The sequence below is a fragment of the Porphyromonas cangingivalis genome (assembly GCF_900638305.1).
GTDB lineage: Bacteria > Bacteroidota > Bacteroidia > Bacteroidales > Porphyromonadaceae > Porphyromonas_A > Porphyromonas_A cangingivalis.
The window spans coordinates 1,038,086-1,268,771 of record NZ_LR134506.1 but is presented as its reverse complement, the minus strand read 5'-3'; the positions used below and the strand labels follow the sequence as shown (position 1 = coordinate 1,268,771).

The 230,686-nt window shown below is 48.2% G+C and carries 177 protein-coding genes, 3 tRNA genes, 1 other RNA gene and 5 pseudogenes (2 of these 186 cut by a window edge); 100 read left to right on the top strand and 86 right to left on the bottom strand.

All coding sequences use genetic code 11. The annotated features are described in order from the left end of the window. The 3 genes from EL262_RS05260 to EL262_RS05250 all read right to left on the bottom strand — a co-directional run. Positions 1-756, bottom strand: partial view of a leucine-rich repeat domain-containing protein gene (locus EL262_RS05260; RefSeq protein WP_126464368.1) — the beginning only. The gene continues 2,058 nt to the left of window position 1, outside the view; 756 of the gene's 2,814 nt are visible here — the first part of the coding sequence; the start codon lies at positions 754-756; the stop codon falls past the left edge of the window. Between the two features lie 43 nt (positions 757-799). Then, entirely contained in the window at positions 800-1,528 is a 729-nt protein-coding gene (locus EL262_RS05255; protein WP_051522826.1) for an Ig-like domain-containing protein, read from the bottom strand. Between the two features lie 309 nt (positions 1,529-1,837). Next, a complete protein-coding gene (locus EL262_RS05250; RefSeq protein ID WP_234394789.1) occupies positions 1,838-2,791 on the bottom strand; it encodes an endonuclease/exonuclease/phosphatase family protein in 954 nt (317 codons plus the stop codon). A gap of 265 nt (positions 2,792-3,056) precedes the next feature. Between EL262_RS05250 and thiL the strand changes: the two genes are divergently transcribed. From thiL to rpsA, 4 genes are all read left to right on the top strand, one after another. After that, positions 3,057-4,085, top strand: coding sequence for a thiamine-phosphate kinase (thiL, locus tag EL262_RS05245; protein WP_025839544.1), 1,029 nt, complete (start codon positions 3,057-3,059; stop codon positions 4,083-4,085). Between the two features lie 29 nt (positions 4,086-4,114). Next, positions 4,115-4,909 carry a thymidylate synthase gene (locus tag EL262_RS05240; RefSeq protein ID WP_025839546.1) on the top strand — a complete coding sequence of 265 codons (795 nt, stop codon included), beginning with the start codon at positions 4,115-4,117 and terminating at the stop codon, positions 4,907-4,909. Beyond that, the gene (locus EL262_RS05235; protein ID WP_078735980.1) at positions 4,906-5,424 is read left to right on the top strand and encodes a dihydrofolate reductase; all 519 of its coding nucleotides are present in this window, start codon (positions 4,906-4,908) and stop codon (positions 5,422-5,424) included. Before EL262_RS05240 ends, EL262_RS05235 begins: the two co-directional genes overlap by 4 nt. Positions 5,425-5,710: 286 nt before the next feature. After that, positions 5,711-7,516, top strand: a complete 1,806-nt coding sequence (rpsA, locus tag EL262_RS05230; protein ID WP_036848441.1) for a 30S ribosomal protein S1 — start codon at positions 5,711-5,713, stop codon at positions 7,514-7,516. 400 nt (positions 7,517-7,916) lie between these two features. On the opposite strand, the gene EL262_RS05225 is transcribed toward rpsA, so the two are convergent. Then, positions 7,917-9,068 (bottom strand): IS256 family transposase, encoded by a 1,152-nt coding sequence (locus tag EL262_RS05225; protein WP_126464325.1) that lies wholly within the window; start codon positions 9,066-9,068, stop codon positions 7,917-7,919. Positions 9,069-9,412: 344 nt separating this feature from the next. Here EL262_RS05225 and EL262_RS05220 point away from each other — a divergent pair, with 344 nt between their 5' ends. From EL262_RS05220 to EL262_RS05175, 10 genes are all read left to right on the top strand, one after another. Further along, a complete protein-coding gene (locus EL262_RS05220; RefSeq protein ID WP_025839390.1) occupies positions 9,413-10,912 on the top strand; it encodes a BACON domain-containing protein in 1,500 nt (499 codons plus the stop codon). A gap of 21 nt (positions 10,913-10,933) precedes the next feature. After that, the gene (locus EL262_RS05215) at positions 10,934-12,673 is read left to right on the top strand and encodes a BACON domain-containing protein (protein WP_025839393.1); all 1,740 of its coding nucleotides are present in this window, start codon (positions 10,934-10,936) and stop codon (positions 12,671-12,673) included. Positions 12,674-12,688: 15 nt separating this feature from the next. Continuing rightward, positions 12,689-14,302, top strand: a complete 1,614-nt coding sequence (locus tag EL262_RS05210) for a BACON domain-containing protein (RefSeq protein WP_078735968.1) — start codon at positions 12,689-12,691, stop codon at positions 14,300-14,302. A gap of 215 nt (positions 14,303-14,517) precedes the next feature. Then, entirely contained in the window at positions 14,518-17,283 is a 2,766-nt protein-coding gene (locus EL262_RS05205; protein WP_025839396.1) for a S8 family serine peptidase, read from the top strand. Between the two features lie 2 nt (positions 17,284-17,285). Beyond that, positions 17,286-18,242, top strand: coding sequence for a PorV/PorQ family protein (locus EL262_RS05200; RefSeq protein WP_025839397.1), 957 nt, complete (start codon positions 17,286-17,288; stop codon positions 18,240-18,242). A 23-nt stretch (positions 18,243-18,265) separates the two neighbouring features. After that, positions 18,266-19,057 (top strand): HmuY family protein, encoded by a 792-nt coding sequence (locus EL262_RS05195; protein ID WP_036854131.1) that lies wholly within the window; start codon positions 18,266-18,268, stop codon positions 19,055-19,057. A gap of 1,283 nt (positions 19,058-20,340) precedes the next feature. Further along, complete coding sequence (locus tag EL262_RS05190) at positions 20,341-22,812, top strand: collagen-like domain-containing protein (RefSeq protein WP_051522822.1); 2,472 nt, start codon at positions 20,341-20,343, stop codon at positions 22,810-22,812. Between the two features lie 20 nt (positions 22,813-22,832). Continuing rightward, a complete protein-coding gene (locus EL262_RS05185; RefSeq protein WP_051522823.1) occupies positions 22,833-24,023 on the top strand; it encodes an OmpA family protein in 1,191 nt (396 codons plus the stop codon). Positions 24,024-24,190: 167 nt separating this feature from the next. After that, complete coding sequence (locus EL262_RS05180) at positions 24,191-26,710, top strand: hypothetical protein (RefSeq protein WP_126464367.1); 2,520 nt, start codon at positions 24,191-24,193, stop codon at positions 26,708-26,710. Between the two features lie 286 nt (positions 26,711-26,996). Then, positions 26,997-27,068, top strand: a tRNA-Met gene (locus tag EL262_RS05175). Positions 27,069-27,414: 346 nt separating this feature from the next. Here EL262_RS05175 and EL262_RS05170 read toward each other — a convergent pair. The 4 genes and pseudogenes from EL262_RS05170 to EL262_RS05155 form a co-directional block, all read right to left on the bottom strand. Further along, positions 27,415-28,152 carry a DNA alkylation repair protein gene (locus tag EL262_RS05170; RefSeq protein ID WP_025839406.1) on the bottom strand — a complete coding sequence of 246 codons (738 nt, stop codon included), beginning with the start codon at positions 28,150-28,152 and terminating at the stop codon, positions 27,415-27,417. A 2-nt stretch (positions 28,153-28,154) separates the two neighbouring features. Next, the gene (tsaB, locus tag EL262_RS05165; protein WP_025839408.1) at positions 28,155-28,895 is read right to left on the bottom strand and encodes a tRNA (adenosine(37)-N6)-threonylcarbamoyltransferase complex dimerization subunit type 1 TsaB; all 741 of its coding nucleotides are present in this window, start codon (positions 28,893-28,895) and stop codon (positions 28,155-28,157) included. A gap of 12 nt (positions 28,896-28,907) precedes the next feature. Further along, a complete protein-coding gene (topA, locus tag EL262_RS05160) occupies positions 28,908-31,274 on the bottom strand; it encodes a type I DNA topoisomerase (RefSeq protein ID WP_078735970.1) in 2,367 nt (788 codons plus the stop codon). Positions 31,275-31,576: 302 nt separating this feature from the next. After that, positions 31,577-32,065 (bottom strand): annotated as a pseudogene (locus tag EL262_RS05155) (transposase); the annotation flags it as partial. Positions 32,066-32,237: 172 nt separating this feature from the next. Between EL262_RS05155 and EL262_RS05150 the strand changes: the two are divergent. Both EL262_RS05150 and EL262_RS10150 read left to right on the top strand, forming a co-directional pair. Continuing rightward, positions 32,238-33,320 (top strand): annotated as a pseudogene (locus tag EL262_RS05150) (IS256 family transposase); the annotation flags it as partial. A 97-nt stretch (positions 33,321-33,417) separates the two neighbouring features. Continuing rightward, a pseudogene (locus EL262_RS10150) lies at positions 33,418-33,615 on the top strand (IS4 family transposase); the annotation flags it as partial. Between the two features lie 294 nt (positions 33,616-33,909). Here the strand turns inward: EL262_RS10150 and EL262_RS05140 are convergent. The 4 genes from EL262_RS05140 to EL262_RS05125 are packed head-to-tail and all read right to left on the bottom strand — an operon-like array spanning position 33,910 to position 38,905. Further along, positions 33,910-34,572 carry a hypothetical protein gene (locus EL262_RS05140; protein ID WP_025839591.1) on the bottom strand — a complete coding sequence of 221 codons (663 nt, stop codon included), beginning with the start codon at positions 34,570-34,572 and terminating at the stop codon, positions 33,910-33,912. Then, entirely contained in the window at positions 34,565-35,266 is a 702-nt protein-coding gene (locus tag EL262_RS05135) for a response regulator (RefSeq protein WP_025839593.1), read from the bottom strand. Before EL262_RS05135 ends, EL262_RS05140 begins: the two co-directional genes overlap by 8 nt. Beyond that, positions 35,266-37,644: an ATP-binding protein gene (locus tag EL262_RS05130; protein ID WP_025839595.1), complete on the bottom strand. Its 2,379-nt coding sequence runs from the start codon at positions 37,642-37,644 to the stop codon at positions 35,266-35,268. Before EL262_RS05130 ends, EL262_RS05135 begins: the two co-directional genes overlap by 1 nt. Further along, positions 37,628-38,905 (bottom strand): DNA cytosine methyltransferase, encoded by a 1,278-nt coding sequence (locus EL262_RS05125; RefSeq protein ID WP_234394792.1) that lies wholly within the window; start codon positions 38,903-38,905, stop codon positions 37,628-37,630. Before EL262_RS05125 ends, EL262_RS05130 begins: the two co-directional genes overlap by 17 nt. 554 nt (positions 38,906-39,459) lie before the next feature. On the opposite strand from EL262_RS05125, the gene EL262_RS05120 reads away from it, so the two are divergent. Then, positions 39,460-40,404 carry an IS30 family transposase gene (locus EL262_RS05120; RefSeq protein WP_126464364.1) on the top strand — a complete coding sequence of 315 codons (945 nt, stop codon included), beginning with the start codon at positions 39,460-39,462 and terminating at the stop codon, positions 40,402-40,404. A 197-nt stretch (positions 40,405-40,601) separates the two neighbouring features. On the opposite strand, the pseudogene EL262_RS05115 reads toward EL262_RS05120, so the two are convergent. From EL262_RS05115 to EL262_RS05105, 3 genes and pseudogenes are all read right to left on the bottom strand, one after another. Further along, positions 40,602-41,504 (bottom strand): annotated as a pseudogene (locus tag EL262_RS05115) (IS982 family transposase). A 693-nt stretch (positions 41,505-42,197) separates the two neighbouring features. Next, positions 42,198-42,271 (bottom strand) — tRNA-Ile (locus EL262_RS05110). Between the two features lie 440 nt (positions 42,272-42,711). Then, positions 42,712-43,902, bottom strand: coding sequence for a tetratricopeptide repeat protein (locus EL262_RS05105; RefSeq protein WP_078735963.1), 1,191 nt, complete (start codon positions 43,900-43,902; stop codon positions 42,712-42,714). 315 nt (positions 43,903-44,217) lie between these two features. On the opposite strand from EL262_RS05105, the gene EL262_RS05100 reads away from it, so the two are divergent. Continuing rightward, positions 44,218-45,261, top strand: a complete 1,044-nt coding sequence (locus EL262_RS05100; protein WP_025839479.1) for an ATP/GTP-binding protein — start codon at positions 44,218-44,220, stop codon at positions 45,259-45,261. 24 nt (positions 45,262-45,285) lie between these two features. After that, the gene (locus tag EL262_RS05095) at positions 45,286-47,958 is read left to right on the top strand and encodes a transglutaminase domain-containing protein (RefSeq protein ID WP_078735964.1); all 2,673 of its coding nucleotides are present in this window, start codon (positions 45,286-45,288) and stop codon (positions 47,956-47,958) included. A gap of 444 nt (positions 47,959-48,402) precedes the next feature. Here the strand turns inward: EL262_RS05095 and EL262_RS05090 are convergent, their stop codons facing one another. The 5 genes from EL262_RS05090 to EL262_RS05070 all read right to left on the bottom strand — a co-directional run bounded on the left by EL262_RS05090 (position 48,403) and on the right by EL262_RS05070 (position 54,538). Continuing rightward, the gene (locus EL262_RS05090; protein ID WP_025839493.1) at positions 48,403-49,281 is read right to left on the bottom strand and encodes a restriction endonuclease; all 879 of its coding nucleotides are present in this window, start codon (positions 49,279-49,281) and stop codon (positions 48,403-48,405) included. A gap of 124 nt (positions 49,282-49,405) precedes the next feature. Then, positions 49,406-50,194: a nucleoside triphosphate pyrophosphohydrolase gene (mazG, locus tag EL262_RS05085; RefSeq protein WP_025839495.1), complete on the bottom strand. Its 789-nt coding sequence runs from the start codon at positions 50,192-50,194 to the stop codon at positions 49,406-49,408. Positions 50,195-50,212: 18 nt separating this feature from the next. Then, positions 50,213-52,255: a protein-disulfide reductase DsbD family protein gene (locus EL262_RS05080; protein WP_025839497.1), complete on the bottom strand. Its 2,043-nt coding sequence runs from the start codon at positions 52,253-52,255 to the stop codon at positions 50,213-50,215. A 42-nt stretch (positions 52,256-52,297) separates the two neighbouring features. Beyond that, positions 52,298-53,269, bottom strand: coding sequence for an RluA family pseudouridine synthase (locus tag EL262_RS05075; RefSeq protein ID WP_025839499.1), 972 nt, complete (start codon positions 53,267-53,269; stop codon positions 52,298-52,300). A 93-nt stretch (positions 53,270-53,362) separates the two neighbouring features. Further along, positions 53,363-54,538 carry a MalY/PatB family protein gene (locus EL262_RS05070; protein ID WP_078735965.1) on the bottom strand — a complete coding sequence of 392 codons (1,176 nt, stop codon included), beginning with the start codon at positions 54,536-54,538 and terminating at the stop codon, positions 53,363-53,365. 360 nt (positions 54,539-54,898) lie between these two features. Between EL262_RS05070 and EL262_RS05065 the strand changes: the two genes are divergently transcribed. Next, positions 54,899-56,902, top strand: a complete 2,004-nt coding sequence (locus tag EL262_RS05065) for an LTA synthase family protein (protein WP_078735966.1) — start codon at positions 54,899-54,901, stop codon at positions 56,900-56,902. Positions 56,903-57,238: 336 nt separating this feature from the next. Here the strand turns inward: EL262_RS05065 and queF are convergent, their stop codons facing one another. The 4 genes from queF to EL262_RS05045 all read right to left on the bottom strand — a co-directional run bounded on the left by queF (position 57,239) and on the right by EL262_RS05045 (position 60,307). Further along, entirely contained in the window at positions 57,239-57,694 is a 456-nt protein-coding gene (gene queF, locus EL262_RS05060; protein WP_025839502.1) for a preQ(1) synthase, read from the bottom strand. Between the two features lie 34 nt (positions 57,695-57,728). Further along, the gene (queC, locus tag EL262_RS05055) at positions 57,729-58,400 is read right to left on the bottom strand and encodes a 7-cyano-7-deazaguanine synthase QueC (protein WP_025839504.1); all 672 of its coding nucleotides are present in this window, start codon (positions 58,398-58,400) and stop codon (positions 57,729-57,731) included. A 4-nt stretch (positions 58,401-58,404) separates the two neighbouring features. Continuing rightward, positions 58,405-59,085: a queuosine precursor transporter gene (locus EL262_RS05050; protein WP_025839505.1), complete on the bottom strand. Its 681-nt coding sequence runs from the start codon at positions 59,083-59,085 to the stop codon at positions 58,405-58,407. A 133-nt stretch (positions 59,086-59,218) separates the two neighbouring features. Continuing rightward, positions 59,219-60,307, bottom strand: a complete 1,089-nt coding sequence (locus EL262_RS05045; protein ID WP_126464363.1) for an ISAs1 family transposase — start codon at positions 60,305-60,307, stop codon at positions 59,219-59,221. A gap of 161 nt (positions 60,308-60,468) precedes the next feature. Between EL262_RS05045 and EL262_RS05040 the strand changes: the two are divergent. Further along, positions 60,469-61,451, top strand: a pseudogene (locus EL262_RS05040) (alpha/beta hydrolase). A 183-nt stretch (positions 61,452-61,634) separates the two neighbouring features. On the opposite strand, the gene EL262_RS05035 reads toward EL262_RS05040, so the two are convergent. Beyond that, entirely contained in the window at positions 61,635-62,723 is a 1,089-nt protein-coding gene (locus EL262_RS05035) for an ISAs1 family transposase (RefSeq protein ID WP_126464362.1), read from the bottom strand. 261 nt (positions 62,724-62,984) lie between these two features. Then, positions 62,985-63,482 carry a nuclear transport factor 2 family protein gene (locus EL262_RS05030; protein ID WP_234394780.1) on the bottom strand — a complete coding sequence of 166 codons (498 nt, stop codon included), beginning with the start codon at positions 63,480-63,482 and terminating at the stop codon, positions 62,985-62,987. Between the two features lie 136 nt (positions 63,483-63,618). On the opposite strand from EL262_RS05030, the gene EL262_RS05025 reads away from it, so the two are divergent. From EL262_RS05025 to fmt, 4 genes are all read left to right on the top strand, one after another. Then, complete coding sequence (locus EL262_RS05025; protein ID WP_078735956.1) at positions 63,619-63,933, top strand: winged helix-turn-helix transcriptional regulator; 315 nt, start codon at positions 63,619-63,621, stop codon at positions 63,931-63,933. A gap of 400 nt (positions 63,934-64,333) precedes the next feature. Next, entirely contained in the window at positions 64,334-64,918 is a 585-nt protein-coding gene (locus tag EL262_RS05020) for an L-threonylcarbamoyladenylate synthase (RefSeq protein WP_025839279.1), read from the top strand. A 35-nt stretch (positions 64,919-64,953) separates the two neighbouring features. Then, the gene (locus tag EL262_RS05015; RefSeq protein ID WP_078735948.1) at positions 64,954-66,765 is read left to right on the top strand and encodes a chloride channel protein; all 1,812 of its coding nucleotides are present in this window, start codon (positions 64,954-64,956) and stop codon (positions 66,763-66,765) included. A 28-nt stretch (positions 66,766-66,793) separates the two neighbouring features. Next, the gene (fmt, locus tag EL262_RS05010) at positions 66,794-67,777 is read left to right on the top strand and encodes a methionyl-tRNA formyltransferase (RefSeq protein WP_078735949.1); all 984 of its coding nucleotides are present in this window, start codon (positions 66,794-66,796) and stop codon (positions 67,775-67,777) included. 303 nt (positions 67,778-68,080) lie between these two features. Here the strand turns inward: fmt and EL262_RS05005 are convergent, their stop codons facing one another. From EL262_RS05005 to EL262_RS04990, 4 genes are read right to left on the bottom strand one after another with little or no spacing between them, the layout of a single operon-like run. Then, entirely contained in the window at positions 68,081-70,585 is a 2,505-nt protein-coding gene (locus EL262_RS05005; protein ID WP_025839280.1) for a TonB-dependent receptor, read from the bottom strand. 32 nt (positions 70,586-70,617) lie between these two features. After that, positions 70,618-70,968 carry a GntR family transcriptional regulator gene (locus tag EL262_RS05000; RefSeq protein WP_025839282.1) on the bottom strand — a complete coding sequence of 117 codons (351 nt, stop codon included), beginning with the start codon at positions 70,966-70,968 and terminating at the stop codon, positions 70,618-70,620. Next, positions 70,965-71,693: a hypothetical protein gene (locus tag EL262_RS04995; protein ID WP_025839284.1), complete on the bottom strand. Its 729-nt coding sequence runs from the start codon at positions 71,691-71,693 to the stop codon at positions 70,965-70,967. Before EL262_RS04995 ends, EL262_RS05000 begins: the two co-directional genes overlap by 4 nt. Before the next feature lie 36 nt (positions 71,694-71,729). Continuing rightward, positions 71,730-72,563 carry an ATP-binding cassette domain-containing protein gene (locus EL262_RS04990; protein ID WP_025839286.1) on the bottom strand — a complete coding sequence of 278 codons (834 nt, stop codon included), beginning with the start codon at positions 72,561-72,563 and terminating at the stop codon, positions 71,730-71,732. A 581-nt stretch (positions 72,564-73,144) separates the two neighbouring features. Between EL262_RS04990 and EL262_RS04985 the strand changes: the two genes are divergently transcribed. The 3 genes from EL262_RS04985 (at position 73,145) to EL262_RS04975 (ending at position 74,774) form a co-directional block, all read left to right on the top strand. Next, the gene (locus tag EL262_RS04985; RefSeq protein WP_036854076.1) at positions 73,145-73,723 is read left to right on the top strand and encodes a hypothetical protein; all 579 of its coding nucleotides are present in this window, start codon (positions 73,145-73,147) and stop codon (positions 73,721-73,723) included. Between the two features lie 7 nt (positions 73,724-73,730). Next, positions 73,731-74,036: a winged helix-turn-helix domain-containing protein gene (locus EL262_RS04980; RefSeq protein WP_025839291.1), complete on the top strand. Its 306-nt coding sequence runs from the start codon at positions 73,731-73,733 to the stop codon at positions 74,034-74,036. 348 nt (positions 74,037-74,384) lie between these two features. After that, positions 74,385-74,774 (top strand): BACON domain-containing protein, encoded by a 390-nt coding sequence (locus tag EL262_RS04975; RefSeq protein WP_025839294.1) that lies wholly within the window; start codon positions 74,385-74,387, stop codon positions 74,772-74,774. Between the two features lie 93 nt (positions 74,775-74,867). On the opposite strand, the gene EL262_RS04970 is transcribed toward EL262_RS04975, so the two are convergent. Then, the gene (locus tag EL262_RS04970; protein ID WP_025839296.1) at positions 74,868-76,517 is read right to left on the bottom strand and encodes a C69 family dipeptidase; all 1,650 of its coding nucleotides are present in this window, start codon (positions 76,515-76,517) and stop codon (positions 74,868-74,870) included. Positions 76,518-76,941: 424 nt separating this feature from the next. Here EL262_RS04970 and EL262_RS04965 point away from each other — a divergent pair, with 424 nt between their 5' ends. The 8 genes from EL262_RS04965 to EL262_RS04930 all read left to right on the top strand — a co-directional run bounded on the left by EL262_RS04965 (position 76,942) and on the right by EL262_RS04930 (position 88,187). Beyond that, the gene (locus tag EL262_RS04965; protein WP_078735950.1) at positions 76,942-77,754 is read left to right on the top strand and encodes a DUF3108 domain-containing protein; all 813 of its coding nucleotides are present in this window, start codon (positions 76,942-76,944) and stop codon (positions 77,752-77,754) included. A gap of 39 nt (positions 77,755-77,793) precedes the next feature. Next, positions 77,794-78,342: an HD domain-containing protein gene (locus EL262_RS04960; RefSeq protein WP_025839300.1), complete on the top strand. Its 549-nt coding sequence runs from the start codon at positions 77,794-77,796 to the stop codon at positions 78,340-78,342. A gap of 380 nt (positions 78,343-78,722) precedes the next feature. Next, positions 78,723-79,664: a tRNA modification radical SAM protein MnmL/YtqA gene (gene mnmL, locus EL262_RS04955; protein ID WP_036854079.1), complete on the top strand. Its 942-nt coding sequence runs from the start codon at positions 78,723-78,725 to the stop codon at positions 79,662-79,664. Between the two features lie 92 nt (positions 79,665-79,756). Beyond that, a complete protein-coding gene (locus EL262_RS04950; RefSeq protein WP_078735951.1) occupies positions 79,757-81,505 on the top strand; it encodes a phospho-sugar mutase in 1,749 nt (582 codons plus the stop codon). 251 nt (positions 81,506-81,756) lie between these two features. Further along, positions 81,757-83,553 (top strand): translational GTPase TypA, encoded by a 1,797-nt coding sequence (typA, locus tag EL262_RS04945; RefSeq protein ID WP_036844223.1) that lies wholly within the window; start codon positions 81,757-81,759, stop codon positions 83,551-83,553. Positions 83,554-83,579: 26 nt separating this feature from the next. Then, positions 83,580-84,302 carry a tRNA1(Val) (adenine(37)-N6)-methyltransferase gene (locus EL262_RS04940; protein WP_025839304.1) on the top strand — a complete coding sequence of 241 codons (723 nt, stop codon included), beginning with the start codon at positions 83,580-83,582 and terminating at the stop codon, positions 84,300-84,302. A gap of 292 nt (positions 84,303-84,594) precedes the next feature. Then, positions 84,595-86,736 carry a peptidylprolyl isomerase gene (locus EL262_RS04935; protein ID WP_078735952.1) on the top strand — a complete coding sequence of 714 codons (2,142 nt, stop codon included), beginning with the start codon at positions 84,595-84,597 and terminating at the stop codon, positions 86,734-86,736. A 113-nt stretch (positions 86,737-86,849) separates the two neighbouring features. Continuing rightward, positions 86,850-88,187, top strand: a complete 1,338-nt coding sequence (locus EL262_RS04930; RefSeq protein WP_078735953.1) for a sigma-54-dependent transcriptional regulator — start codon at positions 86,850-86,852, stop codon at positions 88,185-88,187. Between the two features lie 321 nt (positions 88,188-88,508). Here the strand turns inward: EL262_RS04930 and EL262_RS04925 are convergent, their stop codons facing one another. Beyond that, on the bottom strand, positions 88,509-89,234 hold the full coding sequence (locus EL262_RS04925; protein ID WP_078735954.1) for a hypothetical protein: 726 nt from the start codon (positions 89,232-89,234) through the stop codon (positions 88,509-88,511). A gap of 202 nt (positions 89,235-89,436) precedes the next feature. On the opposite strand from EL262_RS04925, the gene EL262_RS04920 reads away from it, so the two are divergent. The 7 genes from EL262_RS04920 to EL262_RS04890 all read left to right on the top strand — a co-directional run bounded on the left by EL262_RS04920 (position 89,437) and on the right by EL262_RS04890 (position 98,302). After that, positions 89,437-91,341, top strand: a complete 1,905-nt coding sequence (locus EL262_RS04920) for a THUMP domain-containing protein (RefSeq protein ID WP_244919661.1) — start codon at positions 89,437-89,439, stop codon at positions 91,339-91,341. Between the two features lie 35 nt (positions 91,342-91,376). Next, positions 91,377-93,533, top strand: coding sequence for a S9 family peptidase (locus EL262_RS04915; protein ID WP_234983418.1), 2,157 nt, complete (start codon positions 91,377-91,379; stop codon positions 93,531-93,533). Positions 93,534-93,545: 12 nt separating this feature from the next. Next, positions 93,546-94,826, top strand: a complete 1,281-nt coding sequence (gene purD / locus EL262_RS04910; protein ID WP_078735596.1) for a phosphoribosylamine--glycine ligase — start codon at positions 93,546-93,548, stop codon at positions 94,824-94,826. Positions 94,827-94,836: 10 nt separating this feature from the next. Next, positions 94,837-95,748 carry a hypothetical protein gene (locus EL262_RS04905; RefSeq protein WP_025837002.1) on the top strand — a complete coding sequence of 304 codons (912 nt, stop codon included), beginning with the start codon at positions 94,837-94,839 and terminating at the stop codon, positions 95,746-95,748. 9 nt (positions 95,749-95,757) lie between these two features. Beyond that, the gene (locus EL262_RS04900) at positions 95,758-96,207 is read left to right on the top strand and encodes a YqaA family protein (protein ID WP_025837005.1); all 450 of its coding nucleotides are present in this window, start codon (positions 95,758-95,760) and stop codon (positions 96,205-96,207) included. Between the two features lie 362 nt (positions 96,208-96,569). Then, complete coding sequence (locus tag EL262_RS04895) at positions 96,570-97,982, top strand: S8 family peptidase (RefSeq protein ID WP_025837007.1); 1,413 nt, start codon at positions 96,570-96,572, stop codon at positions 97,980-97,982. An 83-nt stretch (positions 97,983-98,065) separates the two neighbouring features. Continuing rightward, positions 98,066-98,302 carry a protease inhibitor I9 family protein gene (locus tag EL262_RS04890; protein ID WP_025837009.1) on the top strand — a complete coding sequence of 79 codons (237 nt, stop codon included), beginning with the start codon at positions 98,066-98,068 and terminating at the stop codon, positions 98,300-98,302. 202 nt (positions 98,303-98,504) lie between these two features. On the opposite strand, the gene EL262_RS04885 is transcribed toward EL262_RS04890, so the two are convergent. Together EL262_RS04885 and yihA are read right to left on the bottom strand one after the other, a co-directional pair. Continuing rightward, on the bottom strand, positions 98,505-98,939 hold the full coding sequence (locus EL262_RS04885; RefSeq protein WP_159100488.1) for a DUF6078 family protein: 435 nt from the start codon (positions 98,937-98,939) through the stop codon (positions 98,505-98,507). Between the two features lie 491 nt (positions 98,940-99,430). Beyond that, positions 99,431-100,030 (bottom strand): ribosome biogenesis GTP-binding protein YihA/YsxC, encoded by a 600-nt coding sequence (gene yihA / locus EL262_RS04880; RefSeq protein ID WP_025837014.1) that lies wholly within the window; start codon positions 100,028-100,030, stop codon positions 99,431-99,433. 220 nt (positions 100,031-100,250) lie between these two features. On the opposite strand from yihA, the gene rpsU reads away from it, so the two are divergent. From rpsU to EL262_RS10045, 5 genes are all read left to right on the top strand, one after another. Continuing rightward, on the top strand, positions 100,251-100,442 hold the full coding sequence (rpsU, locus tag EL262_RS04875; RefSeq protein ID WP_036844242.1) for a 30S ribosomal protein S21: 192 nt from the start codon (positions 100,251-100,253) through the stop codon (positions 100,440-100,442). 249 nt (positions 100,443-100,691) lie between these two features. After that, positions 100,692-101,171, top strand: coding sequence for a cytidine deaminase (cdd, locus tag EL262_RS04870; RefSeq protein WP_078735595.1), 480 nt, complete (start codon positions 100,692-100,694; stop codon positions 101,169-101,171). A gap of 18 nt (positions 101,172-101,189) precedes the next feature. Next, positions 101,190-102,920: a DNA polymerase III subunit gamma/tau gene (dnaX, locus tag EL262_RS04865; protein WP_078735594.1), complete on the top strand. Its 1,731-nt coding sequence runs from the start codon at positions 101,190-101,192 to the stop codon at positions 102,918-102,920. 54 nt (positions 102,921-102,974) lie between these two features. Continuing rightward, positions 102,975-104,180, top strand: coding sequence for a C1 family peptidase (locus EL262_RS04860; RefSeq protein ID WP_025837016.1), 1,206 nt, complete (start codon positions 102,975-102,977; stop codon positions 104,178-104,180). Positions 104,181-104,429: 249 nt separating this feature from the next. Beyond that, a complete protein-coding gene (locus EL262_RS10045; RefSeq protein ID WP_164715435.1) occupies positions 104,430-104,627 on the top strand; it encodes a hypothetical protein in 198 nt (65 codons plus the stop codon). A gap of 77 nt (positions 104,628-104,704) precedes the next feature. Here the strand turns inward: EL262_RS10045 and EL262_RS04855 are convergent, their stop codons facing one another. From EL262_RS04855 to EL262_RS04845, 3 genes are all read right to left on the bottom strand, one after another. Continuing rightward, complete coding sequence (locus tag EL262_RS04855; protein ID WP_025837018.1) at positions 104,705-105,325, bottom strand: porin family protein; 621 nt, start codon at positions 105,323-105,325, stop codon at positions 104,705-104,707. Positions 105,326-105,645: 320 nt separating this feature from the next. Beyond that, positions 105,646-106,716: a chorismate synthase gene (gene aroC / locus EL262_RS04850; protein WP_078735593.1), complete on the bottom strand. Its 1,071-nt coding sequence runs from the start codon at positions 106,714-106,716 to the stop codon at positions 105,646-105,648. Positions 106,717-106,977: 261 nt separating this feature from the next. Continuing rightward, entirely contained in the window at positions 106,978-108,036 is a 1,059-nt protein-coding gene (locus EL262_RS04845; RefSeq protein ID WP_036853353.1) for a WD40 repeat domain-containing protein, read from the bottom strand. 320 nt (positions 108,037-108,356) lie between these two features. Here EL262_RS04845 and EL262_RS04840 point away from each other — a divergent pair, with 320 nt between their 5' ends. The 5 genes from EL262_RS04840 (at position 108,357) to EL262_RS04820 (ending at position 115,693) form a co-directional block, all read left to right on the top strand. After that, on the top strand, positions 108,357-109,709 hold the full coding sequence (locus EL262_RS04840; RefSeq protein ID WP_025837022.1) for a TolC family protein: 1,353 nt from the start codon (positions 108,357-108,359) through the stop codon (positions 109,707-109,709). A gap of 152 nt (positions 109,710-109,861) precedes the next feature. Then, positions 109,862-111,112 carry an efflux RND transporter periplasmic adaptor subunit gene (locus EL262_RS04835; RefSeq protein WP_025837023.1) on the top strand — a complete coding sequence of 417 codons (1,251 nt, stop codon included), beginning with the start codon at positions 109,862-109,864 and terminating at the stop codon, positions 111,110-111,112. Between the two features lie 10 nt (positions 111,113-111,122). Continuing rightward, positions 111,123-111,785: an ABC transporter ATP-binding protein gene (locus EL262_RS04830; protein WP_036852320.1), complete on the top strand. Its 663-nt coding sequence runs from the start codon at positions 111,123-111,125 to the stop codon at positions 111,783-111,785. 13 nt (positions 111,786-111,798) lie between these two features. Continuing rightward, entirely contained in the window at positions 111,799-114,174 is a 2,376-nt protein-coding gene (locus tag EL262_RS04825; RefSeq protein WP_159442728.1) for an ABC transporter permease, read from the top strand. A 235-nt stretch (positions 114,175-114,409) separates the two neighbouring features. Next, positions 114,410-115,693, top strand: coding sequence for a sensor histidine kinase (locus EL262_RS04820; RefSeq protein WP_078735591.1), 1,284 nt, complete (start codon positions 114,410-114,412; stop codon positions 115,691-115,693). A gap of 25 nt (positions 115,694-115,718) precedes the next feature. Here EL262_RS04820 and EL262_RS04815 read toward each other — a convergent pair whose 3' ends face one another. The 12 genes from EL262_RS04815 to EL262_RS04760 all read right to left on the bottom strand — a co-directional run bounded on the left by EL262_RS04815 (position 115,719) and on the right by EL262_RS04760 (position 128,917). Then, on the bottom strand, positions 115,719-116,744 hold the full coding sequence (locus EL262_RS04815) for a threonine aldolase family protein (protein ID WP_078735602.1): 1,026 nt from the start codon (positions 116,742-116,744) through the stop codon (positions 115,719-115,721). Between the two features lie 790 nt (positions 116,745-117,534). Then, complete coding sequence (locus tag EL262_RS04810; RefSeq protein WP_025837027.1) at positions 117,535-118,740, bottom strand: acetyl-CoA C-acetyltransferase; 1,206 nt, start codon at positions 118,738-118,740, stop codon at positions 117,535-117,537. Between the two features lie 94 nt (positions 118,741-118,834). Then, positions 118,835-119,494 carry a 3-oxoacid CoA-transferase subunit B gene (locus EL262_RS04805; protein WP_025837028.1) on the bottom strand — a complete coding sequence of 220 codons (660 nt, stop codon included), beginning with the start codon at positions 119,492-119,494 and terminating at the stop codon, positions 118,835-118,837. A gap of 14 nt (positions 119,495-119,508) precedes the next feature. Continuing rightward, on the bottom strand, positions 119,509-120,300 hold the full coding sequence (gene kamE / locus EL262_RS04800) for a lysine 5,6-aminomutase subunit beta (RefSeq protein ID WP_025837030.1): 792 nt from the start codon (positions 120,298-120,300) through the stop codon (positions 119,509-119,511). A gap of 12 nt (positions 120,301-120,312) precedes the next feature. Next, positions 120,313-121,890, bottom strand: coding sequence for a lysine 5,6-aminomutase subunit alpha (kamD, locus tag EL262_RS04795; protein WP_025837032.1), 1,578 nt, complete (start codon positions 121,888-121,890; stop codon positions 120,313-120,315). Positions 121,891-121,905: 15 nt separating this feature from the next. Further along, positions 121,906-123,315 carry a lysine 5,6-aminomutase reactivase ATPase KamC gene (kamC, locus tag EL262_RS04790; protein ID WP_223191294.1) on the bottom strand — a complete coding sequence of 470 codons (1,410 nt, stop codon included), beginning with the start codon at positions 123,313-123,315 and terminating at the stop codon, positions 121,906-121,908. Positions 123,316-123,474: 159 nt separating this feature from the next. Beyond that, positions 123,475-124,485, bottom strand: a complete 1,011-nt coding sequence (kamB, locus tag EL262_RS04785; RefSeq protein WP_234983416.1) for a lysine 5,6-aminomutase reactivase subunit KamB — start codon at positions 124,483-124,485, stop codon at positions 123,475-123,477. Positions 124,486-124,603: 118 nt separating this feature from the next. Continuing rightward, positions 124,604-125,845: a lysine 2,3-aminomutase gene (kamA, locus tag EL262_RS04780; protein WP_025837034.1), complete on the bottom strand. Its 1,242-nt coding sequence runs from the start codon at positions 125,843-125,845 to the stop codon at positions 124,604-124,606. A 6-nt stretch (positions 125,846-125,851) separates the two neighbouring features. Further along, a complete protein-coding gene (gene kdd / locus EL262_RS04775) occupies positions 125,852-126,892 on the bottom strand; it encodes an L-erythro-3,5-diaminohexanoate dehydrogenase (RefSeq protein ID WP_025837035.1) in 1,041 nt (346 codons plus the stop codon). 126 nt (positions 126,893-127,018) lie between these two features. Then, positions 127,019-127,846: a 3-keto-5-aminohexanoate cleavage enzyme gene (kce, locus tag EL262_RS04770; RefSeq protein WP_036845416.1), complete on the bottom strand. Its 828-nt coding sequence runs from the start codon at positions 127,844-127,846 to the stop codon at positions 127,019-127,021. Between the two features lie 18 nt (positions 127,847-127,864). Further along, positions 127,865-128,245, bottom strand: a complete 381-nt coding sequence (gene kal, locus EL262_RS04765) for a 3-aminobutyryl-CoA ammonia lyase (protein WP_112319186.1) — start codon at positions 128,243-128,245, stop codon at positions 127,865-127,867. A gap of 18 nt (positions 128,246-128,263) precedes the next feature. Further along, positions 128,264-128,917, bottom strand: a complete 654-nt coding sequence (locus EL262_RS04760) for a CoA transferase subunit A (RefSeq protein ID WP_025837038.1) — start codon at positions 128,915-128,917, stop codon at positions 128,264-128,266. Positions 128,918-129,549: 632 nt separating this feature from the next. Here EL262_RS04760 and pckA point away from each other — a divergent pair. Beyond that, positions 129,550-131,157, top strand: a complete 1,608-nt coding sequence (pckA, locus tag EL262_RS04755; RefSeq protein ID WP_025837040.1) for a phosphoenolpyruvate carboxykinase (ATP) — start codon at positions 129,550-129,552, stop codon at positions 131,155-131,157. 158 nt (positions 131,158-131,315) lie between these two features. Here the strand turns inward: pckA and hisS are convergent, their stop codons facing one another. From hisS to EL262_RS04735, 4 genes are all read right to left on the bottom strand, one after another. After that, positions 131,316-132,680, bottom strand: coding sequence for a histidine--tRNA ligase (gene hisS / locus EL262_RS04750; protein WP_078735589.1), 1,365 nt, complete (start codon positions 132,678-132,680; stop codon positions 131,316-131,318). A 13-nt stretch (positions 132,681-132,693) separates the two neighbouring features. After that, positions 132,694-133,239, bottom strand: a complete 546-nt coding sequence (locus EL262_RS04745) for a nitroreductase family protein (protein ID WP_025837042.1) — start codon at positions 133,237-133,239, stop codon at positions 132,694-132,696. Between the two features lie 22 nt (positions 133,240-133,261). Then, positions 133,262-133,879, bottom strand: a complete 618-nt coding sequence (locus EL262_RS04740; RefSeq protein ID WP_025837044.1) for a riboflavin synthase — start codon at positions 133,877-133,879, stop codon at positions 133,262-133,264. A 172-nt stretch (positions 133,880-134,051) separates the two neighbouring features. Continuing rightward, positions 134,052-134,122 (bottom strand) — tRNA-Cys (locus EL262_RS04735). 193 nt (positions 134,123-134,315) lie between these two features. On the opposite strand from EL262_RS04735, the gene EL262_RS10040 reads away from it, so the two are divergent. The 14 genes from EL262_RS10040 (at position 134,316) to EL262_RS04675 (ending at position 152,026) form a co-directional block, all read left to right on the top strand. Next, the gene (locus EL262_RS10040) at positions 134,316-135,305 is read left to right on the top strand and encodes a UvrD-helicase domain-containing protein (RefSeq protein WP_164715434.1); all 990 of its coding nucleotides are present in this window, start codon (positions 134,316-134,318) and stop codon (positions 135,303-135,305) included. Beyond that, the gene (locus tag EL262_RS04730; RefSeq protein WP_164715433.1) at positions 135,263-135,625 is read left to right on the top strand and encodes a 3'-5' exonuclease; all 363 of its coding nucleotides are present in this window, start codon (positions 135,263-135,265) and stop codon (positions 135,623-135,625) included. The genes EL262_RS10040 and EL262_RS04730 overlap by 43 nt, the downstream gene beginning before the upstream one ends. A gap of 626 nt (positions 135,626-136,251) precedes the next feature. Beyond that, positions 136,252-136,434 (top strand): hypothetical protein, encoded by a 183-nt coding sequence (locus EL262_RS10035; RefSeq protein ID WP_025837048.1) that lies wholly within the window; start codon positions 136,252-136,254, stop codon positions 136,432-136,434. 278 nt (positions 136,435-136,712) lie between these two features. Further along, a complete protein-coding gene (locus EL262_RS04725; RefSeq protein ID WP_036852592.1) occupies positions 136,713-137,981 on the top strand; it encodes an adenylosuccinate synthase in 1,269 nt (422 codons plus the stop codon). 51 nt (positions 137,982-138,032) lie between these two features. After that, positions 138,033-138,713 carry a zinc metallopeptidase gene (locus tag EL262_RS04720; RefSeq protein ID WP_078735587.1) on the top strand — a complete coding sequence of 227 codons (681 nt, stop codon included), beginning with the start codon at positions 138,033-138,035 and terminating at the stop codon, positions 138,711-138,713. 119 nt (positions 138,714-138,832) lie between these two features. Next, on the top strand, positions 138,833-139,528 hold the full coding sequence (locus EL262_RS04715) for an energy transducer TonB (RefSeq protein ID WP_025837050.1): 696 nt from the start codon (positions 138,833-138,835) through the stop codon (positions 139,526-139,528). A gap of 627 nt (positions 139,529-140,155) precedes the next feature. Beyond that, positions 140,156-140,728 carry a DUF3575 domain-containing protein gene (locus tag EL262_RS04710; protein WP_078735586.1) on the top strand — a complete coding sequence of 191 codons (573 nt, stop codon included), beginning with the start codon at positions 140,156-140,158 and terminating at the stop codon, positions 140,726-140,728. A gap of 16 nt (positions 140,729-140,744) precedes the next feature. Then, positions 140,745-142,214 carry a DUF3868 domain-containing protein gene (locus tag EL262_RS04705; protein WP_025837051.1) on the top strand — a complete coding sequence of 490 codons (1,470 nt, stop codon included), beginning with the start codon at positions 140,745-140,747 and terminating at the stop codon, positions 142,212-142,214. A 40-nt stretch (positions 142,215-142,254) separates the two neighbouring features. Next, positions 142,255-143,769 carry an Mfa1 family fimbria major subunit gene (locus tag EL262_RS04700; protein WP_025837052.1) on the top strand — a complete coding sequence of 505 codons (1,515 nt, stop codon included), beginning with the start codon at positions 142,255-142,257 and terminating at the stop codon, positions 143,767-143,769. A 19-nt stretch (positions 143,770-143,788) separates the two neighbouring features. Continuing rightward, entirely contained in the window at positions 143,789-145,243 is a 1,455-nt protein-coding gene (locus EL262_RS04695) for an Mfa1 family fimbria major subunit (RefSeq protein WP_078735585.1), read from the top strand. A 333-nt stretch (positions 145,244-145,576) separates the two neighbouring features. Next, positions 145,577-147,061, top strand: a complete 1,485-nt coding sequence (locus tag EL262_RS04690) for an Mfa1 family fimbria major subunit (protein WP_025837060.1) — start codon at positions 145,577-145,579, stop codon at positions 147,059-147,061. Positions 147,062-147,173: 112 nt separating this feature from the next. After that, positions 147,174-148,178 (top strand): FimB/Mfa2 family fimbrial subunit, encoded by a 1,005-nt coding sequence (locus EL262_RS04685; protein WP_025837062.1) that lies wholly within the window; start codon positions 147,174-147,176, stop codon positions 148,176-148,178. 174 nt (positions 148,179-148,352) lie between these two features. After that, positions 148,353-149,807 carry a FimB/Mfa2 family fimbrial subunit gene (locus tag EL262_RS04680; protein ID WP_025837063.1) on the top strand — a complete coding sequence of 485 codons (1,455 nt, stop codon included), beginning with the start codon at positions 148,353-148,355 and terminating at the stop codon, positions 149,805-149,807. A gap of 338 nt (positions 149,808-150,145) precedes the next feature. Continuing rightward, complete coding sequence (locus EL262_RS04675; protein ID WP_159100492.1) at positions 150,146-152,026, top strand: hypothetical protein; 1,881 nt, start codon at positions 150,146-150,148, stop codon at positions 152,024-152,026. A 364-nt stretch (positions 152,027-152,390) separates the two neighbouring features. On the opposite strand, the gene EL262_RS04670 is transcribed toward EL262_RS04675, so the two are convergent. The 10 genes from EL262_RS04670 to uvrA form a co-directional block, all read right to left on the bottom strand. Further along, on the bottom strand, positions 152,391-152,558 hold the full coding sequence (locus tag EL262_RS04670) for a DUF362 domain-containing protein (protein ID WP_078735584.1): 168 nt from the start codon (positions 152,556-152,558) through the stop codon (positions 152,391-152,393). A gap of 274 nt (positions 152,559-152,832) precedes the next feature. After that, positions 152,833-154,803 carry a fructose-bisphosphatase class III gene (locus EL262_RS04665; protein WP_025837067.1) on the bottom strand — a complete coding sequence of 657 codons (1,971 nt, stop codon included), beginning with the start codon at positions 154,801-154,803 and terminating at the stop codon, positions 152,833-152,835. A 39-nt stretch (positions 154,804-154,842) separates the two neighbouring features. Further along, positions 154,843-155,457: a Maf family nucleotide pyrophosphatase gene (locus tag EL262_RS04660; protein WP_126464359.1), complete on the bottom strand. Its 615-nt coding sequence runs from the start codon at positions 155,455-155,457 to the stop codon at positions 154,843-154,845. A 14-nt stretch (positions 155,458-155,471) separates the two neighbouring features. Then, the gene (locus EL262_RS04655; protein WP_025837071.1) at positions 155,472-155,993 is read right to left on the bottom strand and encodes a KdsC family phosphatase; all 522 of its coding nucleotides are present in this window, start codon (positions 155,991-155,993) and stop codon (positions 155,472-155,474) included. Further along, positions 155,990-156,802, bottom strand: coding sequence for a Rossmann-like and DUF2520 domain-containing protein (locus EL262_RS04650; protein ID WP_025837072.1), 813 nt, complete (start codon positions 156,800-156,802; stop codon positions 155,990-155,992). Before EL262_RS04650 ends, EL262_RS04655 begins: the two co-directional genes overlap by 4 nt. Further along, positions 156,795-157,337, bottom strand: a complete 543-nt coding sequence (locus EL262_RS04645; protein WP_025837074.1) for a nitroreductase family protein — start codon at positions 157,335-157,337, stop codon at positions 156,795-156,797. Before EL262_RS04645 ends, EL262_RS04650 begins: the two co-directional genes overlap by 8 nt. Positions 157,338-157,737: 400 nt before the next feature. Then, the gene (locus tag EL262_RS04640) at positions 157,738-158,673 is read right to left on the bottom strand and encodes a M48 family metallopeptidase (protein ID WP_078735583.1); all 936 of its coding nucleotides are present in this window, start codon (positions 158,671-158,673) and stop codon (positions 157,738-157,740) included. Positions 158,674-158,816: 143 nt separating this feature from the next. Next, positions 158,817-159,266 (bottom strand): dUTP diphosphatase, encoded by a 450-nt coding sequence (gene dut, locus EL262_RS04635; protein ID WP_025837078.1) that lies wholly within the window; start codon positions 159,264-159,266, stop codon positions 158,817-158,819. Positions 159,267-159,284: 18 nt separating this feature from the next. Further along, the gene (locus EL262_RS04630; RefSeq protein WP_051522643.1) at positions 159,285-161,573 is read right to left on the bottom strand and encodes a UvrD-helicase domain-containing protein; all 2,289 of its coding nucleotides are present in this window, start codon (positions 161,571-161,573) and stop codon (positions 159,285-159,287) included. After that, complete coding sequence (gene uvrA, locus EL262_RS04625) at positions 161,570-164,434, bottom strand: excinuclease ABC subunit UvrA (RefSeq protein ID WP_078735600.1); 2,865 nt, start codon at positions 164,432-164,434, stop codon at positions 161,570-161,572. The genes EL262_RS04630 and uvrA overlap by 4 nt, the downstream gene beginning before the upstream one ends. A gap of 528 nt (positions 164,435-164,962) precedes the next feature. Here uvrA and EL262_RS04620 point away from each other — a divergent pair. The 5 genes from EL262_RS04620 to EL262_RS04600 all read left to right on the top strand — a co-directional run bounded on the left by EL262_RS04620 (position 164,963) and on the right by EL262_RS04600 (position 173,365). Further along, entirely contained in the window at positions 164,963-168,019 is a 3,057-nt protein-coding gene (locus tag EL262_RS04620) for a SusC/RagA family TonB-linked outer membrane protein (RefSeq protein ID WP_078735582.1), read from the top strand. Positions 168,020-168,025: 6 nt separating this feature from the next. Further along, positions 168,026-169,534, top strand: coding sequence for a RagB/SusD family nutrient uptake outer membrane protein (locus EL262_RS04615; protein ID WP_025837081.1), 1,509 nt, complete (start codon positions 168,026-168,028; stop codon positions 169,532-169,534). A gap of 20 nt (positions 169,535-169,554) precedes the next feature. Next, on the top strand, positions 169,555-170,430 hold the full coding sequence (locus tag EL262_RS04610; RefSeq protein ID WP_025837083.1) for a DUF4843 domain-containing protein: 876 nt from the start codon (positions 169,555-169,557) through the stop codon (positions 170,428-170,430). 21 nt (positions 170,431-170,451) lie between these two features. Further along, a complete protein-coding gene (locus EL262_RS04605) occupies positions 170,452-172,068 on the top strand; it encodes a hypothetical protein (protein WP_078735581.1) in 1,617 nt (538 codons plus the stop codon). Positions 172,069-172,249: 181 nt separating this feature from the next. After that, on the top strand, positions 172,250-173,365 hold the full coding sequence (locus tag EL262_RS04600; protein WP_025837086.1) for a TlpA disulfide reductase family protein: 1,116 nt from the start codon (positions 172,250-172,252) through the stop codon (positions 173,363-173,365). A 153-nt stretch (positions 173,366-173,518) separates the two neighbouring features. On the opposite strand, the gene EL262_RS04595 is transcribed toward EL262_RS04600, so the two are convergent. The 9 genes from EL262_RS04595 to EL262_RS04555 all read right to left on the bottom strand — a co-directional run bounded on the left by EL262_RS04595 (position 173,519) and on the right by EL262_RS04555 (position 183,947). After that, positions 173,519-173,905 carry an HIT family protein gene (locus tag EL262_RS04595; RefSeq protein ID WP_025837088.1) on the bottom strand — a complete coding sequence of 129 codons (387 nt, stop codon included), beginning with the start codon at positions 173,903-173,905 and terminating at the stop codon, positions 173,519-173,521. A 36-nt stretch (positions 173,906-173,941) separates the two neighbouring features. Next, positions 173,942-174,412 carry a transcription elongation factor GreA gene (greA, locus tag EL262_RS04590; protein WP_025837091.1) on the bottom strand — a complete coding sequence of 157 codons (471 nt, stop codon included), beginning with the start codon at positions 174,410-174,412 and terminating at the stop codon, positions 173,942-173,944. Between the two features lie 322 nt (positions 174,413-174,734). After that, complete coding sequence (locus EL262_RS04585; protein ID WP_036853363.1) at positions 174,735-174,965, bottom strand: hypothetical protein; 231 nt, start codon at positions 174,963-174,965, stop codon at positions 174,735-174,737. A gap of 57 nt (positions 174,966-175,022) precedes the next feature. Further along, entirely contained in the window at positions 175,023-175,649 is a 627-nt protein-coding gene (gene recR, locus EL262_RS04580) for a recombination mediator RecR (RefSeq protein ID WP_036852618.1), read from the bottom strand. An 18-nt stretch (positions 175,650-175,667) separates the two neighbouring features. After that, positions 175,668-176,411, bottom strand: coding sequence for an LPS export ABC transporter ATP-binding protein (gene lptB, locus EL262_RS04575; protein ID WP_025837095.1), 744 nt, complete (start codon positions 176,409-176,411; stop codon positions 175,668-175,670). Between the two features lie 284 nt (positions 176,412-176,695). After that, on the bottom strand, positions 176,696-177,652 hold the full coding sequence (locus tag EL262_RS04570) for a PorV/PorQ family protein (protein WP_078735580.1): 957 nt from the start codon (positions 177,650-177,652) through the stop codon (positions 176,696-176,698). A gap of 71 nt (positions 177,653-177,723) precedes the next feature. Continuing rightward, positions 177,724-180,462: a S8 family serine peptidase gene (locus EL262_RS04565; RefSeq protein ID WP_036853365.1), complete on the bottom strand. Its 2,739-nt coding sequence runs from the start codon at positions 180,460-180,462 to the stop codon at positions 177,724-177,726. A gap of 46 nt (positions 180,463-180,508) precedes the next feature. Beyond that, positions 180,509-182,107, bottom strand: coding sequence for a BACON domain-containing protein (locus EL262_RS04560; protein WP_159100494.1), 1,599 nt, complete (start codon positions 182,105-182,107; stop codon positions 180,509-180,511). A gap of 13 nt (positions 182,108-182,120) precedes the next feature. Next, the gene (locus EL262_RS04555) at positions 182,121-183,947 is read right to left on the bottom strand and encodes an Ig-like domain-containing protein (protein ID WP_159442726.1); all 1,827 of its coding nucleotides are present in this window, start codon (positions 183,945-183,947) and stop codon (positions 182,121-182,123) included. Positions 183,948-184,484: 537 nt separating this feature from the next. On the opposite strand from EL262_RS04555, the gene ybeY reads away from it, so the two are divergent. The 13 genes from ybeY (at position 184,485) to EL262_RS04490 (ending at position 196,083) form a co-directional block, all read left to right on the top strand. Next, entirely contained in the window at positions 184,485-184,928 is a 444-nt protein-coding gene (gene ybeY / locus EL262_RS04550; protein WP_025837102.1) for an rRNA maturation RNase YbeY, read from the top strand. After that, positions 184,925-185,653, top strand: coding sequence for a DUF4271 domain-containing protein (locus tag EL262_RS04545; RefSeq protein WP_025837103.1), 729 nt, complete (start codon positions 184,925-184,927; stop codon positions 185,651-185,653). The genes ybeY and EL262_RS04545 overlap by 4 nt, the downstream gene beginning before the upstream one ends. Before the next feature lie 61 nt (positions 185,654-185,714). Continuing rightward, complete coding sequence (locus tag EL262_RS04540) at positions 185,715-186,467, top strand: uroporphyrinogen-III synthase (RefSeq protein ID WP_025837105.1); 753 nt, start codon at positions 185,715-185,717, stop codon at positions 186,465-186,467. A 65-nt stretch (positions 186,468-186,532) separates the two neighbouring features. Then, positions 186,533-186,925, top strand: coding sequence for a ribonuclease P protein component (locus EL262_RS04535; RefSeq protein ID WP_159442725.1), 393 nt, complete (start codon positions 186,533-186,535; stop codon positions 186,923-186,925). An 11-nt stretch (positions 186,926-186,936) separates the two neighbouring features. Then, the gene (gene yidD, locus EL262_RS04530; protein WP_174706348.1) at positions 186,937-187,161 is read left to right on the top strand and encodes a membrane protein insertion efficiency factor YidD; all 225 of its coding nucleotides are present in this window, start codon (positions 186,937-186,939) and stop codon (positions 187,159-187,161) included. Further along, the gene (locus EL262_RS04525) at positions 187,158-187,889 is read left to right on the top strand and encodes a TatD family hydrolase (RefSeq protein ID WP_078735578.1); all 732 of its coding nucleotides are present in this window, start codon (positions 187,158-187,160) and stop codon (positions 187,887-187,889) included. Before yidD ends, EL262_RS04525 begins: the two co-directional genes overlap by 4 nt. Before the next feature lie 101 nt (positions 187,890-187,990). Then, a complete protein-coding gene (locus EL262_RS04520) occupies positions 187,991-188,347 on the top strand; it encodes a YtxH domain-containing protein (protein ID WP_025837115.1) in 357 nt (118 codons plus the stop codon). Positions 188,348-188,546: 199 nt separating this feature from the next. Then, positions 188,547-189,002 (top strand): phage holin family protein, encoded by a 456-nt coding sequence (locus tag EL262_RS04515; RefSeq protein ID WP_025837117.1) that lies wholly within the window; start codon positions 188,547-188,549, stop codon positions 189,000-189,002. Continuing rightward, a complete protein-coding gene (locus EL262_RS04510) occupies positions 188,999-189,397 on the top strand; it encodes a hypothetical protein (protein ID WP_126464357.1) in 399 nt (132 codons plus the stop codon). The genes EL262_RS04515 and EL262_RS04510 overlap by 4 nt, the downstream gene beginning before the upstream one ends. A 149-nt stretch (positions 189,398-189,546) precedes the next feature. After that, positions 189,547-190,554 carry a type I glyceraldehyde-3-phosphate dehydrogenase gene (gene gap, locus EL262_RS04505; RefSeq protein ID WP_025837120.1) on the top strand — a complete coding sequence of 336 codons (1,008 nt, stop codon included), beginning with the start codon at positions 189,547-189,549 and terminating at the stop codon, positions 190,552-190,554. Positions 190,555-191,014: 460 nt separating this feature from the next. Further along, entirely contained in the window at positions 191,015-192,034 is a 1,020-nt protein-coding gene (locus tag EL262_RS04500) for an ATP-dependent 6-phosphofructokinase (protein ID WP_036845310.1), read from the top strand. Positions 192,035-192,059: 25 nt separating this feature from the next. Next, on the top strand, positions 192,060-194,549 hold the full coding sequence (locus tag EL262_RS04495; protein WP_078735577.1) for a 4-alpha-glucanotransferase: 2,490 nt from the start codon (positions 192,060-192,062) through the stop codon (positions 194,547-194,549). 268 nt (positions 194,550-194,817) lie between these two features. Further along, complete coding sequence (locus EL262_RS04490; protein ID WP_126464356.1) at positions 194,818-196,083, top strand: glycosyltransferase; 1,266 nt, start codon at positions 194,818-194,820, stop codon at positions 196,081-196,083. Here the strand turns inward: EL262_RS04490 and EL262_RS04485 are convergent. Next, entirely contained in the window at positions 196,075-197,202 is a 1,128-nt protein-coding gene (locus EL262_RS04485) for a porin (RefSeq protein WP_025837126.1), read from the bottom strand. The two genes, EL262_RS04490 and EL262_RS04485, sit on opposite strands and share 9 nt — an antisense overlap. 340 nt (positions 197,203-197,542) lie before the next feature. Between EL262_RS04485 and EL262_RS04480 the strand changes: the two genes are divergently transcribed. Next, the gene (locus EL262_RS04480) at positions 197,543-197,899 is read left to right on the top strand and encodes a carboxypeptidase-like regulatory domain-containing protein (protein WP_025837128.1); all 357 of its coding nucleotides are present in this window, start codon (positions 197,543-197,545) and stop codon (positions 197,897-197,899) included. Positions 197,900-198,484: 585 nt separating this feature from the next. Here EL262_RS04480 and EL262_RS04475 read toward each other — a convergent pair. The 13 genes from EL262_RS04475 to EL262_RS04415 all read right to left on the bottom strand — a co-directional run bounded on the left by EL262_RS04475 (position 198,485) and on the right by EL262_RS04415 (position 211,522). After that, positions 198,485-199,885 carry a YihY/virulence factor BrkB family protein gene (locus EL262_RS04475; RefSeq protein WP_025837130.1) on the bottom strand — a complete coding sequence of 467 codons (1,401 nt, stop codon included), beginning with the start codon at positions 199,883-199,885 and terminating at the stop codon, positions 198,485-198,487. A 27-nt stretch (positions 199,886-199,912) separates the two neighbouring features. After that, positions 199,913-200,287: RNase P RNA component class A (rnpB, locus tag EL262_RS04470), an RNA gene on the bottom strand. A 38-nt stretch (positions 200,288-200,325) separates the two neighbouring features. After that, positions 200,326-201,003, bottom strand: coding sequence for a peptidylprolyl isomerase (locus EL262_RS04465; protein ID WP_025837132.1), 678 nt, complete (start codon positions 201,001-201,003; stop codon positions 200,326-200,328). Between the two features lie 18 nt (positions 201,004-201,021). Next, positions 201,022-201,795, bottom strand: coding sequence for a TrmH family RNA methyltransferase (locus EL262_RS04460; protein ID WP_036845296.1), 774 nt, complete (start codon positions 201,793-201,795; stop codon positions 201,022-201,024). Between the two features lie 16 nt (positions 201,796-201,811). Then, entirely contained in the window at positions 201,812-202,513 is a 702-nt protein-coding gene (locus EL262_RS04455) for an inorganic diphosphatase (protein WP_159442724.1), read from the bottom strand. An 8-nt stretch (positions 202,514-202,521) separates the two neighbouring features. Beyond that, on the bottom strand, positions 202,522-203,082 hold the full coding sequence (locus EL262_RS04450) for a C40 family peptidase (protein WP_025837136.1): 561 nt from the start codon (positions 203,080-203,082) through the stop codon (positions 202,522-202,524). A 136-nt stretch (positions 203,083-203,218) separates the two neighbouring features. Beyond that, positions 203,219-203,470, bottom strand: a complete 252-nt coding sequence (gene rpmA / locus EL262_RS04445; protein WP_025837138.1) for a 50S ribosomal protein L27 — start codon at positions 203,468-203,470, stop codon at positions 203,219-203,221. A gap of 42 nt (positions 203,471-203,512) precedes the next feature. Beyond that, positions 203,513-203,827 carry a 50S ribosomal protein L21 gene (gene rplU, locus EL262_RS04440; RefSeq protein WP_025837141.1) on the bottom strand — a complete coding sequence of 105 codons (315 nt, stop codon included), beginning with the start codon at positions 203,825-203,827 and terminating at the stop codon, positions 203,513-203,515. 156 nt (positions 203,828-203,983) lie between these two features. Beyond that, positions 203,984-206,011 (bottom strand): ATP-dependent zinc metalloprotease FtsH, encoded by a 2,028-nt coding sequence (gene ftsH / locus EL262_RS04435; RefSeq protein WP_025837143.1) that lies wholly within the window; start codon positions 206,009-206,011, stop codon positions 203,984-203,986. Between the two features lie 13 nt (positions 206,012-206,024). Next, positions 206,025-206,390 (bottom strand): ribosome silencing factor, encoded by a 366-nt coding sequence (gene rsfS / locus EL262_RS04430; protein WP_025837145.1) that lies wholly within the window; start codon positions 206,388-206,390, stop codon positions 206,025-206,027. A gap of 245 nt (positions 206,391-206,635) precedes the next feature. Then, entirely contained in the window at positions 206,636-207,484 is an 849-nt protein-coding gene (locus EL262_RS04425; RefSeq protein WP_078735574.1) for a GLPGLI family protein, read from the bottom strand. 15 nt (positions 207,485-207,499) lie between these two features. Beyond that, a complete protein-coding gene (locus EL262_RS04420) occupies positions 207,500-210,049 on the bottom strand; it encodes a TonB-dependent receptor (RefSeq protein ID WP_126464355.1) in 2,550 nt (849 codons plus the stop codon). Positions 210,050-210,541: 492 nt separating this feature from the next. Beyond that, entirely contained in the window at positions 210,542-211,522 is a 981-nt protein-coding gene (locus EL262_RS04415; RefSeq protein ID WP_078735572.1) for an acyltransferase family protein, read from the bottom strand. Between the two features lie 256 nt (positions 211,523-211,778). On the opposite strand from EL262_RS04415, the gene EL262_RS04410 reads away from it, so the two are divergent. The 13 genes from EL262_RS04410 to EL262_RS04350 form a co-directional block, all read left to right on the top strand. Then, positions 211,779-213,026 carry an efflux RND transporter periplasmic adaptor subunit gene (locus EL262_RS04410; RefSeq protein WP_025837151.1) on the top strand — a complete coding sequence of 416 codons (1,248 nt, stop codon included), beginning with the start codon at positions 211,779-211,781 and terminating at the stop codon, positions 213,024-213,026. A gap of 12 nt (positions 213,027-213,038) precedes the next feature. Next, entirely contained in the window at positions 213,039-214,304 is a 1,266-nt protein-coding gene (locus tag EL262_RS04405) for an ABC transporter permease (protein ID WP_078735571.1), read from the top strand. Between the two features lie 4 nt (positions 214,305-214,308). After that, positions 214,309-215,559 (top strand): ABC transporter permease, encoded by a 1,251-nt coding sequence (locus tag EL262_RS04400; RefSeq protein ID WP_164715432.1) that lies wholly within the window; start codon positions 214,309-214,311, stop codon positions 215,557-215,559. A 13-nt stretch (positions 215,560-215,572) separates the two neighbouring features. Next, the gene (locus tag EL262_RS04395) at positions 215,573-216,895 is read left to right on the top strand and encodes an ABC transporter permease (protein ID WP_025837155.1); all 1,323 of its coding nucleotides are present in this window, start codon (positions 215,573-215,575) and stop codon (positions 216,893-216,895) included. Positions 216,896-216,898: 3 nt separating this feature from the next. Then, on the top strand, positions 216,899-218,095 hold the full coding sequence (locus EL262_RS04390; RefSeq protein WP_025837157.1) for an ABC transporter permease: 1,197 nt from the start codon (positions 216,899-216,901) through the stop codon (positions 218,093-218,095). A gap of 28 nt (positions 218,096-218,123) precedes the next feature. Beyond that, positions 218,124-218,798, top strand: coding sequence for an ABC transporter ATP-binding protein (locus tag EL262_RS04385; RefSeq protein ID WP_420874818.1), 675 nt, complete (start codon positions 218,124-218,126; stop codon positions 218,796-218,798). Positions 218,799-218,961: 163 nt separating this feature from the next. After that, positions 218,962-220,254, top strand: a complete 1,293-nt coding sequence (locus tag EL262_RS04380; protein ID WP_025837163.1) for an ABC transporter permease — start codon at positions 218,962-218,964, stop codon at positions 220,252-220,254. A gap of 8 nt (positions 220,255-220,262) precedes the next feature. Beyond that, complete coding sequence (locus tag EL262_RS04375) at positions 220,263-221,513, top strand: ABC transporter permease (protein ID WP_159442722.1); 1,251 nt, start codon at positions 220,263-220,265, stop codon at positions 221,511-221,513. A 55-nt stretch (positions 221,514-221,568) separates the two neighbouring features. Continuing rightward, positions 221,569-223,008, top strand: a complete 1,440-nt coding sequence (locus EL262_RS04370; RefSeq protein ID WP_234394670.1) for a TolC family protein — start codon at positions 221,569-221,571, stop codon at positions 223,006-223,008. Between the two features lie 133 nt (positions 223,009-223,141). Further along, entirely contained in the window at positions 223,142-224,497 is a 1,356-nt protein-coding gene (locus EL262_RS04365) for a sigma-54-dependent transcriptional regulator (RefSeq protein WP_025837170.1), read from the top strand. Between the two features lie 36 nt (positions 224,498-224,533). Beyond that, the gene (locus tag EL262_RS04360; RefSeq protein WP_025837171.1) at positions 224,534-225,832 is read left to right on the top strand and encodes a sensor histidine kinase; all 1,299 of its coding nucleotides are present in this window, start codon (positions 224,534-224,536) and stop codon (positions 225,830-225,832) included. A gap of 352 nt (positions 225,833-226,184) precedes the next feature. After that, on the top strand, positions 226,185-229,664 hold the full coding sequence (locus tag EL262_RS04355) for a SusC/RagA family TonB-linked outer membrane protein (protein ID WP_078735567.1): 3,480 nt from the start codon (positions 226,185-226,187) through the stop codon (positions 229,662-229,664). 13 nt (positions 229,665-229,677) lie between these two features. Further along, positions 229,678-230,686, top strand: partial view of a RagB/SusD family nutrient uptake outer membrane protein gene (locus tag EL262_RS04350; protein ID WP_036852668.1) — the 5' portion only. The gene runs 386 nt beyond the window's last position; 1,009 of the gene's 1,395 nt are visible here — the first part of the coding sequence; its start codon is at positions 229,678-229,680; the stop codon falls past the right edge of the window.

Below are 230,686 nucleotides of genomic sequence, written 5' to 3'. Positions count from 1 at the left end.
AGCGATGGAGACTTCCTTCATCGTGGGCATAGTCTTGGGATCATTGTCTGTGATCTCAGAGACCTCATCACTTATGGGTTTGTAGACATATTGCTTGTCATCGTGAGGTAGGTATTGCCACTCTTCGGACGATCCGTTTCTCGGAGACAGAGAGCACCCCGAGACCTTGAGGTCCGTGTCGGAACTGTTCTTCAGATCCACGTACTCTATGCTCCCGAGGTGGGTGAAGCTCATCGCCATCTCTCCTGATGTCGATGCAGGCTCTACCGTCACTTTCGACATCACGGGCACAGAGACCTCTTCGAGATCATTGGCCATGATGGGGACGATGTCCACGAGGATCTCATTGTCGACGACGACGACCCCTCTTCCCGGCACACCACAGAACGCATACAAGGTGTATGCCTCATCGATGTCGATACTCTCGGGGATCACGACATCCATCGTGGCCTGCTTACCGTCGGGACCGATGGCTCCGACAGGTTGCTCCACAGGGGGCGTCAGCCGTGAGTCTTGCTCAAAGATCAGGGTGAGACGGTCTCTCGACTGCCAGCGCGCTCGAAGCAGACCGTGCTCGGTATCCTCCTCAAGAGCGACACGGAGACCGGCATCCTCAGGCATTGCTGCGGAAAGACGTAGGGTACGACTGCCTTTCTCGAAGAGAGGTAAGTCCCCCCTTTCATTTTGGCACGAGGTGGCGAAGATCAATAGCATCAGTGTCCACAGACACAGAACTTTTGTATACGATGTTTTCATAGGGTTATTCTTTTAACTTGTTCGTTTTTTTCGTTTGAGAGGATCACAGTTGGATGATCTCGACATCCGACACACTGCCCTTGCCGTCCCTGAGCATCTTGTCGAGCTTGGTCTTGTAGGCTTGGATTTCGTCTGCAAGGGTTGCACCATCGTTGGTGAGGGCTGAGAGCTTCTCGGTCAGTCTTGTGACCTCTTCGGGATGAAGGTCGTCAGACTTGGACTTGACCTCATCAGCGAGAGCAGTGAGACCGTTGCGCTGTTCGGTGAGCCTTGTGATGAGGGCTTTCACCGCTTCGGCTTTGTTCTTGACACTTTGGGTCGATGTCTTCAGGGATGCTAACTCCTCTCTCAGCGCAGTCAGTGCGGACTCCGCCGTCGAAACCTTTTGCGAAAGCTCGGTAAATGCTTCGGTCACCTCGGGTCTGACCTTTACGGTACAACTTGCGGTCTTTGCGCCATCCTTGGATGTGGCAGTGATGGTCACCTTGCCCGATGTGAGACCTCGTACAGCTCCTGTCTGATCGACGGTGGCGATATTCGGCTCCGACGAAAGCCAGGAGACCTCCTTATTCGTCGCATCGGCGGGTGCTATCGTCGCCTTGATGACGACGGTCTCGCCTATCTTCATGGATAGAGCTGTCGGTGACACGGATATGTCGGACACGCTGACTGTGGGGTTCTCATTCTTTTTACATCCTGACATCGTCATGATTACGATCAAGAGCAGGGTGGAGACTGTCGTTTTGATCATCGTCTCATGCCTTTTCATCATAGTTGTTTGTGTATTTAATAGATTAAAAAATTGGTTGTCTGCTCTGCACTCCGACCCCAAAAAGAATGATGAAAATACCCTCTCAACGGACATGTGGCAATGAGTGCCACAAGAACAGGAGACCCACAACCCTCAAAAGGCTGTGAACTCCCCCTAAGTGATGATGTATAAAAAAGTATTTCCTCCCCCTTGATGGACTCATGGTACACAAGGGATTTAACAAACAATGGTTAAATCGTGACAAATGTAATAAGAAATGTGATAAGTACTCCCCCTTATGATGCCTTTTCGGTCAAAAAAAGTTCGGTCTCAGAGACTGAACTCTGCCCAAAGGGGATAGTGGTCGGAGAGCATGAAGGATAGGCGTTGGCGTGTGAGACCTCTATTGCTCATTGCCACGGTGGTGAAGTCGTAGCTGCCACCGGTCTTGAATTCGAGCGAGAGTCTGGGCTGTCCCTTGTTGCCGTTGAACCATGCGATCTGGTCGTAGAACTTTGTCTCGTTGAAGATCGATCGGGTCACCGTTTTGTTTTGCAAAGCTTCGGGTACATACAGTCCTTCGGAGATGAATGTCCGGTGAAGGAGGTCGCCACGCTCTTCGATGTTGAAGTCTCCAAGGACGATGAGGTTGTGATGATAGGCGTTGACATCTTTGGCCCATGTGGAGAGCCACTGTGCTATCCCTTTGAGTTCGGGTATGCGATCTTGTGCCTTTTTGCCGTAGATGACATGAAGGGTCACGAGGATGAATGTCTGCCCTTTGGAGCGGAAGCTCACGGCATAAGGGGTACGGACAAACTGTTCGGTCATCACATTGGCAGAGACACCTTTGCTCCACTCTTTGGGTACTACGAGTTCGCCGGCAAGACCTGAGAGTGTGACCCGACGAGTGTCGAAGAGGTATGCCATGCGCTCTCCGTTGCCTGCATCACCCTTGGTCACATCGGTCAATATCATCGACCACTCGGGACCGAGGAGCTTGATCGTGTCTCTGAGGGCTCGGATGTTCGACTTCACCTCCTGCACCGCAATGACATCGAAGCGACGGAGGATCTCTGTGATACACAGGACAGCGTGCATATCTCGTTTGGGGTTGTCTTTCTCTTCGCTTGCCCACTTGCGGGTCAAGTCTCCAAAGGCTCTGATGTTCCAAGTGGCAATGAGTAGATTGCGGTCCAGTTGCTTGGCAGGGATCTTTTCGTCCAGATCCTGCTTCAGGAGAGCGATATTCTCCCCGACTTCGGGTGGTAGATTTGTGTACATGGTCATTTTCTTTTTTTAGAGATCATACATATACAAATATAATCAAATTGCGGAGAAGGTGTGTTTTTTTGTCATCTGACAGAATACATTCTGCACCACGACAGAATACTTTCTGAGGCCTGACAGAATACATTCTGTTGTTCGTCCGAAGACCGCGGCGTATGGGCTTTCGTCTCGAAACCTACCAAAGCAGGATAGGGACAAAGTCACCAATAATATGTATCTTCGTCATAGTTTTTGCTCACAAACAACTTCGGATAACAGCATGGAAATCTCTCAACTGGGAGAGTTCGGTCTCATCGACCGACTCACCGAACCCTTCAATACCCGTGTCCCCTCTACCGTCCTCGGTGTCGGGGACGATACCGCCATCCTCTCGCAAGACAGTAAGCGTGAGACCCTCGTGACGACTGACCTTCTGCTCGAAGGTATCCACTTCGATCTCATGTACTGTCCGCTCAAGCACTTGGGCTTCAAGGCTGTGAGCGTCAATGTCTCCGATATCCTTGCGATGAATGGTCGCCCCGAACAGATTGTCGTCTCGATCGGTGTCTCCAAGCGTTTTGCGGTCGAAGATATCGAAGCCCTTTACCTCGGCATCCATGAGGCTTGTGAGGTGTATGGGGTCGATCTCGTGGGTGGAGATACGTGTTCGTCGCTCACGGGGCTTACCATCAGTATCACCGCAATCGGTAGTGCAGAGGCGGGGAAGGCTGTGAGACGCTCGGGGGCAAAGGTCAACGACCTCATCTGTCTCTCAGGCAATGTCGGTGCTGCGTACATGGGACTTCAGCTCTGTGAGCGAGAGAAACTTGCTTATGATGGCACTGCGGACTTCCGGCCTCGTTTTGAGGGAAGAGAGTACATCCTCCAGAGACAACTCCGCCCTTATGCCCGTCTCGATGTCATCGAAGCCCTTCGTAAGGCCGGCATCGTCCCCACGAGTATGATCGATGTCTCGGACGGTGTGGCTTCGGAACTGCTCCATATCTCGAAGGCTTCGGGGGTGGGTTGTCGCATCTTCGACAAGAAGATCCCCATCGACTATGAGACTTCGGCAATGGCCGAAGAGCTTAACATCAACGTCATCACGGCAGCCCTCAATGGCGGTGAGGACTACGAACTCCTATTTACCGTCCCTCTCGGCATGAAGGATCTCGTCGAGAAGATCGAGGATGTGCGCCTCATCGGCTATATCACGGAGGAGAGCGATGGTTGTCATCTCGTCGCAAACGATGGCAATCTGATCCCTCTTCTTGCCCAAGGGCATCACTTCAAGAAGGACGAAGCATAGTTTTTTATACCCCTAACCTTACTTTTCTCATGAAAGAATATCTGGATCTCCTCGGTTATGTGCGTCACAATGGTGTCCTCAAGGGCGACCGTACGGGCACAGGGACTGTGAGTTCGTTCGGTCATCAGTTGAGGTTCGACCTTTCGAAGGGCTTTCCGCTCTTGACGACCAAACGACTGCACTTGCGTTCGATCATCTATGAGCTGTTGTGGTTCATTCACGGTGATACGAATGTCAAGTACCTCCAAGACAATGGTGTGAGGATATGGAACGAGTGGGCGGACGAGAACGGAGATCTCGGCCCCATATACGGTGCGCAGTGGCGCAAGTGGCGTGATGCCCAGGGACAGGAGCATGATCAGCTCGCTGAGGCCTTGAGGCAGATACGTGAGACACCCGAGAGCCGTCGTATCATCGTCAGTGCATGGAATGTGGGCGAGCTTCCTGAGATGAAACTCCCTCCTTGTCATGCCTTCTATCAGTTTTATGTCGCCAACGGTCGTCTCAGTCTACAGCTTTATCAGCGTAGCGCAGACCTCTTCCTCGGTGTACCGTTCAATATCGCATCCTATGCCCTCCTCCTCATGATGGTGGCGCAGGTGACAGGGCTTGAAGCAGGGGACTTCGTCCATACGTTCGGGGACACGCATCTGTATACCAACCACTTCGAACAAGCTGATCTGCAACTTACTCGCGAGCCTCGTCCCCTCCCGCGGATGATCCTCAATCCTGATATCAAACGCCTTGAAGACTTCACTTACGAAGACTTCACCCTCGTGGACTATGAGCCTCATCCACATATCAAAGCCGACGTAGCTGTATGAAAGACTCCAAACCCACACTTCACATCATCGTGGCGATAGCCGAAGATGGTGCCATCGGCTTCGAGGGCGATATGCCCTGGGGGCGCAATCTCCCTCGCGACCTCAAGCACTTCAAAGAGACGACCATGGGCTATCCCATCGTCATGGGGCGCAAGACCTTTGAGAGCCTTCCGAAGGGGGCACTGCCCGGCAGGCTGAACATCGTGATCTCTCGTAATACCGCTTACGAAGCACAAGGTGCGACCGTCGTGCACAGCATCGATGAGGCTCTTTCCGTGGCCAAGGGTGTCGAGCACCTTTTCGTCATCGGAGGTGGCGAGCTCTACCGTCAGTCTCTCCCATACGCCGACATCCTGCACATCACGCAGGTGCATGCGCACTTTGAGGGGGCGGACACCTTCTTCCCTCCCATAGATATAGGAGAATGGCATTGTGTCGCAAGCGACGAGCATCCGGCTGATGATCGTAACCTTTACGCCGTCACGTTCACCGAATGGCACAGGACGAAGAGGTAGGCTCTCCGATAGACTCCCCCTCTGAGTCTTGAGCTATCTTTTGTGAGAGTGCGGAGGAGGCTCTGATTAGATGTCGAAATTTTTTTTGGTCAGGGTTAGGACTTCTCTTTTGTCCTGACCCGGTTGCCCTTGTGTGGAGGAGAGGATTTGGGGGATGAAAGTTTTTTGTCCGCCTTTTTATTTATTGTAACCTCTTGTCTGTCACGATAAAATAATGTAACTTTGCAAGGCATTTTGACAAATATAAAGTCTAACGTAACAAATTATTTTATTTATTAACTAACTAATGAAGAATTACTACGAAGAAGTGAAGCCTCTTGAAGGCTTCGATTGGGACAACTTCGAGAGTGCATCTCTCAGCACTCCGGAAGAAAAAGTAGCTACCGAGAAGGCTTATGAAGCTACTTTCGGTGCCGTTAAGGACAAGGAAATCGTAACAGGTAAGGTTGTTTCGATCTCTAAGAGAGAAGTTGTCATCAACGTAGGTTTTAAGTCTGAAGGTGTTGTCTCTGTCGCAGAGTTCCGCTACAACCCCGACCTCAAGGTGGGTGACGAAGTAGAGGTATTCGTGGAGAACCAAGAAGACCGCAACGGACAGCTCGTACTGTCTCACAAAAAAGCTTGTGCAGCACGCTCTTGGGAACGTGTCAACAAGGCTCTCGAAAACGACGAAATCGTCAAGGGTTACATCATGTCTCGCACTCGTGGCGGTATGATCGTAGAGATCTTTGGTATCGAGTCGTTCTTGCCAGGATCACAGATAGACGTGAAGCCTATCCGTGACTTCGACGTATTCGTCGGAAAGACTATGGAGTTCAAGATCGTGAAGGTGAACCAAGAGTTCCGCAACGTAGTTGTGTCTCACAAGGCTCTCATCGAGGAAGAACTCGAACAACAAAAGAAAGAAATCATCTCCAAGCTCGAAAAGGGACAAGTCCTCGAAGGTGTTGTCAAGAACATCACTTCTTATGGTGCGTTCATCGACCTTGGTGGAGTGGATGGTCTTATCCACATCACTGACCTCTCTTGGGGACGTGTCAACAACCCTGAAGAAGTCGTTAAACTTGACGAAAAGATCAATGTCGTCATCCTTGACTTCGACGACGAAAAGAAGCGTATCGCTCTTGGTCTCAAGCAACTTACTGCACATCCTTGGGATAGCATCGATCCAAACCTCAAGGTTGGTGACAAGGTCAAGGGTCGCGTAGTCGTAATGGCTGACTATGGTGCGTTCGTAGAAGTGACTCCGGGTGTCGAAGGTCTTATCCACGTATCTGAAATGTCTTGGACACAGCACCTCCGCAGCGCACAAGACTTCCTCAAGGTGGGTGACGAAGTAGAAGCTCAGATCCTTACTCTCGATCGCGAAGAGCGTAAGATGTCTCTTGGTCTCAAGCAACTCACTCCTGATCCATGGGCTGACATCGAAGTCAGATTCCCTGTGGGTTCACAGCACTCTGCAAAGGTGCGCAACTTCACCAACTTCGGTGTCTTCGTAGAGTTTGAAGACGGTGTAGATGGACTTATCCACATCTCCGACCTCTCTTGGACAAAGAAGATCAAGCACCCAAGCGAATTTACTCAGGTAGGTGCTCCTATCGAAGTTGTTGTCCTTGAAATAGACAAGGAAAACCGTCGCCTCAGCCTCGGTCACAAGCAGCTCGAAGAAAATCCATGGGATGTATTCGAAACTATCTTCACTGTGGGTTCTGTACACGAAGGTACCATCATCGAAATGATGGAAAAGGGTGCTGTCGTATCTCTCCCATACGGTGTCGAAGGCTTCGCTACTCCTAAGCACCTCGTGAAGGAAGATGGTACACAAGCTCAACTTGAAGAAAAGATCCAGTTCAAGGTGATCGAATTCAACAAGGATGCTAAGCGCATCATCCTTTCTCACAGCCGCATCTTCGAAGATGAGCAAAAGGCTAAGCGTCAAGAAGCGACCAACGAACAACGTCGCCAACGCCGTGCTGATGCTGCCAACACTGCTGCATTCACTTCTGCTTCAGCAGAAAAGTCTACCCTCGGTGATCTTGAAGAGCTCGCAGCTCTAAAGGAAAAACTCATGGGTGATCAGTCAGCTGAGTAATAGATAGGGATAGGAACACTTCTCTTTGTTCCTCCGTCCCGAACCCCATGAGAGGGGGTGTCGAAGATATACATTTCGACACCCCCTCTTTATTTTTACTTTGGACCGTCTATGATCTCCATGATGTAATCCTCATGATGTGATCCGGAAAGATACCATACAATATAAGAATAGAGAGCTTCTCATCCCATCGGAATCAATCTTTTCTGCCTTGTTTGGTCTTTCTCTCGGGCGAAGCCGAGATGCTTCGAGCCCCCCTGTTGGTCGTCAAAAACATTTCTTTAAGAAAGTAGATGGTAGTGTCCGAAAAAGTGTGTAAGGTTAGTTCTCCCTTTTTCCCCTGGGGCATGCCCCAGGGGAAAAAAACTTTGAGTTTTTCGTGTTATTACTCATTACTCATTTATTTGGTGCTCCACTCTTGGAAATAGGGTAACCTCCTTGCGTAAGTCCTTTCGGTCATTTCTCGGGCTACAGAGCCCAAGAGAAAGACGACGGCATCTGCCGAGGGTAGAGCCCCACGCATACGCAGCGTACGCTTATAGCTCCGATTGAGACGCTCCACCCAATTCGTTGAGTAAATCATACGACGAACACCCTCCGGGAACATCAGGTAAGTGAAGTAGCCTATATTGCGAGGTGCCGACAAGGAGAGCAGGCTCCGGTAGCTTTTCCCCCAGCGTTCTGCAAATGTACACAATTTCTCAAATGCCTTGATGGGTGTAAGACTTGTACCCGAAATAGGAAACAAGTCTTCCAACTCTTGTCTCATCCTATCCTTGTCCCTCTTCGATACGGCATTAAGTGCGTGACGCTTGAAATGAACGACACACAGCTGATGGGAGGAGTGAGGGAAAGCCGAGGCGATGGCTCGTTCAATCCCTTGTAAAGCATCTGAGATGATCAGGTCTATACGTTCGACTCCACGTGCTTTGAGGGCTTTCAACTCTGCCTCCCAATTCAACGCTCCCTCCGTGGGATGATTCACCACACAAAGCACCTCCCGACTACCGTCAGGAAGCAACCCCAACATCGTGTAATAGGCTTCCTGAGCCACACGTTCCTCCCGCCGTGTGTAGGCAAAGGTAGCATCGATGTACACGGCCAAATAGTGGGGCGACAGTTGGCGTTCCAACCACTTGTAGATCTCCTCTTTACTCGTGTTGGTGAGAAAACTGACTTGCTGCTTGCTATAGTGATAGCCGTAGATCCGTTCGCACACCGAACCAATGTCTTCGCACGAAAGTCCTCGGGTGTAAAGTTCATGGAAGAGGAGGGCGCGTTCGCTTTCCTGATGGGAGAGGATGCCCAAAATTAGGGGCTGAAAATTCCCTGAACGAGTACGTGGAATGCGAAGCTCAAAGCTACAGCCATAGCCTCGCCATCGACGAGGACGGAAACCATTGCATTGTTCACCCTCATGCTCTTCGACAAAAAGAGCACGTTCTTGCTTCGAGAAGGTGTCCAATAGTACACGGATAAGTTCGTTAATACCTGCCTCTGATGATAGCATTTCAGAAATAAATGCCGACTTTTGTGTTGTTGTAAGCTCCATTGTTCTTAGGTTTATTTTTTTTCTTACCTCAAAGTTAAGGACTAACGGGGCTTACACACTTTTTTAGGACAGTATCAAGTAGATTTTGAAAAATACTCACTTTTAGGTAGCAGTAATTTTTTATAGATAAAATTACTGAACTTTGTTCTCTGTTTGTTCTATTAAATTTTTAAGTCGCTGATTTATATTTTGTTTTGGAGCTTATTTGGACTGTTTAACACTAATTTGATGTGATTTGAACGCTGTTCTGTTTTAGCCGTGAAAAACCCTTTTTTTAGGTATTGATTGCAATGTGGACATGGCATTATCTTTGCACCCGAAATTCATATTACCAATTAGATCCTATGAAAAAACTTCTTCCGATTATCCTCTATGCACTCCTGTGCATGGTGGTTGTGTCCTTGACTTCTTGTGTCAAGGATGTCATGGATGAGCCTACCTTGTCTGTCTCTCATTCAGGAGATGTGCGCATCCCAAGCGAAGGAAAAGAGGTAGTCATCCCTCTTCTCACCAATCAAACGAATTGGCAGTCGATCTGTAATGCCGAGTGGATCACACTGAGAGCCGCCGGCAATACTCTTCTTATCGAGGCTGCACCTAATCCCACGATTGTCGAACGTATAGCTGAGGTCTTGGTCATCGCAGGTAACAAGAGCGTACAGCTATCCGTCGTCCAATCTCCTTCATCGGCAGGCCTCGTAGAGGTCGATCCGGGAGCATTGGAGGCAAAGCGAACAGCCGGAGAGTATCGTATCGCCGTGCGTGGCAATACAGATACTTGGACGGTAGAGAAGCCTTCCGATGTAGACTGGGTCAAGGTCTTTGCTCGCCCTCGATATGGAGAGGTCGTGCTGTACCTTGACGAAAACAAGAGCAATGCCACACGTACCTGTCGTTTGACAATCCACAATGGGGGTACTGTGAAGGCTTTCGAGATCCATCAGGAAGGCTATCCCCATTACTTCTTGCCATATATGGTATGGGGATCGGACTTTCGTGATGCCGAAGCCTTTGAGATAGCGCGTCACAGCCGTGTCACTTCTCGTCCGAGACCCGCCAATCCTTTGGCAAGTCAGAGAGAGATACCGGACTTTGGCTTTTCGACCGTCAGTTCTGCGTTTCAGCAGGTGAGGTATGAGTATCTCAATCTGGGTACGACATTCTTGTACAAAGCAACGCTCATTGCGGCGGACTCGACCGTGGTGAGAGGTGTGGATTTTAAGAAGTTCCTGGCTGACGAGCGGTACGTGCCCAATACAAGTCTTACCTCTACCGACTTGATCTCTTACTACGAGCATCCGGAGAAAGGCATAAATCTCCAGGTCACTCTTTTCAAGGACAGCAAGGAGGCACAACTCATCTTTACCCCTATCGTCGAGCAGGATAAGGCTTACACACTGCCCGAACGACTCCCTATGGGCTTCCCCATCACAGAGACTGCCACTAAGGATGAGGTCGAGGCATGGGAGACAAAAAATGGGGGCGAACTGTCTGCCAAGATCACCGAAGCACTCGGAGTACCTTTTTACTTCGCTCCGGAGCCCTACTACTCTCGTCAGTATATGTACGATGCCGTGACGAATAAGATTCTGGACACTTCTGTCGTGACATTGGCTCCCGAATACAAGGGGATGTACAGATATGGTGGGCTGACCTTCATCACAAAAGAGATGGGAGCGATAATCACAGCAGCCGGCTTCAAGTACCACTCGCACGATATGCGTCGAGGAGCTTACTTCTATCACAACGAAGCCGAAAATCTCCGTCTTGCAGTTTCGATCCTGAGGATGGGAGGCATGGAGCTCACGAGATGCCAGTTCAATGTCCTCAAAAAGTCAAAATAATGCCTTCAATCCGATAGAATTATGAATACGAACAACAGAAATAAAATAAAGGCTTGGGGGCTTTCTATCTTCCTCTTGGGAAGTGTCTTTATGCCCGCCTGTACCAAGCAACAACCGGAACAAACACTTTCGGGATTTACGCTCAGTGAGACCAAACCGATCGAGGTGCCTTACTCAGGATCAGAGGTGAGCGTCTCAGTCTCCGGCACCCTTAGGGGCTGGACAGCCTTCCCCATGAAGGAATGGGTCAGAGTCGCTAAAGAGGGTGACAGACTTACCCTCCGAGTCTCTGCCAACGAGAGTGCCCGTCCTCGTACCACTGAGGTGAAGGTCTCTTCGGGAGGGGTTGTCAAGGTCCTTGAGGTACGACAGGAGGGGAAACCGTTGGAGTTTACCTCACAGAAGGATATTCAGTTCGGCCAGTTTGGTGGCAATAAGAAGTTTTTCGTCAACGCCTCCTCTCCGGATTGGACCGTGACTGCATCGGATTCTTGGCTCAAAGTGACCCCCAACACCGAGCGTGGAGAGATACTGATCCATACCGAAGAGAACACTGCACGTACGGCACGAAGTGCCAAGATCGAGGTCAAAGACCTTTCGGGTAAGGTCGTGCACTCTGTGGAGGTCCATCAGAAGGAGATCCTGTACTATTTCCTGCCTTATCCACATGCCGGGGCAAGTGCGGAGGTGATCCGTCTTTTCGAGACCGAGCGTTACAGCAGGCTTCTGAATCAGCCCGATATGATGGTCAACTTCAGCCAATGGGCTTATGAGACGGTGAGTCCGATATTCAACTACATCATGTATTCCATCAGGAATGGGAAGTTCGTCAGTGCCACGCTCTATACGACCAATAGGGATGCGAGCCTGCTCAAAGGCGAAAAAGGGGCAGAGGTGATAGACTTCTTGAGACAGAATGGCTACGAGAAACAACTCGATGTCCTCTACTACAATTCCGAGACGAACTGCGAAGTCAATATCGTCACTACCTCCCGTAACCCCAATATCACTTTTTCCTATTATCCCGAGCAGAAGCCCATGCCTTCGTTCGATCGCCTTCCTATCGGTTTGACGAAGTTTTGTCGAGTCAAGAAGGTCACGCTCCCGGATGGAGAGGTGGAGATTCACACGATCCAAGAGGGCGAGACCGAGCATACAATCTTCGAGCATGAGGCCAAGTTGGGCTGGACTTTCATCCCTCCTTACGATCCATACGCACCGGAGAATGCAGAAGATGATCCTGAGACACGAGACCGCAAACGTGATCAGAGCAGTCGCAAGATACGTGTACCTCTCTTCTTTGGTGCAAAACAGTCCAATCCGGATCATTGGAGAGAGTTTTACAACTATATGGTCTTCGAGAAGGACGGGCAGTACAAGGCCTATGAGCTCGGACGAGTGTACGAAGACTATATCAATGACTATGTAGACCCCTCACATCCGTTTTATGGACAGAAGAGTAGACGCGTATCGGGGACTCAGATGGAGGTCGCACGACAGACATTCAAGAATCCGTTGATGTTCATGTATGAGCATGATGGGTATCTCTATGTGACGAAGGAGTTCCGCAAGCTCCTTGCGGAGGAAGGGTTCTTCTTCGACTCGACTTTCGACAGAGATCGTGGATTTATTTACTACAACCCCGAACGAAAGATAGAGCTCATGTTCAGATTCGGTAAGACCATCTATGATGGGGATGACAAACCCGGAGTCGTGATCATGCAGTTGGTACCGAGAGATATTGACTTGGGTAACAGATAAGAAAAATATCGACAAATGAAAAAACATATATTACTTTCGATGCTCGTCTTGGTCATGGCTTTGGGCTCATGCAAGACTTCTCTTGAGGTCAACGACCCGCAGACTCTTTCTCTCTCCGTGGAGGGCTCTTTACTTATGCTCGGCACGGGTCAGAAGGCAGAGGTCACTGTCAAGACCGATAGTCCCGAGTGGTCTTTCCTTGGGGGAGCAGACTGGCTCGACATCTCCAAGGAGGACAATCGTCTTGTGCTGACAGCATTGCCTAACCTTACTGTCTCAAAGCGATCAGTCCAACTCATCATAATGGCAGGAGAGATCTCTCAGAGCCTTTGGGTAGAGCAGGACAGTGGCGCAGCGCAAGGGGGAACAAAGCAGAGTGAGATCACCGTCGATCAGTGGGAAGACCTGCGTATTCTGACCGTCGACATTCCACACTCAGAGTGGGATATTCTTTGTTCTGCTTCGGGATGGATCACTCACGTGGTCAACCCCCGAAAAAGAGAGTTGCGCATCAATGTGTCTGAAAACAAGAGTACCAAGGATCGTACCGCAGTCTTCTATATCAGCACAAAGAGTGGAGAGGGCAACTATAAAATCAAGCTGACTCAGCGAGGTGCGATGTCTTATATCCTCCCTTATCCCGGTTTCAATGAGACGGAGGTTGAGGTCAGAGCGTTCGAAGATGCTCGTCGCAGTCTCCTTATCGGTAAGCCTTCGGGTACGGACAGTCCGATGTTTGGTGGCAATGCCAATGTCTGGACTTTCGAGACCCAGAGCAAGACCTTCGGTCAGATCCAGTACATCATCGAGCCCGACGAACGCCTATATCGTGCTGCCATCGTGTGGGCCAATGATCCTATGCTCTTCAGGCGAGACAGAGAACTCGACAATGCTGTCGAGTTTCTTCAACAGCACGGCTTTGTCCTTCGTCGCAATACCACCTATTATAGCGAAAAGCTCGAGTGTACTGCGCTGATCGGTATGAACGAACAAGGCTCTTTCATCATGTACACCTTTGAACCCAAACAGCCTGCTCCTGCAGACACCTTCGAGAGCTTCCCATGGGGTATCCTCGAACAAAAAGAGTGGCGTACCTATCGTGAGGATGCCATAGATGAGTGGGAGACTCAGCACGGTGGTAAGCAGGTGTTCAGGGAAGAAAAACGAGATGAAATCTCTTTGGCTTACGCTTCTGATGACCTCGGAGGGCACTTGCGCATCTACACGATCCTGACCAACGAAGATGATCCACGGCCTCTGACCGATGTCATCCATGTCTACACCGACACATCTCGTGTGTACTACAAGGTCAAGGGGGCTATCATGCTCACGCGCGAGTTTGCACAGTTGGCGAGATCTGTCGGCTTCGTCTTCCGCTCGTATGTCGAGTCGAGGATATTCATGTACGAGCACCCCAATCGTGGTCTGTACATGGGGGTATATCGAATACTCGAAAAGGACCCCAACAATGCTGATACGATGCTCGAGTATGCCAAGATGGAGTTTCTCCCCATCTACAACACTGACAGTAATCCTCAGACCTTCGTCGATCAGATGCAGGAGATGAAGCGTCAGGAGAGACGTGAGGCATTCATCGCGAAGGCTGTGGCTCAAATGTCTGAGAAGTAAAAGGTAGTGATCCAATGAGAGTACGGGAGAGTGTGGTAGTGTAGAAGATCGTCGGTAGAGGAGAATCTCATCGATAAAAAAGTCGTTAGACTCGATGACGAAGGTCGTTAAGATCGATGACGAAAGTCGTTAGATTTGATTTTGTCTCTCATACGTTGTTTATTTCCACCACGGATCGTGATCCCCGACTCATATTCAATACATATAAAGAAAACATGAAAAAGAATAAATATATATACAGTCTATTGATCTTGCTACTTCTGGCTTCCTCAGCTTGTCGTAGAGATATAGATCTCCTTGAAGATCAATCTGTGACTCATGATCAGCCTGAGGTGTTCAACCTCGGTCAGAGGAGTGGTTTCTTGACAGATGTTATTCGTGTCAAGCTTACCCCCGAGTTTGCCGAACGCATCGAGCAAGGGCTCAGTGAGACCTCTTCGGGACTTCGTTCAGCGGAGGAGGATGTCACCACATTTGTGCAGAGCATGAAGGCCCTCAAGGTCACTCGTGTATTTCCTCCTGCCGGAAAATATGAAGCTCGTCAACGTAAGGCCGGGCTTCACCTGTGGTACGACATCAGTATCAATGATAAGGCCGAAGACACTCCCGAGGTCGCTTTGCACCGTGCCATGGACATCGTCCGAAAGTTCTCCGGCGTTCAGGTGGCGGAGCAGGTACGTGTCCTCCAGACGCCTACGACCCGCCATACGCTGCTCGATGAGTCTGCCGGTGTCCGTAATACCGTGGCGAACTTGAGTGGTTTCGATGATCCCGAGCTGCCTCTCCAATGGCATTACCACAACGATGGCTCTCTACTTCGATCCAAACCTCGTGCCGACATCAATCTCTTCGACGCTTGGAAGATCGAGACCGGTAAACCCAATGTCATCGTCGGTATCACGGACGGAGGGATAGACTATTGGCACGAAGATTTGCGTGAAAGCATGCACATCAATCAAAAGGAGTATGACGGAGAAGAGGGTGTCGATGATGACGAAAATGGATTCGTCGATGACATCTATGGCTACAACTTCGTCCTCGAATCAGGAGAGATCACAGCCCACGATCATGGTACTCACGTCGCAGGGACTGTCGCTGCTCGCAACAACAACGGTGTCGGGGTCGCAGGGGTCGCAGGAGGCAATGGTGCTCCAGACTCCGGAGTCCGTCTGCTCTCCTGTCAGATGTTCCACGACAACGATCAGGGACGTACCCTCTCCAGTGGAGGTGCTCGCCCTATCGTCTATGCGGCGAATAACGGTGCTGTCATCAGCCAAAACTCATGGGGATATGTCGACAATGGGCTTCCTCAGACTTTGTCACAGTCAGACAAAGAGGCGATAGACTACTTCATCAAGTACGCAGGGTGTGACGAACACGGAAACCAGCGTCCCGACTCTCCTATGAAAGGCGGTGTCGTCATCTTTGCAGCCGGCAACGACGGCAAGGATATAATCTCTTTCCCCGGAGCATACGCAGCCGTGGTCTCCGTGGCATCTATGGCTCCGGACTTCTCCGCTGCTTATTACACCAATAGGGGCGACTGGGTCTCCATCACTGCACCCGGGGGAAGCTTGTTCTACTCCAAAGGTGAGGTGCTGAGCACTCTGCCCGACAATAAGTACGGCTATATGCAGGGGACTTCGATGGCTTGTCCTCATGTCTCCGGTATTGCAGCCCTCATCGTCTCCAAGTACGGAGGACAAGGGTTTACGAATGAGGATCTCAAGAAGCGTCTCACGACAGCGCTCTTGCCCTTGGACATCAACGAAAATAACCCTAAGTACAAGACAAGACTCGGAGCCGGATATATCGATGCTGCACGTGCTCTCGCTTCGCCTGAGGGCAACAAAGCCCCCGAGGGAGTACGCGCCCTTTCATCCAAAGCTACTTTTACCGGAATAGATCTCAGCTGGGATGTCGCTTCGGACGAAAATGATGGTGCAGCGTACAGCTACAACCTCTATTACAGTTCGGTAGAGATCAATGAGTCCAACTACAAGAGTGCACTTAAGATCCAAGTCACGGGTGCAAGGAGTGTCGGACAGAAGGTGCACTATCTCCATACGGGACTACGTCCGGGTACCAAGTATTACTACGCTGTGGAAGCATTGGATCGCTGGGGTGCGGTGAGCAAGTCCGTGGCTTTCGCGACCGTCACCACCCTCAACAATACTGCTCCTGTACTCACACTGAACGATATGACCACGATACGTATTGCCGGCGATGAGCAAGTCTCTCGTAAGGTACTCGTGTCTGAGCCCGATGGTCAGGACTGGACCTATACCATCATCGGAGATGACTATGATGTCAAGCACCGACGCTCGGATAAGGGGGAGATCGAACTCACATTCAGAGTCTCCCGACCTTCAGGTAAGTACGCCATCACCGTCCTTGTGACAGATGCTTTGGGGCTTACATCAGACATTGACATTCCATTTGAGTTCTATCAAAATCGTCCACCACGTCCGGCACAGTCGTTGGACAAGATCATAGCATCTATCGGTAGGCCAAAGACGCTTGACCTCAACAAATACTTCGTCGATGACAACAAGGATGATCTCACCTATACCGTGACAAGCCTCAATCCCGATATCGTCACTGCCACCATCTCCAAGGGTGTACTGTCGATCACACCGATGGGTGTCGGTGTAGGTGGACTCTCCCTGATTGTTTCTGACCCTTCTGGCTTGGCTCTCAAGGTCGGTGTGACTGTCCAAGTCGTCCAAGGGGGACTTGTGCAGATGGTCTATCCTACACTCGTCGACGATGTCCTCAATGTCCGTGTGGCAGATGATGTCAGACGTGTATATGTCACAGTCCTCACACCTTCGGGACGTCCGGTCACCTCCGAACAGACCTTCACTCTCGACAAAAGTCCTCTCATCAGAGTCGATGTCAAGTCCCTTGAGGCAGGCAACTATGTCCTCTTGGTAGAGAGTAAAGACGAACGTTTCACACAGTCATTCATTAAACGCTGATTATGATAAAGATATTCAACAGACTATTCGCCATACTTTTCCTCTTCGGATGGATGCCCTCCGTTGCGGTACAAGCTCAGGACTCTAATCCTGTCTTATCTTTCGGTGCCGATGTGCGCTCCGCAGGGATGGGTGACATCCTCCTGCCTCACTCCGGTGCACCACTGATACACTCCAATCCGACACAGATATTCAGACAAGAGGAACGTCTCCATGCTGGCTATATCTTCGGTCTCACTCGTAAGGAGACACCTCGGACAGGGACTCAGGGCTATCACGCCCTTTCCGTGGGGTATCGTTTGGGGCAGAAGCACGCCATCTTCGGAGGTGTGAGGTACTGGAGCGGATCCAAGGTCGACTATTACAACAGCATCGGTACGAAGATGGGTGAGCTCTATCCTGCAGATGTCACCGTAGACATGGGTTATGCTTACAAGACTTGTTCCCACTTCTCCGTGTTCTCCACGCTGACCTATCTCAATACATACAGCTCTCGTACGGGACATGCTTTGGCAATGAGTGTCGGAGCAAACTTTAATGCTCAGATCTCAGGACTGAAGTCCGGGGCCTACGGTGTCACCTTATCTCTCTCAAATGTAGGGACTCAGATTATGTACTCCAAGGCTAAGGATATCCGCAGACACTTGCCCTCTGTGCTCGGTGTGTCATCAGGGATGAGTATGGGTGCATTCGGAGATCATATCGTGACCATCGGTGGAATGTATAGATTTCAGTTTTTGCCCTCGACTAAGCATATACACACCATCAGCGGAGGTGTGGAGTATGCGATGCCGACTCTCTTCTCTCTACGTATCGGAGGGCAATATGAGGCAGACAACAGCCACATGACCTTTGGGGTAGGGCGTAGATTTGGTGCATTTGGCATCGATTTTGCATACAGCGCAGGGATGAGACCTGAGTTCAACCTCTTCCGTGCAGGCGTAACGTTATCTATCTAAACTTCTAAATAAAGAATCAGACTATGAGACCATACACATTTCTTCGAGCAGTGGGCATGATGCTCATGCTCCTCACCTTGACCATGTCTTGTAAAAAGACACGCCCTGACGACCCTAAGCCTGAGCCCGAAAAGGAGATCCCCACTCCTGATCCCAATGATGATAAGACCGACGACCCCAAAGTAGACCCTTCTACAGGGATCGAGGTGAAGAGTGTCACCTTCGATGTCAGTGCTTATGAGACATTCGTTTACTTCTCTTTCAAGGAGGGAATTGTCTACATCTCGGACGAGCAGAGTAGAGAGCTTACGAACTGGGATATGGCATTTCACAGAGCTGATATCCGTACCAATGGTGGCAAGAGTTCTGCTATCGGTGCCATGGGTGCAGCTTTTGAGACCTCTGCCACCCTTCTGTCTGAAAAGGTCGAAATCCCAAGTGCAGATAAGTTTGAGACGGATGTTGACTATGTAGTGGCGATCTCTCACAGCGATCAAAACGGTGTCGTGCAAGGCTATCGCCCTGTCAGCCCTGTACTCACAACGAAGACCACTCCTGTCTTGGACGAGAATGGAAATCCTATCAGGGGAGAAAATGGATTTATCAAATACGTGATCATCCGCCGAGGTGCAGTCGTGATGGATCTGAGTCAGATGCCACCGGTGATGGAACTCTCACGAAAAGTCTACCTGATACGTACCCCCGATGGTAGCTATGCAAAGGTGAAGATCACCAAGTATGCACGCAAGCCCGGTACACCTATGGGAGACCCCGGACGTATCCTCAGGATGGACTATGTCTATCCTGTAAAGTAGCCTCCGCAAAAGCAACGAAACAATTCTTTTTGGACCTTCTTTTTTTGAGTGAGAGGGTGTGTCGAAATAAAAGTTTTTGACACACCCTCTTTTGTTGTACCGGGGTTCTGTGGTATGCGAGACTCTAAGATCGAAGTGGAGGCCGTTTTAGAAGTATGCTTAATCTCAGCCAAGCATTGTGAGCAAAACCACGTTTGGTGTAGGATGATACCATTTGTTCGGTTGCTTTAAGATTGGACAATCCTTATTGTATATTTATGCTTATTTTGTTTGAAACTTTTTAGGTTTTCCGAGAGAATGACTCGAATTTCTCCATTTGCTATTTTTAACAGTATTCTCTCTACTTAATTCTTCAATTTGTCGTGACTGTTCACACCTCTTTTTGTTTTTGATTGAGACTTTAACTTTATGTACCTAATCGAAATATATTTCATAATCCATGCTGTTTTTCAAGTCTGCTTATTATTGTCTGAATTTGAATATCTATGTTTTTGCTTGAGTTAAATGTGATATTTTAATACTTGTTAATTTGCGTCATTTACTTTGTTATAAAATTACAAAAGTGTTAAAATTTCATTTTTGGTGAATTGTTGTGTATCTCTTTGAAAGCCTTTGGTAGAGATGAATTGTCGTGATTTTCAAGTGAGTGTTAGATATATTGCCCTCTTGTTTATCCAACCACATTTGCTACTTTTGTACCGGAGTAACCATTACTTTTGATATTTATACTACGTATAAAAAACATAAAACTTTTAGCTTATTTGTGTCAATTTGATTTTGGCTTAGCTGATTAAATTGATAAGGGTAGGAGTTTTGAGTAGTTAAAAAATAAAAACTATTGTTTTAGGGAGGGTCTGTATGCAATGTTTGGCATGTTTACGGATTTGACAGAATATAAATCAACACACCTTTGGGAAATCATTATTTCTCTTGATTGGTCTCTTTCTATGACTCGTCAAATTTTGAGATAATGCTACTCCTTTTGGTGTAAAGTAAAAAAACAGTTACTGCAGAGAAATCTATATTTGCCAACATTAGATCTCTGCGACTTTATAGAAAAAACGATAAAAACTTATATAGACTTACGTTCTCGTTGAACACCGTGTGAAAGATTTCCTTTGGGGAGGTACGTTTCTTATGAGATCTAAATAAGTCTTTTTCAAACGAAAAAATCGCACTTATACTACATGATTTTACTAAAGAGGGAGTTGTTACTACACAGATAACCCTCTGATAGGAAAAGATATTAAGTAATTATTTCACAACTAAAAACTTTTCAAAGTATGACCAAGAAGACATTTTTTAGTTTTTTGGTACTGTTGCTAACATGTACACTGTACTCATGTAGCAATCTGAATTTCAATCTCCCTCCGGGTTTGAAGGGGGATGATGGTGACTCATCTTATGAGGTTTGGAAGCAACAAGTTGAGGCAGGTAATGTGAACTGGCCAAAAGACAGGGTTACTATTGCAGACTTTCTCGTATGGATAAAGGGGGAAAAAGGAGACAAAGGGCAAAATGGAAAATCTGCCTATGAGCTCTGGAAAGAACTAATCTCTAAGGGAGATGTGCCTAACCCACATAACCCAAGTGAGAAGTGGTTGAAAGAACGTAATACCGAGGCTGACTTCTGGGACTTTATCACCGGTCGTGATGGTAAGACGCCTCACATCGGAGATAACGGTAATTGGTGGATCGGCAATGTCGATACCGGTGTGTCTGCAAGAGGTAAGGATGGCAAGGATGGTAAAGACGGTCTTTCCGCTTACGAAATCTGGAAGAAAGAGGTCCTTGAAGGACGTATCGCTTGGGACAAGGATAGAGTCGAAGTAGAGCACTTCTTCCAGTTCCTCAAGGGTAAAGATGGTAAAGACGGTAAGGATGGCATCACTCCTCATATCGGAGAGAACGGTAACTGGTGGATCGGTAATGTCGATACAGGTGTTCCTGCTCGTGGAGAAGATGGTAGAGATGGTTATTCCGGTAAGTCGGCATACGAACTTTGGAAGCAAGATCTCAAAGATGGTAAGATCAAAGATCCTAATACCGGATTGCCTTGGCCCCCTAATGAAGATACTCAAGAGGACTTCTGGAGATTCCTCAAGGGCAAAAAGGGCGACAAGGGTAACGATGGTGTCGATGGCCAATCAGCTTACGAATTGTGGGTGGAGATGGTCAAGAAACAAGAACTTGATGACCCTCGTAACCCTGGTCAAAAGTGGCCTGTTACAGAGATTACAGAGGTCGACTTCTATAAGTTCCTCATGGGTAAAGATGGCAAGAATGGTACGAATGGAACCAATGGTAAGGATGGCTTGACCGCTTACGAATTGTGGGTAAAGGATCTTGCTGACCGTGCTGATGGCCCTAATCCGATGAAAAACCACCGCACCGGTGAGGTTTGGCCAAAGGATAAAAATACGCTTCAAGATTTCTGGGAATTCTTACGCGGTAAGGATGGTAAGGATGGTGCTGATGGTAAGCCTGGCGAGCCTGGTAAGCCCGGTGCTAAGGTTGAAGTCATCTCAGGCGTACCTAACGTCATCGCTCAGTACTCTCAAGCTGAATATGGTGAGTATATCGAAACAACCACAGGTGGTGTGAAGTACATTGTCTACGATGAGTCCGGTAATCCTGCGCCAGAAGCGACTGTTAAGGGGCTTCCGGGGCTTCCCAACCAAGATAAAGTATATACGGCTAACGATCAGGGTGAAATCTTTGTCCCTAAAGAAGACCTTCCATGGATTCATGACCTTCAGTCTCGCTGGGGTGCAACAAAGGAAGTGGTCATCAAGGGTAAACCTGGAAAGGCTTCGGCAACTAACACCTATGTCCCCAATAGGATGAAGACTCGTCTTATCGTTGTCGGTCCTAATGATACCACAGTGGATGAAAATAAGCCTCTCTTGACGGGAAACCACATTCTCACGTTCCGCATCCAAAGACAAATCGGACCAAACGATCCCTGGACTGACTTTCCAAGTTATCTTCCTGCGGTGACTGAGATTGAGTTCGCTGCTTATCGTACTACAGATGCAAATCCTAACACAATACAGATGGCTCAAGAACTTGTTGTGGCTAAAAGAGCGACTGACTTCTTTAAGGTTGAACCTAAGCGTTATGTGATGGAGAATGCATATGACTTTAAAAATGATTATGCGACATTTTGGGATAAGCAGAAGAACTATTTCACAGTGAAGCAAAAGACCGAATACTACGGTGAATTGGTACAGTGGAATGGTGTGTGTGAAATGGCTCCATATCAAGCTCCACCTATGTTGAAGTGTATTACCTTGCATACTAAACAGAAGACCATAAACAATGATGCTGTGTTCTTTGTCAAGGCAACAGGGCAGTTCCACTATGACGATATTAAATATAATCAGATATATAAGAAATTTCTTGTATTGGAAGAACGTAGTGGTGTCGTGGTATTGAGTCCACAGCTTATACCTGAAGCAGAGGCTAAAAAGCTTGCCGTTACATACATCAGATTTGCTCTTCAGACTGCCGCAGGCACACAGCTTGCTGAAAGTAATAAGAACCCATCTGCACCAGATGGTAATACCGGCTATCAGGCAAACACTGTCTACTTGAATTCTCGTATTACAGTGAGATCTCTCCAAAGCTATGTATATCCTGATAATATGGTTTATGGTACTCTTTCGGCTACTAATGAGGCAAATAATCAGTATAAAGTGGATTTGATAAAGTCTACTTTAAGAAACCCTCAGGTGACTTATAATGCAAACTAAATACAGAAAGAAACAAGAATATGATGCATAATATTTCTAAATATCTTCTCGGAGCCTCTTTGTTGTTCTGTACGTCTCAGGCTTTTGCACAGACGTATCACACGGAAGAGCCTCAACAGAACGAGAGTCAGAAGTATAAGAGAGCTTGGGAGTTTGGTGTCGGTGGATCGGCCCTTCACATGACTCGAATGAGTGTCCTTGACTTCACCAATAAAACAGCGAATGGTGGTTATGGTATTGATGTAAACAAGAGAGATGTTCTCTTCGGTGGAAATATATACCTTGCGCGCCAATTGAGCCGTTACTTTTTCCTTGATCTTCAAGGTACAGTCGGTTATGCTCAAGATCCTATAAAGGGTGGTAAGGAGGATAGATTTCTCTATATGGGAGGTATCGGTCTTCAGTGGCGTCTCGGTGAATATTTCGAGTCAAAGTACATTGATCCATTCTTCCGTGTAGGTGGTAACTATATGTACAAGACATTTAATCAGTTCTACAACGGCACTGAGCAGTTCAATGGCACTCAGATGGCTTGGAACTTTGACCTTGATCATAATAAGAGTGGTGCTGACTTGAAGCAACTTTTCCCTGTCGCTTTTGGTACAGGTGTAAATATGTGGATGTCAGACAAGGTCGGTATAGGTCTTCAAGCAGACTATCTCTATATGCCACATGCCAATGTCGCAAACATTTGGCAAGGTACGGCAAGACTTATCTTCCGTTTCTGTGGTGAGTCCAAGAGACCTAAACCAGAGTATCGTACTGTTGAAAAGATAGTCGAAAGAGAGAGGATTGTCGAAAAGCACATTCCTGCTCCTATTGTAGAAGTTCCTGAAAGCAATTTGTGTGAACTCTTTAACTATGTTTACTTCGAGTTTGATAAATCCGATATTACAGCAGAGTCTCTACCTATTGTTGATCAGATAGCAGATATCTTGAAGCAAGATTTGACACGCAAATACCTCATCATCGGTTATACCGACTCAAGAGGATCGGAGAGATACAATATCGGTCTGTCTGAGCGTCGTGCTAAGGCTCTCGTCGATGCTCTTCTTGAAAGGGGTATACCTAAAGATATGCTCAAGTCAAGAGGGGTGGGTAAGAAGATCTCTTATGTCGCTCCAAGTGCTCCTGACAATACTCGTCGCGGTGACCGTAAGGTGACCATCGAAAGGGTCATCAATATGGACTACTGGGAATATCTCAAGTAATACACATCTCTCTGAAAGAGGGTGTCAGGATGTGTGAGGTCTTACGTGTGTGTTATACACTCAAGTCCGGTATATCCTGACATCCCTCCCAGGAGAGGGTGGTAGGAGCTTCCGCCCTACGCACCCTCTCACAAACAGAAAAGAATAAACATAAATAACTCATGCTTATGACAAAAAAAGCACTATCATACGTCTGGGTGTTGCTTCTCATCTTTGTAGCATCTTCCTGTGGCAATATGCGCTTTGATCTACCATATGGTCCTAAGGGTCCTAAGGGGAGGTCTGCGTACGAAGTGTGGAAGAAGGATGTCATCGATGGCAAGATCAATTGGTCTAAAGACAAGGTCGAGATATCGGACTACCTCATCTACATCAAGGGTCCGAAAGGAGACAAGGGTGATGATGGACTTTCAGCTTACGAAAATTGGAAACTGATCATCGCTGATGGAAAAGCTCCGAATCCTCACAACCCATCGGAGATGTGGCCACCTGAACGTAACACAGAAGCAGACTTTTGGGACTATATCACCGGACGTGATGGTAAGACCCCACGTATCGGAGAGAATGGTAACTGGTGGATAGGCACAGTGGATACCGGTGTCTATGCTCATGGAGTCAATGGTAAGGATGGTAAGAATGGAAGATCCGCTTACGAAGTCTGGAAAAAAAATGTCCTCGATGGACTCATTGAGTGGGACAAGAATAGGCTCGAGATCGAACATTACTTCCAGTACCTTAAAGGTAAAGACGGTAAGGATGGCAAAGATGGGCTAACTCCGTTTATTGGCAAGAATGGCAATTGGTGGATCGGTGAGATCGATACACGAATTCCTGCTCAAGGACCTGATGGAGACAATGGAAACACCGGTTGGTCAGCTTACGAACTCTGGTATATAGACCTCAAAGCCGGTAAAATCATAAATCATGTCGATGGTACCCCATGGCCAAAAGATAAAGATACTATTGAAGATTATTGGAAGTATCTAAGAGGGGCTAATGGAGATAAAGGAGACGATGGTAATAACGGTAAGTCAGCTTACGAGATATGGAAAAAGCTGGTTGAGGCCGGCCTTGAAGATCCTAAAAATCCCGGAACTGACTGGCCTAAAAATAAGATCAGCGAAGTCCACTTCTTCGAGTACTTGACTGGTAAAGACGGTAGGAACGGTACAGATGGCACAGATGGTACAGATGGTCTATCTGCATATCAACTCTGGAAAGAAGAGCTCAAGAGAAGAGCTGATACCTCGGATCCTCTTCGGGATCATAAGACAGGAGAGGCTTGGGATAAGAATAGAGATACACTTCAAGACTTCTGGGAATACCTCAGAGGTGCAGACGGTGGTGATGGTACCGATGGTAAGCCAGGCGAACCAGGTAAGCCGGGTGCGACTGTGATTATCATCAAGGGTATTCCTAATGTCGTTGCAGAATATTCTCAAAAGGAATTTGGGGAGTATGTCAATACTATAGATGGTAGTGTTACTTATACTGTCTATGATGATAACGGTAATAAGGTAGGTGCCGGTGTCAGAGTAAAGGGCTTACCAGGTCTTCCTGATACTGACGAGTATGCATTTGTTACAGATAACAAGGGACAATTCTCCATCCCTCGTGAGAAGCTACCTCTGATTGCTGAAGTCGAGAAACGTTGGGGCTATGTCAAGGAAGTTACTATCAACGGAGTAACTAAGCAGTCTGCTTCCAACACGTATGTGCCTAACCAGATTAAGACGCGTATCGTACTCAATACAGAGGTAACTGCTAAGAGTGAGATTTCTCACCGATTGACAGGGTATCATGGTCTTTTCTTCAGAATAGAGCGTCAGTTAGAGCCTGGTGGTCCTTGGAGAGATTTGCCGAATTATCTTCCTAATGTGGCTAATATCCCTGTGTCTGGATATCGTGTTGCAAATCATTTGGATCCTGTTGGTACCATCAATATGAGTCGCAAGCTTTATAACTATAATGAGAGCTCAGCCAACGAAAAGCAAGACCGTCGTTTTGACCGAATTTTCAGAGTCAGAATCGGTCGTTATATGATTCGTAATCTTGTAGGTGCAAAGAGTGGCTTTGAAGATTTCTGGGATGAAAAGGATAACTATGCTACGGTAGCTCAAGATGATACTTATTATGGTGTTAGAGCATACTGGAACGGGGTTTGTAAGATGGTTCCATTCCATATAGGTCCTTATGTCAAGAGTATTACGTTGTATAAGTTTAATCCTGTTACAGGGCTCTTCCTTGCTGCGGAAGGTGAGTTAGATTATAGTCACTTCAGGCTTGATTTGATGTGTGAACAGTGGATGATCACTTCATCTCTCACAGGGACAGATGGTAAGCCTTTGGAGTATGTCTATGCTGAGCCATTGACACATGAAAAGGCTTTAAAGCAGCCTTATGGATACATCAGTGCTCATAAGACAACCCCTGCAGGTGATCAACAGTCTACAAGTAATGGTAAAGCGTCTAATCCTAGCCAAACTCACTTCTTTATCAATACTGTGTATTTGGATGGATACTTCCGTTCTCGTACAAATCATTGGACAAATCAAGGTGAGTATTCTATTGCCTACATAAGGCTTCAACCTGGTACTACTCCAGAGCAAAAACAATTCCGCTTGGAGAAAGTGAGCAGTTCTCAGGGTATTCCTGATATTGTTCTCACATATAAGGAGAATAAGTAACTTTCTATAAAATGGAATAATATAAAGTAAGGGGCTGTGTCAAGAACTCATCTTTGACACAGCTCCTTTTCTTATGGTGTTTTTATGGGACAATATTTCTCTTAATGTTACTTATGTAATGTAAGTGACCGCATTTCTCAGTAATAATATTGCCCATATTAACGCTATTTTCTGGGAAATCAAACATGATAATAAGCAATACATTACTTAATTCTTTAATCAGAACGTGGTGTCCCATATTTGGAGGTTTGAAATATTCTACGTATCTTTGCATCACAATTGAGATCGCGGAGTGGAGCAGTGGCAGCTCGTTGGGCTCATAACCCAAAGGTCGTAAGTTCGAATCTTGCCTCCGCAACTATCAAAAGAGAAGTAGTCTTCAAAAAGACCACTTCTCTTTTTGCTTTTATCTCAGAAAGATTTGTATGATAATTGACAGAAATTCCTCAAGGCAAAACAATGTCTTGAGGAATTTCTGTTTTCTGAAAATGCAGTTTTCTCGTTGGAAAGTTATCTCATCGGTGTATGGATGGATTCAGATTCATCTATCTTTGACCGGTTTGCTGGGGATAACGAGGATTATCGGACAGCCATTTCCGTATAAAAGGAGGCTACAAATAGTGTCTATTAGAATACTATTTGTAGCCTCTTTTTTATTTGTTCTGGTTTTGCTTCAGGTTCAGAGACTTTTATTGGTCTTTTCTTCAACTGATTTTTCGTGTGGCTCTTTTGATGATCCACTGCGTGTGTTTGTTGGAGGATGTTTTCCAACGTTCGATGAGGGAACGGACGGCCGAGGGGTTGACCTTGAGCCAGTCTGTGAGATGGTTGGCCACGGAGCGTTTGACGAACATCACTTCGTCCTCTTTGAGGAGTTCGAGGATCTCGAGTACCGGATCGGGGTTGTCGATAAAAGTTTCCAGCTTTGGTGCCCAAGGTAGTTTTGGGCGTAGTCCTTCACTTGCCAGACGTCGCAGGTGGAATGAAGGAGCTGTTGCCCAGGACTTGCAGACCTTAAGTGTCTCTTCGGGGTACTTTTGGGCGAAGGGACGGATAGCATACTCCCCTGTGTTTCGCTTTGTCACTTCTTCTATTGCTTTGATGGAGATATTGAAGTGTGCCAAGCCATATTCGGAGATGAACTTCCCTATCGGCAGCACCCAATAGAAGTGGGTAAACATCCCTGTTTCGTTGGGGTTCTCTTCTCCAAGGATGGATACAAGGATGGATATGGCTTCAGGGTAGTCTTGTGGAAGATGCCGTCTCAATGCTTGGGAGATAATCAGTATTCTTTCGGTATAGGTGCGGTCGATGACCTCTTCGGTCACTTCTGAGATGAAAGTCTTGTCATCAAAAGCCGGAAATACCGTTTTGATCTTCTCCGATAATAGTTCGGCAAGATTGCTTCCGAAGTGTTCCGTGATGCTGTACGATGTCCCCATAGTTACTTTGTGCGGTGTTCGCCAAGAACCTTGTTTGTGCTGATTTTTGCTTCGTATTCTTTGAGGTATAGGGGAGTCCAGTAGGCAATGTCGCACGTCTCCCCCTGAGAGAGGCGACTGAGCATAGGCTTCAGCAGACCCTGTGCTTCAGGGATGATGCCTCCGATGTAGATAGAGCGTGGGAAGAGACGTGACATAACCTCCTGTCCTTTCTCTGCACCGTCACCGAAGTAAAGGACGGTCTTGTCTCCTATTTTCTCCACAAATGGAGACAATCCATTATCATCAAGAATAGTCGCTTGGATGTCAGATACGGGCTTCCCTTCGTTGTCGTAAAGGGCTGTGTAGACCTCCATGCGACGAGCATCGATCATCGGCATAAGTAGTGCCTCGTCGCTGCACAGCTCGGGATGAAGGGTAAGGATTCTATGAGCCATGACTTCGGGGGTGGGGATGGCTATGAGTGGTATGCGACGTATCATGCAGAATGCCTTGGTAAAGGCTGCAGCAATGCGAAGTCCGGTGTATGATCCGGGGCCTTCGGCCAGTGCGACAGCCTTGAGACTTTTGTCCTCAGGCAGGTCCCGAAGGATCTTGGACACAAAGTCACCGATGAGGGCCGAATGTTTGTTACCTCCTTGCTCTATCTCCTGACTTACGGTGCCTTGCTCCGTCGCCAATGCCACCGAGCACACATCTGTCGAGGTGTCGATGAGTAGGTAATAATCTTCTGCTGTTGTCATGAGTCTTGGTGTTTATGCTTTCTTTGCGGTTGACTTTGTTGTTTTCTTTGTCGTCTTCGTCTTGCGCCCTGACTCCTTTTTATCTTTAGTCTCTTTGCTGCTCTCCTCTATGAGTTTGCGACAAGTAGCCTCATCGAGGGTTTGGGGATCTGTGCCTTTGGGGATCTTGAAGTTTTTCTTTTTGTAAGAGATGTATGGTCCGAAGCGACCGTTGAGCACTTGTATCAGCTCTTTGTCTTCGCCGAACGAAGCGATGAATTTGTTGTTCTCCGCCTCGATCTTTGCATTCACCAACGTTATCGCCTGATCGAGTGTGATCTCGTAAGGGTTCATATCCTTCGGGATGCTGGCAAATAGTTTGCCGAAGCGCACGTAAGGACCGAAACGCCCTGTATTCGCCTCGAGGGTCTCACCCTTGTACTCACCCAGACTCCTCGGAAGGGTGAAGAGCACCAATGCCTCTTCGAGAGTGATAGTCTCCAAGGATAAGCTTGAGGGTATCGATGCGAAGCGTGGCTTGTCACCGTCTGTCGAAGACTCCCCGATCTGCACCATAGGTCCGAATCGACCTATCTTTGCAAACACAGGCTGACCTGTCGATGGGTCGGTGCCAATCTCTCGTTCTCCGACACGGCGATCCATACGCTCGGACTTGACACTCTCCACATTGTCGTGGAAGATGTCGTAGAAGTCCTTGATGACGTCGTTCCACTGCTTCTTCCCCTCAGCGATGCTGTCGAATTCCTTCTCAACCCTTGCGGTAAAGTTGTACTCCAACACCTTTGGGAAGTATTCGACGAGGAAGTCGTTCACGACAATACCCACATCGGTGGGCACCAACTTTTGGCGGTCGGCACCGTAGACCTCGCTCTTCTCAGAGATCTTTATCTTGTTGTCTGAGAGAAGTATCTCATTGTAAGTACGCTGTACACCTTCTATGGTCTTACGCTCCACGTAGCCACGCTTCTGTATTGTCTGTATCGTCGGCGCATAGGTTGACGGACGACCGATGCCCAGCTCCTCCATCTTCTTGACGAGAGCCGCTTCGGTATATCTCGGAGGACGTTGGGTAAATCTCTCTGTCGCCAAGACCTTGTCCGCCTCGACAGCTTCACCCTTCGTCACTTTCGGAAGGAGCATGACATCCGACTCTGTCGACTCATCGTCGTTGCCCTCAAGGTACACTTTCAAGAAGCCATCGAAAGTGATTACTTCGCCACGAGCGACAAACTTCAAGCCTGTCGAGCTCACGATGTCCAGCTGTGTGCGCTCAAGCTCTGCATCCGCCATTTGCGATGCCATTGTGCGCTTGCGGATCAGGTCATAGATCGCCTTCTCCTGCTTGGTTGTGCCGGCCACGATCTTTTCGACATGAGTGGGACGGATCGCCTCGTGCGCTTCCTGAGCTCCCTTGGTTGACGTCTTGAAGTTGCGTGCTTTGACATACTTCTTGCCGTACTCTTTTTCTACTTCTTCAATAGTTGCACCTATGGCAAACGAACTGAGGTTCACCGAGTCTGTACGCATATAAGTGATATGTCCCGCTTCGTAGAGGCTCTGAGCAATACGCATCGTCTGTGTCACAGATAGCCCCAGGCGACGTGAAGCCTCCTGCTGGAGAGTTGACGTTGTGAAGGGGGCTGCAGGGTGGCGTTTTGTGGGCTTTACCTCGATGTCCTGCACCTTGTATGTCGCACCCACGAGCGAAGAAAGTATCTCCTTTGCCTCATCCAATGTCTTGGGGCGACGATCCACATCTGCCTCAAACTGCTCCCCCGAACCCGTTACAAATGTCGCACGGATGCGATAGCTACTTTCTGCTTCAAAGGCATTGATCTCTCTCTCTCTCTCCACCAATATACGCACCGCCACGGACTGTACCCTGCCCGCAGAGAGAGAAGGGCGCACCTTCGTCCACAGTACGGGCGAAAGTTCAAACCCCACGATACGGTCAAGCACACGGCGAGCCTGCTGAGCATCGACCATCTTCATATCGATGGTACGAGGATTTTCAAGTGCGGCATTGATCGCCTTTGGGGTGATCTCGTGGAAGACGATGCGGTTTGTGTTGGACACATCGAGGTCAAGGACTTCCGCAAGGTGCCAAGCTATGGCTTCCCCTTCGCGGTCCTCATCGGACGCGAGCCATACGGTTTCTGCCTTTTGAGCTTCGGCTCTGAGCTCCTTGACGATGCTTTTCTTGTCCTCAGATACCTCATATTCGGGAGCGAAGTGGTTGTCTACATCGACACCCATGCCCTTGGTTTTCAGGTCACGTATATGTCCGAAGCTGGATAGGACATTGAAGTCACTTCCCAAAAACTTACTGATCGTCTTGGACTTTGCAGGAGACTCTACTATGAGGAGATTTTTTGCCATAATACTATATTATTCTTGAGCGTGCTTGTCAAATATGGGTGCAAAAATAGTCATAATTTCTGCTTCTCACACATTATTATATAGTATAATGATATCAGACTTGACGGCGGCACTCTCTTTTTATACTCTTGAGGGTGTGTGCTACAATGACAAAAGCATCAATACCATAGGATGTATTGATGCTTTTTGTTTCGTGTGGTCCCACTAGATTGTGAATTCAGGCTGTAACCTCCTCTGTGGTTTAGGGGGCTGACGCTTTATTCTATATTCGGCGGTTTTGCACTTCCAATGTGAACTTAAGGCTTACCATCAGCTTCCTGAGGTCTCTGATGAATACTTACACGGTCAGGGATGTTCGAGACTTTTCCTACCGGGCGAGATCGTTTCTTAAGTTTGTGTCTGCAGTGTTTGTAGAGGGCTCCTCCATTGGCCTTGTCTTCTCTTATCCAACGGTATATGCTTTCGTGAGAGACCTTTTCGCCTTGAAGTGAGAGATAACCGGAAATTTGCTTCGGAGACCATTGCATTTCTTCCAAGAGCCTCAGGGATTTCCTTTTGATACTCTCGCATATGCGCCTGTTCCTACGCACCCGTTCTTTGCGAATGTCCGCATATTCCTGCGTAGTCTCAGGGTTATAGCTCTTTCGTTTTTCTGTGCTGTTACGAGCTATCTCCCGAGAAATAGTGCTCGGAGAGACTTCGAGTTGTCGGGCAATTTCTGAACGATTCAAACCAGCTCGAAGAAATGCTGAGATTTCATATCTTTGTTGTCGGTTCAGTTGTTTGTACATCGCAAATTAAAGATAATTGAACTACTTGGAGAGGTACATCAGGACCTCTCCTTTTCTTTTATCTTGAACCTGCAAATACAGGGGGAGGTTTCCCCTTGTAACCCCCTCGGTGGTCTAGGGGGCTGACGCTTTATTCATATTGGAAGGTTTTGCACTTCCAATGTGAACTTAAGAACTTATCCGTGTACTATTGAACACCTTCTCAAAGCAAGAACGTGCTCTCTTTGTCGAAGAGCATGAGGGTGAACAATGCAATGGTTTCCGTCCCCATCGATGGCGGGGCTATGGCTGTAGCTTTGAGCTTCGCATTCCACGTACTCGTTCAGGGAATTTTCAGCCCCTGATTTTGGGTATTCTCTCCAGCCAAGAGAGCGAACGAGCCTTGTTGTTTCACGAGCTTTATACCCGAGGCCTTTCGTGCGAAGACATTGGTTCGGTGTGCGAACGGATCTACGGCTATCACTATAGCAAGCAGCAAGTCAGTTATCTCACCAACACGAGTAAAGAGGAGATCTACAAGTGGTTGGAACGCCAACTGTCGCCCCACTATTTGGCCGTGTACATCGATGCTACCTTTGCCTACACACGGCGGGATGATCGTGTGGCTCAGGAAGCCTATTACACGATGTTGGGGTTGCTTCCTGACGGTAGTCGGGAGGTTCTTTGTGTGGTGAATCATCCCACGGAAGGAGCGTTGAATTGGGAGGCAGAGTTGAAAGCCCTCAAAACACGTGGAGTCGAACGTATAGACCTGATCATCTCAGATGCTTTACAGGGGATTGAACGAGCCATCGCCTCGGCTTTCCCTCACTCCTCCCATCAGCTGTGTGTCGTTCATTTCAAACGTCACGCACTTAATGCCGTATCGAAGAGGGACAAGGATCGGATGAGGCAGGAGTTGGATGACTTGTTTCCGATCTCGGGTACAAGTCTTACACCCATCAAAGCATTTGAGAAATTGTGTACATTTGCAGAACGTTGGGGGAAAAGCTACCGGAGCCTGCTCTCCTTGTCGGCACCTCGCAATATAGGCTACTTCACTTACCTGATGTTCCCGGAGGGTGTTCGTCGTATGATTTACTCGACGAATTGGGTGGAGCGTCTCAATCGGAGCTATAAGCGCACGCTGCGTATGCGTGGGGCTCTACCCTCGGCTGATGCCGTCGTCTTTCTCTTGGGCTCTGTAGCCCGAGAAATGACCGAAAAGACTTACGCAAGGAGGTTACCCTATTTCCAAGAGTGGAGCACCAAATAAATGAGTAATGAGTAATAACACGAAAAACTCAAAGTTTTTTCCCCCCGGGGCATGCCCCAGGGGAAAAAGGGAGAACTAACCTTACACACTTTTTCGGACACTACCTGCTGTGGAGACGTCGATATGGACTGCCCTAACAACAATGTTGCTACTCTGTTGGTTAAAGCATACTGCTCGTTACAAATGGGGGCTGGCAAACCTTGTCGTGTCGTTAAGGCTGAACACTTTTACCAAAATTGATCTTGAAAAGTGGCTTAACGAACCCTTCACACCGCCTCCGGATGACAACAATTAGGGGCAAGGTGGGGATTAAAAATCCTATTTTTTCGTTGGGCTGTATAACTCAACGGCTTATGACTCGCTCATAATTTATTTAGGTTGATATTTGCGTATCTAATTGGTTATTAGAATCTTATATGTAAATAATTCGCCACTTTTTCAATTATAACCACAACAATATTAGGCAGTTAATATGGTTGGTGACATAGTTTCATTCTTTGTTTGCTTACGTCGAATTGACGTTAATTAACGTCAGTTCGATATAAGGACGAGATGTAATGTGTTGATTATTATAATATTTAGTTTTGTATTAACTCTCACGGAAATCAGTCTCTTGCTTCAATTCATAGAGCATCTCAAAGAGACCTTGCCTTTGTTTTAAGAGTAAGGACTCTTTATCAAGAAGATGTCGAACTATTTGTCCTGTAATACAGAGTTGAATATTCTGGTATAGTTGGCGCAATGTCTGACTAGACGGATCCCATAACTGCAGAGCCTTACATAGAGCTTTGATAAAGCTATCTTGATACGTTGGAATTGTATCCTTATCTATTCCTGAATAACAATTCGAATTTTCATTCCTAAGTCTTAGTATTTCCTCCCAAGTAGCGGGGATTTCCCCGAACCCAATTGAGTTTACTAACCTCTTGGATTTTATGAACTCACTCGATCTACACGAAATAAGTAAGCTCCCATGACACTTAGGAATAGCTAGTCGCTTATCTCCAAAGAGAGGTTGATCCTCATCACTTTGAGGAGTGCCATATAAACAATAGCTCGTACCATGCCCCATAAAGACAAAAATATCTTGCTCTGTTAGCTCCTTTATCTGATCTGCTATTTCCTTTCGATGTCCCTCCTCAGTGGTATCTCCTCTGATGATAATTGCTCCTTGTGCCTTTAGTACATCTGTGATTGGCCCAAGAAAATCCGTTGTGTCATCAGTTGGATAAACACAGACTATTTTACTCATAAATCTTGGTTAAATAGGCTATAAATTCATCTAGTATTTCATCTAGCCAATTTTGAGTTTGATCGTCAGAACCTAGAGCCTCTACAACATCTTTTAGTGATTTGCCTCCAATCCCACGCACTCCTTGGTCATGCACAACTAAGTTGGGGTACAGGGACAACTTATCCATAAGTAGTTCTTTAACATCTTTGCAACTATTTTGTTTAAGTACTTTTATTGCTTCACTTTCGAAGTTATTTCGTTGGATGAATGTCTCAATTTTCATCTCCATGAGATTGTTTATGTGTTTCACCATCTCGTCGTAGTCAATAGTGTCCTTTTCGCTGAGAATACCACTGCTTTCAATGATGTATTTTATCACGTCCTTCCTTGAACCACTATATAAGATAATTCTTGTTTTATGGAAAATCTTTCTAAGTTCTTGAATAATTGATAGACCATTTAGCTCACAGTCCTCTCCATAATTGTAATCGACCATAATCAGATCAAACCTACCCTGTTGCTTGACTTGATTTACTTCTTCTTTTATAGGAGATAAGTCTAACTTGCTATCGAGATTGTAGTATCTCCGATTATTTAGATGTATAACGCTCGATGTTAGGTTAATCTTATCTCTAGAGAGTTTCCTTTTTAAGGAGTTCAAACTGTCAGACATGTCAGCATCGTCTATGACTAATATTCTCATCTCCACCATTACTTCAAAATTAATCTAAATGTTGCACCTGTGGGAAAATGTAGACCATTACCCAGAAACTCAATATCGCCATTAAGGTTTCTCTTCATTTGCTCTTTAATAGTGCTTAGACCTATACCAGATCCTCCTCTGCGGTTGGTAACACCCTCCTCAAATATAGTCTTAGGAGTGAATAAAGCTAAATCAACGCCACATCCATCATCAGCAAAGTCTATAGATATGGCCCTATCATCTGTGCTGTGGAAAATCACAAGTAGCTTCTTGGCATCAGCTTTGACAGCATTGCTGACTAGATTATCAAGGACTACTGATAGCTCTAGTAGAGGAAGACGTTTGAGGAGTTCTCCGTTAGATTTATCTACGATTGAGATATTAAGTGACGCCCTAAAATTGTCTAGGTACTCTCTAATATACTCTTTGAGGTCTACTCTAGAGGCTTCACGGAGTAAAGCGCTATCGGCCTTGGTAACCATTGAAGCCAGTTTCACGATACGTTCAATTTGAAATCTGGCTCTATCTAGCTGTTGAGATAGCTCCGCCTGATGTACACCAAGCTCCTCTAACGACATCGATACTAGATTGATGATAGATGAAAGGTTGGTAGAGGAAATCAGTATCGTGTGTACAATGTCCTCAACCTCCTTAGATGTATTTCTGACAGAAGATAGATACTGATTCTTTACGATTTGAGCATCACGTTCTTTCTCAGCCTCTTGCTTTTTCTTGTCAGCTTCTTCCTTCTGTTTTTGACTTTCTTTTGCTAGTCGCTCAGCTGCATTACGCCGTACCTCAGCATCTTTAAGTTGTTGCTCTAGCTCTGCCTTATGTTGTGCCAATTGCTCCAGTGTCGCTTTGGCATTGCTTAGACTTTGTTTTAGAGATTGACTGCTAGTTTTATTTGCCAAGTCTTCAAAGTCTGCCAAAAGTTTATCTTGGAGCAATTCATACTCTTTAGCGTTGGATACAATATTGGCTAATGCCTCATTGTATCGAACGATTGTAATATTCTTGTCCTGAGCCAAGCTTCGGACTAGTTGCATAAAATCCACCCTACTTCCGGGACTATGATACAGGTGAGAAGTTGTCTCGCTTTCTCTTTCGTTATTTTGAAGCTCTTTCCTAGCTTTGTCTGCATCAGCCATACTCTTGAAGTATTCACGGCTAAGGAATTTATCCCCCCACAAAACCCCTGCAACATATCTCTCAAGTCGACGATGAGTGATTTCGAAATACTCAAACAACTCTCGGCTCGCCTTATTGTCTATAAGACCAGCATTTCGGCTAGAAACTTCTTTGAAGCGTTCTAAATCGTCAGTATGCAAATCTATACGTCCGAATAAATCTCGGGTACCTATATATCGATTGTAGCCCTGCATAGCTCGGCGGTCCAAGCCAAAACTATCATCTCCAACGTCACCATAGGGCAAGATTCGGAAGTTGTTTCGAAATAGGAATATGGAGCCATACTGAGTTGGGGTTACCCCCATCCTCCGACTAAAGTTTACTTTGGCAGCCCTATTCAGATAAAACAGACTTATAGTCGCCTCCTTCACGTGGTCGTAAGGATTTGGCTCAAAGATTTCATACATCAGCTCTCCACGGTCGCTGACTCTGGTGTGTATATGCTCCTTTGTAGTCCAACTTTTGATTTCGGTAGTTTTAATCTCCAAAATCTCCCTGATGTTATTCTTGATAGGTCCATTAATCTTGTTGTAGTCTTCAGTCTCTCGGGTATCTTGAAACTTGTCATTCTCAGAAATAACCACAATCTCAAAATCATCAATCTCAGAGAATGGGTTAATCATCTTCTCTAGAGATCGCCTAAGTCTCTTTTTGTCTTCTCTGTCCCAGACCTTTCGTAGCTCGAAGAGTTGTAACCTTGTGCCAGTAACAGCACTGTTGGGAAATATTGGTTCTCTTTCCGAGGTTTGATGAGGAAGGCCAATCTCTGCGAACTCTTTATTTTGATCCTGCTCAAATAAACTCCAATCTATGTATAGTCTTTCAAACTCTCCTTTTTCGTGACAAGTTTCTAGGATTAGCTTCTTTCCCAGACGATCACAAGACATACGTCCAATGCCCTTAGCACCTGCATAGTGGCGTCTTAGATGATCTCGATAAGAACTTTCGGAGGCTGCTTTCTTGGCCGAATAGGCAATAAATAGCCATTTGTCTCTTATATCATCCAGAGTCATTCCTTTGCCGTCATCTGCGATGATAATAGAGTCCGACTCAAATGTAATGATAACCTTCCTCGCTCCCGCATCGTAGGAGTTTTTGACAAGCTCTAGAATGGCAACATAGTCATCGGTAATAAGATCTTGCCCTAGAATACTTTTTAGTCCTGTGCTAACCTTGAAGTTAAGAGTCTCTCCCATGTCGTAGCATTTCTTTAAGTACCAATCCTGCTTGTTCGGCAAATAGAGGAGGTATTGCATTTCCTACCTGCGTATAGCGTGGGGTTTCCTGTTTCCTTAGCTTACCTCCTGTAGTGTATTTTCCTTGAAATTCATAGCTGTCTGGAAATGACTGAATTCTCGCATATTCCCTTACTGTAAGAATTCGTGGTTCCTCGTAATGAATGTAATCATCGGGTAGAGTTGTTATCGTTGGAGCCTTGTCACTAGAACTCAAAGGGATAATAGTATGCTTCTTGATGCTAAACTTATTCTTAATCTCATCATTAATGCAGAGGTTACGGTCGCTTTGAGTTAAACTGAGAATCTCTTCGAACTTGGATATTGTAGATGGGTAGTGGTTTGCGAATCGATGACTATCTGGTATATTATCATTTTTAGAAACGCCTGTTCTCATAAGTTTCTGGTAGGAACTATCTTCCGTTTTTCCATATAATCCAAATTCAAATTTATCTTTAGGAGATAGCTTCTTTTTCCCATGAAGAGCCCTAAGATCAGAAATAGCTTCTTCTAGTGTAGTCCCAACGCTAAGTCCTTTATGTTGGAGAAAGTTTTCCTTTTGAGCTTCTAGTTGCTCAAAGAATCTCTTGGCTAGAGATCGATTATCTCCGAAGTGTTCTTTAGAGAGTGCGACCAAAATAAATCTAGCTCTACGCTGAGGGACTCCATAGTCTCCAAAGTTAATAGTCTGTTTGTCAACGATATAGCCTAGCTTTTCTAGGCATGACTTAACCTCATCTGCATAGGTAATCTTACGGTTCTGTGCTTTTGATTTTTGGAAGGGAAGTGTAAACCCTTTAACGTTTTCAAAGAAAACGATTTTAGGCATCACTTTTTGTATAATATCAAGATAAGATAGTACAAGCTTATTTCTGCTGTCATCTTCTCTTCTTCTGCCTGCCATTGAGAAGCCTTGGCAGGGAGGCCCTCCTGCAACTAGATCGACACGCCCTTTTAGCCTACACAACTCTTCGGTATATGTCGCAATAAACTCATTAATTTCCCAATTCTTTACCGGAAGCCATTGGGGCCAGATAAAATGAGGTTCATTGGTTTTGTGAATAAGATTGTGTTTTAGGGTGGCAAATGCTTCTGGGCTTCTCTCAATAGCAAACAATGACTTCCACCCAGCCCTATTAAGACCAAGAGATAGTCCTCCACACCCTGCAAAAAGATCAATTGCTATGGGAGGTTTTATATCGGGTAAAATACTAGAGTCCAATATGAGTCTGTTATTTGTGTACTATATTGTGCATAAAGTTAGCTATTTTCGAATAACTACTACGTGTCGTGTCCTAAAAAAACGTAAGGGATAGACCATTCTTTCTAATCCTCGGCGATATTATCTGCCAGCAAACTTCCGACGAATACTTCTGAAAATTTGTTCTGTCACGTAGCTTGTTTTGCTGATCAATCTATTGAATTACTTCTGACCAGTACTAAGGACTGCATCTCGTCTGGCTTTAACGTGTGTTTGACGTAAGAAAACGATGAATAAAACTACCTCATCAGCCGGATTAACTGCCTAATATTTTTCATTGCAGTAAGAGAAAAGTATTTTGTTCATTTAAAATTAAAGGGCTGACTTCTTTATCAGGAAGTCCTTAAGTTCACATTGGAAGTGCAAAACCTTCCAATATGAATAAAGCGTCAGCCCCCTAGACCACCGAGGGGGTTACAAGGGGAAACCTCCCCCTGTATTTGCAGGTTCAAGATAAAAGAAAAGGAGAGATCCTGATGTACCTCTCCAAGTAGTTCAATTATCTTTAATTTGCGATGTACAAACAACTGAACCGACAACAAAGATATGACATCTCGGCATTTCTTCGAGCAGGCTTGAATCGTTCAGAAATTGCCCGACAACTCGAAGTCTCTCCGAGCACTATTTCTCGGGAGATAGCTCGTAACAGCACAGAAAAACGAAAGAGCTATAACCCTGAGACTGCGCAGGAATATGCGGACATTCGCAAAGAACGGGTGCGTAGGAACAGGCGCATATGCGAGAGTATCAAAAGGAAATCCCTGAGGCTTCTGGAAGAAAAACAATGGTCTCCGAAGCAAATTTCCGGTTATCTCTCACTTCAAGGCGAAAAGGTCTCTCATGAAAGCATATACCGTTGGATAAGAGAAGACAAGACCAATGGAGGATCTCTCTATAAGCACTGCAGACACAAACTCAAGCGACGATCTCGCCCGGTAGGAAAAGTCACGAACATTCCTGAACGTGTAAGTATTCATCAAAGACCTCAGGAGGCTGATGGTAAGAGGCTTGGAGACTTAGAGATGGATCTTATCGTAGGCTGTGGGGGCAGAGGTGCCATACTCACCGTCACGGATCGAATGACCAACATGATTTGGGCGGCCAAACTCAAAGATAAATCCGCCCAAGAGGTGAATCGAAAACTGTGGGCTCTACTCGTCCCCTATAAGGCTGTCATCAAGACCATTGTGACCGATAATGGAAGTGAATTTTCAGGGCATCGGAAGATCACGGATCGGCTCGGTGTCCCTGTATTCTTCGCTGATCCTTATTCTTCTTGGCAAAAAGGGGCCATCGAGAACACCAATAAATTGCTCAGGCAATACATCCCTAAAATGGCAAATTTTGATCTCATCTCTCAGAAACAAATCAATGAATACTGTGCCAAAATTAACGCAAGACCAAGAGAAAAACTAAACTTTAAGTCCCCGGTTCAAGTATTCTTCAGCTTATTACCCTAATTTTGCACTTGATACTTGAATCTGCAGTCAGCCCTAATTTCGTTACCTTGTTGTCGCAAAACAAAAAATGTAACGATGAATAAAGGTATTCATTTTCTTGGACAGCCGCTCTATAGTCAGATGCTTAAACTCTTGTATAACATCAGTTAGATCTAAGAAAATATGCTGTAAAATAATTAAAAAAACGCCAGTTCGATTTAAGCGCAAGTGGGTAGTTTTGGTTTTCTAACGATTTCAATATTCAGCTCAGGCTTTTTAGGGAGGAAGTTGTAAGCAATCAGCCCCGAGATAAGGTTGGTAAGAAAATTGTTGACACTACGATGTCGTGTATGCTCTATCTGACAGACGTTTTTGAGCATATCATTGACGGTCTCAATGAGAGCTCTTTTCCTTAGTAACACTTTGTCGTAAAGATGCATAAGAGAGTTCTTCATGTTCTTTTTGATTCTTGTGATCATATGAATGTCATCGACAAAGAGTTGATCAAAAAGACTTTGGGAAATATACCCTCTATCTCCGATGAGTTTGCCGAAAAGCTTCTTGGTGAAAGACGAGTCCTTAAGGGGCTCTCTGTCATCACAATTGCCCGGAGTGATCCGGTATTTGATGATTTCTCCTTTGTCGTTGATGACAATGTGTAACTTAAAACCATAAAACCAACCCATGGTACACTTCCCTTTTCGAGCCAATCCTTTCATTGTCTTATGTCCTTGAGCTCGTTTGACATGACAGGCTCTCAGCGGTGTGGAGTCAATAAAAGATATCCCTGTACATTCGCCTAAACAGCACATATTCAGGAATGCGATGAGCTTGTATCCCACTTTACTTTGCAATTCGACAAATCGATTGTAGGAGACAAGATGAGGAAATTCGGATCGACACTAGTGGGTGATATATTGTAGATAAAAAGCCTTGAGATCTCTGTACCTTGAGAGATGAAAGAGTATAAGGATGGTCATTACCTCACCGTCAGACATCCTAGACTTCCTGTTTCTACGCTTTTTACCATCCTTTTCTATACTCTTTTCCTTGATTGTTTGGTCAAAAAGCTTTGAGAAGTCATCTACCATACAAAAAATATCAACTATATTTATCTTCATAAAGTGGCGTTTTATTTGTGTGTATCACCTTGATTGTCAGATACTGATATACAAATAATTTGCCACTTTTTCAATTATAACCACAACAATATTAGGCAGTTAATGTGGTTTGTGAGTTTGTTTCATTCTTCGTTTTCTTACGTCGAACTGACGTTAAAAAAAACTGTAAGTTGGCTCATTTACACATTCTATTTCAATAGAATAATCGCAAAGAAGAACCAACATCTAAGTCTTTGGGGGAGTAGACACAAATAAAAAGACATCTGAGAGCAATATAAGCACCTAAAAAATTCCGCGTAAAAATATTATAATAATCAACACATTACATCTCTTTCTTATATCGAACTGACGTTAGGATAAAGTGAGAGGATTGGAATTTGATAACAGTATTAAAGATGAAGGTCTCAGCCTACTTTTTCTCTGACTTTAGTCCTTACTTAATCAATCTCTAGTAAATTATTAAGTCCAACATTAGGGAATACAAAATGCAAGGATATTTTTGAGGGTGACTTTCTGTAGCTAGATTATGGCCAATTCTGAGTATTTCAGGAGCTAGTACTACATCTAAATAATATCTACGATGAGCATATCATAGAGTGAAAGAGATGTGACACAACTTGTTGATTTTATGCTGTTTAACACCTTTACTTTTCTTGAGATACTTCTCTTGCCTCTCTCACGAGGGAATTTGAGTGGTCCCACTAGGGCTTGAACCTAGGACCTCCAGATTATGAGTCTGTTGCTCTAACCAACTGAGCTATAGGACCGGAAAAGGATGCCGTGCCTAAACACGCCCTTTCGGACTGCAATATTACGAAGTTTTTCTGAGATATACAAGGAATATCCCCTTTTTGCACTTCCAATGTGAACTTAAGTCCAATGTGAACTTATATCGAGCCTGAATCCATCAAATATTCTTGTCTTGCTGTCTGCATCTTTTGGGACTCTGTCAGGTGACGGAATGTATTCCAGCACCTGACAGAATTCATTCTGTCGATACACAGAAACATTTTTATCAGACATAAAGAATACCCACTCAATAGGTTTTCTAACAAGTCTTGTCTTGTGTATGGGTCATGATGCCTCAGGAGCTTGTTTTTATGGACAAGTCTGCCTTGTCTCATAATCTCCGTGCGCAGAAAGACCATTTTCTTTTATCGGTCGTTAGAGGTAAGTTGTATGTGGCGACAAGGCATGTGAGTGGCTGTTATTTTCGCTCCATGAACTCCTTTTCTTTCAAGGTCTGGAGCCGTTCCTTGACCGCTTCGATGAGTCCGTCGTATTCCTTGCTGATGCGAGGGTCGTTTGCGACAAGTTTGAGGAAACGTTCGTAGTACCGCTTCTCCTGCTTTGCGTTTTTCATCTTGCCGTAGATCATCCCCATGGCGTAGGTGGCTTGAGGATGCTTGGGGGCATTTTCAAGGACGAGTTCCCAGTGTTTGACACTTTCGGAGAGTTTGTTTTCCGTAAAGAGCGAAAATGCCAGCTCTTGCTGTACACGCATGAAGAGTGCAGAGTCCGGCTTGATGGCCGCTTCCGCCTTGCGGTAGTATTCTGTGGCAGGGGTAGGGTGGATGATCTTTTGTTTGGCCAGGTGTCCCAGTTCCAGGAGTATCCATGCGTTTTTGCCCTGAGTCACGGTGTCGCCGAGGAGGAAGACTTTTGCAGCCTCTCTGAACTGGCGTTTTTCCTTCAGACATAGGCCATAGTAGTACAGAGTGTTCGGGCTGAGGTCGCCCTGCTCGTACAAGACCTTGAAGTCCAGGTACGCCGAATCGATCTTGTTGATGTTGTAGTACTGGAGCCCTCTTATTCCACGCACGGTGATGTTTGTGGAGTCGTGGTTCAGGTAAGCCGAGGTGTAGAGGAGGACAGAATCGGGGAGTTCAAGGACTTGGAAATTGGTCGCCAGGCGGATGACATTGTTCGCACTGCCCGGTACGAGTCGGACAGCCTCTCGCTGGTAGATGATCGCAGAGTCAGGCTCAAAGATTTGGTTGAATATCCTTCCCGCCAAGTCACAGTCCACGAAGGTGGTGTCACCACGAGCGAAGATCGAGCGCAGATACCCCAAGGCATCATAGTATTTTCCGAGACGATACTGCTGGAGTGCCAGCTTTCGTTCGATGACTTCCTTAGGCTCGAAGTCGATCAGTACCTGCTCGTACTCTCTCGTTGCCCCTCGGGCATCACCCACTTCCGCAAGTATATCTCCCACCTTGTGCCTCAGTGCCATGTCATCGGGTCTCTCGGAGAGTATGTTCATCGCAAATCTCAGAGCTTCCGTATGTTTCGACCTCGACAGCAGAGAGTCGATATGCCTCATGTCGCTCTTTTGAGCCGATACTTGACCGATGACAAGCCCCAGCAGGGCAATCATCCACAATAACTTCTTCATAACATTAGATTATTAAAACTAAGTGTTCTTGCCGTAAATATAGCTCTTTTTACGAAAAATGCGTAGTTCACAGTCGAATTAATACCTCATTCTTCTCTAATGAACCTTTTTAGGCAGATCAATGAGTATGCTTTATGGCGGAGTGCATGATTGTCTTAATCGTATAGTTTTTGAGGAGTTTTTTCGTAGAGAGAGGTGGTGTGGAGGGAGGTGTGGATCGTGAATTCGGGGTGTCATCGTACAGAATAATGTTGTATCTTTGTCAAGGACTATCAATGTCCTGATCCTAAACACGTTCGTTTACCCACTAACTACATGAATCAGAATATATATCGTATTTGCCTTACGGGAGGACCTTGTGCCGGAAAGACTACGGTGCTTGTCAAGATCATCGAGAGATTTACCGACAGAGGATTCCTTGTGTACACGCTACCGGAGGTGCCGACCCTCTTCATGAATGCTTCGGCAAACTTTCTGACCGAAGACAAGACGTACTTCTACAACATTGAGAAGTCGATATTGAAGTTCCAGATACAGATGGAAAATACCTTCTACGAGTTGGCTCGCACGGTGGACAAACCCGTGATCATCATCGCCGACAGAGGGACGATGGACATCTCGGCCTACATGGATCGCAATATGTGGCAGGCGATGTTGGACGAACTTTCGCTCCCCGAGGTCACACTTCGTGATGCACGCTACGATGCAGTGATCCACATGGTGACAGCAGCTAATGGTGCGGAGGAGTTTTACACGACCGAAAACAATGCTGCGCGTCACGAGGGATTGGAGCTTGCACGAGAGATCGACAGCCGTATATTGAACGCTTGGACGGGACATCAGAACCTCCGTGTCGTGGACAACAATACCGACTTCGATGCCAAGATCGGGCAGTGTCTGGCTACCATCGCTTCGATCGTGGGCGATCAAGCCGTGGGTAAGTCTCGACATAAATACCACATCACCGTGGAGGGAGAGATCCCATATGGTACAGAGACCGATATCTATGAATATGAACTCAATACCGATGCTCCCGGTGGCATGAAGGTCCGCAAGCGTGGTACCGTGGGTAACTACGTCTACTTCCTCACTTACTTCTCAGAGAGTGTCGATGGCAAGCTCGTGGAGGTGGAGCGACTCATCTCCCCCGATGACTTCATCACTTATCTGAGACAAGCAACATCGCAGGAGCCCGTACATAAGAAGCGTAGGAGCTTCATTTGGTCGAAACAGTCGTTCAACATCGACCGTTATATTTCTCCCACTCGGGAGTACGATACGCTACATGTCCTCATGGGCAATGATGAGGGAGATCTGAAGTTGCCCCACTTCGTGAAGGTGATCAAGCAAGTATTTTAATCCTATAACAAATTGAGAGCAGCTATGAAACACAGCCTTATCCGCTACTCTATCCTTTGGGTCTTTGTCATGATGGTCGTGACCTCATGTCAGACAAAGGAGGAGAGCCTCTTCCCTGCGGACATCATGAGTCGGAGTAGGGAGGATCTCAGACAGAAATTTGAAGACTTGGCGATCGCCAATCCTCTCGACAGCCTCACTGATCGCAAGCTTACCGAAGATGAGCGAGATGCGATGGACTTTCTCTACGCTTATATGATCACGCCGGACATCTTGGACTACTCTGTCGACTTTCACTTGCAAAACGTGAGACAGACACTCAGAGCTCGTGAGGAGATGCCTTGGGGGAAGAGTGTCCCAAGCCTCCTTTTCAGACACTTTGTCCTTCCTCTCCGTGCCAATAACGAAGCCCTCGACGAGACTCGTATTGTCCTTTATGAAGAACTCAAAGAGGTTGTTGCCGGCAAGGATATGCGAGAAGCAGTCTTGGCGCTCAATCACTGGTGTCACAAGTATGTCACCTATGCTCCGAGTGATGGTCGTACATCTTCGCCCCTTGCGACAATGCGTAATGCCCTCGGGCGTTGTGGTGAGGAGAGTACGTTCACCGTCGCCATCCTCCGTACCATGGGGATACCTGCCCGTCAGGTCTATACCCCCAGGTGGGCACATACCGATGACAACCATGCCTGGGTCGAGGCCTGGGTCGATGGTAAGTGGCACTATCTCGGTGCTTGCGAGCCCGCTCCGAAGTTGGATATGGCTTGGTTCGATGCTCCGGTGTTGAGAGCGATGTTGCTACACACCAAGGCTTTCGGTAAGTACAAGGGGGCAGAAGAGGCTCTCAGCGAACATCCTACCTATACGGAAATCAACGTGACTTCCAACTACGTGCCCACCGCCCTTGCGAAAGTAAAGGTTGTCGATGCCGAAGGCCATCCTGTGGCCGGTGTGCCTGTGACATTCAGGCTGTACAACTATGCGGAGCTCTATCCTCTCGTCACCCGTACGACAGATAGCGATGGCATGGCTTCGACAGAACTTGGTCTCGGCGACATTGTCATTGTGGCAGGTACATCTCCCGACAACATGGGTATCCTCCACTATACCGTTACTGCACAGAGTGAGGTCAAGGAGCTTACCCTTCGTCCCTATACCGAATGGGATGAGAGCCTCCACTTCAGACTTGTACCTCCTGCCGAACAGAAGCCTCAAGCCTTCACGGACACCCTTGCCATCGAAGCCTGCACACGTCAGATGGTCAGCAACGACAGTATTCGTAATGCTTATACCAGGACTTTCCCGACGCTCGAAGATGCCGATGCACTTGCGACAGAACTATCCATAACGACCAAAGAGGGACAAGATCTGCTTCGTTTCGTCCTTGTCGAGAGCCGTGGCAATCAAGATGTCATCCGAACGTTCTTGAAAGAAGCCCCTGCAGAGAAGAGACTCCAAGCCCTCTATCTCCTTCGCTCCCTCAGCGATAAAGACCTTCACGATGTGACCCTCCCGGTCCTTAAAGAAGCGATCCAAGAGACTTACACCGATAGAGAGATGCGCGATCCCAATATCATCTCCCTTCGTGTCGATAGAGAGCACCTCCGCCCTATGGCAGGAGTACTACGTCAGGCCCTCTCGACTATCATCGCAGACAACGGTGGCGAAGAGCTGTGGGCTACTCTCTCTCGTACCGATAAGGTGCGTGCGATCGTGAGTAAGGTCGAAGGATTTAGGGTAGATACCAAGTACAATCCTATCCGTCAGCCCCTCAATCCTTCTACCGTATGGCAGCTTGGCATGGGCGACCGTACGAGCCTCAATGTCCTTCTCATCCGTCTCCTGCGTACGGCACGCATCCCGGCGCTTTGGGATCCTGCGCCCAACAAGGCCGTTTACTATGACGAAGCAGGTAAGAAGGTCATCATCCCATTCTTCGAAACTGCCGAAGAGGACAAGCCCGTCTCAGCTCACTGTGTTCTCGACCTGAGTTATGAGCAAAGTGGTTATCTCAAGCATCCGAAATATGGTAACAACTTCACCATCGGGTTCATCGATGGTGAAGGCCACATGGATACTTACGGCTTCGACTTCTCGGAGCCTTATCACACGCTGAAGGGTGAAGAACTTATCTATGCAAACAACTTCATCTCCAGCGGTACACGCCTTGCCGACGGCACTGTCCTCTACAATATGAGCAAAGTACACTGCGGAGAAGTCACACCTCTCGTCTTCGATCAAGATACGACACAAGTCAGTGTGATCGGAGGCATGGATCCTGAGAGGAAGTACTTCGATCTCAAAGCAGGCGAAGAGAAGACCATCCTAAGCACTACGGGCAGAGGTTACTTCGTCCTCATCGTCGGACAAGCTCACCACGAGCCTACGGATCATATCCTCAGAGACATGCAAGTGCTCTTCAGCGGCGAAGTCCCACAGATCCCAGTCATTGCCCTCACACGTAAGGGTACTCGTCCTACCGAAGCCATGCAGGCTCTTCTGTCCCAAGCATCGTGGGGAGAAGACACTCAAAACGTAGCCGAAATGCTCCGCACGGGTTGCCAAATCGACGGCTCGGTCACCCTCCCCGTCGTGGCTGTCTGCGACACCTTTGGACGCATCTTGTACATCAATCAAGGCTACACCATCGGTGTCGGCGTCCGCATCGCAGGTATCGTCTCCGGCATCAAGGAGTAACCCCTGATATACTCATAAAACGATGAGCCCTGAGGGATGATTTCCCCCAGGGCTCGTCTGTTTTATAAGCTACTACCTTTTCCTGCCACTTCTTTCCTAAAGTCTCTCAGTCAAACTTTTCCAAAGTCCCCCAACGCCCTCATCAGGTGGCTCTCTAAGGTGCTTACACTATCACTCTTGATCCTCGTGTGGTCAATCATTTCGTTACTCGACAGAATGCTTTCTGTCCCGCATCGGAATACATTCTGTCAAGGCACAGAATGTATTCTGTCGGGAAAGTTGTGGAAGTCGCTTAATTGTATTGATGGCTTCCTTATATTGAAAAGCCACAAAGGGAGTATCAACGCTATTCCCTTTGTGGCTGATGAAGTTTCTGAGACGTTAGTGGGGAGATGTTTTTTGAACCCTTATCTCATAATCATTCTATCTTGGAAGTGAAGAGGTTTATATCTTAGAGAACCACTCGGGGTTGATAGTAACTTCCTCGTTTGTGGTAACCTTAGTGGTTACCCCTAAGTTTAATTCTTTCAGTTTCTGACATACCCCTATTCCATCTACTAAAACAATACGAGGAACACCATCTCTCGATGCCTCTTTGTATGCCTCTTGGGTAAATCTTCCTGTCGTAATAAATAACCCCTTGTCGGTTCGCCCTTGCATCGCTCCCCGAAAATCCCTGATATGCTTTGACTTTACGGCGTCTCTATATCTTTTACATTGAAAAATAACGTCGAAGTTTATGAAACTGTTTAGAGAGAAGACTCCTTTCCCATCAATCCCTCCATCACAGGGGCGTCCTGTGACTTCAACTTCGGTAAATCCACTTTCTCTGAGTAGTCTTTGACACAGGCGTTCAAATGCGCTTGGATCCATGTTTTTCAGTATGTCTAAGAGGATACTTTCCCATGCTGTTGCTTCAGCATTCTCTTCGATAGAGCTCATTGCTTTATTGTCAGCTTCTGTGTCTGGTTTGTCTGAGCTTTGAGTAGATTTCACCTTGCGTACAATCTCTCTTGGATCGATCGAGTGTGGATCTAGAGTGTTGTCTACGATGCTCCAGACTCCTCGTGAAGAGTCTTCGATCAGACCATATTTGCGCATGTATCTGCGTGCTCGTGTGAGTCTGTGGTCGACTTCGCTTTGTAGTCCTTCTGTCTTGTGTGGGATGTTGAGGACTTCGTCGTCGAAGTTCATTGCCTCGTATACTTTTTCGTTGATCTCAGTGTTGGAGCCTGAGCCTCCGAGAGCTTTCAAGGCGAGTAAAGTGGGGATCATCATATCCTCGAAACGAGGGATGCGATCGTGTGCGTTTTTGTTTTCCATTATTGTCGGGTGTTTATGTTATTTCTGGCACAAATATGGATGTTTTTTATAAGTTAAGCAAATATAAAACGACACCTGATGAGTGGTCAGGTGCCGTTTTGTGGTTGGCTTCAAAAGACGGAGATCAGTGGTCGAGGTGTTTGGCTTCGTTCCAGTAGTGATCCATCTCTTCGAGCGTAAGGCTCTTGAGGGCTCGACCGGAGGCTTTCGCTTGCTCTTCGATGTAGGTGAAGCGACGGATGAACTTGGCGTTGGTGCGCTCAAGGGCGGTGTCGGCTTCGAGGCCGTAGAGGCGTCCCATGTTGATGAGGCTGAAGAGGAAATCACCGAGTTCGGCTTCCTTGCGCTCTGTCGGGCTGTCTGCCATAACTTCGGCTCGGAGCTCTGATAGCTCTTCTTCGACCTTTGCCCAGACATCTTCTTTGTGCTCCCAGTCGAAGCCTACGTTGGTGGCTTTCTCCTGGATGCGGTATGCCTTGATCATGGGGGGGAGGCCTCGTGGGACTCCGCCCATAACGGTCTTGTTGCCGTCTTTTTCCTTGAGTTTGATCTGCTCCCAGTTGCGTTCTACTTCTTCGGAGGTGGTCACTGAGGTGTCACCGAAGACATGGGGATGGCGGAAGATGAGTTTGTCGGTGATGGCATCACAGACGTCTTTGAGGTCAAAGTCTCCCTTCTCTTCACCGATCTTAGAGTAGAATGCGACGTGGAGCAACACATCGCCGAGCTCCTTCATGATACCCTTGCTGTCGCCATCGAGGATGGCTTGGCTGAGCTCATGGACTTCTTCGATGGAGTTGGGGCGTAGGCTCTCGTTGGTCTGCTTGGCATCCCAAGGGCACTTGACCCTCAACTCATCGAGGACATCCAATAGTCGCCCGAAGGCTTGTAGTTTCTCGTCTTTTGTGTGCATTATCTGTCGTGTGTCGGATTACTTGCGGTCTGCAAATTGCTTGAGACCTGCATCCATCCACTTGATGTATTCGTTGACGTCTTCGTTGAAGCCATACGATGGGCCGAGTGGCTTACCGCTGGCATCGAGCATCACGTAGAATGGCTGTGCGTTGGCTCCGAACTTGTGGCGTTGGAAGTAGCTCCACTTTTCACCAATGGTCTTGAGGGTGCGTTCCTTGCCGTTTTCGTTGACGGTGATTGGCTGTGCGAGCTTTGCCTTGTCGTCGACCATGAGGGTGACGAGGACGAAGTCTTTTTCGAGCTTACCTTTCACTGTCGGATTTGTCCACACGGAAGCTTCCATCTTACGGCAGTTGACACAGCCGAAGCCTGAGAAGTCGATCATCACAGGCTTGTTGTGGTCCTTGGCATACTTCATTGCGCTTTCGTAGTCGTCAAACTTAGCATGAACCTCAGAGTCATAGAGGTTGAAGTCCTGAGTGTACAAAGGTGGTGAGAATGCGCTGATTGCCTTGAGTGGTGCGCCCCAAAGACCGGGTACCATATACATCGCAAAGGCAAACGAAATCAATGCCATGAACACGCGTGGTACGGATACGTATGGAAGGTCTGAGTCGTGGCTGAACTTGAGTTTGCCCAAGAGGTACATACCGAGGAGTGTGAAGATGACGATCCAAAGTGCCACGAAGACTTCGCGGTCAAGGATGCGCCAGCCGTATGCGAGGTCGGCTACGGAGAGGAACTTCAACGCAAGTGCGAGCTCAAGGAAACCGAGGACGACTTTGACACTGTTGAGCCATCCACCGCTCTTTGGCATGCTCTGAAGGAAGTTGGGGAAGATCGCGAAGAATGCGAATGGAATCGCAAGGGCGAATGCAAAGCCAAACATACCGACAGCAGGGCCGACCATGTTGCCCATCGTTGCAGCTTCGACAAGTAGTGTGCCGATGATAGGACCTGTACATGAGAATGATACAAGTACGAGGGTAAATGACATGAAGAAGATGCTGAGGAGACCTGTGGTAGAGTCTGCCTTCTCGTCGAGCTTATTGGTCCAAGACTGTGGAAGTACGAGTTCGAACGCTCCGAAGAATGATACTGCGAAGACCACCAAAAGGAGGAAGAACAAGATGTTGAAGATCGCATTGGTAGAGAGGTCGTTCAACACGCTTGCTCCGAAAATACCTGTGATGATGAGTCCCATCGCAAGATAGATGACGATGATCGAGAGACCGTAGATGATGGCATCACGGATCGCCTTCGAACGGCTCTTGGTGCGCTTCAAGAAGAAACTCACGGTCATAGGAATCATCGGCCATACACAAGGGGTAAGGAGTGCTACAAGACCGCCGAGGAATCCGAAGACGAAGATCATAAGGAGTGAATTGTCTGTCGCTGAGAGGGTCTCATCGCCAAACGCCTTCAAGTCGTCGATCACTGGTGTCCACAACCAATCTCCTGAAGTCTCTGATGCAGGGGCAGCCTCCACGGCTACATCCTCTACTTCAGGAGCTATCTCTGCTTCTGTCGCAGCAGGAGCTTCTTCAGCGGGTGTGTTTGCCACGGGGGCGATGGACAGGGGGGTGGTGAGGTTTTTTGCAGTGAAAGAGAATGCAAACCTGTCGGGAGGCAGGCAGGTCTGATCGTTACAAATCATAAAGAGGATGTCTCCTGCGATCTTGAAGTTCTGAGGATCGGTGATCTTTACTTTCTGTATGAAATTGACTTCCTTGCCGAACCAACGAAGTGTCATGCCGAAGTTTTCGTCATAGACCTCATCGGGCTTGCGGTCTGCTGCCATCTTTCCGACAACATCGAAGCCTTTCCCTCCGTCAAACTCAATCTCGGTGGACGTAGGACCATCTGCCGGCATATCGACGTCATAGACGTGCCATCCCGGCTGAAGTTTTGCATTGAAGGTGAGTGTGACCTCTCCTTTGTCATTGTTGGTCATCTTGACATTCCACTTGATGGCATCGGTGATCATCTGAGCATTCGCTTGTGAAAGACCGAGGAGAGTCAAGAGTGGCAACAATAGCCAGACTAATTTCTTTTTCATCTTGCGTTAAATGATTATGTAGTGTTAAAATTGTAGTTGTCTCTAAATCTGTTTCTTTCTCAAAGACGTCAATAAGGATTTATCCTTCTTGAGGTAAGTGAAGAAGTGGGTAGGGTAGGTGCGTTCGAATGTCATCTGTCTGTGTCCGCCGGGGAGTGTGAGTTGTAGCAAAACTTGCTCCAGGGCGATCTTTCCTTTGAGGACAAAGTCCGAGCGGTAACGCCCATCTCCCAGTATCACAAGGCCGTTGTCACCAAGGAGCTTGCGAAGGGAGAAGATGCGTTCTCCTCCGAGGATGATTTCGACGACGTGCATCTCTTTGTTTTCGCTACTCTTCAAGACGTTGACTTCGCCCTGCATGACCTTTCGGATTCTATTGCGGAGAGCCATGCTGCCCTCTTTTTCCTTCGGGTCTTTGGATTGTGCGACGAGGGTCATCTTGTTGGCATCGACCTCTCCGGTGACGACGGCGACAAACTTTTGTTGTGACACAAGTCTGCTCCACTGCTTTACGAGTGTCTCCTTGGCCTCCACGCTTTTGGCAAAGAGGACAAAGCCTGCCGTCTCCTTATCGAGTCGATTGATCATGAATAGCTTGGCATCGGGATCAGACTGCTTGTAGTGCTGACTCAGTACCCATATCACCGTTGTTTCTCGATCCTTGTGTGCCGTATTGACGGTGGAGATACCTGCCTCTTTGCGGACAAGGACACAGTCGTCGTTCTCCCACACTTTGGCGATGAGCGGGTGGGTAAACTCCTTAGGTGGCGCTACGCTGTGCACTGTTATGAGGCTTCCCACAGAGAGTGTGGTGGTCGGCATATTGGAGATCTTGCCATTGACGGATACCCGTCGTGACGAGATCAACCTCTTTGCTGCCGTGCGAGTTCTACCCGACTTGGTCTGTATCTCATCGATCAAGACAACACCCTCACTTTTCGCTACATAAGTCTCTTTTATGGGCGAAGGGTTTTCGTGTCGGATGCCACTCTTTTTATTCTGTGAAAAAGCCATTGTATATCTTCTGATCTATTGGTGCCCAAAGGTACAAAAAGAATGCACATTTCGACCCATCGTGCGCTCGGAGAACGCTGTAAGACTGTAATTTTATAATTCGTTAACTGCCTTGCGTATTCTGTCCATCGCATCCTGCAGCACCGAGCGAGGTACACCGACATTGAGACGCATGAATCCTTCACCTCCCGTGCCGAACATCGTGCCGGGGTTGAGAAGTAGGTGCGCCTTGTTGATGAAGAAGTCAGTCAGAGTCTTATCGTCCATGCCGAGACCTCGGCAGTCCAAGAAAATCAAGAACGAAGCCTCCGGCTCGATCATTCCCAACTGTGGCAGATGATCCTTGAGGTATTGACGGACAAATGCAATGTTGTCCTCGATATAGTCCATCACGCCGTCAAGCCATTCTTCGCCATGATTGTAGGCAGCTGCTACAGCACCGTAGGTCGTTGAGTTGGCATGGTTCAGACAGTTGTACTCCAAGTACTCGTAGATGGTGTGTCTCAACTTTTCGTCTGCGATATAAATCTGCGATGCAATGATGCCCGGCATATTGAATGCCTTGGAAGGAGCCATCAGTGATATTGCCCATTTACGAGCTTCGGGCGAAACCGATGGGAATGGTATGTGTTTGAAGTTTTTGAACGTCAAGTCTGCATGGATCTCATCACTGATGATGTAGACACCGTACTTGTCGGCGAGCTTCGCAACAGCCTCCAGCTCTTCCCTGGTCCATACACGACCGCCGGGGTTGTGAGGGTGGCACCAGATCAAGATTTTTGCTTCTTTGAGTGCATTTTCGAGAGCCTCGAAGTCGATCTCGAAGCGGTTGTTCTTCAGTATGAGAGGGGCTTCAACCATGCGTCGACGGCTGCCTCTGATGACTTGTCCGAATGGGTGATATACCGGAGGGCAGAGTGCCACCCCGTCTCCCTCTTGTGTGAGGCACTGAAGGATCTTGAATATCCCCGATACGATGCCCGGAGTGAAGCAGAGTTCCTCTTTCTTTGGCTCGAAACCATACTTTTTTACAAACCACTGTTGCAAGGCAGCGTAGTACTCTGCCGTGGGGATGCTGTAGCCCAATACGGGGTGTTCGAGTCTCTTCTTTACCGCATCGATAACGAAGCTCGGTGTAGCGAAGTCCATGTCTGCGATCCACATAGGAAGTACATCTGTACGATCCCCGATGACATCAGCTATGCCGTCGAACTTTGTACAACCTGTGCCTTTGCGATCGATTACCTGATTCAAATCCTCTCTTTTCATAGTTCTATCGAACATTATATTTTTAAAATTATTCCGTTAAATGGCTTATTCTGACCAGTCGAATGTGTTATTCTGGTGGTCTTTGAAAAACTTTGACAAGATAGCCAAAAATACCGTTTTAGACAACATTACAGCCGTCATTCTCCTACTTTTCATAGGGTTAGATGCTTCAAAATAATGTTATATTATATCAAACAATGCCGGAAAAGTGTAACTTTGTGTGCACAATTCAAGATGTGCCTTTTAATACACAATGTCACAAACATAGAATTATCAATCTATTAAGTGTTCTTCTTGTCGGTAAGTTGAAAACTGAATGCTTAAAGAATGCTAAGTTAAAATTGACTTTTGGTAATATATATGAATAAATCACGCTATTCTACTCGGAGTCGGGAGCTTATCTTTTTTTACCATCTCGGACTCGCGCTGCTCATCATGGCTTTGTGCCGGGTCGTCTACTATCTCTACAACTATACGTACTTTGCGCATATCTCCGCAGGAGATTTTGTGGACATTGCCCTCGGCGGACTGCTCTTTGATGGCGCCTCGATTGCTTATACCAATGCCGTCTACTTCATTCTTCTGTTGCTCGGGGTATTTCTTCCTGCACGGTGGGAACAGCACAAAGTTTTCGTTGGGCTGAGAAGTGCGACCTATTTTATCCCCAATGTCTTAAACATCTTCCTCAACATCTCCGACACGGGCTACTATGCCTTTGCTCTCAAACGCACATCGATGAGTGTCTTTTCAGAGTTTCAGAACGAAAGTGCACTCAATCTTTATGGTAAGTACATCATCACTTTTTGGCCACTTACCCTCTTATTCATTGTCTTGGTGCTGGTGCTCTACTTCGGCTATCGGTTGGTGAGATTTGAGCGCAAAGATGGGCAGACCATGATCGCCCGTGTGAGAGCAAAGGGACTTGCTCTTGTCGAAGTCGGTATATTTGCCTTCATTGCTCTTTTGACCATCCGAGGAGAGATCGGGTTCGAAAATCGTCCCATGACCACCCTCCGTGCCAACATTTTCGTGCGTGAAGCCAAGGATCGTGATCTCGTCCTCAATACCACCTTTACGATGATCCGCACTTCTCGTAAGAGTACTCTTAAAGAACTTTCTCTCCTGCCTGAGGATAAGGTCGCCGAGTATTTCTCTCCCCGATACAAGGCAAGACCACTCCATGAGGGTGATAGTCTTTATGGTGCATTCAAGGGTAAAAATGTCGTCTTCCTTATCCTCGAGAGCTTTGCGAAAGAGTACACGAGCTACCTCAACCAAGAGGTGGCGGACTACCCGGGCTACACCCCATTTTTGGACGAACTGATGAGTGAGAGTTTTGTATTCAAGTACGGCTTTGCCAATGGGCGAGTGTCTATCGAGGCTATGCCTTCGGCACTGACTTCGCTCCCGGCTTTGGGGATCAACTTCGTCCTCTCGCACTATGCCGGAAACGACCTTATGAGTCTCCCTGAACAGCTTGACAAACAGGGGTATAGTTCGATCTTTTACCATGGGGCTTCCAAGGGATCGATGGGGTTCGATGCCTTCGTCAAACAGATCGGTATTCATGACTATTTCGGGCGTGAAGACCATGCAGACGAAAGTGACTATGACGGTACATGGGGCATCTTCGACGACAAGTTTTTGCAGACCGTTGCCAAGCACATCGGCAGTCGTCCGATGCCTTTCCTTGCCACGATATTCACGCTCAGTTCGCACGCTCCTTACACCGTCCCCGAGGAGTATGGGGATATGTTCCGAGAAGGGTCTCAGTACATCCACAGAGCCGTGCAGTATGCAGATATGTCTCTAAAGATGTTTTTCGATGCGATTCGCAACGAGCCTTGGTACGACGATACTCTCTTTGTCCTAATGGCCGACCACGCCAGTCAGAGCGACCGTCCCGAGTATCAAAACGTAGGTGGACGCTTTGCCATCCCCATCATCTTTCATGACCCCTCCGGCAGGCTCAAAGGTCTCCAAGATCGCTATGTCGTCCAGCAGGCGGACATCCTCCCCTCGCTTCTCTACTTGATGGGTGACGACACTGAGATCATCTCTTATGGGCAAAATATGTTTGATCCCGAAGCTCCTCACTTTGCGGTCAACTACGAAAATGGCAATCATATCCTGCTCCATAGGGACTTCACCATATTCATGGATGCTACAGGTAAGTGCAAGTTCTCTTCCCCTTCGCCACTTGTCCAACACCCTGTTGATTTCGCCCCCTCGGACAGTGTTGATACAAAGCACTACGAGATGATGCTCAAGGCTTACGCGCAGGACTACAACCATCGTGTGATCAATAATAAATTAGATCTTTACGAAAGTCGTCACAAAGCCAAGGCCTTGGCGATGAACTGATCGTTTCAAGGATAAATCATGCTGATGACATGAGTCCCCGATTCGAGACAGCCTTTGGGTAATGGCCTTAGGGGTGACTCACGTTTTTACTGCACATATTACTACTTTCTTTACTTCAAGGGGGCTCAAAACCGTTGTGCGATTTGATTGTCGAAAACCGTCTGATTTGATGCTGAGTCCTCGATCCGCTTTGCGGTGCTTGGTAAGCCGAAACTAAGAAGCCCACCTTGTTCGCACAGGGTGGGCTTCTTGGTGTGTGCCAAGGTCGGCTCACAGACATGGGGGGTGAGCTCCAAGTCTACGGGCCGGAGCCTTGGCTCGTCTTCTACTTGATTTTCATTCGTGAGACATAAGTCTTTGTTCTGCCATACGCTCATATTTGGTGCCCGGGCGACCATAGTTGGCGTAGGGGTAGATCGATATACCGCCACGAGGGGTAAATAGTCCTGTGACCTCGATGTACTTGGGATCCATGAGGGCGATGAGATCCTTCATGATGATGTTGACACAATCCTCGTGAAATGCACCGTGATTGCGGAAGCTGAACATGTACAGCTTCAAGCTCTTGCTCTCCACCATCTTGATGTCAGGGATATAGCTGATGCGGATCTCCGCAAAGTCAGGCTGACCTGTGATGGGGCAAAGGCTGGTGAACTCAGGGCAGTTGAACCTCACCCAATAGTCATTGTCAGGGTGTTTGTTGTCGAAGGCTTCGAGCACCTCCGGAGCATAGTCCTGCTTGTACTCTGTCGTCTGTCCGAGGAGAGACAGTTGATCTTTCAGTTCGCTCATATCTCTAATTTTTTTTTATTGTGTCTGCACTTCGTTATTTGGTCTTGGGTCGGGCTTTCTCTTTGAGGTACTTTTGCAACCCTTCACTTCTCAGAGCGCAAGCCGGACACTCTCCACAGCCATCGCCCTTGATACCGTTGTAGCACGTCAAGGTTTCTTGCCTTACCAACTCCAGCACCCCAAGCTCATCTGCAAGTGCCCAAGTCTCCGCCTTGTCGATCCACATAAGAGGTGTATGGATGACGAAAGTATCGTCCATGGCGAGGTTGAGGGTGACATTGAGAGACTTCACGAACGCATCTCGACAGTCGGGATAACCACTGAAATCCGTCTGTGATACCCCTATGACGAGGTGATGGATGCCCAGCTCACGAGCATAGACCGCCGCGATGCTGAGGAAGAAGAGGTTGCGTCCGGGCACAAACGTATTTGGCACGGAGCCTTCGGGTTTCTCCTTATCCATCGGGATGGAGTCGTCTGTGAGAGAGTTGTGCGCCAACGAACCTATAAAGCTCACATCCTTGACCTCGAAAGGCACACCCGCACCTTCGGCGATCTTCCTTGCGATCTCCACCTCCTCACGGTGCTTCTGACCGTAGAAGAAACAGAGGGCGTGGACACGTTCGAAGTGCTTCTTTGCCCAGAAGAGACAAGTCGTGGAGTCCTGTCCGCCACTGAAGACGACGAGGGCTGTTTGCTTGTTCATAGGATCAAATGTCCTTGATGTTTAAGATGTTGTAAGAGATGTCGGTGTCGTAGACATCAGTGCCTTCGATACGCTTGATCGCCTTTACCACACGGATGGTGATCGGGAGGATGATGACCTCGTAGAGAGACTTGAGGACGATCTGAAGCATCATGAGGTTGATGATCTCACCCCAACCGATGATGCCTGCAAAGGCAATGGGGAAGAAGATAAGAGAGTCGGCAGTCTCGCCTACGAGCGTCGAGACCACGGCGCGGGTGGAGAAGTTTTTACCACCGCTGGCGACCTTCATCTTGCTCATCACATAAGCGTTGAGGAACGACCCCACGAGGAAGGCCGACAGACTTGCGACAAGGATACGAGGTGCCATGCCGAAGACGAAGTTGAAGTGCTCTTCTCCCTGCCAAAACGAAGCAGCAGGCAGAGCCACCGCAATCAGACCGAGAGCGCACACGAAGGCATTCATCGCAAAGCCACTCCAGATGATGAGACGAGCTTTCTTGAAGCCCCAGACTTCGGCGATACAGTCGTTGATGATGTAAGATACGGGGAAAACTAAAAGTCCTGCGGTGACATTGAGTCCTGCGATGTGGATGATTTTAGTTTCGAGAAGATTTGCTGCAATGAGGCATACATTGAATAATATGCCGAGTAGCATGAAAGGGACGGATACTTTTTCTTTCATAATTCCTGTTTTTTACGTGGTGTTCTAGAATACACGGCCGTTATGCACGGCATCGAATGTTATTTTGGGTCACAAAGTTAGTGCTTTTCTTCGAATAAACAATAAACTCCTCTCGCTTGCCAGGGCAACCGCATCAAATCTTTAGTATCTTTTTGAGATAGTCTATATTCAGAGCGGCTTTGAATAACCTCTTCCGTAAGGATAGTTTGTCTTTATACTGAGAAACAATGGCTAAAGCGAACTTTCTCAACGTGTTTAGATTGGTGGCTGAATAGTCCTTACGAGCTCGGCAAGCGTCTTCCCTAAAGGTTACATCCAAGTGCCAATGAAGCCTATTCTCAATCCCCCAATGCCCTCGAATATATTGCCCTATTAACTGACAATCTTCAGGTGGTAAACTGCTGATATAATACTGCTTATCTATGCGAGTCTCTCCCCCTAAATTACTAATCTCTCTCTCCACTTGAATTAAACTTCTCAAGCCTCGCCATTGACTATATTCCTCCTCGTCAAAGACCTCTGATGCTGATAATGTGGTATAAGTTCGCTTCTCAATACGACCATGATTTTTCTCCAAGGTCTCATAACTATGGCACCTGTATTGTCCTGTGAAACAATCCTGAACATCCTCATACAAGTGTTTTTGATTGCCTTTGAGGCTTAGGATGTAGTCGGCTTCTGATTGGATAATTTGCTCTGCAATGTTGGTTTGAGTTCCCATCGCATCTATACTGATGATTGCCCCTGACAAATCAAGACTATCCAGGACTTCAGGGATAGCTTGTAACTCATTGCGTTTTTCGGCAACAGTCTCTTGAGCAAGGCTTAAACCCTCTTCATCAACCCAAGCTGAGAGAATATGCGTACTGCTGGTTTTCTTCTTCGAGCCTTTCAGGCGTTTGCCGTCAATGGCGATATGTTTACCTTCCAAGTCGCTAATCAGCTCTTTCCCATAGACTTGAAGACAGGCATAGAGAGACTGAGGCTCAATACGTTGGAGCACCCTCTCGAAGGTATCCACGCTCGGACAACCATTAGGCAATTCAACTAGAGGGCGAAGCGATTCTCCTCGCTCTAAGCAAAGTTCATGCATGGACTCATAATCCTCGCCTCCACACAGATAACTCGCCAATGCAATTACTAGAATATCGCTCAACTTATGCTTGCAACGACCCACGACACGGGGATCTTCTACCTTAGAAAAATAATCTTGTACATCCATAACCCAAAGATAAGCCTATTTTGATGCGGTTGACCTGGTTCAGTATGCCGCTTGTTTGAGAAAATGTACTACTTTTGCAAATGAAACGAATGTTATGTTACATATGTTTCAATTGGAGTTATGATAAAGTAATCAAACAATAAAGTTAGAATTTTGGTAATATGAATACGACTAAAAAGCAACCTGTCAATCCCTTTGGTTGGGACAAAATTTTTCCCGCGAGTGATAAGGTAGAATGCAAAAAAGTAACTTTCAAAAATCGCTATGGGATCACCCTTGTCGGTAATTTGTATACCCCAAAAGATCGCGAAGCCGATAAGCTCCCGCTTTGGCTGTTTGTGGTGGCTTTGGCGCTGTAAAAGAGCAAGCATCAGGTTTTTATGCACAGACGATGGCGGAGAAGGGTTTTGTGACGTTGGCTTTTGATCCATCATATACAGGAGAGAGTGGTGGCGAACCTCGTAATGTCGCATCTCCCGACATCAATACCGAAGACTTTTCGGCAGCTGTTGATTGTTTGGGGCTTCAGCACTTAGTGGACAGAGAAAGAATAGGAATTATCGGTATCTGTGGCTGGGGTGGATTTGCGTTGAATGCTGCGGCTATCGACACACGTATTAAGGCGGTAGCGACAATGGTAATGTACGATATGTCCCGTATTTTCTCCAAAGGTTATTTTGATAGCGACACTCCCGAGAAGCGTTTGGAAATGAAGCGTTCGATCAATGCTCTTCGCTGGGTGGATGCTGAGACAGGCACTCCGTCCAGAGGTCAGGCTCTGCCAGATACTGCACCTGAAGGGATACCGCAATTCTTGAAAGACTATATCGAGTTTTACAAAACTCCACGAGGGTGGCATGGGCGTTCGGTCTCCGAGCATGTCTGGACAGCTACGACATTGCTTTCATTCATGAATTTTCCATTGCTCTCGTATGCTGACGAGATCAACATCCCCGTCCTCATGATTACGGGAGAAAATGCACACTCTCGCTATATGAGTGAAGATGCTTTCAAGTCCATAGGCTCTGAAAGCAAGGAACTTGTGATCATTCCCAATGCCTGCCACATCGACTTCTATGACAATCAGGCAGGGGTGATCCCGTTTGATAAGTTGGAAGATTTCTTTAGAGCGAATCTGCGCTAATGTTCAGATAGAGGGCTCTCTTGGAGATAGTTCCATCATCAAAAGTCTCAGCTGCAACTTTGATACTTTTGGTTCTTCGACCTGATCGGCACAGTTGTGAAATATTTGTCGGATCAAGAGAAACTCTCCTTCGTTTATTGTTGGGGAGATCGCTCGGGCCTAAAAACAAGCAGGGCAACCGCATCAAATCTTTAGTATCTTTTTGAGATAGTCTATATTCAGAGCGGCTTTGAATAACCTCTTCCGTAAGGATAGTTTGTCTTTATACTGAGAAACAATGGCTAAAGCGAACTTTCTCAACGTGTTTAGATTGGTGGCTGAATAGTCCTTACGAGCTCGGCAAGCGTCTTCCCTAAAGGTTACATCCAAGTGCCAATGAAGCCTATTCTCAATCCCCCAATGCCCTCGAATATATTGCCCTATTAACTGACAATCTTCAGGTGGTAAACTGCTGATATAATACTGCTTATCTATGCGAGTCTCTCCCTCTAAATTACTAATCTCTCTCTCCACTTGAATTAAACTTCTCAAGCCTCGCCATTGACCATATTCCTCCTCGTCAAAGACCTCTGATGCTGATAATGTGGTATAAGTTCGCTTCTCAATACGACCATGATTTTTCTCCAAGGTCTCATAACTATGGCACCTGTATTGTCCTGTGAAACAATCCTGAACATCCTCATACAAGTGTTTTTGATTGCCTTTGAGGCTTAGGATGTAGTCGGCTTCTGATTGGATAATTTGCTCTGCAATGTTGGTTTGAGTTCCCATCGCATCTATACTGATGATTGCCCCTGACAAATCAAGACTATCCAGGACTTCAGGGATAGCTTGTAACTCATTGCGTTTTTCGGCAACAGTCTCTTGAGCAAGGCTTAAACCCACTTCATCAACCCAAGCTGAGAGAATATGCGTACTGCCGGTTTTCTTCTTCGAGCCTTTCAGGCGTTTGCCGTCAATGGCGATATGTTTACCTTCCAAGTCGCTAATCAGCTCTTTCCCATAGACTTGAAGACAGGCATAGAGAGACTGAGGCTCAATACGTTGGAGCACCCTCTCGAAGGTATCCACGCTCGGACAACCATTAGGCAATTCAACTAGAGGGCGAAGCGATTCTCCTCGCTCTAAGCAAAGTTCATGCATGGACTCATAATCCTCGCCTCCACACAGATAACTCGCCAATGCAATTACTAGAATATCGCTCAACTTATGCTTGCAACGACTCACGACACGGGGATCTTCTACCTTAGAAAAATAATCTTGTACATCCATAACCCAAAGATAAGCCTATTTTGATGCGGTTGACCTGCTCGCTTGCTCTGAGCCGTAAGCCATAATGACCCATATGGATAGGCACTTCGAGAGTCACTTTGCAAGGCTCTACCGATGTCTGACAGAATCCCAACATGGGAATGGCAAAATATGGAAACAGACGGTAAGAAAGAGTTTTCTTACTGTCTGTCGCTTAGTAGGCATTATTGGTGTCTTGTTGGTTTGGTACAAGTGGCTGTCCCCAAAATGATACGTCAAATACTAATAGCTTTGTGCCAGTGCTGTCCAAAAGGCGTCTTCTTCTTCAATTCTTTCAGAAAAAAGCCATACTTCTTTGATAAGGCCGTCCTCTAAACGAAGCAAGTCCACACCTCGCATCGCCATCGAAGTCCCATTTTTTTCTAAGGCAAAGTGGATGGATGCCACTACCATAACTCCATTGTCGGTGAGATAATCGACTTTGATCCCTAAGTCGCCACCGCTCCATTTTGCCAATTTGCCTAAGTGAGTAAAGACGGCTTGTTTCCCTATGAATGTTCCCGACTGAACCCCCTTGCCCGGTTGGTGCCAAACTAAATCTTCGGCGAAAAGAGACTCAACTTTTGCCATGTCTCCCTTTTCTAATGCAGAAAAATACTGCTGAACAATTTCTAAATTCGTCATGTCTGATTCTTCATTTTTAGGTGTGATTTTGTTTTTACTGACTTGACAAGATGCAAATCCAAATAAAATCGCTGTTAGTAAAATTGCCCTTTTCATCCTTCCTTATTTTTTGTTTCAAGTCAAAGATTTGATGGTAAAGTTATACCTTTACGTCATAGTAGACAAGTACTTACAAAGGTGTGAGATACTTACTATATTGTTAGATTTATTGATAATCAGTAAGAAAAAAATTATGGAGAGAAAAATTTTGGATGACGAATGCCCCGTACGAAAGTCAATGCAGATTTTTGCCGGTAAATGGACCTTGCTTATCATCTTTCAAATCAATCGAAAGATAATTCGTTACGGAGAACTCAAACGTGCTATCCCGGGTATTAGCGAAAAGATGCTTGTTGATGAGTTGAAGTTTCTCTGTGTAAAAGGATTGATCAGGAAGAAGCAATATCCCGAAGTCCCTCCCAGGGTAGAGTACTCTCTTACACCATTGGGTGAGAAAGTCCTGCCGATTATTGATGAGATTGCTAAGTTCGGAAAAGAGAATTTGTAACCTCTCCCCTTTGTAAGGGTAATAGTAGGAGTGTGTCGAAAAATATGTTGAAAAAGACAGAGAAGTGAGTAGAGTACAATTATTTAATCGGAAGATGCACTCTTAGTTTGATTTTGTCCATTCTCTCCAAGGTTGCCGTTTAATATCATGAATTGCACAAGTGGTGTGCCAATGTTTGAATCAGATCCAAGATTGTGACCTTTTGATAGGAGAATTTTGCCCTTAAGTATCAAAGGAGGGTTATGTATAAGGTAAATCATCGGTAATGCAATCGAAATGCAGGATATTCCGAAAATCAAGAATTCGTGGTGTACTGCGTGTTTTCGTGACGGCTGATGAGTTGTCTTCATTGAAAATGTTGTACCTTAGTTCGTCCGAAATCAACAATGAGATAAATGTCATGAAAGAAGAACAATTCGTCTACGCTAAAGAAGATCTGCAAGCTGCATTGGAGGCTCTCCAGCGAGGAGAGCTCATCCTCTATCCTACCGATACGATATGGGGTATAGGTTGCGATGCAACGAATCCCGATGCTGTGAAGAAGGTGTATGCCCTCAAACGACGTGAGGATGCCAAGGCACTTATCAGTATTGTGGATACGAATGCCAAGTTGCAGGGCTTGATGGACGAGGTCCCCGAGCTGGCTTACGACCTCACCGACTTGGCGACCGAACCTCTTACGATCATTTATCCCAATGTCCGTGGTCTTGCACCGAACCTCTTGGCTGAGGATGGCAGTGCGGGAATCCGGGTGTGTGACGAACCGTTCTGCCGTGCTTTGTGCCAGCGTTTCCGCAAACCTATCGTCTCTACTTCTGCGAACATCTCAGGAGAACCGGCACCAAGGTTTTTCTCCGAAATCTCACCCGAGATCACCGAGGCTGTGGACTACGTCGTAAAGTACCGTCAGGAGGACAATCGTCCCCGCAGTGCTTCGAAGATCATGAAGCTCAATGCGGACGGTACTTTCGTCCTAATTCGATAAGGATAAGTTTGTGGTACTAATACGACAAGAAGAGCATGAAGAAAACACTCGAAGATAAGTTTTTTAAGTTCTTGAGCTGGCGAGAGGAGAATATCAAGGAACCTGTGTTCATCAGTTTCCTCAGCTTCATCGTCGGTATCTCTTGTGCCTTGGTGGCAGCACTGCTCAAGGGGGCGATACATCTCATTCAGGACTTTGTGACGAACCGGCTCGTGTTTGACGGTCTTGATTTGGGCTTTTTGATCTTCCCCGTCATCGGGGTTTTGCTTGCAGGACTCTTTGTGCGCTACATCGTCAAGGATGACATCAGCCACGGTGTGACGAAGATCCTCTATGCCCTCTCTCAACGCAAGAGCCGTATCAAGCCGCACAATATGTGGACTTCTCTTGTGGCTTCGTCCGTCACCATCGGTATGGGGGGCTCTGTCGGAGCGGAAGCACCTATCGTACTCACGGGATCGGCCATAGGAAGTAATATTGGTCGTCTCTTCCGGCTCGATCAGCGTAACCTCATGCTCCTCGTGGGCTGTGGTGCAGCCGGTGCTGTCTCGGGGATCTTCAAAGCTCCTATTACGGGGCTTATCTTCGTCATCGAGGTCTTGATGCTTGACCTCACGCTGACATCGGTATTGCCACTGCTCATCTCATCGGTCACGGGGGCGACGATGGCATACTTCCTTTTCGGGACAGATGCGATGTTCTCGTTCAGTATGTCGGATACGTTCGAGCTCGATCGTATTCCTTTCGTGCTCCTGCTCGGGATCTGCTGTGGCTTGGCATCGTTGTATTTCACCAAGATATCATTCTCACTGGAGAAGAAGCTCAGAGGGATCAAGCTCTATCGACGACGCTATCTCATCTCGGCTCTCATCCTCAGTGTCCTTATCTTCATCCTGCCGTCGTTGTATGGTGAAGGGTACCAGACCATCAGCAGTCTCATCGATGGCGATCCTCAGGACATCATGGTAGGCTCTTTCTTTTCCCTCCTCGGGGATAAGATATGGGTCTTGCCCCTCTTCGTCTTGCTCAGTTTGCTGTTCAAGGTCTTTGCCACAGTGGCGACCAATTCCGGTGGTGGTAGTGGTGGGGTCTTCGCACCCTCTCTGTTTGTCGGTGCTTTGGTCGGCTTTTTCTTCTCGCACATCATCGACCTGCTCAGTGGCGTCGAAGCAGTGAGCTTCATCTTCCCTCATCTTTCGACCAAAAACTTTGCCCTTATGGGGATGGCCGGGGTCATGGCCGGGGTGATGCACGCACCGCTCACGGGTACATTCTTGATCGCCGAACTCACCGGGAGCTACTCCCTCTTCCTGCCGTTGTTGCTCGTGTCGATCAGTTCGTATGCCACGATAAAGGTCTTCTTGCCTCACAGTATCTATTCGCTTCGACTGGCGGAGAAAGGTAAACTCCTTACCCATCACAAGGACAAGGCCGTACTGACCCTGATGCAGGTGGACAATGTGATCGAACAAAACTTCAGTCGTCTCCATCCGAGTATGACACTCGGGGATGTGGTGAGGGTCTTCAGTGAGAGTCAGCGTAATGTATTCCCTGTCGTCGGAGATGACGGTAAGATCATGGGTATCGTGATGCTCGACAACATCCGAAACATCATGTTCAGGTCCGAGCTTTACGATCGCTTCAAGGTCTCCCAGTTCATGATCACTCCGCCTGCCAAGGTCGTGTCGGATATGAATATGGAAGAGGTGATGGATCTCTTCGACGATGTCAATGCGTGGAATCTCCCCGTCGTCGACACCGAAGGGAAGTACCTCGGATTTGTTTCCAAGTCTCGTATCTTCAATACCTATCGAGACGTCCTCATCAATAACTTCAACGGAGACTGACCTCCGCTTACTTCAAGACCATATATAAATGAATACAACCATAGCCAAGGATCTCAAGATCGTCTTCCTTGGGACACCCGATTTTGCCACTCACATCCTCCGTCGTATCGTCGATGAAGGGTACAATGTCGTCGCAGCGGTGACGATGCCCGACAAGCCTGCAGGGCGAGGTCACAAGCTCCATCCTTCGTCCGTCAAGGCTTATGCTGTCGAGCAGGGGCTCCCTGTGCTCCAGCCCGAACGCCTCAAGGATGAGGCTTTCCTCTCCGAACTAAGGGCTCTCGGTGCTGACCTCTTCATCGTGGTGGCCTTCCGTATGTTGCCCAAGGAGGTGTGGGGGATGCCGCACCGTGGGACGTTCAACCTCCATGCCTCGCTCCTGCCGAAGTACCGTGGCGCAGCACCCATTCAGCACGCCATCCTCAACGGTGAGACCGTGACAGGAGTGACGACCTTCTTTCTCGACGAACAGATCGACACAGGGCAAGTCCTCATGCGCAGAGAGGTCGGGCTTACCTCTCAGGAGACGGGTGGCTCTCTGCACGACAAACTCATGACGACGGGTGCCGACTTGGTCGTCGAGACCATCGAACTTATTCGGAACAACGAGGTCGTACCCTCCACTCCCCAGCCGGAGATGTATGAGGACGAGGCTTCGTTACCTCAAGCACCCAAGATCTTCAAAGAAGACAGACTGCTCCGCTTCTCTTCTTGTACAGCTGTCGAAGTCGACAGACGTATCCGGGCGATGTCGCCTTACCCCTCTGCGATCGCCACTTGGCACATGGTAGACGGCACGGACATCGAAGTGAAGGTTTTCGATGCCGAACTCCTGCCCCACGATACCTCTCTCTCCGCAGGTCAGATGAAGGCAACGAAAGAAGGGCTCCTTGTCGGCACAACAAAAGGTGCAATCCTCCTCAAAACCATACAGATGCCCTCGAAACGCCCCATCCGGGCACGCGACTTGGCAAATGGCTTCGACCTTTCCTCCGTGGCGAAAGTCTTCTGATCTTCCCTCCTGATCCGGCAGATAATATACAATTATAAGATAGTAGCCCCCATCTCACTTCACAATCTCGGAAGGGTGGGGGCTTTCCTTTTGTGGTACAATGCCTTCCCTCCCCCTGATACAAAGGAACGCCCCTCACATAGACAAGGTGACCCTCTCTGTCGCCTGACAGAACACTTTCTGTCGGGCAACAGAAAATATTCTGTCCCCTACCGGAGTACTCTCCGATAAGGGACAGAAAAGGTCCGTTTTCAGTTTTTTCTTGTATCGTTTGTTGGGGCGCAGAGTCCCGAGTGTGAGGGCTTATTTCTGCACTGGCAGACTGCCACCGCCTTGCTCTTGCTTGGGAGCGAGGTCATCGTTATGGATGGTGCGCCGGGTCTTGGCTACTTTCGATCTCATTTGGCCGAACTTGTAGGTGATGCCGAAGGAGATCGCACGGCCTGTGAATGAGTTCTTTTCCACGTGTTCGAAGCCTTCGCCCTTTGTCGTGCCGTTGAATGTCAGGTACCGCTGAAGGGGATTTTGTACGCTGAGACTGAGGGTAAGCTTGTCGCCCAGCATCTGCTTGGTCAAGCCGACGGAGGTGAAGTATGATGGATCGTAGGTGGTCTGTATCCCTTGTTGGGTCTTGAACATGCCACCGTTGAGGTTGAGCATGACTTCCCATGGCAGGGTGGCTGTGGCTCCGAGCATCGCCGTCCCGCTGACGATGTTGCGTGAGAGACCGAGCTGAGTGCTCTTCTGATGTGTGGCTGCGATGTTGAAGTTGGAGAAGATCCGAAGCCACATTGTAGGGTTGTACATGAAGTAGCCGTTGAGGATGATGCTCTTATTCTTCCCGATGTTGCCAAACGTATTGTGGATGTATTTGCCGTCCTTGAAGGTGTAGGTCTCGATGGCATTGTCGGTGAACTCATAGGCGACAGATATCATGTAAGACAGTTTGGGGGTAAAGGCTGAGTAGTCGATGTTGAGCTTGTGCAGACGTTCGGCCTTGAGGTTCGGATTGCCGGTGCTTACGACGAGTTCGTCCATCTGTGTGCGGAAGGGATTGAGGTGCCATATCGAGGGACGTTGGATGCGGAAGTTGTATCCCACCTTGAGGATAGAAGTCATGCTGAGGTTGTACGAGAGGTTGAGCTGTGGTACCCATTCGAAGAATTTGTTGGAGAAGTCCGCTTCGGGCGTCTTGTCAAATGTTGCACGTACTTCTCCTGCTTCGAGGCGAGCACCGACCTTGGCGGAGAACTTTGGGGTGCTGTATTGGTAAGCAAAGTAAGCTGCACCGATCCTGTACGTGTGTTCGAAGACACTGTTTTTGATCCCCTCACCGTGCACGCTGCCTTCTTGCCAAGCTCCATCGGGTGCAAGCTTGTGCTTGTATATAGGGTCGCTGGATGAGGTGCGGTCGATGTACTTCGCTCCGGCTTCGATCACTTGCCGAGAGCCCAGGGGCGTAGTGTAGTCAATCTGGCCGGTGTGCTCTCGGAGACCTCCATTGACCTTGCTCTGCTGGATGTAGAAGCCTTTGTCCGAAAAGCCCGGAAGGGGTGTCTTGCTACCGTGGTTGGTCACCGTGATGTCTCTGATGTCAGGGGTGTAGGAGTAGTTGTAGGAGAGTGTGAGGAGTTCGCCGGGCTTTCGTGTACTGTGTTGAAAGTCTGCCGAAAGTTCGCCTCCGCCACTGCCATAACGAGTGAGGTTTTCGCTTCTGTTGATGTCGAGGAGATGCGCAGGGTTTGCGTTCAAGAAGCCGTTTTCGCGAGAGAGGATGGAGATTTCTCCCGTATTTGCTCTGAAGTTGCCATTGATGTTGATGAGGTTGAGGGAGTCGATCTCGTAGGATAGTAGGATGTTGCCAAATCCGCCGAACATCTTGTTGATGCTCATTTCTCTGTCCTGAGTGATAGTGGACTCTGTGGTCTTGCGGATGCTCTCTCCCGGAAGTCCGCTGATCTGCCCGAAGTGGCTCGAAAGGTTCGTCGTCACCCCGAACTTCCCATACTTGGCAGAGAAGTAAGCATTCGCATTCCCCATGGGATGACTGCTTGCGTTGATGCCTACGCTCCCGGTATAGCCCTCAAACTTGGAGCCCTCGGTGACGATGTTCAGTATCGCCGAGACCCCTTCGGCATCGTACTTCACCCCGGGGTCGGTGATGACTTCGATCTTCTTGATGTTGCCCGCCGGGATGGATTGCAAGACATCCTTTGCATTCTTGCTGAAGAGGTTCGAAGGCTTGCCATTCATGTAGATACGGTAGTTATTCGACCCCTTGATCTGTATCTTGCCCTCTCCGTCGACCGTCACGAGGGGCACCTTGCGCAGTGCATCGAGGAGGGTCTCACTCTTGCTTGTCGGGTCTGCCGACATCTCGTACGATAGTCTGTCGATAGAGGTCTTCACCAGTGTGCGCTTGGCTGAGACGACAGCCTCTTTGAGTGCGATGGACTCTTCTTGGAGATAAATAGCCCCGGCGTTGAGGTCGGACTTGTTGCCGTCGGCTTTGAGGCGACCGTGGTAGGGCTTCATGCCTATGAATGTCGCTTCGATGAGGTACTCCTTTGCTCTCGGTAAGGCAATCATGAAAGCTCCATCCTTATCACTCACTTGTCGGTAAGTGAGGGTGTCACGACCGTTCACGACGGATATGATCACATTCGTGAAGGGAAGGATGGCCTTGTCCGAAGCGGAGTGAGTTGTCCCCGATACTCGGACATCGAACCTTCTGCCACCCCCTTCTTGAGCCACTGCTGTGAGGCTCAAGAGGGTAAGCAGGATGCATGAAAAGTATTTGCTCGTCATTATCGTGTGTGTTTAGTATGTGTATGAATGACTTACTTCGGCCTCTTGTTGTAGGCTTCGATGATTTCGGCAATATCTATGCCGAGGAGTTCCATTTCCCTGAACAGAGAGGGTAGGAGGTTGTCTCTGAGTCTTGCCCTGCGACTGACCTTGATGGCTTCGATCGCTTCGGGAGCAACGAAGTAGCCCATCCCACGTTTGTTGTATATGAGGTCGTCACGCTGGAGGAGTTCAAATGCTTTCATAACTGTGTTGGGGTTTACTTCCATGTCCACGGCGATGTCCCGGACCGATGGGATACGCTCGTCAGCTGTGTACTCACCGGAGAGTATTCGATCCTTTATTGTCTCCGAGATCTGTACGAATATGGATTGTTCTCTCATGAGCGTTGTTGTAATTTTTGTAGAGCGATGTACGATGCCACGATTGCAACGCCCGTGATGAGCAGACTGATGATGTAGCCGACACCTACTTCGAGGTTCATGAAGTATCCCAGTGTCAGTGTCAAGGCAAATGCTGTGAATATGCCGTAGAACAGGTGTTTAAATCTGATCATGCCCCAGAATATCACACTGATAAGGATCAGTGGAGAGCCGGTCTTGATAAAGACTATGGGGAAGAGTGGGTTGACGACCAAGAAGCCTCCGATATTGAAGTAGTTTTGCAGGAACTTGGGTTGCATTGTGCTTTGGAATACCGAGGGGTTCATGATCCCTTCGCCGATGTATGCTATCTGTACTGTCAAGCAGGATAGGAGGAAGTAGATCGCCATGACCCCCAGAAGAGAGACAAAACGATCGAGCGTGCTCGCAGGTATCGAGCAGTAGGCGATCGTATCCGACTTGTGTAATCTTTTGCCCATCTTCAGCAGGTAGTAAAAGGCAAAAATGAAGAAGGCTACCGGTTGAAACCCTAACATCACTTGGCTCTCTGATGACTTTGTGCCGGTCGCAAAGATTATCCCTTGAGTAGTCAGTGCCACCATAGCAAGGACGGCGACAATACCGACGGCACAGAATAGCAACATCTCTTTCCATGTGATGGTAAGCTCCATCTTGATGAGATTGAATACTCGCTTGAGGGAGAATATATTGTTTGTCTTTTCCATAAGATATAGTTGTAAAAGTGTGAAGAAGTAGTAGAGTTACTGTTGTGGGATGAGCTTGAGAATCTTCTCTCTGTCGCTGATGAGAGCATTGAAGAAGAGTTCGGTCGAGAAGGTACTGTCATCGTCCTGATCTTTCTTGAAGATCCCGAACATCCCTGCCGGTGTCATCTCCTGATAGAGAGCCGTCTCATCCTTGCCCACTGTCCTGAATGTGAAGCACTCGGACAAGTTCGCGAGGCTATCATTGAGAATGATTTTGTTGATGTGCATCACCATGATGTGGTCGATGATCTGCTCCAGGTCACGTACCTGATGAGTGCTGATGATGATTGTCTGATCGTCACTCGTATGCTTTGCGAGGAGACGTCTGAATGCGCTCTTCGATGGGATGTCAAGTCCGTTGGTAGGCTCGTCCATGAGGAGCACCTGTGCCCTTACTGCCAAGGCAAAGGTGATGAATGCCTTCTTCTGCTGCCCCTGTGATATCTTGTTCAACTTCATGTCGTAGTCGATCTCGAAGTCATGCATCGCTTCGGCTGCGATTTTCTCAGAGAAGTTAGGATAGAAGCCTTTGAGCGCATTGAAATAGCTTCTTATCGTCACGCCTTTTGGGATGTGAAACACCTCAGGAAGGTAAAATACATTCGAGAGAAAGTGTACGCTACGTTTTCCCGGGTCTTCGCCGAATACATTCATCTTTCCATCAAGTCTCAGGAGTTGACCGCCAAGGAGTTTGAGCAAGGTTGTCTTACCCTCGCCATTCTTTCCGAGCAATCCCACAATCTTACCGCTACCGATGTTAAATGAGACATCGTTGAACAACTTAAACTTCATCGGATAACGAAATCTCAGGTTATTAACTTCTATCATCTTAGTATTATTTTTAGTGAATAATTTTGTTTGTGATCCTGTGTTCTACTTCAGTAGTACACTGCAAATCTAATTGGTTTAGTTTTATTCTCCAAGAGTTTGATGAAAAATTTTTACTCAAAAGCTTGATTTTTCTTTTTGCACACACTTCTGACTGTCATCTATATGTGTCTATATATTACGGAAGTAAAGGGCTTCGGGCTCCAATGTTTGGGTAAGGAGGATTCTCTCCTTGTACTGAGCGTTATGTCTCGATACGATGGATGGCTGGTGTTGGTGTCTCCCTACACTGTGCATATGCTTCGGACAAAAAAGTCCATGAAAGGTCGACAAAAGGTCGTTAGACTCGATGACGAAAGTCGTTAAACTTGAGAGATCGAATCTAACGACTTTTTTTCTTGCTTCTTTGACTTCGTATGGTGCAGGAGCTCTTGTGACATCTATTGTATCAATACGAGAGGGAGCGATCAAGTGAAATTTATTTTGTGATTTAATTTGGTTTATAAAATAAACTAATCTATCTTTGTGGTGAGTTTCGGAACCAAAATCAATACAATCATCCATTCTAAAAAGTTAAAGTTATGAATACAAGAGATTTGACACCGAGTGAAAGTTTGGAAGTCATCACACGAATGATCCGGCAGAGTGAGCGTCGTATCGAGCGAAAGTTTTACCTCCCATACCTGATATGGGGCTGGCTCACCCTTATCGTGGGTGTGGCGGTCTATTTGCTCATCCCTGAATATGGGGTCAATGCTTTCTTTGGCTGGTTGGCTCTGCCCATCATAGGGATCCTGCTCACTGTCATGACCTCACGCAAGGTTGAAGGCGGACTCAATAAGATCGACAAGATCATCGATACTGCATGGACAGTCATCGGGACGAATGTCATCTTGGTCAGCTTCTTGGTCACTCCTCCGCTTTTCATCATCATGCTCCTTTTGAGCATTGCCCAAGCCATCGCCGGCTTTGCTCTCGGCGTGAAGGTTTTGAAAGCCACTTCGATGCTCGGACTGGTCGTCACTTATGCTTACGGAGCATATTTTTCTCACCATCTTAGTATCGCCGATCAGACACTTTACTTCAGTATCGTGATCTTCCTCATCAATATCATCCCCGGATATTATTTTATGTCCAAGAGACGTCAATCCTCAAAATAAACGAACTATGTCTCCTCAACTTCCACCACTGGATCCCCTCTTGCTTTCCGAACTGAGACTCTCCATCATGTCTATCTTGATGCAGGACGAAGAGGCCGACTTCCTTTATCTCAAGGAGAAGACTTCGGCGACGGGGGGCAACCTCAGTGTCCAGATCGACAAGCTCTCCACTGCCGGATACATAGAGGTGGAGAAGGGTTTTGTCGGTAAACGTACTCGCACGACCTGCAAGATCACCGAGCTTGGACGCCAAGCCTTCAAGGTGCACTTCGAAGCCCTCAAGCAGTATTTCCCTGCCGCAGGGCTCGGGTGACTCTACCCATCTGCGCTCACATACCTGATACATGTGGCAGAGGTGTGCCCTCCGGGACTACCGATGGTGTGGTCACGGAGGGCTTCATTTGTGCCTGCCGGGGAGGGGATGGGAGCGAGAGATGGTATTCTGTACTACTTCAAGACGGAAAGTAGGATAGGGGTATCATCTTTATGCAAGGAAAGGTGTTTTTGAGCATTTTTATATTGTAACTTTGCAGGAGCGGATGGATTTGGATAAATTGTTCTCAAAGAATCTAACGCCCTTTTGGCCTTAGCTCTCGGAAGAGCGATATATGGTATAAGAAAAGGAAATAAATAACTGTTTAACAACTAATTGTATACTGGAATGAAGATTAAGGGTCTATTTGCGACACTTGTGGCGACGGTATTGGCATTTGTGCTTGTCATCGGGTGCAAAGAGCAAGAAGAGGTCAAGTACATCATCTTGGACAAGGAAGAGATCGTGCTGACCAAGGCAACTCGTACTTCTACCTTTACGGTAAGTAGCAACACGCCTTGGGAAATCACAGGCGAAGGGATCACCCCGACGTTGGGTACACCGATTGCCGATGCAGGGTGGTTCACCATCACGCCTTACTCGGGCGAGAAGAATGCTACGGTCAAGTTGACTCTCAAGGTCGATGCCGACCTCACTGTCGATCAGTCCAAAGAGATCACAGTCACCGGCAAGGGTGGTACACTCAAACTCTTGGTGAAGTTCGAGGCAAAGAAGTAAGGAGAAACTCCGTCCACAGAGTATAAAAAAAGAAGGGTCACACATCAGCACTGAGGCTTGATGTGTGACCCTTTTTTTGTGGGCAAGGAGAGATTACTTCTTCACCTTGAGACGATCACCGGTCTGCTCAGCGATGCGTCTGTAGTATTGTTCGTCGTAGCCCGGTTGCTTAGGAGAGACAGGCATGCCCACCTCTGAGCGTTCGAACTTGCCGTCCTTTTCCTTCTTGATGTTACCATCGATGTACTTCACGAGCAGGTAAGTACCAAGCTCTTTCCAGCGAGCGGTAGACATTTCGGCTTCGGAGCAAGAGTAGTTGGTGAGGAAGTCGATCGCTGCCTTTTCGTCCTTCTTGCCAAGCTCCATTGCATACTGCTCGATCATCGGCTGCATGGTCATGAACTTAGACTCAAGTTCGCCCTGTACCTTGCGGATATCCTTGATCATGTAGCTGTACTTGTTGTACGCCATGTTTGCCACCCAGTTGTGCATCCAGAACGCAGATGTCCAAGAGAACGTAAGGAGGTCACCATTTTGTTCGCTGTAGCATTCGGGCACTCTTGTGATAGAGCCATACATAGGTGTGAAGACTGCCATGTCGGCATCATCGACTGCAAACCAAAGGACACCACCCACATAGTCCGGGAGGTAGTTGCGGAGCTGAGCCACGAGTACGAAGCCCGACTGCTGGGTCGCGATGGCACGCTCGTTGACATACTCTTGTCCATCGACCTTGAAGGTCATCGGTCTCCAACGATAAGGGCAAGCGTAAGGGCCTGCGCCGATGTCCTGAGTCATGTCGAGGGCGGTACCTTCGTAGTGGTCACGCATCATGTCACGTACATCTGCTACGGAGAGCTTACGGTTGGGCTTCACATAGAGAGGCATTGGATCATTTTGAGGATTGTGACCGGTGATGAGTGGGAGGTACTTGTCCATGCCGTCAGCAAAACGGTTGAAGAACGACCATACTCTCGCTTCACAACCGCGGAGGGCACCGAAGTCATAAGGTGCATATACTTGCTGGAAGCTGAAGTCCTTATCCTTGCCTTTGTAGAAGCCCTTCTTACGAGCAAACTCGACGACATCCTTGGAGTACATACAGTTCTCCTTATCGTTGAATGGGATCTGTTGGATACGTGCTTGGTTGGCGTGTGCAGAGATACAGTCATCGGGTATGCGGATGGCTACCCATACTGCACCCTTCTCGCCCTTACCTTTACCGATCATCTCCATCACCCACACTTCGTTCTTGTCAGCGATGGTGAAAGACTCACCTGTGCTCTTGTATCCGTACTTGTCCACGAGCCCGGTCATGACCTTGATCGCTTCGCGTGCTGTGGCAGAGCGTTGGAGTGCGATATAGATAAGGCTGCCGTAGTCCATGATACCCTCGGTGCCGTGGAGGTCTTCTCGGCCTCCGAATGTACTTTCGGTGATGGCTACCTGTTTTTCGTTCATGTTACCGACGACATTGTAGGTGCGTCCGACCTGTGCGATGTCACCACCATAGACACCGGTGTCCCACTCATAGACCTTGAGCATCGCTCCTTGTTGCCATACAGCTGCCGGCCAGTGGTACAGCGCACCATATAGAGTGTGGCTGTCTGCAGCATAACTCACGATGACCGATCCATCGGTCGAAGCCTTGCGCCCTACGATAAGGTCAGTACACGCCTTAGCATCTTGCGAGAAGCTAAGTCCCATGACAAGTAGGAAGGCTGATAGAAATAATCTTTTCATCCTGATAGTTAGATATATTAATGTAATAATGTGATATACATGTATCGACAAGCATCTTCGACCCTTCGGGCGAAAGATTTGCTAATATAATAAAACTTGTCCACATAGGGGCTATTATCTTTCGTCAGTGTCCGGAGGAGAGCAGAACGTTTTTTGTGCCCTGACAGAATGTGTTCTGTCCCGACACAGAATGCACTCTGTCGAGGGGGTGTGTGGATGGGGAGCATTGAGGGGATTTTTGCATGTGCAAAAGTGTTCAGACTACCCCTGTGATATAGAGTTGTGGGGAGGTTTTGAAACCATCCGTCGGTGGTTAATTCAAAATTTATAATATCTTTGTATTGCATCATCATAGGACTCTCCTTCGTTTCTGCCGTTAGTGGCGATGGTGGTGAGGGTCATTATTCATTAAACGTCAATCCTGATGAAATCAAGATATTTCTTCCTGTTATTTTTATTGTTCACTTGTCTTTCGGCTTTCGGTGTTTCATCGGGGCAGGGAGATAGGGCAGAGTATTTTCAGAGATCTGCGACCTTCAAAGGGCCGGAACAACTTCACTATGTCGTCTACTTCCGTTGGGGTATCATCAAGGGAACAGCAGGGCATGCCGTGATCAAGACGAGCACGGTGTCCAGCCAAAAACAGTGGTTCCAGCAGGTGAGGTTCAAGACCTCGGGTATCTTCGAGACCGTCTTCCCGATGAGGGACACTCTCGAGGTGCTGTATGATTACAAGAAGCTCCCTCTGAGGGCTGAGAAGCGTACCGACGATGGCGGCTACTATTCGGTCGATGAGATCACGTACAAGTACGATGCTGACAAGACCCGTATGAGGATGAGGCGTCTGTCGTCGACCGAACTCCTCATCGACACCACTCTTCATGTCAACTCGGAGAGGGTGGTGGCAGACATGCAGTCGGCATTCAATGTCGTGCGTGGAGTAGATCGCTCCAAGGTGCGTCTCAACTACAAGGCTGCCTTCGTGATCCCCGTGGGTAAGGATCTCGTCCCTTGTGAGATCGTCTATGCCGGACGGGATGTACATCGTATGCCCGATGGGCAGGACAAGGAGGTGATACGCTTCTTCCTGAATATAGAGGATGAGGCTTTTTCGAAAAAGAACCAGTCGGCCGAACTTTGGGTGACAGATGACGACTATCTCGTACCGGTCAAGATACGTACCAAGCTCAAGGTCGGCTATGCCGAGTGCATCCTTACGTCGATGACGAGACAATAAGGTATCGTTATGCAGAGTGATGATCTGATCGTACATGGTGTGGATCCCATAGAGGTGATCCGCAAGTATTATGACCCTGAGAGCGAAGCTTATCGGATATTGGTCGAGCATAGTGAGAAGGTGGCGCAGAAAGCACTCCATATCGTGGATGCTCATCCCGAGTGGAGGGTCAATCGTCGCTTTGTCTACGAGTCGGCCATGCTCCATGATATAGGTATCAATGCCTGTCATGCTCCGGCGATAGACTGCCATGGCAGTGCTCCTTATATCCTCCACGGGTACATAGGGGCGGAGCGTCTCAGGAGCATGGGGCTCCATAGACATGCGTTGGTCTGCGAGCGACATACGGGTACGGGTATCACCTTGGAGATGATCCTTGCCAATGGTTGGGAACTCCCTCACAGGGAGATGATGCCTGTGAGTCTTGAGGAACAAATCGTGTGCTTCGCGGATAAATTCTTCTCCAAATCCGGTCAGATGAAAGAGAAGTCTCTCGACAAGATCCGCAAGGGATTGGCAAGCTATGGTCAGGATGATGTACTTCGCTTCGATGCTTGGTGCACTTTGTTCCTGAATGAAAATGATTAAAATCTGCTAAATGAATACGAGAAATCTTTGTTTCTCGGTTAATGATTTATAAAAATCTTGTGAAATGAGCAGATTTGCAATGTGGGGGTATTGACAATCCGAAAAATATCACTACCTTTGCATCGTGTTTTTCATAGTATTAGATTTTAGGTTAATATTAGATTGAAGGTTGTCGTGAGACAGCCTTTTTCTTTTGTAGGTCTGTCACGTAGTGTCGGGCCTGCTTGCTTTTTAGAGGGAGCCTTCAGTCTCTTTTCGCTACGTATGTACATGAGGGGTGTATTGTCTGAAAGGGTGAGGAGATGCAGGCTTTTTTAGTTTTTTTTGTAGTAACTTGGACTTCCTCCATTACATATCCCATTTTCATGGAACAACAACCAATGAGTCAACATAGTATCACGACCAAACCATACAGAGACTTCTCAGAGTACTTCCGGAGTATATTCCCCTTCAAGGTACAGAAGATATCGATCAATGCGGGGTTCACGTGTCCCAACCGGGACGGAGCTTCGGGACGAGGAGGCTGTGCGTATTGCAATAACAAGTCTTTCACTCCCGACTATACAGCGAAGTTCGGATCGATCACACAGCAGATGCAGGATGGGATCAGATTTTTCTCCCACAAGTATCCTGAGATGAAATATCTCGCTTACTTCCAGTCTTATACCAACACGTATGGCGATGATATATCGTCCATGATCGACAGATACGAGGAGGCACTCGGTGTGCAAGACACAGTGGGGATCATCATCGGTACCCGTCCGGACTGTATGCCCTCGGCACTGTTGGACTACTTCGAGGAGCTCTCGAAGCAGACCTTCGTCTATATCGAGTATGGAGTGGAGTCTACATCAGACAGGACACTTGATGCCATCAATAGGGGGCATGACTATGCCACCAGTGTAAGGGCGATCGAAGAGACCGCCCGACGTGGATTGCCCGTGGGGGCGCATCTCATCATCGGCCTGCCGGGCGAAAGTCGAGAGGATTTTGTCGGGCACATCAAGGCATTGTCGCAGTTACCCATCACGTCCCTCAAGCTCCATCAGCTCCAGATACTCAAGGGGACGATCCTCGGCCGGACATTTCTTCAAGATCCGTCGAGCATCCCACTCCTCAGCCCCGAAGAGTATCTCGACATCGTCGGTGATCTCGTCGCACATCTGAGACCGGATATTTACATCGATCGCTTTGTGTCGTCTTCGCCCGCCGACCTGTTGATCGCTCCCAAGTGGAACCTCAAGAACCATGTCTTTACGCACAAGATCATCCGACATCTCGAAGCAAACAATATCAAACAAGGGATGGCGTTCAATGGTTAATATCATAAAAAATGGGTACATTTGCGAAGAAGGATTGATTTCTTATCCACATCTATTTATTTAGGTAATTATCATATAGAAACAATATCGTTATGTCACAAGAAGAACTATTGAAGACCGTCATGGCCAAGGCCGAACTATGGCTTGGCAGTGAGTATGATCAAGAGACACAGGCAGAGGTGCGCACCATGATGGAGAGCGACGACAAGACCCCTCTTATCGAGGCGTTCTACAAGGACTTGGAGTTCGGTACAGGAGGGCTCAGAGGTATCATGGGTGCGGGTACAAATCGCATGAACAAGTACACCGTCGGAGCTGCCACACAAGGGCTCTCAAACTACATCATCAAGGAGTGTGGCAGAGAGGCTGACCTCAAGGTCGTCATCGGACACGACTGTCGCAACAACAGTCGTAAGTTTGCCGAGATCGCAGCAGGGATCTTTGCTGCCAATGGGATCAAGGTCTTCTTGTTCGAAGATCTAAGACCGACCCCCGAAATCTCTTATGCCATCCGTGAACTCGGGTGTCAGAGCGGTATCATGATCACTGCTTCTCACAACCCCAAGATATACAACGGCTACAAGGCCTATTGGAGCGATGGGGCACAGATGATCGCTCCACACGACCGGAATGTCATATCCGAAGTCAATCAGATCAGATCTGTCTCAGACATTAAGTTTGACGGTCCTAAGGAGATGATTACTCTTCTTGGGGCAGAGATGGACAAGAAGTTTATCGACGCCGTCGTAGGATCCATGCTTTCTCCCGATTCTGTCAAGAGGCACCACGACATCAAGATCGTCTACACACCCATCCACGGTACAGGGGTTAAGATCGTCCCTCCTGCGCTCAAGGCTGCGGGCTTCACCAATATATATAATGTCCCCGAGCAAGATGTCATCAGTGGCAACTTCCCTACCGTGGAGTCTCCTAATCCTGAAGAGCCTGCGGCTCTCAAGATGGCGATAGAGCGTGCCAAGGAGGTCGATGCAGAGCTTGTCATGGCGAGTGACCCTGATGGCGACCGTATCGGTGCTGCAGTCAAGGACAATAACGGTGAGTGGATCCTCGTCAATGGTAATCAGACTTGTCTCCTCTATGCGTACTATGCTATAGAGAAGAGACGTGAGGAGGGTAAGCTCGATGGCAATCAGTATCTTGTAAAGACCATCGTCACCACGGATCTTATCCGCAACATCGCCGAACGCAACAATGTCGAACTCTATGACTGCTACACCGGCTTCAAGTGGATCGCTGATGTCATCCGTAAGAACGAGGGTAAGAAGGAATACCTCGGTGGAGGTGAAGAGAGTTATGGCTACTTGTGGGAAGACTTCATCCGCGACAAGAGTTCCGTCTCTGCGTGTGTCATCCTTGCGGAGATCGCTGCATGGGCAAAGGACAAGGGCTTGAGCATCTATCAGTTGCTCGACAAGATCTATTGTGACTACGGCTACTCTCTCGAAAAGGGTATCTCTGTCGTCCGTCCGGGCAAGAGTGGAGCTGAGGAGATCGAGGCGATGATGAAGAACTTCCGCCACAATCCACCAAAGGCCCTTGCAGGCTCGATCATCACTGAGATCCTCGACTATTCGAACCTCAAGGGGCAGTGGATCGACAAGGGTGAGGTCTTCACCCTCGATATGCCTACCACAAGCAATGTCCTCCAGTACAAGGCAAACGACGGCACAAAGCTCTCTATCCGTCCTTCGGGAACAGAGCCCAAGATCAAGTTCTACATCCAGGCACAAGCTCCTGTGGCATCGCCTGCTGACTTGGAGAGTGCTCGTAAGAAGTGTGAAGAGAAGATCGGTCAGATCTGTCAAGAGCTCGGACTTTGATTTTTTTCGACATCGGGAAAATAACTCCCATGATCCTAAAGAGGGCTGTGTCAAAATATTTTTGGCGCAGCCTTTTTGCTTTTTTCTTGCCGTATTGACTCCTGCTCAGCCCTCTCATGTGGGTAATTGTCGCCTTGAAGAGGGGCGGGGTAGGGTTGTCCTTTTACTCTTTGTTGGGTGATGATGCGGTAGGCGTTTCCGCAAGAATTGTGTAAATTTGTACCCCAATAAATCATTCAACAGAATAATAGATGCAGAAGATTAGAAATATCGCGATCATAGCGCACGTAGACCACGGGAAGACATCCTTGGTCGATCGTATGCTTCAGGCCGGCAAACTTTTTCGTGACGAAAAGGAGGTGCCGGAGCAAGTCCTTGACAGTAACGACCTCGAAAGGGAAAGAGGTATCACCATCCTTTCGAAGAATGTCTCTATCCAATACAAAGACTATAAAATCAACATTATAGATACTCCGGGGCACGCTGACTTCGGTGGCGAGGTGGAGCGTGTGCTCAATATGGCAGACGGCTGTCTCCTCCTTGTCGATGCTTTCGAAGGGCCTATGCCTCAGACGCGTTTTGTCCTCGGTAAGGCGATCGACATGGGCCTCAAGCCCATCGTCGTCGTGAACAAGGTCGATAAGCCGAACTGTCGTCCGGAGGAGGTGCAGGAGATGGTGTTTGATCTGATGTTCAACCTCGAAGCTACCGAAGAACAGTTGGATTTCCCTACGTTCTTCGGCTCTGCCAAGGAGGGTTGGATGTCCGACGACTGGCAGAAGCCCACGGCAGACATTACCCCCCTTCTCGATGCGATTATTGAGTACATCCCCGAGCCGGAGATGATCGAGGGTGAGCCACAGATGCTCATCACATCACTTGACTACTCGTCTTATGTGGGGCGTATCGCCATCGGCCGTGTCCATAGAGGAACCATTCGTGAGAATATGGACGTCGTCCTCATGAAGCGTGAGGGAGGACAGCAGAAGTGTCGCATCAAAGAGTTAAATATATTCGAAGGACTTGGCCGCAAAAAAGTGGAGAGTGTCTCCAGCGGAGATATCTGTGCCGTCATCGGTTTGGATGGCTTCGAGATCGGTGATACCATCAGTGATATCAACAATCCCGAGGCTCTCCCAAGCATCAGTATCGATGAACCTACGATGAGTATGCTCTTCACGATCAATAATTCGCCATTCTATGGCAAGGAAGGGAAGTTCGTCACCTCCCGACACATCTATGATCGATTGATGAAGGAGTTGGACAAAAACCTTGCGCTCCGTGTCGAGCCCACCGACTCTGCCGATGCCTGGCTCGTCTATGGGCGTGGAGTGCTTCATCTCTCTGTCTTGATCGAGACCATGCGTCGTGAGGGTTATGAGCTTCAGGTGGGGCAGCCACAGGTCATACGCAAGGAGATTGACGGCCGGATCTGCGAACCCGTAGAAGAGCTCACGGTCAATGTCCCTGAAGAATATTCCAGCAAGATCATCGACATCGTCACTCGTCGAAAGGGAGAGATGACGATGATGGAGAGCAAGAATGACCGTATTTTCCTTAAGTTTACGATCCCATCAAGGGGTATCATCGGACTCAACAATGCTGCTTTGACCTCTTCGGCAGGGGAGGCTATCGTGGCGCACCGATTCTTGGAGTATCAGCCTTGGAAGGGGGATATGGAAAGCCGTAACAATGGTTCGCTCATTGCCCTTGAGACCGGCACTGCATACGCTTATGCTCTCAATAACCTCCAGAGTCGTGGGAAGTTCTTCATCTCTCCACAGGAGGATGTCTACGAAGGTCAGGTCATCGGTGAACACAGCAAGGAGGGGGACCTTACCGTCAATGTCTGCAAGAGTAAGAAGTTGACCAATATGCGTGCTTCGGGTAGCGACGATAAGGTCGCTCTCGCACCACCGATCATCTTTTCTCTTGAAGATGCTCTTGAGTATATCAAAGGGGATGAGTATCTCGAAGTGACTCCCAAGAGTATGCGTATGCGTAAGATCCTTCTCAGCGAGATCGAACGCAAGAGGGCAGGTAGATAAGGCTCTTAAAAATAAAAAGACAGGCGATGCGTCGGTACGAACCGTTCATGTTCAAGCACTTCAAAGTCCATCAACAGGAAAGTGCGATGAAGGTCGGTACCGACGCTGTTCTTTTGGGGGCTTATGTGTCGGTACCTGCGGACAGGCCTATTCGGGTACTCGATGTCGGCAGTGGTACGGGTATCGTAGGGTTGATGGTGGCTCAGCGCTCTCCGATGGCTCGGGTGACTTGTGTCGAACTGTCGGAGGAGGCTGTCAGGGAGTCGCTCCGAAGTATCTCGGAATCTCCTTTCTTCGATCGTGTGGAGGCGGTTTGTTCCGACTTTTTGGACTATATACCGGAGGAGCATTACGATCTGATCATCAGCAATCCCCCATTTTTTACCGAGACTCATCAGGCTTCGGGTAAGCACCGCAATCAAGCCCGACATATCGGAGGACTTACACCCGAAGGCTTCTTTGGGCACGCAAGGAAGTTCCTCAGGCCTGATGGCCGTGTTGTGGTCATCACAGCTGTCAGTTCGTTCGACCGTTTCCGAGCAGCAGCGGATGAGCATTCTCTCTTTTTGCAAGCCGTGTTACTCGTGCGCCCCCTGAGAAATGCACCCGTGAAGAGGGTTGTCGCCACTTGGGGCTTCGATGCTGTCGATAGTGTGGAGCTCGATGATCTATTCATCGAAGTGGCTCGTCATCACTATTCGGAGCGTTTCGGGGAACTTACCAAGGACTTCTATCTGACCCGTAAATGATAAATCCCAATCTTGTCTGCCTTTTTCTCAAAAATACAATACTGCCGATAAGGGCATGAATGATATTCGTCATGAAGAGTCTCTTTCTTGTCGAGAAGATTTTCTTACCTTAGGGCTTGGAGAGTCATAGAGAGCGCATGAGGCTTCTCCGTGGCTTCTGATGAAAGTGTGTAAAAACATAAAAAAGTGGGGTAAGTTGGAAGCTCTACTTGTTGTATATAATCTTAATTCTTACTAACTTCGCACCCTTGAAGTACTATATTTTCGCCGGATAAATCAAAAACATTATATAATGGCAACTTTAGAAAAGATTAGAAACCGTGCAGGTCTCCTTGTTATCATCATCGGGTTGGCTCTTTTGGCCTTCCTTATGGGAGACTTCCTAAGACAAGGTACAACCTTGTTCAGAGATTCACAGATGAATGCCATCGTCGTCGATGGTGAGGTCGTCAAGATCAATGAGTACGAAGCTCGTGTCAATCAGGCACAGGAGTTGTACCGTATGCAGAGCGGTAACAATAACCTCTCCGATGTTGAGATGAATCAACTCCGCAATCAGGTCTACACTTCGATCGTCTCCGAACACGTCCTCGATGCAAAGACCAAGCAACTCGGTATCAGTGTCTCTCCGGCTGAGGTGTTTGACCTCGTACAAGGTGACTTTATCTCTCCTGTCGTGATGAATTCTCCTCTCTTTGTCGATGGACAGACAGGAGTCTTCGACAAGGTTGCTCTTCTCAACTTCTTGAAGGGTATCGATCCAAAGCAGATCAATAGTTATGGCCCTGCTGAAAGAGACCAAGCTCTTGAACTTCGTAACATTTGGATCGCGATGGAAAACAACATCCATGACTTCAGACTCAATGAAAAGTACACCAACCTCATCTCCAAGGCTATGGTGGCGAATAAGCTCGAAATAGAAGATTATGTCGCTGCAGGCCGAACTACTGCTGACTTGGCATTGGTATCAAGAGCTGCAATGACAGCACCCGACAGCATTGCCACTGTCACTGATGCTGCTCTCAAGGCTTTCTATGACGGTCATAAGGAAGCATTCAAGACCGATGAGGGCCGTACTGTCGATGTCGTATACGCGACCATTGCTCCTTCACAAGCTGACATTGATGCTACTTTTCAAGATGTGGAGACTGCTCGTAGAGAACTTATCGAGGGCGTAAACGCAAACGATGTGATCTCTGAGTTTTCAGACGAACAGGCGTTTGATGCTTATCTCCCACTCAGCTTCTTCCGCAATGCTTTCTTCAACTCTACACTCGCTGACGAGCTTGCTGCTGCTGAGCCCGGTCACGTGACAGATGTTAACTTCTCCGACAATACTTACAGTGTGGCTAAGCTCCTTGGTACAAAGGTCGCTCCTGACTCACTTCTTGTTCGTCATATCCTCCTTCAGCCCGGTGATGCTGCCATCGACAGCCTCTTCAACGCAGCCAAGGGTGGCATCGAAGCGTTCAGCAATGTCGCAGTGAACCACTCTTTGGACAATAGGAGCGGTGCTAATGGTGGCGAACTCGGATGGTTCACAGAGTTCTCCGCAGGTCGTTTTATCAGCCCTGAGTTCAGAGATGCCATCTTCTCGGCTACTGTCGGTACTCCTGTCAAGTTCACTTCTCAGTATGGTGCGCACATCCTTCTCGTCGAAAAGGCAACTGCTCCTGTCAAGAAGTACAATGTCGCTTATGTGACCAAGAAGGCTACTCCAAGTTCGAGAACCATCGGTGATCTCTACAACGAAATGAATACGTTCTTGACAAAGAACAACAACCCTGTTGCCCTCGATACAGCTGCTCTCGTTGCAGGGTATCAGACATTGAAGGATCTTCCTGTCTATGCTATGCAGCCTAACTTGGCAAACTCTATCACAAACAGTCGTGAGCTTGTGCGCTGGGCACTCAACAACAAGGTAGGTGCTATATCTGAAGTCAAGGAGTGTGGTGACAAGTATGTCATTGCGGTGGTGAAGAAAGTCTACCCAAGAGGTTATGTCTCTTTGGCTGATGCAAAGGAGCAGATCCAACCTGCTGTGCTCAATCTTGCTAAGATCGATGCGATGTACAACCAGCTTAAGGCAGGCAACTACGCTTCTTTGGAGGCTTACTCGCAGGCTGTCGATATGCCGGTGGACTCTATCAACTTTGTGAAGTTTGATACCAACCGTCTCGAAGGTGTCGGCTTTGAGCCAGCCCTTAACGCTGCGGCGACTTATGCACCTCTCAATACTCTTACTCCGGTCAAGGGTAACAACGGCGTGTATCTCGTCAATGTCATCTCTCGTAATAGTGATGCTGATACAGTCACTCCTGAGGCTGCTCGTGGTCTCATCGAGACTTCTCGTCAGGCAGCCGTACGTGCGAGAGCATTACAATGGATTATCCTCAGATCGGATGTCGAAGACACGAGAGTGCGCTTCTATTGATGATCTGACAACAATAAAAAGCCCCACTGTATCGGACGGTACAGTGGGGCTTTTTGGTTATATTTGCGTTTGACGAAGGGGCTTGCCCACGTGTATATTAGCAGATCTGATTTATGAAAAATGGCAAAATCGTTGTCCTTGATGATAACCGCAATGTCCTAAGTGCGCTTGGGCTCTTGTTTCGTTCGCACTTCGATGAATGTACCCTCATCTCGTCTCCGCACGAACTCCTGTCTGCGCTTCGTAGGGTACAGCCTGATGTCGTCTTGCTCGATATGAACTTCAAAGCCGGGGTCAATTCCGGTAACGAGGGCTTGTACTGGCTATCCGAAGTCAAGAAGCTTTATCCGCAACTGCCGGTGGTGCTCTTCACTGCCTATGCCGATATCGACCTTGCCGTAGAAGCACTCAAACGTGGGGCTTCGGACTTTGTCGTCAAGCCTTGGGACAATAGAAAGCTGGTCGAAAGTCTCCGAAATGCGATGAAAACCTCCTTTCCCGCCAAAGAGAAAGAAAAGGATGCCCCAAAGTCGGAGCCTAAGATCGCCTTGGGCCGATCACGCGTGATGCAGCACCTGATAGAGATGGTGCATAAGGTCGCTGACACAGATGCAAACATCCTCATCACTGGCGAAAACGGCACGGGTAAGGAAGTTATCGCTCACTACATCCATCATCTGTCTCAGCGCAAAGATCATCCTTTCATCAATGTCGATATGGGGGCCATTACCGAGTCTCTTTTTGAGAGTGAGCTCTTCGGTCATGTTAAGGGGGCTTTTACCGATGCGCACACCGATAGGGTAGGTAAGATCGAGTCAGCCCATCGTGGTACTCTCTTTCTCGATGAGATCGGCAATCTCCGCCCTTCGCTCCAAGCCAAGCTCCTTGTCGCTCTCCAACGCCGTGAGGTCGTCCGTGTCGGTGGCAATAGGCCCATCCCTTTCGATGTCCGTCTGATCTCTGCGACCAATACCCGTATCTTCGATAAGGTGGCGAGTGGTGAGTTCAGGGAAGACCTTCTCTATCGCATCAATACGATCCATATCGAGATCCCGCCCTTGCGCTCTCGCCCCGAGGATATAGAAGAACTTGCGAACCTCTTCCTTGACGAATACGCCATAAGATACGGCAAAGCCCTCACGGGGCTCTCCCCATCTGCACTTGAGAGACTCCAAGCTCACCCTTGGTACGGCAATGTCCGCGAACTTCGTCATGCCATCGAGAAGGCGGTGATCCTCTCCGAGGGAAGCGAAGTCACGGACAAGGACTTCCTCCTCGACAGCATCCGTCATCCTCTCCATGATGGTACACCCATCACCCTCGAAGCGATGGAGCGACAGGTCATCCTCCAGAGTCTCGAACGCACGGGCTACAACATCTCTCTCTCTGCCGACGAACTCGGCATCACTCGCCCCACTCTCTACAGTAAGATCAAAAAGTACGGGTTGTAATCATCATAACCGAAAGTACTCCCACATATCGGTCAGCACACTCGTGTTGATCCACTGCTTTGTGCCTCCGAGTCAGATCAAATGGAAAAAATAGATCCTACCCCTTGGATGGGGTAGGACTCGTGGAAAAAAGTCGTAAGACTTGAAGAGGAAAGTCGTAAGATTTGATTCAACAAGTCTTACGAATCGATTTTGACCCTCGTTCATCTTTTTTTTTGAGTGCTCGATCTTTTTATTTGTGGCGCCTTTGGCATGGGTGTTTGAGGTGGTCGTGGTATCGCTTCGGTTTTGATTGTTAGTATCCCGTGCCAAAGTGATGGGTCACTCTTGGTCGTCAAAACTGCTTTCGACTTCTGCAAAGGTTTTACCGTCAAAGCGATAAGCATAGAAGAGTCCTTGAGAGCCGAAAGGAGCAACGACATCACCGTTCGGGTCGATGTACATGCGGGTCTGCCCATAGATGGATGCGACATATTCCCATGGTGCTTTGGTGTCCTTATTTGTCCAGCGGTACACACGGGTGTTCATGAATAGAGAGCCCATATCCACGAGGCTCACGATGAGTTCGGGGATATTGTCCTTGTCAAAGTCATGATAGGTCATCTCAAGGTCGATAAATTCGCTTGAGGACTCACCCAGTTGATCAAGCGCTTCTTGCAGGTCTGCCCGAAAGTTTTGGGTGACCTCTCCCCTGAGATACAGCAGTCCTTTGGGGAGTGAGTCTACCCTTTCGTCGGGTACGAACATCAAAGTCTCGTCGGCCTTGCCATCCCCATTGAAGTCTCCCTTCATGGCCTCATCATGACCCTCGTATCTGTAAGAGATATACTTGTTCTTCGTTTTGAAGAGGGGGGCAAACTTGGATGTCGGATCTTCTTCGGCACTTTCTCCGTCGATCGGTTCGTGTCGTACCTTGAGGGTGATGTATTGCAGGCTGTCCGTTTCTTGAGCCTGGCCTTGGGTTGATTGTGATTTCTTGGCTCCGCCACAGCTGTATGCCCCCATAAGGCAAGCCAAGGCGAGTGCCCATCCTACGATACGTTTCATAGTAATTGATTCTTTTAGCTGTTGATTATTTTGACTCTTGTTCCCTCCTCCCCATGTCGCAGGAGAGTGTATGTAGACAAATGTACAAAAAGTAAACAAGATTGGGTAATCATCGGAAATTCGTACCTTTGTGAGGTTGTGGAGATGGCTTTCGAGTGCTCTGTCTCTGCATTATATTTCAGCACTTGGTTTGATATATTGAATGGAAGATAATCTCAAGTTTAAGATGATCGCCAAGACCATGTATGGTCTTGAGGAGATCCTGAAGAGTGAATTGGAGTCTATCGGAGCTACGGAAGTAGAGGTAGGACGTCGTATGGTCTCCTTTGAGGGAGACAAGAGCACTCTGTACAAAGCTAATATCCACCTCCGTACTGCCCTCAGGGTACTGGTGCCGATGGACACCTTCGAGGCTGCCAATGCCGATGAGATCTATCAATATCTATATGACAATGTGGACTGGAGTAAGTACCTCACGTCGAGATCCACTTTCGCATTCGACACTGTCGTCTTTTCCGAAAAGTTTACTCATAGCAAGTTTGTGGCCTATCGTGCCAAGGATGCGATCTCTGACTATTTTCAGGATAGGGAGATGCGTCGTCCCAATGTCTCTGTCGGTGACCCTGATATGAGGTTTCATATCCATATCGCAAATACGACGGTGACCCTCGCTCTCGACTCCAGTGGCGAGAGCTTGCACAAGAGGGGCTATCGCGTGGGACAGAATGATGCCCCCATCAGCGAAGTCCTTGCGGCAGGGATGCTCCTGCAAGCAGGATGGGATGGGTCGACAGACTTTGTCGACCCGATGTGCGGTAGCGGTACCTTCCTTACTGAGGCTGCCCTTATAGCACTGAACATCCCACCGGGTATCTTCAGAGAATCTTATGCGTTTGAGAAGTGGCAGGACTTCGATGCCGAACTGCTCAGCAATATCTTGGATGAGTGGGAGGAGAGACCTTTCGAACACACCATATACGGTAGTGATGCTTCGCCCAAAGCGATCTCTATCGCTCGCGCCAATGTCACTCGTGCAGGTGTGCAGAAGCATGTCCAGCTTTCGATCAAAAGTATCGAGGAGTACACTGCAGATACCAAGCCTTCACCTATGGGTCTCTTGATGACCAACCCGCCTTATGGGGAGCGTCTGCGACCTGCTGAGTTGGAGAAGCTGTACGGCTCCATCGGCTCCGTGCTGAAGCATGCCTTTGCGGGCTACAAGGCGTGGGTGATCACATCGAACATCGAGGGCTTCGATGCCATCGGTCTCAAGCACTTCTTCAGAGAAAAACTCTTCAATGGCAGCTTGGAGTGCGAGCTTCGTGGATACGAACTCTTCGAAGGCAAGCGCAACGAGTTTGTGAAGGAGCGTGTCGAGAATAATGAGGAGTATGCCCATGCCGGGGAATGGACAGAGAAGAAGTTCGACCGTCGTAAGACTGATCGTCCACGATCGGACAAACCCAGGGGTGAGAGAGGTGAGCGTAGGACTTTTGGCGACAAGCCGAGGGGCGAGCGTTCGTTCGGAGAGAAGAAATTCGGAGACCGCAAGTTTGGCGACAAGCCGAGAGATGAGCGTCCTTTTGGAGAGAAGAAATTCGGAGACCGTAAGTTTGGCGACAAGCCGAGAGATGAGCGTCCTTTTGGAGAGAAGAAATTCGGAGACCGCAAGTTTGGCGACAAGCCGAGAGATGAGCGTCCTTTTGGAGAGAAGAAATTCGGAGACCGTAAGTTTGGCGACAAGCCGAGAGATGAGCGTCCTTTTGGAGAGAAGAAATTCGGAGACCGCAAGTTTGGCGACAAGCCGAGAGATGAGCGTCCTTTTGGAGAGAAGAAATTCGGAGACCGTAAGTTTGGAGACAAGCCGAGAGATGAGCGTCCTTTTGGAGAGAGGAAGTTCGGAGACCGCAAGTTTGGCGACAAGCCGAGAAGCGAGCGTTCGTTCGGTGATCGCAAATTTGGAGATAAGCCCCGGGGAGATCGTCCTTTCGGGGAGAGACGATTCGGCGAGCGTCGTTTCGGCGACCGCAGGCCTTCGCGTGAACAGAATAAAGCAGTCCTTTTCATCCCTCGTTCGAACAGAGAACGTATGCCGGAAGAGGATTGACAACGAATAAAAATGATCAAACCTGATTTTGTATTATGAAAATTACCTCAAAACGTATGCTTGTTGCGGCAGCACTTGTGTTTGCTGTCGGTGTCTCTTCTGCTCTTGCTCAAGAGAAGAAGGACTTGACTCTCGATGACGTCATCGCCGGAGGGAAAGGCTATGCCGAAAAAGCCCCTCGAATGTTGCAGGTGACGAGTGTCACAGACCTTGGTGCAGTGGTGAGAAAGGGTAACACCTACTTCCTCATCGATAAGGCCGGTAAGGAGCACGACCTCCTCTCCCTCGATGCTTGGAGGGCTTTTGCCGGTGCCGACGAAAAGGGGCTACCATCCTTGAGCATGAATGCGGATAATGATGTCCTCGTGGCAGAGAGTGCAAAGGGGCTTTTTGTCTTCGATGGCCGCACAAAGACATTTGTACAGAAATATAAGTTTGACCATGGCAAGTTTGCCACAACGGATCTCACCGTAAAGGGTAAGCGTATCGCTCTCATGGATGGAAAAAACATTTCTATCCTTGATGCCGAAGGTAATATGGAGACCCTCACCACTGATGGTACGGATGATGTCGTCTATGGTACGCCGGCACACCGTAATGAGTTCAACACCGACAGGGGCACGCTTTGGTCTCCCTCAGGGCGTTATCTGGCGTACTATCGGATCGATCGTACAGACGTCGAGGCTTATCCCATCGTGGATATGAATGCCCCTATCGCAAAGCTTGTACATTACAAGTATCCTATGGCTGGACGCAACAGTGAGAGGGTGAGTGTGCATATCTATGATACCCAAACCAAGACAACACAGGTCGTCAAGAGCGACTGGCCAAGTGAGGCTTACTTCACCAACTGGGCTTGGTCTCCGGACGAAAAGCTCTTTTATATAGACGAAGTGGCAAGAAGTCAGAAAGAAGGTCGCCTTGTTTCTTATTCGCCTTCGACAGGAGAGAGGGTCGGAGTCGTCATGACCGAGTCGCACGATAAGTATGTGGAGCCTTCTGCTCCGCTTCAGTTTGTACCGGGGCGTCCCCACCTCTTCATACGTACGAGCCGTGTGGAGGGTTATAATCACATCTATCTCCACAACATACAAGGAAAGAAGGTGCGTCAGCTGACTTCGGGAGACTGGGAAGTAAAAGCACTCATCGGTATGGATGCCAAGGGCAAGTATGTCTATTATGTCTCAAACGAGGGTTATCACATGGGACAGGCTCTCTGGAGGGTATCTACTTCGGGGGGCAAGCGTGAGTGTCTGACTCCCGGTAAGGGTTTCCACCTTACGATGATTTCGCCTGATAAGTCGCTTGTGATTGACAACTTCTCAAACATCAATACACCCGGCGAACTTTCGCTCATCACAACGACCGGTAAGGTCAAGAGTCGTACGCTCGACACCGCGAAGAATCTCTTCGAAGGATACAAGGTACCCACTGTCGAACTTGGCACAATCAAGGCAGCTGACGGCAAGACGGATCTCTACTACAAGATGACTCGTCCTGCCAAGTTGGAAGCCGGTAAGAAATACCCTGTCGTTGTCTATGTGTATGCCGGTCCACACGCACAACTTGTCACAGACAGTTGGCGCAGCCTTCGTATGACTTGGGATAACTACATGGCTCAGCAGGGATATATCGTCTTCACTGTCGATAGCCGAGGCTCTGCCAATAGAGGGATGGGATTTGAGTCCGTCATCCATCGCCAACTCGGTACACCCGAGATGGCAGACCAGATGAAGGGTGTCGAGTTCCTCAAGTCTTTGCCTTATGTCGATGCCGATCGTATCGGTGTACATGGATGGAGCTTCGGAGGCTTCATGACAACTAATCTTATGCTGACACACTCTGATGTGTTCAAGGTCGGTGTCGCCGGAGGCCCTGTCATGGACTGGTCTTTCTACGAGATCATGTACGGCGAACGCTATATGGACACTCCTCAAGACAACCCCGAGGGCTATGCCGCTTCGAACCTCATCAGCCGTGCAGGTGATCTCAAGGGACGTCTTCTCCTCATTCACGGAGATATCGACCCCGTCGTAGTATGGCAGCACTCACTTCTCTTTGTCAAGGCAGCGGTTACTGCAGGCACAATGCCTGACTATATGGTCTACCCCGGTCATGAGCACAATGTCAGGGGTGGGGAGAGGGTACATCTGTACAAGACCATCACCAGATACTTCACTGATCACCTCTAAAAAGTCTCAGTTATGAATGTACTTATCCTCGGCAGTGGCGGACGAGAGCAAGCATTGGCTTGGAAGATCTCTCGTAGCCCCCTTGTCCAAAAGACTTATATCGCACCCGGTAATGCAGGGCAACTCCCGGGGTGTGAAAACATAGCTGTCTCCATCTCTGACTTCGGTGCTGTGGCGGATGTGATCCGCAAGCACGCTATTGATATGGTGGTTGTCGGACCCGAAGTTCCGTTGGTTGATGGTATCACCGATTACTTGTCTGCCCAAGAAGATCTCAAGGCGCTTCACATCATCGGCCCATCCAAGGCCGGGGCTCAGCTCGAGGGCAGCAAAGACTTTGCCAAGGACTTCATGGCTCGTCACAATATCCCCACGGCCAAGCACCGCACTTTCACCTCTGCGACACTCGAAGAGGCCAAGGCTTATCTCCTCACCGAAGAGCGTTCCCCCTATGTCCTCAAGGCCGATGGTCTTGCAGCCGGCAAGGGCGTCCTTATCATCGACAGTTATGAAGAAGCCTGTGCAGCCATGGAGGAGATGCTCGGAGGCAAGTTTGGAGATGCCGGCAATAGAGTCGTCGTCGAGACCTTCCTCTCCGGCATCGAGTGCTCTCTCTTCGTGCTGACCGACGGACACGACTATACCCTCCTTCCGATGGCCAAGGACTATAAGCGCATCGGCGAAGGCGATACCGGACTCAATACCGGAGGTATGGGGGCTGTCTCTCCTGTCCCCTTTGCGGACGAAGCATTTCTGAAGAAAGTAGAGGAGCGTATCGTCGTGCCTACGATCAAGGGATTGGAAGCCGAAGGTATCGACTACAAAGGCTTTGTCTTTATCGGACTCATCAATGTTCAGGGCGAGCCTTATGTCATCGAGTACAACTGTCGCATGGGAGATCCCGAGACAGAGGTCGTGATGTTGCGTATCAAGGGAGACCTTGTACCTGCACTCCTCAGTCTCAAAGAAGGCACTCTTCACTCCCATAAGTTGGCCGAAGAGGACTTCCACGCCTCCACTGTCGTGGCAGTCTCAGGAGGTTATCCCGAAGACTTCAAGAAAGGTTTTCCGATCTCCGGTATAGGGGCGGACACCGACACTTCTGTAGTCTTCCATGCCGGCACGAAGACAGGTGATGATCACGTGCTCACATCCGGGGGGCGTGTCCTCGCTGTTTCTGCTATCGGGGATACCCTTTCCGAAGCTCTTGCAAAGAGCTACGAAAGACTCTCCGGCATTCACTACGAAGGTATATACTATCGCAGAGACATCGGACAGGATGTCTTGAAGTGACCGGAGGACAATGGATACAGCCAGGATGAACGCACCTCTCTCTCTACTCGACAGACTCCTTCCGAGTCAAAGTGGGATGATGACATTTCTGTCCTCATCGCCTTTTGTCGCAGTGGGTTTGGTGCTCCTTCTCCTCGTGCTCATACGTCGTCACGGCTTGCTCTACTACGGCTCCAAGCTTACCAGCTATGCCGGCATACCACTATTCGGGATGCTCTCCGTCCCCTTGCTGCTCTCCGGCAGTCAGGGGATGGGGAGTATCTTTTTTTTGTTGATCATCGGGATCTTTGCGACCGAACTCTTCCTCAATAGTTATACTTACAACAAGAGGCACTTTGCCGTCTTCGACATCGGTTTTTTGCTCGTCCTGCTCTCCCTCGGTCATCCCGGCATCTTGGTGCTTATCCCATTCTATATCATCAATCTGAAAAAGATGGATCTTATGGATTGGCGACACTTCGGAGCTATTCTTCTTGGAGGGTTCACTGTGTGGTGGTTCGACTTTGTGCTCACGGTGGTGCCGACCATCGATGGGGTCAAGGCGTGGTGGTTCGGCAACATTGAACAGCTTCGGGCGATCACTCTGCCCACACCCGGAAGCGAACTCATCTTCTACGGAGCTTATCTCGTAGCTCTGTTTGCGGTATCGCTCTTTTATTACAACTTTCACACCCGGGCACTCGAACGCCACCGCTTCTTCGCCCGTATTCACCTCATTCTGTGTTGGCTTACTTTCGGCCTGCAGTTGCTCTACTCGTTCGGCAATGTTGTCGAACTCTATATGGTACTTTCCCTCTTTTTCCTCTGTGTGATGCTTCAAGTCTTCTACGCCTCGATCCGTGACAAGATCTGGCTCGGTCTGATGGCCATGATCGTCTTTGGAGTCTTGGGGACGATGCTCTACACACTCTTCGGACAATAAGAAACTTCTATGGAAATCCTCATCGAATACGGATACATCGGCGTCTTCATAGCCGCCTTTCTTGCCGCCACGATACTCCCCTTCAGTTCGGAAGTGGTCCTCTCCGGAGTCCTTCTCACCGGGGCAAGTTACACCCTCTGCATCACTGCTGCCACGCTTGGCAATTGGCTTGGTGGGATGACCTGCTACTGGCTTGGACTCTTGGGTAAGAAAGAATGGATCATCAAGTATCTCAAACTCAAAGAGGAAAAACTCGACCGCGTCACCCGATGGTTGCAGAAGAAAGGGTCTTGGATGGCTTTCTTCGTCTTCCTGCCCGGTATCGGAGACTTCTTCGCTGTTGCCCTTGGTCTCCTCCGTGCCAATGTATGGGCCGTCGCAGGCTTCATGCTCGCCGGCAAGCTCTTCCGCTATCTCATCTGGGTCAAGGCAGTGGACTGGATCATCTCCCTCTTCTGAAACCAGGTTTTATCCACTATCATATACCCATACTTTGGGTTGAGTATTTATAACCTGACGCGGGTTTGGCATCAAACTTAGGCGTCAGGTTTAATTTTGTTTCCTTCTCTTGGTACGATCGAATGTTAATAAATAGAGAAAATGTGACTTTTTATTTGCAAGTATTGAAATTTATCTATAAATTGCGCACATTGAGATTTAACCATCGAAAACACGTAGATATTACGTCAGTTGATTGATTGTATTTGGAAAACACATCCTAATATCATCAGTTTTGATTTTTGAAAAAAAGTATGAAAGCGAGACAGTTAGTTTTTTGACTTGTCTCCGTGTATGTAAAAACTCTTAATATCAGATGAAACATGGAAAAAAAGAAAACCTATCTAGTAACCTACACTGATGGAAACATTGTAGCGGAGAAAGCAATTGAAGTGCTAGGAGTCGCAAAGACACGTTACAAAGACGGGGTCGCACTCATGGAGACCGAAGCAGAGCCTGCGGCAAATGATGTCCTACACTTCGAAAATCTGGGCGTCACAAGACTTTCTCTATCAGCTGAGGAGGCCAAGAAGATTGCTGAGAAGACCGAAGTTTTGGCTGTTGAGGAAGATTGCGAAGTCTTTCCTCTATACGACAGCTATACAGAAGATGACTTGGAAGGGCTTGAAGAAATCGACGAAAACTCTCTTGAAGATGAAGATTTTGACGAGGACTTCCTTCTTGAGGAATTGTTGCCCGAAGCTAAGCGCTCTAATCGTAGAAAATACAAACCCGGCAAGCATCCTCTCCATCATAGACCATTCATCTCTCCACAAAAGAACCTTATAATGAGACGTGTGTTGCGGGATGTATACAGATCACTTCTCAGAAACATTCCGAATAAATTCAGGCGGGAGGAAACGGTGTACCAAGAGATCCCATGGAATATTTCGTTGGTGCAAGCACCATCTGCTTGGCGACGCAAGATCGATGGAAGAGGTGTCAAAGTTGCAGTTTTGGATACAGGTATTGCCAATCACGTTGATTTGACCGTCTGTGGCGGAGCTTCTTTTGTTCCTGACGTGTCCAGTTATGATGATGATCATGGACATGGTACACACTGTGCAGGTATCATCGCTGCCAGGAATAATGGCTATGGAGTGGTGGGAGTTGCTCCCAAGGCGATGCTTTACGCTGTAAAAGTATTACCTAAGGAGGGGTCTGGGCTTATTAGCTATGTCATCGCAGGATTAGAATGGTGTATTCGCCATAAGATGAATGTTGCAAGCATGAGTCTTGGGAATCCCCGCAAGCCTATAGTGGCGATGGCTACGATCATCAAGAGATGCCAAGACAGCGGAATAACGGTAGTTGCTTCTGCAGGAAACTCTTATGGACGTCACTTCCCTTGGGTCGGAACTCCGGCCAACTCTTTCATGCAAGGTGAATCCAATGCCAGCCCTATAGCTGTCGGTGCTGTGGATCGCAATGGTGTCATTGCGCCCTTCTCTTCAAGGGGTTCATGCGTAAATGAATCTAATCCTGTGACATGTGTTGCTCCGGGAGTCTCAGTAGAGTCTACCTGCTTGAATAATTCTTATACGAAGATGTCCGGTACAAGTATGGCTTGTCCGCACGTTTCAGGTTTGGCAGCCCTCATCATCCAGAGGTATCCGAGCATCACACCTGCTCAGGTCAAAAGGTTGATCACCCGAACTGCCATTGACTTGGGAGACACCAGCAACGATAGTACTTTTGGATTCGGCTTGATCAATTGTGATGAAGCTACACGTTGATAGACGTACAAAATAATTTTATATAGAAGCATTCCTCCGAGGAGGGGGAGTGCTTCTGTGTTCACACTTTAAGAGTTACAACTATGCAGAAAATACACCCCTCACTTGAGTCCGAAATTCGCGCCAACTCCAAAGCGCAGTGGCAGGTTTTGATTATCCTGAAGGAAGGAGTCTCCGCAGAAACAGTGGGTATCCGCCCATCGAAACAACTCTCGGAGAGCATTATTTCTGCCACATTGACTTCCGAAGATATATTGGCACTGGCCAAGAAGCCTGAAATTATTGCGATAGAACCGGACGAAGAAGTCCATGCTTTGTAAACGGTTGTTCCTCCCAAGTAGCTGACACTCGGAGTAAATCCCGATTGTGTCAGACACGAGATAGAGGGTGTGTCAAAATGGAAGTTTCGGCACACCCTCTTCTATTATGCCCAAGATGTGTAGAATGAAAGCCGAATATTGTAAGCAATACGGTAGTCTGCGTATTATGACATATCCTCGTTTCTGTTTCTATTTATCCTTATCACTCTGAAGGATAGACCTCTATATAAGCGTCAAAGAATTCGCCTTCGATGCCGTATCGGTGGAGGATGTCGGAGATGACGACTTGCTGTTCGGGCGAAAGGGCTCTCTTGCCCGAGCGATACTCATAGTAGGTGCTCACACCCCAGTCCATTTCGTATCGAATAGTCTGTCGAGCCTTTTTGGCATCCTTTTGGGGTACACGTTGGATACCTGTCCTAAACCCCTTGGCCATACGGATGATCCTGTTTGAGAGATAGGTCCGGCAAGTCTCTCCGTCCGACTGCAGGCGAGGGTCATAGCATACGTAAGAACTCTGAGGGGGCAGGTGTCGGTGTACAAGGTTGTGCAGGCAGCTCTCGGCAAGGGAGCAGGTGGCTTTCAGGCAGTGAGTCACGGACTTGGTCAGATACTTGGGGTCGAAGTTTGTTTTCATTGTCTTCATGTTGTTTTTTTATTTGGTTGGTGATTGATATTCGCCACGAAGATAAGACTGCCGGTTCACACCTCGGTTGATTACAGTCGGTTACCGTCGGTTATCGTCGAATAGAGTCGGTTATCGTCGATTATGGTTCGTTAGGGAGTGAAGTCGTACTCTTCCGGTGAGCCACGGAATACTTTCTGTGGGATGACAGAATGTTTTCTGCGGGGCGACAGAATGCATTCTGTCGTTTATCCGAAAAGTGATGAAACACTTCGATCGAAAGTCCGCCTGTTGTTTGGAAGTCTGGTCGTGGTTGTTCGTGACGAGGCCTTGTGTATTGATCGTGTGGGAGGATGAAAAAAGGTCTGTGACAAAGTTTTTTGCTTTGTCACAGACCTTTTAGATTGCTGTGTCGAATGATCTCCCTGGCTCTTTACGAGCTACTTTCGTCCCTTTGTCCTACAAAGAAAAGAAAAGTCTATGTCGTCAGGGTAGGGGTGGTCTTACTTGATCTCCTGCTCTATAGCGTCGATGTAGCCGAGGAGCTCGTCACGGCCGGTGCTGTTTTCGGATGAGGTGACAAACATCGGTGGGAGCTCATCCCACTCTTCGAGCAGGCGAGTCTTATAGCGTTCGATACTGGTTGCGGCTGCTCCTTTGCTGAGTTTGTCTGCCTTGGTGAAGACGATGGCGAAGGGGATGCCACGTACCCCCATGTTGTTGATGAACTCGATGTCGATCTTCAGGGGTTCGTGTCGTATGTCGATGAGGATGAATAGATTGGTCAGCTGTGGACGCTCATAGATGTACGTGTAAATGATGCTCTTGAATTCCTCACGCTTTTCTTTCGAGGTACGGGCATAGCCATAGCCGGGAAGGTCGACGATGTAGAAGTTATCGTTGATGAGGAAGTGATTGATGAGCTGAGTTTTACCCGGCTGTTGGGAGGTTTTTGCCAGCCCTTTCTTGCGGGTAAGCATGTTGATGAGTGAGGATTTGCCCACGTTGGATCGTCCGATGAAAGCGTATTCCGAGCGTCCGTCTTTCGGGCACTTGTCTATCTCTGAGTTGCTGATCACAAATTCGGCAGTCTTGATTTCCATTGCTTTGCTTTTTGTTTCTTTGGTCACAAAGGTACGAATTTTCGGGCCTACTTGGCAGTAAAACAATGATTTCCATATCTGAATAGGGACGAAAGTATTGTATGTTACGGAAATATATCATAACTTTGCACGACTGAACCGTAGATGTGGTTCGGGCTGAACTATCAGAGATCAAACACTATTAGTAACAAATAAATACAACATTCGAAAGTAAAGAACTATGATTATCGTTCCATTGAAGGAGGGCGAAAACATCGAAAGAGCCCTAAAGAGATTTAAGAGAAAATTCGAAAGAACCGGTACTCTTCGTGAACTTAGAAGCCGTCAAGCGTTCGTGAAGCCTTCTGTCGTCAACAGAAAGAAGATGGAAAAGGCTAGATACGTACAACAGCTTCGCGCTCAAGAAGATTAAGAACCCATCTCCCTTTCGAGATGATCACTCTTGCCATATCCTCTGTGAGGGGATAGTGGCAGTTAATTCTTATTCTTTTAGACTTCAAACTTAGGAGGTGTTGTATTAAAAATACCGAGAGGGGTGTCCGATGTACGGATGCCCCTCTTTTGTGTATCCAACCCTCGGGATGATGCCTGATAATTCTTAGAAAATCGTTATCTTTATGCTCCAAACGCCACATCGTGGCGGCAAAATATCATTCGGACTATGGATAAAGACATCATCATCCCCATTACGGTTAAGACTGATCAAGAGCTTACCTCTCAAGAGAAGCTCCTTATCGATAAGGCGTTGGAGATAGCCAAGGGGGCTTATGCGCCGTACTCGAACTTCTCCGTCGGTGCAGCTGTACTTCTTGACAATGGTGAAATCATCACCGGGTCAAATCAGGAGAATGCCGCATACCCATCCGGGACTTGTGCCGAGCGTACTGCTATATTTTATGCCAATGCCCAGTATCCGAATGTGCCCGTGGTGGCCATAGCCATCATTGCCATGACGGGCGGTAAGGTCGTCGAGTCAATCTCCCCTTGTGGCTCTTGCCGACAGGTGCTGGCCGAAGTGTCGACACGTTACCGTAGACCATACACCGTCATCATGGGTGGTCGAGAGAAGCACATCATCATGAAGGACAACAGGCTTCTCCTTCCGCTCACCTTTGATGCAGATGTCTTGAACGACAGATAATACCTACGCGACGACTGTATGAGTACACATCAAGTATCAGCACTGAAGTTCAGACCCGCGACGTTCGCAACGGTAGTCGGGCAAAGTGCACTCACCACCACTCTCAAACACGCAATACAGCAGGATAAGTTGGCTCACGCCTATCTCTTCTGTGGCCCCCGTGGAGTGGGTAAGACGACATGTGCTCGTATCTTCGCAAAGACCATCAACTGCACCAATCGTACTGCCGACGGCGAGCCATGCAACGAGTGTGAGAGTTGCGTAAGCTTCAACGAACAGAGATCGTACAACATCCTTGAGATGGATGCTGCATCGAATAATTCTGTCGATGATATGCGCGAGCTCATCGAGAAGGTACGTATAGCTCCACTTGGAGGGAAGTATCGTGTCTATATCATCGACGAGGTGCATATGCTCTCGACAGCGGCATTCAATGCCTTCCTCAAGACGCTCGAAGAGCCACCTGCTCATGCTCTTTTCATCCTTGCTACGACGGACAAGCACAAGGTGCTCCCCACGATCATATCGAGGTGTCAGGTGTTCGATTTCTCTCGTATATCGGTAGCGGACATCACGGGGCAGTTGCGTCATGTTGCTCAGAGCGAAAATATAGCTTTCGAAGAGGAAGCTCTCCAGATGATAGCCGTACATGCCGATGGTGGGATGCGTGATGCTTTGAGTATCTTCGATCAGATTGCAGGATTTGGTCGTGGCTCGATCTCTTATAAGGGAGTACTCGAAAATCTCAATCTTCTCGACGAGGCGGATTACTTCGAAATGCTTGCTTACATCCTCATGGGCAATCATACCAAGCTCCTGCTCCTCGTCAATCGTATCATCGGACGAGGTTTCGAGCCGGGGCGTATCACTTCGGGGTTTGCGGACTTCCTTCGTAATGTCCTTCTTGCTCAAGACCCAGCCACATTTCCTCTTATACAGACGGCCGAGAGCATTCTTGTGCGTTATCAGAAGGCCGGAGCTGCGTGTAAGCCCGCGTTGATCTGGAGGTGTCTCAAGTTGGCTTCGGCATTTGAATCCGACTACAAGTATTGTTCATCTCAGAGGTTGGCACTTGAAGTGACACTGCTTTCGATGTGCGAGTTGTCTACATCGTCCGAACTCAATGGCCCTACATCTGTCGCACCTCCGGCAGCAACGATGGCTCCTTCGGTTGCCACACCGACAACTACTGCCTCCTCTACTGAGAGTGTAGCACCTACTCAACCGACAACTGTCGGTACGTTGTCCGTGAAGGTCGGCAACCCTTCACAGAACACCCCAAAGAAGACCGACACGACCAGAGTAAAGGAGCGACTCAGCTTCTCACTCAAAGGAAGTGGAGAGTCTAAGGCCAACCAAGAGACCCAAGTCAAGAGAGAGAAGCCCTTTACCCAAGACGAACTTCAAGATGCGTGGAGGGTGTTTACTGCGAGCCTGACCACACAGATGCTCCTCAAGCAGACGATGCGCGACTGTCTGCCTCGTCTCCTTGACGACGGTACTATCGAAGTCCCCGTCATCAGCCCACAGCATGCCCAACACTTGCATAATATCGAGGACGAACTCATGACTTTCCTTGCTGATCGCTTGGAGAACGATATGCTACAGATGCAGATCAAGCTATCCAACGAACGCACCCAAGGCGAACGCATACCCATCCGTACAGATGAGAAGATGGAGTATTTCGCCAAGAAGTCGGAGTGGTTCGACAAGTTTGTCAACGACCTCGGGCTCCATCCACGTATGTAAGACATATATCAAACAATATTCAACTAAACATTAAAACATTTAACTGAAGAAACAATGAAGAAAATCCTTTCCATTGGACTTTTGGCAAGCGTACTCAGCCTAAATGGTTTTGCGCAAGAGCCAGCAAAGAACACAGAGTCTTATGAGTTTACACCTGTGAAAGAACTTAAGATCACGTCGATCAAGAATCAAGGCAGATCTGGTACATGCTGGTCATTCTCAGGACTTGGTTTTTGGGAGATCGAAGCATTCCGCAACATTGGTATGGAGGTAGACCTTTCACCAATGTTTGTGGTCAGCCACTCATACAAAGATAAAGCACGTAAGTTCATCCGCATGCACGGCTTCCTCAACTATGCTCAAGGCGGTTCATTCTACGATGTCCTCTATGTCCTCAAGCACTATGGTATCGTACCAATGAGTGAGATGTCAGGTCTCAACTATGGTACTGACAAGCACGTTCACAATGAGATCGAAGCTGTCTCCAAGGGCTTCGTCGAAGCTCTGAAGAAAGAGATGGAGGAAAGCAAATCTCTCAGCCCTGTATGGACAAAAGCTTTTGATGGCATCATTGATACTTACCTCGGTAAGGCTCCAGAGTCATTCACATTCAATGGTAAGAAGTACACTCCCATGACATTCGCAAAGAGCCTTGGTCTCAACCCTGACGACTATGTCTCTCTTACTTCTTACACACACCATCCATTCTACAAGTCATTCGTGCTTGAGATTCCTGACAACTGGCGTATGAGCTCTTCTTATAACCTTCCTATCGATGAGTTGATGCAAGTTTTCGACCACGCCATCAACAACAACTACGGTATCGCGTGGGGTGGTGATGTCAGTGAAACAGGCTTTACTCGCAATGGTATCGGTGTCCTCATCGATGTAAAGGCTGCTTCTACTCGTGGCTCTGACCAAGAAAGATGGGTAGGCAAGGCAGACAACAAGAACAACGCTATGTCTATTGCACAGATGGTGTCTCGTCCAAACATTCCGGAGATCAACCCTACACAGGAGTTCCGCCAAGAAGGGTTCGACAATCTCTCTCTCACTGACGACCATGGTATGGTTGTTTACGGTATCGCTAAGGACCAGTTTGGCAAGAAATTCTACATGATCAAGAACTCTTGGGGTGAAACAGGTGCTTACAAGGGGATCTGGTACATGTCTGAAAACTTCGCAAAGGGTAAGACCATGAACATCGTCGTTCACAAGAACGCTATCCCTAAGGAAATCCGCAAGAAGCTCGGCTTCTAATCTTTTGAGATCAGACCTGATGCACAATAAAGGGGCTGTGTCAAAACTCGTTTTTGGCTCAGCCCCTTCTTCATGTGTACCTCCACGATGCTCAACTCAGGAGAATCAAAATGTCTAAGAATACCTTTATTCTATGGACAAAGATAATATGTGATGCCACCCCCAAAGTCGATTATAGTCGATTACGGTGGGTTATCGTCAAGTACAGTCGATACAGATAGGGTGATGCCTTTTTATTCAAATTACGCTATGAGAGATAGACTCGTGATCCATGAGAAGTCGTTGAGCTCCACAGACAAAGAATGTAAGAAGGTCTATCACAATAGACAAACCACGGTATTGCCTACGACATTCGGTTTCTATGTCATCGGAAAAGAGTGTCAGGTTCGATCTCATAGCCATATTTCAGGCATTCTAAGTACAGCAAAAGGGGATGTGCCAAAATAAGATTTGGCACACCCCCTCTTTATTTTGAACTCCTCACGAGAGCGAGGATATGGGTGCTTTATGAAGTTCGAAGTGCTTTAGAAGACGATCCCTAAAGACACGCTAAACAATTTTTCCTTTGTCTTTTTGAAGTCGTTTGCAGCAGCCACGACACCTTTGTATTCATATTCGTTACCCAGAGCAGCAGAGTACTGTGCTGAGAGTTGGAAGTACTTCAGGAGTTCCACACCGAGACCGAGGTTGAGCCCGATACCGAACCTCTTTGCATCGAGTTCGGAGAGATTATCGAATGACTTTACGATGTCTCCGACATTGCTGTTGAGACGGTATGAGAAAGAAGGACCTGCTTGTACAAAAAATCTCGCAGCAGAGAAGTCGAAGAACCACAACTTCGCATAGATCGGTATGTCGATGTGGTTGCTCTTGAATATCTCTGAGCCCTTGCCATCCTCGAACAAGCTACCTCTCTGAGAGAGTAGCAGATCGGCTTCGATCGACAAAGGCAGGATGGGCACTTCGAGTTCGGCCATCACACCGGCGTGATACGAAGTCATTTGAGTGCTTTTGATTTCTGTCCCATTCAGAGGGATACTGCTGAAGTTCGCACCACCCTTGACACCGAATCTGATCTGAGAGTAAGCTGTGGTCGTGAGAGACATAGCCACGACCGTCATCATAAGTAGTAAAATTTTCTTCATGACGTTTTTAAGTTTTGTAGAGAGTTAAACTTAATTCATAAATATCTCCTTGGTCTCTTGCTCCTCATCTGAGAGCACCCACCCCTCCAAAAAACAGAGTCCAAGGATCATCACCCCGTCGCTACGGTGGTGAAGACGAATATCTGCGTTTCCACAAATATATAGAAATATCCCTACCTGCCACTCTAAAATGTCCTATATAAGCCTAAAAAGGCCTTTTGGCTCACTCTCTCTGCAAAAAAAATAGACACTTACCGACAGACTTCTTTGTCTGTGGCAAGTGTCTGTATCACGCTCAAACGACATTTGCTGTATGTCGTCTACGAATAAAGTCGTTGGCAGAGCAGTTCGTCAAGGATGACAAGCGAAGCCATCGCTTCGACTACCGGTAGCACACGGGGGAAGACACTTGCATCGTGACGCCCCGATATGCTTAGGTCGACATCTTTACCCTCCGTGTTTACTGTTTTCTGAGCCAGGGCTATCGAGGCAATGGGCTTGAATGCCACCCTCAGACGGATCTCTTCACCGTTGGAGATCCCACCTTGTATGCCTCCCGAATGATTCGTCGTGGCTCGTACCGAACTACCTTCCGCTCTCATCTGATCATTCGCATCACTTCCTTTCATCTCCGCCATCGCAAAGCCATCTCCTATCTCCACGCCCTTGGATGCCCCTATGCTCATCATGGCAGAGGCCAGGCGTGCTTCGAGCTTCTCATAGAGCGGAGAGCCCACACCTGCAGGCACTCCTGTTATGCTCACACCTACGATACCACCTACCGTGTTACCTGCCGCACGTACATCCGAGAGGTAAGTGTACATCTCTCCATCCATCTCAGCATCGGGACAACCCACCATGCGCCCTAAGAGGTCTGTACGCCTGACATCATCGTAATACATCGTTGGCAGAGACTTTTCACCAACCCTTGCGGTATAAGCCACGATCTCTATCCCCTCTTTTCGAAGGATCTGAGCTGCAATCTCGCCCGCCACGACACGCACCACGGTCTCACGAGCCGAAGCCCTGCCACCCCCTCTGTGGTCACGCACACCATACTTCATGGCATAAGTATAATCGGCATGAGAAGGGCGGAAGACCTCCTTGAGGTGATCATAGTCCTTCGACTCCTGGGTCTTGTTTTGGATGACAAATGCTATCGGAGTCCCCGTCGTCTTGCCCTCGAAGAGCCCCGAGACAAAGTGAGGGATGTCGCTCTCCGACCTTGCCGTGGTGATGCCCCCCTTGCCCTTGCGACGTTCGATGGCTTGGGCTATACTGTCCATATCTATCTCTATCCCGGGAGGGCATCCATCGATGACCCCACCGATGGCAGTCCCATGCGACTCTCCGAAAGTCGTGAGCCTAAATATACGTCCGAATGTATTCATGCTTGTGATGTATTACCGATGAAGAGACACCTCTGTCGAGTCTCATCACAAATATAAAACAATCTCACCACTTGACAGAATGCCACCTTTGGGACTCGTGCTCTCTACACCAAAATAAGGGCGTATTCGGGTGATGACAGCAAGAGAGATGCATTGTCGTGAGGTTTGAGGGGGGCTTGAAAGTGTAAGCCAAGCGATATTTTGCTTATCGCTTGGCTTACTTGTTTGTGTGATGGATAAGATAGTGTCTGCTGACGACACTTAGTAGCTGAAGAAGCAAAGGATTCCGTAGAGAGAGCCTACGACGATCAACCTTTTCTCGGGATGATAGGCAATGCTGTTGACATAGCTGAGTTTTCCTCTTTGGGCGAAGGAGCTTACTTTCTTGAAGGTCTTCATGTCCCATATCTCCACCGAGCGGCCATTGATCGTCCCCCAGAGCATATAGTCACCCTCCAAAAAAATGACCGTCTCAAAGTTGATGTTGTCCGTCGCAAATTCACCTTGAGGGTGTGCCTCCTCACCCTGATCCAGGTAGTCGCTATGCTTATAGAATCGGTAGTGGCAGAACGATCCTTCGTTCAAGAGCCACTTCTCATCAGGACTTATAGCCATCCCCACACGACAGTTTTCATCCTCGGAGAAGTACATCTTTCTGGTTGTGTAGTCTCTGAGGTCTATCTGAAGCGTATAGTTGCGACACATCATGATCTGCAAGTGATTTTCGGTGAAGCGGTAGTGGCGGAAGGGGAATACTCCGGCACCCTTGGTGACCGTGTGCAGATGTTCGGAAGTGCCTGTTGTACGGTTGTAGTAGTACGCATCGATCTCGTCCGAGTAGAAGATGATGTTGTTGTCCAATGGGTTATATGCTGCCTTATGGAACTCACCCTCCAAGACAAGTGTGACCTTTCCCGTCCTGATGTCCATCTCCTTGATGCCATAGGGATCTACGATCAGCAGTGTGTGTTCGTCCTCTCCGAAGCATATATCACGGCAAGTGATCTTGTATTCGGCTGTCGGGACTAACTTGGACGTGTCCCACAAGACAAGTTTCTTGACCCTACGCTCTGTCTTGTAGTCCTGTCCGAAGTAGGCTGCCACCACACTGCCCGATTTGTTCAGGGCGACAAGGTCGACATCCCCCTCGGACTTGTGATGCTTCAGCAGGCGTAGCTTCGGCGTTGTCGTCCTTTTGATCTCTTGGTGTGTGACAGACTTTTTCTTTTGGGCTTCTGCACCGATTGTTCCCAAAGCCATGCATAGGGCTGTGCTCATCAAGATCACTACGATCCGTGGTACTATACTGTTCTTTTTCATAGTCGTTTTGTGTTTATGGATAATCATGGCAAGAGACAAGAGCCTTGACAACACTGTGCCACCCTCAGGCTTCCTTTCTCCTCCCCCTATTATTGTTGCGATAAAGATAGTTAATTGATTTTAATTCTTTTTGCAGTCAGAGTCTTTTTTGATGTGCGTGATCCATCCTCGGAGTGTCAATAAATTAAACATCGGGTGTAAAAAATCTTTACACTTTACTCCATATCGAAAAACAGGATAATTCTATATATCAGTAGTTTAACAACTTTGGCACGAGGTTTGAATGTTTATTGATGTAAACGATAAAATAACGTACGTCAATGACACGCTCAAACAAAGTCAAAACCATCCTGCCATGCCTTGTGCTTATACTTGTGGCACTACCCCTGCGAGCAGAGCCGGATACCCTCTCCATGAAGGTCTGTATCGACTATGCCCTCCGCCATAGTCCTCGTATCAAGGGAAGCAAGGCCGATCGCTCTATTGCCTCTGCAGACTACCTCGAAGCCATCGGGCGACTTCTGCCCTCCGCATCCGCATCGACCTCCGCTTACCTCAATATCGGTCGAGGTGTAGACCCCAAGACAAATACCTATACGGACATCAATACCTTTCGCAACAATTACGGCATAGAGTCTTCGATGCTCCTCTTCGACGGACTGAGTACGGTCTTTGCTCTTCGTCGCAGTCGTCTGGAGCGTGCCATAAGTATCGAACAAGTCCGCATGACCCGAGATCAGGTACGGCTGGAGACCATCGAGGCTTATCATCAGGTACTCTTCACTCAAGAGCTGTACCGCCAAGCCCGAGAGGATATAGCCAACAGTGCAAGGGTAGCCCTCCGTACCCAACGTATGTACGAGCTCGGGATGAAGTCTCTTCCCGATGTTTCCGAAGTGCGAGCAACAGAGGCTTCTGACAGGGTCACCCTAGTTCGTCGCCACAACGACTACGAGATAGCACTCCTCAACCTCAAAGCAAAGATGAACTATCCCATCGATCGCCCTTTGGTCATTGAGGACTCTTTGACCTTCGTAGATGTCATGCCTTCGCTCCTCACTGCCGAAGAGGTCTACGCCGTGGCTGTCCTCCGTCTGCCCAAGGCCGTGATTGCCGAACAAAAGGTCAAGAGCAGTCGGGCGATGTACAATAGCAGCATCGGGGCTTTCTTCCCCAAGATCACGCTCTTTGCAGGCTATGCCACAAGTTTTTCGTTCGCCACGAATGAGACGAACTATGAGCCTTTTGCCGACCAGCTCAAGAAACGGCGTGGGGAGTACATAGGCGTTGCCCTGTCGTTTGATCTCTTCGATGGGTTTCGTAAGAGTGCCACCTTCCGTCGTGCCAAGGCTCGCCACCGTGCCGAGGAGGCTCGGAGGGAAGAGACCCTGAGCGAAGTCTATAAAGACATAAGTCAGTCAATCCTCGAAGTCAATGCGGCAGTGAAGGAGTACAGAGCCACGGAGGAGAAAGCACGGCATCTGGAGCAGGCCTACCAAGCCACCTTGCGCAACTACGAAGCGGGCAATGCGAGCAGTATAGACCTCAGCACGGCATCCTCTCGTGCAAAGGAGGCTAAGATCGAACGAGCCCATGCCTACACGACTTATCTCCTCAGGCGTGAGTGGCTGGACTACTACAATGGATCCGTAGGAGAGGACGAAGGACTTTAGACGACAGAATACGTTCCAAAGCCTGACAGAATGTTTTCTGTCACGGGATAGAAAACATTCTGTCGGGCATCAGAAAAAAACAAATCATACACTTTTGGACCCGGACAAGAACAAACCAAATACACACCAAACAGATAATCTCATACAACATCATGGATACCAAGATTGAGAAGAAAAAAGGCCTTAGTCGCAAACACATCATCTATCTTTCGGGGGGCGTACTCGTCCTCTCGGCGATCCTTTGGAGTCTCTTCGGCATCAGTGGCAAGTCGCAGAAGGTGGAGCGAGACAGTCTCCACATCGTATCGGTCAGGCGTGGGAGCTTCCACGACTATATCCGTGTCGATGGGAGGGTGCAGCCGTTCAGCACGATACAGGTGAGTGCCATAGAGGGTGGAGTGGTGGAGGAGACTCTCGTAGAGGAAGGGGCAATGGTCAAGAAAGGTCAGGTACTCGTCCGCCTTGCCAACCCTTCGCTGAGCCTGAGTATCCTCGACAGCGAAGCACAGTTGGCAGAGAAGCAAAACTTCCTCCGCAACACACAGGTGACGATGGAGCAGGACAAGCTCAACCTCCGTCGCGAGCGTTTGCAGGTGGAGCTGGACATCGAACGCAAGAAGCGCAAGGCAGATCAGTATGAGCAGTTGTACAAGGAAGAACTGTGTTCGAGAGAGGAGTACCTTCAGGCCAAGGAGGATTATGACTTCAGCCGTCGCAGCGGACGACTCATCTCGGATAGGCAGCTTCAGGACTCGATATACCGTGGCATACAGGTGGATCAGATGGAGGAGAGCCTCCACAACATGAGGCGCAATCTCCAACTTGTGCGTCAGCGTATCGACAATCTCGATATCAAAGCACCTGCCGACGGACAGCTCGGTCTCCTCGATGTGGAGATAGGGCAGATGATCCATGCCGGTACGAAGGTGGGACAAGTGCATGTCCTCAGCAACTACAAGGTGGAGGCGATGATCGATGAACATTATATCGACCGTGTCCGGGCGGATCTCCATGCGACCTGCGAGCGTCAGGGACAGCCTTATGAGCTGAGGGTACGCAAGGTCTTTCCGGATGTGAGGGATAAAAACTTCAAGACCGAATTTGTCTTCGTCGGCGAAAAACCCGAGAATATCCGTACAGGTCAGACTTATCATGTCAGTCTCGAACTCGGCCAACCCTCCGAAGCCCTCTTGATCCCCCGTGGTGCATTCTATGGTGATACGGGGGGGAGATGGATATTCGTGATCACCAAGGATGGCAAGCGTGCCGTGCGTAGAGAGGTGGCCATAGGCCGACAAAATCCCGAGTACTACGAGGTGCTGTCAGGGCTCGATCCAGACGAAGAGGTCATCGTGTCTTCTTACAGAGCGTTCGAGCAAGCAGTAGAGCTAATCATCAAATAACATAACCGTCATGATCAAATTAGAAAACATCACCAAGATCTTTCGCACCGATGAGGTCGAGACAAGAGCATTGAACAACGTATCCTTAGAGGTCCGACAAGGAGAGTTTATAGCCATCATGGGACCTTCGGGCTGTGGCAAGTCTACCCTCCTCAACATCCTCGGACTGCTGGACAACCCTACCTCCGGAAACTATACCCTCGATGGCAAAGAGGTAGGACACCTCAAGGAAAAGGACCGTACCGTCATACGAAAGGGAAAGATCGGCTTCATCTTCCAAAGCTTCAACCTTATCGACGAGATGACAGTGGCGGAGAATATCGAACTCCCTTTGGTTTACCTTCGTATCAAACCTTCACAGCGTAAGGAGAGGGTCGAAGCGGCATTGTCTAAGATGAGCATCAGCCACAGAGCAGCGCACTTCCCCAGCCAACTCTCTGGTGGACAGCAACAACGTGTGGCCATAGCTCGTGCAACTGTCGCAGGACCTCTGCTCATCCTTGCCGACGAACCCACGGGTAACCTCGACAGCCAAAATGGTGCCGAGGTCATGAACCTGCTCACAACCCTCAACCAAGAGGGAGCAACGATCATCATGGTGACCCACTCTGAGAGAGATGCAGCGTATGCCCACAGAGTCATCAATCTCCTCGATGGTAGTATCAAATCATAAATATGTGTTGGTTATGAACGAACTGAAATTTGCTTATCGGAGGCTACTCCGGAGTAAGGGACTCAACACGATCAAGGTACTGAGTCTTGGACTCGGCTTTGCGATTAGTTTTGTGATGCTGGCCAAGGTGGCATTTGAGCTGTCGTACGACACCGTCTTCACAGATGCAGATCGTATCTACCATGTCAAGACCTTATCAGAGACCAATGGGGTAGAAAACGACTATAAGTCCATATCGGGTGCTGTCGCTCCCGGAATGAAAGCGGAGATCCCTCAGGTCGAGTTGGCGACACGTTATACAGGTATTTCAGGTGGGTCGAAACTCTATACCGACGACAAGAGGGGATATAATTTTGATGAAGCTGTACTTGCGGATGAGTACTTCTTCGAGATGTTCGATCAGAAAATACTTGCCGGTAATCCTAAAGAGATACTGACGACTGCCCTAAGATGTATGGTAAGCGACGAACTGGCGGAGAGGTTGGGCGGTGATGTCGTAGGTAAAACCTTTGTCATGCAGGAATATCCGGACATCAAATTGACGATCGGTGGAGTATTCGAGGCGTTCCCTGCAAACTCCTCGTTCGATATGGACATCCTTATTTCTATGACCAGTATCGGCAAGTTTACTTGGGACGGTAGCCAAAATTGGCTCGGTAACGACCGCTATCGTGGATACATCAAACTTGCTCAAGGAGTCGAGCCTGCCGATATCAAGGAGTCAATCTACAAGATGCAACAGAAGTATCAGGACATTGACTCGGTCAACGAAAAGATTGGTGGCTATCTGACTTATGTCCCTTCGCCCCTCTTGGATCTTCATTTGTCTGACAAGCACCTGTCGACCTCTATCCTGCTCATCGGCATCATAGGGCTGGTTGTCCTCATCATGTCCATCCTCAACTACACCCTGCTACGTATCACGTCGATCCTCAACAGCAGCAAGACCACTGCGATCATGAAGAGCGTCGGGGCAGAGCGCAAAGACATCCAGAAAAGTATCATCACCGACACTTTCGTTCATCTCTTGCTTGCGGTCTTTGTAGGTATCGTGTTTGTCGTGGCTTTTCATAAGGTCTTCTATCAGATCCTTCAGATCCGTGTGTCCGAACTCATATCTCCGACATCGATCCTCTTGGGTATCGTCATCCTTATCGTGACAGGTTTTGTCATCAGTGTCGGTCCGGGACGCATCATTGCTTCACAGCCCGTTATCTCCGTGATGACAAACTATAAAAAGACCAACCGCAGGTGGAAGCTATCGCTCCTATTCATCGAAAGCATCGGCGTGACATTCCTCCTTTGCACCGTGTTCTTCGTCCATCATCAGTATAACTATTCGGTTCGTTTGGATAAAGGCTACAATACCGATAAGGTCTACTACATCCCGACCAGTGCTATCGACAGTCTCGGTATCAAGAGCATCACCGACATCCTTCGAGATAGCCCCGAAGTCGAAGTCGTCTCACTTGGTTCGACACTTCCGTTCCACAACCAAAGTGGCGATAACATCTTCGACCCTGAGAGCGGAAAAGATATACTTCATATAAAAGACTTCTTCTGGTGCGACAAGTACTACTTGGAAGCCCTCAAGATACCGATCATTGAGGGTGAGGGTTATGATACAAAGCCGTGTCATGCCAAGAACATGGTCATCAGCAGGTCTTGTGCCATCAATCTCACAAAGAACATGGGCTGGGAGGACGGAGTCGTTGGCAAGGAGATCTATGTCACCAGTCACCAAAACCCTGTTACTATTATAGGTATATTTGAAGATATATTGGCTAAGCTATTTACTTCTGCTTTTCCCGAAAAGGCAAACATTGTCATGGCGGGTGGAGCTTGGTACAGATACTGCGAATATATGATCATCCGCATGAAGACAGATACACCCCAAGACTTAGCAAAAGTGGAAGAAATCATCAATAGATACTCCTTGTTTGGCGACCTCGAACTAATCAATGCGACAACATCCATGATCTGGCAATATGATAGCATCCAAAACGTGGGGTATTACGCCATCTTCGGGTCTGTCATTGCGCTTATCATCGCGATCATCGGGATTATCGGATACACTGAAGAAGAGGTGACAAGGCGGCGTAAAGAGCTTGCCATACGTATGGTCAACGGTGCTTCTCGTGCGGATGTCTTGCGACTCTTCCTGACAGACTACCTCAAGATCGGTGTACCTGCGGTGATCGCCGGACTTCTGCTTGCCAACTATGCCATAAAGACCTGGATGCAGGAGTTCTCGGACCACATCGAGGTATCGGCCTTTACGCTCATGCTCCTCGGTCTTGGAGTCCTTGCGCTCACTTCGCTCATCATGGGGGTGTACTGCCGTATCACAACGAGCAAAAATCCTATCATCTACCTTGCCGAAGAGTGATCTCTCAAAGAAGTGCTTAATTCGGATCATCCTCCCCGGCATTGAGGGTGCAAAAAAGGTCGTAAGACTTGTCGCAACAAGTCTTACGACCTTCGTCATCGAATCTTACGACTTTTTGTCGAGCCTTCTATACCTTTTTATGCGAAGGGTTAGAGAGTAAGAGATAACACTCAACTTTTATCATCTCTTGGGGGAGAATAATTATCTTTGTCCCAAAGCACAATACCCTGACAGTATGATGATACACTTGATACTCTGTTTTGTATTGACGGTGGCAAGTATCCTTTTGGCTGCCATGGGACATCTGTGGCTTGCGGTGGCTTGTGGCGCACTTGCGCTTGTTATTACCTTACGACTGTACCGTGCTGTCCGACGATCACATGCCAATATACTCACTGTCCTCCAAGCGATAGAAAACAACGATCACACTTACTACCTTTCCGAAAATGGGGCTTTAGCCTCTGACAGGAGATTCAACGAAACACTCAACCGCATCAAGCTCATCATCCAGACTACTCGTGAAGAGGTACGACAAAACGAACTCTTCCTCACGAAGATCATCGAACAAGTCCCCACGGGTATCATCATTACGACACCCCGGGGGGCGGTGAGATTCATCAACCAAGCAGCTCTTCGCCATCTCTCGCTCCCTATTATCACCCACCTGCATCGTATAGGGCAAGTCTATCCCGAACTTTTCGACCTGCTCTCATCTATGACGGACAATGACAGTAGGAGTCTCACCATCCATACCGAGAAGGAAGCTCGTTCGCTCGTCTTCGAACGCACGACCATCACCATCCCTATAGGGACAGTGCACATCTATTCGATACAAGATATCGAGGACGAGCTGACCCGAAAGGAGACGGACTCATGGATGTCGCTCATCAGGGTGATGACACACGAGATCATGAACTCCATAGCTCCCATACGCTCTGTGTCTGAGATCTTGCTCTCCGAAATGAGGGTAGCGAAAAAGGACGATGAAGCGACGATACAAGCGATAGAGACGATCCACGACACATCGGAGGGATTGATTCGCTTTGTCGAAGACTATCGGAAGTTCTCTGCCGTCCCACAACCACAGCCCGGTAGAGTAGATGTGCAGAAACTCATCGCCGGGGCAGTCTTCTTGAAAGAGGTCGACTTCAGAGATAAGGGGATCGAGGTGAAGGTGTCCGTTGCGGACGAATTGTCTGCCCTCACGGCAGATACTGCTCTCATCATGCAGGTGCTGCACAACCTACTCAAAAATGCACTCGAAGCCACCCCTCTCGGTGGCGAAGTGCGCATCACCGCACAGCTGAACTCTTCTCGACGACCTACGATAGAGGTCTTCAATACGGGAGCTTCCATACCCGACGAGGTCAAGGACTATATCTTTGTTCCTTTCTTTACCACCAAAGACGGTGGTAGCGGCATAGGGTTGAGTCTCTCTCGATACATCATGCGTCTGCATGGTGGCAACCTTCGTTACCGCCCTCATACGGATGGTGTGGTGTTCGTGATGGAGTTTTGACCCCGTCAGTCCGAAGGTGTAGTATTTACAAGTGGCGGATGAGTTCGTCCACGGCTTCTTCTCGTGTCGCCCAGTTGGTCACAAAGCGTACCAGAGTCTCTTGGTCTCCGCGTGGCCCCCACCGCTCGAACGAAGCAACCTGCATCAGACGGTCGATGTCTTCGTTGGGCATTCGGAAGAACTGCTGATTGGTGGGAGAGTCGATGTATGGCACATGGCCTTTGGCTATGAATGCCTGCTTCAACTTCATTGCCATCTGTATGGCATGTCGGGATATGCGGAAGTAAAGATCATCTGTGAAAATGGTCTCAAACTGTATGCCCAACAGTCTGCCTTTGGCCAACAAGGCACCGTGCTGCTTGACAAGCGGGAAGAAGTGAGGTAGCAGATCCGTCCGTGTCACGACAACAGCTTCGCCAAAGAGCGTACCGACTTTCGTTCCACCGATATAGAAGACATCGCACAGACGAGCCACATCCTCCAAGGTCACATCCGTACCGTCGGCCATCAGCCCATAGCCAAGCCTTGCACCGTCCATATAGAGGGGGATGTCGGCTTCTCGACAAACGGTACTCAAAGCCTCAAGCTCAGCCAACGAATACAGTGTCCCCAGCTCAGTGGGATGAGAGATGTAAAGCATCCCCGGAGCGACCATGTGCTCGTATGAGTCGTCTCGGTAGAAGTCCGTGATATACCCCTTGACATCCTCGGCTCTGACCTTGCCGTCATACGAAGGTAGAGTAAGCACCTTGTGTCCCGAAGCCTCTATTGCTCCCGACTCATGCACACTGATATGGCCTGTATCGGCTGCCAGTACCCCTTCGTGATGAGCAAGTAAACCGTCGATGACCGTTGCATTTGTCTGTGTGCCACCTACGAGGAAGAAGACCTTGCCTTGCTTCAGTCCACAAGTCTCGAGGATGCGTTGTCTCGCCCTCTCGGTGTACTCATCCGTCCCATAGCCGGAAGTCTGCTCAAGATTGGTCTCCATCAGACGACGCATCAACTCGGGATGCGCCCCTTCCATATAATCGCTGTCGAAGTGTAGCATATCGTTAATCTTCCTTAGTCTTACCACAAAAATACCCATAAATCCTCTCAATGGGCGTCTTATGATCGACAAATCCTCCGGAGAGGGATGAACACTGTTTCAGAGGATCGTTTTTGTCATTATACGGTCTTTCTATAATCTGTGTTTTTACGAATTATGGGGTATAAAAATAAATTTATCAGAAAGTTTGATTTTCGAGTCTTTTTATTACTTTTTCTTTGATTTTGTCGCTTTTTGTCTGTATAATTGTAGTGAGGTTAGTCCTTTCGAGGTTCTAGTGATAGACCCTGCGTTGGGATCTTGCAATTATGAAAACAAAGGGAAACACACCTATGTCATGCTCCCTGCATTGGGGCTCTGGGTCTTGATTTATGGAGCAGATGACTTCTTCAAAGGTTGTGTGAAGTGTCCTCTCGTTGATATCTGAGCCTTTTCGGAGGTAAGGTGCTCATGTGAGGACGTCGTCCAAGGGAGTCTGCTCCTTGGGATGTTCACACGAAAAAGAGACGAACAGAGTCGGCTAACCTCCTCTGTTCGTCTCCTGTTTTTACTAGCTTCATTCTCCTTTCACCTTTGACTTCCATGCTGACCTCACGCATCCCGAGTATTTGTTCAAGGGGAACACCCTCTTGTTTGGATAGGAGGGATGGGGGGGCTTTAGGTTGTCTTGTCCTGTGTGCATCCTTTGGGCAAATAAAAAGGCAGTGTCGAAGTTGGATTTTTCGACACTGCCGGAGGGTTCAGAGTTTTTGCGGTAAAGGAGAAAAATATTTTCTCTCTCAAATATCCATCAGACTCTCTTGATGATAATCGCGGTACCCATACCACCTCCGATACAGAGGGATGCGAGACCGAGGGTCTTGTTGTAGCGTTTGAGCTCGTGTATGAGGGACACAAGGATACGGTTGCCCGATGCTCCGATAGGGTGACCGAGAGCGATGGCACCGCCGTGGAGATTGGTGCGTTCGTCGAACCACTCACGTGTCACACCACACTCTTCGATGAGTTCGTGGATTACGCCAAGTGACTGCGCTGCGAAAGCTTCGTTGAGCTCGATGATCTCCATGTCTGAGAGCTTGAGACCTGCTCTTGAGAGGGCTTGTTTGATCGCAGGGACAGGACCTAGACCCATGACTTGTGGATCGACCCCGCCTGTGCCGATGGCTACAATTTCACAAAGGGGTGTGAGACCGTACTTCTTGACAGCATCTTCGTCTGCAAGCATCACGAACGATGCTCCGTCGTTGAGCCCCGATGCGTTACCTGCCGTGACTGTTCCGTCCTTCTTGAAGGCTGGTTTGAGCGTGCCAAGTTTTTCGAGGCTGGTACCACGGTTGGGGTACTCGTCCTTGTCAACGACTTCAGTCCCCTTGCGTGTGACGATATTCATGGGGACGATCTCTTCGTCGAAATACCCTCCGTCGACAGCAGCAATGGCTTTGGTCTGTGATGCGATGGCGAACTTGTCTTGTTCTTCTCGTGTGATGTGGTACTTCTCAGCGATATTTTCGGCTGTGATCCCCATGTGATAGTTGTGGAAGGCATCGGTGAGACCGTCGTTGACCATGTGGTCCACGGCATTGAGTGCCCCCATCTTGTAGCCTTGGCGGACGTTCGAGGGGAGTACGAAGCCTGCGTTGGACATAGACTCTGTACCACCTGCGATGACGACAGAAGCGAGACCACAGAGGATATCGGCATAGGCGTTCATCACGGCCTTCATACCGCTACCGCAGACCATGTTGATCCCGTAAGCCGGTACTTCGTGTGGGATGCCTGCATTGATGGCACATTGGCGTGACACCCCTTGCTTCTGACCTGCTGAGAGGACATTACCGGCGATGACTGCATCGATGTGCTTGGGATCGATGCCGGTGTCTTTGATGATCTGCTTGATGACCTCAGCTCCGAGTTCACCGGGTTGAAACGATGCCAAACCGCCCATAAACTTGCCTATTGGGGTACGCTTGGCTGCTGTGATATACACTTTCTTCATAAGTATAATAGTTTTAGATAGTTTTATCCACAAAATAAACCCCATCCGCAGTCTCCTCTTGGGAGAGTGGATGAGGTTTATGTATTTGTCGTGATCAACTCAACATGGGTTTCAAATCAGGAGAGAAGATGAGGGTCGCTTCAGTGGCGTTGATGACATCTTCCTTGGTAAATTCGGGGTGGATCTCGGTGACGACAAGCCCCTCGGATGTGATGTTGATGACGCACATCTCGGTGACGATCATATCCACTTGACCTGCTGCGGTGAGTGGAAGGGTACACTCCTTCATAATCTTTGCCTTACCTTTGGCTGTGTGCTCCATGGCGAGGATGACTTTGCGTGTACCTGTCAAAAGGTCCATCGCACCACCCATGCCGGGTACCATCTTGCCAGGGATGTTCCAGTTTGCAAGGTTGCCCTTCTCGTCGACCTGGAGTGCTCCGAGGATGCTGATGTCGACGTGTCCGCCACGTATGATGGCAAAGGAGGTCGCACTGTCGAATGTGGCTGCCCCCTTGGCAGGAAGGATGGCACCGCCTCCGGCGTTGATGAAGTAGGGGTCTTCTTTGCCGGCTTCGGGTGTAGGACCGATACCGATCATACCGTTCTCGGAGTGTAGCACGACATCTACGCCTTCGGACAAGAAGTTCGGGATGAGGGTGGGGAGACCGATGCCGAGATTGACGACATCTCCGTCTTTGAGCTCAAGAGCCACTCGTCTTGCGATGACTTCTCTGATCTGATTCTTATCCATAGATCTATGATTTATTATTTGTTATTCATTCTTCTGTCCAACTCCTGAGCCACAAACGAAGCCACATCATCAGCATAGGTATTCATGCCGAAGCCGGCGTCATAACCGAGCTCTTTTGCCAACTCATGAGAGATACGTGGACCTCCGGCACAGAGGATGACCTTGTCGCGGAGACCTTCGGCCTCAAGCATTTCAACAAGCTCGATCATGTTGTGGATGTGTACATCCTTCTGTGTCACGGTCTGCGACACCAAGAGGGCATCGGCATTCATCTCAATGGCTTTTGCGATGAAGTCTTCATTGAGGACTTGGCTACCCATATTAAGGGTATCAAACATTTCGTAGCGTTCGAGTCCGTAGTGACCGGCAAAGCCTTTCATGTTCATGATCGCGTCGATACCTACGGTGTGGGCATCGGTACCGGTACTCGCACCGATGACACGGATGGGACGTCCGATGTTCTCTTTGATGAACTGGTCGGTCTCCTGCATATCCCACTTTGTTCCTTCGACCTTGGGAACGTGGATGGAGGTGTAGTCGATGGTGTTGGTATAGCTGCCATAGCAGTTGAAGAAAGTGAAGCCTTCTTTCAGTTCTCTGTGAAAGACGACTTGAGGGTTATTGAAGCCCATCTGCTTGAGCAACAGCTTGGCAGCCTCTATGGCTTCGTCTCCTGCAGGGACAGGGAGGGTGAAGCTAAGCTGAGTCTTGCCATCGTTCATCGTGTCGCCGTATGGCTTAATCTTGGTGAGGTCCAGCGTTTGGTCAAAGTCATTGGCCTCTGTAGAGTATAATCCTCCGCTCATATCTTTGGTTGCTTATTGTATGCTGTTGTTGTTAGTACCGGGGTTCATGATCTCAATGAATGGGTTGATGTAGTGTTCGCCTTTGAGGCAGACACCGGCAAGTCCTTTACCTCCGTCTTGCGGACGTTTGACGTCACCGAACTTACCCTTTTCGATAGCGATGAAGAGTCCTTCACCTTCGAGCTCTTGGAGCAGGGCAATGGTCTTGGCAAGCACGTGCTTGGCTCTCGTCTGTATGATACCACCTTCTTTGTAATACATCTCTTCGCCGATGGACTTCATGTTGTTGAAGATGTACTTGGCGTTTTCGATGGAGAGGTAACGGTCGCTCATGAACGGAGTGTGGATCGCTTCGGTAGGCATACCGAGGAGCTGGATACCTTGTGATGTCCAGATTCCGATCATATTGAACAATGCATCTTGGAGGTGACCACGGAAGATGTTACCCGTCATAAACTTTGTGGGAGGCATATATTTGAGTGGTGCCTTGGGGAAGATCTCACGTGTCATCTGAGCTTGTGCAAGCTCGAAGAGGAATCCGTTTTCGAGCTCGGGATCCATCTCGAATGCGTGACCAAGACCCATTTGTTCTTCGGGAAGACCTGCCATGAGTGCAAGCTGTTCGTTGATGAGGTCCGACGCCAACACGGTGTGTGCTTCTTCGACAGCATCGGCAGTGGTGAGGTAGTTGTCTTCCCCGGTATTGATGATAACGCCTGCAAAGCCATTGATGACACGAGACATGTACTGGTCCACAAGGGTACGCTTCATGTTGATGTCACGGAACAAGATACCGTAAAGGGCATCGTTGAGCATAACGTCAAGACCTTCGAGTGCTCCCATTGCGGCGATCTCAGGCATACAGAGTCCCGAGCAGTAGTTACAGAGACGGATATAACGTCCGACCTCTTCGCCCACCTTGTCGAGCGCACTACGCATGATGCGGAAGTTTTCCTGTGTCGCAAACGTACCACCGAAACCTTCTGTGGTGGCTCCGAAAGGTACGTAGTCCAAAAGGGACTGTCCTGTCGTACGGATCACAGCGATGATGTCCGCTCCTTGACGAGCTGCCGCCTCTGCCTGCACGACGTCTTCGTAGATGTTACCTGTCGCGACGATGACATAGAGATAAGGACGCGAACCTTCACCGAGGGTCTCGATGTAGTGCTCTCTCTTGTGTCTTCTCTCGCGGATACGAGCGACGCTGGCTTCGATGAAAGGCATGATTGCCTTGGTGACCTCCTCTTGGCTATGGAAAGGGAAAGAGGTGAGGTCGAGTTGTTCGAAAGCCACCTTTTCGGCCAATTGTTGTGGGGTAAGACCTGTGGCGATGATACCGTTGGCCAGATAAAACAAGATCCCATTCTCGAGAGAGTTCTTGTTCTTGAGGTCATCTACCACGACGTTGGGTAGAGGCACACCGTCTGCATCGACATTGTCAATACCGATGAGGCGACAGAGGGTACGCTCCACAGCCACAGTGGTGTAATCTTTTACGAACGTCTGTACATCAAGTGCGATCTTACGAGCCGAGGCACGCGCACGATCTACATCCTTAAAGTCAATTCCTAATTTGCTTTGCTGTTGCATAGTAATGCTGATGCTTTATAATGTTTGAGGGTTTTCTTTGTCAATGTATTGGTGGATGCGAGAGAGCAACTGAGGTGCTATGCCGATGATCTCGGCAATGCGGATCGCCTCATGCGGTACTTCGCCGTCCTGTGCTTCTTCCAAAGAATAGTCTATGAAGTTGTTGATATTCTCGATGCTGATCTGGTGGTTTGGGTCTTTTTGCTCGCAAAAACCCTTCACTCTCAACTTCCGACAAGGGGTGTCCACGGCATAGTGAGAGGTCACGAGAGCCGCGACCTTGTGCTCGGCAAGGAAGTCCAAGACACTACAGACGATGGCGCTTCCCTCTTGGGGATTGGTCGTACGTGCCAGCTCATCGACGAGTACCAACTGGCGTGTCCCATGAAGAGCGGCTTGGATGATGTCGTTGACACGAAGCATCTCTGCCGCATAGGATGAAAGTCCTCTCGAAGTATCTTCTGCATCTCCTATGGACAGAGATATCTTCTCGACCGGGACTATCTTCGCTCGGCTTGCAGGGACGAAGCAGCCGAACTGGAATAATGCTTGTGCAAGGGCGACCGAACGAAGCAGGACACTCTTCCCTGCCATATTTGCGCCCATGATGAGTGTTGGTGACTGTGAGAGCCGGATATCCACAGGTTGGAAAGTCTTGCCTTGCTGAGCAAGCGAATCCTTGAGTTGGGGAAGGAAAAGCCCCTTGTACTCTGTCTCCCCTGTCCCTATCTCCGGACGCACGAGTCCCATCCCAAGTCCTTGATCGGCTCTTGCGATAAGGATATCAAGGTATGCCAAGGTGTCAAGAGCCAGCATAAGGTCGTCTGCATGTTCGACAAGCTTGGCAGAGAGGTGCTTGCGCACCTTGTCTTCTTCTCGCTGCGCTTGATGACGGACATCTTCAATCTCGACCTCATCAGCATTGTTATTGATCATGAGGGAGATCCTACGTCTGAGCTCTGCCAGGACAATGGAGTATCTGTCGTAGATGTAGAAGTGGGGGATCCTCTTTTGCTCGGGGTCGAGGAGGTCTATCACAACCGTGAGGTCAGGTATCCTGAGATAAGTCAGTCCCAGAGGTGAGATCATCTGCATGATGTCCTGCGCAAGTAGCGAAAAGGACTTGATCTCGAAGAGTTCGATGTCGGTCAGGACGTTGCGATTGCTCAGATGCCTGATTGTGTTTGCGATGTCGTGCAACTGCATCATGCGGGTCGAAAGGAGGGAGAAGAGCTGTTCGTTTGCACCATCGGCATAGCATGCCGAAAGCCGCCCAAGGTGGTCAAGTGCCTCCTCGATATCTGCCTCTTCGGTCATCATCTTCTGTGCCAAGAGTGTACGCCTGCCGGCCGATGTGAGTATGTTCAGCTCATCGACCATGTAGCGTAGCCCTGTTATCTCCTTTATTGCATCCTTTAGTAACATCATCTGTTGTCCTTATATCATAAGTCCGACCAAGGTCGTTCTGTATTTCAAGCCTTCTTTCCGAAAGTTGGGGACATCGCTTTCTCTCCTTCTACAACTTCTTTTCTTTGCTCTGCTCGTTGGTGTTTTCTTTTTGCTGAGGGAAGCAACTCTTCTACCTTATGGAGACGTAATCTTCATAATGTCATAGACGGGTACATTGAGTTCGCGGCTCATCTGTTCTCTCAAAGTCTCGGAGTCTAAGTAGAATCCCGCAGGAGAGTATGGATTGACCGTGACGGCAATGAGGTTGCTATGCATCAGGCTCAGCATACGGTTGCCTTCACGGACGAAGGCATCGTAGACCTCTTGGGTGGCAAAGACTTTCGTAAAGTCCGACACTATGAGCTCGACCTGTTTGCGTTGTTGGCGCAAGAAGTTGAGTAGCTTGTCGCTGATCGCTCCTGTGACAAAGAGACGAGTGCCATATCTGAATATATCCTTCTCTCTCTTCTCTATCAGGAATATCGATGGAATCTCCAGATCGTGTATGCTCCCTTCGTCATCCACTGCCCATATCCCTGAGGAGAGTGAGCTCAGTGTGGGCAACCATTCCTTGCGTACCCGGGGGAGCTCTATGAGCTGTTTGACGTATTTAGTCTTGCGGACAAGCTGAGGGATGTTGGCACTGAAGGCCGCCCCTGTGGCGAGTACGATACCATCCGTCACGGCAGGTGATGCCAAGCTCATTCGGGACAAGGCTCCATCGACAAGGGTTGTCTGTATTCCTCGGGCAGAGAGTTGATCGATGAGGGCTTTGACACCCATCGTCTCTGCTGGGCCGGAGATGAGACATTTCCCCTGCTGGATCACATTGGCGGTGATCAGTCGTCCGAGAGAAGTGTACTTTCGTCCCACATCAACGATCTCGGAGACCAGTTGTCTCTGGAGGTAATGCACCTCCGATGTCACGAATGTCATGCCTTTATAGATCGTTACCTGTGGCTTGGGGGTCGAGGTGACCCTGTCGGTATGCTCTCCGTCGACACCTATGGAAGTGATGGCGACAGGGGTATCCATGGTGCTTAGTCGGCGAAGAATATAGTTGAGACATACGGTCTTGCCCGTATTCTTTGCCAACCCCACTATGGCAACACTGCGGTAACGCAATATGTCGTCTATGAAAGGCACTCTGTCAGACTTTTCGTTGTTTGTTGGTTTTATGGACTTTTGAGATAGAGGAGAGGGGACAGAGAACAAAAAACACCTACTCCACACTGTCTCCTCTCCTCATATCAAAAGTCTCGCTTTAGTGCTGGTTGCGCTCGAAGCGAGCAAGGTTCTTAGGCTCGATAGCGAGCTGTTGACCTGCCAAGAGGGCAGCCACACCTTCTTTCTTTTTGTTTTGACAATCTTCGCAGTGACAGTCTTCCTTGTAGTCCTCTGGCTCTGTGTAAGTGGTCAAGACGCCTTCGTAGTTACGTACGACGACACGACCCGGAGCTTGAGACACGAGGTAGTTCGGCATCACAGGGATCTTACCGCCACCACCGGGAGCATCGACGACGAATGTCGGTACTGCATAGCCGGAAGTATGTCCGCGGAGGTTCTCGATGATCTCGATACCCTTGGACACAGGAGTACGGAAGTGTCCGATACCCATCGAAAGGTCACACACATAGATGTAATATGGTCTCACACGGATCTTGACGAGCTCGTGGACGAGTTTCTTCATCACGTGAGTACAGTCGTTGATGCCTCTGAGGAGAACACTTTGGTTACCGAGAGGAACACCTGCGTTAGCCAAACGCTCACAAGCGAGCTTAGCTTCGGGTGTGATCTCATTGGGGTGGTTAAAGTGTGTGTTGAGCCATACCGGGTGATACTTCTTCAGCATCTCGCAGAACTCAGGTGTGATACGCTGTGGCATCACGACCGGGGTGCGTGAGCCGAAGCGGATGATCTCTACGTGAGGGATCTCTCTGAGCTTCTGTAGGATGTACTCGATACGTTTGTCGGGTACGAGGAGTGCATCTCCACCACTGAGGAGGACGTCACGCACCTGTGGCGTACGAGCGATGTAGTCGATACATCTGTCGATGCGTTCGAGTGGAGACGAAGCGTCTTTCTGTCCTGCAAAACGTCTGCGTGTACAGTGACGGCAGTACATCGCACACTGGTCGGTGATCAAGAAGAGGACACGATCCGGATAACGGTGTGTCAGGCCTGGTACGGGGCTGTCGGCATCCTCATGCAATGGGTCTTGGATATCAGCAGCACTGATATGTAGCTCATTGATGGTAGGGATGGACTGCTTGCGCACGGGGTCGTGTGGATCGTTGGGATCGATGAGACTGAGGTAGTATGGGGTGATCGCCATACGGATGGTCTTGAGAGACTCACGCACACCCTCCTCCTCCTCGGGAGTGAGTTGGATGTACTTCTTGAGGTCCTCAAGGGTCTCGATACGGTTACGTACCTGCCACTGCCAATTGTTCCAGTCTTCGTCCGAGACATTCGGGAAGAACAGTTTTCTATTTCCTTCAACCATGGCGGATTATGCGTAAAGTTCGGTGAAAATCTTACGAAGTTCTTCAGACTCTCTGAGTTCTTGAAGCGTGATTTCTGCGTGACCCTTGGTATAACCGTTACCGATGAGCATGGTCACATCGCTACCTACGCCTTCTGCACCGAGGGCAGCCTTGGTGAAGCTGGTTGCCATAGAGAAGAAGTAAACGACACCTGTATCCTTGGTGATGAGGATACTTGTCATTTCTGTATCAGGGATGTTTACGTTGTTGATGGTGATGTCTGCAAGCTGACCGTTGGTGAGTGCTTCGATCTTTTCGAGTACGGGTACAGGTTGAGTAGCATCAGCAGAGAATACCTCGTCACAGAATCCGAGCTTTTGGAGACGCTCGGTACTCTTTGCAGAGTGAGTGATACCGATGACCTTACCTGTCACACCTGCTCTCTTCTTCGCTTCGTAGCAGCAGAGCATACCACTCTTACCACCTGCACCGATGATGACCACGGTATCGCCGGGCTTCACGAGGCGAGCTGTCTGCGCAGGAGCACCTGCTACGTCAAGAGCAGAGAGTGCCAACTTTTCGGGGAGGTCAGAAGGAATCTTGGCGTAGATACCGCTTTCGAATAGGATCGCCTTACCATCGATGTCCACTTGGTCTACATCCGCGCGAATCTCTTTGATCTTGTCGATGCGAAGTGGAGTAAGAGAGAGCGAAACGAGGGTAGCAATCTTGTCACCCACCTTTAGGTCGATCTTGTCTTCGAGGGCCGAACCGATCTTTTCTACCTTTCCGAGGAGCATACCGCCCGAGCCGGTCCATGGGTTGCGGTGCTTACCTTGCTTTTCGACGATCTCCATCATGATCTCTGCGATCTTGGCGTGATCACCGCCTGCACGTGCACTGATGTCTGTGAACGAAGCCGAGTCGATGTTGAGTGTCTGTACATCGATGAGGATCTCGTTGTCGTAGATCTCATCCATGTTGTTGTCGATCTTGTTTGCTGGTTGTGGGAGTACGCCCACAGGGTCGATGACACGGTGTGTACCGTATTTATTTCCTTTCTTCATGAGTTTATAGAGGGTTGTGATTAAAAAGTTTCTATCTAATTGAAGACCCACCGATACCTTCCTCTCCACTCTCGGGTGAAGTGGGAGGAAGGGTCGATGATCTATATTTGAGCCAAGGTGTGACTTTTACTGCTTGGCTGGAAGGCCGAGGATGCGACGAGCTTCCGCAGGTGTCGCGATCTCTCTACCAAGTTCTTTGGCAATGCGTACGACCTTTTCTACGAGTTCGCCATTGGACTTTGCAAGTACACCCTTTGAGATGTATAGGTTGTCCTCGAATCCGACACGGACATGACCACCCATGACGATTGCTGCGGCACCGAGGGTAAATTCGCTACGACCTATACCTGTCGCTGTCCATGTAGAGCCTTCGGGGATGTTGCGCACGAGCCAAGCGAGGTTCTCTACCGTCGCAGGAGTACATCCGGGGACGCCGAGTACGAAGTTGAACTGCATCGGTGCACCGGGGACTTCGCCCTTCTTTGCCATGCGGACGATGGTGTCGAGGTGTCCCATCTCGAAGCACTCATATTCGGGCTTGATGTTGTTCTCTATCATCCTCTTTCCGAAGGCTCGCATCATAGGCATGGTGTTCTCAAACACCTCGTCGCCGAAGTTACAAGTACCACAGTCGAGTGTCGCCATTTCGGGGAACAGCTCGGTAGGCTGGAGTCGCTCCTCTGCAGTCATACCCACTGCACCACCTGTAGATGGGATGAGGATGACATCGGGTATCTCCTTGAGTATCGCATCGATACACTCTTTGAAGCGTTCTTTGCTCTGTGTGGGCGTCCCGTCGTCCTCGCGCACGTGGATGTGTACCACGGCTGCACCGGCATCGTATGCGCTTTTCGCTTCACGTACGATCTCTTCTACGGTGTAGGGGACAGCAGGGTTTTGTTCCTTGGTGACCTCTGCGCCGCAGATAGCGGCAGTGATGATTAGCTTTTCCATAGTCTGTCGGTGTTTATATTATTTGCGTTGGCATTCTTTTGGCACGACACAAGTACCGCTTGCACGGCACACGACGATAGGCTCTTCGAGGACATCGGCAGCCGAAGCGGAAATGTCTGTACGAGGGCGGATGACCTTCTTCGCTTCGAAGACCATCTTGCGAGAAGTGTTGCCGACCTTGGTGATCTCACCTGTCGCTTCGATGTAATCGCCGGCGAATACAGGGTTGAGAAACTCGACATTGTCATAAGCCACGAAGAGACCTTCGTCACCATCCTGGGCGATAAGGAGTTCGGTCGCAACATCACCAAAAAGCTGAAGCATCTTGGCACCATCGACCAAGTTACCACCGTAATGAGCATCAGCCGAGCTCATACGTAGTCTAATCATTGATTTCATATTCTTATAGGGTTGAAATTAATTATGTTGCACGATTTTGTCCACCATGATGTGTGGGGTGTGGATGGACTCCACGGAGATCTCACCGGCAGGGACGATGTGCTCGATCTCTGCGATGACAAGGTCGGCTGCCATGGCCATAAGGGGGTTGAAGTTCTGCATCGTACCCATATATACAAGGTTGCCATATTCATCACCCTTGGTAGCATAGACAAGTGCTGCATCAGCACGGAGCGGAAGCTCCAAGAGGTACTCGACACCATCGATGGTCATCGATTGCTTGCCTTCGGCTATGATGGTACCTACCCCCGTGCGAGTGAGGACACCGCCGAGACCCGAACCACCACAACGGATACGTTCTGCGAGTGTCCCCTGTGGGACGAACTCGATCTCTATATCTTTATTATTGTACTTTTCTCCTGTGACAGGATTGGTACCGATATGAGTCACGATGAGCTTCTTCACCTGGTGGTTTGCCACGAGCTTGCCCAGTCCCTTGTCGGTGTAGCTGGTGTCGTTTGCAATGATGGTGAGGTCCTTGAGTCCTACACGGACGATCTCGTCAATAATGTTTTCAGGCGAGCCATTTCCCAAAAAGCCGCCTATCATGAGAGTCATGCCGTCACGCAGCATGGAGACCGCCTCTTGTACGGTAGTTTTCTTATCTGTCATTGTAGCAATTACAATAGTCCCTTTCACGGAGGGTGGGTTAATACATCTGTGTCTTTTCATTATCCATATTCCCTTTCACCGAAATAGAGATAATAGTGTGGCAAAGATAAAGATTTGTCTTTGCTTTCCAAAATAGTTTGATAGGAAAAGAGAAATTTTTCTCTTTTCTCTCTTTTTGATTTTATTTATATTCCCTTAAGATGCCCATTGGATTTATGTTGTTTTGTTTTAAGTATTTGATTTATAGTATTCTGTGTTCTGTCGTGATGAGACGTTTGTCATATTTTTATCTTGTTGTACAAAACAAACTGTATAACTTGCTGTCTCGTGTCGTTAAACAGAAAGGTTTCTGTGGCGTGACAGAATTTGTTCTGATGTAAGGACAGAATTTATTCTGTGGCTCGACAGAAAATAGGTGACCCCAAAGAGGGGCTATCGGCTTTCGAGAGCTGTCGCCACGTGATAGAATATCAATGGGGAAATAATTCTGCAATATGTTTGGTTTGTAATGAAAAAAAACTAACTTTGCCCTGAAAGACATTGCAAAGAATCAGTGTTTTTGTAGACTTTTTCTTTTGAAGGGAAAGGTGTCGTGACTAAATAATCATCAAACACATTTATATCGCTTTAATATGGCAACTATCGATCTAAACAAGTATGGTATCACAGATGTGAAGGAGGTCGTCTACAATCCTTCGTATGATATACTTTACAATGAAGAAACCAAATCAGATCTCAAGGGATTTGAAGTCGGGCAGGTCACCGAGTTGGGGGCTGTCAACGTCATGACTGGTGACTATACAGGACGCTCACCGAAGGATAAATTCTTCGTCATGGATGACACCACGAGAGACACGATCTGGTGGACTTCTCCGGAGTACCCCAACGACAACAAGCCCGTGACCGAAGAGGCTTGGAAGGAGATCAAAAAGATCGCTACCAAGGAACTGTCAGACAAGAAGCTCTTTGTGGTGGATGCGTTCTGCGGAGCGAACCCCAACTCTCGCCTCAAGTTGAGATTTATCATGGAGGTGGCATGGCAGGCACACTTCGTGACCAATATGTTCATCCGTCCGACCGAGGAGGAGTTGAAGAACTTTGGTGAGCCTGACTTTGTAATTATGAATGCTTCGAAGGCAAAGGTCACCAACTACAAGGAACTCGGTCTCAACAGCGAGACTGCCGTCGTCTTCAACCTTACCGAAAAAGTACAGGTGATCATCAACACTTGGTACGGTGGTGAGATGAAGAAGGGGATGTTCTCTTACATGAATTACCTCCTTCCACTCAATGGCATGGCCTCCATGCACTGTTCGGCAAATACAAGCATGGATGGTAAGGAGACTGCGATCTTCTTCGGACTATCGGGTACAGGTAAGACTACCCTCTCCACAGATCCCAAGCGTCAGCTCATCGGAGACGACGAGCATGGGTGGGATGATGATGGTGTATTCAACTTCGAGGGTGGTTGTTACGCTAAGGTGATCAACCTAAGCAAGGAAAATGAGCCTGACATCTACAACGCCATCCGTCGCGATGCCCTTCTCGAAAATGTCACGGTGGACAAGGATGGTAAGATCGACTTCACAGACAAGTCTGTGACCGAAAATACCCGTGTCTCTTACCCTATCTATCACATCGAAAACATCGTCAAGCCGGTATCCAAGTCGGGGCATGCTCAGAAGGTGATCTTCCTCTCTGCCGATGCGTTCGGGGTGCTTCCTCCGGTATCTATCCTCACTCCTGAGCAGACAAAGTATTACTTCCTCTCCGGCTTTACGGCAAAGCTTGCCGGGACAGAACGTGGCATCACTGAGCCTACACCTACATTCTCGGCTTGTTTCGGTGCGGCATTCCTCTCCCTACATCCTACAAAGTATGCTGAGGAGCTCGTGAAGAAGATGGAGGCAAATGGCTCGACTGCTTATCTCGTCAATACCGGTTGGAACGGTACAGGCAAGCGTATCTCCATCAAGGATACCCGTGGTATCATCGATGCCATCCTTGATGGTTCGATCGACAAGGCAGAGACTAAGTCAATCCCATACTTTGACTTCAAAGTCCCAACGGCTCTTCCCGGTGTGGATCCTACGATCCTCGATCCTCGTGACACTTATGCAGATGCTGCTCAGTGGGAACAAAAGGCAAAGGATCTTGCTCAGAGATTTATCAAGAACTTTGATAAGTTCACGGGCAATGAAGCCGGAAAAGCTCTTGTGGCTGCAGGTCCGAAGCTCTGATTCAGAAGGACAACTCATGCAATAAACAAAGGTCGTCTACGGAAATGCTCCGTAGGCGACCTTTGTCGTTCTCTTTCGTTCGTGGATGACAGCAAAAAATAAGGTCACCCATAAAAGTATTATGGATGACCTTACTATATTGTTGTCTTTGGATCAGCTTATCCTCGTAACAGAGTGATCAGCTCTTCGAAAGTGCAGCTCTTTTGTTCGCCGGTCTTCATGTCTTTGATCGTGATGGTGTTGTTTGCCATCTCATCCGCTCCTATGAATGCAACGTAGGGGATGCTGAGCTGATCTGCATAGTTCATTTGCTTCTTCATCTTTACCGACTCGGGGTAGAGTTCGGCAGCGATGTTGGCTTCACGGATCTTGTAGAGTAGGGGTAGAATGTACTCTTCCTCTTTCTCTCCGAAGTTGACAAACATCAGTCTCGATCCGCCCTTCGTTTCCTCGGGATAGAGGTCAAGGGTGTTGAGGACATCGAAGATGCGATCCGCACCGAAGGATATACCTACGCCCGACATGCCTTTTTCTCCGAAGACTCCGGTGAGGTCGTCATAGCGTCCACCGCCCGTGATGCTCCCGATCTGTACATCCAATGCTTTGACCTCGAAGATCGCACCGGTGTAATAGTTGAGACCTCTGGCGAGCGAAAGGTCTAATTTGACCTCATTTTGAAGAGGTATGAGATCGAGCTTGCGCATGATGTATCGGAGCTCTTCGATCCCCTTCATCCCCACTTCGGAGGATTTGAGTGACTCTTCAAGGGTGGTCAGCTTCTCGGTATTTGTCCCCGATAGTTCGAGGATCGGCTTGAGGCTTGCGATAGCCCCCTCTGTAAAGCCTTTGGCGAGGAGCTCCTGATGTACGCCATCCCAACCTATCTTGTCCAGTTTGTCGATGGCTACGGTAAGATCCACGATCTTATCTTCGGCACCGATGACTTGTCCGATGGCTGTGAGGAGCTTCCTGTTGTTGATGAGGATGGATACGCGGATGCCGAGACGACCGAATACCTTGTCAATGATCTGGATCAGCTCTATCTCGTGGAGGAGTGAATCGGATCCGATGACATCTGCGTCACATTGGAAAAACTCGCGGTAGCGACCCTTTTGTGGGCGGTCAGCTCTCCACACAGGTTGGATTTGATACCTTTTGAATGGGAATGTCAGTTCGTTTTTGTGTTGGACGACAAAGCGTGCAAAGGGTACGGTCAAGTCGTAGCGTAAGCCTCTGTCGCAAGCTCTTGCAGCAAACTCGGTCGGAGTGATCGTCAAGAGTTCGTTGCGATCGAAGTCCTTGAGGCTGTCGCCCGAATTGAGGATGCGGAAGAGGAGCTTGTCGCCCTCCTCGCCATACTTTCCCGTGAGGGTGGAGAGGTTCTCCATAGCAGGCGTCTCGATCTCTCTGAAACCATACGACTTGTAGACCTCTCTGATCGTATTGAATATATAGTTTCTCTTCGCCATCTCTTCGGGCGAAAAGTCTCTTGTCCCTTTAGGTATGGATGGTTTTTGTGCCATTCTTCAGGATGTGTTAGTATTTGTTGTATGATACCACTTTATCTGTGGGTTTGCGGACTTTTTTCTTTTCATCTTCGAGGGAATAGCCCAGAGTGATGATGATAGGTATCCTTTTACCCTTCGGAATCTCCAGTGTCTTACGTATTTTCTTCTCGTCACACCAGCCGATGAGACAAGTCCCGAGTCCCTCTTCGGTTGCCGCAAGCACCATGTGTTCGGCTGCTATGCCGATGTCCAAGTGGGCGAAGTGCTGTCCCAGCAGCCATCCACCGATGCGCGAAGCCACATTGACTGGTTCTTCCACGATGACGATGAATGCCGGAGCAGTTGCCGCAAACTTGTTCATGGTGCCCGTTGCCACCGAAGTCAGAGCTGCTGCGACCTCTGCACACTTGTCCTCTTCGTCCACAACAACGAACTTCCACGGCTGTGCGTTGCAAGCCGAGGGAGACAAGCGTCCTGCTTCCAAGATTCGGTCGATGATTTCACGAGGGATCTTTCTTGTCGGATCATACTTTCGATCGCTTTGTCTCTTACGGATGAGGTCGTAGATGCTCATGTCTTTTTGCGGATGGGGGCGATTACTGTACAAACTCCATCATGCGAGCGAGGTATTTGCCCACGATGTCAAATTCGAGGTTCACCCTTTTGCCCACCTCAAGTGTGCAGAAGTTGGTATGCTCCAAGGTATAGGGGATTATCGCCACTCTGAACGAGTTTTTTGTCGAGTCGCATACTGTGAGACTCACGCCATTGACGCAGACAGATCCCTTCTCGACGGTTACATATCCCTTGCGAGCCATAGCATTATCTACTTCGTACTCAATCGTAAAGTAGGTGCTGCCATCGGCATCTTCGATCTTTGTGCAAAGACCTGTGGTGTCCACGTGTCCTTGGACGATGTGCCCATCGAGACGCCCGTTGACAGGCATGCTACGCTCGAGATTGACCTGATCGCCCACCTTGAGGTCGCCGAGGTTTGATCTTTCGAGGGTTTCTTTGATGGCTGTGACGGTGTATTCGGTCTTGTCGTCCGATATGTGTACCACGGTGAGGCATACGCCGTTGTGTGCCACGCTCTGATCGATCTTCAGTTCGTCCACGAATGGGCAATGTAACGTCAAGTGTACATTGTCGTTATCTTTCTCTGTATTGATCGCACGGACTACAGCCGCGCACTCTATGATTCCAGAAAACATGATTGATATGATTTTATGTTATTTATATACTCCTAACTTTCAAAGTTAGCGAATATTCCGCACATGGATGGGCGTAAATGGAGCCAAAAAGTATTGAGGCGTAAAAAAAGAATGAAGGCTTTGAGCCGATTTCATACGAAATTCATTTCTCAAAGCCTTCCGGGGGGAGGGGAGGTTCCTGGCGGACTCGAACCGCCGTAAACGGTTTTGCAGACCGGTGCCTAACCACTCGGCCAAGGAACCAAAACTTGATCACCGTGAGGGTCTCCTAACGGTTTTGCAAAGGTCGTACAAAAAAATGAATAATCCAAATAAATGAGTGACTAATTCGTTTGTGCAGACATCTTGTGCGTTATATCTCTCGAGGGACAATTGTGTATTCGTCCGAGGATGACTAATTTTGCCACTACATCACCATTAGATATTGCAAATCATAATGATACAATCAGATATGGAGATATGCTCGGCTCTTGATTTCGAAGGTGGTCGGGCCTTGATCTCCGGCATCGCAGGGACAGGTAAGACGGAGATCCTCAGACAGAGGTCATTGATAATGAGGGAGAAGTGTGGATTTGAACCCGTAAACTCCCTCAACCTCTCTATCGGGAGAGTCGATGAGGGTGCGAGTGGGGATTTCTTGTCGTTTGTCGACTTTTGCCATCGTTTTTTGTCTGATCATGCTCTCTTATCTCCTTCTGTCTCGCGGCTGAATGAGTGTGACAAGTTGGAGATTATCTCCCGACTCTCTCGACTTGAATATCGTCCTGAGGAGATCAGGGCGATCACTGACTGCGCCTGCATGATCCGAGAGAAAGAGCTTGGCCTGCCCGAAGGACTGCAAGTGCATCGCCATGCCAATCTTCGTTACAGAGGTCTGGCATCCTCATATATAGATCACAAGAAGGATAAAGGTCTTGTCGATGACGACGATCTTTTGATGGAGACTTGTGTCGCTCTCTTGCGTGCGGGAGACGGTGATCGGGCTTACCCGACTTACGATCGGATATATGTGGATGATGTGCAGGATGCTTCTGCTCTCCATCTTGCCATCATAGAGAAGTTGGCGACGGCGGAAGGAGTGACAGTGCTCTTCGCCGGAGACGAAGGGCAGAGACTTTCCTCCGATGCCGACAAGCGGCCTTTGGTCGAAGTGCTTGGGGTGGATAAGGTCTTCGAGTTGACCCACAATCGTCGCTCGTCCCCCTCACTGGCGCAGATGCTTTCTGCGTATAGGGGGGCTCTCAAGAAGGGAGCTCTGTCATGTCGGAAGGAGGAGCGGAACTGCCGATTTTGGCCGCTACTCCGAGTGAGGAGGTGCAGGAGAGTATTGTGGCAGTCTTCGTGCGGCAGTCTCTCGTCATATCCGATCATAGGGTGGCGGTTTTGGCACGAACAGACGGAGAAGTCCGACGACTTGCTCAAGTGATGGAGAGGCATCACCTCCTTTCGGACAGGCTGACCCTCTCTACCGTCCGTGAGGCCGGTCGTCAAGACTATGACCACGTGGTGGTGTACAATGTCGCTGATGGCGTCTATCCCTATGGTCCGACTTCGGCAGAGATGGATGCACGCGAACTCTATGTCGCAATGTCGAGAGCCAAGCAAGGGTTAGTGCTGACTTACACAGGTGAGCTTTCACCTTTCGTATCCATGCTCGATCCTCGACTTTTTTATTCCATGGGTCAGGCACAGATGAATAAACTCCTCCGTATGGAAGCGATGTTTGTCAAGTTCGGCTCCAAGTAAATTGGCTCTTTCGGTATAGGACAGGGTGTTTGTGTTTCGTTTTAACTTTTATACGTTCAGATATATCCGTTCGGCTTGAGGGGTACGCCACAAAGACGGTAAGTGGGCATAAATCAAAATATGTACTTCATATCGGAGTCGCTTCAAAAAAGTCGTAAGATTCGATGGCGAAAGTCGTAGAGCTTGATGACGAAAGTCGTAAGATTCGATGACGACGGTCGTGAGAGGTAATATCCACTCTTGGTAACTATCTGATATGCTTGTTGTTCTAAGGGGTGATGTGTTATGACTTTTCCTTACATCACACTCAGGTGGTATATGGTTGATCCATAGGATTTTTACTATAATTACATCAATGGTAATGTGAACTTAGGTGCTGTCCTTACGAAAGAGATTGTTCAAAGCCGGACTCAATATAGACTATCTCAAAAAAAACTACTCCAAATTTAATGCGGTTGCCTTGCTCCGGTACAATTGTTCTTCATCCTATCGCTCTGAATTTGTACTTGATACTTGAATCTGCACAAGGTGAAAAAATGATATTTTTTTTGTTTTATGTGTATTTCTTATTAAATTGGATTGTCGGTACGGGCGGGGTCTGTCACTAACGCTGCAAATCAACTACAATGAGAGATAAGAGGAAATATATAATCGCATTTTTCGCGTCAATAGCGCTTGCAATGGTGCTTACTTGGTTTTCCGAGACAACCATATTTGGTGAGGACAAAGATGCCGTATTTGCCGGTGTTGCTTTCTCGATGTTTTTTTCACTTTTAGTATTCTTGCTTCCCTCGGATAAGAGAGGGTAGTGTCGTTAATCCATATCAGCGTGAGAGGGTGTTGACAGTGTCGGGACACCCTCATTTGTTTTTTTTGATTTGTCTCTTGCCTACGATGAAGGTCGTGAGAGCTTTGTACATATATTGATTGTTTGATTGATCCCGAAAGTGTGGATTTTGCTCTCGGATAAAAGCCGAGATTGATACCTTTTGCCTATCTTTGTGGAGTAAGGTCATGGCAGAAACACAATAAGAACACAACCCATGTCATCGACCGAAGAACATAAGTAACAAGACCAAACTATAAGATGAAAAAAGTAGACGTCCTCCTCGGACTACAATGGGGAGATGAGGGTAAAGGTAAGGTTGTCGATGTGCTTACCCCACACTATGACTTGATCGCACGCTTTCAGGGCGGTCCCAATGCCGGACATACCTTGGAGTTTGACGGAAAGAAGTATGTCTTGAGGTCCATACCTTCGGGTATCTTCCAAGGCGGAAAGATCAACGCTATAGGTAATGGTGTTGTCTTGGATCCGCTACTCTTCATGGAAGAAGCAGAAGGGCTCGCAAAGTCCGGCATCAACCTCAAGGAGCGTCTCTATATCTCTAAGAAGGCTCACCTCATCATGCCGACACACCGCCTCCTTGATGCTGCCAACGAAGCACGCAAGGGAGATGCCAAGATCGGTACTACAGGTAAGGGCATCGGTCCTACTTATACCGACAAGGTGAGTCGCAACGGCTTGCGTGTCGGGGATATTTTGTCCGACTTCGAGGCTAAGTATGCCAAGGCAAAAGCGCGCCACATCGATATCCTGTCGTCTATGGGTGAAGTGGCGGACTTCTCCGAACTCGAAAAGGCTTGGCTTGACTCTATTTCTTACCTCAGGGAGTTTACGCTCATAGATAGTGAATATTATATCAATGATATCCTCAAGGCGGACAAAAGTGTCTTGGCCGAAGGGGCACAGGGGTCTCTCTTGGATATTGACTTCGGATCTTATCCGTTCGTGACGTCGTCAAACACCGTTTCGGCAGGTTGCTGTATAGGTCTCGGGATCTCGCCACGACATATAGGTAATGTGTACGGTATCTTCAAGGCTTATTGTACACGTGTCGGTGCGGGTCCTTTTCCTACCGAACTGTTTGACGAAATCGGTGAGACCATGTGCGACAAGGGTAGGGAGTTCGGCTCCGTGACCGGTCGAAAGCGTAGGTGCGGATGGCTCGACCTCGTGGCGCTCAAGTACACTACTATGCTCAATGGTGTGACAGACCTCATCATGATGAAGAGTGATGTCCTTGACGACTTTGAGGAGATCAAGGTTTGTGTCGCCTATGAGATCAACGGAGAGAAGACCGAGCACTTCCCATTCGACACGACAGCTGAGATCAAGCCCCTCTACAAGAGCTTCAAGGGGTGGCAGACCGACATGACACAGTGTTGTGACGAGGCAGACTTCTCCGAGCCGTTCAACGAATACATCCGCTTCATCGAGTCTTACCTCGGTGTGCCCATTTCTATTGTTTCGGTCGGCCCTGATCGCAAGCAGACGATCGTCCGAAAGAAGTGATGGGATTTGTACAACTTTATTACTCATCAACAAAACAGCACTCAAAAATCAATGATTAATATCTGGTGGCTCATGCTGATTGTCCCGATCATAGGGGCTATAGTCTCGATGAGACTGCAAGCAAAGTTTAAGAAGTATTCGGCTGTGCCTCTGGCAAGTGGCATGACCGGCAAAGAGATTGCCGAGAAGATGCTTGCCGACAGTGGCATCACCGATGTGCGTGTGATATCCACTAATGGTATGCTTACCGACCATTATAACCCTGCAAACAAGACCATCAATCTCAGTGAAGGGGTCTATGCGGTCAATAGCGTTGCTGCGGCTGCTGTCGCGGCTCATGAGACAGGTCATGCCATACAACACGCAAGGGCTTATGCCCCTCTACAGATGAGATCGGCACTCGTGCCTATTGTCTCTTTCGCTTCAAACATTGTGAATTGGGTTCTTTTGGCCGGCATTGTCTTGGTTAATAGCTTCCCGAGCTTGTTGCTCATCGGTATCATCCTCTTTGCGATGACCACGCTCTTCAGTTTCGTCACTCTCCCCGTCGAGATCGATGCAAGCAAGAGGGCTTTGGTCTGGCTCAAGCAGGCCGGTGTGACTTCACCACAGCAACAACCCATGACATTTGATGCCCTCAAGAGCGCAGCTTACACTTATGTCGTCGCTGCACTGGGGTCTCTCGTCACACTCCTATATTATGTGTCGGTCTTCCTCGGACGAAGAGATTAAGGCAAAGTATGCAATAATTAACATTATCTAACCTGCCAATACAAAAAGTCAGGAAAATAGTGTATATTTGTAGGCAGACTGGATTGCAAACAATATAATAACACCAAATACGAACTACTATGGAAGTAAAGAAATCCAAACAAGCTAACTTGGAGAACAACAAGCAGCTCTATTTCCTTATGGGTTTGGTCGTTGCGCTGGCTGTTGTCTTTACGGCATTTGAGCTGGGGCAAAAGGAGATTAAATTCCAAGACATCAGCAGTAATCAGGTTGTCGAAGAGATAGAGAACATCGAGATCACTCCTCCCGATGACAATCAGGCTCCACCTCCACCACCGCCTCCTGCGCCTGCAATCGCTGAGGAAATCAATGTCGTGGAAAATGATGTGAATATCGAGCAGGTCGAGATCATCTCTACCGATGACAATGAGAACAAGCAACAAGCAATCTTTGCTCCCCCTTCTGCCGGTACAGGTCGTGCCGAAACAGTGCAGGATGATCAGATTTTCGAATTCCTTGAAGAGATGCCTGAGTTCCCTGGTGGTGAGACTGAGATGATGAAGTTCCTCTCAAAGAATGTCGTCTATCCTACGATTGCATCTGAAAACGGTATCCAAGGTCGTGTCATGGTCGGGTTCGTCGTTGAGAGAGACGGTTCAGTGTCCGATGTGAAGGTGCTCCGTGGTGTGGACCCATCACTCGACAAGGAAGCTATCAGAGTCGTGAAGTCTATGCCTAAGTGGAAGCCCGGTATGCAGACAGGTAAGCCTGTGCGTTGCCGCTTCACAATCCCCGTAAACTTCCGTTTGAGATAATGAGATAGTGTATCTCCTGCACTTCGGTGCATTCATACATAATATAAGAGCGGTGCCACAACCATAAAGTTGTGACACCGCTCTCTTTTTTCTCTCCGTTCATATTGCGTTAAAAGGACTTGTGAAAGCTGGGCAGAGATGAGTATGATGATTTAGGCACTGATGTGTGCCCAATGAACGGCACACGTGTATTCGGCACATATATTCCATCCTCTTTTTGAGGTACTTTGATTTGTTTTACTTCTTTGAAGATAGTCGTTGTGGTGGTCACCCTCTTTCCACAGCATTAGCTCTATCTGCCTGTTGTAGCTTTTACTTTTTTGAGTGGGACGGTATTGTTGTTTGATTTCTCTTTTGTTGATCTTTTATCTTCTTTATTATCTTATTTATAATATTCATTCGTTTACTATATTAGCATTGGAAGTAAGGCGAAAATTAGAAGAAAATATAGTAATGCTCTAAATACGCTTCTTCTAATGAGAAAATATGGCGAAAAACAGTTTATTAATTATAATGATTGTTTTTATAAAATAAAATGTATACATTTGTGCCAACAATGCCATATTTGTATATAGAACTTTCTATAAATCACACTTTACTAAAATATATTTCATTAGATCTTATCGTATGATTAGACGTTTTTTTGTTGCTGTTTTATTGGTGACAGCATTGGTATTCTCGTCTCATGCTCAGAGGTTTGTTGTGAAAACAAATTTGCCCTACTGGGGTATCATGAGTCCTAATGCCGGATTGGAGTTTAGGATGGGAAAGAAGTTTACTTTTGATGTCAATGGGGGAGGAAATCTGTTTCGTCCCATTGATGGTAAGCAATTCAAGCATTGGTTTGTTCAGCCGGAGTTGCGCTATTGGTTTTGTGAGTCATTTAATGGACACTTCTTGGGCATTCATGGCTCTGGAGGGCAGTACAATGTTGGAGGTTGGGACATCCCGATAGGGGACTTGAAACATCTCAAGGATTATCGCTACCAAGGGTCTTTTTATGGTGGAGGACTGACTTATGGGCATCAGTGGTACTTGGGTAGTCGATGGAATCTCGAACTCAGTATCGGTGCGGGATATCTAAGGATGTACTACGATAAGTTCAGATGTGCCAACTGTGGCTCTAAACTCGATAGTGGTAAGAAGGATTACTTGGGCGTGACCAAAGCGGCCTTGTCTCTGATTTATGTAATTAAATAAGAATACGACAGTCATCATGATTAGAAGATTAGTAATACTATCGTGCTTGTTTTTGTTTGTCTCAGCGGCAGTTGCACAAGAGAAATATAAGGAGCAGATCCAATTCAAAGATCTGTCTATCGAGAGACTTGGTGATAAAGTAGGCGTGGCCGTCAATGTCGATGTGTCTCAGCTTATGCTGGGGCGTGATCACGCCGTAATCATCACACCGATCATTCGCTCCAATCAGACGGGGGATGCCTATGAGATGAAATCTCTACTCGTCAATGGTAGTCGTAAGCAGAAGTTTTATGACAGGGCTGTTGTCACCGGTGACTTGAAATCCTTCGGTGTGCCTAAGGACTTGATAGCCGTGAAGCGTGTCAATAACTCTGAACAGCAGATATCCTACTATGAGCGCGCGCCCTTGCAAGGATGGATGGAAGATGCATCTCTTGAAGTAAAGGAAACTGTCATCGGCTGTGCTTCGTGCGGAATATTGACCGATATACTTCTTTTGAAGGATCATCTATTCCCCATGTATATAGAGCCTAAGTACGAGCTCACATACATTGTGCCTGAGGCCGAGACAATAAAGAGACGCACGGAGCGTTTCAGTGCATCTTTTGGTTATGTGGTCAATCGGACAGAACTTAGAGCTGACTTCGGAGACAATGCCAAGGAGTTTGCTCGCGTGGACAAACTCGTGAAGGATCTCAAAGATGACAAAAACATCACTGTCACCGATATCGTCATCGATGGCTATGCTTCTCCTGAAGGTGGTTATAAGCATAATGTTTACTTGTCTAAGGGAAGAGCTGAGTCTTTTGCCTCTTATCTCACCGGTGCTCATGCTCTCGATAAGAAGATGTTTGTGGTGAATTGGCATAGTGAAGATTGGGATGGCTTGAAGAGGGCTGTCGAAGCATCATCTTTTGACAATAAAGAGGAAATCTTGGCCATCATCAATTCGAATGTGGAGCCTGATCCAAGAGAGGCCAAGCTTAAGAAACTCAAAGTTTACACAACACTCCTGAGAGATATCTACCCATCTCTTCGTCGTAATGACTGTGCCATCGGTTACACTGTGCGTGCTTTCAATCTCAAAGAGGCTCGATCCATCATCAAGGTTAAGCCACAGCAACTCAGTCTCAACGAGATGTATCTCGTTGCTCAGTCTTATGGTGTAGATACACCTGAATTTAGGGAGGTTTTTGATGTTGCAGTAAGGATGTTCCCACAAGAATCTGTGGCCATCATCAATGCTTCGGCGGCTGACATCGAGAGCGGAAATGTACAGGTCGCTCTCAACAGACTCGTCAAGATAAACGAAAATCCAAAAGCATGGAACAATCTTGGTGTTGCTTATGCCCGTGAGAGGGATTGGGCTTCGGCAAAGAAGTATCTCAATAGAGCCATTGCACAAGGTGATGCCTCTGCCCGACATAACTTAGAAGAAGTGAATAAACAAGAAGCACAGGAGGCTAAAGGCATAAGGAAGAATTAATCGGATTCGTATTTGACAAATATAATAACAACAGTAAATTATGAGGTTTCTTAAAGTTTTTGTGGCAACAGTGGTTGCCTTGGGTGTGATTGCGTGTAGCAAGGAAAACACTCCGAACAATACTACCATTGATGAAACAATCGGTGATGCTTACATGGCGGTCGGCTTCAGAGTTCCCGAAGGTCCGAGCGTAAGGGCAGCTGCTATTCCTACCGAGCCGGGAACTCCGGCAGAAATGACTGTAAATAATGTTCTTGTCGTTCTGTATAGTCAAGAGACAAGTTTGGTTGAATACGCTTGGGAATTGGATGCGAAAAGAACCGGCGCAGAGGATCAGGCTTTTACCGGGACAGATGTCTTTCCGGGATATGGGCAAGACTTGCCAAACGTGGGAACAGGTGTGCCGACCAATAGCTCTTTCATCTCTGTGGCAAGAAAGGTCAAGAAGGCGGACTATCATGTTGCCATCTTCTTGAATCCTAATGCAAAGATCAAAGAAATTACAGCTGTCGGAAAGAATAAGTCAGAGTTGGACGCTCCTGTAACTGCAGATATCATTAATGCACAGGTCGGACAACCCATTCTTATGAGCAACGAACAAGGTCTTATTCCTGTGCCAAGTACAGCTCTAAAGCCAACTGCTGATGAGGCACAGAAGAATCCTATCAAGGTCATTGTCGATAGAGCTGTTGCCAAGGTGACTCTTATCGGAGAAGCATCATACACCAATACTATTGGAGATAAGGTCAGTGATGTAGAGTGGATCCTTGATGTGACCAACAAGAAGACTTATTGGATGCGAAAACTTGCTCCACTTCTTTCGGGGACACAGGAGGTCCTAAACGATGGATCTTCTCGCCAATCTCGTTATGCAATCGACCCTAACTATAATGGCGAGTATAATACTTTGACAGCAAATGATTTGGGTGAAGAGTTCAATTATATTGATCTTAACAGTAATCCGACATTTAATTCAATCTCTGTCATTGGGGGAGAGTCAAAGTTTGCATACGCTCTTGAAAATACAATGGAGGCAAGCAAGCAGTTCCTTGTCGCAACTACACAGATCATCATCAAGGCAACTTACACTCCAAAGGATCTTACTAAGGGTCAGACTTGGGTAAACTACCGTGGTAAGAAGATGCATTTGACAGACTTTAATCAAAAAGTACAACAAGCACAAGCTCATGATGCAACTGACCATGGATTAGGGATGCCTGACGGCTTTGTTGCCGAAATGAAAGGAAAAGGTGATTTTGCAGATGAAAGTCTAAAAGAACCAAACCTCAGTATCTACAAAAATGGTCTTTGCTATTATCGTGTGCCCATTCGTCACTTCTCTGATGATTTGGTCGATACCGTCATGGGCTATGGTCGTTACGGTATCGTAAGAAACAACGTGTACAACTGCACACTTTCTGAGATCAAGATCCCCGGAGAACCCAAGATCACTCCTCCTACACCAACCACTCCCGATGACAAGAAGAATGACTATGTCTCTTTTGATGTTCGAGTGAATCCATGGGTCTCTCGTACTCAAGATGTAGAATTGTAATCTATAAAGATATAGACTTATGAACGCTATTTTTAGATCAATCATCGTAATGGTAATGGCTTTTTCGGTCGTTGCCTGCAATAAGGATAATACCCCCAAGGGTGATGACCAAAACTCCGGGGATGTCTTTGTATCTTTCGGCGTAAATATCCCGGCTGCGTCCTCTCTGAGAGCTGAAACAGAGGTCGGAACAGAGGCAGAGAATAAAATATCCAAAGTCCTCGTTGTCCTCTACAATGCGACAACCAACGATGTCGACTACAACTTCTCTTTTGATATCAAGTATAGTGGCAAGAGTGGTGAGAACTTTGTCGGGAATGATATCTCTAATGCGACTTCTGCGACTTCAAGCCGATTTGTGACCGTTGCTCAGATGGTCAAGAAGCAAGATTACAAGATTGCAGTCTTCTTAAATCCTACGGCTCGTATTCTCGAAGCGACTCAAAAGGGGCGTCGTGCCACTGAGCTTGATGCAGTCCTCGGTAAGGATGATCTACTTCACAATGATGGGCACATACAGATGACCAATGAACAAGGTCTAGTGAGTATCTCAAGCTCGGCCTTGAAACCCTCTGTCGCAGAGGCGGAGGCTGCACCTGTACGTGTGACTGTAGACAGAGTTGTCGCAAAGGTTGTCGTAAACGGTGAAGGTGTCGTTGCAAAGACCGTAGGTGATGCTGTAAGTGATTTGGAATGGACGCTTGATGTGACCAATAAAAAGAGTTTCCTTATGAGGAAGTTTGCCCCCCTTGGTGGTACACTCACGATGGAAGCACAGGGGGATAATTCGGACCGAGCCATGCGCTATGCAACGGATCCTAACTTTGACGGTAATTACGACACAATGAGCTCTACTGATCTTGCGGCAGAGTTTGATTACATCACGGTACCTACTTCGTTGGTCACTGCGAACGCCACGACTGCAATGTATGTCCTTGAGAATACTATGGCGAAAGAGAAGCAGTACACTGTGGCGACAACACAAGTTTTCTTGAAACTTGTCTATACCCCCTCAGGACTGCAGAAAGGCAAAACTTGGGTTCTTTACAGAGGTAAGAAGATGCACCTTGATGACTTCAATACAAAAATCCAAGAGGCAAAGAATTCCGGTGCTACAGATGCTTCTTTGGATATGCCTACCGGATTTGTTGATGAAATGAAGACAAAGAGTGCCTATCCTGATGAGGCCTTGAAAGAACCCCATTTATCCATATTCAAGGATGGTGTATGTTACTATCGAATCCCTATCCGTCACTTTGGGGACAATGTCAGTCCTGACAAGATGTCTTATGGTCGCTATGGCCTTGTCCGCAATAATGTCTACACTGTTAATATCAAGTCTGTTTCGATCCCGGGTGAGCCTAAAAATACACCTCCTGATCCAAATACGCCTGATGATAAGAAGGATACATACATTTCCTTTAATATATCTGTGAACTACTGGTACATCCGTACTCAAAATATATCTCTTTAAGGTGCTGAAAGTATAGGAGATGCTTCTCTTCGACAAGATTGTCGGAGAGAACGTCTCGATACCTTCGAGTGGGGACATGACTATATCTCCCGTAGGCGGATCTTCTTCTCTTTCAGACACAATTTGTGCTCTTCGAAAGAAGAGGTGAAGTGTGTCGGAGTAGGGCAAAAAGTTTTCTGTCCTTGGTCAGAAGACATTCTGTCTTTAGTCAGAGGACATTCTGTTGCCGGACAGAATCCGTCCCATCGATAACTTTTAAGAATAAAGGGTACAGTGTCCTTATAGTGAGAGTAAGGTCTCTCCTAAGAGATCGAATAAAATTTTAATCGCATAATGAAGTTAATCAGAGGCCTCGTCGCCATATTATTCATATTACTTCCACTTTCGTGCAAGCAAGATATGCTATCCTCTTCCGAATCTAAGGGGGAGAAGGCTTACATGGCTTTCAAGGTAGGTATCCCTTCGGTGAAAGGTAAATCCTCCGGAAGACCCATGCTCCGACAACACTTGACTGATAGTGAAGAGAGTAATGTCAAGGCTGTCTATGTCGTTCTCTATGACAAGGAGACGGACAATGTCGTTTTGACCAAGGATCTTCGGATCAGTTCGGATATAGATGAGATCGGTGGTGATGATGTCAGTACCGTGCCTGAGTATCGCAGTCCCGACAGTTTTGTTACTGTGGGGATTGAAGTGCCCAAGCATGATTACAAGGTATTGGTGTTTATCAATCCTATTCAGGAGATACGAGAACTGACCTCCGTCGGTAGACCTTACTCTGCGATCCTTGACCCGGTCGATGCCCGGTTGATCATCACTCCTACGACTTTCCCTGAGTTTGTGATGTCCAATGCTCAAGGTCCTGTGGAAGTACGCAAGGTCGATCTTCATAGCTCGACTCTTGAGGCTGAGAAAAATCCCGTGACTCTTGCGGTCGATAGAATGCTGGCCAAACTCTCTATCAAGAAACATCAGGATGGTCTTGTGGTCAAGGAGGGTGTCAAAGTGAAAAATATAAATTGGTCGGTCGATGTCACCAACAAAAAGAGTTATCTGCTACGAAAGCTCGGCAACCTTTCTACCGGTGTGGCGGAGAAGCTCGGCGATACTTCAGCGAGAGAACAGAGGTACGCCGTAGACATGAACTTTGATGAGGATTACTCTGCAGCACGATGGCAAGATCTTTCGAACGTCTTCAAGTATAGGACAGACTATGAGACCTCAGATCTAACTCAGTTTTCCCCGATAGCCGAGGAGGGACAAGAGTATCGATCCATTTATATCCCTGAAAACACAATGGCTGCAGGGAGACATTATCCCGTATCTACGACCTCTGTCATTTTTGCTATGGAGTATTATCCCGCTAATATGGAGGAAGGGAAGACATGGGTAAGCTACAAGGATCAGTACTTCTATAGCTACGAAGTGTTTAAGAAGATGATCGACGACATCAATAAGAATGAGGGAATGCTTCCTGGAGCACCTGAAGGCTTCGTTCAGGAAGTGATTCAGAATGCTCCTTATGAAGAAAAGGCGCAGATCAAAGGAAATGTAAAGATCTACTATAAGGGCAGGGTGTTTTACCGTGTCCCCATACAGCACTTTGGTAGGGGGCTTACTTCCGGTCCGGATGCCTATGGTTATTACGGTATCGTACGTAACAATGAATATACGGTTAATCTTAAGGCCGTCCTTGAGCCCGGAAAGCCCTTTATCCCAACACCCGATCCCGAAGATCCCGAACCGGATAAGCAAAATATTGTATTCAATATCAGTGTAGAGCCTTGGACTGTACGTAAGGTCTCACACGATTTGTGATATGGACAATTCTTTGACGATGGCTAATACCAAAGTATAACAAGAAAATGATGACTCTCAAGGTCTTGATGTAGATCCTTGACAGACTCAAAAACAACAAATAATAAGAGACATGCAGAATAAAGTTTTTAGAACAACCGGTCTTCACCGCTTTTATGGACTTATACTCCTTGCTTCATTTTTGTTGGCAGGGTGCGATAGCACGCTTTTTAATGATCCGGTGCCATGTACTTTCCGTTTGAAGTTCAAGTACGACTTTAACATGAAGTATGCCGATGCCTTTGCGAACGAAGTGGACTATGTCGATGTCTTTGTATATGAGGCAGAGGGGAGTTTCGTGACGAGCAAGAGGATCGAACGCTCACAGATGACAAGTGGTAATACTGCTGTGCTTGATCTCATTCCGGGTAAGTACACCTTTGTCGTTTGGTCGGGACTGAAAGATCAATTGTACAAGACCACTCCACTTACTGTCGGTAAGTCAAAGATTGGTGATTTTCGTCTCAACGTGAATACAAAGGACGGAGCTACTTTGAAGCAAGATCTGACACCGCTTTTCCATGGAATATTGGAGAATGTCGTTGTCACCGGAGAGGAGCACCAAGAGGCTACTGTCTCCCTCATGAAGGATACCAATAAGATCCGTTTTGTGATCTACTCAGACAATCCTGATCAGTTGTTACCTTCTGTGGTGAACTATGATATCCGCCTTGTAGCACAAAATGGCACTCTTACGGGAGCAAATGCTATTGGCACTGACGAGTCTACAGTTTATCTCCCATACGCTGTCGGAGACTTTGGAAGTGATTTGAAAGGTGCCAAATATCCGGGAGCATGGTTTGAGGTGTCAACGTTGCGCCTTTTGGCTCAGAGACCTACTACGCTTGTCATCACAGACAAGGTGACAGGCAAGGTGTTGCTTAACTGCGATATCAATCAGTTTTTGAGTGAGATGCGATTTGTCAGCCAGATGAAGATGCCTCTTCAGGAGTACTTCGACAGAGAAGACAGCTATCGTATTGTCTTCATCATTGGCAAAGATGCTGATTTCTTGAGCTTCTTGGTTGAGGTCAACGGTTGGTTGATCCGTAAGCAATCGATCAATATTGTGGGATAAGTTTCCAACCTATGATAGTGTAATAACTCTAATGATAATCAAGGTAAATATCTAATGAGTATACGACAATATATATTACAATGGTCATGGTTGTCACTGCTGTGCCTCGTTATTTTCTCTTTGTCTTCATGTCGGACAGAGAGGGAGGTAAGGGGAAAGCAGGCTGATGACTCTATGGTCTATCTGAAGTTTGCTTTACGAGCAAACCCGGACCCGAATGCTCAAGACGAAAGTAAGATCTTGAATATGTACGTCCTCGTTGCGAGCTCCTTGGATGGATCCGTCGTTTACAAGAATAACGTTAATCTCTCTGATAACGGTACACACATGGTGAGTGATGCCATAAAGCTCCCCAAAGGTACGTATGACTTCTACTTCTTTGCCAATCAAGAGGCTATGGGTGCTGATGTCACTAATGCTCTTGGAGCGATGAGGTATATTACAGAGTTCGATACGAATGATGTTTTTCGCAAGATCAAATATGTCGGTGATGTATTTGCCATCCGACCCGAAGGCATTGCGATGTCAGCAAGATATAAGAGTGTTGCTATTCCTGACGAAGACTATACCAACCCCGGCAATCCATGGTGTTTTAATCCTCAGGGACATCCGACAAGCAAAGACTATGTCATCAAGATGCTTAGAGCTTATGCTCGGGTTGATCTTGTCTTCAAAAATGACCCAAGGCTTTTGACTGTCCCTGCGCCTGCCACTCCTTACAAGGAGATTACAAGCATTGAGGTGGCTAACATCCCACAGTATTATTCCGTACCTCCATACGATCATGATTTCTTGACTGCTTATACAGGAGTAAGTGATGCCACATTCTCTTTCTCATGGGACAAAGCAAAGTTGACACAAAAGGGCTTCAAGTACGACACTGAAGAGATTGGTAAACTTACTTTCTACATCCCTGAGTTTATCCATTACAAGGCTCAAGATCTAGAGAATGCTGTAAAGATCACCATAAAGGGCGAGAATGAGTTGAACAAGACCTTCAAGCTCACACACGAAACGTATGATGACTACAATCAACAAGGTTATAGAGATTTGGAGCATACATTGCTTTCTCCCAACGCCATCTTGCGTAACACCCACTACACTGTCGAGTTTACGATAAGGCCTGAAAATCCATCGCAACCAGATAATAATGATGTCAGGATAAAGGTCAAAGAGTGGGAGACGGTCGAGTTTACGCCACCACCTTTTGGTTCATTCTTGCATGTCCCTGATCAAGTCATCTTTATAGGTAAATTAGAAGATGCTGAAGAAGATTACTATATCCCTTATTACAGCAGTCATCCTGTTGGATTAGGGGATATCGATCCCCTCGATACTGCTCCTTGGATCAAGCAGTTGAAACTCCTCAACCGAGATAAACAAGAACTATCAGGGGATACACAAGGCTATATCTATGTTAAGGTGGCTAAGAAGTGGGATCCCGATTCTGGTAGAAATCTAAGCAGACCATATAACGTCCGATTGCATAGCAATCATTCTGCGGCCTCAGATGACGAAGTTGGGGCTTTCGAGGTACTTGTCAGACTTTATCTAAGGTCTCCTCAAGAGGGAGATATCCCTTTCTGGCCACCACCGGATGATCCTGACCCTTATCCCAATCCGATTTAAGAATTGGTCGTGTTTCATTATAGGATATTACTGTTTTTAGAGACTTAGCTTGCAAAATACAAGGCAAATAACGCTTTATGTCAATATACTTACACATGATACGTAAAAGTTATTTTTTATCCATCTCTTGGAGGACGATCGTAGTAATGATGTTATTTCTACTTCCTCTTTCCGGATGCATGGATACTTATGAACCGGATCAAGGAACTTCTTCCGCTGCGGTATTGAACATACGTGTGACTCCGAGTACGGAAGTCAATTTTAGGAGTGAACGAGATCTCCGAGACACTGCCATAGACAACCTCTACATTTTACGATTTGATGCTGAGGGAAAGTTTGTGAAGGCAGAAGAGGTTGAAAATGCTTCCGGATTGCCTGCCAATCCAACGATTACTCTTAAGGAAACTCCGACCCAAGGCGAAACCTTGATTGTCATTGCCAATGTCTATCGGGTAAATCTGTCGAACCTGACTGTGGGGACTTCAACTGTGTCAGATATTTCTTCTGCTTTCCCTGGAAATATCACTCAAGGTGACTGGCATATAAAGACCGAACATATTGCCGGTGGGACTTTGAGTATCCCGATGTCTGGGGAGCTCACTTGGACAGCTTCTGGTTCACGTGAGGTGCAACTGAAGCGTTCTGTTGCCCGCGTGAAGTTGGTCATTGACATTCCTGAGGGTGCAGATGCTACTGGTTCTCTTTCGGGAGTTGATCCTCAAGATATACAGTGGAAGATATTGGATATCCCCGACGAGGGGGAGATCTATAGGCCAGCCGGGGCTGCTCTCACTGATGGTTATGCCGGAGTCGTGGATTATGTGACTCTATCCGCAAATAATATTGCCTTCATTCCCGAGACGAACAATTTTTCCAATATAGATACAGACATCAGAGGAGAGCAGAGACGCCCTTCAATCATTATCAAGTATAAGGTTAAGACAGTCGAAGCTACACCCGGACAGGAAAAGTTTCGTTACTATCGCATGGACTTTAACGATCGTAACTATATATCCAGATCAGGTGCCCCGGCTCCTACTCTTACTTATCAACCGATTCAGAGAAATAATGCTTATACATTTACCGTTACAAGTGCAAAATCGCATGGGTATGAGACGGAAGATGAGGCTATGAGCAACCCTCCGACAAACATCCTATATAAGATGGTTGTGACGGCCAATAATCAATCATCTTTGACTCATACCGGGCAGTACCTGATCTCGGCATCCTGGGAGAATCTTTTGATTATATATCTTCCTCAGGATAGATATTTTGATATGGATATGGCAGGATCCACTAGTTATTATTATCGTTCTGTTTCTGCGGGCTTCGTAGATATTAAGGGACCGGATGATACTAAGGATATAAAAGCAAGCATTAGGGCTTATGAAGTTACTGACGACTTGCTTCATAATGTCCATAAATTGTCTACCTATGATAGGGTGAATCTTAAGCGCATCGATGAAAACAATCCTGAATATTCCTCTCCAGATGATGGTGGGGATACACCTGAGCCTCCTTCACCCGGTCCTTCACCTAAGCCTAAACCCAAACCTAAACCCAAACCTATTTCAGGAAACAGTGGTTCGACTCCATTCGGAGCTGCTTTCAAACTCAGTCCTCTACAAGATTTTCCGATGCCTATTGATGACGAGGGTGGTGGACCCGTTTTCAGACTTCCAAAGAAGGATACTCGGTTTATATGGCCAGGGAATGATTCTAAAGATGCTATTTCCAAAGGGGATTTCATAAAAAGTGCTGGGTACGATCGTCCCATGGGGCTATTCTTCTACTATTGGCCGGAAATGACCGAGAAGAAACCTGCCGATGTAAGGGCTGTCTTTAAAATTGATGCCGGTAATGCTCGGAAGATCATGAATGTGTCTGCTCGAAATTTCTATGCCTCAGAGGTGGTCAAACTTCCCGATAGAGAGATTATACGTATCAAGGGGCTTTATCCTCCTTTTCTTTGGGTAGAACGTCCTCAGGTTATTGGAGAAAGCTCATTCCCTATTGAATTTGTGATCGTAAAGGTCGAAGAACCGGATGTTTACAGTATACGTATCAAGAGTCCGGACTATTACTACCCATACCCAATGACAGCTGTTTTATCAGTTTATTATAAACCGCCAACATCCGGTGTCACACCCGGTATGGAGCATTTTATGGAGGGTGTTACGTATATTAATTTTGTCATGCCCGCAAATCCGGCAGTTTAGTTTTTTTAGAGTCTTGTGTAAACCATAATGGTCGGATAACCTCTGATATGCAATAGGACAGACTTGCCCCTGCTCATATATTCATGTCTAATGATGTATATGAGTTGGGGTGGTTCTGTTTTTGTTGATGTGTATGCCTTTAGCTATGAGATTTACTTGGTCGATTATGGTAGATTGAACATATACAGCCGGTTGTATTCGTTTTTAGGAGGAGATCTTATAGTTCTTTATGTCGCACGTGCAGAAGGGCTTTCTGTTCTTTAAGAAGTAACTCCAGGTGGCCGTATAAAAAAGGAGCGACGGATCTGAGATCCATCGCTCCTCGAAAGAATGAGTGTTTCTTTAATATCCTTTTTGCGTTGTCTTATTGAGCTGAGATAGCATCAGAAGGACATGCACCTGCGCATGCACCGCAGTCGATGCAAGCATCAGCGTCGATTACATAGATATCACCTTCAGAGATTGCAGATACTGGACATTCGTCGATACAAGATCCGCATGCTACACAGCTGTCAGAAATTACGTGTGCCATAATAATAATGAGTTTATGAGTTGTTTGTTTTGTTAATTTCAAATCCAAGTAGAGATGAGCATCATCCCCTAATTACACTGCAAATATACTGCATAATTTCAATATATACCTATAAGTAGGTATAAAAAATGGGGTGACATCCCTTATTTTTTTGTTTTTTTCTACCTATTATGAGTGTTTTGTTTTTGTAAGTGTCTATTATTCAGATCATAAAAAGGTCTCATCGATATGTCATCGATGAGACCTTTTTTGTGGTACCTATATACCTATTTGATTAGATCTTGCCGTATTTGTAGGCTTCGAGCAGGGCTTGTAGAGCATCGACCTCGCTTTGGAGTATCTTTCCATTGTCCGTATCAGCGACGAGGATGCGGTGGCTGCTGCTCGTCTTGACGACAGTAGAGCTTTGGATGTCATCCATGTTTTCGATAGCCTCTTGGGTCGAACTGAACGGTTCGTGCTGTACCAGGTGCAAACCGTGAGAGTTGTAGATAAGTGTATATCCGGCTATACCCGTGCTTTTTTGGTAGGCATGGCTGAAGCCTCCATCGATGAGCATCATACGACCATTGGCTTGTATCGGCAGTTCGCCTTTGATCGCTTTGACCGGTACGTGTCCGTTGATGATGTGACAGTCAGGTCCTGCGAGTCCAAACTCCTGGAGGATCCTGATGCACATTTCTTCCTCCTTACGGTAGACGAAGTAGTACCCCTTGTTTTCTTTGTGGGTCTCTTTGTCTTCGATGAAATAACGCTCCAGTGTCGTCATTGCATCTTTGTCAAAGAGCGGAGAGTCCGGTCCACACCACAGATACCACATGAAGTCTATTGCCGACTGAGTCTTGCTCTTGGGGGCTTTGCGTTTTCTGCCCACATGAGCTTCACGGACGAGGCTGTCTATTTTTTCGTACAACGCTTTTCCGGCATATCTTTTGCCCTCGATCTCCACCTCTTTGAAGCTCCTATCCTCGTTAAGGGGTACCGAAGCGTGATAGAGGAGGTTGTCATTTGTCGCCAAGAACATGCTGCCGTACTTGTACATCAGACCGATATGGTGCTGGAGCTTCTCGCTGCGACGGAAGCACTCCATCAGGCGATCCACCACCTCTTGCTCCTCTGCTGTGAGGGTATATGGGTCTTTCGGATCTATGGTCGGGAAGTTCTTGTCCAAGAGAGGATAAGTTTTACCCGAAGGGAGGGTGATCGTGCCGGCTTCCTTATCGATGAGATGGAGGAGGTTGCGTCCTTCCATCTTGTACTCCGGATGTCTCTTGATGATCTGATACTCAAGCTTGAATTGCATGATGGAGATCGCTTTGTGCATCTGAGCCAGTAGGTACACACTACCCTCATCATAGACACGGTCGGCAGTGGCCAACTTAGGCATGAAGACCGTACAAGGATCATCCGCATAGACCTTCATGGCAAAACGAGCAAGGGGTAGGAGGTTGATGCCATAGCCCTCTTCGATGGTGTTGAGATTGGCATAACGCAAAGAGATACGCATGACATTTGCCATCGAAGCCGCGTTGCCACAAGCCGCCCCCATCCATACCATGTCGTGGTTGCCCCACTGCATATCCCAGTTGTGATACCCATCGAGGGTGTCCATGATGTGATGAGCCCCAGGGCCACGGTCATAGATATCTCCCACGATGTGGAGCTTGTCGATGACGAGACGCTTGATGGTCTTACATATTGCAGCGATGAAGTCTTCCGCTTTGCCTGTCTGGATGATCGTGTTGAAGATGCTTTGATAGTACATCGTTTTGTGCGTGTTTGTGGCATCTTCGTGCAGAAGCTCTTGGATGATATAACTGTACTTCGAGGGCAAGGCCTTGCGCACCTTGCTACGTGTGTACTTCTCACCCACCTTGCGACACACCTGCACCAACTGGTTGAGGATCACCATGTACCAGTCCTCGATGTTGCTTTCACGCTTACGGATGATGTCCATGATCTCGTTGGGGTAGTAGATCAGGGTACATAGCTCTCGCTTCTCTTCCTGACGTACAGAGGTCCCGAATATCTCATCCACCTTGCGACGGATACTGCCTGAAGCATTCTGCAAGACATGTCTGAAGGCTTCATCTTCTCCATGAATGTCTGCCAAGAAGTGCTCTGTCCCCTTGGGCAGGCTTAGGATCGCTTTAAGGTTGATGATCTCTGTTGCTGCTGCTGTGGCAGAGGGGAACTGCTTGGCCAGCAACTTCAAGTACTCTTTGTCGTATTTCTTTTGAGCCATATATGTAGTATTATTTTATTGTTAGTCCGATTGTTTATGTTATTTCGACAAGAAAGCTTTGAGGTCTCTATATATGAGAGCCGTCGGCAGTCCTATGATGTTGTTGTACGAGCCTTGTATGTCTTCCACGGCAATGAGGCCTATCCAGTCCTGTACCCCATAAGCTCCGGCCTTGTCCAAGACCTCGCACCTGCGGATGTAGTATTCGATCTCACTCTCCTCAAGAGGGGCAAATTTGATTTTGCTCACTGCTTGTCCGGCAATGACCTTGCCGTGGGCATCCATGATGGTGTAGCCTGTGATGACCGTATTTATCTTGCCACTCAGTCGATGGAGGAAGTCTCGGGCATGATCCAGGTCGGTGGGCTTGCCAAGGAGTTCGCCCTCAAGCAGCACCACCGTGTCTGCCGTGATCAGGATCTCCTCGTCGCTCAGTGAAGGGCGTAGGCTGTCTGCTTTGAGGCGAGACAAGAAGGGTGCCACTTCCTCTATCGGCAAACTTTCGGGATAGACTTCTTCGACCTCTGACGGACGCACCGTGATGTGCAGACCGAGTTCGCCAAGGAGTTGTATCCGACGAGGGGACTGTGAGCCGAGAACGACTCTCCGATTGCCAAGGAGGGCATTTATGGGAGCTTCCATGCTTTGCGCCATGTCTTTATTGTTCGTTACCAACCGAAAGCAGCTTCGTTCATCCAGAGGTGCTTCACCTTCAGAAGTTCCTCAAGGATATCTCTGGCCACACCCATCCCTCCGCAGACGGGGGAGATGTATTTTGCTATGGCCTTGACCTCGGGTGCAGCGTCTGCCGGAGCCACGCTGAATCCGCAGTACTGCATCACCTCGATGTCGGGGAGGTCATCGCCCACGTAGATGATCTTCTCTGCCGATATACCTGTCCTTGAGATAAAATCTCTCAAAGCCTCTATCTTATAAGGCACCTTCATATAGATGTGCTTCATACCGAGGCTCTCGTAACGTTTGGGAAGGTTTTCAGAGTAGCCCCCTGTGATGATACCCACGACGATCCCTTTCTCTATGGCCGTCTTGATGGCATATCCGTCTCGGACATTGACCGTACGCTGAGGGACACCATCAGGTCCCATCGGTATGGTGATTTGCGAAAGTACGCCATCGACGTCGAAGATGACGGCTTCGAATGTCGAAATATCTATACTGACCTTGCTCATAATCCTTTATCTCTATTGTGTTTGCTATACTTGTCGGTGATCGATCGACTGACCTCCGTGTATAAGAGACTGAGGTCGGAGCGATTCTGTAGGAGTTCGAGATGTCTCTCTATCGTTGCACTGTCACCACGAACCGCAGGGCCTGTCTGACCGGCTGTCGGTGACATCGTGTTTAGTTTGTTTAGGGTCTCCCTCATAAGAGGTATAAGGGTTTCGGGTGGCAAGTCGCCCATATCCATGACCTCGTAGGCAGAGGCATACATATGATTGACAAAGTTGCACGCAAAGACAGCAGCCACGTGCAGGTACCTCCGCTGTAGACTGTTGCAGAAGGTGATTTGCTTTGTCCCCAAGGCGTGGGCGATCTCCTCCAGCATCACTCTGCTACGAGATGAAGATGCTTCGAGGAAGAGGGGAATGTCCGAGACGGTGAGCTCCCTCTCTTTGCTGAAGGTCTGGAGCGGATACAGCACTCCATGATCCTTCGCCCTTTGAAGGACATCCATCGGTGTGGCGCCCGAGGTATGAAGGACAATAGGAGCGATGGCACGGCCGTCAGACATCTCTTCCGAAAGTCGGACAAGGGCATTGTCACTCACGGCAAGGAGGACAAAGTCCACATCACTCTCCCAAGCCTCATCGACAGAAGCCAGACACTTACTACCCAGAGCCCGAGCCAACTCCTCCGCATGGGCTTTCGTACGGCTATACACCCCCCGACACGACATCCCCGAAACCACAAGAGCCTTCGAGAGATGGGTGGCAACACTGCCACTGCCGATAGTGATGAAGGTACGACTGTTATTCATTGGTGGAGACGGTATTGCGATCTTCAAACGTTTCGATAAACACTCTTTCCCACTCTATATCCTCTTTGCGTGGGTCAAGATCTTCATCCTTCGGCAAGCCTATGGCGATGATACAGAGGACTGCGCTCGTGGGAGGAAGTCCAAGTTCGGCACGGACGACCTCCTCTGCCCCCATCGAGTCGTGCACATGCACCCAGCACGAGCCCAAGTCAAGATCGGTCACTGCCAGTTGTATATAGGATGCGGCTATGGCGCAGTCGATATAAGGTCGGGCAGCCCTCGTCGTATCGGCACATACAGCGATGGCAAGTGAGCCGGCACGGATGGGATCGGCACCCGAAGGCTTGCATCGGGAGAGACGATCGAGTCGCTCCTTGTCTTCGATGACGACGAAATGGGTGGCACGACGGTTGCGTGAAGTAGGTGCCTTCAGAGCTGTCTCCAAGATGTCCCTTAGATCCTCAGCCTCGATCGAGGCCTCCAAAAACGTCCTTACCGTCCTTCGCTTGCTGCTGATGAAGTTGATGTGTGACATATCAGTAAAAAAATATCGTTGCTCACGGAGCAATGTCATAGTCCTCGGTATCGGGTGTCGGTAGGTGTTACAAGCCTTTGGCAACTATCCGCAACTTCCCCTATTCACAAAGATAACATCATCTGCCCAATGTTTGTCATGCTTTGCCCTTTCTTTTTGGAGGCAGAGTTTTTTTGTTTGACTTTATCTTATTTTGTTATCTTACGGGGAGTTTTCTGTCAGGCAACAGAAAACTTTCTGTCGCGAGACAGAATACATTCTGTCGTCTGAAAGAATGTCCCGAAGTCGTGAAGGTGTGAGGATGAGGTGGCGGGGTGGTGGTTGCAAGAACACAAAAGGGGCTACATCGGGAGTTGGTCCTGATGTAGCCCCTTCTTATGTCGGGCGAGGGTCTTATACCTCAATAATGTGTTTTGATCGTGCCTCTTTGTTTGTTCTTGGAGGAAGAGGCTTTTTGTTCTTGATTTTGAAGGCGTTTGGCAGTGGACGACTGTGGTAGAGTCTTTGTGTCTTTGCCACGGAGGGTGGCATCCACCTTGGGCAACTCTTCTTGGATGGCCTTGATACGACCGGCATCGGAGGGGTGGGTGCTGAAGATGTCAGAGCCTTTGTCTCCACCTTTGCCTGCCGACATCTTCTGCCAGAAGGTCACGGCACTTGAGGGGTTGTATCCTGCGATCGCCATGAGATAGAGGCCTATACGGTCAGCTTCGTATTCATGGGTACGGCTGTATGGAAGCATCACGAGGAGTTCGCTCCCGAGGCCGTATACGACACCTGCGATCTGACGTGTCGCAAAGGACTTGTCGTAGAGAGCAAGGCTGAGGGCTTGAGCTCCGTACTGCTTCATGATCTGCTGGCTCATACGCTCGTTGGCGTGTTTGGCAAGGGCATGAGCCACCTCGTGAGACATCACGGTGGCGAGTTCGTCGTCGGTAGAGGCGTATCTGAGCAACCCTTCGTAGACCACGATCTTACCTCCCGGCATGCAGAAAGCATTCACTTGGTCGGATTTGACGAGGTTGAACTCCCACTTGAACTTCGAGATCTCGTCCGCCATCCCCAGCGTGCGGAGGTAAGACTCTGTCGCACGGGCGATATTGATGCCTATTCGTCGCACTCGTTCGGTCTGGCGGGCATCGTTGGAGATGGGAGCCTTGCGTATGAAGTCGTTGTACTGTTTGAAACTGCTTTCCAAGATGACATTGTCGGAGACGAGGTTGAGTCTGTTGCGACCTGTGAGGGGAACGGATGAGCATCCGACAAGGATGGAGCCCGCGAGGAGTGCCGTTGCCCAGAGCTTGGTACTCTTGTATAGTCGTGATAGATGTTGCATAGGTTTTTACGGATTGGTTTGTGGCCTAAAGATATGAAAAATGGGTTGTGTGTCAAAATAAGTATCTTGACACACAACCCATTGGTATGCTTGAAATCAAAGTGTAAGGTCAGACCGGGAAGATAAATGACCCGGTGGTCGGTTTACTTCTTGCCTGTATGCCCGAAGCCTCCTGCACCCCTTGAGGTCTCATCAAGTTCGGCCACTTCTTCCCATTCTACCTGAGTGTAGCGTGCGATGACCATCTGGCAGATGCGATCACCGGGTCGGATGGTGAAAGGCTCGGAGGATACATTGGCAAGGATGACCTTGATCTCTCCACGATAATCGGCATCGATGGTCCCGGGGGTATTGAGGAGGGTGAGACCGTGTTTGAGAGCCCAACCGCTTCGGGGACGAAGTTGCATCTCATACCCTGCAGGTAGAGCGACGAAGAGCCCCGTGGGGATGGCTTGGCGTTCGAGAGGTCCGAGGGTGAGGGGCTCGGTGATATGAGCGTGGACATCCATCCCTGCCGATGCAATGGTCGCGTAGGAGGGTAGGGGATGGGGGCTTTTATTGATGATCTTGACGGTGGTCTTGTTCGTTTCCATAGGTTTGGTGATTCGGAGTTATTCTTTGCGTAGTCGGGCAAACTTCACGATGAGGAGTTTCTTGCCCTCGTTTTCGAAGTTGATATGTACTTTCGTGCCCGAAACGCTGTCGGTGAAGCCTTCGACCAGTCCTCGTCCGAAGCGATCGTGGTACACATGATCACCTTCCTTGAAGTCCACATCTCGGACTTCGGGCACCATCGTCGCCACCTCTTCGGCAGGGGAGGGGGCTGTGGATCGTCGGATGATGCGTGTCATCCGTCTCTTAGGCTCTTCCGAAGTCGTTGCCTGTGGTTTAGGACGAGGGTTGGGTGAGAAGGAATGTTTAGTGCCAAGGATACCCGCATAGTCTTCGATATAAGTGGGATCGAGATCGAAGATGAAAGGACTGGGGTCTGATCTCACTAATTCTCCGTGTATCATACGTTCGCAAGCGAAGGATAGGGTACACATTTCTTTGGCACGTGTGATGGCGACGTAGAGGAGACGGCGCTCTTCTTCGATACCTGCTTCGGTCGAACTCCTTTCGGATGGGATGAGCCTTTTTTCAAGCCCGACAATGTAAACGTGTGGAAACTCCAAGCCTTTCGAGGCGTGCATCGTCATAAGGGTAACCTTAGGGCGGTTGTTGTCCTCGGTGGCGTCACGGTCGGTGTAGAGTGCCATCTCGCGGACAAAGTCATCGATGGATGTGTTTTCGTCGGCAAGCTTAGTTTTGCTTGAAACAAACTCAGAAACAGCGTTGAGGAGCTCGTCGATGTTTTCCAGCTTCCCCTCCGACTCGACACTGCCGTCACCGTACATCTTGGGGATGCCACTGGCGTGGATGACGTACTTGAGGAACTCATCGGGATCGAGCTCATCCTTACGGCTTCTCATCGTGTCGATGAGGGAGACGAAGGCGGTTAGGTGTTTGATGGCAGCAGGTTTGAGGACTTCGGCGAGCAAGGTCGGATCTTTGATGACTTGCATATAGCTCCGTCCTTCTCTGAGTGCAAGCATGGAGACCGCATTGAACGAGGTCGCCCCGATGCCCCTTGTCGGGGTGTTGTGCACCCTTCGGAAAGCTTCGTCATCATCAGGGTTGACGATGAGACGGAGATAACCGAGGACGTCCTTGACCTCCTTGCGATCAAAGAACGACAACCCACCATAGATGCGGTAGGGTACACCGAACATCCGCAGATTGTCCTCGATGAGACGGCTCTGGGCATTGGTGCGGTAAAGGACAGCTATATCTTCGGGCGAAGTGCCTTTATTGATGAGCGAGTAGATCTTGGCGGCTATCGTCTGGGCTTCGACGGCTGCGGTGAACGAGGTGATGAGGCCTACTTTGCTACCTTCGCCGGAAACGGCCTCGACGACCTTGGGGATGCGCTTTGAGTTCTTCTCGATGAGTTTGCCCGCCAAGTTGACGATTGTACCTGTGGAGCGGTAGTTCTTCGTGAGCTTGAGGAGGATGGCATCAGGGAAGTTGCGTTTGAAGTTGAGGATGTTGTCGATGACTGCGCCACGGAATGAGTAGATGCTCTGGGCATCATCACCGACGACACAGACACGTGCCTGCTCTCCTTTCAGGAGCTTGACGATCCTGTCCTGTACCTTGTTGGTGTCTTGATACTCATCAACAAGGATGTATCTGAAACGCTCGTGCAACTCGTTGCGGACGATCTCGTGCTTCGACAGAAGGCGATACATATTGAGCAACAAATCGTCAAAGTCCATCGCGTTGGCACGGTGGCAACGAGAGACATAAGTCTCATAGACTTCAGGGAATCGGGAGATCTTCTTGATCGTGAAGTAGTTTATGGCCTGACGGTCTTGTCTCACATCATCGGGCATGACGCCTTGGTTCTTTGCACTTGAGATGAGGGAGAGCATCTTTTTGGGGTCATAAAACTTTTCATCAAGCTCTTTCTCCTTCAAGATCATCTTGATGAGTGCTTTAGTGTCCGTCGTATCGTAGATGGTATAGTTGTCACTGTAGTCCAAAAGTGGGGCGTAACGCCTCAGCAGTCGGGCGAAGATGGAGTGAAACGTCCCCATCCACAGATGACGAGCGATGTCGTTACCTATCATCGCACCGATACGCTCACGCATCTCGCCCGCAGCTTTGTTGGTGAAGGTGAGGGCAAGGATCTGTGACGGAGCATAGCCCTGGGTGAGGAGGTAAGCTATCTTTGTCGTGAGCACCCTTGTCTTGCCTGATCCGGCACCTGCGAGGATAAGGCTATCCCCCTCGTTGTAGAGGACGGCAGCGCGTTGCTCTTCGTTGAGACAATCCAATAATTCTTCTATCGAGATCATTTATTTTTGGTCTTCTTGGTTTTTGGAAAGAGTTCGCGACGCAAGTACTCGGCGGTATAGCCTACGGTAGACTTCAGCATCTCCTCCGGTGTGCCCTCGAAGATGATCTGTCCGCCCCCTTGTCCACCTTCCGGGCCTATGTCTATGAGGTGGTCGGAGACCTTGATGACATCCATATTGTGCTCGATGACGACGACTGTGTTCCCTCTGTCTACGAGTCTGTTGAGGATGTTCATGAGCATACGGATGTCTTCGAAGTGGAGACCTGTCGTCGGTTCGTCAAGGACATAGAAGGTCTTCCCGGTGTCCCTTTTTGATAGTTCGGCAGCGAGTTTGATGCGTTGGCACTCTCCGCCTGAGAGTGTGGATGAAGGTTGTCCGAGCTTGATGTAACCCAAGCCCACATCTTGCAAGGTCTTTATCTTAGTGAGTATGTGTGGAATGTTCTCAAAGAATTCCACCGCCATATTTACCGTCATCTCAAGGACATCCGCTATGGACTTGCCCTTGAATCTGACTTCGAGTGTCTCACGGTTGTAGCGCAACCCTTTGCAGGTCTCACAAGGTACAAACACATCGGGCAAGAAGTTCATCTCGATCCTCTTGTAGCCATTCCCCTTGCATGTTTCGCATCGTCCTCCTTTTACATTGAACGAGAAGCGTCCCGGTTTGTACGCACGCATACGGCTCTCAGGGGTCTCCACGAAGAGGTTGCGTATGTCCGTGAAGACTCCTATATAGGTCGCCGGATTGCTTCGGGGCATGCGGCCTATGGGTGACTGATCCACCGCTACGACCTTGTCTATGTGTTCGAGGCCTTTCAGTTCTTTGTATGGTAGTGGTTGTGCCAACGATCGATAGAAGTGTTTGCTGAGCGCAGGATAAAGCGTGTCGTTGATCAGTGAAGATTTGCCACTCCCCGACACCCCTGTGATACAGGTCAGTGTGCCAAGGGGAATGGACAGTGTGCCGCCCTTGAGGTTGTTTCCGGTCGCACCGATCAGCTCCAGTCGCTGACCGTTTCCGATGCGTCGCATCTCGGGCACTTCGATCTCCTTCTCGCCCCTAAGATACTTTGCCGTCATGGTATCCGCATCCCTCATCTTGTCCGGAGTGCCCTCGAAGACTACTTGTCCACCTTTCCGTCCCGCTCCCGGCCCAAGGTCGACGACATAGTCCGCCTCCATCATCATGTCTTTGTCGTGTTCCACGACGATGAGGGTATTGCCCTGATCACGAAGTTGTTTGAGCGAATGAATGAGCTTGATATTGTCTCTCTGATGGAGCCCGATGCTGGGTTCGTCGAGGATGTAGAGCACATTGACAAGACGACTGCCTATCTGAGTCGCAAGGCGGATGCGCTGTGTCTCTCCGCCCGAGAGGCTCCCTGTCGAACGCGACAATGTCAGATAATGCAACCCCACATCCAAGAGGAAGTCTGTACGAGAGACGATCTCCTTGATGATCTCCTTCGCCACGGTCTTTCGTTTCGGATCGACAAGATCGGGTACTGTCATAGCCCAATCCTTGAAGTCCGGCAGAGGCATATCCGTCACCTCGATGATGTCTTTTCCCCCTATCTTGTAGGACAAAGGCTCTTTTGCGAGCCTTTTGCCATGACACGAAGGGCATTGGGCATAGGTGTTGAACTGCTCTGCCCACTTCTGTGCCGATGCAGACTCCGACTGCTCGGCGATCTCCTTGATGTACTCCGTGAGACCCGAATAACTGAACAATCTCTCCCACTGACCACCGTCATTCTTGACCCTCAGAGTATAGTCCACGCCGTTGAGGATGTCATCCATGAGCTCTTCGGGATACTCGGAGATGGGATCATCTATCGTGTAGCCGTGGTGCTCTGCTATGGCGCGGAGTTGGTTGAATATCATATTATTCTTGAACTTCCCCAACGGGGCCAGTGCCCCCCCGGCCACGCTCAGTTTGTTGTCAGGTATGATCTTAGCCATGTCAGGCGTGGGGACTGTCCCCAGCCCCTTACACTTGGGACAGCTCCCTTGTGGAGCATTGAACGAAAACGTATGAGGCGCAGGATCCGGGAACGCCGTCCCCGATACCGGACACATCAGACTGCGGCTGAAGTAGCGACCTTTCTCCGGCATGTCGAAATCCATGACAAGGATTAGGTCTTTGCCGATCCTCAGTGCCGTACGGACGCTCTCACGTACACGTTCATGGCTACCGGCATCGACTTTGAGCTTGTCTACCAGCACTTCCACTCTGTGCATCTTGTACCGCGACAAGGCTAAGCCCGGCACGAGGTCTGTCATCTCGCCATCCACACGCACTTGGATGAATCCACGCTTACGCATCTTTTCGAGAAGTTCGCGGTAGTGTCCCTTGCGATCCTTGACGATCGGAGCAAGGATGTATATGCGCTTCCCCTCGAAGTCATTAAGTATCCCCGATACGATATCTTCCTCTGTAAATCTGATCATGGCCTCACCTGTCACTGGTGAATAAGCCGTCGCAGTGCGAGCGTACAGCAGGCGTAAGAAGTCGTATATCTCCGTCGTCGTACCCACGGTGCTTCGTGGGTTTTTGTTCGTCGTCTTTTGCTCGATCGAGATCACCGGGCTGAGCCCCGTGATCTTGTCCACATCGGGACGCTCCAACCCTCCAAGAAATCCTCTGGCGTAGGATGAGAATGTCTCTATATAGCGGCGATTGCCCTCCGCAAATATGGTGTCGAACGCCAACGATGACTTGCCACTCCCACTGAGCCCTGTCATGACACAGAGCGCATTGCGAGGTAGATCCACATTGACATTTTTGAGATTGTGTATCCGGGCACCTCGCACCGAGATACACTCATTATGATGTTGATTATCTTTAATATCCATTATCCCGAAAGTCTCTACCTGCACCTCCTTTGTTGGCATGCAGGTGAAACGCAAATATACTCATTTTTTTGCCCACCTTTTCCTGCCATTGTCGTGTTTTTCACTTTCCGACAAGCCAAGCAATAGCTCCGGATCGCTTTGTCTTCATGGAGATCTTCATCGCCTTCGAATCAGTGTGTATGCTTCCCTTGATCCCTTGTCTCAAGACTGATTTACGTGTATCCGATCTGAGAGCACTCTCGCTCGACCCGATTCAAATTCAGAAAAGTTACAATATGAGATTTTGCTCTCGGATGTCACCCAAGATAATTGTTTGATGTGTCTGTACTATCATTTTGTTATTGACTTTGGTATTGTTGAAATTAGACCTTGTGGGTGATGTATGTGGTTACAAGTGTGAAAAAGTAAGTATTTTTAGAGTTGAAATTAACGTTATTTAGTCAATATTTGGGGTCGTAAGAAGTTTTTCTTCTTAGATTTGCACCAACTTATATTTAGTTAAATCAACTAAAACATTAACAAATCATTATGACACATCGTGTATCTAAGCTATCTAAATGTCTTAAGGTAGTGCTGTTGTTCGTCCTTATGTGTCCAGTCCGATTTGCTGTCGCCCAGCAGAGTGGGCAACGCACTCTCTCAGGGACAGTGTATGATGACGAACGCCTGCCTTTGATCGGAGCCGTGATAAAAGTCGAGGGCTCGAAAACCGTTACGGGTACGAAGGCCGATGGTACCTATTCTATCAAGGTCCCTATCGATAAGGATGTCGTGCTCCTTGTATCCTTCGTGGGCTTGCAGACCTCTAGAGTCGTCATCCCCAAGGGAACGACAGATGTCAAGAAGGATATCTCCCTCCAAGGTGATACCAAACTCAAAGAGGTGATCGTCACCGGTATCTATACCAGACCGCTGGGTAGTTATACGGGATCTGCCACGACTATCAAAGGGGATGAGATCCGTAAGGTCGGTGGACAGAACCTCCTCCAGAGTCTCAAGAATGTGGATCCTTCGATCTATCTACCGGACAACCTTTCGTTGGGGTCAGACCCCAATAATGTGCCGGATCTTTCGCTTCGTGGCAATGCCGCTGTGATTTCTGAGGGGACAGGCAACCTTCGCAGTACGAGGTTCAACCCGAATCAACCACTCTTCATCGTCGATGGTTTCGAGACCTCGATAGAGGCTATCATGGACATGGACATGAATAGGATCGAGTCTCTGACCGTCCTCAAGGATGCTTCGGCGAAAGCTCTCTACGGATCAAAGGCGGCCAACGGTGTGATCGTTATCGAGACTCGCAAGTTGCAGGGCAACCAGCAGAGGGTGACTTATGCCGGTAGTGTCAACTTCGAGCTACCCGACCTCACAAGTTATGACCTCACTAATGCTCGTGAGAAGCTCGAAGTGGAGCTGCTCAATGGTGTGTACTCGGCACCTACTCAGGACAGAGAGCATGAGCTGAAGCTCTTGTATCAGTCGAGACTTGCCAAGGTTGTGGGAGGGCTCGATACTTATTGGCTCTCGAAGCCTCTGCGTGCCGGAGTGGGGCACAAGCATAATCTGTCGATTGAGCTTGGTGATGCTCAGGGGTTGAAGGGTATTGTAGACTTCAGTTACAATGACATTCAGGGTGCGATGAAGGGGTCTTCTCGTGTCAACGTGTCGACTTCTGCCAACCTTTCCTATCGCAAGGATAACCTCATATTCCGTAATATCCTCACGATAAACTCCAACAAGGCGACTGACTCTCCTTACGGCTCATTCGATGAGTATGCTCGTATGAACCCCTACTGGGAAGCTGTGGATCGCAATGGAGAGATCAAAAGATGGGCAGAGGACAACATTCCCAACCCCATGTACAATGCAACCATAGGTACTTCATCGGTCAATGAGTATATCTCTGTGACCAACAATATCTACGCTGAGTGGCATATCCTGCCACAGCTCAAGTCTACACTCCGACTCGGGGTGGCTGAGCGTCGTGGCGAAGGCAATACCTTCCTCCCTCCTATGCATTCCATTTTCGCAAGTCAGAAGGATGTCGACAAACGTGGTCGATACATCCTCGATAATGGTAGAGAGTCTAACTATACAGGAGACTTGAATGTCAACTACAATACCAGCTTCGGTAAGCATGCGTTCTTCGTCAATGGTGGTGCATTCATCGGCTCACGCTCAAGCAGTAACTACCGTCACGTGGCTGAAGGGTTTTCAAACAATCAGCTCGCAGATGCGACCTTCGCCAAGGGTTATGCTCAGAATTCAAAACCACAAGGTTTTCAGAGCTTGGTGCATGATCTCAGCTTCCTTCTCGCCACCTCTTACGACTACGATAGCAGATACCTCATCGACTTGACTTTGAGAGAGAGTGCTTCGTCGCTCTATGGGGCAAACTCTCGCTGGGCAAGCAGTTGGAGTGCTGGTCTGGGATGGAATATTCATAATGAGGCATTTCTGAAAGGGAACAAGTGGCTCCAAATGCTCAAAGTGCGAGCATCTGTGGGGTTGACCGGAAATCAGAACTTCCTTGCCAACTACTCTGTGCCCACTTACCTCTTCTACAACGATCGTAGCTATATGGGGCTTACAGGAGCTTACCTCAAAAATATGCCTAACCCTGATCTCAAGTGGGAACAGCGTATGGACTACAATGTCGGTCTGGATACTCGCGTAGGTCCTATGTCTGTGTCTCTTGACCTTTATCAGTCTGATACTCGCAATATGCTTACCGACCTAACGATCCCCGGATCTACGGGATTCAGCATCGTGAAGGATAATCTCGGTATGGTGCGCAACAGCGGAATCGAGGGTAAGATGACTTACAGAGTCTGGGGTGATGATAAGGGTAACTATCTGAACCTTTTCGGCTCAGTGATCCATAATAGAAACAAGATCGTCTCTCTGAGCCAAAGTCTCAAGGACTATAATGAGAGAATGAAGCAGGAAGCAAGCCGCAATGAGAGACAGGCTCCTGTCTTGATCTATGAAGATGGAGAGTCTCTCACGACACTATGGGCTGTCAAGTCGGCAGGTATAGATCCATCCAATGGTAGAGAGATCTATGTCAAGAGGGATGGCAGTCTGACTTATGATTATAGTGCAAGCGACCTTGTGGCAAGTGGAAACACGGAGCCTAAGATCAGGGGTAACTTCGGGTTTAGCGGGGAGTTCCGCAACTTTGGGATCAACCTCTACTTCAACTATCAGGTGGGCGCTATGATGTACAACTCTACACTCGTGGGCAAGGTCGAAAATGCCGAAGTGGAGTACAATGTAGATAGACGTATCTTGCAGGGTAGATGGAAGAAGCCCGGGGATATGACACCATTCAAGAGGTTTGATGTCGCGAACCGTACACGCGTGACAACACGATTTGTCCAACGCCGGGATGAGCTCCATATATCCGCTCTGTCTCTCTACTATGAGGTGCCTAAGAAGTGGGCAAGTCGTCTTCGTAGCGAACGCTTGCGCTTGGCATTCAACATGAACGACTTGGCTACGTTCTCTACAATCTACGTCGAAAGAGGTACAGCTTATCCTTTTGCACGTAAGTTCTCTTTCTCTCTCACCTCGACATTCTAAACGATTATGAAACAGATCAAATATCTTTCGTTCATACTTGCCATCATCGCCCTAAGTGCATGCAACAAATGGCTGGATGTGTCTTCCAAGTCGGAAATTCGCGGAGATGACCACTATGAGAATGTCTCCGGATTCAAGCAAACCCTTATAGGAAGTTACATCAGGATGGCTCGTGCCGACCTGTACGGCAAAAACATCTCTTGGTATATGCCGGAGATACTCGCAAATCAGTACGAGCAGGACTTCCGAGACAATCAAGGCAAGGCGTTGTACAATCATCAGTACGAAAATGCAAGCGTCTCTGCCCTCACCACAAAAGTGTGGGACGATATGTACAATGTCATCGTCAACGTGAATGATGCACTCAGACATCTGGAAGGGGCTGAAAACAAAATGACCTTGATCGAGTACAATCAGATCAAGGGAGAGTTGTATGCCCTCAGGGCTTACCTGCACTTTGACCTTTTGCGCTTGTATGGAGAGTATGCTCCCCAAAAGGACTTTACGAAGTGGGGAACTCTTCCATCGATACCTTATCAGTTGAATGTGTCCAAGGTGTTTCCGATCCAGAAGAGCAATACCGAGACTGTTGTTTTGATGATGTCAGACATAAACAAGGCCTTGGAGAATCTCAAGATGTCCGATCCGTTGGTGGCCGAACACCCTGTCGATTCGTACGACTTGATCAACTCCGATGGATTCTTCAAGACGCTTAATCTCCGTCTCAATTATATCGCTGTCCTCGCACTCAAGGCACGCCTTTTGCAATGGCAAGGGACTCCCGAAAAGATGAAGGAATGCCGTGAGGTGGCAGATATGGTGCTCAAGTTGGCGAAAGAGAACGGAACCAAGGCGAGACACTTCAATACCAAGATAGGTATGGTGCCTGCCAACAACGTCACATCGTCTAACCTCAACCTCTTTGATGAGGCACTTTTCGGTCTTGAAGTCGATAAGATCGCAGAGAGCATAGCACCATACTTTCGTATAGATTTCGCTGAGAAAGTCTATGCTATGTGGGTCGCAGAAAACAGGGCCTTGGAAATCTTCGAGAACTCAAATATCGACATCCGTTTTACAAAGCAGATGATCAAAGGAACAGGATACCCTGCCGGCTATGTTCCGGCTAAGCTCTTCCAGTCGGATTTGGGTGAACACAAGGGACGTCTACCTCTATTGAGACTCTCTGAAGTCTATCTGATGGCCGCAGAGGCTTCCTTGCTGTCAAGTACTCCTGATGCTGAGCATGCGCGTAAGCTATTGTCTGAGTTGCGGGGATTCAGAGGTCATGCAGAGGAGATAGGTGCAGATATGTCTGCAGATGAGCTTCTGAAGCTTGTCTATAAGGAGTATCAAAGAGAATTCTTTACTGAAGGTGTTCAGTTCTTCGTTTATAAGCGTTTGGGCGTTGAGCACATCTCAGGCAATCAGGATGTGAAGATGACTCCTGAGAAGTACAGATTACCTTTCCCTGATTATGAATTAGGATTAGGACGCAAGCAAGGATCACACTAATTTATCGTTTAGTATTTATTATGAACCGTTATTTTAAGATTATACGAGATTTCCTACCTCTCCTTGTCGTAGTTTCAATGTCTGCTTGTACAAAAGCAGAACTGCCGGTCTTTGAGAGTCAGTATGATTCGGCGCGTTTCCCTCACAGGAGAGAGGATGCGCCCGAACCCAATGGGTACGATACGAGCAAACGTGCTTTCCTCTCATCTTTTTCTTTCATCGATGTCGGTATGCCTCAGGAGTACACCGTATCTATTCCTTTGATACTTTCGGGGAAGCCTTCTCCCAAAGAGCGTAAGGTCACAATAGAAGATGTACTCGACGAAACGACGGCACCCAAAGATGCATACAAGATCGTAAGTGCAGTGATATTCCCCGATACTGTCGCAGGAGAGGTGAAGATTCTCCTTTACAATCGTCCTGAATTGAAGGAAGGAAGCTATACCTTGTCTTTGAAGGTGAAGGATAGCGATGATCTCAAAGCCGGCCCGGACGAAGACATCAAAGCTTTCTTGACATGGAATGCCTCCATTCCTCTACCTACAAGCCCGTTCCTGATTATGACTTACAATATGCTGATAGATAGCCCGCTTCGTTACAACTCTACGGCAGCAGACTACATCAGTACTCGGGCCTTGGAGATCATTGCACAGTGCTTCAACTGGTATGACTTGAATGATGCAAAGAAGTGGGGTGTCAGAGCCAATACCGAATCTGTCGGCAACTACAAGTATCTCATGCTCTCAACCTGGGTCGGTGCCGGTGGTGCTCAAAGACTTTATGCAAAGCAACTTGCTGAATTCATCGACAAGTACAACGCGACTCATCCGGATGCACCTCTCATCCACAATTCGGGGAGTGGTGCGGGCAAGCCTATCCAAGCAAGAAAGTATTAAACTTATTATCAGAACAAGTTTATGAAAACATATAAGATCATGAATAAGGCATTTCATGTATTTACAGTGGGGCTCTTAGCTCTGGCTGTTACAGGTTGCTACAAGGATCAAAGTTCTCTTCAGACAGTACCTACACCCGAGATCTCGGTCGAGGTCAAGGAGATTGGTGAGGAGATACATATCGACTCGGAGGATGTATTATCTATCCATCCGATAGTCTCTGTGCCAAAAGGAGCAGAGATCACCTACAAGTGGGAGCTCACTAAAAAGGCAGGAGACTACGAGAAGGAGATGGAAGTGATCTCTACAGAGCAAGCTCTGAAAGACTATAAGATCACTCGTCCGGCCAACTCAACGACTCCATATTACCTTCGTTATACGATCACGAACAAGTCCTTTGGCGGTGTCGAAAAGACCCTTCAGTGGAAGTTGTATGTAAGCCCGGTGTTGGCGGATGGGCTTCTTTTTTCTTTCACCAAAGATGGAGTAACTTCCGACTTGGGTTACATCAAGTCGTCCGAGTTCACTCGAGATTATACGGGCAAGAGTGTTGTCATCACAGACCTTTTGGCAAAAAACTCCGGCAAGGCGTGGAATGGGCTCATAAAAGCACTTAACTTTTCGGTAAAGGGGAATGTCTACTTTACTCATACACCATACGCTTGGGCTGTGACTGAAGATCATAAATTGTTGCGATTTGATCCTCTTAACTATTCTCTTGACGCTTCATCAGACCGTAACGACCTAATGTTCATAGAGGAGCAAGATCCGAAGGTGCTTCAATTCTCTCACTGCTCTTCCTACATATTCATGCGTACAGAGAAAAAAGCCTACCAGTGTAATTCAAATGCACTTAACTTCTTCTCTGAGCCTGTTCAAGGTTGGGATTCTGAGACTATCTCGGGCGGAGTCATGGCTGCACACGGATGTATGTCGGAGAGGGCAGGCTTGGTTTGGTACAACAGTGACCAAGGTACTTTCAAGGCTCTCAATAAGAATTCTGTTACGACATTCGAGAAGTCCGAACAGTTTGACCCCAATATGATCAAGGGGGCAGAGGCGATCACTGCTGCAACAACGGTTGAGGGACCGAGAAAAGAACCCGGGAAGTCTTATTTCCTCCTCAATGAAAAGGCTTCGGGCTCATATACCATATATCAGTTTGAACTAAAGCCAAGTCTGAAGCTTCAAGCGGGCAATAAGTATGTCTTGTCTCAAGAAGCCGCAGGCATACTCAATCGCCGCACATCCGCCACATTTGCGATACACCAACCGGTATTGTATGTCAGCACCGAGGATGGCATCAATGTCATCACTTGGAGTGGAGATGGTACAGCGACTGTAAACACAAAGGCATATATGCCGCTTTCGAAGTTTGGCAAGGTAAAGTTGGTTCGCTTCTACCGTCAAGGAGAGTGGGTGATACAGCCTCACCGTGCTTACTTCAAGCTCTCTCCATACAACGAGGCAGCACTGATCGCAGTCACAGAGGGCTCTGACGGCAACGATCAGGTGCACTTCATCCCAATGGCCACAGACAATACTGCCAACTTAGGATTCTTGCTTCCTGAGAGCGAGATAAGGACTTTCTCCCCAAGAGCAGGCAAGATCTTGGATATCATCCCTATGGGTAAGTAAGGCGAAGTGTTGAGTCTCTTCTTTGCAAACGACAGAAAGCCACACTTCATACAAGTATTTTACGGAGGTTACGGCTTCTTTCCTTGGGGAGGAAGTCCGTGGCTCTCCGTGAGTGCATACTCACTTATTGCTCTATAAATCATTATCAAATACCGTATTAGGATTACAAAAAACTACAATCATGAACAAAATCAATTGTCATTTCCGAGGGACAGTGCTGCTATCACTTCTCTCAGGTATTATTCTCGGCCTTTATGGTTGTTCCGGTCCGGCAAACAGCACTCTGCAAGCCAAAGATCTGCCTTCTCAGTATGAAGGACAAGCCGTGATCTTCAAAAATCTGCAGACCGGCGATGTCGATACCGTCAAGGTCGAAGGAGGAGCATTCAGCTATACCATCCCTGTAGATACGACAAGTCTTTATTATATCGATATCGAAGGCAATAATTCAGGGTACGTCAGCTTCATTGCCGAAGGTGGCGTACACCAGTTCAAGGCAAAAGATAATGCCGATGGTTTTCACATCGTCGGAGGCTATCTCAACACCGAGCTCAAGAACATGATCTCAAAGAGTTCGGAACTTGAAGGTAAGCAGAGTGTCGAAGCGATGAAGATCCTCGACGATACCACTCTCTCCGATGACGAACTCAGAGAAGCCCACAATGCACAGACGGAAGCCTATGACAAGATGAGGTACGAACTCTTCTCGGACTATTTGGCTCGTCATCCTCAAAATGCTGTCGGTATGGAAGCCTTTGCACGACTCAAGTATAAGTCCGATGAAGACTTCATAGAAGCCTATGAGGCGCAATCAGAAGTCGTAAAGCGTGGTTTTGCTCCTATCAGAAGGTATGAAAAGATCCTGAATGCTCAGAGGACTCAAGAGGGTGGTACCTATCTTGATTTCGAAATCAACACCATCGAAGGTAAGACCATCAAGTTCTCCGACTTCATGGAAGACGGTAAATATCTTTTGGTTGACTTCTGGGCTTCTTGGTGTGTTCCTTGCCGCAAGATCCTTCCTTATATGAAGAAGATGGTAGAGCGTCTCCCTGCCGACAAGCTGACCATGTTGAGCATCGGATGTTACGACAAGCCCGAACCATATCAGAAGGCTGTCGAAGAGGAAGAAATCCCCTGGAACCAAGTCCTTGACGTAAACTCTACGGGGGCTGAACTGTACGGTGTCAAGTCTATTCCTCACTTTGTCTTGATTTCTCCTGAAGGCAAGATCATTAAGCGTGCATCCAATATCCTCCATGTTGAGGCAGTCCTCAACGAAAAGCTCTTGAATTGATCTTTTTGGAGTGAAGCAATCTGTTTTTACTCCCGTCATTTTATCGGGAGACCGGGTCGAGAGATAAATTAGAAGATGAATAAAAGATTACCCCCAAGGCTTCTGCAAAAGCCCTGGGGGTAATCTTTTATTTGACCCTTATGAGGGTGAGAGTCAGAGTTTTGACCTGATGCTCTCTGCCGTCTTTGCAAGAGCCTCATGATCGGTCTCTTGTTTTTTATTGAAGTCCAGGTCTCCCATCTTGTTCATCGGGATGAGATGGATATGTGCATGTGGCACTTCGAGACCGATCACCGACACGCCTACTTTGACACAGCCGGTATGAGCTTTGATTGCTTTGGCTATACCCTTGGCGAAGATGATCATCTCTCCAAGCTCCTCATCCGAGATGTCGAAGATGTAGTCTTCCTCTCTCTTTGGGATGATGAGGGTATGACCCTCTTGGACAGGATTTATGTCGAGGAATGCGAAGAATTTGTCATTCTCTGCAATCTTGTGACAAGGGATTTCTCCGTTGATGATACGTGAAAAGATAGTCATAGTGCTTACGATTTTAGGAGACGAAGGGAAGAGGGGTCAGAAGGATATCTCTTCGATCTCAAATGTAACCTTTCCGTTGGGTACCTCGATCTCCGCCACATCACCGACCTTCTTGCCCACAAGTCCCTTGGCGATGGGTGTAGAGATAGCGATCTTTCCGGCCTTGAGGTCGGACTCAGTGTCAGAGACGATGGTATATGTCATAGACTTGCCCGTGGCGAGGTTTTTGATCGTTACCTTGTTGAGCATCTGCACGGTCTCAGTGCTGAGGTTGGATGTGTCGATGATACGTACGTTCGCCAGCTGTGAGCGTATCCCTGCTATACGTGCTTCGAGGAGTCCTTGAGCCTCCTTGGCTGCCGAGTATTCCGCATTTTCGGACAAATCCCCCTTGTCACGAGCCTCTGCTATGGCACGGATGACCTCTGGGCGATCTTCTGTTTCAAGTTTTTTGACCTCTTCGAGGAGTTTGTTGTAACCCTCTTCAGTCATGTAAATGTATTCCATATATGTTGTTTGTTGTCTATTTGTCTATGGGTAAAATAAAAACAATCCTGAACGAGTAGCACTTGTTCAGAATCGTTACATCATCTATGTATCCTTGCACGAGAGATCGCTTAACGAATCCCCAATGCTCGACAAAGATACGGTAACTCTTTTAGTTTTCCAACTTTATCGCTCTAAATCCTTTATAAAAATGTCAAAGCCTCCTAAGCGACCGGAGGTTCTCCTATGATGATGCCCATACATCCCTCTCTATGGTGTCATGTGCAGCAAGGCTCCGAGTCTTTACTTTCAGAGCCTCAATGGGTTATTTACTCTCCTTTTTCTATTTCCTCTTTTGTCTGAAGGTGTTTGTCGCATCATCTGTGCGACCTTTGTTGAAGCGGTAGATGAGGATCGGCAGGAGGATGAGCATGAGAATCAGTATAAGCACCACTTGTATCCCTTCCATGGTCAGATGCCATGCCAGAGGAGCAAAGTCCATGGCAAACTCCAGTAGGACTATGATAACGAAAACAGCGAGAGTTATATTACGGATGCCGATAAACTTGTTCATAGTATTACGAATGTCTTGTGACACAAATGTATCGATTTCCGATCTGAATAGCAAGCCTTACAGGTGTTTCAGGGTGGACTCGAAGTCGATGCGATGGTCGATGCTGCGCCCGAGAGTGAGCTCATCGGCATATTCGAGTTCGTCCCCGATGGAGACTCCGCGAGAGATGACAGAGATCTTCACTCCCGTATCCTTGAGCATGCGATAGATGTAGAAGTTGGTCGTGTCTCCCTCCATCGTGGTACTCAGAGCGAGGAGTACCTCCTTGACGCCCTCACGGCGCACACGTTCGGGGAGGTCTTGGAGATAGAGGTCGGACGGACCTATGCCGTCAAGGGGGGAGATGATCCCTCCGAGGACATGATATAAGCCCTTGAAGTTGCCGGTGCGCTCTATTGCGATGACTTCACGTACACTCTCCACAACACAGATCATTGACTCGTCCCGTCTGGGGTCGGAGCAGACCTGACACACATCCTGATCACAGATGTTGTGACATACTCGGCAGTGTCGGATGCCGTCGATATAGCTGCGGATATCGTCACAGAAGCCATGCGTGAACGACGGTTCCTGCTTGAGCAGGTGCAATGCCAGACGAAGCCCCGACTTGGGACCTATTCCCGGCAGGGAGGCAAACGCATCGACAGCCCTCTGAAGGAGTAGTGAATAGTCTTCGATCTTCATCAGATAGGATGATAGGTCTTAGATGTTGGAGAAGTCTTTTCGTCTCAACTCGAAGTCCTTGCCGAGGTACTTCTCACGTACGACCTCGTTCTCTGCAAGCTCTTCGGCCGTACCTTGGAAGAGTACCTTCCCCTCAAATAGGAGGTATGCCCTGTCCGTGATCGAGAGGGTCTCGTACACGTTGTGGTCGGTGATGAGGATGCCTATGTTTTTGTTTTTCAGCCTTGCCACAATGGTTTGGATGTCTTGCACAGCGATAGGGTCGACACCGGCAAAGGGCTCATCGAGCATGATGAACTTCGGGTCGATTGCCAAACAGCGTGCGATCTCCGCACGACGACGCTCCCCCCCGGAGAGACGTTCGCCTGAGTTGCGACGCACCTTTTCGAGACCGAACTCGCTGATGAGACTTTCGAGGCGTTCGATCTGTTCCTTACGAGAACGACCGGTCATCTCAAGCACCGAGAGGATATTGTCCTCCACAGACATCTTACGGAAGATCGACTCCTCCTGAGCCAGATAGCCGATACCCTTCCGTGCACGCTTGTAGATCGGCTCATCAGTGATGTCCTTCTCGTCGAGGAAGATCTTGCCGTTGTTGGGCATCACGAGTCCCACCGTCATATAGAACGTGGTCGTCTTCCCGGCACCGTTAGGCCCGAGGAGACCTACGATCTCGCCCTGAGAGACCTCGATGGAGACGTGATTGACAACGGTACGATTTCTGTATTTCTTGACTAAGTCGTAAGTTCTTAATTTCATTGTCTGTGCGTGAGATGATTGAATCCTAACAAAGTTACAATATTTTCTCGGAGCCTATCACAATATCCGACACTGTCTTTACATTTGTCTGGAAGGGGGCAGAATTCATTTTGGCACGTGACAGAATATTTTCTGATGTCGGTCAGAATGAATTCTGTCCCACTTCAGAAACAGGAGAGCATGCTCGGATGGTTTACAGTCAAACGAACCTGCAAAAAAAAAAGATGTCTATCTTGACCTAAAGCGTCAAGATAGACATCGAGGTCTCTTTGTGATCTGTCCGATCAGATGTTGATGGAGATACTGAAGGCCGCACTGTTTTTGGTGTATTCGCCCATGCCGATGCGGTAAGCTGCTTCGAGGGTCAAGTGACCGATGTGCCAACCAAGGCCGACAGAAGTGAAGGAGACGTCTTTGTTGTAGTGCTGATAGCCCCCACGCAAAGCATACTTTTTGCGGAAGATGTATTCCACACCTGCTCCTATCTGTGTCTCAGAGTATGAGGTGACACGAGCACCTTGGGCTTGGAGACCGAGCGAGTGGTCTGTGTTAAGCTCCATGGTCGCACCGAGACCGAGAGCAACGGTGGAGGGGAGACGGTAAGATATGTTTTTGTCGTACTCTACATCTTCGCCGAGGTTGTAGCCTGCGAGTGTTGCTTCGAAGTGAGTCCCCTTTCCCAAAAAGTCAAATGTATGAGTGTAGCTCACCCCGAGACCGGCAAAGAGACTTTGGCTTTGTCGACCTGTGTTGGAACGTAACATCGATACTGTGGCGAATGCTGAGAGATGATCCGAGAAGGAAAAGGCATAACCGGCATCGAATGTCATCTGAGCAGGGCGTAGGAGCTGATCTTCCACCTCTTGGCCTACTTCGTTGACCCGGGCAATCTTCAGCCCCGAGAGTTTACGAAAGCCTGCGAAGAGGGCATGCTTGTCGTTGAGACGATAAGCTGCACTGATGCTCCCGAAACTTTCACGCTTCATGTCCTTGAACTTAGCGAAGTATTCACCCGAACCGTTGATGGTAAGTGTCTTTTCGGTATCGAAAACCTTCGTTGGGTTAGCGTAGAGGTAGTTTTGGGTCTTTGTGACAAGGTGAGTCCCTCCCAAGGCAAGTGATGCCACGTCTGGATTTAGCTCGAGGATGCGGTGGGCTGCGGTCTGAGCTGATGCCGTAATGCAACCGGCGATGCCCACTGTCGCTGTGAGGAGGAGTTGTTTGATTATATTCTTGTACATTGTGTTCTTATTTTGGTCTGTGAGGGTCGGGAGTCTGAGGCAGAGCTAGCTCTCCCGACCGACTCTGGGTATTACTTTACAAATATCTGTTCGTGACGTGGCATATTGGACGATTCGACAACGAGACGGTAGGTGTTCGGTGTTAGGTCTGTCACATTGATAGAGACCACGCCATTCTTTCTGACTTGTTTTACAGGGACATCTATGAGTACCTTACCCATGAGAGTGACGATCTTGACTTTTGCGTCTTTGATCGATGCATTGAGCATGATATTGAGGGTCTTGGTCACGGGGATAGGATAGACGATGTGTACAGGGGCTTGGGAGTCGGATACTACTCGTACTTTGAAGGTGGTCTCAAGTTTTTCGCCCGCTTCGTCTACTATCTTGAGATAGACTGTCGCACGACCGTTGGAGATCGGGATGACCTGTACTTCTCCATCTTTAGAGACAGAGGTGATGGCGACGGACTCATCGCTTGAGCGCGCTTCAACCTTGAGGTCAAGCTTGGGGTTGTGTTCGATATTCTTCTTTACGGGTATAGTGAACCCTTTGAGATCCATGCCGAGGACAAGTTCAGAGAACTCTCCTTTGAGTGTCAGTGGGCGTGCCCCTACGATATTGAAGGTAATGTCTTCTCTGGTCTCTCCCCTATATTCGTCTTCAGCTACGAGCGTAACTTTGTATTCGCCTTCAGGGAGTACCGATCGGATCTGTATGATCCCTTGTCCGTCTTTTTCATTGAGACTGACTCCCGTGGTCGCTCCTTCGAGATGACATTTCACAAAGTGACCATCGGGATCTGTCACAGTAAAACGGACTTCTTTCGCTTTATTGCCACTGACGATGAGATTTTTGAAAGGTGCGAAGGTTATGACCGGCTGAGCATTTAGACGAGTCGAATGTTCGAAGATGAGAGGCTCAGACCTGTTGCCCCATCTGTCTTCGGAGATGATCGCAAAGTAGTATTTTGTACTGTGTCTGAGATCTGTCAAGGTGTACTGCATTTCCTCTCCCGGAGCAGTCGCCGTCGCACGCATACGTATGGGGGAGAGACTTTTGAGGGTCTCGACTGTGATGGGGGTGTTGCTGTAGTAGATTTCTTGGAAGAGTGGAAGTTTGTCGTCATCATCTTTATTGACGAGCCAACTGAGTGTTATCGAGGTGTAGCGTGTCTTAAAATCGATCCCTTTTGAAGGTACATCAGGGGCTATACCTTTGTCTTCATCAAAGCCGAGGGCTGCGTCTATGTATCCACGTCCGAGACGGCCAACCTCCTGAGGATTCTTTTTGTCGATATCCTCGAGTCTGAGTGCTGAAAGGATGGCTTTCTTCAAATCATCGTTGGTGTAGCCTTGCTTTCCTTTTTGGCTCAAGATAAGACCTGCGATACCTGATACATGAGGGCAAGCCATCGAGGTGCCTTGATAGAAAGCATACTTATTGCCGGGGACACAGCTCAGTACTCCTGCTTTTTCGCCAAATCTGTTTTGGTCTCCTCCAGGTGCCATGATGTCGACCCATGCGCCACGGTTGGTGAAGGATGAACGTGTGAAGTTAGGTGCCATCGATGAGACTGCAATGGCCGGGCCATAAGCCGCCGGATAGCAAGGGGCATCTTCGTTGTCATTACCTGCCGCAATGATCACGACTCCTCCTTTCATGGGTGAATCTTGTCGTTGGTTGCCGTTTTTGTCTGTCCCTGCATTGTCGATGAAATAGTCAATAGCAACTTTCAGGCTCTGTGGGAGAGGAATGTTAGGAGGTAATCCCCAAGAGTTTTGTGCGATGACTGCGCCGTTATCTGCTGCAAAGACAAGAGCTGGCTCAGGGTGACTCCCTTGGCGGAGATCTTTGGGACGACTATCTATCGCGAGGCATTCCATGATACGGACACCGCTACCCTGCGATCCATCGCCACCTGCGACACCACAAACACCGATACCATTATTGTTACGAGCAGCAACAGTCCCTGCTACGTGCGTGCCGTGTGCACCTCGGACACCTTTCTTGACGAAGTTGCCGCCATTGACATCTTCGATGTATGTCCCTCTATCTGTAGGGCCGGTGACATTGGGATTGATCCATAAGTTCTCTTTGAGGTCTTCGTGGGTGACATCGACACCGTCATCAATAACGGCAATGATGACATTGGGTTTTCCGGTCTCTGTTTCCCAAGCTTTGAGTAGGTTGATGTCCGCTCCGGCAACAGCCCAAGATGTCGCTCCGGTGTTATGATAATGCCATTGTTCGCCGAAGCTTGGATCGTTGAACTTGAACGAAGCTTCTCCCGATGTGGTTATGATAGGATACTTCGTGTCGGCAAAGGCCTGACCGATCTGTCTGCCATCTCTTTCGATTTGATAACAGGGCTCGACAACCTCAAATTCATCGATCGCAGACAATGTCCTTATGGCTTGTGACACCGTGTTTTCTTCTTCGTAGCGTACGATATACCAACGATCGAGTCCGTAGGCCTTGTGTCGTCGCATATACTCTTTGGACTCAGGGAAGAGCCGTTCAATGCTTTTGACCCCAAGACGTCTCGATGCGGTCTCTATTTCTGTATTGAGGGATGAGAGAGCTCTGATGGAGATCTCTCCCGATGCTTTGAGACGCTCAGCTGAGAAGGCATCCATCTTGATATATACGATACCCGGTGTGCTTAGATTATTGTAGGACTCATTTTCAAGGGTGCGCAGCGGATTGTTATTCGCTTCCTTCGAGTATATCTCCTCCAGGAGGTTATGATCCTGACAAGCAGACAATGACACGAGCGCACTTAGGATAGGTATGATTAGTTTCTTCATTGTTGTACTGTGTTGGTGTTTTGTAACGATGTGTCTCGTCTCATACTCATCTTCTTATGGCATTTCGAGCATTTTCGAGTGCAATGTTGTACGAAGTTTCTTCATTCTCGTTAGCGATTTTGAAGATACTGATACCCAAGAAGACCCTTCCATCGGGTTGGTTTATGTTGGTGAAGAGCATAGCCATTCCTTGGCTCATGTTGAGATAACTGATCCACTCTTGATTGGGGCCGGTTTGAGATCGAGTCTTAAATTCGAAGCCTTCATCTTTGAGCAATCGTTTCATCTCATTGGTCAAGAAGTATCTTCCTTCAGAGTTTCTCCAAAGAGCCAGTGAAATATCACCGTAGATATCTATCTTCTGTGACAACTTGCTTATGTAAGGTACCTCAACCTCTTCAAAGAAATAGACCGTACCCATGTGGGTGTCTTTGTTGGTCACAGACGAAAATTCGGCTCTTGCGATGATGTTGGGATTTTTCTGACCTCGTTCTCTTGAGACTTCGACACTTTCGCCTTCGTTTTCCTCCCATTTTTTCACAGCAAAGAAATCAGCTTTGTTCAGTAATGCCGGATTGCGATAGGGCAAATTATCAAACGTCGGCATAGGTTTGGGCTGTACTTCCTCGATGTAGTACACGACTGTTGTCTGTCCTCCGGCTGTCGGTACTTGTACTTGTGCCACCACTGTGTAGTGAGGGGTAAATCGCACATAATTTTTGATGAAGATAGCCCCGGAGATATTTTTACTTGTGAGTCCAAATCCAAGTCGGGAGAGGTGAGTCTCAAAATCATCACTGATACCATAGTCGCTACCTTCAGTGACGACGGTGAAAGAAATGTATCTCTCTATACCTTTCCTAAACTTGTACTGTACCTTCGATTTTGCCTTATCTCCTGCGTTGAAGTGATAGATGGTCTCTCCCCTCGGTTTGGTTTCTGTTTTGATGAAAAACATCTCTCTTTCCCGGGCGTCTCTCAATACCTCTGTCTGATAAATCGGACCGGCAGGCATATAAGGAAGTGTGTATGGTGAGTCTCCCTCCTGTACGATGACGAGTTCGGCAGGTGTCCCACTTTCAGTGACCACATATATCTTGCCTATACGTGTCGAAGGGGTATCATTTTTCAGTATCTGCAAAGACATACCGTTATGAGCCTGCTGTACTACGATCCATTGATATAGCTCTGCTCCGTCGATCTTCCATCCTGTACCATTTCCGGAGACGTTCACGGTGTAAAGCCCTCCTCTCATAGGTACGTTGATTTGCTTTTCAGACAGAGAAATTTTTGTTGCCGCTCCCCTTTGACGAACAAGGAGGTGGATGACTTTATTTTCAGCTTCGACTGTGATGGTTGCAGAGCGTTCTTTACCTGTCGCATTGCCATCCGAAGAGAGAATGAGTGCCGATGGGTTGCGATTCAGATGAAGCCACTCAGAGCCCTCTGAAAGTCTTGCGATCCATCCTTTTGCATTCGTTTCGATGTTTATTTCTTTGCTTGTTGCGGTATCCGTAAGGGTTATGATTTCCTCTGACGCTTCGAGATAGATCTCCCTGCTCTCATCTGAAATACCGACTTGTTGACATCCTGCCAGAGTCATGGCAACGACTCCGCAGGATAGTATGCTTTTTATTTTTTTCATGATGCTCATAGGTTTATTCGTTTCTAGGTTTTGTCTTGAAGTAATGGTATATCGGTTCGGTGCAGAGACCTTTCTCTTTGTCCATGCCCACTATGATCAACACATATTCCCTACCGGGGGATTTTGCCCCAAAGTAGTCATCTTTGAGCGTGATATTACCGTGAAGGATGAGTTCGTCCAACGTGCCATACTTAAGATCTGCTCCCAAGGCTCTATATATCATATAGTGTGTGGGTGACAGTCCTTCTATGAGTTTTGTAGGATCATTCTTCTCCTGATCTCTGTAGGAGTCGACGTATCTACGACGTTGTACGGATAGATAATAGCCGTCGGCATTGGTCGTGGTGATCTCTCCGGCTATCCCTTTTTGGGTGATTTCGATCTCTTTGAACGTGATTTTATTGTCCGATGGTGTGCTACCTTTGAGCTCAAACTTAACCGCTTTCAGAGGTGAAGTGACGTTCTTGTTACGGTCGATGCCGAAGCAGGTCGCCACGTAAGTCATTCCGGGGAATGGACCGGGCTCCTTGTTGTCTGCTACGTTTGTCTTAGTGATGCCGGTCTTGAGGTCTGTTTGGAAAGAATCGTCTCCAAACTGCTTCCAGAACGCAAAGTTGTGCTCTATGACACCGCCATTTTTCTCTATGGTCTCATATTGGTGCAGGGAGTAGACATCGAAGACATATGTCATCTCATCATCCGGAGGAGTGAGTGTCACTGTCGCATCGAGAGCCGAAATGTCTGATATATCTATGATGAAGTCATCTGCCTCCAGACCTGCCGTCACGGTGAGTGTACACACGGCACTGCGATTGCCTACTTCGACGGTGATTTCTGCTTTGCCTTTGCCTACCGCCTTTATCATCCCGTAAGGAGATACTGTGGCGATGCTCTCATCGGAAGAGCTCCATTTGAGCATTGAGAGGGCACTTTCCGGAACGACATGAGCTTGGAGAGTGACGCTCTCCTCGACACGTAGTTTCGCACTCTCCTTGTCTAGAGAGAGGGACTTGATCTCATTAGATTTTTCAATCACGGTGACGGTACATTTACCCTCAAGTTCACCGCTTTTTGCAGTTATGATTGTACTCCCCTGCTTTTTTGCGGTGATCCTACCATTGAGTACAGAGACGATGCGGTCATCAGAGCTATGCCATGTGATGGTTACATCCTCGGGTCTGTCTGCTGATACCTTAAGCCCCAGCAGGTGTACCTCATCAACTTCAATTTCGAGTACTGAGGGGGTGATCTCGATGTGTGAGACCTTGGGAGGGGCTTGGCGTACATGGACGGTCCATGTCAAGCTCTTGTCTCCGATGGTGCCGGTGATGGTGGTTGTGCCAAGTGTACGTGCAAAGACTGTCCCACCAACGACACGAGCGATGGATTCGTCCGCAGATTTCCACCGGATGTGATCCGTCGTATTCTCCGGCGTTACGGTGTAAGAGAGTTTGACTTGTTCGTCGGGGGGGAGTACCACCTCTTGAGTCTCGGACGAGAAGGACTGCACCGGGATCTTTTGAGCCATGACTCTGACCAAGCAGCTCGTCCACACTTTGCCAGCTCTTACTGTGATGGTGGCTTCGCCCGCCTCATTGGCAACGATGGTTCCATCGTTAGAGACACTCGCTATGGTATTGTCGGTCGAATACCAAGAAAGTTGTTGATGGGTCGAATTGAGGGGTAATACCTCTGCCTCCAATGTGATTTTTTCTCCCTTAACCAGAGAGATTGTGCTATTGCTCAGGCGTATTGAGTCTATCATGATGTCACGTTCCTTCTGGGGCGAACACATGATCATCAACAAAGCCACGAAAAATAGCGACAATAAGGGTTTCATAGTACTTTTCATTGTGCTTGTTATTAAGTTAATATATGCGTGCTTATAGTATGATTTGTCTTGTAGGGATTGGCGCAAAGTTGTGCAAAATATTTTGACCAGACAAGGTCGGAGGGGTAAAAAGATAGCTTTTATTTTGCTTTTGATTACATTTTATATGTTTTCTTTATTGACTTTAGGGTATTGGGGCCGAATGAATCAAATCGTACTTGCTATCCCTTATCACATCATTTTGTTCTGATAGAGATATAGGACAGAATGTTTTCTGTTTCTATTGTGGATGGGGCTTTTTGTGCGGGCATGATTCAGGGACAACCCAATAGGGCTTCGGAGTCAAATTTTCTGTGTCTTCAGTCTTATGGCCGTAATGCCGATTCCTATTTTGTGATATGATTTTATTTATTGTTTGGAAGAGATAAGAGTGTCTTTCCCTTTACAAGAGAAGTCCGAGACTGTTCGGCTGGGAGCGAGAGGAAAAGTTTATTATATTTGTAGTAGTCTTTATCAGTATCCAAAATGAATGTAAGGAGGTAGGCTATGGCTATTACGTTTTATTCTGAAGGTGTCAATATCCCTAAGTTCAGACGTCGAGAGGTGAGCCGATGGATCACGGATGTGGCTGCAAGCTATGGCCGTGAGATCGGTGAGGTCACATACCTCTTTTGTGACGACGAGAAGATTCTGGAGATGAACAACAAGTACCTCGGACACGACTACTACACGGATATCATTACCTTTGGTCAGGGAGTGGATGATCTCCTCTTTGCCGATATCGTCATCAGTCTCGATACCGTGGCATCGAATGCTGAGAAGTATGGTCAGAGGTTCGAGACCGAACTTTTGCGAGTGATCATCCATGGTATCCTTCACCTCTGTGGTGAGGATGATCTCGATGATGAGAGTGAGGCTAAGATGCGTGTTGCCGAAAATCGTGCACTCTCGATGCTCTCCGAGGATCAGTCCGAAATGTGGCGTAAGTGAAGACGTCTATCCTCATATCCGATACGCTCTCTACGGTGTGGCCGGCCTTTGCTGAGCGCTATGGCGAGGTGGTTGCACCTCCTTCCCCTTCGCACAGCGAGGGTGTGGTGGTAGCTGTGCTTATCACCCTCTTTTTCACGGCTCTTTTTTCGCTCTTCTCTCCGGCTCTTAGGCGTACTAAGGTGCTCAATATCCTTGCGCTTCGTGCCGGTGACAATGTCAAGGGAGAGAGCGATACTCCGGGTGTCGGGATTACGACCTTCTTCCTCCTGCAGGGGGCTTTCCTGCTGGCTATTCTCCTCGAAGCCGGTTATGCCGATAAGGTCGGCAATGCGATGGATTACACGAGCTATCGGTGGCGATTGTTGGCCTTTGTGGGGGTGATCGTTGGGGCTTTTGTGGTGTCTTGTCTCGTCTACCGATGGATCGGACTCGTCTTTGCGACCAAGGAGGAGGTGAAAGTGTGGAGGGTCAACTACTTTACACTCCTGTCTCTGTGGTCATTATTCCTTTTCGTGCCCGTCCTCATGCTAGTGATGGATAAGTTGAGTCATACGGTCTCTCTTGCCGTGGCGTTGGTAGGGTATGTGGTGTTTCGGATTATACTTTTTGTACGTATCGTCCAAATATTTAGATTTTCTTTTCATCATCCTTTGCATCTATTTTTGTACCTTTGCGGGCGAGAATTTGCACCCTTATTGTTGCTTTTGGGTGTGTTTCTATAAGTAGAGAGTTGTAAGACAGGTCGTTGTCTATTGATGACGAGCCGCAAAAAGCAGATGCTTCATGTCGAGAAAAATTCAAAAGATACTTGTCTCTCAGCCCCAACCTACGGTTGCTAAGTCTCCGTACTTTACCTTGGCTGAGAAATACCAGTTGGAACTGGATTTTAAACCTTTTTTTACCACAGAATCGGTCTCTGCCCGAGAGTTCAGAGATCAGAAGGTGGAGATCTTGGATCACACCGCCATTGTCCTCACATCACGCACAGCCGTGGACTTCTTCTTCAAGATGGTCGGAGAGCTTCGTCTCACGATGCCCGATACGATGAAGTACTTCTGTGGCTCGGAGGTGGTGGCAACTTATCTCCAAAAGTACATTGTTTATCGTAAGCGTAAGATATTTTTTGCCGAAAAGGGTCAGACCAGTGAGTTGGCTCAGATCATCCTCAAGCATCCGAAGGAAAAGTATTTCGTCCCTGCTACCGAGGAAAGTCATAAGGACGAACTCCTTCAGGCTATGGAGAGCAAAAATATAGCTTATACCAGATCGGTGCTTTACCGAAAGATCAACCAAACGTTTACGAAAGAGGAGATCGAGTCGTACGATATGCTCGTCTTCTTCAGTCCCAATGGGATCGACTCACTCATAGAGAATGTCCCCGACTACGCACAGGGTGAGCAGCTCATCGGCTGTTTCGGGGATGGTACGGCCAAGGCGGTTGAGGCCAAGGGACTCAAGTCTGCTGTAGCTGCTCCTTCGCCCATGTTCCCTTCTATGGCTGCGGCCATAGAGAGCCTCTTGGTGGCAAAGAAGTAAAACGTCATAAAGAGCGATGCCTTTCGGCTTTATACATGAGCCTTCAGCATCCTTCGATCACCGTCATGGGAAAGATGAAACCAAATGGACTGAGCAAAGAAGAGCGCCTGTATCTCAATCGTGAGGTAGAGGCGCTCTTTGCCTCTCGGAAGAGCTTCTCAGCGTTTCCTTTCCGCATCATTATTCAGACTGAAGAGGTCTGCGAGGGTGGTGTGAAGATCCTTGTCAGCATCCCCAAAAAGAGGCTCAAACATGCCACGGATCGTAATACCATGAAGCGGCGTACGCGAGAGTCCTATCGCACAAATAAGTCTGCAATCGTGGCTTTTGCCCGGGAGAATGGGCTTGTGATACGGATCGGCTTCCTTTATATCGCCAATGAACTCACGCAGAGTGACAAGGTCTTGCGCTCGGTGCAGTATGCCTTGGACAAGATCGTGTCCGTCCTCAACGAATAACCTTATAGCCTATGATACGACAATTCCTCATCAAACTTCTCATCCTGCCGATACGATTTTATCAGAGGTTCTTGTCGCCCCTCAAGCCTCCTACGTGTCGTTATGCACCGACTTGTTCGGCCTATGCCATACAGGCACTCCGCAAGCATGGTCCTATCAAGGGGCTTTATCTTGCAGTGAGGCGCATCTTGCGCTGTCATCCTTGGGGTGGTAGCGGTTATGATCCTGTGCCATGAGGATCGAGGAACTTGGACAAGGAGGGATGGGGGTATCGCCCTATGTCGACTTCCATACCCATCGTCATCGTTATCAGGTCTATGCCGGTCGTACGGATGTCATTGCCGTGCAGTCGGTGATGTATGGGCTGGAGTTGCCTTTGCCCGAAGCGAACTATGTGACTCTTGGTATCCATCCCATGCAGGATGATGTGCAGGAGCTTGTCCGCCGACTTCGTGTCGAGCCTGACAAACTTCGAGCCGATCTGATGGCAGAGATCAATGCGTTGGGGGGCCGTTGCTGCGGTATCGGTGAGTGTGGATGGGACAGACGGAGTGTACTGTCATGGGAGGATCAGGATGCTTTGATGGCTTTTCACTATGCTTTGGCGCAGGATCTGGGTCTTCCTTTGGTGCTGCACATCGTCGGTGGAGTGCATAGGTTATTGGCTTTGAAAAGTAGTGTGCCTTCCGAATGTGTCGGTTGGTTTTATCATGGTTTTAGGGGTAAGTCTGCCACTTTGGGACAGCTGATTTCTGCCGGTGTTCATGTGTCGCTTTCGCCTACACATCATACCCCAAAGGAGATAATGATGCGGAGTGCAGAGGGGGTGTTCTTTCTGGAGACCGATGATAGTGATAGAGACATTGAGACTGTGTATGGCGAGGCTGCTTCTCTTCTGGATGTTGATGTGTCTTATCTTCGTAATAAACTGTTAGGGGATTTTAAGATTTTTCTATCAAAATAATTTAGTCCCTTTGAAATAAAAGACTTATATTTGTAAATAGAGGTTCGAGATGATAAAATCTTGAACTCTCGGATTCACTAACAGAAAAGAAAGAATAGATTATGAGAAATGACAAAGTAAAACTACTCCTCGGTATAGCTATCGGTACTGCAATCGGCGCAGCAATTGCTTATCTTTCGGATGACGAACGCAGAGAGCGTCTCATCGATGGTGTCAATGACACTGCAGACAAGATGAGAGAAAATATCAAAGATGCATACTATGATGCTCGTATCCGCGGACGTAAGGCAAAGAGAGACCTCTCCAGATATATGGCAGATATGAAGGGAGAGGCTGAAGACTTTTACGAAGACATGAAGGGAAGAGCTTCTCGTCTCGCTCGTCGTGGTGAGGAAACATTCGACGAGGTGGTCGAAAAGGTTGAAGAGAAGTACGACGAGATCGAAAAGAAAATCTGATCCGTATCTCTCCTTGTAGTAGCGAGTCTGTGTGCCTGAAATAGCCTTGCGGGGGCTGTCTCAATGAAGAGGGTGGGGTATAGTGCTTCGTTCCCTCCGTGGAGAGAGCTTTTCTGGGAGAGCGTTTCTTGCAGACGGACTCGTTGCGTTTGTCAGGGGGAGTGTTCTCTTAATTTTGTATCATTTAGATTATTGAAATATGCAGAAGTCTATACAAACTCTTATTCAAGAGACCAAAGAAGATCTCAGCAATATCATAGATAGTAAGATCGAGCTGTACAAGCTTTCTGCTTACGAGAAGGGGATACCTGTCGGGCTCAACATCGCCTACAATACCATCCTCATCGTGCTGTTGTTGTTTGTCATCGGGATGCTTCTCACTTCGGCTGCATTGGGTATGGCCACGTTGTTTGTCGATGGTGACGTCTCTGTGCTCACAGCAGTCTCTCTGGGCTTTTTGGCCGTCGGTGGGATATTGCTTTTGATCGGTTTGATCATGCTCTTTTTGCGTAAGAGTATCGTGCGATCAAGCTACAACAAGATCATCGGAAAGATGCTGGACGAGACCCCCGAGGTCGTCAATACCGACGCTCTTGCCATCGAGTATCATCCCGAAACTTACAATACATACACTCAGGAGGAAAGAATGCAATGAACAACCGAATAAAACCAGAAGTGAGGTTGCAAATGCGTAAGGCCAGCCTCGAGAGAAGATATGAACGTAGTCGTCAACGCCTTGAAGAGAATGTTGACTATTTCCGTTCCAACGTTGTCAGTGTGGCAGGACGTCAGGTCGTCGAGTCTTTGGAGGACTCCAGTCCCATTGTGGCTCGTATATTGCGTAGCGTACTGCCAGGACTGCATGGCGAGAGTACAGTCTCCTCTTCTCGTCGTACCTCGACCGGGAAAAGCTCGTTTTGGAGTAATCTGAGCGGAGGGATATTGCCATTTTTGATGGATATGGGCAAGCGCAGAATACTGAGTTTCGGTCTTCGCCGTACGGGTGGGATTTTGAGGTTTCTGCTCAAGGGGATCCTCAAACTGATTTAGTTGAGAGATTGGTGTTTTTCTTTCACGATAAAGTGGTAGGACAATATTATTATTCGTACATTTGTACGAAGTCAATAGCAAGATATGCTTTTGGCGCCTTTGTGTAATGCACTAATCTTATTCAACCTAATAAAAAGAACTCATAAACTATGATTAAAGTAGGTATCAACGGTTTTGGTCGTATTGGTCGCTTTGTTTTCCGTGCGGCTCAGACTCGTAACGACATGGAAGTCGTAGCTATTAATGACCTTGCTCCGGTAGACTACTTGGCTTATATGCTCAAGTATGACACCATGCACGGTAGATTTGATGGTACGGTCAGCTATGAAGGCGACTCTACTCTTATTGTCAACGGTAAGAAGATCCGTGTAACAGCTGAAAAGGATCCTGCAAACCTCAAGTGGAATGAGGCCGGTGCTGAGTATATCGTAGAGTCTACAGGGCTATTCCTCTCTAAGGAAAAGTCTCAAGCTCACCTTGCTGCAGGTGCGAAGTATGTCGTTATGTCTGCTCCATCCAGCGATGATACTCCTATGTTCGTCATCGGTGTCAATCACAACGAATACGTAAAGGGTACTCAGATCGTATCAAACGCATCTTGTACAACCAACTGTCTTGCTCCTATTGCTAAGGTCCTCAATGATAACTTTGGTCTCGTTAACGGTCTCATGACTACTGTGCACTCTGTCACAGCTACTCAGAAGACTGTCGATGGGCCTTCACTCAAGGACTGGCGTGGCGGTCGTGCGGCTACTGGCAATATCATCCCATCATCTACAGGTGCTGCCAAGGCGGTAGGTAAGGTGATCCCTGAACTCAATGGCAAGCTCACAGGTATGTCTATGCGTGTGCCTACTCTTGACGTTTCGGTGGTAGACCTTACTGTAAATCTTGCTAAGCCTGCCAAGTACGAAGAAATCTGCCGTCTTATGAAGGAAGCTTCTGAAGGCGAATTGAAGGGTGTCCTTGGTTACACAGACGAAGCAGTCGTGTCATCAGACTTCCTCGGTGATACTCGTACCTCGATCTTTGATGCAACAGCAGGTATCGCAATCACAGATACATTCGTGAAGGTCGTTTCTTGGTACGACAATGAGATCGGTTACTCTAACAAGGTATTGGATCTCGTTGCCCACATGGCTAAGGTCAACGGATAATCCACCTCCTCTGACGGAGAAATCATACCACATCCCCACTGATGAGTGTTATCTCATCAGTGGGGATTTTTTGTCTCCTTAAATGAAGGGGCTCGTCCTCAATGTGAGAAGGCGTGATCCTATGATAGATAGTGGTATAAGCCTTTTGGGTTTCTTCTTGATGAAGATAGTTTCATCTTTCCACCAAGTGTTCGCGTTAAATAGCTGACAGATTTCTTTCGATCAGAAGCCAAAGACTGTTTGATTTGGTTCAGTCTTTGTGGAGATATACGAAGGCTTATGTGGGGAGTATTCAGAGGATGAGGGAGGCTCCGTGATCGGAGGTGGTGCCGGCTTCGGGAGAGGACGAGCGTGGAGGCTTCAAGGTGAGGCTTATTAGGTGAGTGGGAGACAGGCTCTCAGTCGTGATTTTTTCTTACCTTAGTTGTTAGAAAACAACTAAAATAGGCATACAACAAATATGAGAATAGGTATACTCACATCGGGAGGAGACTGTCCCGGGATCAATGCCACGATACGAGGGGTAGGGAAGACTGCCATGGTGGCTCATGGTATGGAGGTGTTAGGCTTTCATAAAGGCTTCTCAGGCATCCCTGCAGGTAGTTATGACGTCTTGAATATGGACAAACTCAGTGGTATTCTTCATCTTGGCGGCACCATCCTCGGCACTTCTCGTGAAGGGCATATCGGTAAGGCTTTGCTTCAAGATGAGGCCTTTGCCAATGAGTTTTGTGAGGCTTATCACCGCCTTGGCCTTGATGCGATCGTTGCCATCGGGGGGAATGGGACAATGAAGACTGCTAAGATCGTCTCGGATCTCGGTCTCAATGTTGTTGCGATCCCCAAGACGATCGACAATGACGTCTGGGGTACTGATGTCACTTTCGGGTTTGATACCGCCGTGAGTATTGCCACAGAAGCCATCGACCGTCTTCACAGCACTGCCGCATCGCACAACCGTGTGATGGTCGTCGAGGTCATGGGACATCATGCCGGGTGGATTGCTCTCCATGCCGGTATGGCGGGAGCCGCCGACGTCATTCTTTTGCCCGAACTCGGGTTTGACATCGAAGTCATCAAGAAAGACATCGTAGAGCGCGCCAAGGCTGGCAAACAACACTCCATCATCGTTGTGGCCGAAGGGATAGAGATCAACGGCAAGAAGCGTCCCGGTCATCGTCTCAGCAAGATCCTTTCGGAAGAAACATTCCTCGAATGCCGTGAGACCGTTTTGGGATATGTCCAGCGTGGTGGCGCTCCCTCCGCTACCGATCGCAATCTCGGTACACGAATGGGAGGACACGCAGCCCAGCTCATCTCGCAAGGTATCTTCGGAGTCATGGTGCGTATGCAGGGAGGAGCTTTGGGGCATATCCCACTCTCTCAAGTCGCAGGTCGACTAAAGGTCGTAGAGCCCGACAACGAGCTCATCATCCAAGGCCGTCGCATGGGTATCTCTTTCGGGCTTCCGAGAGAATGACCGGAGATTCTCTCTATTACAACGTATGAATAGGACGGCAACATTGCACTTTGAGATCGAGTACCATGTCTCTTCACCCGATTACTCATTGGTCTGGGAGGGGGAGATTTCTTCTCCTGAAGGTTACAACGAGCGTAGAGCCTTATCCATGCAGTTGCAAGGAAAGTGTTGGCATCTTTCGTTGGAGCTTCCCGAGCAGTTACACGGTGAGGGCTCTTACGTGCTGTCGTACAACTATTTGCTTGAAAAGGAAGGTGTCCCCATCCGATACGAAGCCCCTGCACCCCACACGCTCATCATCAATCCTCCTCTTGGCGAAGATGTACGCATCAAAGACCGGTGGATAGATCCTTCTCCTCTACATCGACTCAACCAATATCCGATTGCTCCGCTTCTGCATCCCAAGAGTGATGAAGTCAGACCCATAACGCTGGATGCTTTGACTGTAACCATAACAGCCGTTCATCTGCCTCACTTGCTGACCGGACAGCTCTTTGTCTGTGGTGCGTCTGAGCCTTTGGGGGCTTGGGATCTTAGTCGTTCTGTCCCTCTTTCAAGGAGTGGTGATGACTATTATTTTGTCTCTCGGGAGGAGGTGGATACAGAGTATAAGTTTGTTTTCCGACTGGAGGACGGTACTTACCTTTGGGAGAGGGGGGACAACCGATGGTTGCATTCCTCCGAGGGGAGTACGATACACTTCGTACATCCCCCCGACTTCGATGTGGCTTTGGATCAATTGTCACATCAACTCTCCGGCACAGTCTTGCCCCTCTTCTCTTTACGTACCGATCGGTCGTTCGGGGTGGGGGACTTTGACGACGCTTTGCTTCTGTTGGAATGGCTCAAAGAGACCCGACAGACCGTGTATCAGCTCTTGCCGATCTATGACACCTCGTTCACAGGCACCTTGGCAGATACCTATCCATACAACAGCATAACCACTTATGGTCTCCATCCGCTGTATCTTTCCGTTCGAGATCTCCCTTACTATTCGACTTCTGTCGAGCGTGACCGATGGGAGCGAGAGGCTCTACGCCTGAATGCACTACCTACCGTCGCTTACACAGAGGTCTTGGATCTGAAGTGGGAAGTGATCCGTGACATCTTTGCTCGCTGGTACGATGCCGGAGGTCATGAGACCCAAGAGTATCGCTCATTTTTGGAAGAAGAGGGGGAAGACCTCATGGCATACAGCCTTTTCTGCGTCCTTAGAGACCGTCATCCTCATAGGGAAGTCGTGGACTACCCTCCTTATGCCATGGTGAGACGTGAGTGGGAAGAGGTTCGAAGTGTCGAGGGGAAGGATGCTACGTCAGAGGTAGAGTTGCATAATTTTGTTCAATATCATCTGTATCGACAGTTGGCAATCCTCAGTCGAAGAGCCAAGGAATACTCTATACTCCTCAAGGGGGATCTGCCGATAGGTGTCGGTCGCAACAGTGTGGATGTGTGGGTCTCCCCACACTTGTTCGACATCGGGATGAATGCCGGTGCGCCCCCCGATGCTTTTTCCGCAAACGGTCAGATATGGGGTTTCCCTACGTACAACTGGGAACGTATGCGTGCCGATGAGTATCGGTGGTGGCGACGAAGGCTCTCCACGATGGAGCGTTATTTCAGTGCCATACGTATCGATCACATCTTGGGCTTCTTTAGGATATGGAGCGTCCCGAGGGGAGAGACCGATCCTTGTTTAGGTCGATTTGTGCCTGCTCTTGGCTACTCCGTGCACGAGCTCGCCGATCGGGGTATCTCTCCCGAAGGTTTGGATAAGGCCGGAGATCCCGACAGGGTCTTGTTGAAAGATGAAGACAGTCTCTATCATCCCAGAGTGATGCTGTCTCGTTTGCCACTCTTGAAGACGTTGGACGATGGGTTGGCTCAGCGACTGATGGCTCTCCATGACGAATACTTCTATCACCGCAACGAAAGCCTATGGCGGCAGACCGCCATCGAGCGTATCAGGGGCTTGATGTCGGCATCACGGATGCTCCTCTGTGCCGAAGATCTGGGGATGTTGCCCCACAGTGTCAGCGAGGTCCTGTCGAGCTGTGAGATCCTGTCGCTGGAGATCCTGCGTATGCCCAAGAGTCCTGTGGCAAGCATTGTGCGGAGCGAAGACATCCCTACGCTCTCGGTGCTCAGCACCTCCACGCATGATATGCCTACCCTGAGGGGGTGGTGGCAGGAGCGATCCGAGCGAGAGCGGACAGAGCTGGAGACCTACTACAACACCTCCGGAGAGTCTCCCCTGACACCAGCCGGTCTGATCTCAGCCCTCTTCGATAGTGCCGCTCTCTTTGTCATCCTCCCCCTCCAAGACTGGTGTGTCCTCTCGGGCTATGGCTCTGATGTCGATCCCAAGAGCGAGCGCATCAACATTCCCGAGGATCCGAGACACATTTGGGACTATCGCATGAGTGGTTCGATCGAAGCTCTGAGGGCAGATGAGGTACTCAAGGAACGAATAAAGGCTTTGACTCATGACAAGTCAAACGACCCTGACAGATAAATAGAAGACCGTAACTTGGTTGTCTCCCTGACTCAAATACACTCGATACACAAGTGAGACCTTTCGGAAAGACGGTTCGATTGTTTATGTCGCAGGACAGAATGCTTTCTGTCGGTCGCCGGAATGTATTCTGTCCCACGAAAGAATGTGTGCTGTCGTTTGATCGAATGCCGGATTTTTCGGGTATTTCGACATCGGAGCAGACTTTGAGAAACACCGAGCCCAATACTTCTGTATCTTTGTGCTTGAAACACTTACTTACAAGGAGATGAAAGTCCTACTGATCAATACTTACTCCGGAGGTGGCGGTGCTGCCGTTGCGGCTCGACGACTGCTCGAAGCTCTCGATGCCATTGGTGTCGAAGCTCGTCTGCTGATCGCCACCGATGGTGCGCAGGTAGATGCCGATGTCATTGCTCCTTATCACAAGGGACGATGGGGTAAGTGGGCTTGGAAGGTCGATTTCGTCACCGAACGCCTCTCGCTCCTGCCACACGTGGGGTATGAGAGGACAAGGCTCTTCAAATACTCTCCCGACAGCGGAAGTGATGTCTCAAATCATCCTTGGGTGGCGTGGGCTGATGTGATCCACCTGCATTGGATACAACACGCATTTGTCTCCCTCCGAGGCATCGAGGCTCTTGTCGCTACGGGCAAACCACTGCTTTGGTCGCTACACGACTTATGGCCGATCACGGGAGGGTGTCATATACCATATTTTTCGGCAAACGGAAAAGTGGAGCGGTGTGCCAAGTTTCATCACCACTGTACGGCTTGTCCCATCCTTTCGGGAGGACGACCCCGGGACCTCTCTTGGCGACAGTACCGGCGGAAGTCCAAGCTCCCCTATGACAAGATCCATTTCTTGGCCGTCAGTCGGGCTGTGGCGGATGAAGTGAGAGCTTCAGTTTTAGCTCGATATTCGGATGTCTCTATCCTGCCGAATATGATCGATCCAAACATCTTCAGACCCCTTTCAGGGGAGCATCCCGAAGGCTTCAGAGTCCTATTCGTCGGGGCTCGCCCCGATGATCCCATCAAGGGACTCCCACTGTGTAAGGAGATCTTGTGCAAGGCTTGTGATCGCTCTGAGGCCTTTGCGAAGTACGCTACCTTTGTCTGTGTGGGTGTGCCCAAAGATAATCAGGCACTCGCAGACTTTCCTGTCGCCGTGGAGGCGATGGGAGCTGTGCATTCGACCGAAGAGCTCGTCCGACTCTATAATTCGGCACGTGTGACCCTCTCCACCTCACTCTTTGAGACCTTCGGACAGACGCTGCTGGAGTCCGTCGCCTGTGGTACGCCGGCTTTGGCTTTCGAGGTCGGGGGCATCTCCGACATCATACTCAGTGAGAATGGTCTCCTCATCCCTCCTTACGACACCTCGGCGATGGCACAAGCACTACTACACCTCTTTGAGCATCCCGAAGAGTGGGCACAAAAAGAGAGGGTCAGTGCCACGGCATCACGCTTTTATGCCGAGACGGTGGCAGAGCAAGCGAGGGCGATCTATGCCTCTATGTTGTCAGAATAGAGGGAGCTGGTAGATAAATCCGAGAGAGAGACGGTGGGTGTTGTTGTCAAGTTTGCTGTCAAACTCGTGAACGTATGCACGGCCGACATAGGTGAGGAAGAATCTCAGGTTTTCCCAGTGGGGGAAGTATTCCACTCCGGCAAAATAGCCATACGAAGAACGCATCAATTCGCCATTCAGCCACTGATCCTTGCCCTGAAATCCTGTTTCGTACATTCCTTTCACAAAGAGGTTCCACTTCGGGAGCACGCGACATGAGAGCTTGGCGATGAATGAGAGGTATTCGGCATTCTCGACAACCGGGATGAGGGGCTTTGCATTGAGCCCTTCGCGCGAGTACATCGCGTCGAAATATCCTGAAACAGGGCCGAACTTCAACTCATTTCCGAGTGCGAAATAGTGCTGCCCATGATGGTCGGTCTGCATCATGTAGGAGTAGGACCAAAGGGTGTTCCAGAAGGATGTCACACGCCCGCTCCAGTTGATCGTACCGAGGATGGGAGCCTTGCTGTCTGTGAGCTTTTCTTTCGGAATCCATGGGTAAGTCTCTTCGAGCGTGCCTGTGCGTGCATTGAGTATCTGGAACTGAAACTTCTGTGTCTCCACGGGGCGGAAGATGAGGTTCGCACCCGTCATGAAACTGGGTGAGTATTCGATCATGTCCGCAAACTCGTACACCACGATGGGATTGAAGTCAAACTCCACCCCTCCGTATGCGGTACATTGTTTACCGATAAAGAGCGAAAACTTCTCGGACAACTGTACACCTATCCCTGCCACATCGATCGATAGAGGTAGGTTGTCATACGCCCGGGTTGCATCGTTGGAGGTATTGAGACGCTGGAGGAGACGGTAAGAGACCTTGTCGCTGATGTTACCACGTGCTTCGATACGGAGCTGTTTGCCGTTGAACTTCGCACGTTGGAAGTCATGATCGTCCCACATCATGTCTGCACTGAAGTGGGTATTGAGATAGAGGTTGAAGCGGTCTTGCTTTTCCTTGATCAGTTTGAGTTGCTCGGCAAGAGAGGTGTCACTGGTATAGTGTTCGCGTTGAGCATAGGCACTCACCAGAGTCATAAGGGCGACGATCGCCGCCAAAAACAATCTTTTTGTCATATTTGTGTATCTCTCAGATTTTTTGGGACAAAGTGGTCATTTCGCCTACAAAATTAACAAAAGAAATACATAGACCGAAGCTTGGCGGGATATTTGCAGTCTCACCATATCAAAGGCTAAAGGAAGAGACATATAAACTTGATGGTGATCGATCAAATCCGCCTGCTCCACTTACGCCAAGGTATGATCGGAACATTATCATTTGAGTGATTTTATATATTGTTTGTCGAGTATTATGACATTATTTTATAATTACTGATGCAAATACCACATTCAGGGGATTGTCAGCCCTTGTAAATAGTTGTATTTTCGCAGTGTAAAATCATAAATACTCAAAAACATGAAGATAAGATCACCAAGGGTATTGGGTGTTGTACTTATTTCCCTATTAAGCATCACTTTGACTTTTGCGCAGGAGCGACATCGGCTCTCCGGAAAGGTCTACGAGATGGTCAAGGGGAAGCGCACTCCTCTCCCTCACGCCTCCGTCTCCTTGCCCGTGTACAAGATGGGAGGTAATTCTCAGATGGATGGGAAATACCTGATCAAGGGTATTCCGACAGGTCGTGTCCGTGTCCTTGTCTCCTTTGTGGGCAAGCAGAGTATCGACACGCTCGTCCTCGTGGATAAGGATATGATCCTCGACTTTGTCCTCCGTGAGTCTCAGTTCGACGTAAGAAAATATGCTGAAAAATAAGTAAACACGTGTAAATCAATCTATTTCGTATTTTGTTAAAATAGAGCATAGAAATAGATTGATTTACACGTGTTTACTCGTTTTGTGGAGTGTTTCCTTATATCGAACTGGCGTTTTCCTCACTATTTTTTAGTGTAGATTGAGGCGACCTTTTGCCTATACAACGCCAGTTCGATCTATGGAAATATATTTAAAGTTAGTGAGTATTTGTAAATTGTGATATTGCTACGTTTTTATTTCAATAGGATAATCACAAAGAAGAGCCAACATTTGAGTTTGGGACTCAGACATAAGTAAAAAAAACTGAGAGCAATGTAAGCACCTAAAAAATACATAAAAACTAAACATTATAATAATCAATACATTATATATCTCCTTTATATCGAACTGACGTTATATACGGTGCGAGGAGCATGTGGCTCAGGAGGTCTATTACACACTTTTCGGGTACTACCCTTTCGTCGGTCCTGCTGTCTATTTCTTCATACATCGTGCATAGGTTTTAGAAACAGAAAACCCCACCTACAAAAGATCTCCTCTTTGTAGGTGGGGTGCTTATTCCGTATAGGGACGAACCGAGGCGACTTAGAGGTCGATCACGAGACGTTCGGACTCTTCGACGGGATTGATGCGTGCATTGCGGATGGTGTTCCATTCGTCTGCATACTTGTCCCAGATGTCGATGCCAAACTCTTCTGCGCCCAAGCGATCAAGTGCCGATAGTACCCGACCGACGGTGATCTTGTCTATCTCCATATTGGGGAGGTAGACGGGAGAGTAGGGCTCTCCTTTGATCGGGTGTTCGAGGAGGAGATTGGCATCCATGAGTTTGTTAAGAGTATCGGTCACGATGATGATGGGGAGATTACTTTCCTTGGCAAGGAGTTCGGCCGTGTAGGGAGTCTCTTGGTATTTGAAGTTTTTGCAAACTTTCTTCATGATCACAAGTGCCACAAAATCAATGAAACGCCTGCTGATGTTCGCGCACTCCTTCTTGTATGCGTAGCGTTCGATGTTTTGGATGGCATAGGAGAGCTGTGCCCCAAAGAGACAGATCAGCCAAGCTAACTGTATGAAGAGGAGGAGGAGGGGAATGGCTGCAAAACTACCGTAGATGGCATTGTATTTGCTCACCCATATCTGACCGGAGATGTACAAGAATTGGAAGGTGTGGAAGGCTATCCCGGCAATGAGGCCCGGGACGAAGGCTGCGACGAAACCGACCTTTGTGTTCGGCATGATCCAGTAAAGAAATGTGAAGATCAGTACGACGGCAATGAATGGAATTACTCTCAGGAGTGTCTCCACGAGTGGCGAAAGGGAGATGTCCCCGACAAGAGAGACATTTTGGAGGGAGGTGATGAAGACGTTGGTACCTGCAGACATGGCCATCACCAGTGGTAGGAGTACGAAGGCAGCCATGTAGCCGAGAAGCCTTTTGCTCCACTCTCGGGTGTTGGATATGTGCCAGACTTCGTTGAATGTGTCTTCTATGGTCACCATCAGGCTGATGACCGAATAGAGAAGTATGAGGATACCGATACCGATGACCACTCCGCCTTGGATCTGATCCATGTAGCTTTGGACAAATTCGAAAGCTTTCTGAAGCTCTGCACTATGTCCCGGGAGGTAGTAATAGAGTTGTTCTTGTACGGACTCCTTCATCCCAAACCCTGTGGCTATGCTCAGGATGATGGCAAAGAAGGGGACTATGGATAGGAGGGTTGTATAGGTAAGGGCTGAGGCTTTCTGGCTGACATTGCCGTTGATAAACTCTGTCACCGAGATGTAGAGTACCTTGACTGCATTGAGCAGATACCCCTTGAAGCCTCCGACATCATTGGAGTAGAGACGCCACATGTCATGGGAGACAAACTTGATTGCCTTCTTGATGCCGGTAGATATCTTGCTCGTTTTTGATTGGCTTTCTTGTCTCTCTTTCTGTATTTTTTTTAGTTCTTCTTGAGCTTTTTGTTGTTGATCCATATATGAGTAGTGAGTGTTTTGGGAGAAGAAAGGCAGTAGGGGGTAAGCCGGGTTCTGTTATCTCGGAGCAGGCGAGCCTGATCCCAAACCTTGTCATTTATCTACTATGCAGGTCGCCCTGCATCTCTAGCGATCTACCCCTCGACATCGGGCGAGCAACCCTACAGCGTCGGTATACATGATCTTACAACCCATAATGTGTACGGCAGTCAGTATCACTACTTCCTCGGTGAGCTCTTACCTCACCTTTTCACCCTTACCGGACGAGCCGGCGGTCATTTTCTGTTACACTAATACGCCTCACGACGTCTTCCCGTTAGGAAGTATGGTGCTCTGTGTTGCCCGGACTTTCCTCTCGGCATACCACAAGTGGATCTGCCCAGCGACAAGTCTCCTACTGCTTTTCTTTTGACAAAGATAATAGAAACTCTCTAAAATCTTTATTTGTCTATTATTTTGGTGGACTTGATGTACACCGGTTTGATGGGTGCGTCTTCATCGTCGGTCTCGATGTGTTGTATCTTATCGATGACCCTATCCCCTTTTATTACTTCACCGAAGACTGTGTACTCGCCGTCCAAGTGAGGGGCACCACCTTTTCCCAAATACACATCTTTGACTTCTTTGGGGAGAGGAAGCCCTTTTTTCTTGAACATCTTTTCTAATTCGTGATCGAGGAAGAACTTCCCTGTCACGATATAAAACTGAAAGGAGCTTGATCTCTTTTCAGGATTTTCGTCATCACCTATACGAGCGGCTGCAAGTACGCCTTGCTTGTGGAAGAGCTTTGGATACATAAATTCGGCCTCCAAAGTCTCTTTGTGTTGCTCTTCCAGTTGTGTCTTAGTCTCTTCGTTGCCCTTGAGGACATTACCCCCTGCTTGGATCATGAAGCCGTTGATGACACGGTGGAAGATGATGTTGTCATAACTGTTGTTCCTGACGAGTTTCAGGAAGTTGTCTCGATGCTTAGGTGTCTCGTTGTACAATTTGACTATAAATGTCCCTTTATTGGTTTTGAACTCGATCATGACCTCCTTCTCTGTCAGGGACTGAGCCAAGACAGAAAGTGTCGTAAGTGCAATGACTGTAAGTGTGATGAAGATTGTTCTGAGCATGACTTTATGGAGATTATTTTAGGTCAAACCAATAAATTTTGAGAGAATGATTGCGGCACTGATGCCTACATTGAGAGACTCTGTCGTCGAAGATGGAGCCGCAGGGATGGCGTAAAAATCTGTACAGATATCTTGAAGCTCCTGAGAGATACCATGTCCTTCATTGCCAAAGAGGATACAAAGCGAATTATCCCGATTGTATTGTGTTGCTTCCCCGATGGGGATGCCTTCCATCTTTGTTCCACAGATGATTTTGAAATGTTGTGGAAGAACATCCTTGAGTACAACATTTTCGTGAACAACAACAGAGCCTAAAGCTCCCGCCGTCGCTTGGACGACTTTGGGGTTGTAAATATCCACACAGCCCTCGCCACACAAGAGATGACGTATCCCCAACCAATCGCAGAGACGGATGATAGTCCCCATGTTTCCGGGGTTTTGTACCGAGTCCAAGGCAACGCATAGCCCAAGACTTTCTGGGAGGGGGGCAGTCTCGGGTAAGTTGTAAACAGCAATGAGATCTCGCCCTTTGTCCAAAGCCGAAAGACGCTCCATTTCTCTCTCCCCTGTGATTCGTACCTTGTGGTCTTCGAGAGGATGTTTATGCTTTAGGTCATTGATCCTCTCTTCGGAAGACGACAGTACAGCCACAACCTCAAAGAAGCTTATAGTCTCTTCGACCACTTTCTGCCCCTCTGCAACGAACATACCGTACTGCTCCCTATACTTCTTCATCTTGAGGGAGGAGTAGAGTTTAAGCTCCTTTTGGGACAGTTGTTGAAAGGTCGGCATGGAGAGAAGTTACACTTTATTTGTTATCATAGTTCGTGACCCACCAATTCATGACACTTGCCATGTCAGGCAGGACGACATCTGCACCATTGTCGTACAGAATCTTTTCGGGGACAGGTCCGGTCATCACCGCAACGACGAAAGCCTCGCTTTTGGAGGCTGCTTCGACACCATAAGGTGCGTTTTCGATGACCAAGGTCTCCTCCGGGATCGCATCAAATAGAGCCATTCCTCTTTTATAGGGTTCTGCATCCGGTTTTCCAAGGATGCAATCATCTGCTGTTATGACATTGTTCAGGTCGATATCGTTCGCCAAATACGCTCCTATTCTGCTCAAGGCGTTACTCTTTGAACTCCCTGTGACCACACCGATCTTTATTCCTTCGTTTTTGAAGTGTCGGATAAGGGGTTCGATCCCCGGGATGAGTGTTATTTCGGTCTGTTCTCGGAAAAGCGTTGTCTTATGATTGTAGACCTCACTCACAAAAGCCTCACTTGCTTCTCTACCAAACTGTCTCTTGTACAGATGTCTGATCGTATCACTCCCCTTTTGCCCTTCGTAGAGATAAAATTCATCCCTCGTAGCCTCCAGGCCGTAAGCTTTGGCTGTCGTGTACCAAGAGTCTGCATGATAGGGCATCGTGTCAAAGAGCACCCCATCCATGTCAAAGAGCACCAGTGAAGGCTTACGCTTTGGACGAACAGATATATCGGACATCGTTGTCATCATTCTAAAATCCTACCCGAAGAGAGATAATATCTCGTGTAGTATCCATCACTCATTCTGGATATTGTTACTCCTGAGCGAGTGGCAGCGTGGACGAAGAGACCATTTTTGAGATAGACACCCACATGAGACGCAGCTCCTCCACGTCTGTTTCGTATATTGAAGAAGACAAGGTCTCCCTCTTTTAGTTCAGTCTTGTCTATTGCCCTACACTTCTCTCTCAACCCCTGAGCTGAAGTGCGGGTCACATCTATCCCATAAACATCCTTGTACAAGTGATAGACGAATCCCGAACAATCCGTGCCTGCCTTGCTGTATGCCCCATATCTGTATGGGACACGAAGCCAATCCTTGACAAACTCATAAAGGGTGAGATTATCTTCTATTGTGACCGGAGTTTTCAGTTCAAGCGAAAGGTCTTCTATCCTTTCTTCTACCTCCAATTCGAGTGGACTGGGAGGCAGGCACACACGACCCACTACTGCAGGCTTATGGACTCTGCAAGAGGTCGTCCCCATGACAAGGAGCGTGAGTATAAGTATGATTATCTTGCGTTGCAAATCGTATTCTGATAATAGCCGCGTCTCTACTTCTCAGGAAAAAGAGACAGTGGCGATGTCCCGAAGAGCTTATCTAAAGGAGGACATCGCCACTGTATAGCTTGTTTTGTTCTATTTGCTTTGTCGGATGTCCGATTTAAGCTTGGATAGATACGAATGAGCGGTCATTTCTCTTGCGAGAGAACACTACCACGCCATCGATAAGCGCGTATAGTGTGTGATCCTTACCCATACCTACGTTGTCACCGGGATGGTGCTGAGTGCCACGTTGACGAACGATGATGTTGCCCGCCTTTACTACTTCACCACCATATTTCTTAACACCAAGTCGCTTGCTGTGTGATTCGCGACCGTTCTTAGAACTACCAACACCTTTTTTATGTGCCATGATCCTTTGTCTTTTTTAGATTAAAAAAATATGAGTGATAAATCAACCAATAATTTCCTTGACTGCGAGTCTTGTAAACTGTTGGCGGTGGCCATTAAGTTTGCGATAGCCTTTTCTGCGCTTCTTGTGGAAGATAAGCACCTTCTCACCCTTCACGAGTGGGTCAAGTACTTCGCATACGACCTTGGCACCGTCTACGACAGGTGAACCGACCTTCACGCTACCGTTGTCAAGGAGAAGAACTCTGTCAAATTCGACAGTGTCACCTTGAGCGACATTCTTAATGTGGTGGACAAATAGCTTTTGTCCGTTCTCGACCTTAAATTGTTGGCCTTGAATCTCTACGATTCCGTACATGATGTATTGTAATTTATCAAGTTAATACCCTTTGGGTGGATGCTTTTAGGCACCTCTTATCGAACCCAGGTAGGAATAATCTGTGCAAAGGTAGTGATTTTTACCTCTCTTGTCAAGTGTTCGGAGCACTAAATGTTTTAAGTGCAGTGCTTTAGTTTACTCGCCGGTGTTATCCACCACCGTTTCCTCCTGCTTCGTAGGCTCTGTCTCCCCTTCTTTTTGTGTCGGTTCCAAGAGCTCTTCGGTGCGAGACTTCCAAGGGCGTTTGCCGAGGATGTTTTCTACATCTTCGGTGAAGATGACTTCCTTCTCGAAGAGCATATCCGAGATCTTGCGGTGTCCCTCTCTATGTGTCGAGAGAAGATCCTTCGCTCGCGCATACTGTTCGTTGATGATGCGTAGTACTTCTTCATCTATCTTCCGAGCAGTCTCTTCGCTGAAAGGTTTAGTGAAGCCATACTCCCCTTGGGTATCTTGATAGTTGATGTTCGGGAGTTTGTCACTCATGCCGAAGTATGTGACCATTGCCTGAGCTATACGTGTGGCACGCTGCAGGTCGTTCGCTGCACCTGTGGAGATACGACCCAATACCACTTCTTCGGCAGCTCGACCACCGAGGATGGCACACATCTCGTCGAGGATTTGTTCTGTCGTAGTGATCTGTCGCTCTTCGGGGAGATACCAAGCTGCACCGAGCGCACGTCCACGAGGGACGATAGTCACTTTGATGAGCGGATTGGCATGCTCCAAGAGCCAAGACACAGTAGCATGACCCGCCTCATGGATGGCAATGGCCTTTTTCTCTTCCTGTGTCGTGATCTTTGTTTTCTTCTCGAGGCCACCCACGATACGGTCGATGGCACTTGTGAAGTCGTCACGATCTATGGATGTCTTGCCATTACGTGCAGCAATGAGTGCTGCTTCATTACATACATTTGCGATGTCGGCACCGGAGAAGCCCGGGGTCTGTCTCGATAGAAGGTCGATATCCACAGACTCATCCAATTTGAGGCGTCTCATATGTACCTCAAATATCTCTTTACGCTCATTGAGGTCTGGCAGATCTACCTGTATCTGACGGTCAAAGCGTCCTGCTCGGAGGAGGGCCTTGTCGAGGATATCCACTCTATTTGTCGCGGCAAGGATGATCACCCCGCTGTTGGTGTCAAATCCATCCATCTCCGTGAGAAGCTGATTGAGCGTATTTTCTCTCTCATCATTGCCACCGAAGCCTGCATTCTTGCCTCTGGCACGGCCGACAGCATCGATCTCGTCGATGAAGACGATACATGGTGCTTTCTCTTTGGCCTGCTTGAAGAGGTCTCTCACACGAGAAGCCCCCACGCCGACGAACATCTCCACGAAGTCTGAGCCCGAAAGGGAGAAGAATGGCACATCAGCCTCTCCGGCCACAGCCTTAGCAAGCAGTGTCTTTCCTGTCCCCGGAGGTCCTACGAGGAGTGCCCCTTTGGGGATCTTACCTCCGAGATCGGTGTATGTCTTGGGTGCACGGAGGAAGTGGACGATCTCTTCGATCTCCTGCTTAGCCCCACTCAGTCCGGCAACATCCTTGAATGTCACTTTGACCTTATTTTCTTTGTCAAAGAGTTGAGCCTTAGACTTTCCGACATTGAAGACCCCTCCACCGGCACCACCCGTCCCCGAAGACATTCTACGAGTAATGAAGATCCAAAAGACTATGATGAGCAGGAAAGGTGCTATATTCAATATGATGGGCCAGAAAGAGTCCTTCCTATTGTCATACGAAACTTTGGCAGTGATCCTTTGCTCACGTTCCAATAGCTTCTGATAGATGTCATTGAAGGCTGTCGTTCCCGGCATATCTGTGCTTACGAGGGTACGAGAGAGTAGGGGCTTCCCTGTTGGTAGCGTCTTTGATGTGCTGTCGTGTGCCGATACCCTGCTCTGAGGATTTTCCTTGACCTCTCCCAGGACTGTTCCTTTGGCAGACTGTACGGTGATTTTGGAGAATTCGTCACGCTCCATCATTTGTTGGAACTCGCTCCAGTCCACCCTCTTCACATCTTCTTCTCCCGGTAGGAAGAACAAGCTCCCGATGATGAGCAAAAGGATGATGTATAGCCACCCAAATCCAAACTTCGGCATACCCGACTTCTTTGGATTTCTGTTGAGGGGGTTATTGTTCATGTTTTGGTTGTCCATGTGCTGTTTTCAGTTAGTCGTTTTCCAAGCGGATTTGTTTGGCGTCCGCCCAAAGTTGCTCGATGTTATAAAACTCTCTCAGAGCAGGCACAAATATATGTACCATGACATCGACATAGTCCATGGCTACCCATTCACCATTACCAATATGGGTGTGCAGAGGCTTTTCGCCCGTCTGGATACGAGCAGTGTCAAGCACGGAATCCTGTATGGCCTCTACTTGTACAGGGGTATTCCCTTCGGCGATGACCATGTAGTTACAGATGGAATCATCGACATTCGCCATGTCTATGATTACGATATTTTTACCTTTTTTCTCTTTGATGCCCTCTACGATGCTATCGACGAGAGCTTTGGAGTTAGCCGTTGTTGTTTTCAAGTTGCTTCTGCGATTATTTTAGATTATGTGATCAATAGTCTTAATTAGCAAAAAGCGTGCCAACTCTTCCACCATGTCACTTCGAGAGTTTTTGAGCACGTATGTGACTAAAACAAGCAGAGGGGCGAAAGTGTTCGGTCACACCTCCCGAAAATTATAGATTTCGGGAGCGACTGTCGGGCGTTATCTGCTATCGGAAGGATCCTATTTTACCTTTATCTCAAGGGATGTCCCCCCCGAATTTATTATTCTTTCTCCATCGGCTGATATGGGATTGCTGTATTGGCTGTTTCAGGACCCCGTGAAGACATTTGTTGCGTCGGTTCACCGTCTTGTAGGATGAGAGAGGGACGTTCATGGATTTGTTTCATGTACTGCAGTTGTTTTTCTCTCGTTGTTTCTTGATACTGCCATCTGAACCATTTGATGGGTTCGCACACTTGAAGTATTTCTTTTGCTGTGCAGCTGATGATACCCTCTGTGTCATTGAAAGCAAGGATACTCCCGGGTAGGGCATTGAACTTCCATGGATACACCGCAACCGGTATGTCAGGGGCATACCATACCTCCCATGTGCGACCTCTGAAAGAGGTTATGGCTTTGTGACAAAGATGTCCCAAGATGGTCATCGTATCAGATTCGAAAACCCATGTGAAAGAGGGGAGTTCTTCTTCGTATTTATTTGCTGCGGATTCTTCTTGAGGCGAGAAGTATTCTCTTTGGACGACAGTGATTTTTCCTTCCGGCATATTTTGGTATATGCTACTACCGTCAAACCAAACCATCTTCATCCCATCCTCTCTAAGACCGGAGAACCTCTCATCCATCAAGTTAGTGTGTTCGCTATAATACTTGCTTATGTGGTGTCCGATCTGAAGGGTAAAGTCTTCTTTTCGTATGCCGCTTTTGCGCATTGGGTCGTTGACGACACGCTCGTAGCGGACTTTCAGAAATGTGCTGTCTACTGTTTCCCAACGTGTCACATCGAAAGGCAACAATACTAAATCTTCAGCGATGATGAACTTCTGAGCTGAAAGACTTGTCGAAAGAACTGGTAGAACTAATACTAAAAGAGAAAAAAGTACGTGTTTCATAGTTTTTTAGCGTGATTAAATTAGTTTGAAACGAATACCGATCAGTACCATACGTCCTCTGAGGTTGTAGAGTGTTTCGTAGCTACTGAACCGGTTTGTGCGGGTATGTCTGTATGTCTTTTGGTTGAAGAGGTTTTGCACTTTGGCATAAAGCCCGATTTTGTTGATTTTATATTGAATCATTGCATTCAGCAGATGAAAGTTTGGCACCGAGGTATTGCTGTTGTTGTAGAAGTGCTTATAGTCCAATACAAGGTGAAGTTGCTCTGAAGGTTTGATGGCAATACGTGCTTCGGTATTCAATGCCAATATTGAGGGTAGGGATTGTCCCATATCTATGTGAGACCTGATCCCTTGAGCTTCGCTTTGTAGTGCCACTTCTGTAAATGAGTTGGGGTTCAGAGACAAGTCTGCTCTGAGGCTACTCAACTCTGTTTTTTGTCCGACGATCTGATCTTGCAAGAGAAGAGGCCCTTGTATCTTAGTATATGTGGTTTCGAGCCCAAGTTTGAGACTTTTCAAGAAAAAGCCTTTGGATAGTCTCAGACCGGCTGTCCACACCGTTGCCCGTCGGTCAGTGGAATGAGAGGTGAACGTAACGGTGTCTGCCTCAATCTTATTGCCAAACAAATATTTTGGTGCATTATTCGTATAGTTTAAGGAAAGGGAGCTAAACAGCATTTTTCGGACATCCTTATAGTTGATACGCCCTCTAAGCAAATGTCCGGAGCTTTGGAATAATATCCCCTGGTATTTCGAAGATGTCCGATGCCCCGTATATAAAGGGAAGTCGTAGAGCATCCGTATGTCCGGAGTTTGGGTAGAGTGTCGGTAGGCGACATCAAAAGATAAGTATCTGTCGGGTACGTAACTAAAATAAATGTCGGGCTCAAATGTTATTTTTCGGTACTGACTCTTCTCAGAATTCATAAGATGGAGAGAAGTATAAGCTACTTTTAGCTTTGATGACCACTGCACTTTGCGACGACTATAAAAAATCTCAGGGGTAATTTCTGTTTGAAGCTGTTGCTTTCTAATCTTATGAGTCTTTGTCTCCATGTTCGACGTCTCGTTTTTGCAGGAGATGCCCAAAGAGGTCTGGGTGTGGGGGATGAGGCTTCTGATTGATAAGTCTAAGGCATAATCCCCATGCCATGATTGTTCTCTAAGGACTTGAGACTTATCATTCAGGAGCAGATGTTGAGGAAAGGAGAAATAGCTGTTGTTGCTTTTGAAGTTTAGCCCGATTTGATCAAAGACTTCTGTCCAGACAAGCTTGTGGGATAGCGATATCGGTGTCTCTTTTTGAGAGACTTTATAGGGCGACTCGGCCTGGATATCCACTGTACTTTCTCGTTTCCCTAAGTCGATTGAGAAGCGGGTGTCCACATACCTTTCTGCTTTGTTTACATTGAGGTGCAACATCCCTGCATACTCATTCGATTGTTTCGCTCCATCTGATATTTCGTCAAATCTTACTTCTTGGCCATTGGGGAGTATATGTGTGGAGATTTCATGCATTTTTAGCAACTCTTGTCCCTTGGTCATAATGAAATTGAAACCTGAGACTGTCTTTTCTGACAGCGATTGTATCATATTGATGCTGCCGGCAATGTCTTTATTGTGAGTGTAAGTGTGCTCTTCACTCAAGGATGGCTTGGGGAGAGTTATATCGGCCAAAGGAGATGGTAGTCTATCTTGAGTGGCACCGAAAGAGCGAAATCCGATGCTCGGATCTTTCCCCGTGTTATTTGTCTGTAACAGACCCAGCTGTTGACTCTTTTTGCGAAACCTTGAGAGCAGAAGTTTACCATCCCATACCCCTTCCTTTTCAATCCCTCCCGCGAGATCTGCACTACCGATCCATACGCCTCTTTTTGAAGATTTTAGTTTTACGTTGATCGCGGTACGATCGCTTCGAGAAAATTCTTTCAGAGCTTCTATCTCCTGATGCCGTTCCATGACCTCAATGCTACTCACATCATCAGGATGGAGGCTGTTTGTTGCTATGCCGTATCTTCCTTTGAGCATATCCAATCCTTCGATGTAGAACTTGCTGATGGGTTCTCCCTGATAAAAGATCTGTCCATTATGTGAAACGTTGATCCCGGGGAGTCTCCTCAAGACATCTGCAAGAGTCTCGTCGGTGCTGTTCTTGTATGCGGCAATATTGAAGCCTATCGTATCACCGGAGATTGATATTTTTTCTGCTTTTACGTCCAGTCCCCGTAGTTCTACAGGGCGTTCGTCTACCTTCAAGATGATATTTTTAAGGCTACTGACAGATCTTGTGAATATTTGGGGTCTTATGCCGACGCGCATGACCCTGAATCTGACGGAGTCTTCTGCCAATATTACTCTCAGTGATAAGTTAAACCTTCCCTCCGAATCACTCATGCCCGAAGCCAAGACTCTTTCTCCCACATGGGGCAAGAGCAGGATGGTCGCAGCATCTATCGGTGTGTTTTCGATGCTTACGACCTGTCCACTTACGAAAGAGGTCTCCTCGGGTGGAGGTGAAAGGCGTGTGCTCAGTATGAAGGATAGTAAGAAGGTAAATATCATGGGTGTAATCCAGCCTTGAGAAAACTATAATCTGCCGGCTTTTTAATGGTTATTAAATACCCAATTATAATGGAGTGACATCTTTTTGCAGAGAAGTAAGGTGTGGCATTTGCCCCTTACTTTTCGATCCAGATAAGCGTACGAAATGTTCTTTTTCATGTGATTCAACTGGCTCTTTGAATCCATATGGATGGACATGGTCTTTTAGCTGTGTTGTTTTTAACTTACCGCTCAGCCTAAAATTACTCAATATTGTGAGTTATACAAATGAATTTACAGATTTTTTGTGCTTTGTGTCCTCATTTTGATTGGATTATGTCGTTGTGTGTCATACGTTCAAATCATTTGGATAAGGTGGGAGGTTGGTAAGGAGCACGATTTGATGTCTTAAAGTGAAGTTCATATGGCTTACGCTTTCACGATGGCGTGCCGAGAGATCGTGTTTTTCTGTCCGACTCCGAAATGTGGATGAAGCAGGATTTTGAGGTTGATTTATTTTTGAGAGAGGGGTCTTAGCCCTTTCCACGAAAATTTTTCCCGATTGCCCCAAAAGACGCGAGACAGACCACTTCTGTCGATCAGCCAGGCGATGGCGAAGCTCCCCATCACGGTAAATAGTACCGCGACGGCTGTAAAGAGAAGGCCTGTGGGGTCGAAGGATAGTACAGGGACGAGAGGCTTGGATAGGTGGGTGAATATGGGAGAGAATAGTAGGAGGGGGAGGGTATTTCGGCCAACAAATTCGCTGATCTCCTTTGCCCTCTTTGGGAAGTGAGGGTAGAGGGAGAGCAAAAAGCTGATTGCAAGATAAGTGATAGTTACCCCTCCCAATGTGCCACGGTCGAGATTGCTTGGGAAGCAACAAAGGGCAATGAGTGGGATGATTGCCCACACGGTCGCATAAAACACCCTGTCAAATTTCAGGCCTTGCCGTTTGATCAAAGCAGCAAGCATGAAGTACAGGGCATTGTCCACTGATATGATGTCCGTGTGAGACAGGGCATATAGGGCAACAACGACCCAGAAGACACTGATGGCAAGGCATTCTCCTGCAAACCTATCGATCAGATACCAAATCACATAACAGATGATGAGCGTGTGTAAGTACCAGTATGGCCCTATCGGGTGGAGGAATATCTTGTCCACGAGGAGGAGCGGGGTGAGGGAGTCTATATGTTCGCGTATCGGGATCATCGAAGCCATGACGACATAGCCCGTTTCCATGATGGCATAGGGCACGAAGAGCCAAAGGAGGGAGGTCAGGACGGCTTTCGTGTCCTTCTTCGTATTCATCAAAAAACCCGAGATCAGCAGGAATCCCGACATATGGAAAGTGTAGACCACTGCCTTGAGGTAGGGGTGCTTGTCTCCGATGTACACCAAGTGGAAGATGATCATTAGGATGATCAGGATGCTCTTGACGTAGTCTATTTCGCCCGATCGTTGTCGGTAAGGTGTGGAAGGTCGGTCCATCGGAGGTTAGGATAAATAAAATCAATAGGATGCGAAAGTAATCATTGTTCGTGAAGAATGCAATTTTACCCTCGTTGATCTCGTTGGGGGGGAAGGGGCGTTTGTGGCCGAAGTGTCCGCTTGAAGGTGTCCGTTTTCGTACATTTTTGTGCGATAGTGGACAGGTGTGAAAATGTGTTTGTGTTGGTAATCAGATGTTTGTCTGTTTTGGCACGGCGCTTGCACAATGTTTGGCATAAAGAAACATCGTAACACTATGGACAGACAAATACCCAAAGAAACCCTCCGCAAGGAGAAGCGAAAGAGATGGATCAAGTATGGCAGTGTCGTCGTCGGTTCGGTTGCCGTTGTGGCTGTGCTTATCTCTCTCATGCGTGAGATCATCAACGTCAAAGACCTTAGGGTCTCTTCCGTCGACCGTGGCACCATAGAGGTGTCGGTGAGTGCATCGGGTAAGGTCGCCCCCCTCTTTGAGGAGACGATCATCGCACCCATTGCGAGCCGTATAGAGGAGGTCTACATGAAAGCGGGTGACTCGGTGGAGGTAGGTACGCCCCTCCTTCGTCTCGACCTTCAGAGCATAGAGACAGAGTACAACAAGATGTTGGATGAGCTTCAGATGCGTACTTATAAGCTCGAACAGCAGCGCATTAAGAACAACAGCGCACTCAGCAATGCGGAAATGGAACTCAAGGTCAACGGTATGAAGATCGACAAGATGCAGGTCGAAGTACGCAATGAGAAGTACCTCGACAGTATCGGTGCCGGTACGACCGACAAGGTGCGTGAGGTGCAGTTGCGCTATGACGTGGCTCGCTTGGAGCAAGAGCAGGCGCATAAGAAGTTGGAAAATGACCGTATGATCGCTGATGCCGAGCTTAGGGTTCAGGAGCTGGATCTTGCCATCTTTCGTAAGAGTCTTGCCGAGACCAAACGTACCCTCGATGATGCCCGTATCCTTTCGCCACGGAAGGGTATCCTCACCTTCATCAACAGTCAGGTCGGTACGACCGTCGGTCAGGGGACTGCGATTGCGATCCTATCGGACTTGTCTCACTTCCGTGTCGATGGTGAGATTGCTGATAGCTACGGCGACCGTGTCGCTACCGGAAATAAGGTCGTGGTGAAGGTCGGACAAGAAGAGCTTGGGGGACGTGTGAGCAGTGTCACTCCTTTGTCCAAGAACGGTATCATCCAGTTCTCTGTCCAACTCGATGAGGATGCTCATCCTCGCCTTCGTTCGGGTCTCAAGACGGATGTGTATGTGATGAATGCAGTCAAGGATGATGTCGTCCGTATCAAGAACGGCTCTTACTACTCGGGCAAAGGGCATTACGAACTCTTTGTGATGAAAGGGAGCGAACTTGTCAAGCGTAAGGTCGAACTCGGGGACAGCAACTATGAGTTTGTCGAAGTGATCTCCGGGCTGGAGCAGGGTGAGCAGGTCATCGTCTCGGACATGAGCCAGTACCGTAACAAGAATAAACTGAAGGTCTCTAAGTAAAATGAGTGTGATATGATACGACAATATCTGAGACAAGTGACCCGGCTGTGGAGGGCCAATCCTCTTTTCAGCTTTATATCTGCCCTCGCTACGGCACTTACGATAGCTTTTGTGATGACCTTGTATATGGTGTATTCATTCAAGACGATGGACATTGCCCCCGAGATCAATCGTTCGAGGCTCTTGTACAGTGTGAGTGGATTTTCTTACCTCACCAAAGATCAGTCACAGATGCAGTCCGGACTTTCGGGAAAGGTGGCAAAACAGATCTTTGGGAATCTCCGAGGGGCAGAGCTCGTGAGCTATTGTGTCGATAAGGGGGAAGGGGCCGCTTATGTAGGCACGAGTGCTGTAAATAGCGATAAAGCTGTGGTCAGTCCTGTGGATGATGCTTACTTCCGTATGTTTCGGTTTGAGTTCTTGGCAGGGCAGGCTTTCACGGCGGAGCAGGCTCAGGCGGGTCGTCGTGAGTGTATTATCACAGATCGTCTCGCAACAAAGTTGTATGGTACGGTCGAAGCCTTGGGCAAGACCATCAGTATCAACTTCAAGGACTACAGAGTCGTTGGGGTCGTGAAGGAGGTAAGCTCATTCTTCAATCGCGCTTACAGCGATGTGTGGGTCACCTTTGATCAAGAGGATCTGAATTGGGCTCCCGAACGCTCCGAGGGTCTTTTGGGCAACTGTCAAGTTTTTGTGCTTACCAAGCCCGGAGTGTCATTGTCCGATTTGGAAAAGGAGATCGAGGCAAAGGTCGTGGAGGTGAATGAAAATCTGAGAGAGTTTACTTTTGAACTCACGATGACGACTCAGGCACGGTCGAGCTTCTTCGCCGGAGAGAAAAATAATCCCGTCAAGATATTTGTTTTCGCAATCCTGATCCTGCTTGTCGTCCCTGCGATAAACATGTCAGGACTCCTTTCGACACAGATGAAGAAGCGTCAGGAGGAGATCGGTGTCCGTAAGGCTTATGGTGCCACGAATACCAAGATCACAGGTCAGCTCCTCTTTGAGAACTTGATACTGACCCTCATTGGAGGCTTTGTGGGGTTATTGCTTTCGTTTGTAGCGATAGTCTTTTTCAAAAATCTGCTTCTTGCTGACATTATGGCGATCAACGCCTCTGAGGCTTTTGATCTTCCTGTAGAGGCATTCTTCAGTCCTCGACTTTTTGGCTGGATGTTGCTCTTCTGCATTCTTGTCAACCTCCTTTCCGCAGCCATCCCTGTCTGGAATGCATCTCGTACGACCGTCATACAAATCATCAAAGGTGAATAATATCATGTGGACAATAGCTCTGAAACAAATATGGAAAAATCGTAAGTCTAACCTTTGGCTTATCGTCGAACTTCTGATAGTCTCCGTACTTCTTTGGTATTGTGTGGATTTTCTTTATGTCGTTGTGCGTAAGAATGTAGAGCCGGCAGGTATCAACACCGAGCATGTCTATCGTCTTCGCTTGGGATACAATCCTACGGTGAGAGTCAATAGGCAAGATCTCGACAGTGTGCAGGCTCAATGGATCGCTCCTTTTGAGCACATCGTAAGGATGGTGGGTGAGTATCCCGGTATCGAGAGTGTGGCTTATTATGAGGGAAGTGAGCCGTTTTCACACGGTGTTATCTTCCAAGGGTACACCGTGGATAGTGCAAAGGTGCATCGTGCCAATATACGTTATGTGAGTGAGGGGTACGATAAGGTGTTCAAGGTGGCACCTCTTGCCGGAGCATTTTCTGAGTGGGAAAGAAGTCGTACACCTCTCAGTGCTGTTGTCTCCCATGAGTTGGCAGACTCACTGTTCCACACCTCAGATGCTGTGGGTCGCTCTTTCAGAGACTATTATAATCCCGAACTTTCCTCTCTAAAGGTCGTCGGTGTCTCCTCTTCGATGAAGTACGACACGTATGGAGTGTATGAGCCCATGATACATACCCCACTTGATCCTCGTCGTTTTGCTTACGTCATTCCGATCATAGGAGTGAGGGTGAAGCCCGAGGCAGACACCGCCGGCTTTGGGAAGCAGTTTGTCGAAGACATGAGAGAGCGACTAAACATCGGACCCTACTACTTGTTCAGTTTTGTTTCATACGATTTCAGAGCCGATGTCTTCGATGCTGTCAATGGGGTGACGAAGTATATCCGTATCATCTCAAGCATGCTCATTTTTTTCGTCTTCATTGTTTTTTTAGGTATCCTTGGGACCTTTTGGTTCACCATGGAAAGCCGTCGAGGAGAGATCGGACTGCGTATGGCTCTCGGCTCTACGCGTGCAGGGGTGCATAGGTATATTTTGATGGAGAGTGTGGTGCTCTTTTCTATCGCCTTTGTACCGGCCTTTCTCATCACTGCCAACCTTGCTTTTTGGGATATGACTTTTACGCTCAATGATATGCTTGCATACACGTGGAGCCGTTACTTTGTGACGATAGCCATTACGGGAGTGTTGATGCTCGGCATCACCGTCATCGGAGCAATGATCCCTGCCGATCGTGCATCCAAAGTCAATCCCGTCGAAGCCCTTCAAGATGAATAAAATCTTTACGACTATGATAAAACAGTACTTCAAACAAGCTTGGCAGCTGGTCAAGCAAAACAAACTTTTCAGCCTGATATATGTCGCCGGTACTGCCCTCAGTATCTCCATGGTGATGTTTGTGGCGATCTTCTTTTTCCTCAGGAGCAGGAGTTATTATCCCGAGCAGGAGAGAGACAAGCTCTTTCATATCCAGCACATCGCACTGACGCCCAAGGACACGACCATCGACAACTATCACAGTTCGCTGCTGTCACACAGGTTCGTCAAGGAAGTCGTGTACAGCCTCAAGACACCTAAGGCTGTGTCTGCGTCGATCAAGGAGTTCAAGAGCAGCTATCAGATCAAGATGGGAGACGGTATCGCCGACCAAAAGGTATCGGTCAAGTACACCGACCCCGGATTTTGGGAAGTCTACCGGTATAAGTTTGTCGAGGGCAAGCCTTTCTCTCAAGCAGACTTCGAGTCGGGTCTCCCCTCTGCCGTCATTGCGAAGGGGCTTGCGGACAAGCTCTTTCCCGATACCCAAGCCACAGGTCAACACTTTGTCATGAACGGCAAAGACTACCGAGTATCGGGCGTTGTCGAAGATGGTTCGTACCTTCTGGAGACATCCTTCGGAGTTGTCTTCTTGCCCTACACCATAGTCCCAGGGTACGAAAAGGCGGATGACGATGAGGATGTCCTCGGCTTCTTCACCACTGTCATACGTCTGAATAAGTCTTCGGACGAAAAGGCCATGAGGGATGAGATCAAAGAGAAAGTGGCACAACTCGAAGCTCCGCTGACCCACAACATCCATCTCGATGGTCAGCCCGAAAGCGCCTTGGTGCACTCATTCCGAAGAGGTAACAGAGGTGCCGACATGAAGGACATCATGCTCAAGACTTCGATCATCCTGCTACTTGTCCTCCTTGTCCCTGCCATCAACCTTTCGGGGCTCAACAGCAGTCAGATGGAAGAACGACTCCGAGAGATCGGGGTGCGCAAGGCCTTCGGTGCGCCCAACGGTGTGCTCCTCCGTCAAGTTTTGATCGAGAACTTCCTCCTCACCCTCCTTGGTGCTCTCTTGGGTCTCTTGGTCTCCTACTTCTTGATCCTGTACTTCTCCGATATGCTCATCGGCAGACTTTCTCTTTATGCCTCCGATCTTGAGACTTTGACATGGGGAAATAAGGGCATCACCCCGAGTATGCTTTTTGATCCGTTCGTCTTCGTGATCACAGTCTTCTTTGCTCTCGTCGTCAATGTCCTCTCGGGACTTGTACCCGCCTATCACTTCACGAAGAAGAGCATCACTTACTCACTCAACGACAATCCCACAAACCACTACTAAATCATGATACGACATACACTCAGACAGATATGGACGCTGCGTCGTCGCAATGCGTGGATCTTTGCGGAGATGCTCATCATCTTTATCCTCAGTTCGATCCTTTTCGACTACTTCTTCACGCTGTTGCACAATCGCCTCCTGCCCAATGGCTTCGACGACTCCGACACTTACATGGTCACCACCATAGATCTCAACCGAGCCATGAACGGTGAAGGGCAAGAGGAGCATGATGCCGTGGTGACCAAGATGAGAGCCTTCCCCGGGATCCTTCACGTCATGGAGACATCGGACTTCGCACTCTCTCCACACGTAGGATCGTACAATGGTGGGATGATCAGTAGGGACTCGACAGATGTCGAAGAGCACCACTTGCAGTTCAAGAGGGTCGACAACAAAGAGTACTTCGACATCTTCATCACACCCTCGGTGATCACAGGCAAGCCCGCACATCTCGATCTCAGCGACAATAGGCAGTGTATCTTGACAGAAGGGATTGCGAAGAAACTCTTCGGGGACGAATATCCCATCGGCAAGACCGTCTTCTTTCGACGCTACTACCGTGTCGTGGATATCGTCCGAGATCAGAAGCGTATGCCTTACATCGAACCCAGCGAAGTCATTTTCATCCCCGCCACCATACCTCAGCCCAAGATACCATTGGTGAGCATCCGTGTCGGTGACAACTTCGACATCGAACGCTTCAAGGTCGAAGTCACCCCAAGCATACAGACCCCCAAAGAGATACACGATGCCATGGCCCTTTCGTTTGGTTCCCTTACCGAAGAACGCATCCGTATGGGGATCATGGTCTTCATGCTCTGCAACGTTGCTCTCAGTGTGATCGGTACGTTTTGGTTCCGCAACCAGAAGCGTCGCAGCGAGATCGGTCTGCGTATGGCACTCGGCTCGTCACGTCGCAAGGTACAGGCACAGTTCATCATCGAGGCACTCCTCATCCTTTGCTTGGCGGCCATCCCTGCGCTACTCATCAATATCGGTATCTGTCAGGCGGATATTGTCCAAAACGACCTGCTGGGAGAAGAGTCGATCCATTACATCACGGGCAACAAGTGGTGGCGTTTCATCATCGCCAATGCCCTTACCCTCATCCTCCTTGGTGCGATCACAGCTCTCAGTGCATGGATACCTGCACACAAGGCTGCGGCTCTCAATCCCGTGGATGCCCTCAGAAACGAATAATAATCAATAATATTAAATACTTACAGACATGAAAAAGATCATTTCACTCGAACAAGTTCACAAGATTTACCGCACTGAAGAAATAGAGACCGTCGCGCTCGAAAATGTCAATCTCCAAGTCGATGAGGGCGAGTTCCTTGCCGTCATGGGGCCTTCGGGCTGTGGCAAGTCCACCCTGCTCAATGTCATGGGACTCCTCGACAATCCTACTTCGGGACGTGTCATCCTCAATGGCATCGAGACCGATAAGATGAAGGACAAGGATCTGGCAAAGTTCCGCAACGAAAACCTCGGCTTCGTCTTCCAGAGCTTCCACCTCATCAATTCGCTCAACGTCATCGACAATGTCGAGCTCCCACTCCTCTATCGCAAGGTCAGTGCGAGCGAACGCCACAGACTCGCCAAGGAGGTCCTCGAAAAGGTAGGGCTCTCCCACCGTATGCGCCACTTCCCTGCACAGCTCTCGGGTGGTCAGTGTCAGCGTGTGGCCATCGCTCGTGCCATCATCGGCAACCCCTCGATCATCCTTGCCGATGAGCCTACGGGTAATCTCGACTCGAAGATGGGGGCTGAGGTCATGGGCCTTCTCCATCAGCTCAACAAGGAAGATGGCCGTACCATCGTCATGGTGACCCACGATGAGGGTAAGGCAGAGGAGACTTCACGCATCGTCCGCTTCCTCGACGGCCGTCAGGTCTCTTGATGCCGAGGGAGAGTTTTTTGTCGCTTGACAGAATGTATTCCGACATGGGACAGAATACATTCTGTCAGGCATCGGAAAATCTTCGGTAGTATGAGACAACCGAGGGACAAGGGTTCCCTTTGCCCTCTCCTTCGATGACAAACAAAACGAATTTATGACTGATATGATAAAGATATACTTCAAACAGACATGGCGGCTGCTCAAGGAAAATCCCATCCTGAGTACTATCTCGATCTTGGGGACTGCCCTTGCGATATGTATGATCATGGTGATGGTCATGGCGCATGAGGTGAAAAATGCACCCTATGCTCCGGAGGTCAATCGTGACCGTATGCTCTATGTCAAGACTATGACCGCACTTCACAAGGAGGATCCCAAGGAGTCCAACTCTGCCAATGCGGCCCTCTCTTATACCTTGGCCAAGGAGTGCTTCAAGCCCCTCAAGACCCCCGAAGCGGTCTCGATAGTCTCGTTCTTCTATGACTCTTATGCCATGACGACACAGGTCGGGAGTGATGACTTGCAGAGGTTCGACAAGATGTTGGTGGATGAGGTCTTCTGGGACATCTTTGACTTCTCCTTCATCGACGGAAAGCCTTTTACCCAAGCCGATGTGGAAGCCGGACTTCCTCGTGCCGTCATCTCTGAGACGGTCGCACGCAAGGTCTTTGGTACGACAGCCGTCACAGGGAAGACCATCGTCATCAACCTTACCGAACACCTCGTCTCAGGAGTGGTGCGGGATGTGACCCCACTGGCGACAGCGGCTTATGCCCAGATCTGGACTCCGATACATAAGGGGGTGTTGCCTTCGGATTTCATCTCCAATATCAATGGCGTGTGTTCGGTCTTGATCTTGGCCAAGTCGTCCAAGGACTTCGACAAGATACGTGAGGAGGCTGAGACCTTGAGGGTCAAGCACAATGATGCTCAGCCCGAGTACATAGCTTATTATAGAGAACAGCCCGACAACCACTTTACTTTCCTACAGCGTGTCGCTGCCAACGTCACTCCCGATGTGGCAAGTGTCAAGAGGCAGTATGCCATCCTCATCGCCCTTCTGCTCATCGTGCCTGCCATCAACCTCTCGGGGATGACGACTTCACGGATGCGCAAGCGTCTCTCTGAGCTCGGTGTGCGTCGTGCCTTCGGAGCCAAGCGCAGCGACCTACTCTCTCAGGTCCTCTGGGAGAGCCTTGTGCAGACATTGCTCGGGGGACTGATAGGGATATTCTTGTCGTTCGTGTCCTCTTACGCTTTTGCCGACATCATCTATGGAGGTCGAGAGATGGCAAGTAAGATGGGAGGTATATCGATCTCGCCTTTTGCTTTGCTCAGCCCAATGGTCTTCGTGTATGCGATCTTGTTCTGCTTGGTACTCAACCTGCTGTCGGCACTCTATCCTGCATGGCGCACTTCTCGCCAACCCATTGTCCAATCTCTCCTATCCAAATAATTTGCCTTATGATTAAGCATATATTTACGATACTTTGGAATGAGCGTAAGCAAAATATAGCCTTGTGGCTGGAGCTCATGATCGTCTCTGCATTTTTGTGGTATATAGGAGATACGGTGTACTATACTGTGAAAAATTATCTCAAGCCGTTGGGCTTCGATGTGGAGCATACCTATGAGATGAGACTCGGACTGCTCACCGCTGACCATAAGGCATATATCCCCGACCTCTCTGTGGATGAGCAGATAGGATACCTGGCAACCATCCTCGAACGTGTCCAAAACAACCCGATGATAGAGGCTGCAAGTTATTCTTTTATGGCAAGGCCATACAACCGCGAAAATAGCTCCATTGTCTGTTGTCGAGATACGCTAAGGACACAGGGCTCAGTACTCTTTCGCAGGTCGACTCCTGACTTTTTTAAGGTCTTCAAGTACAAGGCCGAGAGGGGCAGTACGGAGGAATTGGTACAGGTGTCCGAGAGTGGCGAACTGGTTGTCTCGACCGCCGTGAGGGATGATCTATTTCCCGACGGAGAAGATTGTATCGGGAAGAAGATATACCTCAATGACGAAGACTCTGTGGGTTATCGAGTGGGAGCAGTCTCTCAAGATGTCCGATATGGTGACTATCACAAATGGTCAGACTACATCAACTACCCTATGACGAGTAACTCTTACAAGGGATTTGTCAGCGTGCCTGAGTGGCTCGAACTCTGTGTACGGGTCAAGCCTGAACAAGACCGAGACTTCGTCACGCGCTTTCGCAAGGAGATGTCCCAACAGCTACGCCTCGGTAATTATTACCTCAACACCATCGACTATATGCCCGAGGTACGTGACGCCTTTCAGAAGAGCTCTGAAAATGAACTCAAAGAAAAGCTCTTTGTGATCCTCTTCTTGCTTATCAACATCTTTTTGGGTGTCACGGGGGTGTTTTGGTTCAGGACCCAGCAGCGCAAGACAGAGATAGGACTTCGCATAGCCTTGGGTGATATGCCCAATAAGGTGCTCGGGAAGTTCTTCATTGAGGGAGTGATGATCCTATTGCTGGCTTTGGTGCCCGTGATGATCCTTTTCGTCTTTCTCTTTCAGCAGGAAGTCTTAGAGAGTTACTTCATGGATCTTGATGTGCAGAGGTACTTTGCAGGCCTCGGGATTACCTTCATATTGCTCCTCATTATGATACTCTTTGGGGTATGGTTCCCTGCTCGCCGTGCGGTGAATGTATCTCCTGCGGAGACCCTAAGAGACGAATAATCTTCAAAACTTTGAAACGATGACGAGACTGATTAATACTTTCTTTATTCTTTTGATGACCATGGGATTGCAAGTGTCGGCACAAGATGTGTTGACCTTGCCCCGGGCCATCGAATTGGCACGACGACAGTCTGTCGATGCCGCTGTGGCACTCAACCAGCTGAAGACCTCCTATTGGGAGTATCGTACTTATCGTGCCGATCTCCTTCCCGAAGTGATCCTCAAGGGTACACTGCCCGACTATAGTCGTGGCTTCAATCTCTATCAAAATGAAGATGGGTCGTACAAGTTTGTCCGCAACAATCTGCTACGCATGTCGGGGGATCTCTCTATCGAACAGAACATCCCCCTCACGGGAGGTAAGGTGGCAATCAATTCTGCCTTACAGTACATCGACCCGCTCAATACCGTCGGTGCCAATCGTCACTTCATGAGTGTGCCTGTCGGGATCACGCTGTCGCAACCTATCTTCGGCACCAATCATCTCAAATGGCGTGGCAAGATAGAGCCGATCAAGTATAAGGAGGCCAAGGCGGCTTATATCGAGCATGTCGAACAACTTACCCTCCGCACGATCACCTATTACTTCGAGCTACTTTTGGCCAAAGAAAACCTCAATATCGCCCGACAAAATAAAAAGAATGCCGATCGCATCGCAGAGATTGCCGAGGCGCGCCGCGAGATGGGACAGATCTCTCAGAACGAGCTCCTCCAGCTCAAACTCTCTGCCCTCAAAGCTGCTTCGACACTGACAAAGGAGGAGGCGACCCTCAATGCCGCAATGTTTCGCCTGAGATCCTTCCTCTCCCTCTCGGAGAGTGAGGATATAGAGGCTGTGGTACCTGAGATGATGACTTACCCTGTCATCACCTATGAGGATGTCTTGCAGAAGGCTCACGAGAATAACCCTCTGGCGCAAAACATCCGTCGTCGACAGCTGGAAGCGGACTATGAGGTAGCCAAGGCCAAGGGAGATCGGCGAGAGATCAACCTCTTTGCCTCGTTTGGTTATACCGGTCAGGATCAGGCTTTCCGCACCGCTTATCAACAGCTGATGGACAACCAAGTCGTACAGGTGGGGCTGCGCATACCTCTCCTCGACTGGGATAAACGTAAGGGTAAGGTCAAGGTGGCGGAGTCCAACAGAAATGTCATAGACTCTCGTCTCAAACAGGCTCAGATGGACTTCAATCAAAACATCTTCCTCCTCGTCCAGCAATACAATAACCAAGCCGAACAGCTCCGTATCGCTCGCGAAGCGGACGAGATAGCCCGCCAACGTTATGAGACCTCTGTGGAGTCATTCATGATCGGGAAGATCAACACCCTCGATCTCAATGATGCCCAGCTCTCCAAGGACAATGCTCGTGCGAAGTATGTCTCCGAGATGCACCTCTATTGGTACTACCTCTATCAGCTCCGCAGTCTCACGCTCTTTGACTATGAGCGTGGCATGGACATAGATGCCGAGATCGATCGTCTTGTCAGAGATTAGGTCTTGTGAGAGACCGATCCACGCTTTCGTACCTCTTCCCTGATCGATCATCGTCGGGTAGGGGTACGAAAGTCTTGTCTCGAATCTCCTCCGTTCGTCAAAAAAGCTAACTTTGTAAAAAGCAACAAACACCATGATACTGATCATAGATGACGATGCCGCCGTAAGATCTTCGCTCACCCTCATGCTCAAGCGTGCGGGGTATGAGACGCATTCGGTCGCCAGTCCCGAGGCTGCGATAGACTTCGTACGCTCTCAGTCTCCCGACCTCATGCTTATGGATATGAATTTCTCGCTATCGACCAAAGGTGCGGAGGGACTGGAACTGCTCAGCAAAGTGCAGGTCTTCTGCCCCCAAGTCCCTGTGATCCTCATGACGGCGTGGGGCTCCATCTCTTTGGCGGTACAGGGGATGCAGTTGGGAGCTTTTGACTTCATCACCAAGCCGTGGGACAACCGCCAGCTACTCAAGTCCGTCGAGACTGCTCTCGATCTGAGAGGGCGCAGACACCGCCCCGATGTGCCTACTTCTCGTCGGGAAATAGATGAGAGGTATGACTTCGGTGGAATCATCGGGCGTTCGGAGGCTCTGACGAAAGTCCTCTCGACCGTCGCAAGGATAGCGAATACCAATGCTTCAGTACTCATCACCGGCGAAAGCGGTACAGGTAAAGAGCTTATAGCCGAAGCCATCCACCGAAACAGCCGTCGTAAGACAAACCGTTTTGTCAAGGTCAATCTCGGAGGACTCTCTCAGAGTCTCTTCGAGAGTGAAATGTTCGGGCATAAGAAGGGAGCTTTCACCGATGCCGGAGCAGACAGAGTGGGGAGGTTCGAACTGGCGGATAAGGGGACGATATTCTTGGATGAGATCGGAGAACTCGATCTTACTTGTCAGGTGAAGTTGTTGAGGGTCTTGCAGGATCAGACTTTCGAAGCCCTCGGAGACAGTCATCCTCGTAAGGTCGATGTGCGTGTCGTGAGTGCAACGAATGCCAACCTCGCACAGATGGTGCAGGACAAGACTTTCCGAGAAGATCTCTTTTACCGTATCAACCTCATACAGGTCTATCTCCCTGCTCTGCGTGAGCGTCGGGAGGATATCCCTCTCCTTGCTCAGTTCTTTGCAGACAGACAGGCCGAGGCTCTCGGGCAACCGAGGGTGAACTTTGCTTCCGATGCGCTTGAGCTGCTTGAGCGTCTTCCCTTCCCGGGTAATATACGCGAACTCAAAAACCTCATCGACCGTACGATACTGATCTCTCCGACTACTTCGATCACTGCCAAGGATATCGAGGCGCAGATCATGGAGACCGTACCTGTCGAGATGTCTCCTCCTGCAAGCCGTGATGTGAAGCTCGAAGATCTCGAAGCAAGAGCCATACGTGCAGCCATAGAGATGCACAACGGTAATCTCTCCAAGGCTGCGAAATCTCTTGGTATCAGTCGTGCCGCTCTCTACCGACGGATGGAGAAGCATGGGCTTTAGGGTCGTGATGGTACACAAAAATTAAAGGAATAGACGATGAAACTGCGTAACTACTTCGTATTCCTCCTGATCCTCATCCTGCCTCTCATGGGATTTTTTGTCTACCATGCCATGCGTATGGGGATAAAGTGGGCGATCATGGCCGAGATCATGGCGATCGTGGTCTGTCTGTATCTTGTCGTCTTCTACCGTCGTGTGGTGAGACCGCTCCAGACCATCAATAATGGGATGGACCTCTTGCACGAGCAGGATTTTAGTTCTCGTCTCCGTAGTGTGGGACAGTATGAGGCAGACAAGGTGGTGGACATCTTCAACCGGATGATGTTCGAGCTCAAGAACGAAAGACTGAAGCTGAGAGAACAAAATGAGTTCCTCGACCTCCTCATAAAGGCTTCGCCAATGGGAGTCATCGTCCTCAATCATGACCAAGAGATCGAGCAGCTCAATCCCGCAGCACGTCGGATACTTCGCCTCGAAGACCCTGATGCGGTCATGGGCAAGAAGCTCTTTGCGGTCAAGGATATCATAGCCATCGATCTTTCTGCCATACCTCTTCACACCACAGAGGTACGCACGCTTCAAGATGGTTCGATCTATAAATGTACGGCCGAGACGTTTATCGACAGAGGGTTTTATCGATCGTTTTACTTGATAGAGAGCCTGACCGAAGAACTTCGTCAGGCGGAGAAGAAAGCCTATGAGAAGGTCATCCGTATGATCTCTCACGAGGTCAACAACACCACTGCCGTCATCATCTCTACCCTTGACACCATGGGGCAGATACTCTCTGAAAGGGAGGGTGATGAGGATCTCCAGGAGGCAGCGCACGTGTGTGTGGAGCGTTGTATGTCGATGAGTAAGTTCATCACCAACTTTGCCGATGTTGTCAAGATCCCCGATGCCGAACTCGCCCCGGTGTCTCTAAATGAGCGTATGGAGAGCCTCAAACTCTTCATGGAAGTTATGTGCCATCCACACAACATACGTCTGCACTATGCCTTGAGCGAGGACTTCCCCTCTCTCCTCGTCGATACGAGTCTCATGGATCAAGTCTTCCTCAATATCATCAAAAATGCGGTCGAAAGTATAGCCGAGGATGGGGATATCTATATCTCCACAGATACTGCGACCAAGTCGATTACTTTTGCCGATACCGGCAAGGGGATAGACAAGGAGGTCGAGGGTAAGATCTTCAGCCCCTTCTTCTCCACCAAGCCCACGGGCCAAGGCATCGGTCTCCTATTTATCCGAGAAGTCCTCAAACAACACCATTGCGACTACACCCTCAAGACTCATCCCGATGGACTTACCCGCTTCGTCATCACTTTCAGATAAGACTCTGCGATGATGAGATTTTCGGGGGCTGATAGGTATTGTTTGGATGATTATTAGTATCTTCATGTGGATAAATCAAGGAGATGCTAAATTTTGAACAACTGTGTCACAGTCCCAGTTTTATAGAGGCCTTCTTTAGTGATTCCCGTTTGCTTTTTTCACCGAATTGGGTGTTCGTCAAAGCTTGGACGAACTTATACCGGTGGTTTTGAAAAGAGCACCGAAGACCTATAAGAACAAATTATCATAGAACGTATTGAAAACATCAGTTTTTCACTCCACTATAAAGAACCGAAGTGTCAAGGAAAGATTGTGCTTCGGTCTCATGTAATTCATCTAAAGACAAAAAACAATGACAAGACTATTGAAAAGCGAAATCTTTTTGAGCGGAGGGGCTGTGCGGCTTTTCTTCGCAATGTTTGTCCTGCTCTGCACCACGCAGCTTGCTCTGGCTCAGACCGGAGCAAAAGTTACGATAAATGTGCAGGACGCTCCGGTCAAAACAACATTGGAGATCCTTGAGAAGGAGTCGGGACTCAAGTTTACCTATGATGATCAGGTAATGAAGTCTTCGGCAAAAGTTAGTTTGGCCTATACCCAAGAATTTTTGAGTGTCGTCCTTGACGACTTTAGCAAACAGACATCGTTCAAGTACGAGATCAAAAGGGATGGTGTCGTGGTGTTTGCACCATCGGCCGGTAAGGGCGGTAAGTTCGTCATGTCCGGTGTCGTCAAGGATGATACAGGAGAGACAATCATCGGAGCCACCGTGTCTGTTTCGGGGACATCTCGTGGTGTGCGTACGGATATCGATGGTAACTATAAGATTGAAGTCGCTCCGGGTGAACTCATCTCTTTCTCTTATGTCGGTATGAGAGGTGAGGTCATCAAGGCTGATCCTAAAAAGCAGGTGGTCAATGTCGATCTCAGACCGAACGATACCCTCCTCGAAGAGGTGGTCGTGACGGGGTATCAGACCTTGTCCAAGGAGCGTGCAACGGGTGCTTACTCGGTCATCTCTGACAAGCAAACAAAGGGTAAACTCAATACCGATGTCCTCTCTCGTATAGAAGGGTTGGTAGCGGGTATCAATAAGACAAACAATGGTGCCGATGATATCGTCATCCGTGGTATCACGACCATCAATGGTGAGCAGAAGCCTCTCTACATCGTAGATGGTATGCCTTATCAGGGGAGTCTCGATGCCATCAACCCTACGGATATACAGAACATCACGGTGCTGAAGGATGCTACTGCGAGTTCGATATACGGTGCGAGAGCTGCCAATGGCGTGATTGTCATCTCCACAAAGCGTGGCAAGGAGGGGAAGTTGGCCGTGAATTATAACATGTCTGCAAAGTTTGTCCCCAAGGCGGATCTATCATATCTCAATCTCCTCAATAGTTCGGAACTTGTGGATCTGGAGATCGCCGGATTTAAGTTTTATCACCCGGATCAAGTAGACAATCGTCGTTCGCTCAGTCCTGTCACGGCTCTGCTGTACAAGCATAAAGCCGGCGAACTCACAGATGCACAGTTGGCAGATGGTCTCAACGTGTATCGAAATACAGACAACCGCAGACAGATCGAAGATGAGTTTGCTCGCATGGGATTGGTACACCAACACAATCTGTCTCTCTCGGGAGGTAGCAAGTCAAGTCGTTACATCGCTTCACTCAACTATCTTGGAGACTATGGTAATCAAAGATTTCAGAGCAAGGATCGCATAGGGTTCAATCTCAAGAATGATATGGATCTTACGGATTGGTTTACTCTCGATGTCGGTGTTTCGGGTAGTTTCGTGCGAAATCAAGGTGACAATGGTATTTCGAACTACTCAGACTTTTTGCTCAGGACCCCCAGCTACTACGCTCTTCGTGATCATGAAGGGAATGAGATAGAGGTGCCACTGGCTAAGTCCCGATACGAGATCGACAGGCTGAAGTCCATCGGTCTGCTTGACGAGACGTTTTATCCGATAAGTAATCGTTCGCAACAAAATTATGTCAATGCGGAGAATTACTTCCGTCTCCACTCGGGTATGAGGTTCAAGCTCGCAGAGGGATTGAGTCTCGACTTGAAGTATCAGAGTGAGAATATAGACATCAAGGATCGTCAGTACTATAGCCCGAACTCGTACTATGTACGCAATATGATCAACGATGCCGCTCAGTATAATGCTAAGGATAAAAAACTTGTTCACAACGTACCTACCGGGGGGCAACTTCGAGAGAGATACTCCAAGTCGTTCTCATACACGATGAGATCACAGGTCAATTTCAGTAGAGAGTTTGGCAAACATAATGTGACAATGTTGGGAGGTGCGGAGCGTAGGTTGATACGTACCACAGTTTCGAATAATCTCTATTTCGGCTATGATGATAGCAGTCTCGCCACCAAGCCCATCAATCCCATTGTCTTCCGCGAACTGAAGAACACCGAGTCTCTGTCCGGTTCGTTCTCTTTGAAATATGAAGACTTTGCACATCTGATACACAACGAAGATAGGTTTATTTCGTTCTATGCCAACGGCTCTTACACTTACGACAACAGATACTCTGTGACAGGTAGTTTGCGCATCGACCAGTCAAATCTTTTCGGTACCGATCCTAAGCTACAGTATCGTCCGTTGTGGTCTTTGGGTGCCAGCTGGTATCTTGGCAACGAAGGCTTCATGAAGGATATCGACTGGATCGATCAGTTGAACCTCCGTCTGACTTCAGGGGTAGGAGGGAATATCCCTAAAAACGTTGGTCCTTATCTGAATGTGCAGAGCCAAGGTCTCAATGTTTGGTCCAATGAGTTCGGCTCACGCATCGTTAGTCCTCCCAACGCCGGATTGAGGTGGGAGAAGACGACTTCGAACAACCTTGGTATCGACTTTGCATTCTTAAATTCGAGGTTAAGCGGTAGCGTTGACTTCTATTATAAGTCCACGACAGACCTTTTGGGAGAGAAGAGTGCCGATCCTACACTCGGATGGCAGACCCTGACCCTCAACTATGGATCCATGGTCAATAAGGGTATGGAGCTGTCTCTCCAAGCTACATTGCTCAAGCGTAAGAACTTCTCTTGGACATCTAATCTCATCCTAAGCTATAACGACAATAAGCTCACAAACCTATCCGGTACAAAGGACAATGTATTTACTTATACATCGCGCAATGTCGAAGCGATAGGATACCCTGTCAACAGTTTGTTCAGCTATCGTTATGCCGGTCTGAGTGATAAGGATGGCAGTGTCCTCGTGTATGACGGACAAGGCAACAAGGTCAGTGATGTTTCTTCTATTTCGGAGCTCGTATACTCAGGTACCCGTGATCCGAAGGTCACAAGTTCTTTGAGGAATGTCTTCACGATAGGGGATTTTGATCTTTCATTTATGTTCGTTTACTACGGTGGTCATGTCATGCGTGATGTCGTTGCGGACTATCTGCCCGGAGCACCAAGTACAAATATCAATAAGAAGATCCTCAATATGTGGACCCGACCCGGTGATGAGACCAAGAGCGATGTCACGCCAGGATTCAAGCAAAGTATCGGCATGACACCCCAGCAGGCTCTTTCGTGGTACTCTGCAGACATTCATGTCAAGAAGGCTGATTATATCAAACTTAGGGATGTCTCTGTGAGCTACAATATCCCTAAAGAGTGGTTGAAGAAGTTGTCACTTCAGTCAGCTACATTGACTTGTCAGGTAAGCAATCCATGGTGGTGGGCTGCCAATGGGGATGTCGATCCGGAAGCATACGGCACAGGGCTGTACGGTAGAGGCCTTCTTACTTTGCCGACTCCTACGACATATACTCTTGGGTTATCTCTCAATTTTTAATACACTTTGAACTATGAAAATAATATCATATACACTATCTCTTTGTGCAGCAATGTTTTTGCTTTCCTCGTGTGATGGCTTTTTGGGGCTGAAGCCCAAGGGAAAGGTTATACCCGAGACTACGGAGGACTACGAACAGCTCCTCAACTATGAGCAGATTCAAAAGACTTCGGAGATATATCCAAACTTCATGACTGATGATGCATTCGTACCCGAGAAGGATCCACTGATAGGTGGTGTCAAAGGGCTCAAGGTGCCTTTGTTGAGGTTGTACCGGTTTGATAAGGAGACCTTCGGAGAGAGTGAAGAAGATAGATTATGGGCCTTCTCATACAATAGGATCTATACTTACAATGTCGTCATTGAAGACATAATGGGCACATCCGAAGGTACACAGCAGAAGAAGATGGAGATAAAGGCAGAGGCCCTTTTGGGACGAGCATTGGAGTATCTGACGCTTGTAAACATGTATGCGAACCACTACGATCCTGCGACGGCAAATACCGATCCCGGGGTGCCTCTTGTCTTGGATAAGGGTATCGAGAAGACCAATCTCAAGAGGGCATCGGTACAAGAAGTCTATGACCGTATCGAGCAAGACCTTGTTGAAGCATTGAAGTCTCTCCCCGAGAGGCCGGTGGGGAATGCTTTCAGAGCCTCCAAGAGTGCAGGTCATGGTCTGCTTGCAAGGATGTATCTCTATAAGGGGGATTATGCCTCAGCTCTTAAGAATGCAAAGCTTGCTCTTGAGAAGCACCCCGAATTACTGGATCTCAAACGCTATGAGGTTATCAACCCCAAACGCTTTGCCGGTCGTAACAATGTCCCTGAATTGACTGCAAATCCTGAGAATATCTACATCCGTATGGCTCCTCGTGCTTATGGTCTTACTGCCCAGATCTACGGATCCGAAGATCTTGTCAATATGTATGACAAGCAGAAGGACAAAAGATTCTTGATTTACTTTGCACGTAAGATCTCAAATCTCTCTCTTGATCATGATCTTTGGGTGCCATATGTCA

Excerpts from the sequence above, each read along its gene's own strand:
- EL262_RS05255 (WP_051522826.1), bottom strand. The coding sequence starts at position 1,528 with ATGATGAAAAGGCATGAGACGATGATCAAAACGACAGTCTCCACCCTG.
- EL262_RS05250 (WP_234394789.1), bottom strand. The coding sequence starts at position 2,791 with ATGTACACAAATCTACCACCCGAAGTCGGGGAGAATATCGCTCTCCTG.
- thiL (WP_025839544.1), top strand. The coding sequence starts at position 3,057 with ATGGAAATCTCTCAACTGGGAGAGTTCGGTCTCATCGACCGACTCACC.
- EL262_RS05240 (WP_025839546.1), top strand. The coding sequence starts at position 4,115 with ATGAAAGAATATCTGGATCTCCTCGGTTATGTGCGTCACAATGGTGTC.
- EL262_RS05235 (WP_078735980.1), top strand. The coding sequence starts at position 4,906 with ATGAAAGACTCCAAACCCACACTTCACATCATCGTGGCGATAGCCGAA.
- rpsA (WP_036848441.1), top strand. The coding sequence starts at position 5,711 with ATGAAGAATTACTACGAAGAAGTGAAGCCTCTTGAAGGCTTCGATTGG.
- EL262_RS05225 (WP_126464325.1), bottom strand. The coding sequence starts at position 9,068 with ATGGAGCTTACAACAACACAAAAGTCGGCATTTATTTCTGAAATGCTA.
- EL262_RS05220 (WP_025839390.1), top strand. The coding sequence starts at position 9,413 with ATGAAAAAACTTCTTCCGATTATCCTCTATGCACTCCTGTGCATGGTG.
- EL262_RS05215 (WP_025839393.1), top strand. The coding sequence starts at position 10,934 with ATGAATACGAACAACAGAAATAAAATAAAGGCTTGGGGGCTTTCTATC.
- EL262_RS05210 (WP_078735968.1), top strand. The coding sequence starts at position 12,689 with ATGAAAAAACATATATTACTTTCGATGCTCGTCTTGGTCATGGCTTTG.
- EL262_RS05205 (WP_025839396.1), top strand. The coding sequence starts at position 14,518 with ATGAAAAAGAATAAATATATATACAGTCTATTGATCTTGCTACTTCTG.
- EL262_RS05200 (WP_025839397.1), top strand. The coding sequence starts at position 17,286 with ATGATAAAGATATTCAACAGACTATTCGCCATACTTTTCCTCTTCGGA.
- EL262_RS05195 (WP_036854131.1), top strand. The coding sequence starts at position 18,266 with ATGAGACCATACACATTTCTTCGAGCAGTGGGCATGATGCTCATGCTC.
- EL262_RS05190 (WP_051522822.1), top strand. The coding sequence starts at position 20,341 with ATGACCAAGAAGACATTTTTTAGTTTTTTGGTACTGTTGCTAACATGT.
- EL262_RS05185 (WP_051522823.1), top strand. The coding sequence starts at position 22,833 with ATGATGCATAATATTTCTAAATATCTTCTCGGAGCCTCTTTGTTGTTC.
- EL262_RS05180 (WP_126464367.1), top strand. The coding sequence starts at position 24,191 with ATGACAAAAAAAGCACTATCATACGTCTGGGTGTTGCTTCTCATCTTT.
- EL262_RS05170 (WP_025839406.1), bottom strand. The coding sequence starts at position 28,152 with ATGGGGACATCGTACAGCATCACGGAACACTTCGGAAGCAATCTTGCC.
- tsaB (WP_025839408.1), bottom strand. The coding sequence starts at position 28,895 with ATGACAACAGCAGAAGATTATTACCTACTCATCGACACCTCGACAGAT.
- topA (WP_078735970.1), bottom strand. The coding sequence starts at position 31,274 with ATGGCAAAAAATCTCCTCATAGTAGAGTCTCCTGCAAAGTCCAAGACG.
- EL262_RS05140 (WP_025839591.1), bottom strand. The coding sequence starts at position 34,572 with ATGAGTAAAATAGTCTGTGTTTATCCAACTGATGACACAACGGATTTT.
- EL262_RS05135 (WP_025839593.1), bottom strand. The coding sequence starts at position 35,266 with ATGGTGGAGATGAGAATATTAGTCATAGACGATGCTGACATGTCTGAC.
- EL262_RS05130 (WP_025839595.1), bottom strand. The coding sequence starts at position 37,644 with ATGGGAGAGACTCTTAACTTCAAGGTTAGCACAGGACTAAAAAGTATT.
- EL262_RS05120 (WP_126464364.1), top strand. The coding sequence starts at position 39,460 with ATGTACAAACAACTGAACCGACAACAAAGATATGACATCTCGGCATTT.
- EL262_RS05105 (WP_078735963.1), bottom strand. The coding sequence starts at position 43,902 with ATGAAGAAGTTATTGTGGATGATTGCCCTGCTGGGGCTTGTCATCGGT.
- EL262_RS05100 (WP_025839479.1), top strand. The coding sequence starts at position 44,218 with ATGAATCAGAATATATATCGTATTTGCCTTACGGGAGGACCTTGTGCC.
- EL262_RS05095 (WP_078735964.1), top strand. The coding sequence starts at position 45,286 with ATGAAACACAGCCTTATCCGCTACTCTATCCTTTGGGTCTTTGTCATG.
- EL262_RS05090 (WP_025839493.1), bottom strand. The coding sequence starts at position 49,281 with ATGGAAAACAAAAACGCACACGATCGCATCCCTCGTTTCGAGGATATG.
- mazG (WP_025839495.1), bottom strand. The coding sequence starts at position 50,194 with ATGCACACAAAAGACGAGAAACTACAAGCCTTCGGGCGACTATTGGAT.
- EL262_RS05080 (WP_025839497.1), bottom strand. The coding sequence starts at position 52,255 with ATGAAAAAGAAATTAGTCTGGCTATTGTTGCCACTCTTGACTCTCCTC.
- EL262_RS05075 (WP_025839499.1), bottom strand. The coding sequence starts at position 53,269 with ATGGCTTTTTCACAGAATAAAAAGAGTGGCATCCGACACGAAAACCCT.
- EL262_RS05070 (WP_078735965.1), bottom strand. The coding sequence starts at position 54,538 with ATGAAAAGAGAGGATTTGAATCAGGTAATCGATCGCAAAGGCACAGGT.
- EL262_RS05065 (WP_078735966.1), top strand. The coding sequence starts at position 54,899 with ATGAATAAATCACGCTATTCTACTCGGAGTCGGGAGCTTATCTTTTTT.
- queF (WP_025839502.1), bottom strand. The coding sequence starts at position 57,694 with ATGAGCGAACTGAAAGATCAACTGTCTCTCCTCGGACAGACGACAGAG.
- queC (WP_025839504.1), bottom strand. The coding sequence starts at position 58,400 with ATGAACAAGCAAACAGCCCTCGTCGTCTTCAGTGGCGGACAGGACTCC.
- EL262_RS05050 (WP_025839505.1), bottom strand. The coding sequence starts at position 59,085 with ATGAAAGAAAAAGTATCCGTCCCTTTCATGCTACTCGGCATATTATTC.
- EL262_RS05045 (WP_126464363.1), bottom strand. The coding sequence starts at position 60,307 with ATGGATGTACAAGATTATTTTTCTAAGGTAGAAGATCCCCGTGTCGTG.
- EL262_RS05035 (WP_126464362.1), bottom strand. The coding sequence starts at position 62,723 with ATGGATGTACAAGATTATTTTTCTAAGGTAGAAGATCCCCGTGTCGTG.
- EL262_RS05030 (WP_234394780.1), bottom strand. The coding sequence starts at position 63,482 with ATGAAAAGGGCAATTTTACTAACAGCGATTTTATTTGGATTTGCATCT.
- EL262_RS05025 (WP_078735956.1), top strand. The coding sequence starts at position 63,619 with ATGGAGAGAAAAATTTTGGATGACGAATGCCCCGTACGAAAGTCAATG.
- EL262_RS05020 (WP_025839279.1), top strand. The coding sequence starts at position 64,334 with ATGAAAGAAGAACAATTCGTCTACGCTAAAGAAGATCTGCAAGCTGCA.
- EL262_RS05015 (WP_078735948.1), top strand. The coding sequence starts at position 64,954 with ATGAAGAAAACACTCGAAGATAAGTTTTTTAAGTTCTTGAGCTGGCGA.
- fmt (WP_078735949.1), top strand. The coding sequence starts at position 66,794 with ATGAATACAACCATAGCCAAGGATCTCAAGATCGTCTTCCTTGGGACA.
- EL262_RS05005 (WP_025839280.1), bottom strand. The coding sequence starts at position 70,585 with ATGACGAGCAAATACTTTTCATGCATCCTGCTTACCCTCTTGAGCCTC.
- EL262_RS05000 (WP_025839282.1), bottom strand. The coding sequence starts at position 70,968 with ATGAGAGAACAATCCATATTCGTACAGATCTCGGAGACAATAAAGGAT.
- EL262_RS04995 (WP_025839284.1), bottom strand. The coding sequence starts at position 71,693 with ATGGAAAAGACAAACAATATATTCTCCCTCAAGCGAGTATTCAATCTC.
- EL262_RS04990 (WP_025839286.1), bottom strand. The coding sequence starts at position 72,563 with ATGATAGAAGTTAATAACCTGAGATTTCGTTATCCGATGAAGTTTAAG.
- EL262_RS04985 (WP_036854076.1), top strand. The coding sequence starts at position 73,145 with ATGAATACAAGAGATTTGACACCGAGTGAAAGTTTGGAAGTCATCACA.
- EL262_RS04980 (WP_025839291.1), top strand. The coding sequence starts at position 73,731 with ATGTCTCCTCAACTTCCACCACTGGATCCCCTCTTGCTTTCCGAACTG.
- EL262_RS04975 (WP_025839294.1), top strand. The coding sequence starts at position 74,385 with ATGAAGATTAAGGGTCTATTTGCGACACTTGTGGCGACGGTATTGGCA.
- EL262_RS04970 (WP_025839296.1), bottom strand. The coding sequence starts at position 76,517 with ATGAAAAGATTATTTCTATCAGCCTTCCTACTTGTCATGGGACTTAGC.
- EL262_RS04965 (WP_078735950.1), top strand. The coding sequence starts at position 76,942 with ATGAAATCAAGATATTTCTTCCTGTTATTTTTATTGTTCACTTGTCTT.
- mnmL (WP_036854079.1), top strand. The coding sequence starts at position 78,723 with ATGAGTCAACATAGTATCACGACCAAACCATACAGAGACTTCTCAGAG.
- EL262_RS04950 (WP_078735951.1), top strand. The coding sequence starts at position 79,757 with ATGTCACAAGAAGAACTATTGAAGACCGTCATGGCCAAGGCCGAACTA.
- typA (WP_036844223.1), top strand. The coding sequence starts at position 81,757 with ATGCAGAAGATTAGAAATATCGCGATCATAGCGCACGTAGACCACGGG.
- EL262_RS04940 (WP_025839304.1), top strand. The coding sequence starts at position 83,580 with ATGCGTCGGTACGAACCGTTCATGTTCAAGCACTTCAAAGTCCATCAA.
- EL262_RS04935 (WP_078735952.1), top strand. The coding sequence starts at position 84,595 with ATGGCAACTTTAGAAAAGATTAGAAACCGTGCAGGTCTCCTTGTTATC.
- EL262_RS04930 (WP_078735953.1), top strand. The coding sequence starts at position 86,850 with ATGAAAAATGGCAAAATCGTTGTCCTTGATGATAACCGCAATGTCCTA.
- EL262_RS04925 (WP_078735954.1), bottom strand. The coding sequence starts at position 89,234 with ATGAAACGTATCGTAGGATGGGCACTCGCCTTGGCTTGCCTTATGGGG.
- EL262_RS04920 (WP_244919661.1), top strand. The coding sequence starts at position 89,437 with ATGGAAGATAATCTCAAGTTTAAGATGATCGCCAAGACCATGTATGGT.
- EL262_RS04915 (WP_234983418.1), top strand. The coding sequence starts at position 91,377 with ATGAAAATTACCTCAAAACGTATGCTTGTTGCGGCAGCACTTGTGTTT.
- purD (WP_078735596.1), top strand. The coding sequence starts at position 93,546 with ATGAATGTACTTATCCTCGGCAGTGGCGGACGAGAGCAAGCATTGGCT.
- EL262_RS04905 (WP_025837002.1), top strand. The coding sequence starts at position 94,837 with ATGGATACAGCCAGGATGAACGCACCTCTCTCTCTACTCGACAGACTC.
- EL262_RS04900 (WP_025837005.1), top strand. The coding sequence starts at position 95,758 with ATGGAAATCCTCATCGAATACGGATACATCGGCGTCTTCATAGCCGCC.
- EL262_RS04895 (WP_025837007.1), top strand. The coding sequence starts at position 96,570 with ATGGAAAAAAAGAAAACCTATCTAGTAACCTACACTGATGGAAACATT.
- EL262_RS04890 (WP_025837009.1), top strand. The coding sequence starts at position 98,066 with ATGCAGAAAATACACCCCTCACTTGAGTCCGAAATTCGCGCCAACTCC.
- EL262_RS04885 (WP_159100488.1), bottom strand. The coding sequence starts at position 98,939 with ATGAAAACAAACTTCGACCCCAAGTATCTGACCAAGTCCGTGACTCAC.
- yihA (WP_025837014.1), bottom strand. The coding sequence starts at position 100,030 with ATGGAAATCAAGACTGCCGAATTTGTGATCAGCAACTCAGAGATAGAC.
- rpsU (WP_036844242.1), top strand. The coding sequence starts at position 100,251 with ATGATTATCGTTCCATTGAAGGAGGGCGAAAACATCGAAAGAGCCCTA.
- cdd (WP_078735595.1), top strand. The coding sequence starts at position 100,692 with ATGGATAAAGACATCATCATCCCCATTACGGTTAAGACTGATCAAGAG.
- dnaX (WP_078735594.1), top strand. The coding sequence starts at position 101,190 with ATGAGTACACATCAAGTATCAGCACTGAAGTTCAGACCCGCGACGTTC.
- EL262_RS04860 (WP_025837016.1), top strand. The coding sequence starts at position 102,975 with ATGAAGAAAATCCTTTCCATTGGACTTTTGGCAAGCGTACTCAGCCTA.
- EL262_RS10045 (WP_164715435.1), top strand. The coding sequence starts at position 104,430 with ATGAGAGATAGACTCGTGATCCATGAGAAGTCGTTGAGCTCCACAGAC.
- EL262_RS04855 (WP_025837018.1), bottom strand. The coding sequence starts at position 105,325 with ATGAAGAAAATTTTACTACTTATGATGACGGTCGTGGCTATGTCTCTC.
- aroC (WP_078735593.1), bottom strand. The coding sequence starts at position 106,716 with ATGAATACATTCGGACGTATATTTAGGCTCACGACTTTCGGAGAGTCG.
- EL262_RS04845 (WP_036853353.1), bottom strand. The coding sequence starts at position 108,036 with ATGAAAAAGAACAGTATAGTACCACGGATCGTAGTGATCTTGATGAGC.
- EL262_RS04840 (WP_025837022.1), top strand. The coding sequence starts at position 108,357 with ATGACACGCTCAAACAAAGTCAAAACCATCCTGCCATGCCTTGTGCTT.
- EL262_RS04835 (WP_025837023.1), top strand. The coding sequence starts at position 109,862 with ATGGATACCAAGATTGAGAAGAAAAAAGGCCTTAGTCGCAAACACATC.
- EL262_RS04830 (WP_036852320.1), top strand. The coding sequence starts at position 111,123 with ATGATCAAATTAGAAAACATCACCAAGATCTTTCGCACCGATGAGGTC.
- EL262_RS04825 (WP_159442728.1), top strand. The coding sequence starts at position 111,799 with ATGAACGAACTGAAATTTGCTTATCGGAGGCTACTCCGGAGTAAGGGA.
- EL262_RS04820 (WP_078735591.1), top strand. The coding sequence starts at position 114,410 with ATGATGATACACTTGATACTCTGTTTTGTATTGACGGTGGCAAGTATC.
- EL262_RS04815 (WP_078735602.1), bottom strand. The coding sequence starts at position 116,744 with ATGCTACACTTCGACAGCGATTATATGGAAGGGGCGCATCCCGAGTTG.
- EL262_RS04810 (WP_025837027.1), bottom strand. The coding sequence starts at position 118,740 with ATGAAGAAAGTGTATATCACAGCAGCCAAGCGTACCCCAATAGGCAAG.
- EL262_RS04805 (WP_025837028.1), bottom strand. The coding sequence starts at position 119,494 with ATGGATAAGAATCAGATCAGAGAAGTCATCGCAAGACGAGTGGCTCTT.
- kamE (WP_025837030.1), bottom strand. The coding sequence starts at position 120,300 with ATGAGCGGAGGATTATACTCTACAGAGGCCAATGACTTTGACCAAACG.
- kamD (WP_025837032.1), bottom strand. The coding sequence starts at position 121,890 with ATGCAACAGCAAAGCAAATTAGGAATTGACTTTAAGGATGTAGATCGT.
- kamC (WP_223191294.1), bottom strand. The coding sequence starts at position 123,315 with ATGTTACTAAAGGATGCAATAAAGGAGATAACAGGGCTACGCTACATG.
- kamA (WP_025837034.1), bottom strand. The coding sequence starts at position 125,845 with ATGGTTGAAGGAAATAGAAAACTGTTCTTCCCGAATGTCTCGGACGAA.
- kdd (WP_025837035.1), bottom strand. The coding sequence starts at position 126,892 with ATGAAGAAAGGAAATAAATACGGTACACACCGTGTCATCGACCCTGTG.
- kce (WP_036845416.1), bottom strand. The coding sequence starts at position 127,846 with ATGGAAAAGCTAATCATCACTGCCGCTATCTGCGGCGCAGAGGTCACC.
- kal (WP_112319186.1), bottom strand. The coding sequence starts at position 128,245 with ATGAAATCAATGATTAGACTACGTATGAGCTCGGCTGATGCTCATTAC.
- EL262_RS04760 (WP_025837038.1), bottom strand. The coding sequence starts at position 128,917 with ATGACAGATAAGAAAACTACCGTACAAGAGGCGGTCTCCATGCTGCGT.
- pckA (WP_025837040.1), top strand. The coding sequence starts at position 129,550 with ATGGCAACTATCGATCTAAACAAGTATGGTATCACAGATGTGAAGGAG.
- hisS (WP_078735589.1), bottom strand. The coding sequence starts at position 132,680 with ATGGCACAAAAACCATCCATACCTAAAGGGACAAGAGACTTTTCGCCC.
- EL262_RS04745 (WP_025837042.1), bottom strand. The coding sequence starts at position 133,239 with ATGAGCATCTACGACCTCATCCGTAAGAGACAAAGCGATCGAAAGTAT.
- EL262_RS04740 (WP_025837044.1), bottom strand. The coding sequence starts at position 133,879 with ATGTTTTCTGGAATCATAGAGTGCGCGGCTGTAGTCCGTGCGATCAAT.
- EL262_RS10040 (WP_164715434.1), top strand. The coding sequence starts at position 134,316 with ATGATACAATCAGATATGGAGATATGCTCGGCTCTTGATTTCGAAGGT.
- EL262_RS10035 (WP_025837048.1), top strand. The coding sequence starts at position 136,252 with ATGAGAGATAAGAGGAAATATATAATCGCATTTTTCGCGTCAATAGCG.
- EL262_RS04725 (WP_036852592.1), top strand. The coding sequence starts at position 136,713 with ATGAAAAAAGTAGACGTCCTCCTCGGACTACAATGGGGAGATGAGGGT.
- EL262_RS04720 (WP_078735587.1), top strand. The coding sequence starts at position 138,033 with ATGATTAATATCTGGTGGCTCATGCTGATTGTCCCGATCATAGGGGCT.
- EL262_RS04715 (WP_025837050.1), top strand. The coding sequence starts at position 138,833 with ATGGAAGTAAAGAAATCCAAACAAGCTAACTTGGAGAACAACAAGCAG.
- EL262_RS04710 (WP_078735586.1), top strand. The coding sequence starts at position 140,156 with ATGATTAGACGTTTTTTTGTTGCTGTTTTATTGGTGACAGCATTGGTA.
- EL262_RS04705 (WP_025837051.1), top strand. The coding sequence starts at position 140,745 with ATGATTAGAAGATTAGTAATACTATCGTGCTTGTTTTTGTTTGTCTCA.
- EL262_RS04700 (WP_025837052.1), top strand. The coding sequence starts at position 142,255 with ATGAGGTTTCTTAAAGTTTTTGTGGCAACAGTGGTTGCCTTGGGTGTG.
- EL262_RS04695 (WP_078735585.1), top strand. The coding sequence starts at position 143,789 with ATGAACGCTATTTTTAGATCAATCATCGTAATGGTAATGGCTTTTTCG.
- EL262_RS04690 (WP_025837060.1), top strand. The coding sequence starts at position 145,577 with ATGAAGTTAATCAGAGGCCTCGTCGCCATATTATTCATATTACTTCCA.
- EL262_RS04685 (WP_025837062.1), top strand. The coding sequence starts at position 147,174 with ATGCAGAATAAAGTTTTTAGAACAACCGGTCTTCACCGCTTTTATGGA.
- EL262_RS04680 (WP_025837063.1), top strand. The coding sequence starts at position 148,353 with ATGGTCTATCTGAAGTTTGCTTTACGAGCAAACCCGGACCCGAATGCT.
- EL262_RS04670 (WP_078735584.1), bottom strand. The coding sequence starts at position 152,558 with ATGGCACACGTAATTTCTGACAGCTGTGTAGCATGCGGATCTTGTATC.
- EL262_RS04665 (WP_025837067.1), bottom strand. The coding sequence starts at position 154,803 with ATGGCTCAAAAGAAATACGACAAAGAGTACTTGAAGTTGCTGGCCAAG.
- EL262_RS04660 (WP_126464359.1), bottom strand. The coding sequence starts at position 155,457 with ATGGCGCAAAGCATGGAAGCTCCCATAAATGCCCTCCTTGGCAATCGG.
- EL262_RS04655 (WP_025837071.1), bottom strand. The coding sequence starts at position 155,993 with ATGAGCAAGGTCAGTATAGATATTTCGACATTCGAAGCCGTCATCTTC.
- EL262_RS04650 (WP_025837072.1), bottom strand. The coding sequence starts at position 156,802 with ATGAATAACAGTCGTACCTTCATCACTATCGGCAGTGGCAGTGTTGCC.
- EL262_RS04645 (WP_025837074.1), bottom strand. The coding sequence starts at position 157,337 with ATGTCACACATCAACTTCATCAGCAGCAAGCGAAGGACGGTAAGGACG.
- EL262_RS04640 (WP_078735583.1), bottom strand. The coding sequence starts at position 158,673 with ATGCAACATCTATCACGACTATACAAGAGTACCAAGCTCTGGGCAACG.
- dut (WP_025837078.1), bottom strand. The coding sequence starts at position 159,266 with ATGGAAACGAACAAGACCACCGTCAAGATCATCAATAAAAGCCCCCAT.
- EL262_RS04630 (WP_051522643.1), bottom strand. The coding sequence starts at position 161,573 with ATGATCTCGATAGAAGAATTATTGGATTGTCTCAACGAAGAGCAACGC.
- uvrA (WP_078735600.1), bottom strand. The coding sequence starts at position 164,434 with ATGGATATTAAAGATAATCAACATCATAATGAGTGTATCTCGGTGCGA.
- EL262_RS04620 (WP_078735582.1), top strand. The coding sequence starts at position 164,963 with ATGACACATCGTGTATCTAAGCTATCTAAATGTCTTAAGGTAGTGCTG.
- EL262_RS04615 (WP_025837081.1), top strand. The coding sequence starts at position 168,026 with ATGAAACAGATCAAATATCTTTCGTTCATACTTGCCATCATCGCCCTA.
- EL262_RS04610 (WP_025837083.1), top strand. The coding sequence starts at position 169,555 with ATGAACCGTTATTTTAAGATTATACGAGATTTCCTACCTCTCCTTGTC.
- EL262_RS04605 (WP_078735581.1), top strand. The coding sequence starts at position 170,452 with ATGAAAACATATAAGATCATGAATAAGGCATTTCATGTATTTACAGTG.
- EL262_RS04600 (WP_025837086.1), top strand. The coding sequence starts at position 172,250 with ATGAACAAAATCAATTGTCATTTCCGAGGGACAGTGCTGCTATCACTT.
- EL262_RS04595 (WP_025837088.1), bottom strand. The coding sequence starts at position 173,905 with ATGACTATCTTTTCACGTATCATCAACGGAGAAATCCCTTGTCACAAG.
- greA (WP_025837091.1), bottom strand. The coding sequence starts at position 174,412 with ATGGAATACATTTACATGACTGAAGAGGGTTACAACAAACTCCTCGAA.
- EL262_RS04585 (WP_036853363.1), bottom strand. The coding sequence starts at position 174,965 with ATGAACAAGTTTATCGGCATCCGTAATATAACTCTCGCTGTTTTCGTT.
- recR (WP_036852618.1), bottom strand. The coding sequence starts at position 175,649 with ATGAAGATCGAAGACTATTCACTACTCCTTCAGAGGGCTGTCGATGCG.
- lptB (WP_025837095.1), bottom strand. The coding sequence starts at position 176,411 with ATGAAATTAAGAACTTACGACTTAGTCAAGAAATACAGAAATCGTACC.
- EL262_RS04570 (WP_078735580.1), bottom strand. The coding sequence starts at position 177,652 with ATGTACAAGAATATAATCAAACAACTCCTCCTCACAGCGACAGTGGGC.
- EL262_RS04565 (WP_036853365.1), bottom strand. The coding sequence starts at position 180,462 with ATGAAGAAACTAATCATACCTATCCTAAGTGCGCTCGTGTCATTGTCT.
- EL262_RS04560 (WP_159100494.1), bottom strand. The coding sequence starts at position 182,107 with ATGAAAAAAATAAAAAGCATACTATCCTGCGGAGTCGTTGCCATGACT.
- EL262_RS04555 (WP_159442726.1), bottom strand. The coding sequence starts at position 183,947 with ATGAAACCCTTATTGTCGCTATTTTTCGTGGCTTTGTTGATGATCATG.
- ybeY (WP_025837102.1), top strand. The coding sequence starts at position 184,485 with ATGGCTATTACGTTTTATTCTGAAGGTGTCAATATCCCTAAGTTCAGA.
- EL262_RS04540 (WP_025837105.1), top strand. The coding sequence starts at position 185,715 with ATGTCGAGAAAAATTCAAAAGATACTTGTCTCTCAGCCCCAACCTACG.
- EL262_RS04535 (WP_159442725.1), top strand. The coding sequence starts at position 186,533 with ATGGGAAAGATGAAACCAAATGGACTGAGCAAAGAAGAGCGCCTGTAT.
- yidD (WP_174706348.1), top strand. The coding sequence starts at position 186,937 with ATGATACGACAATTCCTCATCAAACTTCTCATCCTGCCGATACGATTT.
- EL262_RS04525 (WP_078735578.1), top strand. The coding sequence starts at position 187,158 with ATGAGGATCGAGGAACTTGGACAAGGAGGGATGGGGGTATCGCCCTAT.
- EL262_RS04520 (WP_025837115.1), top strand. The coding sequence starts at position 187,991 with ATGAGAAATGACAAAGTAAAACTACTCCTCGGTATAGCTATCGGTACT.
- EL262_RS04515 (WP_025837117.1), top strand. The coding sequence starts at position 188,547 with ATGCAGAAGTCTATACAAACTCTTATTCAAGAGACCAAAGAAGATCTC.
- EL262_RS04510 (WP_126464357.1), top strand. The coding sequence starts at position 188,999 with ATGAACAACCGAATAAAACCAGAAGTGAGGTTGCAAATGCGTAAGGCC.
- gap (WP_025837120.1), top strand. The coding sequence starts at position 189,547 with ATGATTAAAGTAGGTATCAACGGTTTTGGTCGTATTGGTCGCTTTGTT.
- EL262_RS04500 (WP_036845310.1), top strand. The coding sequence starts at position 191,015 with ATGAGAATAGGTATACTCACATCGGGAGGAGACTGTCCCGGGATCAAT.
- EL262_RS04495 (WP_078735577.1), top strand. The coding sequence starts at position 192,060 with ATGAATAGGACGGCAACATTGCACTTTGAGATCGAGTACCATGTCTCT.
- EL262_RS04490 (WP_126464356.1), top strand. The coding sequence starts at position 194,818 with ATGAAAGTCCTACTGATCAATACTTACTCCGGAGGTGGCGGTGCTGCC.
- EL262_RS04485 (WP_025837126.1), bottom strand. The coding sequence starts at position 197,202 with ATGACAAAAAGATTGTTTTTGGCGGCGATCGTCGCCCTTATGACTCTG.
- EL262_RS04480 (WP_025837128.1), top strand. The coding sequence starts at position 197,543 with ATGAAGATAAGATCACCAAGGGTATTGGGTGTTGTACTTATTTCCCTA.
- EL262_RS04475 (WP_025837130.1), bottom strand. The coding sequence starts at position 199,885 with ATGGATCAACAACAAAAAGCTCAAGAAGAACTAAAAAAAATACAGAAA.
- EL262_RS04465 (WP_025837132.1), bottom strand. The coding sequence starts at position 201,003 with ATGCTCAGAACAATCTTCATCACACTTACAGTCATTGCACTTACGACA.
- EL262_RS04460 (WP_036845296.1), bottom strand. The coding sequence starts at position 201,795 with ATGCCGACCTTTCAACAACTGTCCCAAAAGGAGCTTAAACTCTACTCC.
- EL262_RS04455 (WP_159442724.1), bottom strand. The coding sequence starts at position 202,513 with ATGTCCGATATATCTGTTCGTCCAAAGCGTAAGCCTTCACTGGTGCTC.
- rpmA (WP_025837138.1), bottom strand. The coding sequence starts at position 203,470 with ATGGCACATAAAAAAGGTGTTGGTAGTTCTAAGAACGGTCGCGAATCA.
- rplU (WP_025837141.1), bottom strand. The coding sequence starts at position 203,827 with ATGTACGGAATCGTAGAGATTCAAGGCCAACAATTTAAGGTCGAGAAC.
- ftsH (WP_025837143.1), bottom strand. The coding sequence starts at position 206,011 with ATGGACAACCAAAACATGAACAATAACCCCCTCAACAGAAATCCAAAG.
- EL262_RS04425 (WP_078735574.1), bottom strand. The coding sequence starts at position 207,484 with ATGAAACACGTACTTTTTTCTCTTTTAGTATTAGTTCTACCAGTTCTT.
- EL262_RS04420 (WP_126464355.1), bottom strand. The coding sequence starts at position 210,049 with ATGATATTTACCTTCTTACTATCCTTCATACTGAGCACACGCCTTTCA.
- EL262_RS04415 (WP_078735572.1), bottom strand. The coding sequence starts at position 211,522 with ATGGACCGACCTTCCACACCTTACCGACAACGATCGGGCGAAATAGAC.
- EL262_RS04410 (WP_025837151.1), top strand. The coding sequence starts at position 211,779 with ATGGACAGACAAATACCCAAAGAAACCCTCCGCAAGGAGAAGCGAAAG.
- EL262_RS04405 (WP_078735571.1), top strand. The coding sequence starts at position 213,039 with ATGATACGACAATATCTGAGACAAGTGACCCGGCTGTGGAGGGCCAAT.
- EL262_RS04400 (WP_164715432.1), top strand. The coding sequence starts at position 214,309 with ATGTGGACAATAGCTCTGAAACAAATATGGAAAAATCGTAAGTCTAAC.
- EL262_RS04395 (WP_025837155.1), top strand. The coding sequence starts at position 215,573 with ATGATAAAACAGTACTTCAAACAAGCTTGGCAGCTGGTCAAGCAAAAC.
- EL262_RS04390 (WP_025837157.1), top strand. The coding sequence starts at position 216,899 with ATGATACGACATACACTCAGACAGATATGGACGCTGCGTCGTCGCAAT.
- EL262_RS04385 (WP_420874818.1), top strand. The coding sequence starts at position 218,124 with ATGAAAAAGATCATTTCACTCGAACAAGTTCACAAGATTTACCGCACT.
- EL262_RS04380 (WP_025837163.1), top strand. The coding sequence starts at position 218,962 with ATGATAAAGATATACTTCAAACAGACATGGCGGCTGCTCAAGGAAAAT.
- EL262_RS04375 (WP_159442722.1), top strand. The coding sequence starts at position 220,263 with ATGATTAAGCATATATTTACGATACTTTGGAATGAGCGTAAGCAAAAT.
- EL262_RS04370 (WP_234394670.1), top strand. The coding sequence starts at position 221,569 with ATGACCATGGGATTGCAAGTGTCGGCACAAGATGTGTTGACCTTGCCC.
- EL262_RS04365 (WP_025837170.1), top strand. The coding sequence starts at position 223,142 with ATGATACTGATCATAGATGACGATGCCGCCGTAAGATCTTCGCTCACC.
- EL262_RS04360 (WP_025837171.1), top strand. The coding sequence starts at position 224,534 with ATGAAACTGCGTAACTACTTCGTATTCCTCCTGATCCTCATCCTGCCT.
- EL262_RS04355 (WP_078735567.1), top strand. The coding sequence starts at position 226,185 with ATGACAAGACTATTGAAAAGCGAAATCTTTTTGAGCGGAGGGGCTGTG.